Below are 230,686 nucleotides of genomic sequence, written 5' to 3'. Positions count from 1 at the left end.
GTGTTTTAATGCCAAATTCCTTACGGAATGGCGGAATTTCTAGAAAAATCACTTCACCATCTGAAAGAAAACGGTTGAAGGATATTATCACTGAACTGAATATCCCATCACATATGGGAATGATTATCCGTACTGCAGGAGCCCAATGCCCAAAAGCAGATACCCTAAAAGATGGGGAATATCTGCTTCACTTATGGGATGAAATACGCAATCTAACCATGAAGTCGATTGCGCCAGCTCTTATTTATGAAGATTCCAACTTATTGAAATTGACATTACGTGATAATTATACACAAGATATTAATGAGATTTTGATAGATGGCGAGGATGCTTGGTCCCAAGCGAGAGATTATATGCGTGCATTGATGCCGCAAAATGTACATAAGCTTCATCTGTGGAGAGATCAAAAACAATCTCTTTTTTCTTATTATAAGGTTGAAAATTTGATTGATCAAATGCTTTCCCCGATTGTCCAACTAAAATCAGGGGGATATTTAGTCATTAATCAAACAGAGGCTTTGGTTGCTATTGATGTAAATTCAGGCCGTTCAATCAAGGAAAAAGATCTTGAAGAAACTGCATTGAGAACCAATCAGGAAGCCGCCAACGAAATTGCACGCCAGTTAAGGTTGAGAGATCTGGCTGGATTAATCGTTATCGATTTCATTGATATGGAAAACAAGAAGCATAATTATATTGTTGAACGTCGTTTGAAATCTCTACTTCACAAAGACCGTGCACGAATTCAGATCGGTTCCATCTCCTCCTTTGGCTTACTGGAAATGACCCGTCAAAGGTTACGTCCCTCTATTGCTGAATTTGCCTTCACTCCATGTTCCGCTTGTAATGGAACAGGTATTATTCGAAGTGACGCCAATATTTCTTTACAAATCATCAGACAGATTGATGAAGAAGCTCGTAAAATCAAACCGGGAATTTTAACCGTTTCCATTTCATCCGGTGAAATTGCCTTGAATATTCTTAACCAAAAACGGAGATGGCTGGCGGATATTGAAAGGAAATATAAAATCAAGATTGAATTTGCAATTGATTCAACCCTGTCCTCTCATAATGTCCGTTTTTCAAGCAAAACAGATTCCTCACTTGATATGGAACCTGATGATGAAATGCTTCAATCTACACCAAATGTAGTTCAGGAGAATCTTTTTGTCAGAGAAATACCAATCCAATCCTATCTTGAATATCAGACAAATTCAAAAACAGATTATAGACAAGATGAGATAGAGGATAAAGTTATTGATCTAAAACCTGAATCAAAAGCATTACGTCAAAATTCTGTCTCCATAGAGCTTAAACAAGACGATACAAATCTCGATTCTTATTCGGAACAATATAAGGAAAACAAAAAAACATACAGTAATTCCAGGGATAAAAGACAATCCCATCATTCCCGTCGTAACCGTTATAAAAGAGGACAAGGTAAGGCTCAAAAAAATAATGACTTTACTCCCATTCTTGAGGCTGAACCTATACCAGAACCTGTCATCAATGAAAAACCTGAAGAAATAACTGTGACTCCAACCTTTGTTTCAATTGAAATTGATGCCGACAAAAGCCAGAATCAGCATGAAGAAACTGAATCTTTGATAAATCAAGTTATTGATAATTCTGACGCTGTAAATAAAGAGGATGAAACTTCAGATAATCTGGAAATAAAAGAGGAAAAACCCGCTCCAAAACGTCGACGGGCTACTAAAACCACCAAATCCACAGGCACCACCAAAACGACACGTAAAAGAGCATCAAGCAAAAAAGAGTCAAAAGAAAACGAAACCGAGGAAAAATCGGATAATTCGGATAATAAAGAGGAAAAGGAAACGAAGATCAAAAAAACTACCAGAGCACGTAAAACAACTACAGCCAAAAAAACAACGGTTCGAAAACCCAAAAAAACCAAGGAAGCTGATGAAAATAACGAACACCCCTTAATTCAGCCCATTGTCATAGATGACACACCGACCAAAACGCCACGTTCCGGCTGGTGGAAACGGTAATTTTCGTTTTTTATAAAGGCTTAAAAGAATTACTTTTAAGCCTTTATTATTATGCCAAAACAAAAATTCATTCAAACTTTTTGTAAATGTATATATAATATACATATTCGAAACAATAAAAGTTATCAACATATTATGCAACTTTCCCGATATACAGATTATGCGTTAAGAACCCTGATCTATTTACATGTTCATCATGATCGGCTTTGTTCTATCCATGAAATTGCGACTTGTTATTCGATTTCACAAAATCATCTAATGAAAATTGTCCATAGATTGGGTAAACAAGGGTTTATCAAAACATTGCGTGGAAGAAATGGAGGATTAACTTTAAACAAAGATGCTGGCAGTATCAAACTTGGGGACATTATTCGCAACACAGAGGAAGATGAAACCTATGTCAAATGCGATCAATGCCTTATTCAATGCACTTGCAACCTACCTGCATTTTTAATCGAGGCAATGAATAATTTTTATAAAACACTCAATCAATATTCTTTAAACGATCTTTTTAAAAATCCAAAACAACTTGAAGCAATTTTGAAATATATTGAACTAGTCTGAAAACCTAAAGCTCAAAATACTCACTTTTTTTATCATATTAATCAACAGAATTATATGATGTCCTTTTATAATTTTTTAAAAACGTGTAAAGCAATTGATTAATCACTTTATAATCAAAAAATTAATTATTTTAATTTAAACAGGATATATCAATGCATCGCTACCGCACTCATAATTGTGCCGCTCTAAGATCCCAGGATGTTGGATCAACTGTCAAGCTTTCTGGATGGATTCATAGTAAAAGAGATCATGGGGGTTTACTTTTTATCGATTTGCGCGACCATTTTGGTATTACCCAGATTGTTATTCCCGCCAATTCACCTTTGCTGAACACTGCGGAAAGGTTGAGAGTGGAAAGCGTTATTTGCATTACAGGTAAGGTTGTCGCTCGTGAAGGAGAAACCGTTAATCCAAAACTGCCAACAGGACAAATTGAAATTCAGGCTGAAAATCTTGAAATTATTTCCGAAGCTACGGTATTGCCTTTTCAAGTGACTGGCAACGAAAACTATCCGGAAGATTTACGTTTAAAATATCGTTATATCGATCTGCGTCGAGAACGGGTTCATCGCAATCTGATGTTAAGGTCAAACATTATTGCAAGCCTTCGCCATAGAATGATTGAACAGGGTTTCACTGAATTTCAAACTCCTATCCTGACAGCTTCTTCACCTGAAGGTGCCAGGGATTTTCTGGTTCCTGCCCGTCTACATCCTGGAAAATTTTATGCATTGCCACAGGCACCGCAACAATTCAAACAGCTTGCAATGGTGGCTGGTTTTGACCGCTATTTCCAAATAGCCCCCTGTTTCCGTGACGAGGCTGCACGTGCGGATCGTTCTCCGGGAGAATTTTATCAACTTGATTTTGAAATGTCTTTTGTCACTCAAGAAGATGTTTTTGAAACGCTGGAACCTGTTATGGAGGGCATTTTCAAGGAATTTGCACCTACACATACTTTAAGTTCAGCACCCTTTGAACGTATTCCCTATAAACAAGCCATGAAAGAATATGGCAGTGATAAACCAGATTTAAGAAACCCCTTAAAACTTGTTGATGTTTCCGAAGCGTTCAAAAATTCTAGTTTTGGTCTCTTTGCAAAAATTGTTGAGGCAGGAGGAGAAGTTCGTGCTGTTCCCGCTCCTGGTGCAGGATCATTTCCCCGCTCTTTTTTCGATAAGTTGAATAAATGGGCCAGAGAAGAAAAAGCGGGTGGTTTGGGATACATCATCTTTGAAGACAATGGGGCAAAAGGACCAATTGCCAAAAATTTGGATGAAGAACGTTGTGAAATGATCCGCCAGGCCTGTCATTTAAAAAGTGGCGATGCTGTTTTCTTTGTAGCTGGACAAGGCCCTGATATGGTTAAATTTTCCGGTTCTGTTCGAACAAAAATTGCAACAGAACTTGATCTAATCGAGAAAAACGCCTTCCGTTTCTGTTGGATTGTTGATTTCCCTATGTATGAAATCAATGAAGAAACCGGATTGATTGATTTCTCTCACAATCCCTTCTCCATGCCTCAGGGTGGACTTGAAGCACTGATAAACAAGAATCCTTTGGAAATTAATGCATATCAATATGATATCGTCTGCAATGGTATTGAACTTTCTTCAGGTGCAATTCGAAATCATCGACCTGACATCATGATCAAAGCCTTTGAAATTGCCGGATATCCAGAGGAAGAAGTCGAAAAGCGTTTTGGTGGTATGCTAAATGCATTCCGTTATGGAGCTCCGCCTCATGGAGGTGCCGCACCTGGTATTGATCGCATGGTCATGCTTCTGATGGATGAACCCAATATTCGTGAGGTCATTCTATTCCCATTAAATCAACAAGGTGATGATTTAATGATGGAAGCGCCTGCCCCGATTTCTGCAGAACGATTAAAAGAATTGTCCTTGGCAATCAGTTTACCAAAAGTGGCAGTAAAAAAATCTAATGAAACTGTTGAAACAGATAAAAAATAAATGATAATTTCAGCCACTCCAATATATTTTATAGAGTGGCTAGAAACAATTAAATTGTTGAAAATCTCGAAATGATACTTTATTGAAAAATTTCAGACGTTCTAAATTTAGGTATCAATAATGAAATTTATCTATAACAAAATTACATAAGTAACATTATCGTGATTAATTCTTTATAATACTCAACCTTTAAAAACTCAAATCGCGAAATATAATAACAATTATCTATCTTTAAAGATAATTAAAATTCCTTTATACCTCCTATTTCAGGATTAAATATTACATAACTTTTATTATTACAAAATCAATCTACAAATTTTAATATGGGAAAATGGCATTGCAAGAAAAAAAATCTCAAGAAAAAACAGCCCTTTCATATTCCGATGGGCAATTAGCACACACCCTCCAACGCCGCCATATTATCATGATCTCTATCGGTGGTATTATTGGGGCCGGTCTTTTTGTAGGTGCCTCTGCCTCAATTAAGCAAACGGGACCTGCTGTTCTTTTGTCCTATGTCATTACTGGATTTCTCATTTTTTTTGTTATGCGAATGCTTGGCGAATTGGTTATTGAAAAACCAGAGGCAGGTTCCTTTCTCAATCATATCCGCCGTGGACTTGGCGATCATGTTACATTTATATTGGGATGGGGGTATTGGCTTTTCTGGATTTCTGCCATTGCTGCCGAGGCCATAGCCGGTGGAATTATTTTACTACATTACATGCATATTCCCGAACAATACACATTTCTGGCAACCATGGTTCTGGGACCTTTATTGGTTATTATCATGATGATAACCAATCTATTTTCTGTCAAAGGATATGGTGAATTTGAATTCTGGTTTGCCCTGCTTAAAATCCTAGCCATTACGGCCTTTATTATTCTTGGCGGTATAGCAATAAGCCATTTGGGTGGATATTACACAACAAAAATTAATAATATATGGCATTTCCAAAGCTTTTTTCCAAAAGGCATTCTTGCCGTTTTCACAATCATTCCAACCATTCTATTTACAGTTACTGGATCGGAAGTGGCTACCATAGCGGCAGCTGAATCCGATAAACCTGCGGAGAATGTCGCTTATGCCAGTAAAACAATTATTTTCCGAGTTATCACCTTTTACGTTATTTCAATTGGAATTATTGTCTCTATCCTGCCCTGGAATTATGTAATCCCGGGGATATCACCTTTTCTAATGGTTTTGCAAAAGCTTGAAATTCCATATGCCTCGGATATTATGGCAATGACCATCCTGATTGCTATTCTCTCTTGCTTAAACTCATCTATTTACGCAACCTCCCGTACACTCTTTGAACTGGCAGAATTTAATGATGCACCCAGATGGTTAATTCATACCAATAAAAATGGCGTTCCCAAAAGAGCAATTATTACCGCCTCCATCATCGGTATAATAATTTCGATTTTCTCGGTAATTTCGCCAAAAGTTTTTTTCACTTATATTTTAAGCTGCGCTGGATCCATTATCCTGTTTGTCTATATTGCAATCGGTTTATCTGAAATCATAATTCGCTCAAAATTGGAACGAACCAAACAGAAACTAACATTTAAGATGTGGTTTTTCCCTTATCTATCCTGGTTTACAATCATGTCGTTTGCCATGGTGATTCTTGCCATGTTTTTTAATCATGACAGTCGAAATCAAATTACACTCAGCTGCCTTACCTTAATTTTGATAAGTATCTGTCGAATCATTATGTGTCGATACAATAAAATCAAATCTGTGGTTTAAAATTCATCAATTTGCTCATATTTATAATTCTGATAATGTTTTTTAATTTATAGTTACAGGGTTTGATATGGGTGAAATTATTTTAGATCTCAAAGAGTTGCGATGCCCCTTACCTATTTTGAAGGCTAATCGGGTTTTACAAACTCTTGAACCTGGGGATTGTTTACGTGTCTTGGCGACAGATCGTCATACAATCAAGGATTTTCATGAATTCTGTCGTAAAACTGGTCATTCACTGATTGCTTTTTCAGAACAGGGAAATAATTTATCTTTTCTGATTAAAAAAAGTAAAATTGCACAAAACAATTTTTAAATCTATAAATTGGTTTCTTTTTTCAAAAGAGGTATAAAGAAATAATATTTATCAGATATAAACTTGTTGGAAGCTCAACATGACAGATGATCTCTCTTCCCTTTCATTTGAGGATGCATTGAATGAATTGGAAAAAATCGTTCATAATTTGGAAACTGGACAACAAAAACTTGAAGAAGCCATCGTATCTTATGAACGCGGTGCCTTACTTCGACGTTATTGTGAAAAAAAATTGAATGAAGCCGAGGCTCGGGTAAAAATGATTGTCGAAAAAGATAACCAAAGCCTTGATACTGAAACTATTGAAAAAATTTAGGGTTAATTACCATGACTTCTGTTGAAGCACAAAATCAGTCTCTTAATCAATCGCTTTCATCACGTGCCCAAAGCCTTGAAACAACACTTGATAAATTCCTTCCCAGAATGAAGGGGGGCGAGGCAAATCTGATTGAGGCAATGCGCTACGCTGTACTTGGGGGAGGAAAAAGATTAAGGGGTTATCTTGTTACAGAAGTCGCTTCTCTCTTCAATATCCCAATGAAAAGCGCGCTTTATGTGGGCGCTTCTGTTGAAATGCTTCATGCCTATTCATTAATTCATGATGATTTACCGGCAATGGATGATGATGATCTGCGTCGGGGAAAACCCTCCACCCATATAAAATTCGGTGAGGCGATTGCCATTCTTGCCGGTGATGCTTTACAAACCAAAGCCTTCGAAATTTTAACGTGGGAAGATGTAAGCGAAAACCCGGATATTCGTATTGAACTGCTTAAGTCCCTTGCTGAAGCAAGTGGATCCAATGGTATGGTCGGTGGACAAGTTATTGATATGGAAGGTGAAAATCGTCATCTGACCCTTCCAGAGGTAATCAACTTGCATGCCATGAAAACAGGCCGCCTAATTTGTTATTCCGCTGAAGCTGGAGCCATTTTAGGCCAAGCAAATGCCGACTTGCGCAATCATATCATCAGCTATGGTCGAGATTTGGGAACAGCTTTCCAGATCGCTGATGACATTCTTGATGCCACGGCAAGTGCAGAGGAACTTGGTAAAACAGCCGGTAAGGATAATGCCTCGGGAAAATCAACATTCGTTTCTTTGCTTGGAATTGGAGATGCAAAAAAGGAAGCAAACAGACTTATCGGTAAAGCTATCCGTCATTTAGAACCTTTCGGATCCGCCGCCGATAATTTACGCGCTTTGGCAAATTATGTAATTACCAGAAGAAATTGATTTACAATAAACATTTACCCACTCAATAATGGCTAACACTAAAAAACGCGTCGATATACTTCTCTTTGAAAGAGGCATGGTTGAAAGTCGTACAAAAGCGCAGGCCTTGATTATGGCGGGGCTGGTTTTTACGAAAGATCGTCGAATTCAAAAGGCAGGGGATATCGTATCTGAAACCATTGAACTTACTATTAAAAATCAAGAACATCCTTGGGTATCGCGTGGTGGTTTAAAACTGGATCATGGATTGAAATCTTTCAATTTATCCCCTAGGGGATTAAATTGCCTTGATATCGGGGCCTCCACAGGAGGGTTCACCGATGTTTTATTAACGAATGAAGCGAATAAGGTATATGCAGTCGATGTTGGGCATGGACAATTGGCATGGAAAATACGTCAGAATACACGCGTGATTGTGAAAGAAAAATGTAATGCCCGCTATCTTACATCGGAAATAATTCCGGATCCCGTTCAAGTTATCGTCTGTGATGCAAGCTTTATTAGTCTAAAAACAATTTTACCTGCCGCCTTATCCCTGTGTCAAACTGGCGGATGGGCAATGGCGTTGATCAAACCCCAATTTGAAGCTGGACGCGAACATATTGGATCAAAAGGAGTTGTCCGCGATCCTGAGATTCATACAAAAATTTGCCAGGACATTAATAATTGGTGGCAAAATCTGCCCAACTGGCAAGTATTGGGAATTGAGACTAGTCCCATTACCGGCCCTGAAGGCAATAAGGAATTTCTAATAGCCGCACGTAAAGAATCCCCGTAAATCATAAAACAACTTTTCCCTTATATTATTTAAAGTTAATTTTTTGAATCAAAGTGTTTATAAATGGTTATACATCAGCATTTATCCATTCCAACCTTACAAATTGATCAATATCTTTTACGATTGATCCAAAAAAAGGATATCAAAAGCATACATAATCATATTAATGATTGGAATATTGCAAAAATGCTGAGTGACGTGCCATTTCCTTACTCACAAGAATTATTGGAAAAATGGTTTGAAGCCACCCTTCAGCAAATCAAGGCAGGACAATCCTATCACTTTTCAATTATCGATACACAAACCAATCCGGACACAGTTGTAGGTTGTATAGGTTTAACCCTGAATATGACAGAACAGTCTGCCAAAATAGGATATTGGGTTGCTCAGAGATACTGGGGCAATAATATCGCTACCCGAGCCTTGAAACGCTTAACAAATTGGGCGTTAGCCAATCTAAATATCAATTACATTCATGCCACTGCCGCTGATGACAATATTGCCTCTATAGCGGTTTTGAAAAAATGTGATTTTCAACCCTATGGTCAGGGCAAGGAGAAATTTTTAGCTCGTGCTGTTGAACAACCCGTCTCATATTTCCTTTTACAACGGGAAGATATTTGTCCCAACAATCTCACACCCAATCAAAATATTTATACATCAAAAGAAAAAAAAATATTGTTAGTTGTAGCCGCCGCACTTATTGATATTGAAGGTAGGCTTTTACTCGCCCGTCGTCCGGAGGGAAAATCAATGGCAGGAATGTGGGAATTTCCAGGCGGAAAAGTTGAACCTGGGGAAACACCTGAAACAGCATTGATTCGAGAATTGAAAGAAGAAATAAATGTCGATATTTCTAAAAGCTGTCTCGCCCCATTCACATTCGCATCCCATGAGTATCAGGATTTTCATTTATTGATGCCATTATATGTATGTCATCGTTGGAAAAATGACCCCATACCAAGAGAAAAACAGCAACTTGCATGGGTTACCGTCAATGAGCTTGACCGTTATCTTGTCTTGGAGGCTGACAAACCATTTATTCCACTCTTGAAGGATTTACTCTTCTAATCTTACCTCGTCAGGAATATGAAAAATATTCTGCCTTTTTCCAGCAATATTATTGTCAAAAGTGAATAAGGCACCAGCTTTTGGATATTTTTCAAGATCTTTTTTTGGTATTTTGGCACGTGCCGATGTAACAAAAGCCGTTTTTAAATCATTACCACCAAAAGCTATTTTGGTTAAATTCGGACAAGGAAAATCTATTGATTTCAATTTTTGTCCATCAGAGGAATAGACATTTATTTTATGTCCTTGATAAAGACAAACCCACAGATTGTTCTCGAAATCAAGCGCCATGCCATCAGGATATCCTTCCATTTCTTTTAAAAAAAGTCGTTTGTTTGCAAGTTTTTGCCCATCTTTAATATCAAACGAAAAAATTTCATGTGCATTGGAATGACTGCAATATAGGATCTGTTTGTCTTCATCAATTACAGGCCCATTAAGTACCGCATATTCCCTATCCTGCCTTATTACATAAGGTTTAGCCTGATCCCATTTTAACAGGTAGAGGGATCCTGTTAATTTTTTTTCTTTTTCATCCATTGATCCAAACCAAAGTTGACCTTTGGCATCAATATATCCATCATTAATTCGATTATTTGGAAATTTTTCCTCTAAGGGATAAAATAACGTCACACTGCCATTAAATAGGCTAAACCAATATAAACCGTCTTCCATACCGCATAAATAAACAGATCGATTGGTTGGAAAAAAAAATGTAGGTTTCTTGTGAGTATTCCAGCTTTTCTTCTGATTGTCATTTAAGCGGTATTGATGAATTTTTTTGCCCTCAATATCAACAAAATAAACCGCTTTTTCAGAGGCATTCCACATAACCCCCTCCCCCAACTCTGATTGGGTTTCCCAAATGGCGGATGGACATGACGAATTAATTGTAATCATTATAAACCCCTTTTTGAAAGGCTTTTTAAATTAAACAAAAAGAAATTCAATATTTGCAATAATAATTATTTTAACATAAAACTGTTTATACTAAACATTTACTTTGGAATTTTCTTAAACAATTCTTAATTTTAAATATAATTCTCTGTAATTTTTCAATACTTAAATATTGTAACTGTTTTAACAATTGGACTTTTGTAAAATGACTCTAAATCCAACTGCTTCAATTATGGTTATCGGAAATGAAATTCTTTCAGGCCGTACCCAAGACGTGAATATAAATTATATTGCGAAAGGATTAACCTGTTCCGGAATTAAACTCATAGAAACCCGTATCATTCCTGATGATCAAAAAATAATCATCAAAACAGTTAATGAATTACGTGCTGCATATGATTATGTGTTTTCTACAGGGGGAATCGGTCCTACCCATGATGATATAACTTCCGAGGCTATAGCAGAGGCGTTTGGTGTACCCAATCCAATTCATCCAGAAATATCCCGATTATTGGAAGAACATATTGGCAAGGAAAAATATAATGACGCCCATAGAAAAATGGCTCGTTTCCCACTAGGGGCTACGCCCATTCCCAATTCTGTATCCGTAGCGCCGGGATATGTAATCAACAATGTATATGTTATGGCTGGCGTTCCCCAAATCATGCGTGCAATGTTTGATCAAATATTGCCCACCTTACACCATGGCAAGCCAATTGTTTCAAAAAGCTGGTACGCTTTTCATGCCTCTGAAGGCAAAATTGCACATGATCTAGCACATATACAGGATCAATTTCATAACCTTGATATTGGATCTTATCCATTTTATAAAAATGAAGATCAAAATGGAATAGCATTGGTTGTCAAAGGTCAGGACCAAGATGCCGTTCAGCGTGCCGCTCAACAAATCCATCAGTTGTTTATCCGAATGGGATACGACCCGCACGAGGGTGAGCCCATTTGAACCCCCTGGTTTTAACTAGTTTATTTCCTCACGCCCCATGGCAAGGAACTTATTTCTACGTTTAGCCTGAAGAACCTGTTCTGGAACTAAGGCGAGTTCGCCAAATGCAGCTTCAATCGCCTTTTGAACATTACTGATCGCAGTTTCTGGATCTCGTTGCGCTCCACCAACCGGTTCCTCGATAATTTGATCAATTAATTTGAATTTCAACAAATCCTGAGCCGTCAAACGTAATGCGCCTGCCGCCTGAGCCGCTTGTGATGCATCCCGCCATAATATGGAGGAACAAGCCTCAGGAGAAATAACTGAATAAATCGCATGTTCAAGCATCAGAATTTTGTCAGCCGTTGCCAGAGCAATTGCCCCTCCCGATCCACCTTCACCAATGATAACGGAGACAATGGGAGTTGTTGCCCTAAGGCATGTCTCAATTGATTTTGCAATGGCCTCAGCCTGACCATGTTGTTCCGCATCAATTCCAGGCCATGCTCCTGGCGTGTCAATCAACATGATAATCGGTAAATTAAATTGTCCTGCCAGTTTAATTAAACGTTGAGCTTTTCTATATCCTTCAGGCCTGGCCATCCCAAAATTATGCTTTAGTCTTGTATCAAGATCGGAACCTCGCTCTATCCCTATCACAACAACAGATTGCCCTTTGAATCTTCCCAATCCACCGATAATGGCATGATCTTCTGCATAAAGACGATCCCCTGCCAATGGCATGAAGTTTTCAATCATACCTTTGATATAATCCAAAGCATGCGGACGTTGCGCGTGTCTTGCCACCTGAACTTTTTGCCAGGGTGTTAGTTTGTTATATATAACTCGCAGCTGTTTTTCAGCCTTTTCCGTAAGCGTTTGCAATTCTTCGGCAATATTAATTTCTGTGGCGGTTTCAACACGTTGCAATTCATAAATTTTATTTTCGAGTTCTGCAACGGATTTTTCAAAGTCCAAAAATTGACGCATGATTATAAAAGATTACCAATTAAACGTTAATAACAGATCAGTGTAATGTATATTATCAATCAAATAAATTTTTAATTGTATAAATTGCAATATTTTTTTAATAAAATTATTTTTTCATACTCAGGGGATGAAAATCCTGCACTATTTTTTTTAGGTGTTCAGTCTGTAAATGGGTATAAATTTGTGTCGTCGAAATATCAGCATGCCCCAACATCATCTGCAATGAACGCAAATCTGCCCCATGTGCCAACATATGACTGGCAAATGAATGACGTAAAACATGGGGAGACAGCCTGCAAGGATCAAGATTGGCCTTTAATGCAACTTCGAACAATATTTTATCAAACCCCTGCCGCGTTAAATGATTTTGCGGGTTTCGTCCCGGAAACAGAAAGACACTCTTTAAACTCGCATCATTTTTTTTAAGCACCAATGCCGCTTTTACCGCTGCATCTGAAACAGGTATTAACCTTTCACGTCTGCCTTTTCCGTATATTCGCAAAATTTTTGTTGCTTGCTGAATCTGTTCCTTGCGCAGAGATAACAACTCAGATATGCGTAATCCCGAACTATACAGAATTTCCAAAGCTGCCTTGGCAACAAGTGACCGTCTGTAATCGTCAAGGAATTCACTTGCTGATAACAGGTTAAAAACTTCCTGTTCGCTCAGATATTTGGGTAATGATTGTGGCAAACAGGGGGATTGCATTAAATAAGTGGGATCATCGGAGCGAATATTCTCCTGAACCAAAAAACCATAAAACTGACGCAGACATGACAACCTTCTTATTGCTGTTCGCGCTGTTTTTCCCTCTTGACCCAAAAATTCAAAATATTGATGAATATCACGTTTAGAAACCCTATCCATTTCTAGATCTCTGGCTTGCAAATAATCCATAAAATCTTTTAAATCAGTTTGATACGCCTGATATGTATTTGCGGTAACCCCTCTCTCTGCCACCAGCATTTCCAAAAAGAAATCAATCAGATCCCTGTTCATGATTTATTCAAAATCTATTGATTGGGCATTGTATTCAACGCATTTCCAGGAACTTTTCCAGGCTGGGGAATTGTTGGAGTGTTTATCGGAGCAGGCGCTGAAGCATTATGAGCGTTTGCATTGTTGTAGGGAACGATAATGGGGGGAGCGCCAGGGACAACAGGTACAGATGGCAAAGTTGTATGTTGCTGGGCTTTGGGAATAGAAATAACCTTGTGAACTTCTCTGATCGGCATTTCGGGTGTTTGCAAGCAAAAAAACACTACCCCTGCCACAAGCAATATAACTATTAATCCAAAGAGAATAACAAATAATCGACGCATTATGGCTTCCTGATGTAAAATTACTCGTTGATGTTTTAATAATAACAGCTTGATTTCATACCATACTACAATTAATTTTTAATAGTCTGGATTTTATAAATTCTCTCTAAAATTAAATAAAATCTCAATTTATCAATTTTTATTCCTGTATTTGATCGACCACATGACTGATATACCTAGCAAATTATTAAATCGACCAGTTGTTTTAATCGGTCTGATGGGGGCTGGAAAAACAACGATTGGTAAAAAAATTGCAGACTTGCTTTCCATACCCTTTATCGATTCGGATAAAGAAATAGAAACTACGGCTGGATGCAGTATCGCCGATATTTTCGAACAATATGGAGAAGAGGAATTCCGTCGTGTGGAAAACCAGGTTATCCAACGTTTATTGGATCAAGCCCCCTTGATTCTCGCAACAGGTGGTGGAGCCTACATGCATCCGGAGACAAGAAAAACCTTAAAGGAAAAAGCAACCACCCTTTGGCTACATTGTGATCTGGAAACACTTTTCAAGCGCGTTTCCAAAAATACCAACCGCCCCTTATTGAATGTCGATAATAAAAAAGAGATACTCTCCTCCCTTATGAAAAAACGTTACCCTGTCTATGCCGAGGCAGATATTGTCGTTGAATGTAAGGATAAAGACATTGATACAACAATTAATCTTGTTATCTCAGCTCTAGAAAATTCAAGTAAAATGCATATTTTACCCATAACCCTGTCAAAAAATCATTACGACGTAATCATTGGTTCTGATATATTACAGCAATGTGGAACACTGATTTTACCTTTATTAAAGCAAAAGAAAGTTTTTATTCTGGCGGATCAGACAGTTGCCGACCTTCATCTGGACAAACTTATCCATAGTCTTGATTTAGTACACGTAAATTATGAAGTTATCCTGCTTCCTCCTGGGGAAAAAACAAAATCCTTTCAATATTATGAAAAAGTCACGCAAACATTGTTAGAAAAAGGGGTTGAGCGAAATTCAACGATTTTGGCATTCGGTGGTGGCGTTACAGGAGATTTGGCAGGATTTTCAGCTGCCACCGTGTTACGTGGAGTGCCATTCATTCAAATCCCCACCACCCTGCTTTCTCAAGTCGATTCTTCCGTAGGCGGAAAAACCGGTATCAATACATCGGTGGGTAAAAATCTGCTTGGGGCCTTTTACCAACCAGAAGCCGTTCTCGCAGATACAAAGATTTTGGACACACTCCCCCAAAGAGAATTACAGGCCGGTTATGCAGAAATTGTTAAAGCTGGTTTGATCAATGATCCAGAATTATTCAAATGGTGTGAAAAAAATGGTAAAAAAGTCATAAGTAAAGAACATGCTTGTCTGGCCAAGGCCATCGAAATGGCTTGTCAATTTAAAGCAAGGATTATTCAAAATGATGAATATGAACAGCAATCGACAGGCAGAAACCTCCTGAATCTCGGTCACAGCTTGGGACATACCCTGGAAGCGGAACTGGGTTATGATGGTCGTTTACTGCACGGAGAAGCCGTTGCACTGGGTTGCTGCCTGATATTCAAATTATGCACCCAAATGGGAATATGTCCGGAGAAAGACACACAACGTGTCATTCATCATTTCGAATCTGTAAACCTACCAGTTACAATAAAAAGGCTTCCTCAACCCATACGGGTCTCAAATCTTCTTAATCATTTGAAACATGATAAAAAAAGCCAAAACAATAAAATAACGTTTATACTTGTCAATGGGATAGGAAAAGCTTTCACATCACAAGATGTTAGTGAAAAACAGCTGTACAGTCTCCTAATCGAGGACGGTTGTATACAGGACTAAAATTGTTGCATATAAAACACATGAATTAATTCTAATCAATAAAGTATATATGAAAGATTGTCATTCAATAAAATCTTTTATAAATTGCCGAATATCTGAAAATCTTTATAGAAATTAGAAGGTAAAGCCTTTTTCTGTGTTTTTTTAGTTACATTACATTAATAACTATAATCACCGCATTAAAATCCTTCTAATTTTTCAAAGATATAGATTATAGTAAATTATAGAGTATAAATTTAAAGAGCTTCCGCCTTAATTGGCGGTCTATCGCTCGAAACTTATAAAAGAAGGATGTGTCAAGATGCGTCTTCGCACTGCATTGCTTGCAACGACTTTCGCGGTTGCTACTCCCGCCGCAGCGATGGCTAGCACAATTACTGGCCCTTATGTTAGCTTAGGTGGCGGTTATAACCTTGTTCAAACACAACATGCCCATTTCAAAAATGGTACCAATGCCGGTGGTAGGCTTGATAACGGCAAGGGAACCTCATCAAAACTGCGCCATAATACCGGTTTCACAACCATGGGTTCTTTTGGTTGGGGATTTGGTAACGGTCTCCGCGTGGAAGTTGAAGGTGTCTATAACTACTCCAACATCAGCGGACGTCATGGAACCCCTGTTTCCGCATACAAAACCAAAGGACATGACCAAGGTTATGGCGGATTGATCAATGTTCTTTATGATATTGACTTGCGTCAATTCGGCATTGACGTCCCTGTCACCCCATTCGTGGGTATTGGTGCCGGTTATCTCTGGCAAAATATGGCCCCATTAGATACAAAATACTATAATGGCAGTAAAAACCGTATCGGTGGAACAGGTGGAAGCTTTGCCTATCAAGGTATCGTCGGTGCTGCCTATGATATCCCAGGTGTTCCAGGATTGGCAGTTACAACTGAGTACCGTATGATGGGTCAATTGGATGATCATCGTTCATACAATTCAAGTGCCTGGGTTGGCGGAAACCATTATAACAGCCACAGAGGCGTTAAAATGGATCACCGCTTCAATCATCAGTTTATTCTGGGTCTGCGCTATGCATTTGACACCGCACCACCAGCACCTCCTCCAGCTCCACCAACTGTAGTTGCTCCACCACAACCATCTGTAGCTCGCACCTACCTAGTATTCTTCGATTTCGACAAATCAGCATTGACACCTCGTGCACGTGAAATCGTAAGAGAAGCTGCTCAGGCTTCAACACGTGTTCAAACAACACGTATCGAAGTTAACGGATATACAGATAACTCTTCTGCACATCCAGGTCCTCGTGGTCAACGCTATAACATGGGTCTTTCAATTAGACGTGCCAAAAGCGTGAAAGCTGAATTAATCCGTGACGGTGTTCCAGCAACAGCAATTGATATTCATGGTTATGGTGAATCTCATCCATTGGTTCCAACAGGACCAAATACACGTGAACCACAAAACCGTCGCGTGGAAATTATTCTTAAATAATTTTCAAGAAATTATCTGAATAATGTAAAAGAGATACTTAGAATTAAGTATCTCTTTTTATTTTGAAAAACAATCAGGCCAATTTATTTTTAAAGGTTCTTTTTGATATCAATCGGTCATAAACAACAATTTTTTCAATTTATCAAATTTGGTATTGTTGGATCATCCGGTCTGGGAATTGATATTCTAGCTGTATACTTGTTACGGCCCTTAACTGGATTAACCATGGCAACCCTTGCCGCTTATTTTATAGCCGCAAGTTCTAACTGGTTCATAAACAGACTCTGGACATTTGGAAATATTAATCATCGTCATTCTATCTTTGCACAATGGATACGATTTATTATGACCAACATTCTTGGTTTTTGTTGCAATAGAGGAGTTGTTTTCTGTTTATTTTTCCTAAATTCGTTTTTTAGGTACTATGCTTTTATACCTTTAATTATTGGTGCAATGACTGGAATGCTAGCGAATTTCCATTTATCGCGCAAATTGGTTTATAATGATTCCATATCAAAAAGGTAAATTATTTTTTTCCAACGTTCCAAAAGGCAGTTTCCAATTGAACAACCTCCTTAAACTTACGTAGAATCATTGGATAACGTTGTTCCGCTCCATACTGAAAAGCAATTTGATCCAGAAACATAATACTTTTCTTTACAAGACTGTAATAGCTATCACTTCCGTACGTTTCCAACCAAGATAAATACGGATGGTCCCTTTTATCAAATTCTTGATCATTTAATAAATTCAAACCGATTTCACCGTACCCTATCAAACATGGTAGTATTAGAATTACGATATCTAACAAATCACCCTGCATACTTTTTGTAAGCAAATATTGACTGTATGCAATAAGCTCGATTGATTTCCTTTCATTTTCAATAAAGTCAATTTCTATTCCCCATTGCTTGCAATATGATAAATGCAATGGAAGCTCTATTTCGATGAGCCCTTTCAATAATGATAAAAAATATTGCATTTCCCATAATGAATTACTTTTATAAATCGCTAGGGCCTCAACACGGCTGTAATCAAGAAGATATAAATAGTCCTGAACTAGATATTTTCTAAATTCTTCTACAGGCAAGCTTCCCTTACCCAACGCCTTGACAAAGGGATGATGGATAAATTGTTGCCATTCCTTCTGGCAATCCTGTCGTAACCGGCCAAATAATCCTTCAGAAAATAAAGAATACGTATTTTTATCATTATCAAACATTAAATCTTGACTTTCATGACAAAAGCTTAAATAGCTGTACTGTAAAAAACATTTTGAATAATAATATATACGGTTAGATTAATTTCCATATTACTCTTATCCAGTTCGTTTAAGATATTATTTTAACATATCAGGATTGTTCATTCCACCATGTCCACAACAATGCCAAGCACAAATGAAATACGGTCGCACTTTTTGAATTATTTTTCTAAAAATGATCATCAAATTGTACCATCCTCATCTTTGGTTCCCCAGAATGACCCTACTCTGCTTTTTACAAATGCAGGAATGGTACAGTTCAAAAATGTTTTTACCGGACAGGAACAACGTCCCTATTCACGTGCCACAACTGCACAAAAGGTTGTTCGGGCTGGTGGCAAGCACAATGATCTTGATAATGTTGGATATACCGCTCGTCATCATACTTTTTTTGAAATGCTCGGAAATTTCTCTTTCGGAGATTATTTTAAGGAAAAAGCAATCTATCTGGCATGGAACCTAATCACTGGCGAATTTGGATTACCCAGGGAAAAACTTCTTGTCACTGTTTATTCGGATGATAATGAAGCAGCTGATTTATGGAAAAAAATAGCTGGCTTTTCCGATGACCGAATTATCCGTATTAACAGTTCAGATAACTTCTGGCGTATGGGAGATACAGGCCCATGTGGACCATGTTCAGAAATTTTCTATGATCATGGCGAAGATGTATTTGGAGGCCCCCCGGGATCCAAGGACGAGGATGGAGATCGTTTCGTAGAAATATGGAATTTGGTTTTCATGCAATATTTTGAAAATCCACCAGGTACACGAAATCCCCTACCCCGTCCGTCAATTGATACAGGAATGGGATTGGAAAGATTCGCCGCAATAATGCAAGGGAAAAGAGACAATTTTGATATTGATACTTTTCAGGTCTTGATCAGGGCATCTGCTGAAGTTACTGATACAGATCCATTTGGTCCCCATAAAGTCAGTCATCGTGTCGTTGCAGATCATCTTCGCTCTTCGGCTTTCCTTATTGCTGATGGTGTCTTACCGTCCAAAGACGGACGTGGTTATGTATTACGTCGTATTATGCGCAGAGCCATGCGTCATTTACACATGATCGGCACTCAACAACCGGTATTTTACAAGCTTTTACCTGCATTAATCGAGGAAATGGGAAGCGCCTATCCTGAACTGATACATTATGAAACTTTGATTTCTGAAACCTTATACAATGAAGAACAACGTTTCAAATCAATGCTGGATCGGGGTCTTTCCCTTTTGAATGAGGAAAGCGGCAAGTTACCGTCACATGGTAAATTGCCTGGTGATATTGCTTTCAAACTGTATGATACTTATGGTTTCCCTCTGGATTTAACGGCTGACGCGCTTCGTGAAAAAGGATTGACCGTTGATCACGAAGGCTTTGATAAAGCCATGGCCGAACAACGTAACCGAGCCAGAGCCGCATGGGTTGGTTCCGGTGATAATGCAACTGAAACAATATGGTTTGAACTCAAGGATAAATTTGGATCATCTGAATTTCTTGGATACAAGAATAATAGGGCTGATGCTGAAATTCAGGCAATTATCATTGATGGTCAATTGGTAAACCAAGCAGAAGAAGGTAAAGAAATCAGTATCTTGTTAAACCAGACCCCCTTTTATGGTGAAAGTGGTGGTCAGGCTGGGGATCAGGGAATCATTTTCAATAAAAACAGTATTATCGAGATTAAAGATACGCAGAAAAAACTTGGCGAACTGATCCTTCATCATGGAATTGTAAAAAAAGGCCAGATTAAGATCAATGATACGGTCACGGCTGAAATTGATACTGCTTACAGACAGACAATTCAGGCACATCATTCTGCCACCCATCTGTTACATCGTGCATTGAGAGAACAATTCGGGACACATGTCACCCAAAAAGGAAGTCTGAATACAGCAGAACGCTTAAGATTTGATTTCAGTCTCTCCAAACCGATTACACGCAATGAACTGGATATTGTCGAAGCAAAGGTTAATGCACAAATCCGGAAAAATTTACCGGTCAGAACGCAAATCATGACGCCGGAACAAGCTAATAGACTTGGTGCAATGGCATTGTTCGATGAAAAATATGGTGAGGAAGTCCGTGTGGTTTCAATGGGAAATGGAGATGATATTGCCAATCCACAAACGGCATGGTCCATTGAACTTTGCGGTGGAACCCATGTCAATCGCACCGGAGATATAGGTTTATTTCATATAATTTCTGAAAGCGGGGTGGCTGCCGGAATAAGACGCATTGAAGCCGTTGCCGGTTTGGCCGCGGAAAATTATTTCAAACAGAATTTAAATATATTAAATGAAATAGCCTCTCTTCTTAATACTGCCTCTGTACAACTTACCGATAGAGTGCAGTTGTTATTAAACGAAAGAAAAGAGCTAAAACAGCAAATATCCAAATTGCAGCACCAATTGACAATCGGCAAAGACATGCAAAATGACATTGAGACAATCAATGGCATTGAACTTATTTTCCGTGATGTTGGTGAAATCCCGCCCAAGGAATTAAAACCTTTGGCTGAAAGTCTTGTTAAACAGCTTCAAAATGGAATAGCTGTCGTATTGTCATCCTTTGGTCAAAAAGCATCCATCGTTGTTGCCGTAACTGCTGAATTAAGCAAAACTGTAAATGCAATTGATTTGGTTAGAATGGCGAGTTCGATTGCGGGCGGTAAAGGTGGTGGTGGAAGACCAGATATGGCGCAGGCTGGAGGGCCTGACATTGATAAGGCAAATGATATTTTTGAAAAAATAAAAAGCCATATCAATTCTTTATGATACTGAATTCAAGGCAGGCTCATCATGGTCTGCTTTTTCATTATAATTATTGGTTATTTATCCTGCATGATCATACTTTCGCCGTAAAATTGTACATAATATCATACAGTTAGCTGTTCAATTCATTCCGAAATGAAAGATCACAATATGTCGGAAAACAACCCTCAACTAACCCTCCTTGATATTTTAAAAGGTGTAAAGAAATTTCGAACGGATATTTATCCGGAACGTAAAGAATTATATTGTCAACTTGCCAATGGACAATCCCCTAAAACACTTTTCATAACTTGTGCGGACAGTCGAATAAGTCCTGAATCCCTGACCCAGCAACCTCCCGGAAATTTATTTGTATTGCGTAATATTGGCAATATTGTACCTGCTTATGGTAACAGCTTCGGAGGAGTAACATCCGCAGTTGAATATGCAGTTTCCGCCCTAAAGGTTTCTACAATTATTATTTGTGGACATTCTGATTGTGGCGCGATGAGTGCCCTTATACATCCTGAAAAATTGAATTCAATGCCAGCCGTAAGAAAATGGTTACAATATGCCGAAACAGCCCATGCCATTACGGACGCACTTTCTGCCACTGATGTCGGCCCCGAAAGCATCCAAAGTTTAACGGAACACAATGTCCTGCTTCAACTCGCACATTTAAGAACTCATCCTTCAGTTGCTGGTGCCTTGGCAAAAAAAGAAATTATTCTTCAAGGATGGTATTATGATATCCCAAAAGGTAAGATTTATGTGTTAGATGAAGAAACAAGAAATGATATGACCGTCGATGAAGCTATTTCCATGCTGCAGAATCGTATCAACCAAAATACCAAAGCTTAAGAAAACTATTGCTGTATTGAGCTGCTGGTTTGCTTTTTTTGCATCTTTTACGCTGCATGCCAGAACAATCAAGATAACCACCTGGAACACAGAGTGGTTATTATCAAAATCAGATCTTGATAAATATGAAATACCAAATGATATTCAAGCAAGACACTCCAAGAATTTCACAAGATTGTCTTTATATGCAAGAAAATTGAACAGCGATATAATTGCCTTACAGGAAGTGGGATCAGTCGATACCGCAAGACGAATCCTTCCTGAAGACCAATATGATTTTTATATAACTCAGGATAATATCGCCCAACATCCTGTCCTGGCCATTCGAAAAAAACTTTCTTACAATATTATAAAAAACCCTGATCTTACCGCTTTGAGTAAGAATGACAAAACCCATATTTTACGAAGTGGTCTTGATCTTACCCTATACGATCATCGCATAAATATTCGAATTCTGGTTGTACATTTAAAGGCTCATTGCCCTGAAAGATCTCTTTATTCCCAACAAAAAGCATGTAATATCTTGAATCAACAAAAAATAATTATCCAAAAATGGATTGCAGACAGAATAAAAGACAAACAGGCTTTCATTATTTTAGGAGATTTTAACCGTATAGTGTCATTTAATGATGAATTTTTTCAATCCTTGTCAACAGAATCTAGTTTATCAATCCCAACATCTCAACTTGCTTCACCATGCTGGGGAGGCAATTATTTTCTCGATGGATTTATTTTGGATCCAATCTTAAGTGAATCCACTATTCCTAATACGTTAAAAGTATTGGTATACAAAGAAAAACAATATATGATGCATGCTGATCTGTCAGATCATTGTCCTGTCTCTTTAAATTTGTCTTTATAACAAAAAATGATTTGTTCTTTTTTCACCTAAGATTTTTTAAATTTCCTCAATAATAAAAGCCATTTATCACCTAATTTTTAAAAGGATCAATCTCGCAAGAAAGGTTAACCCTTTTATGATTTAGACAATGAAATCAGTTAATATTAGAAACTATCGTCTCCCCAGCCTCCATCATCACCACCCCAGTCACCACCATCATCAGAGCCCCAATCAGCAGAATCTCCAGAATTACCCCAATCTGTGTCATTTCCGCTGTTACTGAAACCATCATCAGCATAATTATCAAATCCGGCACCAGAATTGTTACCAGCATCAAAATTCGGATCAACTGCGGTACCCTCACCCGTAAAGGGATCACTGCCAGCTGCTGTTCCTGCAAACGGATCATTCGGATCTGCAGCAGACATTGGTGCAGCACCATTAACTGCATGATGACCACCAAACAATCCACTCAATGCATTATAAGCCATCATACCCCCGGCAACACCAGCTGCCGTCGACAATGCACTGCCTAAAAATCCATTTCCACCCCGATTAAACATTCCTCGTTGATAACCTGGGGGATAATTCACAGCCGGAGGTTGTTGCTGTCCATAAGGTGTATTCATAGACTGATTTGTTTGTGGTTGTGGCCGATTAGGATTTCCTCCCCACCCTGGCGGCATTTGTTGGGATTGAGGCGACATTTGAGTTTGCGACCGATTTCCGCCACCAAAAAGCCCTCCCAGAAATCCTCCTGAACGAGGTTGGCTTGATTGGGCCTGAGCCTGTTTCAGCTGTTGAATCTGTTGTTGCATCTGCTGTAATTGCCATTCCAGCTGACGAATACGATTCTGAGATTCAACCAAGGCGGCTTCCTGAACAATGGCCATTTGTGTCATACGATAACCCGCTTCAGGATATTTCTGCAAATTACTGTTAATCAGTTGATTGGCTTCAGAATCAATAGGGGGTAACGGACTGGCTGTTCCAACCGTATTTGGAGAAGCTGTTTTTTTCCCACTGACACGTTCAAAAAATTGATTGATCAATTGCTGTTCGTCATTATTCATCTTTGATTAACCTTTAAAATTATCTTTGGATTTCTCTTTGTATTTTAATTATAAGACAAATTTTTGAAGATGATTCACTTTTCTTGTCATATCATCAAGATCGTATTATTTATTTAATCTTATTCGTAACCATCGATAGACTAAAAAATAATTAACACTTATTATTCGTTATTTTTGCATTCTTTTGGAATTATATAATTCATGCCATCGCATACACCCTTTCAACCAGCTTCAACAAAAAAAACGTTATCATTCCAGGGACTGATCTTAAAGTTACATGAATTCTGGAATTCTCAAGGTTGTGCATTATTACAACCTTATGATCTTGAAATCGGCGCGGGAACATTATCACCACACACGACATTACGAGCGTTGGGCAACAAACCTTGGAAAGCGGCCTATGTTCAACCCTGTCGGCGTCCAACAGATGGACGATATGGTGAAAACCCCAACCGTTTACAACATTATTATCAATATCAGGTTCTACTGAAGCCATCCCCTGAGAATAGTCAGGAACTATTGCTTGAAAGTTATAAAGCCATCGGTATCAATCCAAAAGAGCACGATATTCGTTTTGTTGAAGATGACTGGGAAAATCCCACAATTGGCGCGTGGGGACTTGGATGGGAGGTTTGGTGTGACGGTATGGAGGTCACTCAATTCACCTATTTCCAGCAGGTTGGCGGGATAACAACCTCTATTCCTTCAACTGAACTTACATACGGTCTGGAACGATTGGCCATGTATATTCAGGGCGTTGAGAATGTCTATGATTTGGCCTTCAATGATCACGGGCTGACCTATGGAGAGGTTTTTCTCAGGGCTGAAAAGGATTATTCCCGTTACAATTTTGAATGTGCAGACACGACCCTTTTATTCAATCATTTCAAGGATGCAGAAAAAGAATCCAATGCGTTGGTCCAACAGAAACTTGCTCAGCCAGCCTACGATCAGTGTTTGAAAGCAAGCCACTTATTCAACCTGCTTGATGCCCGTGGAGTCATCAGCGTGAATGAACGCGCTTCCTATATTGGTCGCATTCGTAATTTGGCAAAACAATGTTGTGAAACTTGGCTGGCAGAGGAAAAATAATATGTCGGAATTGTTTATTGAACTATTATCGGAAGAAATTCCCGCACGCATGCAAAAGCAAGCCATGGAAAATCTTAACCGTTTACTGAATAATGCGCTGATCAATCTTAATCCCACTGATGCTAAAACATTCTCCACACCAAGACGTATCGCTGTTTCTATGCAGATTGACGCTACCATTCCGGCACAAGAGCTAGAGGAAAGAGGACCACGAATTACAGCCCCAGAAAAAGCGTTAGAGGGTTTTTTACGCAAACATGCAGCTCAAAAAAATGATTTAATTGAAGAGAACGGTTTTTGGGTTTTGAAAAAAATTAAGCCTGAACAATCAGCCAGCCAATTTATTCAAGAAAAAATTCCGCAAATTTTATGGCAATTCCCCTGGCCTAAATCACAGCGTTGGGGAAATGGCAGCCAATTTACATGGGTTCGCCCATTGCATCGCATAACCTGTATTCTGGATGGTGAGATTGTTCCTTTTACCTTGGCAAAAGAAAATGATGATGCGCATGGATTATCCAGCGATCAAATCACTGAAGGCCATCGTTTTCTTTCTCCTTCCCCCTTTACCATCCACAATACAAAACAATGGCAGGAAACACTGTTTTTCCATTATGTTATTGCCGACTCTGAACAGCGTCGCAATAAAATTCTTGCAGACATATCCAAGCTTGCAGAAAATAATAAACTTCAACTCGTTTCTGATGAAGGACTTTTGAACGAAGTTACGGGACTTGTTGAATGGCCCGTCGCGTATATGGGTAAAATTGATTCCATTTTCATGGATTTGCCACAAGAAGTAATGCAAGTTTCAATGCGAGTGAATCAACGTTATTTCGCACTGAAAAATCAAGATGGCTCACCAGCAGCACGTTTTATTTTTATAGCGAATATTAGACCAGACGATGATGGTTCCTTAATCATTGCCGGAAATGAGCGTGTTTTGCGGGCACGTTTTGCCGATGCCCGTTATTTTTGGGAACAGGACCGTAAAACACAACTTGTATCATATAACAACTCATTAAATGATGTTATTTTTCATGCCAGACTCGGCAGCCAATACGAACGTGTGCAACGTATTGTCAAAGTTGCAGGCTTTCTTGCAAACGAGCTTTGCGCCGATGTGGTTCATGCACAACGTGCTGCTTTACTTTGCAAGGCTGATCTTGCAACAGGAATGGTTGGTGAATTCCCGGAACTCCAAGGTATTATGGGGGGATATTATGCTCAACATGATAATGAAAATCCTGCCGTAGCGCTTGCAATCAAGGAACATTACAAACCTTGTGGTCCAAAAGACCAGACACCCTCTGAACCATGCTCTGTTATTGTTGCACTCGCGGATAAAATCGATTTGCTAACCGCATTTTTTGCCATAGGTGAAAAACCCAAAGGATCTGGTGATCCTTTTGCATTAAGACGGGCTGCCTTGGGGATTATCAGAATCATCCGTGAAAACAATCTCTCTCTTGATTTAGAAAAAGTATTTGAATTCTCCATTTCAACACTTCCGAAAGATTTACAACAAGCTTCAGATCTGAAATTTTTGGCAAATTTCATGAATGAACGACTTATTATTCAGTTACGAAGTGAGGGTTTACGACATGATATTTTATCAGCAGTTTCACAAAAAAATCATTTAACTGATATTTCCGAACTTCTTAAAAAAGTTAATGCCATAAATCAAATTCTTGAATCATCCGAAGGAAAAGATCTTCTGGCCGCTGTCAAAAGAGCAAGCAACATTCTCAGAATTGAAAACAAGAAAGACGGCCCTCATCAAGGTGAACCCGATCCGTCTCTTTTCCATACTGATGAAGAAACAAATCTGTACAGTCATTTAAAGCAAGCTACACAAATGATTGAATCAGCGCTTGATCATAAGAAGTTTGGATTTGCAATGAATACTATAGCTTCCTTACGCTCTGAACTGGACATCTTTTTTGATAAGACTATTATTAATGATCCAAATGAAATCATTCGTCATAATCGACTTAAACTTCTCAATCAAATTGATAATGTAGCTAACCTTATTGCTGATTTTAGCCAAATTGAAAAATAGTTATATTAGATTTTAACTGGGTCTGTTAATTCATAAAACAGCTGGGGCTTGACTTTAAAATGAGGTGAATAGGCTGAATCATTTTTATAAACTGCCTGTTCACCCCATTTTTTTTCCATAAATTCCATTTCATATGTGAAGCGTTCTTGGTGTTCAGGTCTATCATCACTACCTCTTGAATAGCTTTCATGATGAATGGCAATCACATCCATGCACATAATAATTCGATAACCTGCCTCTCTTACTTTCAAACATAGATCGACATCGTTATATGCAATTTTTAAATTAATTTCATCAAATCCATCTACCTCATTAAAAACTGATGCCTTTACCAACATCATGGCCGCTGTTACTGCAGTCAATTCCTGTGATAATACAGAACGTCCGACATAACCAAAATCATTCTTGATTATCCCCCTATTCATATGTTGGGCAACTTCCCCGGGACCGACAATAATGCCTCCATGTTGTATTCTTCCATTCGGATATAACAGTTTGGCTCCCACAATTGCAATATCATCAGCAAATTCCGCCTCATTCAACATGATTTCCAGCCAATCCTCATTTTCGATAAATACATCATTATTTAAGAATAAATAAAAATCGGATTTTATTTTTTGAGCGGCCAGGTTATTCAAACGTGAAAAATTAAATTCTTCTTGTACTGTTAAAAAATTTACAATCTTTTTTCGCGAATAGTTTTTTATAAACTCCAGAGTTTCTGTTTTTTTTGATCCGTTATCAACCAATAAAATATTATAGTGGCTATAATTGGTTCGGTCCAAAATACGGTCAACGCATTGTTTGGTAATTTCAATCTGATCTTTGAAAGGGATAATAATTGTAACAGTTGATTGCGGTATCTTATTCCATGCAACCTTATACATCGTAGCATTCTCTATCGAACTTACTACAATTTCGTGACCCGTACGTTTCAAATGATCACTTACACAGTCTACACCCGCTTTTACCGCATATTGTTTATTGGCGGTTGTTTCCGCTGTTGAATTCGGAGTAATACGCCAGTGATACAAAATCTCCTGAACATGATGAATTTGCGATGATTTTAAATATTCTGTCAATCGCAAAATAAAATCATGATCCTGTGCACCATTATATTGCGATGACAGAAAACCAACTTTTCTAACATAATCAACATGAATCATGACAAAATGACAAATATAATTACACCCTAACAAATAACGGTAATTAAAATCAGGTTTTAAATTGGGTTCGGTAAATTCACCATTGTTATCAAGCTTATCCTCATCTGAATAAACAAAATAGGCATTATGACACTGCGCTTCCATTATCATCATTTCCAATGCTTCAGGAACCAGCAGGTCATCATGATCAAAAAAAGCAATCCATTGACCTTTTACCTGTTTCAATCCTTCATTGGTAGCTTCGGAAATACCCCTATTACATGTCAGTGTAATTGCCTTGATCCTGTTATCAAACAAAACATATTTTTTGATTTCTCTCTGAATTAATGCTGATTTTCCTCCATCATCAATCAAAATCAATTCCCAATTTTTATAAGTTTGACATAAAACAGAATCAACAGCCTCCCTAAAATGAGATAAATCAGGTTTGTAAACAGGACATATAATTGAAATTTTGGGAGATTTAAGTTTTATCTTTAAATCTTTCAAATTTTGTCTTTTTTTATCAAGTAATTTTGGTAAATTCGAGAAATATTTTTGTGCCCATAGATGATATTCATCAATTACATATTCCGGATAAGCGATTAAATTTTTAATTTCACTTTTTAGGGAATTAATTTCATTATATAGACTATCTATATGCTGATTCATTATTAATAGTTTTTGTTCCAACAAATCATCAACAAGGCTTGTTTGATAGGGGCTGTTTTTCACTTCTATATAATCAGGCATTACATACACGCGAAATTCCGCCTTAAAATGTTTTCGAAGCACTTTGGGTATAACAACCGCAAAACCGCATCTTGGCTCACTATTATAAGCACTTGCCACATCAGGACGATATCTATTGGCCTGAACCGTTTGTAATTCAATCCCATTCATGACAACAAGAATCGAACAGTTTCCTATATATTCTCCTGTTTTCAAATCCTTTTTCAAAACCCATCCAACAATTGAACCATTCTTCCATCCATCAATAAAAGATTCATATTCTACAGAATCGTTATTTCTTAATAATTGAAAATATACATAGGATACTTGCTTATTATTCTGTTTTGAATCAGAGATTATAAAAGGTGTTTCATCAATAAATTGAAATGACAACTTATGGTTCTTATTATCCCTGTATCTTTCTGGTATGGAAAATTGAAAACCGATATCGCTGCGAAAAAAATTCAGCTTTTGCTGGATAGTTTTATTTTCAATATCGCATTTAATTTCAGCAATCTTTACATCATCGATAAAAGCAGAAACAATTGTAGGTTTTTCAGGTTTAACGACATTAATTGCCCATCCCACAAATACCCCCTCTTTAATTCTTTGACAGAAACCCGTACAGCGAGATTGAGCATTCATGAACCCCATCCTTTTAGTTAACTTAAATTTACTATTTCTTGAATAAAATTATAATTTTTCAAAAATAAATATCATTATAAAAAAAGGTATGTAAATTTTACATACCTTTATTGAACTTCATTTAATATTTTATCACATCAACGGGCTACTAAAACCATAATCATTTGACGATTTTCGATCTTGGAAGTTTGTTCTGGCTTTGCAACCTCTTCCATATCAACACGGAATCGATCCAACAGTTGAACACCCAGTTCTTGATGGGCCATTTCACGTCCACGGAAACGTAACGTGATTTTAACCTTGTCACCACCAGCAATAAAACGCTTTGCCGCGTTTAGTTTTACCTGATAGTCATTTTCATCAATATTGGGTCTTACCTTGATTTCCTTAATATCAATGACTTTTTGTTTTTTACGTGCCTCATTCTTTTTTTTCTGCTGTTCATATTTGAATTTGCCGTAATCAACAATTTTCGCTACTGGCGGATCAGCATTTGGACTGACTTCCAATAAATTCAGTCCAACAGCATAAGCCATTTTCAAAGCTTCACGTGTTGGCACAATACCTAACATTTCACCATCAGCACCAACCAGGCGAACCTGTGCAGCACGGATCTCATCATCAACCAAGGGCCCTTCACGATTAGTCGCAGGGGTTATCGATGTTTTTACTATGGTTAAGCTCCTTCTATAAATAAATCATTGAAAAGGGGATTACTTACTCAAAAATTAGAAAATTGAACTTATCAAAAAAATCAATCTTGTAAATAACCCATTTCCTAGATTTAATAATAAACAACTTCTTAAAATACTATAATAGATTTTAAAAAAACTATCTAGTCTTCACAATAAAATTTAGCCTTTCGCCGCGCAAAGGGAACACGTCCTTTATCTGGCGGTGATGCCTCTCGAGACAGTTGATCCATGGCTTCATTCAAAGCCATGATCTCTTGTGATTTTCCACCCAATCGACGTACCGCCAAATGACGTTCTTCCGCCTCCTTGCGCCCAATAACCAAAATGACAGGAACATGTTGCAGACTATGTTCACGAATCTTTGCATTGATCTTTTCGTTTCTATCATCCAATTCCACACGAATTCCCTGGGCTTTCAGCAGGGCAACGACTTCTCGGGCATAATTCTCCACATCATTTACAATCGTTGCCACAACTACTTGGACAGGTGCCAGCCACAAAGGGAAATGACCTGCATATTGTTCTATCAAAATACCAATAAACCGTTCAAATGATCCTAAAATTGCCCGATGAAGCATAACTGGGCGATGTCTAGCGCTATCTTCTCCAATATAAGCCGTCTTAAGCCGTTCTGGCAGAACATAGTCAACTTGCAACGTGCCACATTGCCAATCCCTTCCTATTGCATCACGTAAAACAAATTCCAGTTTGGGACCATAAAAAGCGCCTTCCCCTTTATTAAGCTCAAATTCTACACCAACCTGTTTACAGGCTTCCTTCAAGCTATTTTCAGCACGATCCCAAATCGCATCATCTCCCGCTCTTTTTTCTGGACGATCAGAAAATTTGATGCGGAAACTCTCGAAACCAAGATCTTTGTATACTTCTGACAACATTTGGACAAACAAGGCTGTTTCAGAAGTAATTTGATCTTCTGTACAAAAAATATGCGCATCATCCTGAACAAATGACCGAACACGCATAATCCCATGTAGTGCTCCAGAAGGTTCGTAACGGTGACAGGCTCCAAATTCCGCCATCCGAAGGGGAAGCTCACGATAGGAACGCAATGTATGATTGAATATTTGGATATGACATGGACAGTTCATGGGTTTCAAAGCATAAATGCGATCTTCATCCTCAACGGAGGCAATAAACATATTTTCCTTGAATTTGTCCCAATGCCCTGATGCCTCCCATAATGAACGGTCAACAAGTTGGGGGGTTCGCACCTCCTCATATCCATAACGACGTTGGACACGCTGCATATAAGCCTGTAATTCGGTATAAATTTGCCATCCTTTGGGATGCCAGAATACGGAACCTACGGATTCATCCTGCAGATGGAAAAGATCCATCTCTTTTCCAATCCGTCTGTGATCGCGTTTTGTTGCCTCTTCCAATTGCGTCAGGTAGGCATCAAGCTCTTTTTGATCACGCCATGCCGTTCCATATATACGTGACAGCATGGCATTTTTTGAATCCCCACGCCAATATGCACCAGCAACCTTCATCAGTTTAAAAGCTTTACCGACATCCCCGGTTGTTCTTAAATGCGGTCCACGGCAAAGGTCAAGCCACTCCCCCTGTCTATAGACTGTGATCGTTTCTGTTTCTGGCAAATCCCGAATGAGCTGGGCTTTATAATGCTCCCCATTGGTTTCAAAATATTCGATTGCTTTCTGCCGAGGCAGAACCTCTCTGACAAAAGGTTCATTACGCGCAATAATCTCATGCATTTTCTGTTCAATTTTACCAAGATCCTCTGGCTTGAAAGGTTCTTCACGGGCGAAATCATAATAAAAACCGTTCTCAATAGCTGGACCAATAGTAACCTGGGTTCCCGGATATAGTTCCTGTACTGCCTGGGCAAGTACATGGGCAGCATCATGACGGATTAACTCTAACGCCGCCGCATCTTTTTTTGTAATGAATTTTACTGACGAATCTTCATATATTTCAGTTAATAGATCGACTAATTTGCCATTCAGCTCCATTGCTAAAGCTGCACGGGCCAAACCTGCCCCAATAGATTGTGCAATACTTAAACCCGTAACCGATCCTTCATATTCACGAACAGATCCATCAGGCAAGGTAATAGATGGCATACTTAAAACTCCAGAACGATATAATAAACCTAATAATAAACCTTAATGAACCCAGTTCAATTCTTGTGCAACCTTTTTTACGGAAAGATTTCTTAAATCCGCCTCATACAATATTTTGACATGTTTTCCACGTGGTGCAGTCAGCGCAGGATTACTTGATGATGAAAACAAAACAACAGAACACCCCCCCACCAATGCGGCAATATGCATTGGCCCTGTATCATTTCCGAGCGAAAATTGTGCATTTTTCATTAAGTGACCCAACTGAAACAAACTTGTTTTACCAATCAAGTTCATCGCCTTCGGACATAACTGCAAAATCTGTCGGGAAATCTCTTTCTCTTCTTTTCCTCCAGCAATTATGGGGACCAGCCCTTTTTCAAGACACATATTCGCAATCTCACCATAATACTGAATAGGCCATCTTTTCTCCATACGTCGTGCAGAGCAACCAGGAACTAACACAACATAGGGTCGATCAATGGAAAAATCAATCATTTCGGATAAAAACCAGGATAAATCAAGCTCGGGATAATCGGTTATACCAACCTTGCTTAACTGATCTTTCTGGCGATCAAATGTATGCAAGCGATTACGCTCCTCATTGTCATGTCTATGCGATGCTGTTTTTGCAATCGCCGAGCCTTGTCTCTGCCCTGCGAACCTAAAGTAACGTGTCGATCGACGAGAAGTTTGTAAATCAAAGATATAATCATATCCCCGTAGTTTTTTCACTAGCCTAATCAATCCCGCAATATTGAACCAGGAAGGTTTGTCATCAACAATAACACGATCAAACCAAGGTGACCTTTTGGCCAGATCAACAAATGATGCAGATGTTAACAAGGTGATCTCTGCATTGGGATAATACTGACGAATGGCCGCAAATGGGTAAAAACTTTGGATAAAATCCCCCAAAGCACCCAAACGTATAATCAAGATTCTTTTAACTGACATCATTGATCTTTAATTTGTTTTCAGCAGGTAATATCTCGTTATAAACAGAAAGGGTTTTGCATTGCATCTGTTGCAAAGTATATTTTTTTTGAACCGCCTCCCGGGCAAGCCGACCGATCCAATTTAAATCTGCATCTGTTTTTTCCATCAACTGATCCAAAACAAATACCAAATTATTAACACTGCCGGGCTTAAAAAGGTAACCTGTAACATTTTCTTCAACTGTTTCTGCCGCCCCGCCATGATTGGCAACAACCACAGGTTTCTCCATAGCCTGGGCCTCAATTACGACACGTCCAAAAGGTTCAGGTTTAAGGGAAGGTACTACAACGATATTTGCCAGTGCATAGACCGCAGGCATATCCTGGCTATTTCCCACAAAATAAATCGAATCTTTTATTTTTAGATAATCGGCTAAATCAAGCAACTCTTTTAAAAAATGATCTTTTTCTTTGGCGGGACCGACAAAAATGCAGATCCAGTTCGGATGATTGAATTTTAATTCAGCAAAAGCCTGCAATAATAATTTATGTCCCTTCCACTCCGTAATTCTTCCCGGCAATAACAGGATCTTTTGCTCTTCAGAAATTCCCCAACTCTGTGCCAATGAACTTATTCGGTTACCTAACGGCAAACTCGGATCAAAAATAGTTAGATCAACCCCGCGTGGAATGATACATAGTTTTTGCTGGTTGACATGATATTCTTGTTGTAAATGATTAGCAATATAATGACTGATCGCTATCACCTTTTCCCCTTTGGTCATTACCTGGTTGTACCAACGTTTTCCGAACCATTTGGCCTGAAAAACTCCGTGCCAGGTTGTGACAAAACGGATATGACATTTTCTTGCTGCCAACCATGCAGACCATGCCGGCGCTCTTGAACGTGCATGAACAATATCTACTTTATAATACTGGATAATCTTAATTAACGCATAATGATTTTTCCAGATTATCCACGGATTTTTTGAGCTTAGCGGTAAATGAATGTAAATTGCCCCAATTTTTTCGAGATAATGCTGCCATATTCCATCTTCACTGGCTACAATTGCAATGCCACCCGCCTGTATGATTGCCTTTGCCATATCAACAGTTCCCCGCTCTACCCCACCTGTACCCAATGCTGGTAGAACTTGCAATATGACCGGTTTATTTTCCATTCCGACTAAAATTTCATTAAAAATCTAAATCGGCATAATATTTGGGAGGGACTACACCACTTACCCGATCATTTAACAAGGCACGAAAACTGGGACGGGATTTTATCCGAACATACCAATCCTTTACCATTGGATATTTATCCCAGTTAATATCACCAATATAATCCAAGCTGGAAAGATGGGCTGCAGCGGCAAAATCAGCAATTGACAAATTATTTCCTGCCAGCCAAACCCTGTTTTCAGCTAGATAGGCAATATAATCAAGATGAAATTTTATATTCTGGTAGCCTTCTCTCAATGCCTGAGCATTGGGATTGCTATTTCCAAAAAGACGTTTGAACATTTTCTCAAACAGTAAATTTCGAGTGATTTCTCGATTGAATTTGTCATCAAACCAGGCAACCAATCGTCGCACCTCCACTCTTTCCGCCAAAGTGCGACCCATTAATAACGTGTCAGGATAGGCTTCTTCCAAATATTCGCTGATCGCATAGGAATCACAAATAGCCAGACCCGTTTCTTCTACCAGGACAGGAACGGTACCAGCAGGATTCATCGACAGGAATTCATCCCGTTTTTTCCATACAGCTTCGGTCATCAATTCAAAAGATAACCGTTTTTCTGCCATTATCAGCCGAATTTTACGACTGAAAGGACAAAGGGGAAGATGATACAATATTCGCATAAAGCCTTGCCATTATTCCACAAAATCTCTTTAGTGTAACATAATATGTTTTTTTACTGAAAATATTTTAAAATCAGTTTATCACTACAGTTTAATCATATAGCTTAACTTTTAATCAATTATAAAGGCTTAAATTCATCTTTTAAAAAATTACAAGATATTTATTTTTTCGTATATTATTATTTTATTTTTCAACTTTATCAAAACGTAATAATTTAGACGTCATTAATTTATTGATCTGTCAAACAGGAAATACACTCGTGGTGCATCATTCTTCGCATTCACTGCCCCCCTTACGGATCCGAGGCCGTTCGTTTTTGGCACTGGTTCTTTCACCAAAAGCCCCTCTTGTAAATTGGTTACAAAGCCTGGACGAACAAATTAAACGTTCTTCACAATTTTTCTATGGCAAACCTGTTATTCTCAATCTTGAACTCTTGACAGGCGATGAAGAAGGATTGGAAAAACTTTATCATGAACTTTTAGGCAGAAATATTCAGATTATCAGTATGGAAGGATTGCCATCCAATCCTTCTGCATTAAAGGACTGGCCTAGAAATTTCATTCTTACAGGAGGAAAGAATATCGACAATTTAAATCCCCCGATCGATTCTCCAGCTAAAAATCAATCCGTTCCTTGCTATATTACTGATGATCCCGTTCGATCAGGACAAAGCATTTTTTTTCCGGAAGGGGATATAATTGTTGTTAATTCTGTTGCATCGGGAGCGGAAATTAGCGCCGGTGGATCCATTCATGTTTACGGCGCCCTGCGGGGACGCGCTATTGCCGGTATAAGTGGACAACCCAATGCCAGAATATTCACCAGTCATATGGCAGCAGAACTATTGGCTATTGATGGATATTACATGACAGCAGAAGAAATTCCAGAGGCTTTTAACAATAAATCTGCACAGGTTTTTTTAAAAGAGAATGTTATTACTGTAACTAATCTAACAAAAACAAGGTAAATAAAATTATATTCTGATATTTTTAGTGTTTTATTTGCCGTAAAATGATATTTTTAACATATTGAAAATGGATTATCATAAAGGAACAAGTATGTCGAAGGTAATCGTTATTACCTCAGGTAAAGGCGGGGTTGGTAAAACGACAACAACCGCAGCGATTGGAGCGGCCCTCGCCCAGACAGGACAAAAGGTTGTCGTCATTGATTTTGATGTCGGTTTAAGAAATCTTGACCTTGTAATGGGATCAGAAAGACGTGTGGTGTTTGATTTTATCAATGTAATACAAGGTGAAGCCACGCTTTCTCAAGCATTGATTAAAGATAAACGTATCGAAACCCTTTTCATTCTGGCCGCCTCCCAAACACGGGACAAAGACGCCTTGACTGAAGAGGGTGTCAAAAAGGTTATTGAGGAATTAAAAGAGAAGTTTGACTGGATAATTTGTGACAGTCCGGCCGGAATTGAACGCGGTGCTAAAATGGCCATGCATTTTGCTGATGAGGCCATTGTCATTACCAATCCCGAAGTATCCTCGGTTCGTGACAGTGATCGTATCATAGGCATCCTTGACAGTACAACTGATAAAGCCCAAAAAGGTGAAAAAATTAACAAACACCTGTTAATTACACGTTATGCAACAAACAGGGCGGCCCATGGCGACATGCTTAACACAGATGATATACTTGATATCCTTTCCATTCCCTTGATTGGTATCATTCCTGAAAGTGAGGAAATTCTCAAGGCTTCAAATATAGGTACTCCGATAACACTTTCTGCACCCAACTCTGCTCCTGCCCGTGCCTATGTAGATGCAGTTAAACGCTTGCAAGGAGAAAAAATAGACATTACCATTCCGACTGACAAAAAAGGGTTTTTTGACTGGTTGTTAAAGAGGAATAGATGATGAGTTTTTTATTTTCAAATTTCTTTAATAAAAAAAGTTCAGCGCCCGTTGCCAAGGATCGTTTACAGATCCTGCTGGCTCATGAACGTTCTTCTTCCAGCAATCAAAATGATTCAGATTTATTGCAAAAATTACAAAAAGAAATTATGGCGGTTATCCAAAAACATATCTCCATTGATCAAGAAAAAATTCAGGTCAAAATTGATCAAGGATCTGCCTGTTCAACATTGGCTATTGATATTGAGGTTCCCCAACAACGTCAAAAAAAATTTTGATTTAAACTTGATAATATCGATAGACTTTTTTTATGTATTTGAGGAGCTTGTTATTGATCTAGAATAAAACTCCTCAACATTTATTTAGAAATGAACTTTTTTATCAAGCTCTTTCAAACCTCTTTTTCCATAATTGAAGGATGCAATACGGTCTGCTGAATCCTGAACTTTTTTGGGTATGTCAAAAGGATCAATCATAATTTCAACAATACGCGGTACTAAAGTATCATTCTCCAGTTCTTCCAGGCTTGTTTCCAATTCATCCTCAGTTCTGACTTGATAGTATGAATAGGGTTTATTATCACTCAAAGCATCAAATAATTTATGATAGTTCCATTCAGGAATATCATTAAACGAGGAATATAACCCCATAATGCTGCGTTCGATTGTATAACCTTTATTATTCACCAAAAAAATGATTGGATTTAGATCATGCGCAAAAAAAGCTGATACTTCCTGCGCTGTTAATTGGAATGACCCATCCCCGATAAATAATATTTGGCGCCGTTTAGGTGCTGCCATTAATGAACCAAACAAGGCAGGCAATGAATACCCGATTGATAACCACAAAGGCTGATTAATGATGGTAATTCCGGCAGGAAGAGCCAATCCCCTGACACCTCTCATCGAGGTGCCTGCATCCGTAACAATGACATCATTTTCCTGAATGAAATGATCCATTTTTGTCCAAAAACGATTGAGGATTAATGCCTTGCCCTTTTCAACTGTCCATGAGTGTTTTTTATTTTTATGAATGGAAGAGAATAAATTTGACTGTCGGGACAAGTCATTTTTTATCAGACTTTTCAAAAGGTCTACAGCACTGACATCCTCAAACACTTTTTTACCAACGATAGTGCTGAAGGGCATGATATTGATCATATTTTCTGGAATATTCTGCGTAAAATACCCAGAATTACTGTCTGTAAATTTTACGTTAATTCCTATTAAGCAATCAGAATTTTCAATGATATCTAAAACGGATCTGACAGAAGCCCCGCCATTATATTCACCAACCCATTGCAATAAACCCTGATCCAAAATTGCCTGTGCCGCTGATTGGGTGGCAAATGGAATATTCAATTTTTCGATAAGTTCTTGCGTAAGTTCTCTAAGTCCAAATCGATCTATGGCATTACCCAGCAGCATAGCCGGGCGTTCAGCATGTCGCAGACGTTCTTTAATGCCATGCAAAAGATTTGAAAGTTGTAAGGAATCACTCATTTGTAATGAACAGACCAGTTTGTCATCAGGGACATCAATCTCGAAAAACGTTATATCCGAAGGGATTTGAATATAAACAGGTCTTTTTTCCCGTTTGCAAACTTTCAATACACGATCAATTTCCCCCACTGCATTTTGTGGCGTAAGGCGCGCCTGAGCGACGGTATAGGAGCGGTAACAATTCATGACATCTTCATAATTACCCTCCGCCGTGGTATGATGCAAAAAGGATCTTTGATTTATACTGTGTAAAGGTGGCGCTCCAGAAAGACAAATCATTGGCACGTATTCGGCATATGCTCCTGCAACACCGTTAAGGGCACTCAGGTCACCAACACCATATGTTGTTAGTATTGCAGAAATTCCATTTAAACGTGCATAACCATCCGCAGTATAGGCCGCGTTCAACTCATTACGATTTCCAACAAATTTTATATCTTTTCTTTTTTCTGCCTGCATCAAAAATTGAAGATTATAATCCCCAGGCACACCAAAAATTGTGTTGATCCCAATTTGAGATAATCTATCCAATAAGAAATCCCCAATTGTTTTTTTCATATATTATCCCCTAATTTTACAATGTATTTCTTAAAATAGTCTTAAATTTAGAGACTGTTATCTCAATTGAAGAATCTCAAATTATACGAAACAAATATTTCAAAAAAAATTAACACTATCGTGAGGCAATATGCTGTATGGCTTTAACCATCGACATAACCCCATTACTTCGATTTGCTGACAACGCCCCTGCAAGTCCCAGATCCTTAACAAATCCAGGATCGATTTTCAAAATTTCCTCTGCTGTTCTTCCAGAATAAATTCTTAGTAACAAAGCGATCAGACCTTTAACTATCACGGCATCAGACGATCCAGCAAAATAATATTTATTTCCTTCCCGGGAGTAATTTAACCAAACCTGACTTTGACAACCAACCACACGAAATTTATCATTTTGCCATTCAACAGGAAAAGCAGGCAAATTATTTCCAAGTTCAATCAAATAACGATATCGCTGCGTCCAATCATCAAAAAGATCAAACTCATCCCTAATGGCATCAATCGCCTCTACCGCGCTTTGTTCTTCGGGTAAAATAAAAGAACCTGAAATTGACATATATAAATCTCGTACAGCCAGACAAATTACAAATTAAAGAATAAAACGACTTAAATCACTTTTACTTGCCAAGGAAGCAACTTTTTCCGTTACATCCTTTGCCGTTATCTGAATCTCCTCACCTGAACGTTCAGAAGCTGTAAAAGAAACTTCTTCGAGAAGTTTTTCCATAACGGTTGCCAGACGACGCGCACCGATATTCTCAACTCTTTCATTAATATCCGTTGCCAATTGGGCAATTGAATCAATTGCATCATCCGTAAATTGTAACTTGACTTTTTCCGTTTCCATCAAAGCGATATACTGTTTCAAAAGTGACTGTTCGGGTTCTGTTAAAATCCGACGCATATCTTCACAGGTTAAAGCCGATAATTCAACACGAATCGGTAGACGTCCCTGTAGTTCCGGCAATAAGTCAGAAGGTTTCGCCAAATGAAAAGCACCAGAGGCAATAAAAAGTATATGATCGGTTTTAACCAGACCATATTTTGTTGAGACAGTCGTTCCCTCTATTAATGGCAGTAAGTCACGCTGTACCCCTTCACGGGAAATATCGGCACCACCACGCCCACCACTTCCCTCATAAGAACGGGCACAAACCTTGTCAATTTCATCCAGAAAGACAATTCCATGATTTTGTGCACGCTGTATAGCTTCTTGCACAAGCGCATCATTATCCAGAAGCTTATCAGATTCTTCACGAATTAATGCCTCCCGGGCTTTTGCAACCGTCATACGGCGTGATTTTTCAGAACGGTTCATGAACCCTTTCATCATATCGGTAAAATTGATAATCTGGGCCGATGGCATCCCCGGTATATCCATTTGATTAACAGGAGAGGATATATCCGCCACTTTAATATCTATTTCCTTATCCTCTAAATCGCCATTAACCAACATCTGCAGAAATTTATTACGTGTTTCTGCTGTCGCTCCCTCTCCCACCAATGCCGTTACTATTCTTTGATTGGCGGCATCTTTTGCCTTTTCAACGACATTGCGACGTTTCACATCACGCAACATGACCAAAGATGCTTCAACCAAATCGCGAATAATGCTTTCCACATCACGACCGACATAACCGACTTCGGTAAACTTAGTTGCCTCAACTTTTAAAAATGGAGCTTGTGACAAACGGGCTAATCGACGAGCAATTTCCGTCTTACCACAACCCGTTGGCCCAATCATCAAAATATTCTTAGGAACGATTTCTTCCCGCATCCGGTCAGGTAACTGAGCTCTTCTCCATCGATTGCGCAAAGCGATAGATACGGCCTTTTTTGCTTCATGTTGACCAACAATATAACGATCAAGTTCTGCAACAATTTTTTTCGGGGTATAGGTCGGGATTTGCATATATTATTTACTTTCTGCGTTCAAGGTCTCTACAACAAGGGAGTGATTGGTATAAATACAAATATCCCCAGCAATTTTCATGGCTCGACGTGCGATTTCTTCCGATGTTAGTCCATCAACAGTCAAAAGCGCCCTTGCGGCCGCCAGAGCATAATTACCACCGGAACCAATGGCTACCACCCCGCCTTCTGGTTCCAGTACATCACCATTACCTGTTAACGTGTATGAATGAACATGATCAGCCACAAGCAGCATTGCCTCAAGTCTTCTTAAGTAACGATCCGTTCGCCAATCCTGAGCCAACTCGACACAAGCCCTTTCCAACTGATTGGGATAACGCTCCAATTTCTTTTCCAAACGTTCCAGCAAGGTAAAAGCATCCGCTGTCGCCCCTGCAAAACCAGCCAATATAGAACCGTTTTGTCCTATTCTCCTGACTTTCCTCGCATTACCTTTTACAACTGTATTACCCAGTGTTACCTGGCCATCACCTGCTATTGTCACCTGCTTTCCGTAACGGACACATAAAATAGTCGTACCATGCCACTGAATAGGATCATACGTAGATAAAGTGTTATTTTGCATATCTAGGGTTAACCTTACATAAAATTATATGATAATAATTATCCGAACTGGTTAAGAAATCAATTCTTCTATACGCTTTGTCAAGACCCCAAGGGAAAAAGGTTTGGTCAACAATTGTATTTTATTGTCAAATGTCATGGTATTGATACCATGTGCATAACCAGTAATGAATAATATTGATAAATTCGGCCAGATCTTACGCGCAAATTCAGCAAGTGTGTTTCCATTTACTCCTGGCAACCCGATGTCGGTTAATAGTAAATCGACATGCATATGATTACAATCCAAATCTTGTAATAATGCCATTGCCTTTGTGCCATCTTCAGCGGCAATTACCTCAAACTGCATTTCATCCAGCAATTCCACCAATAATGGACGTAAAATGGAGTCATCCTCAGCAACCAAAATTATTTTTTTTGTTTTTTGTTTTTGTGCTTCAATCAACATTTCCTTATGCCTTTACGCCAAAAGGAAAAATATAGTGTTCAGACTCTATAATCATTTTAAAACTATATATTCACTTCGTTATCTATATTATCATTTAAAAAATATATTAAAAAGCAATTAAAGAATAAAATTATGCATCTACGTTTTATATAAAAATCATATTAGATTGGTGACATAATATAATATTAATTTTTGATTTCTATTTAATTAATTTATATTAATATTCAAATATGTTGATGGAAATTTATTAAATATCTATCTTTCCATTTCACTATATATGGGTAAATATATACTTATATTTGTTCCTGCCCCCAATTGACTTTGCACATTAACCTGCCCCCCCGACTGTTGTGCAAATCCATAAACCATTGCCATTCCCAGTCCTGTTCCCAACCCCATTTTTTTTGTTGTGAAAAAAGGTTCAAAAATATGAGCAATGGTTTCGGCACTCATTCCCTCGCCTTCATCCTGAATGATGGTGACTGCATAAGGACCCGAATTTAAATGAAGCCTTTTGCCTTCATCCGAACCAATATCTTTCTTATCCAAAATGATAGTTATTACACCTCCATTTTTCATGGCATCTACTGAATTGATACACAAATTCATGACAGCCAATTCAAATTGTGATGGATCTGTCTTAACCGTCAAAATACCCGATACATTATTTTTAAATTCAAGATGAATTCTATTTGATTGGTTGGCTTCAATCTGTTCTTTGAACCTTCTTTCATAACGCATCTGAAGAGTTTGAGACAATAGATCAAAATTTTTATGAATAATCTTGGTGAGATCCACTTCCTGCAAAGATAACTTCTTTCTTCTGCTGAAACTCAAGAGTCGCTCTGTCAATGTGCTGCCTTTTTTTGCCGCCTCCAAGGCATTGTTCTGCAAATGCTTAATTGTATCCATGATTTCAGAATTACCCGAAACCTCCAACAGCTCTTCGGATAATTCCAACGAGCCGATCATTGTTGTCAACAGGTTGTTGAAATCATGAGCAATTCCCCCAGCCATTGTACCAAGGGCCTTCAATTTTTCCGACTGCCGCAACTGCATTTCCAATTCTTTTTGTTTGGTGATATCCAGCTCCATCAGTACAGAAGGATGCGCAATTTCACCCTTTGCTCTATCCAGCAATAAACGGGTAATCATAAACCATTGTGACGATTGTTTGGAATTATTCGAGGGAACCTCCAATATCTCCACAAAGCGCTCCTCCTTTTTCAAACGCTGGTTAAATCTTGACAATTCTTGCGACGTAAAAGACGGTTCAATTTCCTCTTCTGTTTTTCCAAGGCATTCGGCAATGGTCAATCCACGCCGATTGGCCGCCAACTGGTTCATACGGGTGAAACGACCCTCCTCATCTTTGAAAGCAAGGCCATAGGGCAGATTATCCAACAGCCCTTTTAGCAATAAACGTTCATGCATTAATTTTCTTTGAAATTCTGATCTTTTAACTGCCCGTTTTACAATTTCCTTTACCATGAAAGGATCCAGCGGTTTTGGAATAAAAAACGATATTCCCCCTTCATTCAACGCCTTGATCAGAATATCCGTTCGGCTTTTTGGTCCCAAAAGAATACGTGTAGCAACAATTAGATTACGAACACGGGCAAAAAAAATATTTCCGAACATGCAGGGCATGAAATTATTATAGATAATGGTGGAAAAATGAGCCCCCTTTTTAATCATATCCAAGGCATGATAGGAAGATTCTGTAAGATATAAAGAGTAATCCTGACCCAGAATTTGTTTGAATTCCTTTAAAATCCTGGAATCATTATCAATGATTAATATCGAAGGCTGCGTATTGTTACCCATACCCAATTCTCTAAAAAGTATTTATTGATATATATGGTTTGCCTAGATCAATAATTAAACAGGATCTACAAAAATACCATTCCACTTATTTTTCTCAGAATATCTGATATGGCAAGTAAATTCACTGAAAATTAATATGTTTCGGTTCATTAATTATTTTAATTCAAAAAATTAAAGATTTATATAAAGAGTTTTATTATAAGATTTATATCAATATGCTACAGTGTATCTTCTTTTTATTCAGTTTAAGGGTAGTTTCGTGAATAAATTTTTCTCTAATAATACACGATCAGAAGAACGGCTAGGCCACATCAGCCAAGAATATACCGATTCAAGAAATTCATCCAAAGTGTCCAATCCATTTTTAAATATTCTCTGGTTCGCTTGTCATTTCTGCTTTTACTTGATCCAGCAAGTCGCCGAAATTTTTGCCCCGTTATTCTTGGTTATTGGTATCATATGGAAATTATTGCCTGCCATCACTTCTTCATTAATAGCCATTATCTCCTCATCAGATCCTCAAACAGGTGAGCTTGTGAAACATGGAGGCAACCTGATTCCCCATTCAATTATGATTGCAGGACATAGTTTAACTGCAGGAAAATTAATTTTCGATGGCGTTTTACTTATTATGTTAACCGCATTATGTGCGACCGTAACTGTTTATTTGGGACGTAAATTATAATCCATTTCCTTATCTGCCATGAAATCTTTCTGCAATGATTCAACTTGACAAGGTAAGCCTTTATTACAGACAAGACTGTCCGATTTTATCAAATGTCACACTCCATATTCCCCAAGGTAGTTTTTGCTGGTTAACAGGACCATCAGGAATTGGAAAATCAACCTTGCTCCAGATGTTCCATCTTGAAATAATGCCTAATGCTGGGCAATTACAAATTTTGGAAACAAACATACATAAAAACCGTCGTTCAACTATTTGCCACTTAAAACAAAGAATAGGCATCATTTATCAAGATTTTAAACTTATTCCCAATTTAAGCATTTATAATAACATCGCTCTACCCCTTCGACTGCAGAATACGGATGAATCCATAGTAAGTCGTTGGACAAATCGAATTCTCCAATGGATGAATTTGCAAAATAAGGCTGAACTATACCCTCGAACCCTTTCTGGAGGGGAGCAACAACGCGTTGCAATTGCCCGAGCTGTCATTCACAGACCTGATATTTTGTTGGCTGATGAACCCACCAATGCGCTGGATGAGGAACAGGTATTACGTTTAATGGATCTTTTTTTTGATCTTAATGATTTGGGGTGCACAATCATTATCGCCACCCATAATGATAATCTCATCCATCAATTCCCTGCCCCTAGACTAAAATTAAATAATGGACAAATACGAATTGATGATGCTGTTAAAACATAAAACCACTGATGGATTGAAAGTCAATCTGGCTTTACCCGGACAATTTTTAATTCCCCTTGTTGCTGCAATGACCTTTTTGGCCACCCTGATGATTGCGGGAACCTATGCTGGTCAAAATCTAGCAAATCGTTGGAATACAGGGGCAGCGTCCACAGTAATTCTACAAATTCCCCAAAATAACTTCCAGGTTTCATCTCAAAATACAAAACAAGAGAATTCCGACAATAATGCATCAATCCGGCAAATTATCACCCTTCTCTCGACCTCCAGGGAACTTGTCTCTTTTCACAAACTTGATGATAATGAAATAGATGAATTATTAGCCCCTTGGCTACATGAAGATTTTGACAATCTTGCCCTTGCCATTCCCGCAGTCATCGAATTACATTTAAAAAATAATACAAAAATTTCAGGCCAGCTTGCAACTTCCTTACGCAAAATCGAACCCAATATCGTTATTGAACAAAGTAACTTCTGGGGTCAACGCTTAAATGTTCTTGCAAATAGTTTGCAAACCTGTGCATTCCTTGCTTTTCTTACCGTGATTTTTGTCGCAGCCATTGTAATAGCCATCGCCACCCGAACTGGTTTGATACAATGCAAACAAACAATCGAAATACTTCATAATCTAGGCGCGTCAGATCACTATATATCCATACGTTTTGCACGAAGGAATGCATTTCTTTCCCTTATCGGAGGTGGCATCGGCTTAATTTTCTCAATTCCCTTATTGTTTTTTTTAACCTATCTTAGTCTGCCCTTCAGCAGTAATCCAAACTGGGAAACAGTTTATCAGGGGTGGTTTAGCATTTTAACCTTGTTACCATTTAATCTATTGATTTTAATTATTATTTTACCTTTGTGCAATTATTTTATAGGCTGGATTTCAACAACATTCATTGTTTATTATTGGTTAAGACATTTGACATAAAATGAAAAAAAAAATCTCTCAGAATTTTTTGATCAAGATTATTGGAATCATTATTTTTTTATGGTTAAGTGGTTTTGTTGTTTTTATATATGATTTGTTAAGTTTCTCATCTATCCCCCCTTTAACGGACGGTATCGTCGTATTGACCGGTGGAATCGGAAGAATCCATACAGCTATTAGATTTCTTGAAAAAGATTGTTCTCAATATCTGCTTATATCTGGAGTTGGAGCAACAACAACCCTGCAAGATTTAAAGAATTCAATTACGAATTTTCCTGCAATTTCATGTCAAGACCATATTTTACTGGGACATAATGCAACGTCCACCATGGGTAATGCCATTGAAACAGCGGCATGGGTTCATTATTACCGTTTGCAATCCCTGACGGTAATAACTTCAAATTACCATATACGTCGAGCCATTCTTGAACTTAGAAACCTTCTATACGATATTCCTCTTTATCCCTTCTCGATCAACACCATCAATAAGGATAATGTTTTAAAAATATCTTCTATTCGATTATTATTTATCGAATACAATAAGCTACTTATAGCCTATACAGGATTAATTCACACGACAAAACCAAAGCATGATTTAATCAATATTAAACATTAACGGATTTCATGACCTTTATGACTTTTATTCGATCACTACTTTTCTCAATATATTTTTTTACCCTAACCCTGTTCATGGGTCTTTTTGCTTTTTATATCCGTTATTTTGCAAAAAAACATGCCTTGGCCTATGCACAATTATGGACTGAGCTTTCAATCAAGGGTCTTACAAAAATCTGTAAAATAGAGATTGATATAAAAGGCAAGGAATTCTTACCCAATGACTCATCTTTTATAATAGCATCTCAGCATCAATCCGCCTTTGATACCCTGATATGGATGAATCTTTTACCGCGTCCTGCCTATATAATGAAAAAAGAGTTGATACATCTTCCACTTGTCGGGCCAATGCTTCTCTTATCCGGAATGATTCCCCTTGACCGTCAAGGGGGTGCAAGGGCTTTGAAAAAACTTGTCATAAATTGTAAAAACGCTATAAAAGATCAACGACAAATTATTATCTTTCCTGAGGGTACACGTTCACAATATGGTAAAAAAGTTAAACTGCAAGCCGGTGTTGCAGCTATTGCAAGTCAACTTGACCTTAAAATTGTTCCAGTTAGCACCAATTCAGGGTTACATTGGGGGCGCCACTCTTTCCTAAAAAAACCTGGAACAATTTATATTAATTTGCATCCAGTCATTACAGACCTGTCAAATCGCAAGAAAGTGTTATTTGCCATAGAAAAAAGCTGGGATAATAATATCATGTAACATTTTTTATGAATTGTGGATAAGTTGGTGGATCTATTTATTGAAAATAAAATAACTTTAAAAAAAAGAACACAACGAAAAGATAATAATTTGCGCCTACAAGCCATTCTTTACGATTCCTTTTCGATTTAACACATGCTTTGACAAAATGTGGATAATTTACCGATAATTAATAATTCTCCATAATTATTATCGCAAAATTAAATCTTGCTAAATCATGCTTGCTTACTTAATATCCACACATTAAAAATTGAAATCATTCCTTTTTAAACCTATCAAAATTGATCTTTTGCCTTACGTAAGCGTGCAAACTCCTCAACGGTCAAGGCCATCAAAAAAGGATTGGTTCTCTTTTCAATTGCCAGCATGACAGGCAAGGATGGTTTATTTTCCGAACGCAATTGCTGCACTTGCTTCAAACGATTTAACAAATCTTCATTGTTTGAATCCACTGTCAGGGCAAAACGACCATTATCTTCAGTATATTCATGAGCGGCATAGACCATAATTTCATCAGGCAGGGACTTTATCCGTTTGAAACTTTGAAACATCTGTTCTGGACTACCTTCGAATAAACGACCACAACCAAGGCTAAATAGAGTATCTCCTGTAAAAATTATACCTAAATCATATGAATAATAACAAACAGATCCCAGAGTATGACCTGGCGTATTTATAACTTCAAAAAAACCGAAACCCAGGTCGATATGTTCATGATCCTGTACATAATCCGTAGCATCCACAATACTGTTTCTTTCTTTATCAGGCGCATATATCTGACAATTAAATTTGTCTTTCAATTGGCGAATGCCCTCTGTATGATCTGAATGATGATGCGTGACAAGTACCGATTGCAAATTCAGCTTTTTATCTTTTATAGTATTAAAAACGGGAGTAAAATTACCAGGATCGACAATAGCTGCATTTCTGGTTTTTTTATCATATAATAGCCACGCATAATTGGTTTCATAAAAAGGAATAGGCTTAATAAGAACAGACATTCTCTTTCTTTATTTCAATATTTTATTCTTGTATAACAAAACGATTCTTCTGGAAATCAATAATGAATCCTAAGGCTAATTCTAGTATTATACCAAATAATACTCAACCAGGATCAGTGATCTATCTTACAGATAAGTTTCTGCACCTGTGGCCAGATCTACGAGGGCTTTCTTTACTCACCCTTGGTACTATTCCTCAAGATTTCATTCTGCAATCTTCACCCCATAATCATATTCAGGGTAATCTTGCAGAGAACCTAAATGAATTATCCAATTTAGAAAATTTTCCATCAGTAAAAACATGTTGTTTTACATACAATCGTTTTCCTTTCGCAAAATGCAGTTTTGACCGAATCATTTTTTATCCATTCTTTCCGATCGGCATCTATAACATTCATAAAACTTTAAGGTCTTGTTGGGAAATTTTAAATGATGATGGCAAAATTTTGCTTTTACTTCCTAATAAATTAAAATGGTGGGGAATATTTAATTTATCTAATTTTTTTGAGTATCAAAAAAAAAGTTTTTACATTTATCAATTAAGAAAAATATTAAAAGAACATATGTTTCAACTTGTTTATTATGAAAAAATTATTTATTTTCCATCTAAAATAATGAATTCCTTTTCCCTATATGGAAATAAGCTGTTAGAATTTTTAGGTCATTTTTTCATTCCCTTTGGAGGAGAATACCATCTGATTGAAATCCGAAAAAATCTCTATGCCCCGATTACAATCTTTTCCGCTTCAAAAAAAAGAATTTTAAAACAAAAATTACCGAAACCCAACTGGAATCGCAAAAGAAAATTGTAAAAATAACAAACGACCATCCCCTAAGGAATTCCCTGATGTCTATTTTACATTCAATCCGAACAAATATTAGTAAACCGCACAAAGCTGGATACCCTTTTCTCTGCATCTCTGCTTTGATAAGTTTTATTGGCTATCGCATTCATGCTCGGATCGGATATTTAATTGGTCTTATAGGAAGCTTATTTTTTGGGTTTTGCTGGTATTTTTTTCGTAATCCCAAGCGAATTATCCCCCATAAAAATGATATTCTTATTTCCCCAGCAGATGGAACCGTTTCAGCCATAAACTATATTCCCCCTCCTGTTGATTTAGGTTTGGGTGACAAACCGGTCTGGCGCATCTCTATTTTTCTTTCCATTTTCAACGTCCACTTACAACGCATCCCTGTCGCTGGAAAAGTTACCGCACGATCATATATCAAGGGGAAATTTTTTAACGCATCACTGGATAAAGCATCAGAACATAATGAACGCAACGCAATTTGCATAACTTTACCAGATGGAAAAAAGGTGGTGGTTGTTCAGATTGCCGGATTGATTGCCAGAAGAATTGTATGTAATGCCGATATAAATCAACAATTTAATATGGGTGATATTTATGGGTTGATCCGATTTGGCTCCAGAGTGGATCTTTACCTGCCCGATGGGTGTCAACCCTGTGTTGAGGTTGGGCAAACCATGATCGGCGGCGAAACAATTGTTGCAAAATTATAAACGCTCTTTTAACCCAGAACATAAATTAATGTTACGACAAAAAATTCGTCCTCGAGTCAAGGGAATTTCCTTTAATCGGATTATTCCAAACTTATTGACAATCCTTGGATTGTGTGCCGGTCTGATCAGTATTCGCAGTGCAATTCATGGAAGATTCAATGAAGCTGTTATCGCCATATTGATTGCTGCCTGCTTTGACGGGTTGGATGGGCGAATTGCCCGTTTATTACGTGGTACAAGTCGATTTGGTGCAGAATTGGACAGTCTTGTCGATTTTTTATCCTTCGGGGTTGCTCCAAGTCTTGTCTTATATTTATGGTCCCTTAAAAATGGAGGGGATTATTCTTTTATTCCCTGTGCAATATTTACGGTATGCATGGCTTTACGTCTGGCACGGTTTAATGCCGCACTTGATGATAACAAACCTCAATATGCCAGCAATTTTTTTACGGGTGTCCCTGCCCCGGCAGGTGCTGGAATAGTTTTATTTCCTGTTTTTCTTGGCTTGGAAAGCAAGCATTATCAAATTGATTTTCTTAATTCCATCGCCCATTCCGAAATCCTGACAATTACAATTTTAGTCATAACATCTTTTTTGCTGATTTCTACCTTGCCGATCTGGTCATTCAAAAATTTTAAAATTCCCACACCTTACGTCATGCCTATATTTTTAAGCACCTGCATCTTCGCAACTATTCTGGTAGCAGATCCTTGGGGAACCTTGGCTTTAAGCGGGATTTTATATCTGGGTCTAATTCCGCTGAGTTATCGCAGTTACCATCGTCTAAAAGCTGATGCCCAGACAATTCTTGTGAAGACGAAAAAGGGGGAGGACTTTTTGAATAAAAATTAGAAAACGTATTCCGTTTCAATTTCATTAAACAATCCATAATTGTGGAAGGTAAAGGCGGACATCCTTCAATTTGCAAAATACATTCCTCGTCACCAACATTTTCATCCAAGATCGCATAATTACTTGCAAAAATATGTCGGTTAATTGCACATGATCCAATTGTTACAATCGCTTGTGATTTAGAAATCAATTTCCAGCTTTTTTCAATATAAGGAAGCATAGCACGAGTAATCAGCCCTGATATTAACAACAAGTCTGCATCAGCAGGATGTCCAACAAATTTTATCCCCGTATCTTTTATATCATATGCGGTCCCGTTTAAGGCCTGCAGTTCAAACGTGCATCCATTACAGTCTCCGCATCCAATATGAAATACATGTATATCCTGTTTTTTTTGACCGGCAAATTTTTGAACAGGTTTTATTTTTCCAGTTAATGAATCGATTAACGATTTAATAAAAACCACTAGTTTTCCTTTTATAGATCTACGCCTGTTACCAAATGACCAAATGACGCCTTTATCAATACATGATTATCAAAATGTTCATTTTTTAATACATCTTGCAAGACATAGGCTTGATTGGCACCAGGATCACGTATAAATACGTCTTTTATAACCCCCGCTTCTAGTCTCACATAATACCATAAATCCCCTTGTACCCCTTCACAAACACCAACCCCTTCCCCATTTAATTTTTCGATAATAATTTCTTGAGAGGATTTGAACGCTTCCTCATTATTTTCTTCCCTTAGAAGTATATCGATTATATTTAACGATGTTTTTATTTCAACAAACCATGACTGCATACGTGCATCAACATCCCCTTTTGTAAAATTCGGAGGTGGCAGCCATTCCAATCGGTATTCAGACATGTACCGACGCAAATCCACATCCCGTCCGGAAGCCCGCCCAACAATTCCACCTATATTGAAATCAATCGCTTTTTTTAGAGATAAAATTCCCATATTTTGAAGATAGTCACCCAGGCCAGGCAAGGTTATAGCCAGATTAAATGCCTGATCAATCAGATATTTAATTTTTTTAGGAAAATGTCTTTTTTTATCATTTTCTTGCCCTAAAAAAACGGCCCCGGGAAAAACACAATCCATTAACCAGCGATGCCCGAAATAATGTATATTCCAACGCATAAGAAGTTCACGCGCCAAATCACACCGGCTGGCAACCAACTCTACTTCTAACACGCGAAATAAGCGTGTTAAATAAAGCAGATAGGCTGCAACTCTGGATAATTCAGAATATAAGATACGTTTTCTCAAAACAGGCAAGGAAGGGACAAAATTTGCAATATCTTCAATCGCATGAGAAAAGGCAATCTGATGCGCAACGGAATCAAGTGCGTTAATACGGCTTATTAAAGGTAATATTTCCAAACTATTTCTATTATACAGATTGGATAGAATTCCTCTATGCGTATATCCGTACACTGATTCAGCTCGGATAATCCGCTCACCCATATTAAGAAAACGCCACAGCACAGGCAATTTTTCTGTCGCATTGGAGGGATCAATAACCGTTATCTCCCCTCCATTATTCAGTAAATGAGAGACAGATGGATTTTCTTGTCTTTCTGGAGGCCATAAGACAGGCCCTGGTTTTTCTGACAATGGCCAGCAATTATTCCATAAACCCCGATCCAACCATGGGCGTAAATCAACAGCATTCATTGCTTCCTTACCCCATAACTCCCAGATCATTCTTTCATATATAATGGCAGCGGGTCTTACAGAAGACAAGGCCAGATAACGGTTCATTGATGCGGAAATACGAACGCCAATGGGCTTGTATCCATTCTCAAGAAATAAAACAAAAACAATATCCTCCTTACACCACATCGTAAGAAACATAAGCCGATCAGTTTTTAATGCCGCAAGCATCTCCGTCCATTCTTGTTCATCAAGAGAAATGAAAAACCTACTATCTGTTTGATGATTTTTAAGACAATCTATTAATTTTAGGGAACGCTGAACAAATGTTTTTTTATCAACCATTTTTCAGAAACAATCACTTTTGTATAAACTGCATTGCAATTTGAAATAGCCAATATTTGGCAATGATAGGAATAACCAAAGAGGGTAAAAAAATCAGGCTCAATAAACATCCACCCTCTTTTGTAAAAATATTTCGAGAAAATAATTGAATATTATTTTTTTTAAACAGAAAAAAGCCTCTTACAAAAAACAATAAAAACAAGCATGATCCCAACCAGGGAAACTGTGCAAACAAACTCGCAATCAAAATTGCACATGCAAAAAATATGCCAAATGGCGGAAATGCAGATATGGCAATGACAAACCAACCTCTAGAATCCACAGCAAAAGGACTTTTTCGAAGAATATACCCTAACGGTGCATAAATAACCAGAACGGTTATGAAAAGGCAAAAACTGTATAAACCCTGAAATCCATTGGAAAAAATACCAGCCAAAGCTGCCAAAATAGTGATCAAAAACGGGGAATACAAAAAAGGATCATCATTCTCCTTTATAATAATGATAATGAAACTGATCAACCCTAATATCATGAGAAATGATTGAGGGTTTTGATAAGATGAGATTTGAAATAATCTTATGAATAAGGAGAGAAAAGCAACTGGGATGATAAAAAAGATAATACTGCCAATTAAAGTGGGCAAATGATTGACAAAACGTAGAAAAGTAATGAATACGGGAAACAACCCGATCATTTGAACAATACTAAACGCCAGGATAAAACTGCCAAAACGGGGTAACAAGGGATAGGTTTGTCCAACAGATAACTCAAGAATGAAAACACCCATCAAAGCCATTATCATAAAAAAAAGCATATAGCGGAAGTATTCCCAGGCCGCCTGTATCTGTTCTCCCCCACCATGAATAAAACAAGCCAAAAAAGACAGGAAAATCATGCTATGCAAACAAATCTGCGCTATAAAAAAATTATTAATAGCTACAGCCATCATGGCGGTACAGATAATTAATTGATAGAGGCCGAAACTATAGGATAATTTTTTTTGCTTTCCAGATGAACTTAATTGGCCAGGAACCATGAATTTCAAAACTATTGATGCAATAATGCTACCTATAGCGATCATAACCCTTAAAAAACTTGTTAACTCATCATGTTTCCAAATAACGGAAAGATAAAAATCATCATGAATAAATGCCGATGCAACCGTAATAAAAAAAAGGATTATTGTTACAATAAAATGACATCGGATTTTTGCACGCTGATGACGACAGGCATAAATTCCTATGATTCCTGCCACGGGCCAGAGAACACAACTCCAATACAAAATTTTTGCTAAATCACCATTTCCGAACACAGTCAACCTGTCCAAAACGTTGCATGATAAAAATAGAAGCTAGCAAAAACACAACATAAAAAGCAAAAAGAGTAAAAAATGCATAGAATTGACTATTCAATCCAACGACAAGGGTTAAAGCATTCAATACACATAGCATACCAGCAATTTGTCCTCCGATTGCTTGACTGCTCATGCTATAAAATACCCCAACCAGAATTATAGATAAAACTATTCCATATTCCAAGCGGAACAATGAAGGCGGCAATACATGGACAACAAAGGAAACAGCAAGAATGGTCAAGAATAATCCTGTAAATAAGGTTTTCAAAGTATACTGGAAATATTGTCCTTTCAAAATGACTGTAAAAAAAATTGCCACAATGAAAAGCATAAAAAAACTCAATAACGTAATTTTACTGTTAAGTGCATTCTGCCAACCAGATAAAAGACAGCATCCCGTCAGTATAGAATGAATAACTGCCTGTAACGAAGACGAGGAAATGCCGCTTATCGTAATCAGTAATAGCAGACTCATAAAAAAGGCAAATACCATTCTATATTCCGCCTAAACCTGCAAAATAAATGACAACGGCCACAAAATTCAATACTGTTGCGATACCAATCTTGTAATAACCCTTGGACAAAAATAAGAAATTTCTCATTATAGAAATTACAATACATTCTATGACAATTTTACCACTCCATGCCAATAATCCAAAAAAAGCGGTTAACAACCAATACATCAAGGATTTTGTCTGTAAATCAAAGATGGCAATACTCTGGGGCCATATCAAAAACGCAATCAGGGATAGCCAGATCAGAAACTGGAGACTGGAAATATAAAACAAGATTGCCTTCTCGTCTCCATCAAACCCATCTTTCTCAATAAAATTCAAAAAATCCGGTATATCTAGAACAAGAAAAAATAGAGAACATGCACATATAAAAAGAGGGCATAGGGCCAAATTTATCAAACTTGTGGAATTATGAAAAAAAAGGACAATATGCGAAAGCTCTGTACTTTTTGTATTTAAACGGCAAACCATAGCGATCAGTAAAATTGCAGGAATATACATGAAGGTTTGGAACATAATCCGCTGCGAATTTTTGAAACATAACAGTGAGCAATCTTGAAAAACAAGAAAAAATATCAAAAAAGGTACAAATATTAACAATATCGTAACAAAGATAAAATCGGAATTATTGTTAACCAGGGTATTTGTTGAAAATATCGGAATAGATATTGCCACAGTTACTAATAATCCAATAGTTATTAAATAAATCATGGTATTGACAGACAATATTTTTTTAAAAAGAAAATTTAAAATTCGTGAATATATAATTTTGATATTTTGTAATACATATTGGGATGATTCCAAAGGTTTTCCCTGAATTTTTCCATTCAACCTTTCCATAAACACCATAATTAAAGGTGCCATACCTAAAATCAATAATACATGAAATAGGATCATTAATAGGGACATCAGCCAATACAGAAATATCATCTAACAAAAAATCCTATTAATAACAAAGAGATAATAATTATAGATATAAAAACTTTCTGCTCATTTTCCCAAATCAATAAATTAAAATAATTTCTATAATTAGAAAAGCAACGATAAAATTTTACACTTTCTACATATCCTTTACGTTTTATAACCAAATATTTTTTAAAAAGTAAAATATCAGCCAATGTATAGATGAATGTTTTTTCACCAAAACCGAAACTTGTTTTATCAACATGACCCTCATAGACACCCTGTTCTGAAACAACATATTTTTTTGTTTGATTTATCAACGCTTTAAATTTAATTTTCTCTTTCACAAGATAAAATAAACCCGCCAAGATTAATAAATATATCATTGGAAAAACAGGGGAAAACGAAAATTGCAATTCATCATTTTTGAATGCAAACCAGTATAATTTTTCCGTGTGAATTAGATTTTTTTTTATTGGATAGATTAGAAACGATATTATTCCCGGGCAAAAGGACAAAAGAAATAGACCGGATAAATAAATCCTGATCCCTTTTCCTTTTTTTTGTAAAAAATTAAATGATAATTTTGACGATAGATTAAATTGATACCGATTTTTTTTATAAAGATTTATAAGTAAGTTGATCCATCCCAGAACCAAAAAAAGAAAAATAACAGAATTACATCCTATAAAAAATAATGCAAATATCATATTAAATAAATAATGACTGAATATGACATTCATGCCTAGTTGCAAATTCCCCCATAACAGCGTAAATCCGGGAAATGGAGGAAAACCAGATAACAACAGTGCGAGGCAAAAAAAGGTACAAATTGAAAGTGCCGTATTGATTTGTCTTTTCAAAAAAAATGTTAATAGAAAAGCCAGTGCAAATCCTAAATTCTGAATTAGTAATCCAAAGAAAAGAAAATCATACGTCAAAGACAGTATGGCTAATTTTTGAAAATGAATTGAAAATAAAAGGATGCAAACAAGCTCAAGCCATAATGCATTGTTCAAAGAATATAAATATCGTAACCGATCGTATACAGTTATACTTTTTAAACTGGACCAACCCAAACGCAATGCAGATGTTAAGCCTAGAAATCCAGTAAATAAAATCAAGATAAGGGAAAATTTGTAATCATTAACACTGATGATAAATCTTAATAATGCATAAAATCCAATCAAGCTTTTTAAACAAATCAAATAGAAAGAAATATCACCAATTCTATTAAGTTTCTCATCAGATTTTTCGTTATGAAAAAAATCAAATAATCCAAGCAGAAAACATATAGGCAAAAGCGATAAAAAAAACAGACAATCTATATTATTGGATTGCATAATCCTAGAAAAATCAATATCTCTTGGACTAAACAGGTTATCACTCATAACAGGTAAAAAGCTCATGACCCCCAACAAACATGCAAAAGCAATCCAATAAACCAAATTTTTCTTCTGATCTGCCTGATAAATAATCAATAAAACCAATGATAAAAGAAAGATCAGAAAAAAGAAATTTCCTGCAACAAAAAAGGATATGGCGATAATATTTAAAAAGAGGAAATAACAATTTTTAGACAACAACGGTTGATAATATAAGAATAAAAAGGCAGTCGTAAACAACAACAAAAGGAAAAAACAAGATAGTCCATCTAAATAGAAACTGATTTTATATACGTCACTTAGAATAAAAGGATAAAATGATAATGGGTCGGAATGAAATACCAGTGCAAGAAAGGCAAGAAAAACCCCAGTGATAGATCCATAAAGTGGAAAACTAAAAAATAACTTAGGAAAGTAATATCTTTCAGATTTTATAAACCCAACGTTAACAAGATAGAGTATACTTGTTTGATAAAACAATAAAACGATTCCTAATATGATCAAACACAAAATTAATGTTGACAGAATTTTACCCCTAAAAACTCATAGTAATTTCAAATAATATGATTTTACGAATAATATTTCATAATCGCTTGATCAACTGTATCAACCTTTTTCCCACCCTTTTTCTGTTTGTTTCCAATAAGTCAAATCATGCCCAGCCTTTTTCAGTTTACGCCACCGTTCACGAGCCGCCAATACAAACTGTTCCTCTTTTCCATCAAATAAATCGAACACCCGTTCAAATTGACTGATATCATTCACTGATTGACCATGAACAACAAACAGATAGGCTGCCTGGTTTGGATTTTCCTCAAAAGTCGTCAACCAAATTGGTTGCCATTCAGGATATTCATCCCGATAGTCTTTTGCATGACAACCATGTGGTAACCAAATAGGGTTTATAATATTCCATAAAATCTCTGTCAGTTTTTTCAACTGTTCATCATCCTTGCATAGAACAATCCCTTTTTGTTTTTGTTGTCTTGTGCGTATCAGCAAAGAGGGAAGCGCCTGCTCCATACTTGTTCGGGTCAAATGATAAAAACCAACAGAGGTCATCGAATTCCTTTATTTTTCGTAATAAGTTTCAACAAAATGGTTTAACAGATTTACACCGAAAGCTGTCGCCCCTTTTGGACCGCAATAATTGGGTTTTGCCGTGTAGGCTGTTCCGGCGATATCCAAATGAGCCCATGGAGTATCATTAACGAATCGTTTTAAAAATTGTGCGGCGGTAATGGATCCTCCATCACGCCCACCAATATTTTTCATATCCGCAAAGTCAGAATTGATCGCTCTATCATAAGCATCGCCCATTGGCATACGCCATAATTTTTCTCCGGAATCATGACCGGTTGTCGACAATTTACCTGCCAGTTCATCATCATTTGAAAAAAGACCGGCATATTCATATCCAAGTGCAACAACCATGGCTCCGGTTAATGTTGCAAGATTGACCATGAAACGCGGTTTGAAACGATCCTGCGTATACCAAAGTAAATCTGCCAGTACCAATCGTCCCTCTGCATCCGTATTCAGAACCTCGATTGTCTGTCCAGAGGCACTGCGAACTATATCTCCGGGACGTTGCGCATGACCAGATACCATGTTTTCAACCAAACCTACAACACCAATGACATTCACCTTGGCTTTACGCTTGGCCAGAACAGACATCAATCCTGTTACAGTCGCGGCGCCAGCCATATCCATTTTCATGTCTTCCATGCCATTCGCTGGTTTTAAGGAAATCCCTCCGGAATCGAAAGTGACACCCTTTCCAAGAAAGGCGAGAGGCGGATCTTTATCATCAGGATTTCCTTTCCATTGCATTACAACCGTATAAGGTTCGTTGTTACTACCTTGAGCCACACCCAGAAGAGCACCAAAACCTAATTCTTGCATTTTCTCTTTATTGATTACTTCAACCATAAGGCCCAATGATTCAAGCTTTTTGATACGATTTACAAATTCGGCAGGGTTTAACTGATTAGCGGGTTCATTAACAAGATCCCTGGTCAAATAGACCCCGTCAGCCACCGCAGACAAGTCCGTCCATTGTTTTTGCGCCCCTTCATAGTCAGAAGCCATAATTTTTATCGCTTTTAATTGCCTGAATTCATCTTTTTTACTTTTATCAAGGCAATATTTTTTAAATTCATAATTTTTCAAAACGGCGCCTAAAACAAGATACCCCGCATATTCCGTGAAATCCCAGTCCGCCATAATATGAAAAGATTCCACTTTCCTTTGCAAGGCCTGAAGCGCAATTCCACCTGCTTCTTTGGCTTTACTGACGGAAAACTTATCCTTCATTCCCAGACCAACGACCAAGATATAATCATGATTTTCATCAGGAGAAACAATTTTGCAAACCTGTCCAAACTTACCCGTATAATTATCTGCCTTCATCGCCCGATCCAGGGCATTATGAATAATCTTATTAATAACCTTTACAGAATCACCACCCTCATCATTCTCAAACGAGAATAACACAATATTACCTTTTTCTGGTTTATGCAGGTTCGTAAACTGAATATCGAGTGTCACGAAATTATCTCCCCTAAAATAAAGTTACTATATTCTATTCAAATTTATCATTGATCGTAGTATTTATGACTATAAATTACGTCCATTTTTTGAAAAAAAGATACCGAAAATCAATCTGTCACTGATTTTAAAGTATTTTTCTCAGCTTTCTGCCTATCTTATCAGATCAATTGACCCTAGTGTTGGATTTTATTTAATGACCCATTTTTCTGATACAGAACTTGTATCGAGAGTTATCTCCATTGCTCAACAGGCTGCTGACGAGATCAATTCTATTCGTAAAACGAATTTTGACATAAAAATCAAAGACGATTCAAGCCCTGTTACCGAGGCTGATAAAGCTTCAGAAGTAATAATTATTCAGGGGCTGAAAAAATATACTCCCTCTATTCCCGTTATCGCTGAAGAGGAAATAGCTTCAGGGATACAAATTCCGGTAAAATCCGAATTCTGGTTGGTTGATCCCCTGGATGGAACAAAAGGCTTCATTCAACATAGTGACAATTTCACGATTAATATCGGTCTGATAAGGGATCATAAACCTGTTCTTGGTGTTGTGGCCTGTCCTGCTTATCACGAATATTTTTTTGGTGTTGTGAATAAAGGGGCTTGGAAAATTGATAAAACTGGCCGAATTATACCCATTCATGTTCTTTCCCCACCCAATCAACAGTTTCGTGTTCTTTTTTCACCTCGATGCATAAAAAATCCATCCTTTGAAAAATTTTTGAAATTATTTAACACTTCATCTGTTGAACGTTTTGGTTCAACCTTAAAAATCCTGCGCATTGCAGAGGGAAAGGCAGATTTACACCCTCGTTTCAGTCCAACCATGGAATGGGACACCGCTGCACCTCAGGCAATTCTCGAGGCTGCAGGTGGAATTATTCACGATTTCAATAATCAGCCATTGCAATATGGTAAAAAAAATTGGAGAAATCATAATTTCTACTGTTCAAGCATACCGATTGATTCTTATTTAAAAAATACAGACTTTTAATTTCAATGACACTTTTACTTACCAACACGCCATTCAATATCCACAAAGCCGCCTCGATTTTACATGATGGCGGATTGGTTTCCTTTGGAACCGAAACAGTTTACGGATTGGGCGCCGATGCCACCAATAACCACGCTATCGCAAAAATTTATCAAGCAAAAGGACGTCCAAATTTTAATCCGCTTATTATCCATTTTGCACAACTTGAGCATGTTTTCCAATTTGTTGAAAAGAATGATCTGGCATATGAATTGGGTCTTAAATTTTGGCCTGGTCCATTAACTCTTATTTTAAACAAACAAAAAAACACACAAATCAGCCAAGCCGCAACAGCTCATCTGTCAACAATGGCCGTCCGTATTCCAAATTCGTTAACAGCCCGTCAGCTTATTGAATACAGTCAAAAGCCGATTGCCGCACCTTCCGCCAATGTTTCGGGCCACGTCAGTCCTACAACAGCTCAACATGTCTATCAGGAACTTAATGGAAAAATCGATGCTGTTTTTGATTCTGGTCCGTGTCAAATTGGTGTCGAAAGTACAATTTTGGATGTAAGCGATGATTATCCCAAATTACTTCGACCTGGCGGAATTTCTGCTGAATCTCTGAGTTCCATTTGCGGACCGCTATCTTTTAAAGATTCTGTAGAAACAAAAATCACCGCACCCGGGCAATTAAGTTCGCATTATGCACCTTCTTTAACGGTTCGTCTGAATTGCACACATGTTTTGGCAAATGAAGCATTGCTTGCCTTCGGTACAACCACCTTACAGGCCCCTCTTTCGGTTAACCTAAGTCCGACTTCAAATCTTGAAGAAGCTGCGAGGAATTTATTTGCAAATTTGAGATTTCTTGATACAGAAGGGAAAAAACTCGGATTGCAAAAAATTGCCGTTATGCCTATTCCCGATTATGGCATCGGTCGGGCTATTTGTGATAGACTTCAACGTGCTGCCGCACCTAGACCATAGTTGGAATCATGACCGAAAACATTGATAAAAAAGAGCTGAAAATACTGGCCGATATCCTGGCTTTGGTTCTTGAAAATGAACCAGGTCAATCAGCAAATGCCCTTGAAACCCTGAAAAAAAGGGCAAAAAAGAATATGGTTACTGGTGGAGCAATAAAAAACATTTTTTATTCCATTGCGGAAAATCCACCAAAACCTGAAACAAAACCATCATCCCGCAGTCGTAAAAGCACTACTAACAATGCTGATCTTATCAAAGCACGATCACAGATTACCAGCCTTACTCAAGATATTAATCGATTGGATACTGTCATTCGCAGCTTACGGGTTCAAAACGAATCGTTACGTTCCGAATTATTGTTGACGCAACAATCACGGGCAGAAATTCAATCAGTACTTTATAGTAATCAGGCCAAAGAACCCTTTAAAAAAATTCTTGGCATCATTTTTTTCATTTGTGGTTTATTAATTGGCATTGCCACTACCGCTATTTATCACTCTGTTTCTTCAACACCCCCTCCAAATAATTCAATTTATTTAAATTAATGTGAGTTTTTATGGATAATTCTGATTTTATCAATAACCTGACCTCTATTCTTGACACACAAGGAATAATTACAGATCCTAAGGAAAAAATTTCCTATGATACGGATTGGCGCGAAATTTTTCACGCTAACAGTCTTGCCGTTGTCCGTCCAAAAACAACAGAGCAGGTTGCTGAAATTGTAAAATTATGCAATGATTACCAAATTGCAATTGTACCTCAGGGCGGAAATACAAGTCTGGTGGGAGGAGCCTCCCCCACTCCAGATAAAAAACAAATCGTGCTTAGCCTCAATCGTATGAATAAAATCAGGGATATCAATACAATTGACTACACTATGACCGTCGAAGCGGGTCTTGTTCTTGAAGAGGCGCAAAATATTGCTCTCAAATCTGATTTATATCTCCCAATCATGATATCATCACAAGGATCAGCCCAAATAGGCGGAATTATCGCCACCAATGCAGGTGGTAACAACACCTTACGTTACGGTAATACACGTGAATTCATTCTAGGATTGGAAGTTGTTACAGCAAAAGGTGAAATTTTAAATATTTTGCGGCATTTGAGAAAAGACAATACGGGTTATGATCTTAAACAATTATTTATAGGATCAGAGGGAACGCTTGGCATTATAACCGCGGCAGTTATCCAGCTGCATTCGAAACCAAAATCAACTGAAGTTGCGTTATGCGCCCTTACAGACATCCATCAAGCCTTGAAACTTTTAAGACTTTTTCACAATTATAATCCTGCTGCACTACAAGCTTTTGAATATATTTCATCAACAGGAATGCAATTAGTTCGTTCTAATATCGAGGACATCTATTTTCCCCTTGAAACAGAAACATCAACTTATATTTTGGTTGAACTGGCTCTGCCTGAAAAAGGAGATAAATTAAAAGCATTACTGGAAACCGTTCTTGAAGAGGCTTTTGAAAAGGGAATTGTATTGGATGCAGTTCTGGCCGAAAGTGAAACTCAACGGCAAAACCTATGGAAATTGAGAGAGGAACAAGCCGAATCCCAAAAAAGGGCTGGTGCAAATATCAAAAATGACGTTTCCGTTCCAATTTCAGCCATTCCTGAATTTATTGTTCGTGCCACCCAAGCTTGCCAGGAAACGTATCCAGGTATCCGCGTCGCACCATTTGGTCATTTGGGGGATGGAAATATCCATTTTAACCTTGTTCAGCCTGAACATGAAGATCCTGATGAATTTATGCAAAAAAGTCACAATTTAATGAATATTGTATCCAAAATCGTGTTTGATCTACACGGTTCTTTTTCAGCAGAACACGGTGTGGGACAACTTAAAAATTATATGATGTCCGAATGGAAAAGCGAAACTGAACTTGATTTGATGCAAAAAATCAAAAAGGCACTTGACCCCGATAATCTTTTAAATCCTGGAAAAATATTCCCTAAATCTTAAAGATCACGAATAAAATCATCTGCAACTTATTCAGAAAAAAATAAATTAGTAATATTTTATTCTTGCAATATCTGCCTAGAATAAAATATTGCTATTATCATTCGTTATTATAATTAATTTTACTTTTGTATTTAATTAGAGAAAGCCTTTTAGGTATAAAGCAGGATATTAACTAATGCAATTTTTTACATTCTTGCGTCTACCTATGATTGACCGTTATATTTTACGGCAATTACTAATTGCCCTGATTGCCACCACGGGTGGATTGGCGGCTCTAATCTGGCTAACCCAGTCTTTACGTTTTGTCTCTTTGGTTGTTGAAAGAGGACTGTCCCTTAAAGTTTTCCTGCAATTAACCGGCTTGTTAATCCCATCTTTTGTCGCCGTTATTTTACCGATAACAACATTTGTCGTTGTCCAATTCATTTATCAGCGACTGGATGGTGATCGTGAAATCATTGTTATGCGCGCGGCTGGCATATCCTCTTTTTCCCTGGCGAGACCAGGTTTAATATGCTCAATTATTTCAATGATTTTCTGTTATTTATTAAATGTTTGGATTGTTCCAACCTCCTATCACACTTTCCGGAAATTTGAATACAAAATTCGCAATAAAATGGCGGCATTCATGCTGGAGGAAGGAGTATTCACTAACGCTTCTGATAATTTAACCGTTTATATTAAATCCAAAGACAGTAACGGAAATCTACAAGGAATACTAATTGAAGATGATCGCCAACCCAATAATAAGGCAACCATTCTAGCAGAAAGAGGAAATCTGGTCATTCTAAATGATCAACCTCAAGTTGTGTTATTTAACGGATCCAGAGAGGTCATTGATCACAAAACCGGCCGTTTGAATATTCTAAATTTCGAACGTAATACCATTGATTTGTCCTCTAATCGTAACGATGCCGCACGATCCCGTGATGCAACAGAAATGTCAATTTACGAATTATTACATCCCGATCCAGAAGAGGTTGCCAATAAAGATTACGGGAAACTTGCCGTAGAGGCTCACCGACGATTAACCTCACCTCTGACAATTATATCTTTTACACTCATTGCTCTTGTCAGTGTTTTAAAAGGAAGTTTTGCTCGGTTTGGCAACATTCTAAGACCTCTGGCAGCAATTTTTACGATTGTAGGTTTGCTCGCCGCCTCGCTGATTATGCAAAATTTGGCCAGTCGCAATACCAACCTGATTTTTTTAATGTGGATTATTGCCATACTTCCAGGAATAATCGCTGGCGTAACTTTATTCGGATCTGAAATGATGGCTAAATTACATCATAATGCATCATTCCATCCTTCCTCATACGGCCGAAAGTTATAGATTATGCTCACCGCTTATACAATCTCGATCTATATCGCTCGACAATTTTTTTCGGCTTCCATTTCCATGATTCTAGCCTTGACAGGATTGGTATCATTATTCGATTTTATTGACCTGTTACGTCGCATTGCCACAAGACCAGGAGTTTCAACAAGTATTGTTGCGTATATTGCCCTGGATCATATTCCCAACTTCTGCATGCAGATCCTTCCCTTTGGAATTCTTTTGGGGGGAATAATCTGTTTTTGGAAGCTTACACGATCTTCTGAACTTATTGTAACCAGGGCAGCAGGAATTTCCGTATGGCAGTTCCTAATGGCACCTACTGCCTGTGCCTTTATAATTGGATTATTTTCCACACTAATCATATCCCCCGTTTCTTCCACCCTTTACAGACAGGCAGAAATTCTGGATCAAACCTATTTAACAACCGGTGGTGGAAAACTCACGAATATGTCAGGTGGCTCTTTATGGATAAGACAATCTGATAAAGAATTAACCTCTCGAGGTGTGGCAATTTTACATGCCCAACAAGTTCATGTTATCAACCGCAATTTACATTTAAGCGATGTTAGTGTTCTAAGATTAGATGAAGCGAATCATTTACTGGATCGTATTGAATCGCCATCAGGATATTTGCAACATAATCTTTACTGGGTATTATACAATGCTTATTCTATAAAACCGAATAAGTTCCCGATTAAATTAGGAACTATTAAAATACCAACTGATTTAACTTTACATAATATCGAAGATAGTTTTTCATCTCCAGAGACCTTATCATTTTGGGCGTTACCAGGATTTATTAAATTGCTAGACAAATCAGGTTTTTCATCCATTAGCCACAGGCTCCATTTTCAAGCGCTTTTAGCCCAACCTTTACTTGCAAGTACAATGGCGTTGGTTGCGGCGGGGTTTGCCACTCGATCAACTCGACGCGGAGGTGTTGCAAGAATGATAGGCTCTGGTATTGCAGCGGGATTTGCCTTATTCACTATCTCCAAAATAGCTGAACGTTTTGGAGAATCAGGTGCCTTGCCAACTTTTATTGCGGCATGGGCTCCGACCGTAGCTGGCTTGTGTCTCGCAATATCCCTACTTATTCATCTGGAAGACGGCTAATGTCTAGATCCTTATCCTCCTTACTTGTTCAAAAAATCATGAAAGCAAGAATCCTTCAAAATCAATATTACTCTTTTCTTGCATTCAGTATTTTAAGCAGTTCTTTTATCGCTAATTTATGGATTTTTTGTTCTGTCACCAATGCCCAACAACAAATGCAAATGGCTCATAGTAATATTGGAAAAACCAATGCGGCCCCTTTCAGTGGAAAAGACCCCATCACATTTCAGGCTGACAAAGTTTCCTATGATTCCAAGGCTGGTGAGGTTGTTTGGGAAGGTGACGTGCATATTTGGCAAAATGATCACACCTTGAGGGCTGATAAGGTTACTTTTAACAAAACAACAAACATCGCTACTGCATCAGGTAATGTCGCCATGGTCGAACCCGATGGTGAAATCTTGTTTACCCAGCATACGCAACTGGGAAATAACATGCAGGAGGGAATTATGGATCAGGTCTATGCCCTGCTTGCTGATGGAGGTAAACTTGCTGCCAACGGGGCACGTCGGACAGGAGGTAAAGTCCATGATTTTAGTCGATCAGTTTATACCGCCTGCCCCATTTGCGCGAAAAACCCCAAAAAATCACCTTTTTGGCAGTTTCGATCCTATCAGGCTATCCGTGATATGGAAAATCAACGCATTGATTTCTCAGATACTTTCATTGATTTCTGGGGAATTCCGGTATTTTACATGCCTTTCTTTTCAATTACGGATCCATCTGTAAAACGACGTAGTGGTTTCCTGATTCCCAGTATCAATTGGAGCAGTAAATATATCGGGGCCTACACAACCATTCCCTATTATTGGGCTATAAATAAATGGTCTGACCTAACCTTTATTCCTCTTTTTGCGACCAAAACAGGACCACAGCTTTCCACAGTCTATCGCGCCCGTTTCAACAAGGGAATGTTAAGAGTGGAAGGTGGCATTGCCGATGATACTGTTGGTCAACATGCCTGGTATAATTCCTATGCCGACCGATCTGTAGATAAATTTAAAAAAGGTGCACAAGGCTATTTATTCCTAAAAACAGAATGGGCATTGAATGATCACTGGCGTTATGGTGGAAATATCAATGTCGCAAGTTCTGCAAATTACATGCGTGATTACCGTATTAACGGTTATGGACAAGATACTTTAGAATCTGATTTGTATCTTGAAGGGTTTGGTGAAGGATCCTATTCAAAAGTTAGCGTACAAGCCTTTCAAGGATTAAATCGCGGAGTTATAAACAATTCCGATCTTCCTTTTTCTTTACCTCGATATACTTATAGCTATTTTGGACAACCTGATGCACTAGGCGGAAGATTTTCATTAAACACCACTGATTTTGTTCTTTATCGTCCACGTGGTGTTAATGACCAACGTGGTGAAGTTGCCTTGAATTGGGATAGACCTTTTGATGATAGTGCAGGTAGAAAATGGCTTATTACACTACATGTTGATTCAAATATATATCGAGGAACACATCTCAATGAACAGCCCGGGTTTTACAGAACCAGAAAAAGCCAATTTACAGGACAAGCACTTCCTACATTTGCCGTTAAAATGAATTGGCCCTTCCTGAGAGAGTTTCACATAGGTGACTCAACAGGAACTCAAATCATAGAACCTATTGTTCAATTAATTGCCGCTCCTCATTCAAAAGGTGGCCGCAATTTCTATATGCCCAATGAAGACAGCTGGAATTATGAATTCACAGATACAACCCTTTTTGCCTTAAACCGTTTTCAAGGCACTGATCGTTTGGATGGCGGCGCCCGTGCCAATGTTGGTGTACATGGGAATTGGACCTGGAATGGCCATCAAGTCGATTTTCTTGTCGGGCAAAGCTATCAGGAACATATTCAAGGACACATGCCAGCACGTTCAGGTCTCGATCATCATATGTCTGACGTAGTCTCTCGCCTGCGTATATCTCCTGTCCAATGGTTAACCGCAACAGGAAGAACTCGTGTTGACCCTTATGACGGTAAAGTCAATTTTGCAGACGCTTTATTCAATTTTGGATTCTCTCATTTTGGCATTAATGGTGGATATATATATGAACCTGTAACCCCTTATTATTACTTCTATAGAAATCCATATGATCATGAGGGCGCCTCCAAATTATATTGGCAGAAAACAAACGAATTGACATTGGGTGTTTCAACCGATTGGGATCATTGGCATGCCTCCGCCTTTGGAAGAAGAAGCATTTCACGAAAGGAAACAGTTGCCTATGGAGGTACTGTTGGTTATCGAAATGACTGTTTTAGTGCCGATGTAATTTATTTCAAACAAAAAACAATGATTAACGGTGAAGAAAATAGTGACATGGTCCTATTTATGCTAAACTTCAAGACAATTGGCGTATTTGGAATTAACGGATGATGACAATTATTATGTTTATGCTTTCAGAAACTGTATTAAAATATAAAAAATATATCATATCATTCCTGTTGGCTGGTTACGTTTTTACAGGTCACGGTATTGCACATACCATGGCAAATATAAAACATCACGCCATTTCCAATTCCCCAATACCTCCAACAACTTTGCATGATGGTGAAGATCTCTCATCTACAGCAACCTCATCTGATGATGAAAACAAAATTATCGCCATTATTAATGGTCAATTATTGACACAGCGCGATATAGCAAATCGTGAGAAACTCTTTGAATTAACAGCCGGAATTCATTTAAGTCCTGAAGTGATGCAACATATGCGTCCACAACTGATTAAACAGATGATTACCGAGCGCCTGCATATTCAAGAAATGCTAAGACGCAGCGTCAACATTTCCCCTGAACAGATTGCCAAGGCAATTTCAGGAATTGAAAAACAAAATAATATGCCTGAACACGCCTTAAGGGATAAATTGGCTGAAGATGGAGTTTCTTTAACCACTTTAATTGATCAAATCAGATTGCAAATTGGTTGGGGAAAAGTGGTGCAACAAGAATTGGGCACCCAATCGCGAATTACTGCGAAAGAAGTTGAACAACGTGAAAAAGCCCTTAAACAAGAAGTGGGACAACCTGAATATCTTATCAACGAAATCTTCGTACCGGTTGAAAATGCTCGTCACCCTGAACAAGAATTGCAATTTACTGAAACCATTATTCAGCAATTACGTAATGGTGCTGCTTTTCCGATTGTAGCGGCCCAATTTTCACAATCCCAGAGTGCATTACAGGGTGGTGCATTGGGATGGGTTCAAGAAGACAATCTGGATCCAGAAGTGGTAGCTATTGCAAGAAAAATGCCTATTGGTGCAATCTCAAATCCTATTAAGGTAGCAGGCGGCTATATTATCGCAATGCTTAGCGGACGCAGAACCATTGGTAATGAGATGGGAACCCTGATGAAAATACGACAGGTTTTCTTACCTTTTAGTTCCAAACTGAACCCTCAACAACCAACCCCGCAACAGGTTGCCACATTAAACCAAACAACAAAATATAAAAACACTTTACATTCATGCCAACAAATGGAAGATGCCAATAAAAAGGCTGGAAACATAAGACCTTCCGATCCTGGAGAACTTCAACTTGAACGCTTAAATCCTGAAATGGCTAACATACTTAAAGATTTGCAACCGGGTCAAATCAGCAAACCTTTAGTTTCCCTTGACGGTATCTCATTGCTTATGGTCTGTTCAAAGGAACGCAAAAATCTTTCCGACATTTCTGCAAGTGAAATTGCCAATCAGTTATTGAATCAACGTGTTGAACAAGCCTCTCAACAATTAGATCGCGATTTACATAGACAAGCTATTATCGAATATCACACCCCTGTACAAAATAATGACTCCGACAAAAAACAAACAAAACAACATTCTTCCCCCTCTAAAGGAAACAATTCATAAACATAATCTCTTGGCTAAAAAATCACTGGGACAACATTTTCTGCTTGATCCAAAAATCAACGAACAGATTATTGATCTTGCTGGAGATCTTGAAAATAAGAACATTATCGAGGTTGGCCCAGGCCCAGGGGGACTCACACGTGCTATTTTATCAAGTAATGCCGAAACGGTCATAGGTGTAGAAATTGATAATCGTGCCGTTATCCTATTACAAGAATTAAAAAAATATTACCCGCAACGATTTAAAATTGTTGAACGAAATGCTTTGGAGTTTGATTTAAGCACTTTATGTCAAGCACCAAGACAAATTATCTCAAATTTACCTTATAATGTTGGAACCGCTCTTTTACTAAATTGGTTAAAACAGGCAAATCACTGGGAACGCTTTACCTTGATGTTTCAGCAAGAGGTTGCCTATCGAATTTGTGCGGCACCGAATACTGAATTTTATGGTCGGTTATCCGTTATTTCTCAATGGATTGCATCCTGTACCATTCTTAAGCAAATTCCACCGGGTGCTTTTTTTCCTCCTCCAAAAGTTTATTCATCCGTGATACAAATTATTCCATATAAAAAACAAACTTCCCCTGCCTTATTTAAAGCAATGGAGACCATTACTGCCGCCGCCTTTGGCCAACGTCGAAAAATGTTGCGAAGTTCTCTTAAATCAATTAACGGAAAAACCCTACTTGCAAAAGCCAGTATTGATGAAACAAGAAGAGCGGAAACTTTGAGTATTAATGAATTCGACCTGCTAGCCCGTCTTTATCTTGATAAGCAACATTCATAAAATTCAACTTGGACACTTATTTTTCAAGCATATAGTTTCGTGTCAAAGGTACGGCGGTTAAGGAAGGGGAAATTTGCAACTGAAAATTCATATGATTATGGTAATAAAAAGACAATTCTGCCGCTGATAAATAAAATTCAAACATTCTATAGAATTTTTCATCATACATAGCAATTATATCCTGTTGATGGTTTTTAAAATTCCCTAACCAAAAATGAATGGTTTTTGCATAATGTAAACGCAGGATTTCACAATCAGTTACCCATAAGCCGTTTTTTTCAATAGCAGCAAATGTCTCACTTAACGAAGGAGAATAACCGCCAGGAAATATATATTTATTAATCCATGCATTTGTCGAGCCTGGACCATCTGATCGACCTATGGAATGAAGAAGCATAACTCCGTCAGGCATCAATATATTTTTAATTTCCTTAAAAAAATCCGTATAGTAATGTATACCCACATGTTCAAACATACCAATTGATACAATCCGATCGAAAGATCCCTTGACCAGCCGATAATCCGTTAAATAAAATTGAACTTTATCTTGTAACTTTTCCTCTTTGGCTCGATTCCTAGCAACTTGCAATTGTTCTTGGGAAAGTGTTATCCCTGTTACTTCCACATCATATTCTCTGGCAAGGAATAAAGCCATGCCGCCCCAACCACAACCGATATCCAAAATTTTTAGATTGGGTTTATTTAACAAAAGCTTATTGGCAATATGTATTTTCTTTGCTTTCTGAGCCTCCGCCAGATTTTCATTTCCATTTTTAAAATAAGCACATGAATACTGCAAATCTTGATCCAGAAAAAGCTCATATAAATTTTTTCTTAAATCATAATGATGTGCAACGTTTTTCTGGGATTGCTGAATACGATTTAGTTGTGACCAGAACCGTTTGCAATATCGCCATATGGAAGCAATTTTTTCACCGATATGATCATGAGATAAATCATTACTCATTAAAATATTCAGAACATCGTAAATTGAACAATTGACAGGACGGATTTCGCCACTCATATAACCCTCACCAAAAGCCAACCCAGGATTTATGAGTAATCGTTTGCATATTTCAAGTGTTAGCAATTCAACACAAGCATAATGCTTACTTTGTGCATGTCCATAAAATTTACTATGCTTATCAGGATAAATAACCTCCAAATATCCTTTTTTTATCAAATGCTTAAAAATTGAATCCATTAATTTCATCATATCTTGCTTATTTCTTATCATTTTGAAAAAATAGAATAATCATATGAGAAAAATTATTTCCATTTGTAAATCAATGATATCGCAAAAAATTATTCATTAACAGATAAAAAAAACGAGAGGATAAACCTCTCGTTTTATCAAAATTCCATGAAAAAAGAATATATTCAAAATGTTTTATTCAGAAACAGCTTTTTCCTCTGAAACCTCTTCAGTTGGGTCATCCTGTGGTGTATTTTCAAAAACTTCCACAGCCGTTGCTTCACCTTGTGCCTGACGTTCAGCCTCTTCGACGGAACGGGCAACATTAACTTTAACATCCAAATGGATTTCAGGATGAAGTTGAACTCTCACCTGATATAATCCCAACATCTTAATTGGATGGTGAATTTCAACCTGTTGACGGGAAATCGTTAACCCTTCCTTGGAAACGCCTTCACTAATATCCCGTGCGGAAACAGATCCATAAAGGTTTCCGCTTTCACCTGCCTGACGAATAATCGTTACAGAAAGTCCCTCCAAACGTTCCAAGAGGCGTTCAGCTTCTTCACGATGTTTAATGTTTTGTGCTTCAAGCTGGCTACGTTCCCTCTCAAAACGTTCACGATTTATCGCTGTTGCACGAATGGCCTTACCTTGAGGAAGCAAATAGTTACGGGCATAACCAGGCTTAACTTTAACAACGTCCCCCATTTGCCCCAATTTTGCTATTCTTTGAAGTAGGATAACTTCAGTTGCAGACATATTAATGTTCCTCCTCAATCCTGAACAAATGGCAATAAAGCGAGGAAACGGGCACGTTTGATTGCCTGTGCCAATTCACGCTGTTTTTTTGCGGATACGGCTGTAATACGGCTTGGAACGATTTTACCGCTTTCTGATAGAAAACGAGATAACAAACGAATATCCTTATAGTCGATCTTTGGTGCATTTGCTGATGAAAAAGGACATGTTTTGCGTCTGCGATGAAAAGGACGACGAGCACCAACAGCAATACGACGTGCAGCTATATTTACCTGAATTTCTTCTGACATGAATTAAGCCTCCCTATCCTCTTCAACTTCGATTGAAGAAACAACCACTTCTTCGTCAACCAGATCGGAAGCATCTTCATCTTCTGAAGCATGTTTACGACCGCTGTCAAAGCGACCGGATGCTTTTGATACAGAACGATTTGAAGTACGTTCCTTTTCATCCCCTTTACGTGAAAATGTTGGAGAAGGTGTATCATCAATTTCTTCCACCCTTAGGGTCAGAAAACGTAAAACATCTTCATTCAGATTAAATTGACGTTCAATTTCCTTGATGGTTTCTGGTTTAGCATCAATGCCCAAGAGCATATAGTGACCTTTACGGTTTTTCTTGACTCTATAAGCAAGGTTGCGTAATCCCCAATATTCGCGTTTTTTAACGGAACCTTCTTCATTTTCAATCAAAGAAGCAATTCCATTAGCAATGTCTTCAACTTGTTGTTGAGTCACATCATTACGTGCAATAAACACGCATTCATATAATGGCATAATATCTCCCTTCGGCTGACTTCAACCCAATTACCAAAAAATTATTGGCATATATTCTTTCATCTAGCGGGTATAGCCAAGGCATAGCCGTTAAACCTTGGCAGGAAAGAAGATTTCTAGAAACCATAAAAAATAAAAAAATGCAAGTCCTATAAACTATAATCTTCCATAAATAATTAGTTTCCTTATTGTTTATTAGAAAATATCTATATAGAAGACTACAATTTTAAGAGTTGTATCAAATTGAAAAAATCTTATTGGATCTTAATTGTCATCCAAAAATGACCGTAATTTGCGACTACGACTTGGATGTTTTAATTTACGCAAGGCTTTTGCCTCAATCTGGCGAATACGTTCACGTGTGACATTAAACTGCTGTCCAACCTCCTCCAGCGTATGATCTGTATTCATCCCAATACCAAAACGCATTCTCAAAACGCGTTCTTCCCTTGGGGTCAAGGAAGCCAGAACACGTGTCGTCGCTTCTCGCAAATTTGTCTGGATTGCCGCATCCAATGGAATAACAGCACTTTTATCCTCAATGAAGTCCCCTAAATGGCTATCCTCTTCATCACCCACTGGAATTTCCAGTGAAATAGGTTCCTTAGCAATTTTTAATACTTTTCTTACCTTTTCCAGAGGCATCCCGAGTTTTTCCGCCAACTCTTCCGGCATTGGTTCCCTGCCAATTTCATGCAGCATCTGTCGTGAAGTACGCACTAATTTATTTATTGTTTCAATCATATGAACAGGAATACGGATTGTTCGAGCCTGATCGGCAATTGAACGGGTAATTGCCTGACGAATCCACCAAGTTGCATAGGTTGAAAATTTATATCCCCGACGATATTCAAATTTATCAACCGCTTTCATTAAACCAATATTGCCTTCTTGAATCAAATCCAAAAATTGCAATCCACAATTCGTATATTTCTTTGCAATTGAAATGACCAAGCGCAAATTCGCTTCGATCATTTCTTTCTTGGCACGAGACGCATCTCGCTCACCATACGAAACTGTAGAAAAAACCCGTCTAAATTCTGTTACCGGCAATCCCACCTTTTGAGAAAGCTCGGCAATTTGATCACGATATTGACCAATTTCTTTACCGTATTTTTCAACGTAAAGTTTCCAGTATTTGCCAGGTAAATTTCCAACCGCTTCAAGCCAGTCAGGATTCAATTCATGACCATGATATTTTGATAAAAAGTCATCACGGGAAATTTTGCATTTTTCCGCTGCACGCAACATACTTCCCTCTAGGCTGGCAAGCTTTTTGAAAACCATTTTCAACTGTTCAACAAGAAATTCGATTTTATTACTTTGCAAATGAATTTGCTGAACCTCTTCAATAAGCTTATCCCTTAAAGCCTCATATTTTGTCTCAAATTTACTGGTAAGTTTTTCACCGGCCTGAATCGTTTCCAAGCGCTGAGCCTGTAACTCATATAACTTGGGATAGTTCTTTTCAATTTCACTGAAATGTTTGAGGATCTCGTCCTTGTGCTTTTCCTCTAGAGCAGCAAGAGAAAGATTATTTTCTTCATCCGCGCCACTCTCCGTTTCCTCACCATCCTCATTTTCCTCCTCACTGTCGTCAGAAGTATCATGATCAAGCGAAGCGGACAAAGAATCATCCATATTTGACAATTCAACCTGGTCATATTCATTCTCAGTTGCTTCCAGATCAACAATATCCCTTAACAGCACCTCTTCGGTTTTTAACTGTTCATACCACCCAATGATTGCCCTAAAAGTCAGGGGGCTTTCACATAACCCCCCAATCATCTGGTTCCGTCCAGCCTCAATCCGCTTGGCAATGGCAATTTCCCCCTCTCGTGAAAGAAGCTCTACCGCCCCCATTTCACGCAAATACATCCTAACGGGATCATCGGTTCGACCTGTATTCGTTTCAGTTGCAACCGTTTCTTCCGAATCATCTTTATCTGACTCATTTTCGGATTCTTCACCATCCGCATCCTCTTCTTCATTCTCTATAATCTGGATGTTCATTTCTGAAAAAATAGCCATAACATCTTCAATCTGTTCAGAAGACATTTTATCTTGGGGCAAGATAGCATTCAATTCATCTAAAGTTACGTAACCGCGCTCTTTCCCTTTACTTATCAAACGTTTTACAACAGCGGATTGTGTATCCAAAACATTTGTATCGTTATCACTTGAATTTTCTTCAATTTTAGATGGTGTTGTGACTGCCATTTTTGCCTCAAAAAAGCTTCCTAATTCTACCTAAACCTTAACTTCAAACTTACCTTTAAGGTATGCTTTAAATTATTTATAAAATTTATATGCTTGCTAATATTAACATTGGCTCACAAAACTGACTTTCGCACGATGAATACTATAAAGAATTACTAAACAACATTTACAGCCAAATCTAAAGCAACATATATTAGACATGATATCTACGGAAAGATAAATCAAGTCTTTATCATATCCCTAGCTAACAATTATTATAAGAAATCATCCTCCTGTTCATTGTTTGAACCTGTCCTGGCAATTTCAAGGGCTTTTACACGTGCGACAAAAATATTCTGATGCTGTTCATCTGGAGATTCAACCCATGCTTTGCGAGCCAGCTCAACTTGGTTTTCAAGTTCCTGAATATTCAATAACCCATAGAAATGCCACCATTGTTTTTCAATTAAATGTAAATCAAATTTTTGCGATAATTGATCTGAAGAAGAAATAGAAAATTCATCATTAATTGCATTAATTAAATCAGAAAAACCCTCTTTTTCAAGGAAATTTATTCTATCATCTAAGGTCGTTCCTTCAAAAGGAATTCCAACAAAAAATTCTCTCAACTTAATAAATTTTGCAGGCAAGTATAGCTGACAAAAAGCGGACTCCACAGAAAAAAGAAGTTCTGGATAATGCAGCAAGATAGCGAATAAAATGCAAATCCTTTTATAATCAATCTGTTCCTTATCAATTTTTTGAATCCGATTTGACAAATTTACATCAGTTTTTTTTGCAAATGTTCCATATCGGTCGGCTTTTGGATAGAATTGCTGATAAAAGCGATCCAATAAAATACGGCGATATTCCTTTGACAGAATCTTGTCATCAATATGCTGAGCAATTGAAATTAGCCGCGTTTTCAACGCAGCCCGTTGTTCAGGGGATTTTATATCCACATGAGCCGATACAATCCCGTATATGGCATCACATAAGGATTGTTTTTTAGGAATAAGCTTTAAAAATGCCTCTCCACCCTGATTCTTAACAAAACTGTCAGGATCCTCACCTTCGGGAAGTGTCAAAAAATTCAATGTATGTTCAGAAGTTAAAATCGGTAAAGATTCCTCAGCTGCATGCAACATGGCCTTGTGCCCAGCCCTGTCCCCATCAAAACAGAGAACGGGTTCGGGGGTTACACGCCATAACAAACCCATCTGATCTTTTGTCAAAGCCGTACCCAATGGTGCAACCGCTCCATGAAATCCTGCCTGATATAACGCAATGACATCCATGTACCCTTCAACAACGAGAACTGTATTATATAATGGATCCACCTCCTTTCTCACAAAAAGTGATGATAAATGATTTAGCCCAAATAAGGTACGACGCTTTGAAAATAAAGGGGTTTCCGGACTATTCAAATATTTCGGCTGTCCATCGCCAATAATTCTTCCGCCAAAAGCGATAGGTCGACCCTTACGATCATGAATGGGATAAATTACTCGATTAAAAAATAGCTCCCCACCCCATTCAGTATCAGATTTTTTTCGTAGAAGTCCAGCCTCTCCAATAAGTTCAAGATCATATCCTTTTTCCTTTAAGAAATGGATAAGACCTCCACGACCATCTCCAGACCATCCCAGTTTAAACGTTTCAAAAGTTTCTTTCAGAATTCCGCGTTCAAGTAGATATTGCTTACCTGTCTTAGCCAAAGGTGTATCTAGGGCCAAACGATAATAATCCTGTGCGGCAAGCATAACATCGTATAAACTATGCTGTTTTTCAATCCTTTGCCTGTCCTGATATGTCTGTTCAGGAATATCCAATCCTGCCAGCGCGGCAAGCTCTTTAATTGCCTCACCAAAGGTTCTTCCCTCACTTTGCATAACAAAGGAAATGACATCACCATGGACACCACATCCATAACAATGAAAATGATCCTCATAAATATAAAATGAAGGTGTTTTCTCCCCATGAAAAGGACAACACGCTTTCCAGAAACGCCCTGAACGAGTAAGTTTTACTTTCCGTCCGATAACGGTATGAATCGGGATACGTTGCCGCAATTCTTCCAGAAATCTTTGATCAAACGCCACAAATCACCCTAAATAAATTAAGAGAGTTTAGCCTTTACCAATCCGTTTACCTTAGAAAAATCAAGAACAGAACCATAATTTTCCTTTAGGTAACCCATAACCTTGCCCATTTCCTTAATAGACGAGACTCCTGTCTTTTCCACTGCCTCATCTACAACGTCCCGCATTTGATCTTCATTTAGTTGCGCAGGCAAAAACGTTTCAATAATCGTGATTTCCCCCTGCTCCTTTTCAACCAAATCCTGACGATTTGCCTTTTGGTACATTTCCACAGATTCACGACGGGACTTTACCATACTTTTAAGCATTGCGATAATTTCATCTTCGCCAACCTGATCAATGCCCTTTGGACGAGCATTAATATCCAGATCCTTCAATTTGGCCCCAATCATCCGTAACGTGGCGACTTTCCCTGCCTCTTTAGCCTTCATGGCGGTTTTCAATTCTTCTTTAAAACGTTCACGCAAACTCATTTCTTTCTCCATTCTTAAAGTATAGCATTTTTTGATAAGGAAAAAAATTCCCATCATATTTATTTACATTCAGTGCTGGGATTTTTTTTCCCAATCCTATATACATATAATATTAATAATTATATTCGTCCAACATAAGGTCTAGGGACATGACAGATATTGACACAGTTATTTCCAAGCTCGGCGGTATTGAAAAGGCGGCCAAGATTGCCAGAGTCTCTACCGAAGCAATTCGCAAATGGAAGCAGGCTCATGCCATTCCTTCTAAACACTGGGCTACAATAATACAAGCAACAGGATTAACTTTAAAAGATTTGCAACCTGAAAAAAATAATTATGACGATAATTCTATCAGCTTAAAGACCCAACGCCCATCAAAAGCAAATGCCATTCTTTTACTGGAGGATGGAACCGTCTTGTGGGGAATGGGATTTGGTGCCCATTCTTCAAAAAACAACCTTGCCCTTGGAGAAATCTGCTTTTCTACCGGAATGACGGGATATCAAGAAACCCTCACAGATCCATCTTTTGCTGGCCAGCTTATTACCTTTACCTTTCCACACATTGGAAATGTAGGTACTAACGACGATGATAACGAGGCAGATACAATTGTTGCAAAAGGACTGATCATCAAAGAAAAAATTACTGAACCTTCCAACTGGAGATCGACCAGTCATTTAAACAGCTGGCTTAAAAAGCAAAATGTGACAGGAATTTATGGAATTGACACTCGTGCCCTTACCCTCCTTATCCGTGAAAAAGGTCCACAAAATGCTTTGATCTTCTGGCCTGAAGACGGAAATTTTGATCTGGAATTTTTACGGAAAGAAATTAAAAGATGGCCTGGATTAAAGGGAATGGATCTCGCAAAAGAGGTTACTTGTCCAAAATCCCATTCCTGGAAAAAAGATGTCTGGTGCTGGAAAAGCGATAAAAAAAATCAAAACAAGCCTGCCTATAAAGTCGTGGCCATTGATTACGGTGCAAAATGTAATATTTTTCGTAATCTTGTCAATGTCGGATGTGACCTTGTCGTTGTTCCCGCTACAGTATCAACTGAGGAAATATTGAGCTATAGCCCTGATGGTGTTTTCCTTTCGAATGGGCCTGCAGACCCAGCGGCAACAGCTCATTATACAGTTCCAGTTTTAAGGGAGTTGCTAAAAAGAAATATTCCAATTTTCGGAATTTGTCTTGGTCATCAGCTTTTGGCTCATGCCTTGGGCGGTAAAACTTACAAACTGGATCAGGGACATCGCGGGGCAAATCAACCTGTTAAAGATTTAAAGACGGGCAAGGTTGAAATTACCAGCCAAAATCACGGTTTTGCTGTTGATCCAAAAAGCTTACCCGATACCGTACACGAAACGCATATCAATTTGTTCGACCATTCCAACGAAGGGATTGCCTCAAAGATTTATCCGGCCTTTTCCGTACAATATCATCCAGAAGCAAGCCCCGGCCCAACCGATAGCCATTATCTTTTCAAACGCTTTGTTGAATTGATGGATCAGCATTCCTCTTCCCATAAAAGATCATAGAGTAACCAATATGCCTAAAAGAACTGATATATCTTCAATCATGATTATTGGTGCTGGTCCAATTGTTATTGGCCAGGCCTGCGAATTCGACTATTCGGGTGCCCAAGCCTGTAAGGCCCTGAAGGAAGAAGGGTATCGCGTAATTTTATTGAATTCGAATCCCGCGACAATCATGACAGATCCTGATATGGCTGATGCAACCTATATCGAGCCAATTACTCCTGAAACGGTAGAACGCATTATTCTGAAAGAAAAACCCGATGCCATTTTACCAACCATGGGGGGACAGACAGCTTTAAATACCGCCATTTCCCTTGCAAAATCAGGTTTTCTAGAAAAAAATAATGTTGAGCTGATTGGCGCAAAAGCCGATGTTATTGACCGGGCGGAAGATCGTTTGAAATTTCGTGAGACCATGGATGCCATTGGCATTGAAAGCCCTCGCAGCGCCATTGCTCATTCTATGGAAGAGGCAAGAGAATCCTTAAAGGAAATTGGATTACCTGTGGTCATCCGTCCATCTTTTACTCTGGGTGGTTCTGGGGGCGGTATTGCATACAACACGGATGAATTTGAAAATATCATCAGTGCGGGTTTGGATGCCTCTCCAACATCAGAAGTCCTGATTGAGGAAAGTATTGTTGGATGGAAAGAATATGAAATGGAGGTGGTCCGTGATAAGGCGGATAACTGTATCATCATCTGTTCCATCGAAAATATTGACCCCATGGGAATTCATACCGGGGATTCAATCACCGTCGCACCGGCACTGACTCTCACCGATAAAGAATATCAACGCATGCGGGATGCCTCAATTGCATGCCTGAGAGCGATTGGGGTTGATACAGGTGGATCAAATGTTCAGTTCGGTCTGAATCCAAAAAATGGACGTATGGTCATTATTGAAATGAATCCCCGGGTTTCGCGTTCATCCGCTCTGGCTTCAAAGGCCACCGGTTTTCCCATCGCCAAAATTGCGGCCAAATTGGCGGTAGGTTACACCCTTGACGAACTCAAAAACGATATTACCAAAACAACACCTGCTTCTTTTGAGCCAACCATTGATTATATTGTAGTTAAGATTCCCCGCTTTACCTTTGAAAAATTTCCTGGTACCCCTGCCCTGCTCAATACAAGCATGAAATCTGTTGGTGAGGCGATGGCTATCGGACGTAGCTTCCCGGAAGCACTTCAAAAAGGTCTGCGTTCTATGGAAATCGGCTTGACGGGACTTAATCCGGTAACCATTCCCGGAGATGGTGACGAAGATTCTTTCCGTGCAGCTCTTTCCCAACCAAGACCCAATCGAATTCTAGTGGCCGCTCAAGCCATCCGTGCGGGAATCTCACTGGAAAATATCCATGAAGCCTGCCATTTTGATCCATGGTTTTTACAACAACTTCAACAGATTATTCTTGTTGAAAATCAGATCGAGAAAAACGGATTGCCCTCTGACCCATTTGAACTAAGAAATATCAAGGCTATGGGATTTTCTGACAAACAGCTTGCAGAATTGACACAAAAGTCAGAAAAGGAAATCGCGCAATATCGTCAAAAACTCAACGTTAATCCAATTTACAGACGAATTGACACCTGCGCGGGTGAATTTGCCTCTTCCACTTCCTATATGTACTCAACCTATGAGGGTGGTTTTAATACACCAATTTGCGAGAGCCATCCGACTGATCGTGAAAAAATCGTCATTTTGGGGGGTGGCCCCAACCGTATTGGACAGGGCATCGAGTTTGATTATTGCTGTGTTCATGCTTCATATGCTTTAAGGGAAGCGGGATATGAAACCATTATGGTCAATTGCAACCCTGAAACTGTCTCAACCGATTATGACACGTCTGACCGTCTTTATTTTGAACCTCTAACGGCAGAAGATGTCATTGCGCTTATTCGTCGCGAACAGGAAAAAGGGGTCTTAAAGGGATGTATCGTGCAATATGGTGGACAAACGCCACTTAAACTTTCCAAAGCACTGGAAGAAGCTAACATCCCCCTATTGGGTACTCCAGCGGATGCTATTGATCTTGCAGAAGATCGGGAACGTTTTCAGGCCCTGTTACAAAAACTTGGTTTACGGCAACCGTCAAATGGAATTGCTCATAATGCCGAAGATGCCGAAATAATTGCGGAAAAAATCGGTTATCCAGTGGTTATTCGCCCCTCATATGTGCTGGGCGGACGAGCCATGGAAATTGTCCATGATAGAAATAGTCTGCATCGTTATCTGAATGAGGTTCTTTCCTCTGCTGGTGTCGATGTATCTTCCGGCCCATTATTGATTGACCAATATCTTAATGATGCCATTGAAACCGATGTAGACTGTCTGGCCGATGGAGAGGATGTCTACGTCGCCGGTGTAATGGAACATATCGAGCAAGCCGGCATTCATTCTGGTGACAGTGCCTGCTCTATTCCACCTTACACCCTTTCACCCGCCCTGGTAACAGAATTGCAGGCACAAACCACGACCCTGGCAAAAGCTTTGGGGATTGTTGGATTGATGAATGTACAATATGCAATCAAGAATAATGAAATATTCATATTGGAAGTCAATCCACGCGCCTCAAGAACTGTTCCATTTGTTGCAAAGGCAACCGGGGTACCCATTGCCAAGATTGGGGCAAGAATCATGGCCGGGGAAAAATTGAGATCCTTTTCGTTAAAACAGCGTTCTGTTAGAGGTCATGTCGCCGTTAAAGAAGCGGTGTTCCCCTTTGCGCGGTTTCCCAATGTAGATATCATTCTCGGCCCTGAAATGCGATCTACAGGTGAAGTCATGGGTATTGACACGTCATTTGAACGTGCCTTTGCAAAATCTCAATTGGGTGCCGGCGTAACCTTACCCTTAACAGGCAATGTTTTCCTTTCGGTACGTCATAGTGATCGGCCCTCTCTATTGCCTCTGGGCAGAAAACTGACAGAAATGGGATTTAAAATTCTGGCCACACGTGGAACAGCCGAAACCTTAAAGAATGCTGGTATTGAAGCCAAGGTGGTTAACAAGGTATTGGAGGGTCGTCCACACTGTGTCGACGCGATCCTTTCCGGAGAAGTCCAGCTGATTATCAATACTGTTCAGGGTGCACAGGCAACCGCCGATAGTTTCGACATACGCCATTCCGCGCTGACCCATAATATACCCCACTATACAACTATGGCAGGTGCCGCCGCCGCCGTCCATGCCATTGCGGCTTTGCGTGAAGGCAAACTGGACGTGGCCCCGCTGCAATCTTATTTTAATCATTAAAATTCTAAGGTTATTTTCTTAACTAAAGCAGGTGATTATTATAAACCTGCTTTTTTTTATTAACTATATGTTTCCATAAATCCGGTAAAAATACTTCTTGCACAAGTACTGATTGACTGGAACAAATGAATACCGATCTTCTTGCCCATAAATCAACATGGCGATAATCTATTGGCAAGAGTTCTCTAGGATATTTTGTTATTTCAATTTTTGACCTTTCAAAAACATCTTTTTGAAATAATACAGACCCGAGCGGTTTATTGCCAATTGCCTGAAAAAGGTTTCCCCTGAGATCCTCCCCTTTGGACAGGATAATGCTACGGGCATATATCCATGCTTGACCTTGTCCCTCCAAAACAACCTGCCTGACCTGTTTCAGACTTGGATAACCAACCTCTAATATCCCGCATTCATCTTCCCTGATTTTTTGTTTTTGTTCAGACAGACGCTTTAATGAAAATTGATTTCGACTTAAACGAATTAACCGTTTTGTCAAAGATTCCGAATTGAACAGCCATTCATCTTCATGGGTTGAAAGACGGGATTTCCATCGGGAATGATCTGCCCAGCATAACTTTTTATGATACATGAAATCAAATATAGAGATTGAGAATTGATTTAGAAATAAAATAATGTAATATGCTACAAAAATTTTCTTTATAGAAAAATATGTTTATAATAACAATTGTATTTATATAATATTCTTAATTTGTTTCTTAAAGGACATTCAACTTTGCAAAAATTTCCAATGACGGCTCAAGGGCTACGACGTCTGGAAGAAGAGCTACGCAGACTTAAAGATAAAGAAAGGCCAGAAATTATACGTGCGATCGCTGAGGCACGCAGTCATGGCGATCTTTCTGAAAATGCAGAATATGAAGCGGCGCGTGAACGCCAGTCTTTTACTGAAGGACGCATACTGGAACTTGAACAGATAATTTCATCGGCTCAGGTTATCGATCCATCAAGCCTATCAGGAAACACTGTTAAATTTGGCGCAAAAGTTGTTTTGATTGATGAAGAAACAGAAAAAGAGTCCACCTTTCAAATTGTTGGACTTCATGAAGCCGATATCAAATTAGGTCTATTGTCAATTTCATCCCCTTTGGCCAAGGCTCTGATCGGTAAGGAAAAAGGAGCAACGATCTCTGTCCCTGCACCTGGGGGAGATCGATCTTATGAAATCCTTGATGTTATCTACGCTTAACCCCTGATTTATACTATTATGATTTCAATTAACGACATCCATGATGCGGCGCAACGGATAAATAAAAATATTATCCGCACTCCCACCCTGTTTTGTCAGTCCCTGTCAAAAAGAGTAAATGCAGATATCACCTTGAAACTTGAAAATCTTCAAGCCGTTGGCTCTTTCAAGGAACGTGGCGCTGCCAACCGGCTTGCCCTGCTGACTGAAGAGGAAAAAAAACGGGGGGTTATCACCGTTTCAGCCGGCAACCATGCCCAAGGCGTTGCACGCCATGCACAATTACTTGGTATTGATGCGATTATTGTCATGCCCAAATTCACACCTGTGACAAAAATCAACCGAACCGCGGCCTGGGGTGCCAAGATTGTTTTGGAAGGTGAAGATTTTACCGAGGCCACCCAATATGCCAATCAACTCGCCAAGGAAGATGGACGTGTTTTCATTCATCCTTATGATGATCCCGCAGTCATGGCTGGACAGGGAACATTGGCTCTGGAAATTTTCGAGGATACAAAATCAGACCTTGATTACCTGATTGTTCCCGTTGGCGGGGGTGGACTGATTTCGGGATGTGCTGTTGTAGCTGCCGCTTTAAGACCCTACACAAAAATAATTGGTGTTCAAAGCGATCGTTATTTTTCATATTCCTTTGCCACCCATAAAGCGTTAAAACCGCCTGGCGGTGCAACCATTGCGGAAGGTATAGCCGTTCGCAAACTAGGTTTTTATCCTTTTGAAGTCATAGAAAAATATGTGGAAGATATCGTTTCCGTCCCAGAGGAGGCCATTGAGGATTCTATAACCCTTGTAGCGGAACATGCCAAGCAAATTACCGAAGGAGCGGGGGCAAGTGGTCTGGCTGCCATTCTAACCTATCCAGAACGGTTTAAGGGTAAAAATATTGCCTTTCCCATCAGCGGGGGAAATATTGATACACGTATATTGGCCAACACCCTACTTCGAACCCTCCTACGGGAAGGAAGACTATTACGTCTAAGATTCTCAATTCCTGATCGTCCAGGTGTATTGGCTGACATTTCCCACATTATTGGAACTGAAAAGGGTGGAAATATCATAGAGGTATCACATCAACGGTTATTCTCGACCTCAAGCGTTCAATCGGCCATTCTCGAAATTATGGCGGAAGCACGCAGTGCAGAACATGCAGAGGAAATTATACAAAGCCTTCGAGAAAAATATACTGTCGAAAGAATTTAGTCTGAATTGATTGAATACAGATATATTTCAACCAATTCGTATTCAATCACCTTAATTAATTCAATGATTTTAAATCCTGTATAAATATTTATTTTAAAATTTATTTAAAGCTATTGAATTAAACATTCAAAAATATTTTTTGATAAATTCATTGTCATACTTAAACTTTTATATAAAAATTAATACAATTAATTATAACACTTTTAAATTACTTTTATTATTCATAAAATTATTTATAAAATATTGAATATTCACCAAATAAAGTAATTTTAAACTTAATTATTTCTTTTAAGCTGCTTTTTAAAGAAAATAAATCATATATAATCAATTCTTCATAACAATGACAATTTCAAGATTTTATGCCACTTTATTTTCTTAATCTGTTTAATTTTCTTGTAGCCGATGTTCGGGACGGTTTAGGACCTTTCCTAGGTGTGTTTCTGCAGCAAAATCATTGGCAAGTTAATAAAATCGGTTTTGTCATGACATTGGCTGGGTTAACCAGCATAATCATCACCACACCCGTAAGTATGCTGATTGATCATATTCGTTACAAAAAAAATATAGGTATTATTGCCACAATCAGTATCATTATCGGCTGCTATTTTATCTATCATTATCCCAATTTGCCAATGACAATCATTTCTCAAATGTTAATTGCCATTGCCGGAGCAACCCTTATTTCAGCAACAGTCAGCATAACAATGGGATTGGTGGGACCCGATCTCTTTGATAAACAAATTGGGTATAATGAATCATTTAATCATGCAGGAAATGCTTGTGCAGCCCTTATAGCCGGAATAGCAAGTTATTATTTTGGATTAAAGGCTATTTTTATTTTAATGAGCTGTTCAGCATTCCTGGCTATTACAGCCCTTGCATTAATCCCATCCAGACAAATTGACAATAAAATTGCACGGGGATTAAATGTCAACCAAACCAGTCCCCAACCCTTTTTCAAACTCTTAAAAAATAAAAAACTTTTTATTCTTGCTGTTACGATCGGTTTGTTCCATCTTGCCAATGCAGCGATGCTTCCACTTTTAAGTCAATCAATGGTCGCAAAAAATATTATCAATAAACCGGGATCCTATACCGCCATGACGATCATAATTGCTCAGACAACAATGATCCCAATGGCCATTTTTGCCGCGTTTTTTGCAAAACGGCATGAATATAGAATTCTGCTTGTTTTAGCCCTTGTTGTACTACCTGCAAGAGGATTACTGATTGGAACAATTCAACATCCCCTTGTTTTGCTTCCTGCCAAAATTCTTGACGGTGTTGGTGCTGGCCTGATCGGTGTTGCCATCCCTGGAATCGTCGCCAAGATAATGCAAGGATCAGGACGATTTAATACGGGACTAGGCATTATCTTCACATGTCAGGGATTATGCGCATCATGCAGTCATTATCTTGCAGGAACAATAGCAAAATACCATGGTTATGATCAGGCTTTTCTCACGCTTTCACTGATTGCCCTTTGTGCCCTGGTTTTCTGGTTGGTTTTTACTAAAGACGTATCTTTTGGCTAAATGAACTATTTTATTTGTCTTTCAAAATTGAGTGCAATCCCGTTGATACAATACCTTTCCCCATTTGGCGCAGGTCCATCCTGAAACAAATGACCCAAATGTGCCTTACATTGGCACAATGAACCTCAATCCTTTTCATATGATGACTTGTATCTACTTCCGTTTCGATCGCACCATTTATTACAGAAAAAAAAGATGGCCAGCCACAACCACTTTCAAATTTCGTATTTGCCTTGAACAGGGGTGCATGACAGGCAATACATTGATACACCCCTTCTCTCCATTCATAATTCAAAGGACTGCTGCCGGGTGCTTCAGTACCATGATCTCTGATAACGTGTAATTGCTCTGGAGTTAGATTCATCATCCATGAATTCTCTTTTTTCATTTTTAAAACCTTTATATTTTTAATTTTTTATAAAAAAATCTATTATTTGCAAATTATTTCAATAATAATAAATAATTTTAATTTATTTAAACAATTATACTTATATTTATTAATTATTTTTATATAATTTCGTTAAAATTACTGATATTATTTCAAGCATTAAATAAATATCCCCATGAAATCAGATTATGAATCATAATATTATGATTTTCCAAAATATGGTTAGTTTATAAGATCATAGTCAATCATTGATAAAATTCAAATTCTGGTTGCATTCATTTATCTACTTAACTAACTTTTAACTATATAACGTTCATCAAAAACAAAAATCAAAACGATCCATGAACAAATAAACAGGACATAAAAATGACTCAAAAAAAATATCGCCCCGTTATGCTGACAATCCTTGACGGATTTGGGTATAACCCAAATAAAAAAGATAATGCTATTGCCAATGCCAGTATTCCCAATATTGATGCACTTTTTAAAAATTCTCCACATGCTCTTCTTGATGCAAGTAATGAAGATGTTGGATTGCCTCATGGACAAATGGGAAATTCTGAAGTCGGACATATGAATATCGGCGCTGGCCGTGTCATTATGCAAGAACTTCCAAAAATTACCCATGCCATTAAAACTGGAGACATTCTGAAAAAACCATTGTTTAAGGATTTTGTTGAAACCCTGAAAAAAAATGGCAAGACTTGCCATTTACTCGGACTTTTCTCACCAGGAGGCGTGCACGCCCATCAGGAACATGCCATTGGTCTGGCCAAGGCCTTACACGATTATGGCATTAAAGTTGCACTACATGTCTTTACTGATGGACGTGACACTCCTCCTGAATCTGCGAGGGGCTATATTGAGACGGCTTTAAATGAACTACCAAAGGATGTAAAGATTGCCACTGTTTCAGGACGTTATTATGCAATGGATCGTGATAAACGTTGGGATCGTGTTGAAAAAGCCTATGATGTTATTGTAGAGGGCAAGGGTCCTCACAAAACGGATGCGTTAGCTGCAATCTCTGAATCATATAATCAAAAAGTTACCGATGAATTCATCGTGCCAACAGTTATTGGTGATTATAAGGGAATGGAGGATCAAGATGCCGTTTTATCCTTTAATTTCAGAGCTGATCGTATCCGTCAGTTAATGGATGCGTTATTGGAACCTGATTTTACAGGTTTTAAACGTACCAAAACCGTCCAATTTTCTAAAGTGTTGGGGATGACACAATATAGCGATACATTAATCAAGAAAATGGGCGTGCTATTCCCACCAGAAACATTAACCAATGTTCTGGGTGAAATCGTTTCCAACGCTGGATTGAAACAGCTCAGGGCTGCGGAAACGGAAAAATATCCTCATGTCACTTATTTCTTGAATGGTGGTCGTGAAGACCCCTTCCCTGGCGAAGATCGTATTCTGGTCAACTCTCCAAAAGTTGCAACTTATGACCTTCAACCTGAAATGTCGGCACCCGAATTAACTGAAAAAGTTGTAAATGCCATCAACAGTGAAAAATATGACCTGATCGTTGTCAATTTCGCAAATCCTGACATGGTCGGTCATACAGGTAAGATTGAAGCTGCCATTAAAGCGGTTGAAGCGGTTGACAAAGCTATTGGAAAAATTGTTCCAGCCATCAGGAAACAACATGGAGCCCTAATTATTACGGCTGACCATGGAAACTGTGAAATGATGGTTGATGAAAAAACTGGTGAACCTCATACTCAACATACGCTTGACAGAGTTCCCGTTATCCTTGATGGTGTTGAGAATGTTCAACTGCATGACGGCCGTTTGGCAGATCTGGCACCAACGATTTTAAAATTGATGAATTTATCTCAGCCCAAGGAAATGACAGGTAAAGTGCTGATCAAAGAATAAAGTATTTATTAACCGAGTTTTGCATGTCATTAACGAACCTTTAGAATAATTCATTCTAAAGGTTTTTTATGATCTTCATTTTATCACTGTAAAATTTTAATATATCAATGATTGAATATTTTTACATAAATTGAATTTATCGAGGCCGTTCTGAAACTCTGTCATTTATCTTCATTTTTTAAATTTCATGTTTTTATATTTATAATTCAGATAAGTATTTTCCTTACCGGATTACCCAATCATGCCTGTGCTCAACAGCAAAAGCAAACGAGATTGCAGCAAATTCTGAATAAAAGCGAACAAACACAAAAACAGCTTTTGAAAGAAAAAGAAAAAATAAATTCAAATTTGGAAACTATTCAAAAAGAAAAACAACGTGCAATTTTAAAAGCCCGGCAAGATAAAAAGCGAACGCATCAAATCAATAACAATATGGTTCAGGCAACTGAAAAACTACAGACAACCGAAACCCGAATTCAGGAAATTAACAAGGAAATAACAAATCTGAAATCTAAGATTGTAACCTTGAATATACAGTTGCAAAACGAATCAAAAAATTTTTCAAAATTCCTCCCCTTAATTGAACGGTTATCCCTGTATCCCTCAGATACATTACTCGCGGCGTCTTCGCCATCCTCCCATGCAACAATAGGTTTGTCCATCATACAGAACCTATCCAAGCAGATGGAAAATCAGGCAAAAGTTCTTAAGCAACATAAAGAGGAAATCAATCAGATACAAAATCAATTTACAATTCAGATCACGAATCTTGCCCAACTTCACAAAAAACAGGAAAATGAACAAAATCAATTAACCAAGGCTTTAAAGCAGGCCCGCATCACTCAACAGGAATCTGCCAAAACGGTTTTTGAGATTTCCCAGAATGCCGCTAATGCAGCTCAGAAGGCGCAAAGTCTTAATGATGCAATTCGACAGATCAATCTAACAAAAATCAAGGCACAACACGCTTTAAAAGCTGAAATTATCCGCGCGCAAAGAGCACATAATATGGCACGATTGCAGAAAGCACGGAAAGAGTCAGCCATGATCTCATCAGCCAACAACGGTCCTGGTCTCAATTCAAGAACCACATCCAAGGCCAATGCACCCGTCATCGGACCCATTGTCTCATTATGGGGAAGTAAAACAGAAACTGGTCCAGCGCAGGGAATTACCTATGCCCCCCAATCTCAAGCAACAGTCCGTTCCCCTTGCAGCGGATTAATCGAGTTCGCTGGACCTTTTAGAGGGTATGGGCACATGATTATTCTGAATTGTGGAAAAAGCTACCGGTTCGTGTTGGCTGGTATGGATAGTTTATCCGTAGCCATTGGACAATCGATCCAAAAAGGGATTATGATCGGTCAAATGCCGGCCTGGTCAGGCGGAAAAACCGGACGTCCCACCCTTTTTGTGCAATTACGAAGGGGCGAGAGAGCAATCAATCCATCTCCTTTTTTATAAGATAATTTCGTTTAATTTTATAATGGTAAAGATATTTCTTAACATATAACATGATTTTATTTATAAAAGACAGGTTAACATTTCCACTTTAGGATCAAGTATTAGGAGAAAATCAGCATGAAGTTCCGTACAGGATTATTGCTAGGTACGACACTTTTTATCGCTGGCATTGGATTGGAACCACAGATTCAAAATTGTATACGGTCGGATAACCAACTGACCATTCAAGCATTGGCCGAAGATGTAAATAAAGATCAGGTACAAAATAACAGTGCTGAAACCTATCGCTTACTCACCTTATTTGGAGATGTGTTTGAACGCGTTCGAGCCGGCTATGTTGAGCCTGTTGCGGACAAGGACTTGATCACCAATGCGTTGAATGGAATGTTGACAGGACTTGATCCCCACAGTTCATATATGACGGAAAAACAATTTGCCAACATGCAGATTCAAACCAAAGGTGAATTTGGTGGCCTTGGCTTGGAGGTACAAGAAGATGAGGGGCATATTAAGGTAGTTTCACCAATTGATGGAACACCTGCCGCACGGGCCGGTATAAAACCCGGGGATTATATCATTGCGATTGATGGCAAAAATATTGATGGAATGACCCTAAATGCAGCCGTCGATAAAATGCGTGGCAAACCTAAAACACAAATCACCCTGACTTTGATCCGTCTGAAAGAACCGAAACCTATTAAAGTAACCCTGATCCGTGAAATCATTCACATTCAAGTAATAAAGTCAGCTCTTTATGATCGTATAGGCTATATTCGAATTTCTCAGTTTAACGAAGAAACAGAGAAAAATATGCGTCAGGCCTTTGATAAACTACAAAAAGAAAGCAACCACAAACTTGCAGGTCTGGTCATTGACCTTCGTAATGATCCAGGCGGGCTACTTGATCAGGCTATTTCTGTCAGCCGGGATTTCATAAAGGAAGGTGCCATTGTTTCAACCAAAGCACGCAATCCTAAGGATAATCAAAGATGGAATGCCAAGGGGAAGGATATTACCAATGGATTGCCTATTGTCGTTCTTATTAATGGAGGTTCAGCATCGGCAAGTGAAATCGTGTCTGGAGCCCTGCAAGATCATCATCGTGCTGTCCTCGTAGGGGAAAAAACCTTTGGTAAGGGATCTGTTCAATCTGTCATGCCTATTCCTGGAAATGGTGCAATCCGCCTAACGATAGCGCGATATTACACACCATCTGGCCGTTCAATCCAGGGGTTGGGTATCAGCCCCGATATCAAGGTGCAAGATAGTTACGATGCACCAGAATTTAGCATTCGTGAAGCTGACCTAAATCATATTATCAAAAATGAAGGCGGAAACCAAACCAAAGCTCCCATCAGAAATGATCTACCTGCAATTGCGAAATCAATACCGGCCCAGCCTCCTAAAGATTGGGCAAAATTTGATTATACGAACCCCTCAACTGATTTCCAGTTACAACAGGGTCTAAAAGTTATAAGATCCATGGCCGGATTATCCAACGATAAACCTTTTCCTATCCCATTAAAAAAATCGGCCTCTTTGGACAGTAAAGGTAAAAACACCGTTCAGCAAAAACCTTCCAACGATAACAAAGCCAATTCTTCAAAACAAGAACAAAAGCAGCCCAATCATCAGGACAAGTCTGTTCCTGATCATCCTGCTATCCATTCCAAATAAGGATTTTATCATGAAAGCCCTACCTTATCGTCGTAATGTTGCAGCTTTTATCCTTAACAAAAAAGGGGAAATTTTCATTGCATTACGCCATGATCTGGCAAAAGATAAGATATGGGCCTTTCCCCAAGGTGGGATCGACAAAAATGAGACCCCGCAAGAAGCGCTTAAACGTGAATTGTTGGAAGAGATTGGTACAAGTAACATAGAAATTCTGGAGGAATATCCCGAATGGTTATCCTATGATTTCCCATCCAATATGATTGGCAATCCTCTTAAACGTAAGTATAAAGGACAAACCCAAAAATGGTTTGCTGTTAGATTTCTGGGGAAAGATAGCGATATTGATCTAAATACCCATAATGAAAAAGAGTTCAATGAATGGAAATGGATTTCATCTTCCGAATTGGCGAAAATCAACACCGGGTTCAAACATGATCTTTATCAAAAAATAGCCGAATATTTTCATAAATACATATAATTAGCTATCTGCCTTTTTTTTCTTTGCTGTATAGCCATCCAGAAAAAAACAAAATGGTACGAGAAGAAAAGCCAAACAACCTAAAATCATAAATACATCGTTAAAGGCCAAAATTGCCACCTGTTTAATGAAATCCTGATAAAGATACTTCATGGCTGTTTCTGCCTGATCCTGTGTTGCATATCCCAATTGCTGAGCCACTGCACGCATATGTGCCAAATAATCATTAAAAGGCTGATGGAAAGGAGACATCCAATGTACCATGTGTGCCTGATTTACCTGCCTTCTTTCAGTGATTAAAGCTGTTGCTCCAGAAATACATAAGGCTCCCAACACGTTTCTTGTCATACTAAACAATGCCGAAGCATCTGCATTATATTTTTCTTCAATTGTCATAAAGGCAATGGTTGAAAGAGGAACAAATAGGAAAGCGAGACAAACCGATTGTGATATCCTGTACATGACCAAATGCAAAAAATCTGAATTTGGCACCAAGTTGGCTGAATAAAACAACGCGCAGCCGAATAGGAAAAAACCCATCGCTATTACATAACGTATTTGAACAACATTGATCACTTTGCCAATAACAGGAATTAAAATAATGATGGCAATCCCACCTGGTGTCAGAACCAATCCAGAAAGAAAAGCCGTGTATCCAATAATCTGCTGCGTAAATTGTGGAACAATTACAGCTGATGCATATAGACATCCACCCAATCCAGCCATTAAAATTGAGCTTATTGCAAAATTACGATCTTTGAATACTTTTAGATCAACAACAGGTTTTTCTGTATAAAGAAGCCATATTATTGCGCCTATGATACCAATTACCGAAAAAAAACCCAACCAACAGATGAAACCCGAACCAAACCAGTCAGCATTTTCCCCACGATCCACCATGACTTCCAGACAACCAAGTCCCAGTGTTATTAAGCTGACTCCAATATAATCAATTCGTTCACTACGCTTTCTGGCCCATGGCGGATCATCAACAAGCATGGCCACCGCAAACACTGTTATGATTCCGACAGGAACGTTAAGAAAGAAAATCCATCGCCAGGAATAACTATCCGTGATCCATCCGCCCAAGGATGGACCCAATACAGGTGCAACCACAGTGGCAATTGCCGTTAGTCCGAAAGCTGCCCCCCGTTTATCTGGAGGGAAGGTATCGAGAATTATCGATTGCTGGTTTGGTTGAAGCCCCCCTCCAAAAAATCCTTGCATTAGACGGAATAAAACAAGCTGCGCCAAGCTATTCGCGATACCACATAAAAAAGAAGATACGGCAAACATGAATATACAAATAAGAAAATAACGTTTTCGTCCAAGGATCCTACCTAACCATCCCGAAATTGTTAAAACAATTCCGTTAGCCGCCAGATAGGAGGTCAATGACCAAGTCGCATTATCATAGGTTGTTGATAAACTACCGGCAATATGGGGCAAAGATACATTGACAATTGTCGTGTCCAGAATTTCCATAAAAGCGGCAAGAGTTACGACAATGGCAATTAACCATGGATTATATTTTGGCTTCCATTCCTCTTTTACGGTATTTAAGGTAGCGGATTGACTCATTTTGTGTAAACCGTTGGCACGACTGAAAGACCTATGGCCAAGGGAACCTTGGGATCCAGTCCTTCATCAATCAATATTTTAACAGGAACACGCTGTACAATCTTGACATAGTTACCCGTAGCATTTTCTGGTGGAAAAGCACTAAAGACAGATCCTGTTCCTGCCTGGATTGAATCAACATGCCCCTTTAATTTCATAAATGGATATGCATCCACCTCAATTTTGACCTTTTGACCCGGACGAACATTGGTAATCTGTGTTTCCTTGTAGTTTCCAATTACCCAAACCTCTGGTTCAACTATGGATAAAAGGGATTGACCAACGGTTACATAACTGCCCTGCTCAACGTTACGTTTAGAAATCCATCCATCATGCGGTGCCCTGATTTCAGTCCATCCAACATTTAAAGCTGCCGTTTCCAATTGTGCTTCAGCTGCCTTAACAGCCCCACCCTGATCAGAAACCTTACTTTTGACATTGCCAATATTGGCTTCGACTGGAGTGGCAATTAAATAATTACCTTCAGCTCTGTCCACTTCCGCTTTTGCCTGGTTAAAAGCGGAAGTAGCGTAATCAATCGCCTGCTGGGTTGTAGCAGGACGCGCAATATTATGTTGACGAACATAATCCGTTTTGGCCTTGAATAATTGCGCTTTCGCGGCTTCCAATTGTCCCTCGGCAACTTTTAGCTGACCTGGATAATTCTTTTTTGCAACTTCCAATAAATATTGTGAGGCAAGATACTGGGCTTTTGCCCTTTCCAAATTACCTTGCGCCTGTAAAAGAGATGCTTTGTAATCCCTTGAATCAATCCTCAACAAAACCTGACCCTTATGGACAAACTGATTATCATTGACCAATAATTCAGTCACGTAACCATTGACATGCGGTGCGATCGTAATGGCACGCCCGGCGGTAAACGCATCATCCGTACTAACATCATTACGTGTAAACCACCAATATAAACCAATTAAAATGACAACAATGATCATAATGAAAAACATTAGATACCGGATTGCCTTTTTTTTATTTTTGGGATTGGTGGATTTTTTTTCTTCAGATGAATCAAGATCCTGTTTCGAGTCAGTTGTATCCGCTGTCATAAATGTCCATCCACAATGATAAAATTATTAATAATCCAGATTCTGCGTCTGTATCAATCTGGCATACATGCCCTGCTGTTTCATTAAATAATCATGATTTCCCTGTTCTACAACTTTCCCATCCGAAACAACGATAATGACATGGGCGGTTCGTATAGTAGACAAACGGTGGGCCACAATTAAAGTCGTGCAATCCCTTCGCAGTTTAGCCAAGGCTTTTTGTATGATATGTTCACTTTCCGTATCCAATGCACTTGTCGCTTCATCCAATAACAATAAACGAGGGTTTCTTATTAACGCACGTGCAAGGGCAATTCTCTGACGCTGACCTCCTGAAAGACATTGTCCACCATGACCAACATTTGTATCCAGGCCTTTTGGTAAATCTCCAAGAAAACGATTGATAGCTGCCCCTTCCAAGACTTTTTCGATCTCCTCTTTGCTTGCATACGGATTACCGATCCGAATGTTATCGATAATAGACATATCAAATAACAACGGATCTTGTGGAACATAGGCGATTGCTGAACGCAATTCATGAATTTTGATGTTCCGCAAGTCAACTCCGTCAAAAATGATCTGTCCCTGCTGTATATCGTGTAGACGGGGGATCAAAGTCAACGCCGTTGATTTTCCCGCACCCGAAGGCCCAACAAGGGCAACAGTCTGGCCCGGTTCAATTTCAAAATTCAAACCATGCAATCCGACTTCACGATCTGGATAAATAAAATGCACATTTTGAAATTGAATTTTCCCTTTTCCATTAGGTAAAGGCAGTGCATTCATTTTATCTTTTATTTTGATAGGTTGATCAATAATATTAAAAATACGGTTTAGACCAGATATGCCTTCCTGCATTGCCGCATTTAAAGATCCCAAGGCCCGCAACGGTCTTGCCGCCAAAAGCAAAGCCGCAACAAAGCCTGAAAAATCCCCCAAGGTTGCACCGCCCATCGCGGCACGCCAGCCAGCAAATCCTAAAACCGCCGCAACGGCACTTCCTCCCAAAACTTCCATAATTGGATCAACTTTTGCACGACCTCGAATAATTTTTAGAGTAGCATCATATAATTGATCAAATGATTGACCCAACCGTCTGATTTCACGCTTTTCCATTCCATAGACACGAACGGTTCTGGCCTGTGAAAAAGTCTCATTCAATAACGCTGCGGTTTTTCCAACCTGTTCCTGCATATTTCCGGATGCTTTGCGCACTCGCTTTCCCAATTTTTGAATAGGTACAGCAGCGATTGGATATAATAGAGCCGCGATTAGACTCAACTCCCAATCCATATAGAACATCGAAACAATCAAACTAATAACCGTAATTGCATCTCCAAACGCATTAACCATTCTTATCATGGCTTCACGTATGGATAATGCATCAGTGGTAAAACGGGCGGAAAGCTGTGCGGGGGCTTCCTTTTCAACTAACGAGATATCTGCATGAACCAGATGCAAGAACATTTTTTTCTGCAGCCCCCGTATAATCTGTAAAACCAAATCTTGTACGGAAAGCGTCTGAATATATTGTGATGCGGCCTTTGCGGCCGTCACCATAACAACCAGGGCAGGGATCTGATACAAAATTCGAGGATCATTATCCTTAAACATATCCAATGCGCGCTTTATCACCAAAGGATATAAAGCTGTCAATCCGGCCATAAAAATTGTCGAGATAACAATCAATAAAATACGTTTCGGATAAAAACGTATTTGCTCTCTCCATAAACGTTGAAGAAAAGGCCAGCTTTTATCTTCCCCCAGTATCAGGGATAAAATCATCTTTCTTTTAGTTTGTTTCTTATTGTTTTTCTGTTCTTGATTCACGCTTTGATACTTTTACATGGAGCAAATGATATGAAAGCTTTTTAACCCAAATTAAAATATTAAATCGAATATTTAATCTGTATTTTTCAAACTGTGTCTTTTTAACCACTCTATACAATCCAAGGCGGAAGCATAACATCCACCATCAATCCACCATATTTTAACCGATTCAAGAATTTTCCCCATTATTGGACCTTTTTCAACTCCCAGTTCAATTAAATCCCTACCTTTTACGGGGAAAACTGGTGTCGGTATATCAATAACCCGTTTACGCCATTTATCCCATAGAATGAAATCATCATCCCGGTGTTTAATCTGTTCTAGCCAGCTTTGACCAATAAGAACGTCAAGAGAATATAATGCCTTTAATTGAACAAGCCGCTTATCCGATGCATCGGCTTTTAAGGATAACGGTTTTTCCAATCTTGATAAGAATTTAGCATCTTTATTGGACAATTTAAACTTTTTTGCAACTAATGTGGCAGACCCCTTAATTAAGGCAGACAGGCGAATAATTGCATTATCAGGCACTCCTGCCGCGATAAGTTTAAGAAACGGATCAAGACGATAGCCAAAAGGCATTAAAACGGTTAAAACCCCATATCTATCCATCAAATTTAATACATCCCCCGCTCTTGGACCCGTGATAATCTTTCTTAATTCTGACCAAACTCGCTCTGCCGACAAAGTATCAAGCTGTTTCGCATAAAACTGAATGGCATTCACAGCATCTAAATCCGGTTGAGTTTTGCCATAGCGCGCATAAAAACGAAAATATCTTAAAATCCTTAAAAAGTCTTCTGCAATACGTTCATGTGCCGTTCCTACAAAACGAACATGACCTAATGAAAGATCTTCCTGTCCATGGAAATAATCCCATAATTTTCCGTTTTTATCACAATATAAAGCATTAATTGTAAAATCACGTCTGGCAGCATCCTCTCGCCAGTCCTGTGTCCAAACAACCTTGGCATGTCGCCCATCAGTCTTAATATCCTTACGTAATGTCGTTATCTCATATGAATGATGATTTATTATTGCCGTAACTGTTCCATGTTCAATACCTGTAGGTATCCCCTTTATCCCTGCCCGACTTAATTTTTCAATTATACGGTCAGGGAGATCCATGGCTGCGATATCAATATCAGAAATTGGTTTCTGAACAAGCAAATCCCGAACCACACCGCCAACTAAACGTGCATCAGGAAAAATATCCCATAATTTTTTTAAATCCTTTTTGGATTGATCAGGTAATTTATCCAAAATATTCATGAAACAGTCACTTTTATAATCATTCTATTGAAACGACCCATCCTATTCCTTAGAGATTAATTCAACAACAGACCCATCAATAATTCTTTGCGGCTTTGCAAACCCGTCAGTAAACAATACAAAATTAAAATTATTTTCTTGAAAATTTATATCATTCCCATTTCAATTCTTTCTTGATGAATAATGGTTATGTTATAAATCTATCATGTCCACATCATCCCTATTCTGAATTTTATCATTATGTCATAACAAATAAACTGTAAATGCATATCCATGAACTTAATATGCAAAATATCTTTTGAAATATGATATAAAGAAAGTGTTTCTTATTCATGATTGATTTGATAAAAGAAATATTAGCTTTAGGATTTTGGTTTCTATCAAGAGAATAATCACATGAATTATCAATCTCGTTTATTATCTTTGCTATTCTGCCTTGCGTTCAGCGGATATTTTACATTACCTGTCCTGTCTGGCGTTGCCCAGACAGCAAAAAACAACCCTGAACAAAAAACATCAAAAGTAACTTCTTCATCCAAAAACAACAAGCAAAATAGTCAAGCAAACAAAACATCAACAAATGATGACGATGATGATCCAACTGATGATGATTCAAATGATGATGATAGCAAAAATCCAACACAATCCCTCTTTGAAGCGATCAATGTCGGGAACCTTTACGCTGCACAAGATGCTTTAAACCGTGGTGCCGATTTACATGCAACCAACGTCTTGGGTCAAACACCTCTGGAAATGTCCATTGATCTTAATCGCGATCGCATCACCTTTTTGCTTTTGTCAATGCGTGGCTATAATAACTCACCTCAAAAACTAAATGGTGATAGAGAAATATCAACGGTTTCGGTTAAAAGTGAAAAAGGATATTTATCCATTAAAGGTCAAAATCAACGTAAAACTGTTTCAAATCTCAACCAATCAAACACATATTCACATTATAACAATATTTCCAAACCTGAAATCGGCTTTCTCGGTTTTAACAAAAGCTAGGTTTTACATTTGAATTTAAGATTTGGCCAATTTAGTCATTGCATTATATTCATTACGCAATATATCAAGAGCATATAATCCTCCATTTCTTTCGAAATGCCAAAAGGTCCATCCATTACAAGAAGGTGAATTTGTTACAAGGGCCCCAATTTTATGAATGGAACCTCTTTTGTTTCCACTGATAACAGTGCTATCGGATGTTACTGTAGCAAAAACGCGTTTATTTCGATCCATCAAGATTGTTCCTGGCTGAATAAATCCCTGTTCAATCAGGTTTCCAAAAGGAACACGAGGAATCTCTCGTTTGGAAGGGGTGACTTTAATATCTTCAATCGATAACGGCTTTTCATTGTTCACACGTCGAAGGGCGGCTTTCATATAGTCTGGATGACGCTCAATCCCGATATAACGTCGCTGAAGTTTTTTTGCCACGGCAAGGGTTGTTCCAGTTCCAGCAAAAGGATCCAATACAACATCTTCAATATTTGTAGAGGACAAGATAACGCGATATAGCAAGCTTTCTGGTTTTTGGGTCGGATGTAATTTTAGTCCATGTTCATTTCGAAGTCTTTCATGTCCAGTACATAAAGGCAGAAACCAATCAGAACGCATCTGAATATCATCATTTAAGGTTTTCATGGCCTGATAATTGAAACAATATTTACTATCAGCATCTTTGGCTGCCCATATTAATGTCTCATGCGCATTGGTAAATCGTCTTCCCTTAAAATTTGGCATGGGATTGGATTTCCGCCAAACAATATCATTCAAGATCCAGAAACCAAGATCCTGTAAAATTGCTCCAATTCTGAAAATATTATGATAGGAACCAATAACCCAAATTGTTCCATTTTTTCTCAATAAACGATGACATTCCTTCAACCAGCTTCGACAAAATTGATCATATAGTTGGAAACTCTTAAATTTATCCCAATCTTCATTAACCCCATCCACAATTGTATCATCTGGACGACGCAATTCTCCCTGTAATTGCAAATTATATGGGGGATCGGCAAAAATACAGTCAATTGACGCAGAAGGTATGGTTTTCATGACCTGAATACATTCACCATTCAAAATCTGATCCAAAGGTATATTTAATTTTACTGCTTCACTCATAAAATCCTTGACCTTTTACTTGCTCTTTTTGCTCTACATCCATTGAAAACGAAAATTGTCTTACGGTGATATATCCTTGGCGATGATGTGGAGAACAACCATATTTCCTCAAGGCCTCACGATGCATAACCGTTGGGTACCCCACATTATGCTCCCATCCATACCGATCCCATTTCCGTGCCAGACCAACCATCAGCTTATCGCGCAAAACCTTTGCGATAATTGATGCCGCAGCAATTGAATATGAAAATCCATCCCCCTTGATAATGGTTTGCGTGGCACATCCAAAATCAGGAGCGATCGTTCCATCAACCAATACAAGATCAGGAAGAATATTTAGTTTTGATACAGCCCTTTGCATTGCCAAGCTGGCAGATTTCCTGATATTTAATTGGAAAATTTCATCAACTGATGCCGCGGCCACACCAATCTTGACATGCGGCATTTGATTTAAAACCACATAAATTTCTTGTCTCAACGCAGGTCTGATTTTCTTTGAATCATCAAGCAATTCTGAAATATCCTCAGGAATATTTTCCTGAAACATTACAGCGGCAGCAACAACAGGACCAGCAAGACAACCCATTCCCACTTCATCCACGCCTGCAATTGATACTTTATGATGCATTCTACTCAAATAATTCGTTTCTAAACCAATAACCTACTATACTCAACGAGTCGCAAATGAATAGCCCTAAAATGAAAAAAATAAAAAAAGCTGTTAATAACTTCTGATTAACAGCTTTTTTAAGTCTAAATTTTAAATTTAATTATTCGCTTATTTACATTTACGATGTTTACAACAACATTTAAACATCCTTGATAAAAATGTTCCGGCAATCAAAGCGATAACCAATGTTGCAACAGGACGGTTCCGAATGAAATTCATCAAGCATTCCATTTTTCCCTCAGAACCATATAGACGCGAAAATTCATCATCGGCAACACGCGCAAAATCCTCAAAACGTTTTCCTTTTTGATCAGATGCTTTATTTCTTAAATCCTGGCCTTTTTCTCTGGCCTGATCCGCGACATTTTGAACCTTGTCTTTTAATTGATCAATAGTATCCTGTTTTTTATCCTGGGCACGAGAAAAGGCATCCTGTGCTTTATCTTTGGCATCATCAATCGAACTGCCAATTTTTGCACCAACTTCCCTTAAAGTATCTTCCATATTCTTTGACATTGTTCCCTCCTTTAAAAAAGGATTGCAATCTTATCATTTTTTTATGTTTTTAAGTGTATCTTTTGCTTCGTTTTTCACCGATTCATAATTTTGCTTGGCATGGTCAACCGCGTCCTTTAATTTCGCCTTTCCATCCGTTAATGTATTTTCAATTTTTTCAGCAGTATTTTTAATAAAATCTTTTACATTACTCATATTATGCACCTTTTATAACAACAATTCATAGACTATTGGTAATTATGACAACTCCAAACCAAAAAGTCTATAAAATTATCAATCACTTAGATTACAATACCGCTTTTTAGAGATATAAAATCTCCAGGGTTAAGGAATATTAAAAAATGAAGTGATCAACTTTAATATTGATTATATTCTGCAATGATTTATTTTGTCACAATTAGTTTTGTTATTTTGATTTTTAATTATATAAATTTAGATATTGCCATTAAAAATAAGTTTCTTGCATATGACTTTACCCCAAAATACAACAAATTCTGATAAATCTCACTCACGTTTGCATCTATGGTTAAAAATATTTTTATATATTAGTCTAATAGCTGTCATTATTGGGGTAGCATATCGTTTTTATGGTATATTTTCATCAACTTCCGAGCATTCCCATTATGTTGTTGAACAACCCGTTGCAGCAACAATTGTAAAGAAAAGTTATCTACCTGTTATTCTAACTGAACTTGGAACAGTCGTTCCCATTTCCAATGTTACCGTACAAACACGAATTTCCGGCTATTTACAACAAGTATTTTTCACGGAAGGGCAATTGGTTAAGAAAAATGATTTACTTGCCCTTATTGATCCACGTCCCGCAGAAGCTTTGAAGGCACAATATGAAGGCAATTTAAAAGCCGACACGGCCTTACTGCAACAGGCAAAATTGGACAATAAGCGCTATCAAACCCTTCTAAAACAAAACAGTATCGCCCCCATGACGGCTCAAGATCAGCAATATAAGGTTGCCCAGCTTGAAGGACAGGTCAAAACAGATCAGGCCCTAATCAAACAGCAAGAATTAAATCTTATCTACTGTCACATCCGTGCACCTGTTGACGGTCGCATCGGGATCAGACAGGTTGATGCGGGAAATTATATTACCGAAGGCCAAAGCGGAGGATTGGCCACTTTAACCCAGATGACCCCCATGTCAGTTATTTTTACCTTACCTGAAAATCAATTGGGCATTGTCTTGGAAGCTTTGAAAAATAAAAAAGAACTAACCGTTGAGGCTTGGAACACCGATAATACGACCAAACTTGCCACAGGAAAAACAAGCGTGATAGACAGTCAGATTGACACATCAACAGGAACCGTTCGGTTGAGAGCCATTTTTGAAAATAAAAACTGGGAGCTTTTTCCAAACCAATTTGTAAATGCCCATTTACTAGTCAAGGTTATTAAAGATGCTTTGATTTTACCAAATAATGCCATTCAAACAGGACCAAATGGTTCCTTTGTGTATGTTATTCAAAAAGATTCAACGGTTAAAATACAGACAATCAAAACAGGATATAATGATGGTGAACATACGGTTATAACCGCTGGTTTAGTTGAGAATGAAAAAATAGTTACTGACGGAATTGATACTTTACATGAAGGTTCAAAAGTCATCATTCCCGAAAATACGCAATCTTCTGAATAATAATTAACTTGAAAATCATAACAGTTTCCTAATTTTGTCAAGTTTATAAATAAATCGAGATTTTTATGAATCCATCACGCCTTTTTATTTTGCGCCCCGTGGCAACAACCCTGCTTATGATTGCCATCATGATCTGCGGAATATTAGGCTATCGTTTCTTACCCCTGTCCGCGTTACCTGATGTTGACTATCCAACAATAACCGTTTCAACATTTTATCCAGGCGCAAGTCCGGATGTCATGATGACCTCGGTCACAGCACCATTGGAAAGTGAATTGGGATCCATCCCTGGATTAAATCAAATGATTTCCCAATCCTCTGGAGGGGCTTCAGTCATCACGTTACAATTCAATCTTTCAGTCTCCATGGATGTCGCGGCCCAGGAAGTGCAAGAAGCGATCAATCAGGCCAACTCCCTTTTGCCCACTGATTTGCCTGCACCTCCTGTTTATGCAAAAGTAAATCCTGCTGATACACCTATCCTTACGCTTGGCATTACTTCAAAATCTTTATCCCTGACCGAGGTTGAGGATTACGTTAATAACAGGTTGGCCACAAAAATAAGCCAGATTAATGGGGTAGGACTGGTTACCCTATCAGGAGGACAACGTAAGGCAATCCGTGTACAAATCAATATTCCTAAAATAACTTCATATGGAATTGATCTGGACAGTATCAGAACAACAATCGGTAACGTTAATGTCAATTCCCCCACCGGAAATTTGGATGGCCCAAAACGCGCCGTCACCATCCAGACCAATGGACAAATAAAAAATCCGGAACAGTTACTTAACCAAATTATCGCCTATAACAATAATGGACCTGTTCGATTACGTGATGTGGCCACTGTCATAAACGGGCCAGAAAATAGTCAATTGATGGCATGGGCAAATAAAACACCAGCCTTGATTTTAAATGTACAACGACAACCCAAGGCCAATATCATCTCGGTTGTTAACAATATCAATGAAATATTACCACAATTAAAAAAATCATTGCCTTCTGGTATAACATTAACGCCATTAACCGATCGCACGACATCCATTCGCGCTTCAATTCATGATGTAAAATTTGAGCTCATTCTGTCAATTATCTTGGTTATTTTGGTCATCTTTATCTTTTTAAGAAATATTTCCGCAACAATCATTCCCAGTCTTTCCGTTCCCCTATCCTTGATCGGAACCTTGGCGGTAATGTATCTTTTTAATTTCTCACTAGATAATTTATCCTTGATGGCATTGACAATAGCGACCGGTTTCGTTGTGGATGATGCAATTGTTATGATAGAGAACATTACACGATATATCGAAATGGGCGAAAACCGGATTCAAGCCGCTTTAAAAGGGTCAGAAGAAATAGGGTTTACAATCATATCGCTTACGATTTCTTTAATCGCTGTCCTTATCCCTCTATTATTCATGGGGGATATTATCGGTCGCTTATTTTACGAATTTGCAGTTACCCTGTCTATTACAATCATCATATCCGCCATTGTTTCCCTAACCCTGGTTCCAATGTTGTGTGCGCATATTCTGACCGAAACCGAAAAAAAACAGAACAACTATTTTTTTGATCGTGTGATAGACAGAATAATAGAATTTTACAATACCGGACTACAATTTGTCTTCAAACACCAGCCTCTAACCTTATTTATCACCTGTTGCACCTTTGTCATAACCCTCATAATGGCTTACTACATCCCCAAAGGTTTCTTTCCCGTTCAAGATAACGGTATGGCACAAGGCATATCCATCATGCCTCAAAATGCCTCGCTGAAAGCGGTCGCAAACAAGCAAAAAGCTCTGGCAAACACAATTTTAAACGATCCAGACGTGGATAACCTTTCATCATTTATCGGCATTGACGGACAGAATATGACCCTTAATCAGGGACGTTTCTTAATCAATTTGAAAAACCGAAAGGAACGTAAAACATCTATTGAAAAAACAATCAAAAGAATAACCCGGGCATCAAAACAGGTTGTTGGAACACAACTTTATCTTCGACCCATACAAGATCTCTCGCTAGAAACAACTTTTTCAGCCACCCAATATCAAATTTTGATCGAAAATCCGGATTACAGGCAACTTGAACTCTGGGTACCTAAAATTGTTAACCGTCTGCAAAAAGAACCTGCCCTTTCCGATGTCTCCTCAAACCTGCAATCACAGGGATTGGTTGCCAATATCACCCTTGACCGTGCCACAGGTGCTCGTTATTCCATCACACCTCAAACAATTGATAATGTTTTATATGACTCTTTTGGCCAACGCCAAATTTCCACTATTTTTACAGAATCAAACCAATACAGGATCATTCTGGAAGCCGATCCAAAATTTCAAAAACATTTGACCTCTTTGAACCAGCTTTATCTTCCCGGAATAAATGGCAACAATTCCGCTTCAACTTCTGGTCCAACAAGAAATCCAACCTCTGGTCTGGTTCCTTTATCCCAGGTGACAAAAATCACTCATGACACCGCACCCCTTCTAGTCACCCACTTCGGTCAGTTTCCAGCCATATCGATCTCCTTTAACATCAACAAGGGTCATTCCCTGGGGGAGGCAACACAAATCATCAATTCCATCCACAAGGAACTGAATCTTCCCTCAAGCTTCCAGGTCAGTTTTCAAGGAATAGCGGCTGCATTTGAAAAGAGCCTTAAAAATGAATTGTTTCTTGTTATAGCGGCCATTATTGCTGTTTATATTATCCTTGGCATTCTTTATGAAAGCTTCATTCATCCCATAACTATTTTGTCAACCCTTCCCTCGGCCACGATTGGTGCACTATTTGCACTATGGATTGATGGATGCAATTTAGATATTATGGGAATTATTGGCATCATTCTATTAATTGGAATTGTCAAAAAAAATGCCATTATGATGATTGATTTTGCGCTGGAGGCTGAAAGGAAAGACAAGAAATCCTCACTGGAGGCAATTCATCAGGCAGCACTTCTACGGTTCAGGCCCATTCTGATGACAACCCTGGCGGCCATGTTGGCGGCTATTCCCATGATGCTGGGAACAGGAACCGGATCTGAACTAAGGCATCCTTTGGGTATCAGCATTTTTTGGGGGCTTCTTGCCAGCCAATTGCTCACTCTTTTTACAACTCCCATTATTTATCTATATATGGAAAGACTTAAAAACTGGGGGCATCATTTTTTTTCATCATTATCCAATCACCAACCAATTGATGAAAAACCTGAATCATGAATATAGCAAAACCCTTTATACAACGGCCTGTTGCAACAATTTTACTCACAGTTACATTATTTCTAACAGGTATACTGGGTTACGAACTATTACCGGTTTCTGATCTCCCCAACGTGGATTTTCCTGTAATCATGATACGTGCCCAACAAGCGGGCGGCACACCAGAGGAAATTGCCAGCTCGATTGCTGCACCATTGGAGAGAAGGCTGGGACAGATACCTGGCACCAATGAAATGACCTCACAATCAACCCAAAACCAGGTCAGGATCATTTTACAATTCGATCTTTCCAAAGATATCAATAATGCGGCAAGGGATGTAGAAGCCGCCTTACAAGCCGCACGTGCCGACCTTCCCTCTTCGATGCGTTCCAATCCATCCTATTTCAAGATGAATCCCTCCACCTCTCCCATCATGATCTTGGCCATGACATCCAAGACCAAAACCTTGCCACAGCTTTATGATTATGCGACAACTGTTTTGCAACACCAGCTCTCAAGTATCAAAGGGGTCGGGCAAGTTGAACTGGGGGGAAGTTCACTACCGGCAGTCAGAATTGAACTAAACCCGCATGCCCTTTACAAATACGGTATTGGATTTGAAGATGTCAGGGCGGCACTGGCATCAACCAACGCTCATACACCCAAAGGTTTTATTGAAGAAGGTGACAAACGCTATCAATTAGCAACCAATGACCAGGCAACAAAGGCTGAAGCCTATCGAAACCTCGTAATTGCATACAGAAATCATGCCCCTGTCATGTTAGAGAACATCTCAAAAGTAAAAGACGATGTTGAAGACTTACATCATGCGGGATATTATAACGATAAACGCTCCATCATTCTGGTTATTTTCCCTCAAGCCGGTAGTAATGTCATCAAGACAACCAGTTTGATTCATAAAAAGTTATCATTGATAAAGGCAGCCTTACCTACCGATGTGAATCTGCACATTGCCATTGATCGTTCAACCACAATCAGGGCAACCCTGTTTGATACCCAAATGACATTGGTCATATCCATTGTTCTAGTCATAACGGTTGTTCTGGTTTTTCTAAGAAACATTCGAGCCATTATTATTCCTGCCGTTGTTTTGCCAGCCTCCATTATCTCCACATTTGCCATTCTTAAATTATTGGGTTATTCACTTGATACGTTTTCCTTAATGGCGCTAACCATCGCAACCGGCTTTGTCGTGGATGATGCCATTGTTGTGCTGGAAAATATAAACCGGCATTTGGAGAATGGTATATCTCCCAAAGCTGCCGCTTTATATGGCGCAAAGGAAGTCTCGTTTACGGTAATCTCGATCACTATATCTTTGATTGCCGTGTTCCTGCCGATATTGCTGATGGGTGGTTTGATAGGAAAATTGTTTCATGAATTTGCCATGACCCTTTCCATAACCCTGATTATTTCGATGATCCTTTCCCTGACCCTAACTCCCATGATGTGTGCCTTTATTCTTATGCGACACCAAGGAAACAATAATAAACGGGGATATAAAATTAATCATTATTTTATAAAATTATTTGATTATTGTGATCAACTCTATCAAAGCACTCTTTCGCACATCCTTAAATATCCCCTTCTTGTTGTCCTATCAATTCCTGCAACGATTATCCTGATGATTTTTCTTTTTATAACCATGCCTAAAGGTTTCATGCCTAATGAGGATATCGGGGTTTTGTTATGCCATCTTCAGGGCGATCAATCCATTTCCTTTCAAAACATGAAAGAAAAAATCCAGTTTGTTCAGAAAATACTTATAAATGATCCGGATATTGCATCCATTTCCTCCTTTACCGGAGGCAAAGCGGTCAATCAGGGAAATATCTTTATTTCCTTAAAAGATAAAAAGTTACGAAAAAATAATATTTTTGAAACTCAAGCGCGACTTTCTAAAAAATTACAAAATATGGTTGGCGCGAAATTCTATATTTTCCCTCCCAATATATTACATGTAGGCGGGCGTTCAAGTAACGCAAACTATCAATATACTTTACAATCAGATTCCTCTAGCGAATTATATAAATGGATGCCCAAACTTGTTGAAGCACTAAAAAAGCATCCCGGTATCATCACAGATGTCTCTTCCGATGTCCAACAGGGAGGTGAGGCAATCAATATTGATATTCTTCGGGATACAGCCGCACGAGTTAACTTAACACCACAACTTATTTCAAATACGTTGTTTGATTCTTTTGGACAGCGTGCCGCTTCAATTATTTATAATCCGTTAAACCAATATCGGGTCATTATGGAAACAGATCCGCGTTACGCCCCTCATACCGGTGCCTTGAATCAGGTATGGGTCAGTGTTGCAGGAGGATCACCCGGTGGCGGAACCGTATCAAATACAATCCGTGTCAAATCGAATGCATTTTTAAGTCAAGAGGATAAAATCGAGCAGGAAAACTTTAGAAACCAGATCGCGAATAGACTTGCCGGAGGTAATGGTGCATCCAATGGTTCAGCTGTCTCCACCAATCATGAAACCATGATCCCATTATCTTTTGTCACTAACCAGAACAAAGCATTGACCTCATTATCAGTCAATCATCAGGGTATGTTCGTTGCCGCGACTTTATCATTTAACTTGGCAAAAGGAAAATCACTGAGCGATGCCATTCAACTCATCAAAACGGAAACCGTCAAAATTCATTTACCAAAAAATATAGCAGGAAGTTTTTCTGGCAATGCAGCCCAGTTCCAGAGCAGCATCAAAAATAATATCATTATCATATTTGCCGCAATTGCCGCCGTTTACATTACACTGGGTATATTATATGAAAGCTACATCCATCCTTTAACAATTCTATCCACCCTTCCCTCGGCAGGTGTTGGCGCATTACTGGCGCTTGATCTGTTCGGGGAAGAATTTACTATTATAACCATGATTGGCATTATCCTACTTATTGGGATTGTCAAAAAGAATGCCATTCTTTTGGTTGATTTCGCTATCAAGGCAGAAGAGTCAGAAAACATGGATACAAAATCAGCAATTTTACTAGCATGTAAATTACGTTTTCGTCCCATTCTCATGACTACCGTTGCAGCTGCATTTGGTGCAGTTCCTCTTATTCTTTCCAATGGATATGGTTGCGAGATCAGACGTCCACTTGGAATCGCGATTGTAGGGGGTTTAGTGGTCAGTCAGGCTCTAACCTTGTATACAACCCCAGTAATTTATATCTATATGGATCGATTACGACATAACCGTCTGTTAAAGAGGCTATTTTTTCATGGGGGACAACAACGTGCATAATAGGGGCATCAACCTGTTCTCCTTACGATATGTGGGGACCACTTTCTTTTTTTTGCTAAGCGGCTGTATGGTTGGACCAAATTATCATCGTCCCGCTCCAATCATTTCACAACGGTTCAAGGAATTAAAACCAGTTAACGGATGGCAGACAGCCAATCCCAGTGTCGCCGCCTTTCCTAAAGGTGAATGGTGGACTATCTATAATGATCCTGTTCTTAATCAGCTGGAAGAACAGGTTGATATTTCCAACCAGAATTTAAAACAGACAGAAGCAAATTATCGTTATGCGCGTGCATTGATTGACCAAACTAAGGCAGCTCTATACCCAACATTAAATCTTGGCATGAATTTTGATCGTCAAGGTAACGGCGGTGGTGCAAGAAGTATTGGTAATGGGGGCGGAAATATTAATTATTCGACCGGGATGACCAGAAATACTTATGCATTACAAACTTCTGCGAGCTGGGATCTCGATCTTTGGGGAAAAATACGACGTAACACGGAAAGTCAGGTTGCCGCTGCACAAGCCAGTGCCGCAGATCTTGCCAATGCCAGACTATCTTATCAAAGCCAGTTGGCCCAGACCTATTTTAACTTGCGATATCAAGATTCATTAATCGATTTATTGCAAAAAACCGTTAAAGCCTATGAGCAATCCTTAAAAGTAACCCAGGATCAACATAATGCCGGTGTTATTGAACCCACGGCATTATTACAGGCACAGACACAGCTTGAGCAAACCAGGGCACAATTGACTGCTGCAAGTATTTCTCGAGCCCAATACGAACATGCTATTGCCACTCTAATTGGAAAGCCCCCGGCAAATTTATCAATTCCTCACGGTATTTTAAATGACAACATACCTCAAATTCCAGTAGGTGTTCCATCCATTTTATTACAAAGAAGGCCTGATATAGCTTCAGCCGAACGCCATATGCAAGAAAAAAATGCCCAGATAGGAGCTGCTATTGCAGCGTTTTTCCCCGATGTAACCTTATCAGCCAATTTATCCTATAGTGGCAATCCGGTGGGCAGCCTTGTTCAAGTTGCCAACCGCATCTGGTCTTTGGGGGCATCCGCTTCAGAAAACTTGTTTGATGGCGGGGTAAGAAGTTCAATGGTCAAACAGGCAGAGGCACAATATGACGCTTCTGTGGCTCAATATAGGCAAACCATTCTTGCGGCCTTGCAATCCGTCGAGGATCAACTATCTAACCTTAATATCCTGGCCGATCAAAAAATCCAGCAACAAGCAGCCGTTGAATACGCTGACAAAGCCCTTAAAGTAGCCCTGGGGCAATATATGAGCGGCACTCACGATTATACCACTGTTGTAACTCAACAAGTCGCTTTATTAAATAATCAGCAGACAGTTCTTGGAATACGGCAACAGCAAATGGTGGACAGCGTCTTGTTGATCGAAAGCCTTGGAGGTGGCTGGAAAGATGATCGATTGCCAAGCAAATCCTCTTTAACCTCCAATATACCTTTTATACCTCCTGTATTACAGCAAAACAAAAACTAGTTCTATTATACAAAAAATGAAATCATTTTAATAAATAATAATTTGTTAGTGATTTCATTTTTTTCAGGAAGAAGGTTTTTTAATTTTGAACAATTTCCAAAATCCTAAAATATTTGATTTAAAATCAAACATGTAAATTATATTAATCTACCATAAAAAAATTTACATAATAAAATTGGTTTCTTATAAAAAACCAATATTTAAGACATTTTTAAATCAATGATATTTTAAACTTAATACTGCGAACTCATTCCCTGTCTTTGTTTCATGTCCCTAAAAAATGACAAACAAATAAATTATTTTAACATATCACTAAAAATAATTTATAACCCAACATCTCAAGAAATTAATTATTAAGTAATTTTCTTCCAACCAAAAACGCAAGGATAAAAAATAAAAAAGCGAATAACAGTGCAATAAAAAATATAATCTTAGCAATACCTGCTGCTATAATTGCCACACTTGTAAAACCAAGAAGCCAAGCCAATAAAGCAATTAAAAGACAAGTAAATGCAATTTTAAGCATATCCCGGCTCTCCTTTTCAATCTATCCCAAGATTCTACCAAAAGCCTAACGCGTTAACATATATTTTTTTTACAACTTAATTATAATCCCAATTTTGTTCATTACAAACAAAAAAAGAGATAGAAACCTATCTCTTTTTAAAAATCAAAAGGGTATTTTAATATTATGCAGCTAACTCGTCTGAATCTTCATCAGTGGGCTTTGGTCCACTGTCAAGCCCTTTTGCATTTACATCACGTTCAATAAATTCGATAATTGCCATATCAGCAGCATCACCATAACGAACACCCGCTTTCAACACACGCAAATATCCACCTTGACGCGCTTTGTAACGATCAGCGATAACAGAAAATAACTTGGCAACAATAGTCTCGTCACGCAACATGGCATAAGCCTGTCTACGTGCATGCAAATCACCACGTTTTCCCAATGTCACAAGTTTCTCGACAACAGGACGTAATTCCTTAGCTTTTGGCAAAGTCGTTGTAATCTGTTCATGCTTAATTAATGCAACGGCCATATTTCTGAACATTGCAAGGCGATGCGATGAAGTCACACCCAATTTACGGCCGGATATACCGTGACGCATAATTTCAATCCTCTTCTATCATACTATGCTTAAAACAGCTCATCCAGCCGTTTAGCTAACTCTTCAATATTTTCTGGTGGCCAAGCAGGCACATTCATTCCCAATGACAATCCCATTGAAGAAAGAACTTCCTTGATTTCATTCAATGACTTGCGACCAAAATTAGGAGTGCGTAACATTTCTTGCTCTGTCCGCTGCACCAGGTCGCCAATATACACAATGTTATCATTCTTGAGACAGTTGGCGCTACGAACTGACAATTCAAGCTCATCAACTTTGCGCAATAAATTACGATTGAATGGAAGCTCTTCCTTAGGCTCTTCCGTCACGACTGGTTTAGGCTCATCGAAATTGATAAAAAGCTGGAACTGATCTTGCAGAATACGCGCAGCCAAAGCTACGGCATTTTCAGGCGTTACAGAACCATCTGTTTCCAAAGTCAATAACAGCTTGTCATAATCTGTTACCTGACCAACACGGGTTGGCTCAACTTTATAGGAAACGCGACGAACAGGTGAATATATCGCGTCAATTGGAATCATCCCAATCGGAGCATCCTCCTGACGGTTAGTAGAGGCAGGTACATAACCTTTACCCATTTCAACGGTAAATTCCATACCCAACTTTATTCCATCATCAAGTGTGCAAATCACAAGATCAGGATTCATGATTTCAATATCATGATCTGTCTGAATCTGTCCAGCTGTAACTTGCCCCGGACCTACCGCGGACAAAATCATCCGTTTTGGACCATCACTGTGCATACGTATGGCCAGTTGCTTAACATTCAGGACAATATCCGTGACATCTTCCCGCACACCATTGACTGATGAGAATTCATGAAGAACGCCATCAATACGAACAGCTGTAACAGCAGCCCCTTGAAGAGAAGATAAAAGTACTCGCCGAAGCGCATTACCGAGCGTCATGCCGAAGCCACGTTCAAGCGGCTCCGCCACCACGGTCGCCACATTTTGTGACGCCGAGCCCGGTTCGACTTCCAGCTTCTCCGGCTTAATAAGAGATTGCCAGTTTTTCTGGAGGACCAAGGTGGTGGCCTTTCAATTCAAATTATTACCAAAAAAAGTAACAAAATCTTAACCTCGAAGTCAGCTTTTGTTACTTGAATATTATTTCCATTCATTATTGATTGAAAATAATATACGAACTATTAAACGCGACGACGTTTACGTGGACGACATCCGTTATGTGGCACTGGTGTGGTATCCCGGATTGAAGTAACCGTAAAACCTACCGCCTGTAAAGCACGCAATGCGCTTTCACGTCCAGATCCCGGTCCAGACACTTCAATTTCAAGAGTTTCCATACCATGTTCACGAGCTTTACGTCCCGCATCCTCAGCTGCAACCTGTGCTGCATAAGGTGTAGATTTGCGTGAACCTTTAAATCCCTGAGCACCCGCTGAAGACCATGAAATTGCATTTCCTTGAACATCAGAGATAGTGATCATCGTATTATTAAACGTAGACAAAACATGCGCTACGCCAGAAGTAATGTTTTTGCGTTCTTTTTTTCTGAGACGCGGTGTGGCGGGTTTCGCCATGGCTTTTATTATCCTGTCCGTTTAGTTATAAAAAATTAAAACAAACCAAGGGTTAACGTGTTACTTTTTTCTTACCAGCAATAGCAACCGCCTTACCCTTACGTGTACGAGCATTTGTGTGAGTTCTCTGGCCTCTTACAGGCAAACCACGACGATGACGCAATCCACGATAACATCCCAAGTCCATCAAACGCTTGATATTCATCGAAACTTCACGACGAAGATCACCCTCAACCTGATACTCACTATCAATTAACTCACGGATTTTCAGAACCTCATCATCTGAAAGTTCGTTCACCCTACGTTCGTCAGGAATTGACAATTTATTACAAATTTCCTGCGCTTTTGTCGGCCCAATGCCGTATATATAACGCAGACCAATGGTTACCCGCTTATTCGTCGGGATGTTTACGCCGGCAATACGCGCCACGCCCAATACTCCTTAATTAGCCTTAATAATTTAGGTCTATTCTTAACAGCTAGCCACTAAAAAAGCAACAGTTACGAGATCAATAACTGTTTCATTAATAGCTAACGTGTTTGAAATACTTTTAAAAGCATCAATATAACTTTCATACTAACAGAGTCAATATAGTATGATAATTTTTTCACAAAAATATAAACTTACATTTTATTTTTTTTTAAAATTAAATCAATATCTTTTGTCACCTCCTCCACATTTTTCATACCATCAATGGGATACAAGCATTTTTTTTCTTCATAATATGGCAATAAGGGAGCGGTCTGTTCGCGATAGACCCTTAAACGTTCCAGAACGGTATCTTTATTATCATCAGCTCTTGAGACAAATTCCGTTGAACCGCAGACATCACAGACTCCATCTTTTTTTGGTTTTTTAAAAAGTTTATTATAACTGGCACCACATTTTGCACAACTAAACCGGTTGGAAATTCGCTCTGCAAGCATTTCCTCATCCACTTTTAATAGTAATACAGCATCAAGCTTCAGATGTTCAGAGACAAACATTTTATCCAACGCTTTTGCTTGACTCACATTGCGAGGAAAACCATCAAGGATGAAACCGTTTTTACAATCATCCTTTTTAATTCTTTTTGCAATCATTTCAACCATCAGATCATCAGGAAACAATAACCCCTTATCCATAATATCCTTAGCTTTTTTCCCGATTTCTGACCCTGATTTCACCTCAGCCCTCAGCATATCTCCTGTGGAGATTTGCGCGATATGATATTTTTCTGACAAACGTTGAGCCTGCGTCCCTTTACCTGCCCCTGGCGGGCCCAAAAATATTAGCTTCACCGTTTTTTTCCTTTTCCAAACCGAGATTTGCGTAATAGACCCTGATATTGGTGCGCAACCAAATGGGATTGAACCTGCGTTACCGTATCTATTGTCACGGAAACTATGATTATCAAACTGGTTCCACCAAAATAGAAGGGTACATTGTAATGATTGATTAAAAATTGTGGCAATAAACAGACAACAACAAGATATAGCGCTCCAATTGTTGTTAACCGTGTCAGGATATTATCAAAATAGGTTGCTGTATTTGCACCTGGACGAATACCAGGAATAAATCCACCCTGTTTTCGTAAATTATCTGCCGTTTCTTTGGGATTAAAGGATACAGCCGCATAAAAATATGAGAAGAAAATAATCATGGCAGCATAAAAGAGCATATATAAAATATGACCCTGACCGAATTCCTGTCCTAGATATGCCAACCATCCAGGTGTCGATTCATTTGATAGAAATCCAGCTATTGTTACAGGTATCAATAAAACTGAAGACGCAAAAATAGGCGGTATAACCCCAGCGGTATTAACTTTTAATGGCATATGTGTTGAATCACCACCATACATGCGTTGCCCAACCTGCCGTTTGGGATATTGTATGACAACTCTTCTTTGCGCCTGTTCCATAAACACGATAAAGGCGATTGTAACCGCTGCCAATACAAGAAATGCAACGACAAAAAATGGAGACAAAGCGCCAGTGTAACCCAATTGAAATAAACTTGCCAAAGCCGTTGGTAAATTGGCGACAATACCGGCAAAAATAATCAATGATATTCCATTACCTACCCCGCGTGCCGTGATTTGTTCCCCCAACCACATCAAAAACATTGTTCCCCCAACCAGCGTGATGACGCAGGTTAACAGAAAAAGCATCCCCGGATTGGTAACGGCAGAACCTGCGGGACTTTTCATACTTTCCAACCCAATGGCAATTCCATAAGCCTGGAATAAAGCAATGAAAACCGTCAGGTAACGTGTATATTGATTAAGCTTTTTACGTCCTTGCTCCCCTTCCTTTTTCAAGGCTTCAAGAGATGGCATCGCAGAGGACATCAACTGAATGATAATAGATGCACTAATATAGGGCATGATGTTCAGGGCAAAAATGGTCATGCGACCCAAGGCGCCACCACTGAACATGTCAAACATACCAAGAATACCGCCCTGGTGTTTAGCCAGCAATTGTGCCATTACCGTAGCATCCACTCCCGGAACCGGGATATAGGTACCTAGACGGTAAATAATTAACGCACCCAATGTAAACCAAATACGCTTTTTTAATTCAGTTGCTTTAGAAAACGCACTGACATTAATATTCGCCGCTAGTTGTTCGGCCATAGAGGCCATAATTTTTATCCTTTCAAAAAAAACAGCGTCACCGTAACAAAACGGGACGCTGTAATTTTACCTTAAAATTAGAATGTAACATAATGTTTTGATCTAAAAATTGATCAAACTTAAATTATATTACCTCTTCATTTCCTAGGCATCTGCAGAAACATCCCCAGATGACGATAAAAGCTTTAGAGAACCACCAGCTTTTTTAACCGCTTCAACAGCTGCCGCTGATGCTCTTGACACTTCCAAGTTGATGGCCTGATTTAGATTTCCATTAGCAAGCAAACAAACGCCAGAGTATTTTTTTCCCTTAAATAAACCGGCTTCACGCAATGCTTTTTCATCGATTAAAGATGATGCATTCAATTTGCCCTGCTCAATAGCGGATGAAAGGGTCCGAAGATTAATTTCCACATAATTTTTGCGAAAAATATTCTTGAACCCTCTTTTTGGCATACGACGGTAAAGTGGAAGCTGTCCACCTTCAAAGCCATTGATTGCCACACCTGAACGTGCCAACTGACCTTTCACGCCTTTACCTGATGTTTTGCCTTTACCAGAACCAATACCTCGTCCAAGACGTTTTTTACGGTATCTCGCTCCGGCATTATCACGAAGTTCATTTAGATTCATTTATCCCTCCACCTTAACGAGGTGGCGAATCTTATTGATCATTCCCTGGACAGCTGGTGTATTTTCCAACTCACGGGTTGCACCAACACGATTCAAACCAAGACCAGTCAATGTTTGCTTTTGATCTTTCTTACGACCAATTGCAGATGCTATCTGAGTTACTTTTACCGTATTACTAGCCATTTACAGCCTCCGCATTTTGAGACGCATGACCAGAATCACGGCGACCAAGAATTTCAGACACCTTCTTTCCACGTCTTGCTGCAACAACTCTTGGACTTGCACATCTTCGCAATGCATCAAAAGTTGCCTTTACCATATTATGTGGATTACGTGAACCTGTTGATTTCGCAACAACATCATTAATTCCAAGGCTTTCAAAAACCGCACGCATTGGACCGCCAGCAATAATACCAGTTCCCGAATCGGCAGATCTTAACACGACCTTACCGGCGCCATAAAAACCTTGCACATCATGATGCAATGTTCTGCCTTCTTTCATGGGAACACGTATCATTGATTTTTTAGCCTGCTCAGTTGCCTTGCGGATTGCTTCAGGCACCTCTCTGGCTTTACCGGCACCATATCCTACACGTCCACGCTGATCACCAACGACGACCAATGCAGCAAAGGCAAAGCGTCGACCACCTTTTACAACTTTAGCAACACGATTAATCGATACCAATTTGTCGATCAAATCTTCATTTTCACGTTCACGTCCACCGCGACCGCCTTCTTTCACTTCACGTGCCATTCGCGACTCCTTTTAGAACGAGAGCCCGCCCTCACGGGCAGCCTCAGCAAGCGCTTTTACACGCCCATGATAAATATAGGAGCCACGATCAAATACGACCTGTTCCAATCCTGCTGCCTTTGCACGCTCAGCAATCAACTTGCCTACGACACGAGCAGCATTAATATCAGCTCCAGTTTTAATTTGTTCTTTAGCCGCTGCATCCAAAGTTGAAGCAGCAACTAAAGTCTTACCAGCCATATCGTCAATAACTTGAGCATAAATATTTTTGCTTGAACGGAAAACCGAAAGACGTGGACGCCCGTTTCCTTTCTGACGAAGCTGATAACGCAACCGTCTGCGACGGCGCGTTTGTAATTCACGTTGCATACCCATTATTTTTTCTTGCCTTCTTTGCGACGTATAATCTCATCTTCATAACGAACACCTTTACCTTTATAAGGTTCAGGTTTTCTAAAATTACGTATATCCAGTGCGATTTGACCAACACGTTGTTTATCATTACCTTCAACAACAATTGCCGTTGGACGTGGCGTTGTAATTTTAATATCAGATGGAATTGGATAAACAACATCGTGTGAATAACCAAGATTCATAACAAGATTTGAACCTTGAACAGCGGCACGAAACCCAGTTCCCGTGATTTCCAGGGCCTTGGTATAACCTTCGGAAACACCTTTGACCATATTCGCAATTAATGCTCTGGTAGTGCCCCACATTGTTCTTGCGGCAACACCATCATCTTTTGGCTTAACAGTAACCTGATTATCTTCAATAACAGTTTCAATATGTTCAGATACAGGCAGAGACAATTCGCCTCTTTTACCTTTGACAACAATTTTACCGTCTTTCAGAGAAACTTGTACCCCTTGCGGAATCTGCACGGGATTTTTGCCTACACGTGACATTGATCCCTCCTCTTAGAATACACGACAGAGCACTTCACCACCAACATTGGCGGCACGTGCTTCAATATCAGATAAAACACCCTGAGGTGTTGACAAAATGGATACTCCAAGGCCGCCATAAACACGTGGCAATTCTTTAATTTTAGAATAAACGCGACGACCTGGTTTAGATACTCTCTGAATTTCTTTAATAACAGGAGCACCTTCAGAATACTTCAATTCAATGCGAAGCTGGCTTATTCCCTTGCGAAGCTCTTCTTTCTTATATCCGCGAATATAACCTTCACGCTTTAATGCTTCCAAAACATTAACTCTCAAATTAGAAGCGGGAACCACACAAAATGAATGACGAGCTGATTGTGCATTACGTATACGGGTGAGCATATCACCCAATGGATCAGATAATGACATCTATATATCCCTTACCAGCTTGATTTAACCATACCAGGGATTTGCCCGGTAGATGCCAATTCACGCAATGCGATACGGCAAAGTTCAAATTTACGGTAATTCCCACGAGAGCGACCAGTTAGTTTACAACGCAAACGCACTCTTACTCGTGAACCATTACGAGGAAGTTTAGCCAATTTCAAAGATGCATCAAAACGATCTTCAACTGGTAAACTTCTATCCATTACAATATTTTTTAACGCAATGCGTTTTGCTTTATCACGTGCGGACATACGTGCACGCTTCGCATTACGATAAATGGCTGAAGTTTTTGCCATGTTTAATTTTACCCTCCGGAACCTGTCGACTATATCGACCGTTTTCCAAAAAAAACAAATTTGCAAGGTAATGTATCACCTTGCAGCGAAAGAACAATTTCCTATCCAATAAATGGAAGGGAAAATGCTTTTAACAAAGCCTTGGCTTCGTTATTGGTCTTGGCTGTTGTTACAAACACAATATCCATACCACGTACTTCGTCTACTTTATCGTAAACGATTTCAGGAAATACAATCTGTTCTTTCAAACCCATTGCAAAATTTCCACGACCATCAAATCCTTTGTTTGCTGGCAACCCTCTAAAATCACGAACACGTGGCAAAGCGATTGTAACCAAACGATCCAGAAATTCATACATACGGTTTTTACGTAATGTAACTTTACATCCAATGGGTAAACCAGCACGAATTTTAAATCCAGCAATCGCTTTCTTAGTAAGTGTTTTAACGGCTTTTTGACCGGCAATCAAGGTCATTTCTTCCGTGGCAGCATCCAGTTTCTTTTGATCCCCTGCCGCTTCTCCAACACCCATGTTTAAAACAATTTTTTCAAGACGCGGAATCTGCATTTCGTTTTTGTAATTGAATTGTTCACGTAACTTTTGACGCAATTCATTTTTGTAAAGCGTGTAAAGGCGTGCTTCAGAGCGAACTTGACTATTTTCTGACATATCCACCTCTCTTAACCTTCGATCACTTCACCGGTGGCTTTGGCAACACGAAGCTTACGACCGTCTTCCAAAACTCTAAATCCAACACGAGTAGGTTTCCCTGATTTTGGATCTACCAATTTAAGATTTGACAAGTGAATAGCCTTTTCACGCTCAATAATGCCACCAGCATCACCCATGCGGGTTGGTTTCTTATGATGTTTGGCAACCGCCACACCACGAACCACTGCCTTATTTTCAACAGGAGAAATTGACAGGACTTCACCCTGCACACCTTTCTGAGGCCCTGTAATAACGATTACTTGATCGCCTTTTTTAATACGTGCAGCCATTATAAAACCTCCGGAGCTAAGGAGATAATTTTCATGAATTGACGTGCACGCAACTCCCTTACTACCGGGCCGAAAATACGTGTGCCAATTGGTTCGTTTTGTTTATTTATCAATACAGCAGCATTTTTATCAAAACGTATTGAGGTTCCATCAGGACGACGAACAGGATAGCTTGTTCTGACAATCACAGCTTGATGGACATCACCTTTTTTTACTTTGCCACGAGGAATAGCCTCTTTGACAGAAACGACGATCACGTCGCCGACCGAAGCGGTTTTCCGCTTTGAACCGCCCAGTACCTTAATGCACTGCACCTCTCTTGCACCTGAATTATCAGCCACAGTTAGGTTGGTCTCGGGATGGATCATAGTTAAGCCTCCCTTAAGCTTCTATGCTGGATACTTGCTCAGCCGCACCAAGAGGTGCACCGTTGCGAGAAATCACAGTCCATGTTTTCCTTTTTGAAATCGGAGGAGATTCAATGATACGAACCATATCTCCAATTTGACACTCATTTAATTCATCATGCGCCGCATATTTTTTCGAACGACGAATGAATTTTTTATAAAGCGGGTGCATAACGCGACGAACAACCAAAACAGAAACTGTTTTGTCCATTTTATCGCTTGTCACCCGACCGGTTAGAACGCGCCTTGGCATCGCCCATTAACTCCTCAGGACTTGCCGGCAGATGCAGCAGCACCTGCGGCGTTTTTGTTAACTTCAGTCATAATGGTCTTAATCCGTGCAATATCTCGACGGATTACCCCAATTCGACCCACACCCTCATTTTGACCAGTCGCACGTTGGAAACGTAAATTAAACTGTTCACGTCGCAAATCAATTAACAACGTCTTTAATTCGTCCACCGTTTTAGCGCGCAGATCAGCTGGCTTTTTTGCCTTTGCCATTCTAGGCCTCTCCTATACGGGTTACAAATTTCGTTTTAATTGGCAGCTTCGCAGCACCGAGCGTTAATGCCTCTTTTGCAATTTCGGGACTTACACCTTCAATCTCAAATAGGATACGACCCGGTTTGATACGAGCAACCCAATATTCAGGAGACCCTTTTCCAGATCCCATACGAACTTCTGCTGGTTTACTAGAGACAGGAAGGTCTGGAAAAACTCTAATCCACACACGTCCCATACGTTTCATCGCACGTGTAATCGCACGACGAGACGCTTCAATTTGACGGGCTGTAATACGTTCTGGCTGCAGTGCTTTCAAACCATAGGTTCCAAAATTAAGCTCTGTCCCACCTTTAGCCATTCCGTGAATACGGCCTTTATGAGCTTTGCGGAATTTAGTCCGCCGCGGAGATAGCATTATTTAAAATCCTCATGCGTTGTAATAGCTTTATTAATAACTATTATGCTCCAATTAATCAATTACCTTTGTGGTGCCTGATCAGCAGCACGGCGATCCTGGGCCAATGGATCATGGGCCATGATTTCGCCCTTAAAAATCCAAACCTTTACACCACATTTCCCATAGGTTGTATGAGCTGCGGCAACACCATAATCAATATCTGCTCTTAAAGTATGCAAGGGAACGCGTCCTTCACGATACCATTCGATGCGTGCAATTTCAGCACCACCAAGACGACCACTGCAATTGATACGAATTCCCTGTGCACCTAAACGCATTGCTGACTGCACTGCTCTTTTCATAGCACGACGAAACGCCACACGTCTTTCCAGCTGCTGGGCAATATTTTCAGCAACAAGTGTCGCATCAATTTCTGGTTTACGTATTTCAACAATATTCAATGCAACCTCTGCACCGGCCATTGATGTTAATTCTTTACGTAAGCTATCAATATCCTGACCTTTTTTACCAATAACGATTCCGGGGCGCGCCGCATAAATCGTTACACGAGGCTTTTTAGCTGGTCGTTCAATAACAACCCTGGAAACACCCGCACCTGCAAGTTTCTTGCGTAAATGGTCACGAAGTTTGAAATCTTCAAATAATAATTTGGTATAATCATTATCTGCATACCAACGACTATCCCAAGTACGATTGATACCCAAACGCAACCCAATTGGATTAACTTTTTGACCCATATTATGCTGCCTTTCCTTCAGAAGAATCGTTTTCGTCACGCTCAGCAACGACAATCTTCAAATGACTAAAGAATTTCTGAATTTGCGCTGAACGTCCACGACCCCTGGCATGAAAACGACGCATAACCATCGCTTTACCTACCTCTGCCTTGGATACAATCAAACGGTCTACATCAAGTTGATGATTGTTTTCCGCATTTGCAATCGCGCTTTCCAGAATTGTTTTAACTTCTTTAGCAATTCTTCTTTTAGAAAAGGTTAATTTTGCCAAAGCAGTGGATGCAGGTTGATTACGAATCAATCCTGCAACAAGATTTAGTTTTCGTGGACTTACACGAATATTACGTCCAATTGCCTGAGCTTCGGTTTCAGCGAGTGCACGATCATGTTTTGGTTTACTCATATCCTAGCCCCGCTTTACTTTTTTGTCTGCTGCATGACCATTGAATGTACGGGTTGGAGAAAATTCACCGAATTTATGACCTACCATATTTTCACTGACCTGCACTGGTAAAAATTTATGGCCGTTGTAAACACCAAAAACCAAACCAACAAACTGCGGCAAAATGGTGGAACGGCGTGACCAAATTTTAATCACATCGTTACGACCTGAAGCGCGTGCGGTTTCAGCTTTCTTAAGTAAATACCCGTCTACAAACGGGCCTTTCCAGACGGATCTTGCCATCTCTATTTGCCCCTTTTATTTGCCTGTCTTACGGCGACGGATAATCAAGCTGTCCGTACGCTTATTGACTCTTGTTTTATAACCTTTAGTTGGTTTACCCCATGGTGTCACAGGATGACGACCACCAGAAGTACGACCTTCACCACCACCATGAGGATGGTCAACCGGGTTCATAACAACACCACGGTTGTGTGGACGACGGCCTAACCAACGGCTACGTCCCGCCTTACCAAAATGCTGGTTCATGTTATCTGGATTGGATACGGCACCAACTGTTGCCATACATTCACCACGCACCAAACGCAATTCATTCGACTGCAGTTTGATTTGTGCATATCCAGCATCCTTACCAACCAACTGAGCGTAAGTTCCAGCTGAACGAACCAGTTTTCCGCCGGCTCCTTCTTTTAATTCAATATTGTGAATAATGGTTCCTACAGGGATAGCTGCTAAAGGCATTGCATTTCCAGGCTTAACATCTACACGCTGACCTGCGATTACAACATCTCCAGCTTTTAATCTTTGAGGTGCCAGAATATAAGATAACTCACCGTCTTCATATTTGATCAACGCGATAAAAGCAGTTCGATTGGGATCATATTCTAACCGTTCAACAGTTGCAGGCATATCATATTTACGTCTTTTAAAATCGACATAACGGTATGACTGTTTATGCCCACCCCCAATAAAACGAGAGGTAATTCGACCATTATTATTACGTCCACCCGTCTTGTTCTTACCTTCGGTAAGCGTCTTGACAGGTTTACCTTTCCAAAGCTCCTTACGGTCAATTAGAACCGTGCCACGAAGACTTGGAGTAACTGGTTTAAAGTGCTTAAGTGCCATTAATTCCTACCTCACACTTATGACAACTTGGTTGTCAAATCAATTGACTGACCTTCAGCAAGTTGAACAAAAGCTTTTTTAACATCAGAACGACGCCCTAACCGACCTCGAAATCTTTTTGTCTTACCTTTTAAAATCAGCGTATTAACACCCAACACTTTCACACCGAACAAAGTTTCAATCGCAACTTTGATTTGAGGCTTAGTAGCGTTTGATGCAACTTTAAACGCAATTTGATTTTTTTCAGACAAAAAGGTTGCCTTTTCAGTAATCAAGGGCGCGCGAATAATGTTAAACATCGCTTCACGAGACATTTTTTCCGCCTTTTGGCGAATTGAAAGAATATTCGTCATACCAGGCGCTCCTTTAACCCATCAACTGCTGCGCGCGTAATAGCCAAAATGTCATGATTTAAAATGTCATAAACATTTGCACCAATTGTTGGAAGAATATCTACTGAAGCGATATTTCTTACTGCACGTCCAAAATTCTCATCAATATTTGCATCAATAATTAAAGTTGAATTCCAGCCCAACACTTTTAATTTTGCAGCTAATTCAGATGTTCTTGCAGTATTATTGGCTTCGTCAATAACGACCAACTTACCTTCTGCCAATTTCTGTGATAAAGCAGAAATAAGGCCAAGACGCCTTACTTTCTTTGGCAAATCATACCCATGATCACGTACTACTGGACCATGAACAATGCCACCGGCACGAAACTGCGGTCCACGTAACGAACCTTGACGCGCATTACCTGTACCTTTTTGCCGATAAGGTTTTTTTGTTGTTCCAGAAACTTCACCACGCCCCTTAATCTTATGATTGCCAGAACGACGTTTGGCAAGCTGCCAATGCACAACTCTTGCCATAATATCTGGACGGGGTTCAATACCGAAAATTTCATCTGGAAGCGTAATATTGCCAGCACTTCCATTATCGAAGGTTTTGATTTCTACATCCATAGTGTTCAACCTTCCTCAGCAATCGCTGCTAATGCTGCCGGAAATGGTGCATCAGCATGACGAGGCTTTTTGATCGCATCACGCAAGAGAACAAACCCGTTTTTCGCACCAGGCACTGCACCTTTAATCATGATCAAATTTTTCTCTACATCTACAGCAGCAACCTCAAGATTCTGCGTCGTTACACGCTCACTACCTAAATGGCCTGCCATCTTCTTATTTTTAAATGTTTTGCCAGGGTCTTGTCTATTCCCTGTGGAACCATGCGAACGATGACTAATTGAAACACCATGAGTTGCTTCCAACCCCTTGAAGTTCCAACGTTTCATTCCACCTGCAAATCCCTTACCTTTACTGGTCCCAGTTACGTCCACCTTTTGTCCTACAACAAAATGAGCGGCAGTCAATCTTGCCCCCGCCTCAACAGCAGCGTCTTCCGTAACACGAAATTCTACAAGTTTCTGTTTTGGTTCAACTTTTACCCGTGCAAAATGACCACGATTAGGCTTGCTAACATTTTTTACCTTAGCTTTACCATACCCCAATTGAAGGGCTGTGTATCCATCACGTTCATTTGTACGAGCATCAACTACTTGTACTTCATCCAAGTACAATACAGTGACTGGCACATGAGTGCCGTCCTCTTTAAATAGTCGGGTCATTCCCAACTTTTTTGCGATCAATCCTGTACGCATCGTCTGGACCTTATAGCTTAATCTCGACATCAACGCCAGCGGCGAGGTCAAGTTTCATGAGAGCGTCCACGGTCTGCGGGTTGGGCTCAACAATATCTAACAAACGCCGGTGCGTTCTGATTTCGAACTGCTCACGACTCTTCTTATTAATATGGGGTGAACGGTTAACTGTAAACCGCTCAATGTGCGTTGGCAACGGGATTGGTCCCCTTACCTGTGCCCCCGTACGCTTCGCTGTATTTACGATTTCACGAGTGCTATTATCCAACACACGATAATCGTAAGCTTTAAGGCGAATACGGATGTTTTGGCTTTCCATTTATTTCTGCCTACAAAAACGAATCCTTTTCGGATCCAAGAACAACAAGATTCCCAGCCGCAAAAACAGCTGGGAATCCAAACTAATTAGCCGAGACTATTCGGTAATTTTGGAAACTACACCAGCCCCAACAGTACGTCCACCTTCGCGAATAGCGAATCGCAGACCTTCATCCATGGCAATAGGAGCAATCAATTCAACATCCATTGCCGCATTATCACCAGGCATCACCATTTCCACACCTTCTGGAAGATGTACAACACCAGTTACGTCAGTTGTACGGAAATAGAATTGTGGACGGTAATTAGTGAAGAATGGAGTATGACGCCCACCTTCTTCTTTTGTAAGAATATAAGCTTCCGCCTTGAATTTGTTATGTGGCTTAATGGTTCCTGGTTTAGCCAGAACTTGACCACGTTCAACATCTTCACGTTTTGTTCCACGAAGAAGCGCACCGATATTGTCACCCGCTTCACCACGGTCAAGCAACTTGCGGAACATTTCAACACCGGTAACCGTTGTTTTTGTTGTTGGATGAATACCAACAATTTCAACTTCTTCACCAACAGTGATTTCACCACGTTCCACACGTCCGGTGACAACCGTACCACGTCCAGAAATAGAGAAAACATCCTCAATTGGCATCAAGAATGGACGATCAATTGGACGTTCTGGCTGCGGGATATATTCATCAACAGCATTCATCAGGTCAAGAATACGGTTTTTACCCAATTCTGGATCACCATCTTCAAGGGCAACCAAAGCTGATCCTTTGATAATGGGAATATCATCTCCAGGAAATTCATACGAAGAAAGTAATTCACGAATTTCCATTTCAACAAGCTCAAGAAGTTCAGGATCATCAACTTGGTCACATTTATTCATGAATACGACCAGTGCTGGAACGCCAACCTGACGAGCCAAAAGAATATGTTCACGAGTCTGTGGCATAGGACCGTCAGCAGCTGAAACAACCAGGATAGCACCATCCATCTGTGCCGCACCTGTGATCATGTTTTTAACATAGTCAGCGTGACCAGGACAGTCAACATGAGCATAGTGACGTTTGTCTGTTTCATACTCAACGTGTGCTGTTGAAATGGTAATACCACGGGCACGTTCTTCAGGTGCCTTATCGATCATGTCATAGGCAGTAAAATCCGCACCGCCTTTTTCCGCCAAAACTTTCGTTATAGCAGCTGTTAATGTTGTTTTACCATGATCAACGTGACCAATAGTTCCAATGTTACAGTGCGGTTTATTCCGCTCAAATTTAGCCTTTGCCATTGTCTCTCTCCGTTAACTCGGTTTTTACCAAGAAATTCGGTTAAAATAAATTAAGTTTAAACTTATACTTACCAGCGATAATGACTGAATGCTTTATTTGCTTCAGCCATACGGTGAGTATCCTCGCGCTTTTTAACAGCCGCTCCACGATTATTGATAGCGTCATGCAATTCGTTTGACAATCTTTCTTGCATAGTATTTTCGCCACGTTTGCGGGAAGCGTCAATTAACCAGCGAATTGCTAATGCCTGACGACGGTCAGCACGAACTTCTACAGGCACCTGGTACGTTGCACCGCCTACACGGCGTGAACGAACTTCAACGGCTGGCTTAACATTATCCAAAGCTTCGTGAAACAGGTTTACAGGGTCCGCTGATTCACCGCCACGGGCACGTAGAGATTCCAATGCACCATAAACGATTTTTTCAGCAATAGATTTTTTACCATCATACATCAACGCATTCATGAAACGCGTGATGACCACATCACCAAACTTAGGATCGGGAAGTATCTCACGCTTTACTGCGCGGTGTCGGCGACTCATGCCTTTTAATTCCTCTTATTTTGGACGTTTAGCACCATACAAAGAACGACGTTGACGTCGCTTTGCGATTCCTTGTGTATCCAGAACACCACGTAAAATATGATAACGCACGCCTGGCAAATCCTTAACACGTCCACCACGTATTAAGACCACACTATGTTCTTGCAAGTTATGACCCTCACCAGGAATATAACTCACCACCTCATAACCGTTTGTCAGACGTACCTTTGCAACTTTACGCAATGCTGAGTTTGGCTTTTTAGGTGTTGTTGTATAAACACGAGTACATACCCCTCGTTTTTGCGGGCATCCCTGCAAAGCAGGAACCTTATTGCGCTTGGCAGCAGGTTCGCGGCCTTTAGCGATTAATTGGTTAATGGTCGGCATTCGCCTTTCCCGATCCTTACTATTTCTAGGTCAAGCAACGCAATATCGTTACTCGACGGTCATTACAACAATTAACATTTAATTAAATAAATGCCACTAAAGTTGGCATAAAAATAAAACCATATACCTTATAAACGATGTTTTATCTAATGTGCCATAAATTTATTCAACAGACAACGATGCTTTTTAACAAGACCCTTGTTAAATTGCAAGCTATTTTTAAAACAGCTTAAAATTGAACTAGGTATCCTTGTAAAAAACATTTTATTTTTGCCAAAAGACAAAAATGACCCGTATTTTAACTTATTAAATGGGCATTTCTACCCATTTGATAAAACTGAAAACGAATAAAGTTATATACCTATACCTTATTCAGTGACCTGAGTCACGTCCTTTATTTCATTATTTTCTGATGTAACAGAAGAAAGTTCAATTTCCACTTCATCATTCATCTTATTTGCATTCAGAATTCGCTGTCTATCTCTTGAATAGGCCATGGCACGGAATCTGTTCATGACACTACCCGTTCCTGCAGGAACAAGACGTCCGACGATTACATTCTCCTTTAATCCCATCAAGGTATCAACCTTTCCCGCAGATGCTGCCTCTGTCAATACACGAGTTGTTTCCTGGAAGGAAGCCGCTGAAATAAAGGATTTGGTTTGTAACGCAGCTTTGGTGATACCCTGTAAAACTGGTGAACCCATTGCAGGACGCTCATTGGCGTTCATCCGTTTGATATTTTCTTGTTCAAATTCCAAGCGATCTACAGTTTCACCAATTAAATAAGTCGTATCACCTGGATCCGTCACCTCAATCTTCTGCAGCATTTGACGAACGATCACTTCAATATGTTTATCATTGATCTTCACGCCCTGAAGACGATAAACACTTTGAATTTCATCAATCAGATAATCTGATAAGGCTTCAATTCCAAGAACCTTTAAAATATCATGAGGAACACGAGGCCCATCAACAAGAGGATCGCCCTTACGGACAAAGTCACCTTCCTGTACAGAAATATGTTTTCCCTTAGGAATCAAATATTCTGTTTCTTCACCAGTGTCCTCATTACGTACAACGATCCGACGTTTTGCCTTATAGTCTTTTCCGAATTCAACCACACCATCATTTTCAGCAATAATCGCATGATCTTTCGGACGACGTGCCTCGAAAAGTTCAGCCACCCGTGGAAGACCCCCGGTAATATCACGCGTCTTGGAACCTTCTCTTGGAATACGAGCCAAGACATCACCGGCATTAACCTGCGCCCCATTTTCCACAGAAAGCAGGGAATCTGGAGACAAGAAGTAACGTGCGTCGTTACCGTTCCCCAACTTCATGACTTCCCCATTTGAATCCTTTAACTGCAAGCGTGGTCTCAAATCACGAGATTTACTTGTTTGCTTATAGTCAACAACAACTTTTGAAGAAAGCCCCGTGACTTCATCCATCCGTTCAACCAGTGTAATACCTTCAATCAGATCCTGATACTCAATTGTACCTGATTTTTCAGTAATAATAGGTAGGGTATATGGATCCCATTCTGCCATTTTCTGATGACGCTTGACATTCGATCCATTTTTAGCAAGCAAACGTGCACCATAGGGAATACGATAATGAGCGCGTTCAATTCCATTATCATCCAACAGGATAATTTCACAGTTTCTGGACATGACAATGTCAAATCCCTGACTGTTTTGAACAACATTCAGATTTACAATCTTGACCTTGCCATCGCGGGAGGATTCAACCATAGATTGTTCTGCACCTTTTTGTGCTGCACCGCCAATATGAAATGTACGCATTGTCAACTGAGTCCCGGGCTCACCAATTGACTGAGCAGCAATAACACCGACAGCCTCTCCTATATTAACAGGAGTTCCGCGAGCAAGATCACGACCATAACAATGAGCGCATACGCCAACCTGACTGTCACAGGTTAGAACAGAACGAATCATCACACTTTCAACATTAGCCTTTTCGATCGCCTCAACCTCGGCCTCCTCCAGAAGCGTGTTACGAGGATAAAGAATTTTACCAGTTGCTGGATCAGTTACATCTGCCGCCAATGTACGTCCAAGAATACGTTCTGCAAGTGAAGAAATAACCTCACCACCATCCATTACCGCACGAACAACCAATCCGCGTTCTGTTCCACAATCTGGCTCAACAATAATGCAATCCTGAGCAACGTCAACCAGACGACGAGTAAGATATCCAGAGTTTGCGGTTTTCAGGGCCGTATCAGCCAATCCTTTACGTGCACCATGAGTCGATGTAAAATAATCAAGAACAGAAAGACCTTCCTTGAAATTGGCAATAATAGGTTGTTCAATAATTTCACCTGACGGTTTCGCCATCAGACCACGCATACCGGCCAACTGCTTCATCTGGGCTGGGGACCCACGAGCTCCAGAATGGCTCATCATCCAGACAGAATTGATGGGTTGGCCAGGCTCTACATGTGAAATCTTTTTCATCATCGCTGCCTGAACCTCATCCGTACAACGTGACCAGGCATCAACAACCTTGTTATAACGCTCTCCTGCTGTAATCAAACCGTCCTGATATTGCTGCTCAAACTCCTTAACCTCTTCGGTTGTCTTGGCGACCAGTTCCTTTTTCGCATCAGGAATGATCATATCATCCTTACCAAAGGAAATACCAGCTTTAGCAGCGTAAGAGAATCCTAGTCCCATCATACGATCCGCAAAAATCACACATTCCTTCTGACCACAATGACGATAGACAATATCGATAATATCTGAAATTGTCTTTTTCGTTAATTGTTGATTGATCAATGAAAAATTGATTGCTGGGTGTTTTGGAAGAATCTGTGAAATCAGCATTCTACCTGCGGTTGTCACTACCTTTTGATAAACCAGCTCACCATCCGCATTCTTTGTTTGAAAACGACAACGAATTTTATCGTGAAGCTTCAAGGTTCTGGATGACAATGCATGTTCAATCTCACCGATATTCGCAAAAAGAGGTGCCCCCTTTTTAATAAGATGACCTTCAGAATCATATTCGGATTGATCTGGAGTTAATTTAAATTCAGGAATTTCCAGACTTAAATAATACAGCCCCAATACAATATCCTGAGATGGAACAATAATAGGCTTACCACTAGCAGGACTAAGAATATTATTTGTGGACATCATCAAAACACGTGCTTCGAGCTGCGCTTCCAAACTCAATGGCACATGAACCGCCATCTGATCACCGTCAAAATCTGCATTGAAGGCAGTACATACCAATGGATGCAACTGAATCGCTTTACCCTCAATCAAAACAGGCTCGAAAGCTTGAATACCCAAGCGGTGTAAAGTTGGTGCGCGGTTAAGCATGACAGGATGTTCACGAATAACCTCTTCAATAATATCCCAAACTTCTGGACGTTCTTTCTCAACCATACGCTTAGCTGCCTTAATGGTCGTCGCATGCCCATATTTTTCAAGCTTGGAATATATAAATGGCTTGAACAATTCCAATGCCATTTTTTTAGGCAAACCGCATTGATGCAATTTCAATTCAGGACCAACCACAATCACTGAACGTCCAGAATAATCCACACGTTTACCAAGCAGGTTTTGACGGAAACGTCCCTGTTTTCCTTTAAGCATATCTGCCAAGGATTTTAATGGTCGTTTATTCGCCCCTGTAATTGCCCGTCCTCTACGTCCATTATCAAACAACGCATCAACAGATTCCTGCAACATACGTTTTTCATTACGAATGATAATATCCGGTGCACGCAATTCCATTAACCGTTTCAACCGATTATTACGGTTGATGACACGACGGTACAAATCATTGAGATCTGATGTGGCAAAACGGCCTCCGTCCAATGGGACAAGCGGTCTTAATTCAGGTGGAATGACTGGTACAACACTCATGATCATCCATTCAGGACGACAACCACTTTCTGCAAAAGCTTCCACAAGTTTTAAACGTTTTACAAGTTTCTTACGTTTGACTTCAGAGGTCGTTTCTTTTAATTCGGCGCGTAATTCGACTTTTTCAACATCACAATCGATATTGACCAGAATTTTCTTAATCGCTTCCGCACCAATCCCTATTTCAATACCTTCATGCCCATATTCTTCCATGGCATCAAGATATTGATCCTCAGTCAGCAGGCTAAATTGTTTTAATGGCGATGTCCCGGGTTCTAAAACAACATAATTTTCAAAATACAAAACCCTCTCGAGATCTTTCAAAGTCATATCGATCATTAATCCGATACGACTTGGGAGAGATTTCAAAAACCAAATATGTGCAACCGGGCTTGCAAGCTCAATATGCCCCATACGTTCACGACGCACTTTGGCAAGCGTAACTTCAACACCGCATTTTTCACATACTATGCCACGGAATTTCATCCGTTTATATTTACCACAAAGACATTCATAATCCTTGATCGGACCGAAAATGCGCGCACAAAACAATCCATCCCGTTCTGGTTTAAAAGTACGATAATTGATTGTCTCTGGCTTTTTCACTTCACCATAAGACCAAGACCGTATCTGTTCAGACGAGGCCAATTGAATTTTAATCTGATCAAACGTCATTGCTTGGCCAGTCTGACCAAGAATTTTCATAAGTTCATTCATTCGCCAAAAACCTTTTGGGGGGTTGAGGTATTCATAAACTGAATACCTCATTGATAATATTTAAAAAACCTAACAATCTACTTTATTCAGCACTTTGTTCAAGTTCAACATTTAAGCCAAGGGATTTTAATTCCTTCACTAGCACATTAAAGCTTTCAGGTATACCAGCCTCAAAATCGTCCTGATCTTTAACGATCGCTTCATAAACCTTAGTACGGCCTGAAACGTCATCTGATTTAACCGTAAGCATTTCCTGCAAGGTATAGGCAGCCCCATAAGCCTCCAAGGCCCATACCTCCATTTCCCCGAAACGCTGGCCACCAAATTGGGCTTTACCACCCAATGGTTGTTGCGTCACCAATGAGTAAGGACCAATAGAACGCGCATGGATTTTATCATCAACCAGGTGATGCAACTTAAGCATGTAAATATAACCAACCGTCACTTGGCGCTCAAAAGGATCTCCCGTACGTCCATCAATCAATGTACTTTGCGCCGAAGGATTAAGCCCCGCCTCTTTCAACATGTTTTCGATATCAGGAATGCTTGCTCCATCAAACACCGGAGTCATAATCGAGACACCCTTACGAAGATCATTACAGAAATTAAGCAGTTCAGCCTCTGAAAGATTGGCTATTTTTTCATTAAACGTTTTTTCGCCATAAATCAATCTAAGGCGATCCAAAAGTTCCTGTTTCTTTTCACCAGTCTTCATATACTGATCAACAACTTGGCTGACTTGTCTACCCAGATTTGCACAGGCCCATCCCAAATGAGTTTCAAGGATCTGACCAACATTCATACGGGAAGGCACACCCAACGGATTCAACACGATATCAACAGAGGTTCCATCCTCAAGAAATGGCATGTCCTCAACTGGCACAACACGGGAAACAACACCCTTATTTCCATGACGACCGGCCATTTTATCCCCAGGCTGTAATTTTCTTTTAACGGCAATGAAAACCTTAACCATTTTCATAACACCAGGAGGAAGCTCGTCACCACGCTGGATCTTATCAACCTTGTTGTTGAAACGCGCCTGAATATTGGAAACCTCACGATCAAAGTCACGTTTTATCTGTTCAATATTAGCCATTACATCATCATCGGCAACAATGATATGACGCCATGTTCCACGGGGATGTTCGGCCAACACTTCTTCCGTTAAATCCGTTCCTGATCTAATTCCCTTGAATCCTGCCCCGGCTTTCTGATTGAGAAGATTCTCTTTCAACCTGTTATAGAACGCACGTTCTTGAATGGCCAACTCATCATCACGATCCTTGCTTAACCGTTCAATTTCAGCACGTTCAATTGCCATTGCACGCTCATCTTTATCAATACCGCGACGAGAGAAAACACGAACATCGACAACGGTCCCACTTGTTCCAGGCGGTAATTTCAGGGATGTATCACGAACATCAGAAGCCTTTTCACCAAAAATAGAACGTAAAAGCTTTTCTTCAGGTGTCATCGGGCTTTCACCCTTGGGGGTGATTTTACCCACCAAGATATCACCGGGATTTACTTCAGCACCAATATACACGATACCAGCTTCATCCAGATTGCGCAGCGCTTCCTCCCCGACATTGGGGATATCCCGAGTTATTTCCTCTTGGCCCAATTTTGTGTCACGTGCCATCACCTCAAATTCTTCAATATGAATGGAAGTAAACACATCATCCCGCGCAATACGTTCTGAAATCAGTATTGAATCTTCGAAATTGTAACCATTCCATGGCATGAAGGCAACAAGAACGTTCCGGCCAAGCGCCAATTCACCAAGCTCTGTTGAAGGACCATCAGCGATAATATCGCCAGCCTTAATATGATCACCAACATAAACCAATGGACGCTGATTGATACAAGTTGACTGGTTAGAACGCGTGTATTTCCGTAAACGGTAAATATCAACACCTTGCGTTGCACCATTTTCATCCGTTGCACGGACAACAATACGAGCTCCATCAATCTGATCAACAATACCACCACGACGAGCCACAATCGTTGCTCCAGAATCTCTTGCAACTGCAGCTTCCATTCCTGTTCCAACTAATGGCGCATCTGACCGAATTAATGGAACGGCTTGACGCTGCATGTTTGATCCCATCAAGGCACGGTTTGCATCATCGTTTTCAAGGAACGGAATCAGGGCGGCGGCAACAGAAACCAATTGCTTTGGCGAAACATCACAAGCAGTAACCTCTTCTGGTTTTACCAGTTGAAAATCGCCATTTTGTCTTACAGAAACAAGATCTCCTGTCAAATGTCCATGACTGTCCTGTTTGGCATCTGCCTGTGCGACGATAAGCTTTTCCTCTTCCATGGCGGAAAGATATTTCCACCCATCTTGCAACTGACCATCCTTGACCAAACGATAAGGTGTCTCAATAAACCCGTATTTGTTTACTTTTGCATACGTTGCCAAAGAATTGATCAAACCAATATTTGGACCTTCGGGCGTTTCAATCGGACAAATACGTCCATAATGTGTCGGATGAACGTCACGAACTTCAAATCCGGCACGTTCACGGGTCAGCCCGCCCGGTCCCAAAGCGGATAAACGACGTTTATGTGTAACTTCTGACAATGGGTTCGTTTGATCCATAAATTGCGATAACTGTGATGAACCAAAAAATTCACGAACGGCGGCAACAGCCGGTTTTGCATTAATAAGGTCATGCGGCATGACTGTATCAATATCAACAGAGCTCATTCTTTCACGAATGGCACGTTCCATTCTTAACAAACCAAGACGATATTGGTTTTCCATCAATTCACCCACAGAACGTACACGACGATTTCCAAGATTATCGATATCATCGACACTTCCTTGTCCATCTTTTAATTCGCACATGATTTTGATCGTCCGCAAAATATCAATTTTACGAAGCGTACGAATAGTGTCATCCCCTTCCACACCAAGACGCATATTCATTTTTACACGTCCAACAGCAGAAAGATCATAACGATCAGCATCAAAGAATAATCCGTGAAACAACGCCTCTGCCGTTTCAGCCGTTGGAGGTTCACCAGGGCGCATGACACGATAAATATCAACCAGCGCATCATCTCTGGACGTATTTTTATCAACAATCAATGTATTTCTGATCCAGGGACCGACATTATTGTCAATCGCCAGCGTCGGTATTTCTTTTAAACCAAGCTCTTCCAGCGTATCCAGTATAGCTTCGGTAATCTCTACACCAGCCTCGGCATAAATTTCACCGGTTTCTTCATTGACCAGATCATGAGCAAAATAACGTCCAAGCAAATCTTCCCGTTTAACAAGCACGTTTTTCGTTTTTTCAGCAATCTTGCGAATAAGCCTTGCAGTCAACTTGACATTTTCTTCAGCTACAATCTCACCAGTATCCGCATCAACCAAAGGGGACAGTAATTTTAAATTGCGAAAAGCATCCTGCTCAAAGGTGCGAGACCAACCATCAGCAACTTTTTTGAAAACTACTGTATTATAAAAATATGAAAGGATTTCATCATCATCCATTCCATGAACAAGAACGGAATCCACATCCCCACCCTCTTTAATTTTCGCCTCTCGCAAAGCAATCGAATTTTCACCCTCAAGAGCATACAAAAAGGTTGTGACAGGAATTTTTCTCTTTCGATCTATTCGGACGTAAATTAAATCTTTACTATCAAATTCAAAATCTAGCCAGGAACCACGATAGGGAATTATTCTTGCCGTAAACAAAAATTTGCCTGATGAATGGGTTTTCCCACCATCATGGTCAAAAAACACCCCTGGACTGCGATGCATTTGAGATACGATTACACGTTCAGTACCATTAATAATAAAGGTGCCATTTTCTGTCATCAAAGGCATATCGCCCATATAGACAGGTTGTTCCTTAATATCACGAATAGAACGAGACCCCGTATCTTCGTCAATATCCCAAACGATCAAACGAAGAACGACTTTTAATGGTGCCGCGTAAGTCAATCCCCGCTGAAGACATTCCTCAACATCATATTTAGGTTCTTCAAATTCATAATTTACAAATTCAAGACGACCATTACCTGCAAAATCGCTGATTGGAAAAATAGATCGAAAAACCTCTTCCAAACCAGTTAATGAACGATTTTCCGGCTTTACATCTCGTTGTAGAAAAGCCTCATAACTTGCCCGTTGCACATCAATTAAATTTGGCATCGGAGCAATTTCAGGAATCCGTCCAAAATTTTTACGAATGCGCTTGCGCCCAGTGAACGATTTGCTTACCGCGTTCATCGTGTATTGTGCCCTATCGCCTGCTTCCGGATAAATTTGTCACACAAACCATCTGGATAATTATAAACTCATGATCCCAATAAGGGATCACACTCTCACTAATCCCTAATATATAAAGGGAATACTATTTTACAATCGTTAAATATATTTCCTTTTAACGACCAAGCAGGCGGAAACCCCTACTCACGAGTTCCGCCTTACCTTATTTTAAAGTCTAACAGCAGAAAGAAAATTTTCTACCGTTTGCTTCATAGCCTTATTTAATTTCGACTGAAGCGCCTTGTTCTTCAAGGGTCTTTTTAATTTTTTCAGCTTCATCCTTACTTACGCCCTCTTTAAGCGTTTTAGGAGCCCCCTCAACCAAATCCTTAGCTTCTTTCAAACCCAGACCTGTGATGGTGCGCACTTCTTTAATAACATTGATCTTCTTATCACCAGATTTAGCAAGAATTACATCGAATTCAGTTTTTTCTTCAGCTGGAGCAGCACCACCAGCAGCTGGAGCAGCGGCAACAGCAACAGGAGCAGCAGCAGAAACGCCCCATTTTTCTTCCAACATTTTAGAAAGCTCAGCAGCCTCTAATACGGTTAAAGCAGATAATTCATCAACAAGTTTAGCTAGATCAGCCATTTATATTCTTCCTATTCATATACTAATAAGTGATTTGAGATAAGTCTACTGATTATTCAGTAACTTTTTAAAGACTTAATTATTTTATTAAGCCGCTTGCACATCACCTTTGTCCGCATAAGCACCAAAAACCCGTGCCAATTGACCAGCAGGAGCTTGTAATACACCAGCAATACGTGTGGCAGGTGTAGAAATAAGCCCAACCAGTTGTGCACGAAGCGCATCCAAGGATGGAAGCTCTGCAAGGGCCTTGACCTGATTCAAATCAAGTAATTGGCCACTTAACGCTCCACCAAGCACAACAAGTTTTTCATTGGTTTTGGCGAACTCGACGGCTACTTTCGCAACAGCAACTGGATCCTCTGCCCAAGCAAGAGCTGTAGGCCCAGTTAGCATTGGCGTAATGCCTTCGAATGGGGTACCTTTTGCGGCGAGGGTGACCAAGCGGTTTTTCCCAACTTTATAAGTTGCCCCAGCAGCACGCATACGACGACGCAAATCCGTAACATCAGCAACCGTTAATCCCGCATTGCGCGTAACAACGACCATTGAAGTGTTTGCGAAAACAGATGCCATGGAAGCAACAAAAGCTTGTTTTTCCGTGCGGTCCAAATCCCGTCTCCATTTTGATCAGTTAAATTTATAACTGTTCAGGTTACCATTTAGATCAATAAAATGAATTTTATTGATCCGGTTCGCCTGTCCTTAACGGAATCACTAGCATATAAATAATTTTTCAATCTATAATACCAGCCCCGTCTTCCATGCGCGGTTCTAAACCTTTAAAATCTTACATTACGTACGGTCTTGGACAGGTTTGAGACATTTTAAAATGTCTCGACAATACTATCCCCTTATTAAAAAGGGATAATAAAACTTTTTTATTAACCAGCGTTAACGCTAGCAATATCCACTTCAATGCCAGGACCCATTGTTGAAGAAAGATAAATCTTTTTCATATAGGTACCTTTAACCCCTGTTGGGCGTGCTTTTTGCACAGTATCAACAAAAACTCGGATATTTTCAAGAAGATTTTCAGCACTAAATGATGCCTTACCCACACCAGCATGAATGACACCGCCCTTTTCGGCACGATATTCAACCTGACCTGATTTTGCAGCTGTTACAGCAGACTTAACATCCATTGTAACAGTTCCCAATTTGGGATTAGGCATCAAACCACGTGGACCAAGAATCTTACCAAGACGCCCAACCAGCGCCATCATGTCAGGGGTTGCAATACAACGGTCAAAATCAACCTGACCCGCCTGCACTTTTTCCGCAAGATCTTCATCACCAACAATATCTGCGCCAGCCGCTTTAGCCTCTTCGGCTCTTTCACCCCGTGCAAAAACAGCAACACGCAAAGTTTTTCCTGTTCCATGTGGCAGTGACATTAAACCTCGAACCATCTGATCCGCATAACGAGGATCAACACCTAGATTAATGGCAATTTCAACTGTTTCGTCAAATTTAGCCTTCGCATTATCACGAATCAATGCAACAGCATCTTTCAATGCGTAAAGCTTATTTCTTTCAATAGAAGCATAAGCTGCAGCAATACGTTTATTCTTTGCCATCTCTTAAGCCTCCTCAACCTTCAAGCCCATGGAACGTGCAGATCCTATCAACATATGAACGGCACCATCAACGTCATTCGCATTCATATCTTTCATCTTTTGCTCAGCGATTTCACGCAATTGGCTGATTTTTACTGTACCAACAGTTGCACCCTTACCAATAACAGAGGCACCTTTGGAAATTTTTGCAGCTTTCAACAAAAAATAAGTATTAGGGGGTGTTTTAGTGATGAAGCTAAATGTACGATCTGCATAAGCTGTGATCACGACAGGAATAGGCATTCCTGGTTCCAAGCTTTGTGTTGCAGCATTAAACTCTTTACAAAATTGCATAATATTTAAGCCGCGCTGACCTAGGGCAGGCCCAACAGGTGGGGATGGATTCGCCTTTCCAGCTGGAATTTGCAATTTAATGTAGCCAACAATCTTTTTGGCCATATCCGGGTCTCCTTAACATTAATCTACCCAGACCGCGGTTCACACGAAAACCCAAAGAAAAATTCTTTTTTCCTTGTTGCTAAAGTAATCTCCCGCGTTCCGATAAGAGTTGATATTTTTCTTATAGTTTACAAAGTTTGTCAAGATTTTATTTAAAATCCAATAAAATATTATTCTTAAAGATTGAAAAAAAAATTATTCTTTTAAAAATTACAATTAATCAATAATTAATATAATCTAAAGGTAATCAATCAATGAAACATCTCATGATTTTACGTTGCGGTACAAAATCCATTCACAAATCATGGATACACCTTATACAAAAAATAATGGACATCGCTTTTGTATATTATGATAATGCTGATTTTTCACAAGACAACCCTACTTACACATATAAAGTTGAAGGAACAAAATTAAGTGGGGTTCATGACTTCATCATTAATAACCCAGATATTATTAATCAATATGATTTCTTTTGGCTATTTGAAGACGATTTATATATTTCCTATCAATCAGCAAGAAAAATCGTTAATTTTATTAATAAATATCAACCTGTCTTATCTGCCCCATCTTTAACGTTAGAAAGTTTTTTTACTCACCCTATTACACTGCAACAACAAACATTACTCTTACGAGGAACAGATTTTATTGAATGCATGGCTCCCATAATGAGCAGAAAATTTTTGAAAAACACCTTAGCTCAACTAAAAGAATTCCCACTATGGGGTATTGAAAGATATTGGCAGCATCTATTATGGGAAATGCAAGAGATTGCTTTTATCTACGATCAATGGCCTATAATACATACCAGAGCCCTTGGAACAGGAAGTTTATATCAAACAGCAGAAAAATTGCACATTGATTTTTTGGCGGATGATTCTAAAGCACGCGACCTATATGGGGAAAAATTCAACCACTCCTTACCTACTATACTTTTTGGATTAACCAATCAAAGTGATCCTGAGTTTTTAATTGCTTCTCAATTAAAAAAACATATTAACTTCAATTACTATATATTCGAAGAAATCTTCGAAAACGTAGCGAATCCCATTCATAATGAGCTTCTCCATCAATCAAATCATCGTAATACTTTATTCTCACAATTTCTATCTTTTTCCACGGTTCAAAAGCTTTTATCTATTAGAAATTTTTCACCTGATGAAAGTAATATTATTGTTCGTGAGTGGGCTTATGGCAGTCAAACAGACAATGTTTGTTGGTGTAATAATATGCAATTTGACATGAAAGGCCGTGTTCATAATTATTATCATGAAAACGAATATTATTGGAAAATCATTAATGGAAATTTAAATTTAATTTCCAAAGATCAGAAAATATCCACTATATTTGATCATAAAGAAATAACTCCTGATAATAAGATAAAATTAATAGGAAAATTCAATGGCAATGAACATCAATTACATTATTTAGAAGAAAGACATTAATTTCTTATCTGATGAAATTAATATTGAATCTTTTTATTTTTTGTAGGTAGGTTTTTATCAAATCCTAGATGATTATACTGCAAAACTTTAAAAGATTCTAAATTTTTAATAGGCAAATTCTGTCTACCCCATCCCCCACCTAATGCCACCACCAAATTAACTGAAGCCTGCATTAAGCTAATTTGACTTCGGACTTCAGCCAATTGGGCGGCTAATGCGGCATTCTGGGCTGTAACAACGTCTAGATAAGTGGTTAATCCTCCTGTATATAATGACATTGCCATTCCCTGTGTCCGTAAGGCCGCTTCAGAGGCCTCCTTATTTTGTTCTAATTCCAGCCGCATCTTTTGCGTTAAGGTAAGATTATCCTCAACCTCACGAAACGCATCCAAAACAGTGGAGCGATATTGATCCCGTGTTTGTCGGTAGACTGACCAGCCCTTTTGTAAACTTGCCCGACGTAATCCCCCCTGAAACAAGGGTAAAGCCCCCTGAATTGCCGCAGACCACATGCTGTTGGCCATATTTGCCAAGCCAAATCCCTTGTCCTGAAAACCACTTGCCGCGTTAATCGTGATATCAGGATAAAATGCAGCTTTTGATATGCCTATATGGCGATTGGCAGCGGCCATCTGTCGCTCAGCACTGGCTATATCAGGTCGACGTTGTAATAGAGATGATGGAAATTCCACCGGTATATTCGGTATATAATCATTTAGATTTGTTTTTACCGATTTTATATGAAAATCTGCGGGGAATTGATTAACCAAAACAGCGATCGCATGTTCGGTCAAATCCCGTCTGGCTTGTATCTCTGTTTGTTGTGCCTTTGTAATTGCCAATTGATTTTCGGCACGTGAAACGTCTATCCCAGCCGAAATGGCACCTGCCTGACGCATACGCGTGATATCAACCGCAGCTTCATAATATTGTATGGATTGGCTTAAAATCTCATTCTGAGCATCATACCCACGTAAAAGCATATAACTGCCTGCCAGATCCCCTTCCAGAGATAGTTTTGCAGATTCATAATCAGCAGCTTTCGCTTGAACCAGGTTTCTTTGCATCCTTATTTCATTTCTAATTTTACCCCATAAGTCTGCTTCCCATAAAACAGAAGCCTGATATTGAATATTTGTTTCTTCAATTGGAGCATGACTGGTTTTACTTCGGAATAACCGGTGATGGGATTGTTTATATCTTCCACCACCAGCTTCAAGATTTAATTGTGGGTACAAATTCGATCTAACCTCTCCAAGAACAGCGCGACTTTGCATATAGGTTTCTGCTGCCGCTTGCAAATCAGGATTATTTTTTTCCAGATCGCTTTCCAGTTGATTTAACACAGGATCATGGAATATCTCCCACCATGCACCTTTAGGAATCTGATCCTCAGGTTGAGCAATATGAAAAGGGGCTGTTCCATGCCAATTTTCAGGCAGAACATAATGAACAGGTTTGTAATGCGGGGCTAAATCACATCCATTCAGAAAAACAAGACATGCCATTAACAAATAACCATATGGTATATTGGCTTTATCTGCCTTCTTATTCCACATTGGATTCAGCCGCATTTTTCTTGAACGAATCATTATCATATTTTTTTGTTACAGATTCGCTATTTTGAAAATTATCGTTATATCCTGGTGTGCTATCTACAATTTTAACCTGTTGCCCATTTAATAACCCAGCTGATGGATTATTCACAATCCAATCCGTTTTTTTTATCCCTGCCAATACCTGAATTGATTTACCAAGATTATTTCCTAATTTTACCTTCTGCATCCGAACCCGATGATCATTCCCGACAACGGCAACTTGCATACCCTCACTACGAAAAATCAAAGCCTGTTCTGGAATGATCAAAATATCTGGATCTGCTGGGGTTATAAAATGAACCTGTACAAAAGTTCCGGGCCATAATATATGAGAGGCGTTTTCAACGGTCAATTCAGTTGTCACTGTACGGCTGGCCATATTAAACGCCCTTGCAGATGTCAAAAAATCCGCCTGAAAGGTTTTTCCTGGATATTGAATTGTTGTCAATTCAGCCTTTAACCCTTTTTTCAGGATTGATGCATAATCCTGCGGCACATCTACAAAAATACGGAGTTTATGAATATCAGAAACCGTAAACAACTCGGTTGCCTTACCTTGACGGCTTAAATCTCCATTATTATTCACAAAATCCCCTACATCCGTTAATCGCGATGTAACAACGCCACTAAAGGGAGACTTGATTTTTTTGAATGCCTGTAAAGCCTCATACCGGGCCACTTCATGGCCCGCTGCATCCACTTCAGCCTTTTGAACTTTAGCATTGGCGACCTGAACATCAACTTCCTGCTGGGATACCGCTCTGGTTCCTGACAAGGCCCGCCAACGTTTTGCCGTAACTGCCGCCAATTGATAGCGTGTCTGGGCAACTTTCAAATTTGCTTTTGCTGCCTCATACTGCGCGTCCAGACCAGGAGTGTCAATTGTTGCCAGTAATTCACCCGCTTTTACAGTCGCACCATAATCCTTGTACCAATGTTGGACATATCCTGATACCTGTGCATAGATTGGCGCCTGATACCATGCCGATACATCTCCAGGCAAAGTAAGACTTCTTATCGCTGGACCTTTTTGTGGCTGGATACATTGAACAATGGGAAATGAATCTTTCCTGGCCTGTTCTGTCAGTTTGACAACATCGTGCTGTCGCTCAACAATTCCAAAAATTGCGTAAATACAAGCGCAAATTCCAATCATTAAAAAAATAGCCTTGGTTTTTTTTGAAAAGTTGGACATCCACTATTCCTTTATCCGGCCATGACGGTTATAAACCAATGCAAACACACATGGAACAAACAACAAGGTTGCAAATGTAGCCAGAGTTAGCCCCCCCATAACGGCTTTGCCTAAAGGGGCATTTTGTGTGTTACTGAATGACATCGGTATCATGCCAATTATCATTGCCGAAGCCGTCATTAAAACAGGCCTGATACGACCATATCCGGCCTCAACTGCGGCTTTTACCGCATCTCCATGCTCAGCAAGCCGTTCCCGAGCGAAAGAAACAACAAGAATGGAATTAGCAGTGGCCGTTCCCATACACATAATTGCCCCTGTCAACGCGGGAACAGACAATGCATTATGACTGATAAACAAACTCCAAGAAATCCCTGCCAGGGCACCCGGCAATGCAGTGATGATAATAAATGGATCTAGCCAGGATTGAAAATTGACAACGATAATCAGATAGACAAACAATATAGATAATGCCAATCCCCCCAGTAATTGCATATAAGCATTATACATTGTTGTAGCCTGCCCCCGAATGGCTATTGTAGAGCCACGGGGTATTGTCGCCTTTTCCCTTTTGATAACTTTTTTGATATCCCTGCTGACAGCCCCCAGATCTCGTCCTTCATTACTGGCATAAATCTCAAATACGGGCATGATATTGTAATGGGATATTTCACCACCTGATCCTGTATGATCAATACGGCTCAAGGATCCCAAAATCTGCGACTTGATTTTCTTTTCCCCTCTTTCGGAACCATTGACAGGAATGGTTTCCAGATCATTCATATTCTGTAAATCAGATTGTGGGGTTTGAATATTCACCAAATGAGACACCCCTGTCTTGATATCCAGCCAATAAGTGGGTGCGACCTGTCCGCTTCCCGATAAGGTTGCAAGAGCATTATTTGCAATATCCGCCTCAGTTAATCCTGTACTAAGAGCAAAATCACGACGGGTATTAATCATCAGGGTTGGTGTAGAAACCGTTTGTTGAACCCTTACATCCGCAATACCAGGAATACGCTTTAATTTTGCGGCAATATGTTTTGCATACTCATAGTTACCTGCCAAGTTTCGACCCACGATCTGCACATTGATCGGGGCAGGTAAACCAAAATTTAAAATTTTGGCGGTGATATCACCCGGCGTGAAGGCAAAGTCTGTTCCTGGAAATTTTTTTCTTAATCCATGTCTGAGAATCTGGCGATATGCCGCAACAGGAGATTCAGAATTCCTTAATGAGATTGTCATGTCACAATCTTGTGACCCTATTGTCGGAGTTGCAACATAAGCCTGGTTGATACTGCTAAAGGGCAAACCACAATTATTGACAATTTCATAAACTTGCCCAGGTAACAAATCACTGATTTCTGAATTGACTAGATAAGAAATTTTACCTGTTTCCTCAATTCTTGAACCCAGAGGAGCACGCATGTGTAAATCTAGTTCACCAGATTTAATTTCTGGAAAGAAATCCTGTCCGACAAAAAATAATAAACCTACAGACAAAAAAGAAAAACTTAAAAAAATTAGGATAAATTTTTTCTTAACAAAAAGAATTTTATGCAAAAAAATCCGATAGTATCTTCTGAATTTCTCAAATCCCTGATCAAAATCATGCTGGAATCGTGCGAAAAAAGTTTCTTTTTTTTTATTGACGCCATGATTTTCCACTTGTCCACGCAACAGATAATAAGCCATGGTGGGAACAAAAGTTCTGGATAAAATAAAGGATGCTATCATTGCAAAAATGATCGCTTCAGCCATAGGCATGAATAACCATCCTCCCACCCCGGTCAGTTGGAACAACGGAAACCAGACGACACAAATACAGAGCGTTGAAACAAAAGTTGGAATCACAATTTGATTGGCCGCATCCACAATTGCATCATACAAGGGTTTACCCATTTCAAGATGCGTGTCAATATTCTCAATCATGACGGTGGCATCATCCACCAAAATCCCGACAGCCAGAGCCAGACCTCCCAATGTCATGACATTGATTGTCTGATGCATTGCCTCTAGACCAATCAGGGCGGATAAAATCGCCAAGGGGATGGAGGTTGCTATAATCAGGGTTGATCGCCATGAACCCAGAAATAGAATTACCACAATACTGGTCAGAAATGCAGCCGTGACCATTTCCCTTAGAACATCATGAACAGAATCCTTAACAAAAACTGAGGCATCTGATAGAATGCTAACATCAACCCCTGGTGGCAGTGTCTTTTGCACTTGTGGCAGTAACCTTTTGATACCAGCCACTACCTGAAGGGTGGAAATATCCCCTGTTTTCATAACGACCATCAAAATTGCCTTGTGCCCCTTCACCAAGACAAGATTGGTTTGCGGCGGGCCACCTCGATGTACCCAGGCAACGTCCCTTAAAAAAACCGTTGCATTGCCGACTTTTTTAATTGGAATATTGTTAAATTCGTCAACAGCTCTGGGACTGGCATTGGTTTGAACCATAAAATCAATGGAACCGACTTTCTGGTCACCAGCTGGCAAGACAATATTTTGCTTGCCAAGGGCATTACCTACATCCGTTGCCGTTAACCCGTAAGCCAGTAAGCGAGCCTGATTCAAATCAACTTGAACATAATTGGAAACACCTCCATAAGGTGAAGGTAATGCCGCCCCCGCAACAGAAATCAAGGCCGGTCGTATTAGATTAGATGCCATATCATAAAGCTGGGACCCGGTAATAGTTTTGGATGAGACCTTTAACATCATGACAGGGATGGATGAAGCACTGTATTTAATGACCAGGGGGGGCGTCGTACCTTTGGGCATCTGTTTTAAAACGGTTTGGGAAACCGAGGTAATTTGTGTCTGGGCCTCTGCAATATCAGTACCGGGTTGAAAAAAAATCTTCACAATTCCACGCCCATAGTAAGAATTGCTTTCAATATGCTCAATATTATCAACCGTGGATGTCAAGGCCCGTTCATAATAGTAAACAATCCGCCCCGACATATCCTCTGGCATCAAACCTGTATAATTCCAGACAACAGCTACCACTGGAATTTTAATATCAGGAAATATATCCGTTGGTGTCCGGAATATAGCCAACACCCCAAAAACAAGAATTAAAATAGCCAGAACAACAAATGTATATGGACGCTTTAATGCCGTAATTACAATTGCATTCACCTTATTAAGATCCCATCCGTCTTTCTTTAATTAACCATATGATTTGCTCGTTCCTTGATAAAATGCTGTTAAACTATTTTAAAACATACCCATCTCTCGTTAAAATAATCTTATCCATTCTGGTTATTCAGTTTCCTTTTCCCCAATTTTTTCCAGCGATTGAATAAGTTTTTGGGTTTTACGACGGGCATCAGTGACGGAAGTAGCCGTATTTTCTATATAACGGGTCAATTTTTCAAAAATCATGTCAATTTTTATCATTTCTTGTCTGGTCTTGCCCAATAAACTTGAAACAAATTCCGTCTTCTCACTCAATGCCAATGAAACATAACCGAGATGAATAGTCCGTAATAAAGGCGGCATTAAGGCGGGGGACATAATTAAAATATGATAAACTCTGCCGATTTCGTCGATAAGACCGGGAATTCGAGCGATTTCCGTATAAAGTCCATCAGTTGGAACATATAAAACAGCGAATTCAACCGTTTTTGGCGGTACAATATATTTTGAAGCGATCTTTTTCGCCTCCTGCTTGACACAACTTTCCAGAGCTTTACGGGCAGCCTGTTCCGCGCCACTATTTCCTTCTTCAATAGCTTGTATTAATCGTTCATAAGCTTCCGTTGGGAATTTGGAATCAATGGCCATTAAAGGTTTATGGGAACCTTGTGCAGGCATATGAACGGCGAATTCGACAATTTCCATGCTGTTATCCTTTAAACGCACATTCCGTTCATAAGTTCCAGTTGGTAAAATATCATCTAATATTGATTGTAGCTGCGCCTCACCCCAGCCGCCACGCGTCTTAACATTTGTAAACAATCGCTTTAAATCGCTCATCTGCGCTGTTACAGAGTTAACCTCACCCATCAATTTTTGAATCTCGGAAAACTGTTCAACCACACGCTGAAAAGATGACTGCATTTGAGTTTCAACAGCCTTGTTCAGTCTTTCCGTTACAGATTGGCGCAACTCTGTTAAATTCTGTGAACTTTGCTCTGTTAAAAGCTGCATCGCCCTTGCCTGATCCAACCGTAACGTGGATTGTTCCTTCATCAAGCTTTCGTTCATGACATGCAATCGCTCAGCCAGTTGGTTTTGACCATTCTGTAAACGGTCGAACAATTCCTTCTCGATTTTATCAAGATGTTGCTGCTGACGGTCTTGATCCTGTATTCGTGCGGAAGATTCCTTCTCGATTAAAAATGTTATTCTTTTTAAAATATCCTCCTGCCGATCATTTTTTTTCATTGATTGTTTCAATATAAAAACAGCAGCCAAACCAAAGCCAATCAATACAATAATGAAAATAAAAAAATATTCCGTATAATTACTTATCATTGATCTATCGTCTCAACTTCAATTGTCTATACAATTATTAAAATAGATTTCGTAAAAAGCCCGGAGTTAGCAACATTGAAGGATATGCCTCCATATGGGGGTCTTTGAATTTTCCGTTAATGACAAAGGGAACGGCAATAAACCCCCCCCCTTTTTCTGGAACAAATAATTTTCCCACCCCCGGGACATGACTGAATAGTTTATTCACCGCATAAATCGGCACTATTGTTCCCTGCAAATCCAAAACCGCTTTATCAAGATTGATATCGCCCTTCAAAGTCGCTCCAAGTTCATCATTGAAAACACGACCATTTTTTATTTTCAGAATCCCCTTATTCAAAAAGATATTTCCTTTGAGAGCATCAATATTCAACGCATCCGCCTTTTGCCTTTTGAACCAACCATAAACAGAAAGATTACTGATCCGTTTTAAGGCGGTGGGAACATGATCAACAACAAAAGGCTCGATTTGTATCTTGCCGGTAAACGGGGCCTCAGGATCATTGTCATCAAAATTACCACTCAGAACACAATGCCCTCCTGAAATTCTATTTGATATTCCAACAATATCCAATAAATTGCCAAGATTCTGAGCATCCAGATAAAATTGTCGATTTGAGTCCTTGGGAAATAATGACGCAGTTACCAAAGTTGGTTGGCGCATTCCATAAGAAAGACGCATCAACCGTAATCCATTATATTCAATATAGGCTGTCACTTCGCCCAGATTCTTATTCTTATCATAAAAGATTTTCTTGGCCTGAAGGTTAAAGATCCAACGTCTTCCCTTAAGTCCTTTGTACTTTCCTGTAGCTGCAACAGGAATATTATAATTCTGTGATTTCTTGGAAACGGCATGTTTTTTCCTGGATGATCCGAGATAATCCTGAATAAATGGGGAAAGATCCAATGTATCTGCCTTGACAGAAATACGTACATCACCTTTTAAAGGGTTATGAAACGCTTCATCCGTCATTGGAAAATTAATGGTCGCTTTTCCTTCTGACCGTCCAGTTTTAAAATATTGAATATTTAATTGGGTTGGAATTCTATTTTCGATATTCATATTGGCATGCACCAACAAGTCACTTCCCTGAGCATGCAAGTCTTGAATACCGACCAGTTTGTTGTCATTCAATATTATCGTTCCCGAAGCCTTCGCGGGTTTTGCAATTAGCTTGTGCCAAATCGGGAGTTTCAATTCAGTTCTTGATAGGTCCAAATTTAAATTGATTATCGCTTTTTTGTCGTAAAATTTTGAATAGTTTAAATCTAGATAGGCTTGGCCCCCTATATCCTTAGCCATATCAAAACCTGTTTGTTTCAAGGTCTCTGACGTAATGGTCAAGCCAACTTTTGCTTTTTCAACAAGCGACCCAAGATGTTGATGCGTAAAATTTTGTCTATACTCAATACGTGCAGGAAAATAAGATAAAAGACCATACCCATGTAAATCAAGTTGACGGGCATTCACGTCCACCACTAAATTCCCCTGTCTCAAATCCTGTCCTAACGCTATATCTTTTAGATAGACATTTTTAATCTCATTATGTCCCTGAATATCAATCTGTTCGATTTTCACCTTTTTCTTGAGGGGGATTTCCAAATGTAAATGCGTAGACAAATCCCCGGAAGGATTTTTAAAAGGGACAGGATGACGAGATAGCAAATGTAATCGTTGTTCAGATAATAAAGTTAATAAATCTTGCAACTTACCTTTTATCAAAAGCGTTATAATACCCAAATCCCGATGATTGCTTAATCCTGTAATCCACATATTACCAGAAGGTATATTCAACTTGCGTAATTTCGAGGTGGTTCCATTTCCTGACCTGACAATTTGATAACCTCCTCGATATTTAATCAATATCCGATCAGGATCTACAAATATCATTTGTGCATTCATTTTCTGTAAAGGTGGGATGGGCCTTAACCAGTGAACCTCCAAACCCGTTGCCTGACCAATTCCACCCTCCAAGTTAACCAGTCTCAAATGATGCCAGCCCTCATGCCCCGTAAGTCTTGCATGAATTGAAAAATCTCGCGCTTGCCCTCTTGTAATATTGCCTGTAACCCATTCATTGGCCCCTTTGGCTATATGACGAGGCCAATATTCTTTTAATGTTGAAAAGTCTAGCAACGGACTATCTGCGGAAAAATCTGCATCAACCACTTTTGGATTTAACAGTGAGGATAATTTCAACCAACCCTTGAAATGAAAAAAAGGCCCGCTTTTTGCATTTTCCAAATCCGACGGTGATCTCAATTGCAGACAAATGTCGGAAAAATCAATCTTTGCAGGATATTTGGCATCTTCACCAAAAAAAGCGCTTATACGAGCATTGAAAAAAGATGGGAAATATTCCATATTTCCAATCCTTACATTCCCCTGAGCAGAATTTATTTTAATATCTGCCATATAAGGTTGCATGAAAGCTTTATTCTGGATAGAAAAACCTATATTCGCCTCAGCTGAAATAGGCATATTAACAGATTGCAAATAACGCAATTCCGGTATCATTTCTGCAATATTGGCGGGATTGACCTGATCGATCTCCATATGCCATTGGAGCTTTCCCGTTTTTTGCAAATTAACAATATCTGATGAAGTTATGGACTGAACAGAGCTTTGACCTTTAATTTGAACCTTATGACCATTAATATCAAAATTGAAATAGACTTTTCCAATAATGGTCAATGTTTTGTCAGCATAAAAAGGATGCACATCAACATCAATCTGTCTTGATTGAATCAAATTATGATCAATGTCATCTTTAAAAGATAAAACGGTTTTCTCAATTTTGACATGATACAAACGATGAAAGTCGATATCCAGCCTGGATTGTCTCGACAAACCCAATCCTGACAAATCCAGATTAACATGATTGTCTTTATATCTTCTTAAATGTAATTGTGCACCTGACAACTTGATATACAAAGGAACAATTTTTTTATGTCGTAATGATGATGTATCCAGCGTTAATTTTGCAAAGTCCAAATGATCCCTTACCTGATTATAGACATCCAGTAACTTTAATCCTTCCAGTTCGAAAGTGACTGGTGTATTAAAGCCTTTCTTTAGAACAGGCCATTTCATAACCAACTTGTCAAACGTCAGTCTTCCAGCAGGTTTATCCTTCTCCATACCTTCTATAACCGTTAAAGGAAGCCAATATCGGGCGATAAAGGTAAGGTTGGCAGGTGCGCTTAATATGAATAATATAAAAGCTGACACCATCACGACCAGCAATACAATTACCGAACAGCCTGCCAGTAAAAATTTACGCAACCAGTTTCGTCTGTGTTTTATTTTTGAATCTTTATGAAATTCTTGCTCTTTCTTTATGGGCATTTTCATCTTAATATTTGTAAACTGAAAAAAACCAAATAACAGAAATCATGTATCATGTCTCACAAAAACCTGTCTTCTATCCCTTGGTTTGATCAGAATTGGCCAAAAGCGGCAGATCAACGTTCAGCAGACCTTCTTTCAAATGCAGTTAAAGAAGCATGGGTTAAAAATAACAAGGATCCAGTATTAATTCAGCAACCCGGTATTGTCCGCCTTATCCATGCCATTGGTGGGAACAGCCCCTTTCTTGCTGATTTGATTATAAAAAACATTCATTTCTTTGAATACCTTATATTAAATGGACCTGATAAGGCCTGCAATAAAGCCTTTACTTGCCTACAAAATTCATCAATACAAGAATCCAGATCCAGTATCGCCAAAATATTACGGATTACCAAACAAAAAATTGCCATTGCCTGTGCAATTGCAGATATTGGAAATGTATGGACTTTAAAAAAAATAACCCACACGCTCAGTTATCTTGCAGAAATCACCCTTCATTTTGCAATCAATTATCTTTTATTACAAGCACATCAAAATAAAAAAATTACACTTTCCCACCCAGAAAATCCTCAGGAAAACTCAGGATTTATTGTTTTAGGAATGGGCAAACTTGGTGGTAGGGAACTTAATTACTCTTCTGACATTGATCTTATTATTCTTTATGATCCAGACAAATATCCGAATCATCCCGATCTTGCCACACTTTTTATCCGGATCACACGACAACTCGTATCCCTCATGGAGGATCGAGATGAAAATGGATATGTTTTTCGTGTTGATCTGAGATTACGGCCTGATCCCTCTTCTTCCCCACTCGCCGTTTCGTTACCCGCCGCCATTTCATATTATGAAAGCTTGGGACAAACCTGGGAACGAAGTGCCATGAGTAAGTCACGACCTGTCGCGGGAGATCTTGCAGGAGGATATTCTTTCCTGGAGGCTATTCAACCCTTTATATGGCGCAGGCATCTGGATTTTGCTGTTGTCGAGGACATTTATGCCATGAAAAACAGGATTGATTGTCATAAAAATTCAGGCAAACCCAACCCGCCAATACTCTCTGAAAAAAAATTTGGACAAGATGCCCTGCACTGGTTAATCGGTCAAAATGTGAAGTTAGGTTATGGTGGTATTCGTGAAATCGAATTTTTACCCCAAACCTTGCAATTGATCTGGGGAGGACGTTTTCCAAAACTGCGTACACCACAAACAATCAAAGCCATACAGCAATTGACCAGAAAAGAATTAATTTCCGATGAATCCGCAACGATCCTAATTAAAACCTACTATTTCCTTCGTAAAATAGAACACCGCCTGCAAATGCAATCCGATTATCAGACCCATTCCCTTCCCAATACACAACAGGCATTTGATGCATTTTGCATTTTCATGGGATATGAATCAACAGACAAATTTGTTGAAGATTTATTCCCGCTTATGCAAAAGGTCCGACATATATTCGAGGGATTTTTTACGTCTCCGGATAATGAAGAAAATTTCATTCTTGATTTACCTAAAAATGAATTAATCAATTATCTGAATGAAAAAGGTTTCCCCGATGAAGCCGCATCTATTTTACAATCATGGAGCAATAGCGGCCCCCGTACTTTAAGAACCGCACGGGCCAGAATGATTCTAAAAAATATTTTACCTAATATTTTACAGGCTTTTGCAGAACAGAAAAACCCTCTTTTGATCCTACAGCGTTTTGACAGTTTGCTGGCACGACATCATGCGGGGATACAGCTTTTGTCCCTTTTCGAACGTAATCCCATTTTAATCGAAAAATTGGCGTCAATATTGGGTTCCTCACAATTCATGGCTGATTATATTACCAATAATCCTGCAGCACTTGATGCGTTAATTCATGTCGATATATTAAAAACAAAAACAAATCTACTGCAAAAAACGATCCATGAGCATCTAAACAGCACCCAGTCTCTGGAAGAAATTCTGCCCATTCTTCATAACATTATTCAAAGCGAGGAATTCAGGCTGTCCGTTTCCTATATGGAAAACCGCCTTTCTCTAAATAAAAGTCAAATCCAGCGTACACGAATGGCAGATATCATTTTAAACGAACTTCTGGCAAGAGTAATCAAAGATCATGAACAAAAATATGGGATTATTCCGGATGGAGGCATATGCATCATTATCTTGGGGAAAGCCGGATCATGGGAAATGACGGTGGGTTCCGATCTTGATATGATGCTGGTCTATGACCATCCATCTGGAATTACTGCCAGTGTCGCAGAAACAGGATTGGTCAATAAAGCATTCCGTTCGTTAGCCATCAATCCTTATTATATACGATTAACACAAAGTTTTATCACTGCCTTGACCAATACAAGCTATACAGGTCCATTATATGAAATTGACATGCGTTTACGTCCATCTGGCAGCAAAGGGCCCGTTGCCGTATCCCTGAACTCATTCCAGCGATATCATGAAAAAGAAGCCTGGACATGGGAACGGATGGCTTTAACGCGGGCCAGGGTTATAGGTGGAACTAAAATCTTGCAGGACCGGATCAATAATGCCATTGGCAAGGCTTTGGATTCTTCCCCTTCTGGCGTGACCAATAAAATCATTTTACAAGACGCCATTCACATGCGCAAAAGGCTGGAAAATGATATGCCCCCCACCACACAATGGGATGTCAAATATCTTAAAGGTGGACTTATAGAAGTGGAATTTATTGCTCAAACTCTGCAATTAATCTCGCATAATAATAAAGCAAGACATCCTTGCACAAGAATAGCATTCAGAAAATTGGCTCAAAATGGCTATCTTTCTATTGAAGAGGCAAGATATTTGATTCAAGCTGATTATTTCTGGCGAAATTTGCAAAGTCTTTTAAGATTATTCTTCGGTAAATATCCTCCCGAACTTTTGGAAATGGATGCAACTCCAATCATTATTGAAATCATGACCGAAAAACTTCTGGGAAAGATTTTTCACACCAAAGATTCCTTTTCTCTGATTATGGAGAAAATACATCAAACCAGTGAACAGGTTCGTGGTCTCTTTATAAAACTTCTTGGTCCTGTCACCTAATAACTATATTATTAACTTGGAAAAAATATTCAATTTTCATTATATCCATCTAGAAAAGTAAGTTACATGACCCAACTAAACGAAGGTTCCCAGGCACCCAATTTTGATCTCCCCACCCAACTTGAAAGTTCAATTTCACTGACGGCATTAAAAGGAAAAAAATTTGTTCTTTATTTTTATCCAAAAGCCAATACATCTGGATGCACGAAAGAGGCCTGTGCCTTTGAAGAAAACCTGACCGCTTTCAAAAAGCTCGATATCCCTGTTATTGGTGTATCCCGTGATCCAGTTAAAAAACTGAAGGATTTTGCCCAAAAACACAACCTCACCTTTCCATTGGCATCCGACGAAAAAGGTGAAATGACAGAAGCCTATGGCGTTTGGGTAGAAAAATCAATGTATGGCCGAAAATACATGGGTATTGAACGATCGACCTTTTTAATAGATGAAAAGGGTAGAATCCTTAAAATCTGGCATAAAGTCAAAGTTACCAACCATGTAAACGAAATTTTGAAAACTCTCGATGCACCTGATCGATAATCTTCTGTGAACCTTACGGATGTGCCGGTGCCAACATCTTCAGATCCGTAGGTATTCGATACAAACTGGCATCTTGATGTGCGTAAACAACTTTTAAGGCCACAACTAATGGAATATTATTACGTACAACGCGTAACATAACTCCATCATTTGTATAACATACATCATTAATATTGCCCTCTGTATCTGCCACCTCCCATTCATTACAAAATTGTCCAGCAACCGTGGCCTCACCAACCTTGACATAATCTCCCCCTGCCCTTTTTCCCGCGCCCTGAATAGATGCACCCGGCGCGACAAGTTCGGTTTTTTTCTTTAACTGGGGGTTTAAAACGGTTAATCGCTGCGTGCGATAATCAGTTATCATGTATGTATCAATCCCCTGGGAATCAATTCTTTGTTTCCATTGTTCCACGGACCAGCGCATTCTCTGATGAAATGGAGGTAAACCAGGCATGGGACCAGCGATTGCATAAACCACATCAACATCCCTTTGAGGAGTAATAAAAGGATTTTGGCTGGCATCCACCTTATTCCCATTTTCCGATTTTTTAGCCTGGATAGGTGAAAGAGGCTGAGCGTTGGCATTGGGTGAAACCAAGGTTGGACTTTCCCCCTTTTGCTGGGGAAGTCTAACCTGCTGATATCCTACCGGAACTTGAAATATGGAGGGAGACAAAGCATCAAATTGCACTGAAAGGGCTTCTGTTTTACCATCAATACCATCAATATCCATTCCTTCCTGCCGTAATAATATGCCTTCATCAGTTACACAAACATCCGAATGTCCTTTTGTTCCTTGAACTGACCAATGATGACACAAAATACCCAATATACGATCTGTTCCCTTTTTTCTGAAATGTAGACTTTCATCCAAAAAAAGACCACCCTTGCCCGATTTACTTGGTATCACCGTATAAACTCGCGACTTATTGGAAACAACCGTTGCCGTTTGCTTAGCTGAATCAATAAGGGTGAACCCAATATTGTTGGGACCATCAATTCGAAATAGAGTTCCATTTCCAGAAAAATATATCTTGCGTTTTTGGGCCAATGATGAATTTTCCGGCTGCACGGCATAAACAACCGTTACATCTCGTTTCGGCATAAATAAAGGATGCTTTTCTTGGGCATAAGCCGATAGGGCGGCAAAAAAAGTGGTACCAATAAGAATTGATCCCGTATAACCCTTTTTTTTATAAAAAGAAGAGCATAGCGCCCTAAAATTATACAACATCACTTTATCCTTAATATATTGACTTTACAAATACCGAATTATAGACGGAATCAATTCCGTTTCAATCCCCCCTTAAACTAAACTTAATTGATATCTCGTTAACTAAAAATCTATAATGCCTTAATCTTGAATAAACTTTGCACGTCCAATTCTATTGTAATGATTAAATCATGATAACATGAACATGATCTGATCATGTCATTAAAAAAAATTATCGGAATTTATATGATTTTTACAAATATACTCAATTGTTTCCCGAGCTAACATTCCATGTTCACGTTCCAATCGACGTATAACAAAATGTAGTCTTGCCAAAGAACGATAATGATTTAAAAAGGCCATATTTAATGAGGCACCACATAATGCGCTAACAACAGGCATCATCTGCATACTCAGTTTTTGGGAAAGGCTCAATCCATATTGGTAAGAAACGTCAGCCATGAGCAAAATCATCGGACGACCACGCAACATTAATCTGGCTGAAAAAAAACCCAGCTGATTATCTTTATCTATACCCAAATTAGCAAAAGACCGTAATGCAAATACTTCTAGACAGGCGCGTTTAGTATCTTCATTTTGCAGATTCTCCCCTTCCTCTTGCGCAACATGAGCAATTTCACGCATAAGAGCAAGGGTAGTCAGACTGATATCAGGCAACATACCACCCAATCCAGTGAACCCTCCAACTGCACCTGACGTAACAACCATGGCATTCATCATTCGATCACGCCAGACAGCTTTTGATAAATCTGAATCCGTTTTCTCTGTTTTTCTTTTCAATCCTAAAATGGCAATTTCAAAAGCGCGCTGAATGGAAACATTGGTGAATTTCTCTATTTTTTTCTGTATCCTTGGTGAAAGACTCAGTCCTCTTTCACCTAATTTTATGGCTTGTCCAACAGCTCCTCCCATAATATCAGCCAATCGCAATAACACGCCGCGTCCTGCTTCCAGCTGTTCCAGCGCAACTGTAAGATCCTGAACCTCTTGGTCATTTAAAGAATAAGGAACAATCGTCTGATTATTTTCTGTATTCATTTGTCAATACCTATTCCAATGATGATAAATTGGTTATAATTTGATATCATTAACCATAATCCCTTTTAAGGGAAATAATATGACAAAAAAGTCATCTTTTTTAGAAAAGAAAAAGTTGCCAATTGATTACTTTTAAAAATAGATTATTTTTATATATTAAGTAAGAATTTAAAAATAATGGCATATAACAAAATGAAATCTGTTTCTCATTTTCGAACCGGTCTGATTTTAACCATTTGTTTATTGACAGGCATCATTCCTATGGTTGTTCAGGCTCAAATTTCTGGTGCAGTTTCAAATAATACGAAAAACCAGGCTCCAAATCCATTACCTCCACCTCCTTCAAGACCTGGCATGTCAGAATATAAACCTGTCAGCTATGATAATTCAATGACAACCACACAGTCGGATTCCATAACTTCTCAAAAAGGTGAGGGATTGCCAGGGTCCACACCAAGCCAATCGCCTGTCAGACCCTATAATGGTCCTTCAGTCAATATTCCCGGGACAGGAATTCGGGCGTATTTTAACGCACCTGTACAACCCCCCTATAATGCAAGTGCATCCTATGATACATTTGCCGGGCAACCAGGAGGCAATCGCAATGCAATTTTACAACAAAACAAAGTGCGCTAGCTAGTTAACCTGTTTCTGTTATTTTTTTTCTGGCTGACGTGGCCAACTGATCAACCCGTTCATTTTCAGGACATCCATTATGTCCTTTTACCCAATGCCATTGAATTTGATGCCTGGCAGCGGCACTTTCCAATCGCTGCCATAAATCAGTATTCGCAACCGGTTTTTTCCCCGCTGTTTTCCAGCCATTTTTTTTCCAGCCTTCAAACCATTCAGTAATTCCACGGCGGACATATTGACTATCCGTATACAAATCCACATGACAAGAACGGGTCAATGTCTCCAAAGCCACAGCAGCGGCAGTCAGTTCCATACGATTATTCGTCGTTTCCATTTCCCCACCACTTAACTCACGTTCAATTCCCTTGAAGCGTAATAACACTCCCCATCCGCCAGGACCTGGATTGGGACTGCACCCTCCATCTGTCCAGATTTCAACAAAACCTTTTTGAAAATTGCTTCGATCAAAATTCATATGTTTCAACTTTGTTAAGTTGATGATATCTTAGCCTGTATAAATAAGGTTGCGGATCTTTAGGAGTAACCAAAGCTGTTGAAGGGGTATAAACCAGATCATGTAGGCGCGTCAGTAAAAAGCGCAATGCCGCCCCCATTTTAAAAATGGGTAACAACAACCTTTCTTTTTCAGTCAGAATACGAACAGACTGATAACCTGCAACCAAAGCCCTTGCCCGTTTGACAAGATACTCACCCGTTTCTTTAAAACACCATGCATTTAAAGCAATTGCCAGATCATAAGCCAGAAAATCAGTACAGGCAAAATAAAAATCTATAAATCCACTTAGACGATTATCTTGAAAAAAAACATTATCAGGAAATAAATCTGCATGTATCTGACCCACTGGCAAACCCTCTTGTCGGGTAGGCCAGGATTGAATGATTTTTCTTAGGACAGGATCGATTTCCCTTATTAAATCATCATGCCCGTGATTAACCGATTTTTCAAGTAACGCATTCCAGCTGTCCGGCCCCACATGATTTTTTTTATTCTGCTTGAATTCCAGACCAACCTGATGCATCCGAGCCATCGAGACGCCCAAGGCAAAACAGTGTTCCGGCAAAATTTCCGAAACTTCTTTTCCATCCAAAAAAGTAAAAATTGCTGCCGGACGTTCATTCAGCTCAATCAGGCATTCCTTCTCTTTTGTTCTGACAGGTAAGGGGCAACGGATATGATGTTGCGCAAAAAACTGCATCAAATCCATATACCATGGAAGTTCTTCTCTTTTTATACGTTTTTCATAAAGGGTAAGAATATATTTCCCCTGGGTGGTATCAAGAAGAAAATTGCTATTCTCGACCCCCTGGGCAATACCCTTTAACCGAACAAGTTGACCGATAGGATAATTTTGAAGACAAGATGATACTTGTTGTTCAGAAACATTTGTATAAACAGCCATGTATTAACTCTATGTTTCTCTATTTTATCCTAGGGGAGCTGGCAGACTGAATGTAACATGTTCCTCTTTGACAATCCGTTCTTCGATATCGAGCGTAAAATGTTTGGACAAGGCTTCAAGTATCTCTTGCACAAGGGATTCAGGTGCAGAGGCTCCTGCCGTGATCCCCAATACATTCACGCCTTCCAGATCTTTCCAATCCATGTTTTCCAGTTTCGGTATCAAAATTGCCCGTGGCGCTCCCGATCGTTCAGCAACCTCACGCAACCGTTGTGAATTAGAAGAGTTTGGGGAACCGATCACGAACATCAAATCACACTCTGCCGCAATTCTTTTTACGGCTTCCTGTCTATTTGTAGTTGCATAACATATATCCTCACGCTTTGGCCCCTCGATCTTGGGAAATCGTTGCCTTAAAATGGCAACAATTTCTGCGGTATCATCCACAGAAAGCGTAGTTTGTGTTATAAATGCCAAACGGTCTGGATTTTCAGGTTGTACAGTACGGGCTTCCTCTGCATCCTTAATAAGGGTTACCGCACCTGGTGGCAATTGCCCCATCGTTCCAACAACTTCGGGATGACCTGCATGACCAATCATCAAGATATGACGGCTTTCTTCACCGCCATTGGCAAAATGCCGTTCCGCCTCTCTGTGGACCTTGGAAACCAAGGGACATGTAGCATCAAGATATAACAGGTTACGTCTTTGGGCTTCTAGGGGCACAGTTTTGGGAACACCATGCGCTGAAAAAACCACATGTGCATCTGCTGGAACCTCATCCAGTTCCTCCACAAAAATAGCCCCCTTTTTTTCTAAATTTTCAACAACTGTCCGATTATGAACGATTTCGTGACGAACGTATACCGGTGCCCCGTACCGTCGCAAAGCTTCTTCTACAACACGAATAGCTCGATCAACCCCGGCACAAAACCCACGAGGGCCAGCCAATAATACTTTTAACGCACGAGTTTGATTTTCTGAATTCTTTAAATGTTGGTCAGACATAATTTTTCCAAGTTATTAAAAATCTATAAACTTTATATTTGGATTTTATCAGGTAAACAAGCTGTTATTAAACATCAGAACTTAAAATTAATTATAAAGAATATATTTCACATTAAAACAATTTGTTTTATGGTATATATTTTATTATTTATTAACAACCTCTTCTCTATAAATGGCAGGAAAGCGATGATCCTTTCAAGTGTTTTGACAAAAAAGACGATAAAAACACCCCTCGCCTTTTTACCCTTCACATTTTTTCTGTGGGGATGTGCAGAAAAAGTAACATATGATTTTCCTCCTGCCTGTCCCAAAGTTAGTATTCTTCCTGCAGCATCAGATTATTTTGTTTTTGAAAATAATCAGGATAGTCTCCCTCATCTTATAACTAAAGCCAGCATCATAGAAATATCAGGCAATTGTACTGATGATCCAAAGAACGAAAAAAATAAAGAACGAAGAAAGAGAAATTTAAGCTATCAAGACTACATTGATACACAAATGAGTGTGACCCTTCAGATTCAGCGAGGACCAGCAGCCCAGACTCATTCTTTCAAAATCCCATATTTCATTGCAACCATTCATAATGGAAAAGTCGTTGATAAACAGGAAATGATTGCGGAAGCTAGTTTCCCCAATAATATTGATCAAGTGAAGCTTGAATCCAAAAAATTGATGTTCAAAGTTCCCGCCACAACTGCCCGTACCCCTGATGGATATGAACTTACTGTTGGCTTTCAACTATCTCCAAACCAGCTTGAATATAATCGTCACCATTTTGGATCTGTTCAATATAATTCCTATTAAACTATCCATTATAATTTGCTTAAAAAATCTAATTTAAGCAAATTAACAATTGCATGAAAAATCAGGGGATCATTGTACCTGTATCGATGTACCGTTCATGCCATGACAGGGCTTCCTTAAGCAAAATAGGAGTATGAGCCATATTATTTTTTAGGGCCATTTGATAATATTCCCTCAATAGAGGTCTAAAAGTGGGATGCGTACAATTTTCAATAACAAGTTTTGCCCTTTGACGCGGTGACAGTCCCCGTAAATCTGCCAATCCCTGCTCGGTTACAATAACCTGAACATCCTGATAAATATGATCCACATGAGACACCATCGGAACAATTGAGGAAATCTTTCCTCCTTTGGCCAAGGATGGAGTCATGAAAATCGATACATAGGCGTTTCTTGCATAATCCCCAGAACCACCAATTCCATTCATCATTCTTGAACCCATAATATGGGTGGAATTGACATTGCCGAAAATATCCGCTTCGATGGCGCCGTTCATGGAAATGCATCCTAACCGGCGAATAACACCAACATGATTACTGATTTCAGAAGGCCTTAAAATGATTTTGTCACGGAAAAAATCAGTGTTATCGTTAAAATACTCCGCTTTTTCAGGACTTAGAGAAAAGGATGTCGCCGAAGCAACCTTCATTTTCCCAGTTTCAAGCATATTCAACATACCGTCCTGAATCACCTCCGTAAATGCGGTCAGATTGTCAAAATCCCCTTCGCCCAAAGCCTCCATAACCGCATTGGCAACATTGCCAACCCCGGATTGTAACGGAAAAAGTTGAGGCGGCACTTTACCTCTTTTCACTTCATACCTGAAAAATTCCATTAAATGTCCAGCAATCAATTTTGCGTTTTCATCACTGGGACTAAAAGGGGCATTTCGATCTGGAGCGTTCGTTTCCACAACAGCCACCACTTTATTCAGATCAACAGTCATATATGGTTGACCTATACGATCACAAGGGGAGGACAATGGAATAATTTGATGTGGAAAAGAGGTTGAAACCTCCCATGCATCATGCATACCCTCCAGACCTGCACTTTGCCATTGATTGACTTCAAGGATAATTTTTTTTGCACTATTCAACCAAAGCTGATTGTTGGCCAGAGCCGAAGAGGCAACCAACCGACCATCTTCGCAAATACGTACGACCTCGATAATGGCGACATCCATTTCACCCAAAACACCTGTACGATATAAGGGGGCAACCTGTCCCAAATGCATATCAAGATAATCAGTATCCCCACTATTGATCCGTTTACGCATAATTGGATCAGTATTAAACGCGGAACGGTAAGAAACTCCGTTAACCTCCGCCAATGCACCGTCAAGTTCTGGCCCTGTTGACGCTCCAGTTATCAGTTTGACTTTAAATTCCTTACCTAACGCATGAGCTTCCTTAATTCTATTAGCCAAAGCCTGAGGAACTGCCTTCGGATATCCTGACCCCGTAAATCCACTTGTACCTATCAAATCACCCGCATGAATAAATTGCGCGGCCTCTTCAGCCGAGCAGACTTTTCGTTTTAATCCCTGATGTTGAATACGATTATTTTGAGACATGACTAATCCTTTAAAAATCTTAATTTAAATAAAACTATATATTTTTTTTTCTTTTAATTAAGATCATAAAGTTCAATTCTCCCAACAAAAAAAAGTGAGATATTCAATAAAAAAAACATTTTTGCAATATATAGATGCAAAATAAAAAACTTTATGGTTTATACTATAGCAATGTTTGCCACATTATCCACTCGTTTCAAAAATTTCAGAATTATCGGGGATGTCCATGGTGATATTAACGGTTTTCGACATGCTGTTGAAACAGATCACTTCATCATTCAACTGGGGGACTTGGTCGATTACGGACCGGATAGTGGTGCTGTAATGGCGTTAATGTTACAGGTTCAGGATGAAAAAAGAGGGATTTTCTTGATTGGCAATCATGACCGAAAACTGGGATTGTTTCTCAAGGGATTCAGGGTAAGAAAAGATAATATCCTGACCAGAACCCTTGATCAAATCAACCAACATCCTGATAAAAAACTAACCGATAAAATCTTGCAAGCTTTGGAAAAAGCTCCTGCCTGGTTAATTTTTAAGAATTTTATTTTTGTTCATGGCGGATTTCATACCAGGATGCTGGTTGAACCCCCGCCAGCCAATCCATTGACACCGATAAATGCCTTGTTATCCCGCACATTGTATGGGGAAACAACCAATAAAACCCTTGCAAATGGTTATCCGGTCCGCAGACTAAACTGGGTTAATCATATTCCATCAGGTTATACCCTATATTGCGGACATGATTGCAGATCCACGGACGGACGTCCCTGGATCCGCAAGGGGTATGCCGGAGGGACAGCCGTTTTTATGGATACTGGAGCGGGTAAAGGCGGTCATTTATCGTGGATCGATATTCCAATTTAATTCAAACAACAAAATCATTATCCAAAATTTATGTAAGAAGGTAGATTGTATGATTAAACAACCATCACTCTCCCCAGAAAAAGCCAAACAAGAATTATTAAAGTTGCGCCAAAGTATTGATAATATCGATAATGCGTTAATCCATATTCTGGCTGAACGATTTTGTTTGACCCAAAAAGTGGGTGAATTGAAAGCAACCTATCAGTTACCCCCCTCTGATCCTCAAAGAGAATCTGAACAAATTGCACGATTGAGAGAAATGGCCAAGTCCGCCCATCTGGATCCCAATTTCGCCGAAAAATTTCTTCATTTCATCATTACGGAAGTTATTCAACATCATAAAGCAATTGCCAAACAAAAAATTGATAAGAAAAATTAAATCATCTCTTATTTTTTATTTTTGGTTGTGCATGCAATTCTTTATATTAAGACTCAGCAAAACAATTTTAAATATAATTTATTTAAATGCCAAGCTCTCAGAGACGTGAAAAAACTTCTCTGTGTATTCTGGTATGGTGAAGATTGAGCATTTTTATGCATTAAATTTAAAGACATTGTTAAATCACAATAAGGTTGAATATAGTATGAAACAGTCAGACACGGAAGCTATGTCTTTCTCACCTCCTCAAGATGACGGAACCGTTACCATTACTTTTCAGGGGAAAACAGCTACATTACCAGTTCTATCAGGGGCAAGTGGAAATAGTGTCGTTGATATTCGCAGTTTGACCAAAGAATTGGGCTTATTTACCTTTGATCCTGGATTGGGCAGTACTGCCGCTTGTGAAAGCAAGATCACATTCATTGATGGTGAAAAAGGTATCCTTTTATATCGCGGGTATCCAATCGAACAGCTTGCTGCAAAATCAAGTTTCGCAGAGGTGGCATATCTTCTTTTGTACGGAGAACTTCCATCCAAAAAAGAGCACGAGGATTTTAAAGAACGGTTACTTAATCATTCTCTTCTTCATGAGCAAATTCGAAATTTCTTTAACGGCTATCGTCGCGATGCACATCCAATGGCCATGTTATGTGGAACAGTTGGTGGATTATCAGCTTTCTATCCAGAAGGCATTGACATATCTAACGAAGAAAGTCGTGATCTTTCCGCTGTTCGTCTGATTGCAAAAATGCCCACTCTTGCGGCATGGGCCTACAAATATTCCCGAGGGGAACCTTTTGTCTATCCAAGAGCGGATTATTCATATTCAGAAAATTTTATTAACATGCTGTTTGCCCGTGCGGATAGACCCTATAAGGTCAATCCAATCCTCAGCAATGCATTGGACCGTATTTTGATTTTACATGCTGATCATGAACAAAATGCCTCAACATCCACAGTACGATTGACAGGATCAACAGGATCACATCCGTTTGCCTGTGTTGCCGCAGGTATTGCCGCTCTTTGGGGGCCCGCACATGGTGGTGCAAATGAAGCGGTTTTACAAATGCTCGGAAAAATAGGCTCAAAAGAAAATATCCCTGATTTTATTGCAAAGGTGAAGGATAAAAACAGTAATGTCAGGTTAATGGGATTTGGACATCGCGTTTACAAAAATTTCGATCCACGGGCAAAAATCATGCAACAGACCTGTTATGAAGTCCTTGAGGAATTGGGTATTAAACACGATCCATTACTGGAACTCGCTATTGAACTAGAAAAATATGCACTGAATGACGATTATTTCGTTCAACGTAAACTTTATCCAAATGTAGATTTCTACTCTGGAATCATTTTCAAGGCAATGGGAATACCTAAATCAATGTTTACCGCGTTTTTTGCTGTTGCACGCACCGTGGGATGGGTAAGTCAATGGAAAGAGGCCTTTAATGACCCATTACGAAGAATTTATCGTCCTCGTCAGCTATATACAGGCCATCAGCGTAGAGATTTAAATAAATAAACTAATTTTAGATAAAAAAACTTTTCAGGTAAGGAAATTCAAATAACAATTTCCTTACTTGTTTTTTCTTCTAATTGCAATCGCATCCAGTGGTTTTGCCATTCTGTTTTTTATCATAAATATGATAGTCAATCCATTCAGACACGAGAAGACGAGCCTCATTTACTGAAGATTCCGGATGATAAATTTGATATAAAAGAACGCAGCTCTGAAAAATTTGCATTTCCCCTACACCAACAGCTTTTAACTCTTGATAGGCAGTAATAACCGATTTTTCACACCGACGATGAATGTGGTCTAATTGAATAGCCATACTTTTTCTACTTAATACCAACGATTTACTTTGACTTTGGTAGTATATCCCAAAATCAGTATCTATTGATAGAAATATATTATTAATTTAGTTTTTATCAATTTTTTTATAAAAAAATTTAATTACTGCACTTTTTTTCTAAAAAGTATATAAGAAAACCTTATTTACCTGCTTTCTCTACTTTACGAATAAGGCAATCATTCTATGTCACAAACTCATACTTCACTTTTTAATAAAAAACAACCACGTTCACCTCGTGTAACTGAATGGGATCGTGACGCCGCTCTTATTACCGCTCGGCTTCTTTTGGAAATCCAGGCTGTAAATTTTCGTCCTGATGATCCGTATCTACTTACCGCCGGTTGGAAATCCCCTGTTTATATTGATTGTCGTAAAATTATTTTTTATCCTCGTGCCCGGGCAAAGATTATTGAATTAGGGGTTGAAAAAATTTATCGTCACGTTGGATATGAATCTTTTGATGCCGTCGTGGGTGGTGAAACAGCTGGAATTCCATTTGCTGCATGGTTCGCAGACCGAATGATGACTCCAATGGCCTATGTCCGCAAAAAACCTAAAGGATTTGGTAAAAATGCACAGATCGAAGGGGATGTACCTGAAAATATGCGTACTCTTTTGGTGGAAGACTTAACTACAGATGGTATTTCCAAGGTTGGGTTTGCCAAAGCTTTACGCAAGGCTGGTGCAATTGTTGATCATGCTTTTGTTGTTTTCTTTTATGGAGTTTTTTCAAGCGCTTATCAGACACTAAATGATATTGGTATCAGTCTGCATTCCCTTTGCACTTGGTGGGATATTTTAGAAGTCAGTTCAGAATACCCAGCCTTTTCAAATGGAGATACCTCAGAAATCAGACGTTTCCTTGAAGATCCTTGCGCATGGTCTGCCAAGCATGGCGGAGTCAGCAATGAACAGGAGGCTCTAGCTTATAAACAATCCCGTTTATAATCTTTTATACCCTATGCCTTATCGTGTTTTAGCATTCGATTCTGGTATTGGAGGTTTAGGCATCGTTCAAAACCTCCAAACACAATTGAAAACAACCGATTTACAGGTTTCAATTGACTATCTTGCCGACAATCTTGTTTTCCCTTATGGTGAGCAAGAAGATAATTTTCTGGTTGAACGAATTATCAATCTTATCGGACAGGCGATTCAGTCAATTAAACCAAACCTTGTTATCATTGCCTGTAATACCGCCAGTACTATTGCACTCGACAGGCTGAGGAAAATATATCCTTTCATTCCATTTGTTGGCTGTGTTCCACCTGTTCGATGGGCCGCCCGTGTGAGTCAAAGCAAAATAATTGGATTATTGGCAACACGTGCAACCATTGCACGACCCTATTTATGTCATTTAAAAGAACAATTTGCCTCGGATTGCAAACTTATCGCTTATGGTTCTCCTGTACTTGCAAAACTGGCAGAGAATTATTTCCGGACAAAGTCTTGCGATATACATCTAATCCAGCAAGAACTTGATAATATGTTTAATCATCCATATTCTGATCAAATGGATGCAATATGTATAGGATGTACCCATTACAGCTTTATTCTTGATCTTTTACGTCAGAACACATCCCCATCCATTCAATGGCTGGATCCTGCAGCTGCTGTAGCCAAGCACACTATTGACATTTTACGGCAAGAGAAATTTTCACATACTGATAATAACGTAAATAACTGTTTTTATTCTACTGCACCATTAACTAAGGACAAACCTCTTTTAAGTCGGCTTGCCCTGATGAAATTTACACAAATCAAAACATTTATATTGCAATAAACCAATTTTAAAAATGTCTATGCACGGTGTAATTAGCAATATTTTTTAAGATAGTATGTAATTCACTCTCTGGAAAAACATCGAGCGCTGAACTGGCTTTATTTGCAAAAACCATAGCTTCTTTAAGGGTTTCTTCAATTACATTGTACTTTCGAATAAGGACTAGGGCCTGTTTTAAATCGCCTTTTTCCTGCTTGCCATCCTGTATTACCCGTTGCCAAAATTCCTTTTCCACTGGAGTGGACTTTTCATAGGCAATCAAAATTGGATAGGTTATTTTACCCTCACGAAAATCATCGCCAATCGTTTTACCCAATTCTTCCTGTTTCGCTGAATAATCCAATGCATCATCAACCAGCTGAAAAGCCATTCCCAAATTTGTACCAAAAGATTCCAACGCCAATTCATGCTGTCTTGAGTGATTGGCTACAATAGCCCCAACTCGACAAGAAGCTGCAAATAATGCCGCAGTCTTTCCATGAATAACTTCAAAATAGCGTGATATTGAAGTTGACAAATCATTCTGTACGGTCATTTGCAAAATTTCACCTTCAGCAATGGTTGCCGAAGCCTTTGAAATGATTTGCATAACTTCTAAGGAACCATCTTCTGTCATGATCTGAAATGCACGGGAAAAAAGAAAATCTCCCACCAATACAGACGCTGAATTGCCAAAAACAGCATTTGCACTTTCCGTCCCCCGTCGCAACATACTTTCATCAACCACATCATCATGCAACAGGGTCGCGGTATGAAGGAATTCAATACAGGCAGCCAACCGGACATGACGTGTAATGTGATCTGCAGAATCTTTTTCGTATCCACATAATCGTGCCGAGGCCAAGGTTAGTAAAGGTCTTAAACGCTTTCCTCCTGCCACAATAAGATGTGCCGCCAATTGTGAAACTAACGGTACGGAGCTTTGCATCCGATCCATAATGACATGATTACAAGCTTGCATGTCAACAGCTAAATAATCCACTAATGCTTGTAAAGGTTCTTCTTTCCCCATCAGAACAGGCATTTTACTTTCTACCTTCTGTCTCATTGGCATATGTTGATCCAACCGACCCTATATAAAACTTATAAAAATTTATTCAAGTTGTAAAAATAAAAACAGAATTGATCATTATCATTAACATTTCATTATCGGTTACGCTACAATACATTTTATTTGTCTAACATATTTATTTGGTTAATGATTTATGCAGTCGCTTTCTTTTACGTCACCTTATATACACCATAAATCAAAAAATACATCCAATGGAACGTTATTAGAAGGAAAGATATTTTATAAACAATTCCAAAAAGGATACAGGACAGCCCTCGAGCCCATATTGATGGCAGCCAGTATTCCAGCCAAAAAAAAACAGATAATTATTGAGGGTGGATGTGGAGCCGGTGCAGGATTGATGTGTCTTGCCTATCGTATTCCCTTGATTACTGGAATAGGTTTTGAACAACATCCAGAGATGGTTGAACTGGCAAATGAAAATTTTCAACTTAATGCGATGTCCAATCTAAAGGCAATGCAGGTTACATTACCGAAACTTCCAAAACGTCCTTTTACATTTTTACCTAATGGTCAGGAACATGTTGATCATGTCTTCGCCAACCCTCCCTGGCATCAACATAATAGCTGTCCTTCACCAGACCCAGAAAAAAATCTGGCAAAAAAACTTCCCAGAGGCTTGCTTGCTGAATGGATTTATGCTTTAAGCCGTCCATTACGACAAGGAGGAACATTAACTCTGGCCCTTTCAGCCAGCCTGTATAGTGAAGCAAGTGCCCTTATGTATCAATATAAACTGGGATCGGTTATTCTATTTCCTTTATGGCCAAAACTAAACCGGCCACCCCGAATTATACTTTTACAAGGACGAATGGGATCGACCGGAGGGAGTCAGATTGCACCAGGCCTGATACTACATAATGACAATGGAGAATTTACCAATGAAACAAATCGAATCTTGCGTCAGGGAAAAAAACTAACCTTGTTATCTTGATATAAGCGTTTATATGGGATGAATCTAAGTCAAGAAGTTTATTTTTATAAAACACTATATATCGATATTAAATTTATTTATATGACTATATATTGATAAAAGAGCATAATTAAATCATAAATCACCCAAGGAGTTAAAACTGTGGAAAAGCAAGATTCAAAACCAGCACAAACACATAATCTGATGACGTATAACCCAGTTTACAAACCCTTTCATTATCCTTGGGCCTATGATGTATGGCTGACCCAACAGAGACTACATTGGTTACCTGAAGAGGTTCCATTGGCGGAAGATGTCAAGGACTGGCATAAAAAATTGACCGAACCCGAACGGAATTTGATCACCCAAATCTTTCGATTCTTTACGCAATCAGATGTCGAGGTAAATAATGCCTATATGAAATATTACAGCCAGGTATTCAAACCTATTGAGGTTCTTATGATGCTGTCAGCATTCTCCAATATCGAGACGATTCATATCGCGGCATATAGTTATCTTCTTGATACTATTGGTATGCCGGAAGTCGAATATTCTGCTTTCCTCAAATATAAGGAAATGAAAGACAAATACGACTACATGCAGAATTTTTCAATTGATAATCCACTCGAAATTGCCAAAACAATGGCGGTTTTCGGAGCATTCACTGAGGGATTACAATTATTCTCATCCTTTGCCATCCTTATGAACTTTCCACGTTTTAATAAATTAAAAGGAATGGGGCAGATTATTTCGTGGTCAGTAAGAGATGAAACATTACATTGCCTATCCATTATCAAGCTTTTCCGCACGTTCATTCAAGAAAATCCCCATTTGTGGACGGAAAACTTTCAACAAGAGCTGATCCATATATGTAAAACTATCGTTGAACATGAATTTGCCTTTATTGACCTAGCTTTCGAAATGGGTTCTGTCGAAGGACTAACCGCACAGGATGTCAAAAATTATATTTGTTTCATTGCCAATCGCCGCTTAACACAGTTAGGTCTGGATACAATTTACGATATTGATAAAAATCCGTTACCCTGGATGGATGAAATGCTCAATGCTGTTGAACATACCAATTTCTTTGAAAATCGTGCCACTGAATATAGCCGAGCCGCCACAGAAGGAACCTGGGAAGAAGCTTTTGAAAGCATGACAGTTTAGGAATTCCCTGTTATTCCTCAGGGTCAAATAGATATTAATCCTGAGGGAATAATATTAAGAATTAAAATTCTTCATATTTTGAGGGATCCTGTCCTTTTAAACGACCATCTGGTTTTGATAATACATCAATTTTTTGCATATCTTCTGTCGTAATATCAAAATCAAATATGTCAAGATTTTCCTTTTGCCTTTGATCTGATGTTGCTTTTGGAATGGGAACAACACCAAGCTGGACGTGCCAGCGCAAAATTAGTTGTCCTACCGACTTATGATAATTTTTGGCAATTTCTTTCAGGATCGGGTGTGTCAACAGATCATTGGCACGGCCCAGTGGACTCCAAGCCTCTGTAACAATTCCCAATTTTTTATCATAGACACGCTGTTTTGCCTGGGAGAAATATGGATGCAATTCCACTTGATTAATACTTGGTGTCACCCCTGTTTCCTTAATAATACGATCAAGATGTTCAGGCAGGAAATTTGAAACGCCTATGGATTTAATCATCCCTCTTTTTTTCGCCTCGACCAAAGCTTCCCAGGCTTCAAGATATTTTCCTGTTATCGGGTTGGGCCAATGAATCAAATATATATCATAATAATCAAGCTGTGCACGATATAAAGATTCCTCAATCGTTAACAATGCCTGATCATATTGATGACGACGTCCTGGTAATTTGGAAGTGATTCGCAACTGATCACGGGAAATTCCACATTGTCGGACCGCTTCACCAACAGCGCCTTCATTTTCATAATTAAAAGCTGAATCCAACAAACGGTAACCATTATGAATGGCACTGATGATAGATTTTACCCCTTCCCTACCGTTAAGTTTGTAAGTGCCAAATCCAACAGCAGGAATATTCGTCCCATCATTTAATTTAATTTGAGGAATAGATGACATTCAATATGTGTCCTTTTTACAAAAAATATTAAAGACAAAATCAATATTTCGATTGATATCATAAATAGATGTCTGTTTAAAAAGCAATATCATCTTGTTTATAAATGAATATCACCTATATCGGCCAAAAATCTTCCTAAATCTTAAAATATTAAGGATATAGAAAGAATAAAATCCGTTTAGATCAGACTTTTGCCCAGTTAACAAAAAAGACCTTTTCTTCTAAAAAGGCCTTCAAACCAATATTATTGACAAGATAGACATTCTTCATAACTTGTCGAGGTATCAGCCTGTATCTGATCACCTTTATTTAGAATATCCTCTTTAACTGCCAAATTACTAACAGTATCTGCACGCTGGATAGAAAGAGAACGGCAATAATACAGGGATTTTATTCCTTTTTTCCATGCCTGATAATGCATCATATGTAAATCACGCTTGTGAACATTGGCTGGAACAAATAAATTAACTGATTGAGACTGACAGATAAACGGTGAACGGTCAGCAGCATGTTCAATGATCCAACGTTGATCCAATTCAAATGCTGTTTTGTAAATATCCTTTTCATCCTGAGTCAGAAAATCAAGATGTTGAACACTCCCTTTGTTTAAAGTGATAGAAGACCAGACTGCATCAGTATCCTGGCCTTTTTCCTGCAATACCTTACGTAAATGCCTATTTCTTACGGTAAAGGAGCCTGATAAGGTTTTCTGCAAAAATACATTGGCCGTAATTGGTTCAATACCGGGACTTGCATTTCCCGCAATAATCGAAATGGAAGCCGTTGGCGCAATCGCAATCTTGTTTGAAAAGCGCTCATTAATGCCATAATCGGCGGCATCCGGACAAGGTCCACGCAAATTCGCTAGGGTAACGGATGCCTTGTCTGCTTCCTGACGTATATGCTGAAACATTTTCTTGTTCCATACTTTTGCCATAACGCTTTCAAACGGAATTTTATGAGCTTGAAGAAAAGAATGAAAACCCATTACACCCATACCAACGGAACGTTCACGTGCAGCAGCATATCTTGCACGTTCCATTTCGTCAGGAGCATGATCAATGAAATCCTGCAAAACATTATCAAGAAACAACATGACATCCTGGATAAATTGTGGGTTTCTTGACCATTGATCCCAATATTCAAGATTTAAAGAGGAAAGGCAACAAACAGCCGTCCGTTCCTTTCCTTTATGATCTATTCCTGTAGGTAACGTAATTTCAGCACAAAGATTAGAGGTTTTTACTTCCAGTCCAGCCAGTTTATGATGTTCAGGACGGGCATTATTCACCGTATCGGAAAAGACAATATAAGGCTCACCCTGTTCAATTCGTGTCGTCAGCAGTCTGATCCACAAAGAACGGGCAGAAATTTTCCTAATGACCGACTGATCTTTTGGGGAGACAAGCGCCCAATCCTCATTATTTTCAACTGCACGCATAAAAGCGTCAGAAATTAGAACACCATGATGTAGATTCAAGGCTTTACGATTGGGATCTCCACCCGTTGGTCTGCGTAATTCAATAAATTCCTCAATTTCAGGATGCCAGATAGGCAAATAAACAGCTGCTGAACCCCGTCTCAAAGATCCCTGACTAATTGCCAGGGTCAGGCTGTCCATCACCCTTATGAATGGAATGACACCTGAAGTTTTGCCATTCCGACTAACATTTTCACCAATAGAACGCAAATTTCCCCAATAGGATCCAATTCCCCCGCCACGAGAGGCAAGCCAGACATTTTCATTCCACAGTTCAACAATTCCCTTCAGGCTGTCTTCCGCTTCATTCAAAAAACAGGAAATAGGCAACCCTCTGGCCGTCCCACCATTTGACAGTACTGGAGTGGCCGGCATAAACCAATGCTGAGACATATAGTCATATAAACGCTGGGCATGTTCCGCATCATCCCCGTAGTAGGAAGCCACCCTTGCAAACAGCTCTTGGTAGCTTTCACCCTCAATAAGATAACGGTCATCAAGCGTCGCTTTACCAAAATCTGTCAATAAAGCATCACGAGAATGATCTAATTTAACCTGATAACGCCCATACAACTGTATTTTTCCTGCCAAGGCATCTGTAAAAAGAGAAGCATTATCTGTTTTACCTTTTCCAGCATTGGCAACAGGCTTTTTTTCAAGCAGATCAACTGGGGTCACAACCATATCCTCGCAAAACAACAAACCTTTAAGGATTTTACATCCTTACTATACCATTATAAAATTTTAAATGTAATGATAAATTTCTATATATAGTATATTAAAAAAACATACATACCTATATGATGATATAAAATCAACATAACATTAAGCTTGACATGCAAGATTTTGATAAAAACAAAAACTTTAATTTTACAATCGAAAAAGATCAGAAATGATAACAATATGGTATAATATAGGTCAGACTTTATTGGTTTAACAATATATTTAATTTTAAATTTTTTTAAAAAAATATATTAGCCAGAAACCTCTGTATATTTATCGGGTTTAAAAAATAGAATGGCTATACAATTATATTATCATAAATTCCTTAAATAAAAAACAAGTCTTTAACTTGTCAATGCGTAATCTAAACAATAGATATCACCCCAATCAAACCTATGAAATAATTGGGGTGACACTTTCTCAAGATATTGATTATCTTGCAATCTTATTCCCATTCAATGGTTCCGGGTGGTTTTGATGTAATATCATAAGTTACACGATTAATGCCTTTGACTTCATTAACAATCCGCCCCGCCACTCTAGTAAGGAATTCCATATCAAAAGAATAAACATCGGCAGTCATACCATCCACACTTGTAACAGCCCGCAATGCACAAGCCTGATCATATGTTCGGCCATCCCCCATAACGCCAACCGTACGAATAGGCAACAAAACAGCAAACGCTTGCCAAATTTTGTCATATAACCCAGCCTTACGAATTTCATCCAAATACACGGCATCAACACGACGCAACAAATCAAGCCGTTCACGCGTAATGTCCCCTAAAATTCGTATGGCAAGGCCTGGTCCTGGGAATGGATGACGACCAACAATATTTTCTGGAATACCCAATTCCCGACCCAAATCCCTGACTTCATCCTTGAAAAGTTCACGTAAAGGTTCGACAAGCTTCATATTCATCCGTTCAGGCAATCCACCCACATTATGATGAGACTTAATAGTTACTGATTTTCCCGTGACACTGACGCTTTCAATAACATCCGGATAAAGGGTACCCTGAGCCAGAAAATCAGCCCCACCCAGTTTTTGCGCCTCCTGTTCAAATACCTCGATAAACAAACGGCCAATGGTTTTACGTTTAACCTCTGGATCGGTTACTCCAGTCAATTCTTTCAGAAACAAGTCAGACGCGTCTTTAGCAATCAAATGAATATTAAATTTCTCTTTGAATGTTTTAACAACCTCATCCGCTTCATTTTGACGCAGCATGCCGTGATCGACAAAAATACAGGTTAGCTGATCTCCAATAGCTTCATGAATCAATACAGCTGCCACTGCGGAATCAACCCCACCTGATAAACCGCAGATGACTTTTTTGTCACCAACCTTTTGACGAATACGTTCAATTTCCAAATTACGAAAACCGGCCATGGTCCAATTACCCTGACACCCGGCAATATTATGCGTGAAATTCTTTAATAATGCGGCACCGTGAGGTGTATGAACAACTTCAGGATGAAACTGAACACCATAATAGTGACGATCCTCATCAGCAATCATGGCATAGGGTGCACCCTCACTAACCCCTACCACCTTGAATCCGGGTGGAATTTTTGTAACTCGATCACCATGACTCATCCATACTTGTTCACGGTTCCCCTTTGACCATACACCCTGACATAAGGCACTATCCTCAAGAATTTTAACATACGCACGGCCAAATTCACGGTGGTCACCGGATTCCACCTGTCCACCCAATTGATGACACATTGCCTGTTCACCATAACAAATTCCCAATACGGGAACCTTTAATGTAAAAACTTCATTCGGAATCCTTGGGGCATCCATTTGAGTGACACTGGAAGGGCCGCCAGATAAAATAATCCCTTTTGGTGCAAATGAACGAATCTTTTCATCATCACTCGTATAAGGCCATATTTCGCAATAAACGCCACTTTCTCTTATTCTGCGTGCAATCAACTGGGTTACCTGACTACCAAAATCAAGAATAAGAATCTTTTCTTGATGTAAAGATTGTTCCAATTCGCTTACCTGGGTCATTTTTATCAATCACTTCCTCTTTCAGTAAAATACGTTTTCATATCACAAATAGAAAAAAAAAATGTAAATTAAACAATTTATCTGAAAAAAAACTATTTCTCCTTTATATAGAAATAAATTCCTTTTCATATTTTTTCACTCTGGAGCATTCCGTGAACAAGTATCGCCTGAAATTAATCCATCGAAAAATACGGATTATCCCTATTTTTATATTAGTGTTGACTGCTGCCTGCAGTCATTTAGCCGAAGACCACCCCACAGGAATATGGTTAGGCAAAATGGAAACACAACAGGGAATTTGTCCACATGATCGTATGGCCGCCCTGAGAATCGATAAAAAGAAAATATTGTTTTCACCTGATAATGGGGCATTGGTCTTGACAGGTATCTATCATAAAAAGGAACATCCAAGGCATCTTGTCGCTGTCCTCCACCGTACGGATATGGATCATAAACCATACGATCTCATTTTTGAAGGGAAAGCCAAAGATAAAAATATAATTGGAACCTATGGAACTCCTGACTGTCGGGCGACAATTACCTTTTATCGTCCACATCATTACGGATTATCAAACGCTATTGCGCATTAAAATCACAAAAAGTTAAAAAAACACTTGCAGAGCGGAAAAAGATCGGTTAAAAGCCTAGGGCAAGACGCACCCGTAGCTCAACTGGATAGAGCACCAGACTACGAATCTGGGGGTTATGGGTTCGATTCCTGTCGGGTGCGCCACTTAAATTAGAGGTCAATTTCATACCTAGATTGAAAACCTGATTAAAAAGTTAAAATAAGCTTTATTAATATTATTTAACTATTCCTTTATACATATTAAATTATACTTTATTTCTACGTTTTTTTTTGGTATAAAGATAAAAAAGTAATTTTTTTGATAGATTTCTAAATGCTTTCTAATACGTCTCTTCTTATTATAGAAGATCAGCCTGAAATATGCGATCTTATTAAGTTAAGCTTTGCCAATCGAATTCCAACAATTCAACTGGCACATTCTCTTGCTGAAGCTGCTGAACTAATCAAAGAAACTTCATTTACCCTCATGATTGTCGATGTTTATTTACCTGACGGAGATCCATATCCGCTGATTCTTAAAATGTTGCAAAAAAAATGCAGGGTACTTTTGATGAGTGGAAATTTTCAAATCAACCAGCGTATTAATGATTTACCATTTCCACGTATTGAAAAACCATTCAGGATAAAGAATTTAATTAAAAAAGTGGAAGAAACCGTTTCCAATCCTTTATCAGATGAATTGATAGAAATCGCTTCCTAATTGAAATTTTCATTAAGGCAGATAAACGATTTCATGCTCGTTAGCATTTGAATAATTTAACTCTACTTTATAGATATTATAGGTTTCCGCGATTCTCTGTTTGATTTTTCTTACGACAATCCCCTGTTTTTCTGAATTTAAAAAATAAACAGAAGGTGGCATATCTTTGCGACGCTGTGTACGAATTAAATAGCCATTTTTCCCATGGTAATCAGCTAAAGCAAAATATTTCCAGCGTCTATCAACCAGAATAATTGGATGATGCACCTCATAAAATGCCAATTCTGCAGCTATGCCATATTCATCAACAATGATTGGAACTGAATCAGGAATTTGACATGAAACCACTTTAGCTAATTCAGCCCACCCCCCCAATCGTTTTAATATGAGATCATATTTGGCCGGAATTGGAAAATATGCAAAAACCGATTGAATGTAAATCAAACCAACCATTATATTCCCGAGGATACAGGCTGACTTGATAAAACGATGAAAATAAATTGCCGTTATGACAGACAGAACTGGATATAATATTCCCACCCAGTTGGCCTGTACACGATCCCCAAAGGCATGCTGAACAAATACACAAACTGGAATAATAACCCATAACCACAATAAAAAATCATTCTCCGCTTTACTCTGCCAAACAATTTTTGTCAGTTTAATCATGGCCCAACAAAAACAAATAAAAAGGATGGGAGTGGCCAATCCGATCTGGCCGATCATTAATTCAGACAAAAACTGAACCGCACGACTGGGATGCCAATCCGCTGTTCTTCCACCCTGTTTTAAAAAACTGATCCATTGATGTTTTGAATTCCAAATAATCACGGGTAAGAAAATAAGTATCGTTAAAAACAGCCCTCCCCATAATTTCCAGGATTTTAAAGAAAATCGACCCAAAACTGTCAGAATGCACCAAACTCCTAATCCCGCAATCATTAACAACGCAGTATACTTGCTGAGCAATGCACATCCTGCAGCTATACCAATAACCAGCCACCATCCCAATTTTTGAGTGGCAATTAAACGTCCACATCCCCATATAAAAATACAAATAAAGAAAAGTAATGGAGTATCGGGGGTTATTGTTACACTACCGACGCTAATAGCAAGGGTTGTATTTAATATCACAACCGCAGTAATCGCATTTTTTTCTTTATCATGACTGGTATAACAAAAATCCAAAACACTAAAATATATAAAAACACTTCCTATCAAACCGGCAAAAGGGGCAAGAAAACGGACACCCAGAGCGGTTTTATTACCAATCCAGCATCCCAATTTTATCCACAACGCCACCATTGGTGGATGATCATAAAAACTGTAATCTAAATGATTTGACCATAACCAATAATATGCCTCATCTGGCGAAAGCGGGCTGGCGGCAGCAACCCATAAACGAATGAGTGTCACGATAGATAAACCAAACCAAAACCATAATAAACAAGGTTTTACCGTTAACTTTTTTACCCATTCAAAATCAGCTTTTACAGAACACATACCACTAACCAAAATTCATGAAATCATCTGTTTTACATATTTTAAATTATAATTCGTTATCAAGAATGATTGGATTGCCCAGTATATAAATATTTTAATTTTCGTCAGTTTTTTTGATAAATTCTTCAAAGCAGCAAAATGGGTTTATCAGATTGTCATCATTAAATTTGAATTATCTAGGATATCTTTTTAATTTTTTTTGAAGCAGCATTACAATAAATTGCATCATTATTTTTAAACCAAGTTTACTTTGTCCTGAAAAACGTTTTCGAAACTGAAAGGGAATTTCGATAACACGTATTGTAGAGGGACAGGATAATATCAAATCAAGTAATATTTTAAAACCGGTTCCTGTTAATGTCGGCATAAGATTTAAAAACAGCTTTCTTTTCAATACAAAAAAACCGCTCATTGGATCCTTTAATGGAACAGGTAAAATTTTTTGTGATAATGCAATGCCACGATCCGATAAAAATCTCCTCCAGTAATTTGCCAATCCCTGATTACTGCCACCCGATACATGACGGCTGCCAACTGCAAAATCAAAATTTCTATGAATTACAGCCTCAAGCATATCTGGCAGTCGTGTCTCATCATGCTGCATATCTCCATCAATTACCGCTATATAATCAGCAGAAGAGGATAAGACACCATCAATCACTGCAGACGACAAGCCTCTTTTGTTAACTCTAAGTATTCCACGTGCCCTTATATCTTGTCTGGCAAGTTTTCTAATCTCTTCAATTGTACCATCCGGAGAATTATCATCGACATAAATAGCCTCCCATCGCCACCCTACCAAAGCCGTTTCTAAAGCTCTAAAAAGAGGAAGGACATTATTTTTTTCATTATAACACGGAACAATAATACTAACTTCCGCGCCCATCGCTTTTTCTGAAGCGGATAAATATTTCATTTTTCAATAAAAGTTTACATTTGATCATCAAGCATTTATTTGGATATATCTGGATGATCGTATTCCAATGGAACGCCATGTCGATTAAAGCTGGTATGAATAACTTGTAATGTCTGAACCCTGGCAATGTGAGGATGCGTTATCAATTCATGCGTTATTCTATTTTCATCTTCGGTATTTCGCGCAATAAAACGAATTAAGAAATCAACGCCACCACGCACCATATGACATTCCCTTACCTCGGGAATATCCGCCATTTCCTTTTCAAATTCTTTTAATATGGCCTCTTTTTGGCTATCAAGACCAACCAGCACAAATACTGATAGGCACCATCCTACAGATTTCATATCGATATCCGCATGATAACTTTGAATAACCCCCATCGTTTCCAGACGTCTTACCCGCCTTAAGCAGGGGGGAGCAGAAATACCAACTCTTTGTGCCAATTCAATATTTGTTATTCGCCCATCTTTTTGAAGCTCATCTAAAATGAGCCAGTCAATTTTATCAAGATCCGCTGCCTGATTCATAAATCGATTATCCTACCAAAACTTTCACTTTATATAATTTAACAATTTATTCTTTAAACAATAGTTTCTTATTATACTATAGATGACTTATATATAAAAAATCTTTGTAATAATAGGACGAATAATATGGGTGAGACATTTCTTACGGATTTATTAATTATCGGGGCAGGCCCGGCAGGATACACAGCGGCAATCTATGGAGCCAGAGCAAATCTAAGCCCAACTCTCCTAACTGGATTACAGCCCGGTGGTCAGTTGACTATTACCAATGAAATCGAGAATTTCCCTGGTTTTGCTGATCCCATACAAGGCCCCCGGTTGATGGAACAGATGGCTCAACAAGCCATAAATGTTGGCGCCAAGATTATCAATGACAGCGTAACAAGGTGCTCCCTTCAACAGAAACAAAAAGAAAATAATTATTTCATATTGCAAACCGATATGGGAAATACCTACAAAGCAAAAACCGTCATCATTGCTACAGGTGCCCAAGCCCGTTGGCTAGGTCTTGAGGCTGAAAAAAAACTGCAGGGATTTGGTGTTTCCGCCTGTGCAACCTGTGATGGATTTTTTTATCGTGGTAAACAGGTTGCGGTAATTGGTGGAGGAAATACCGCTGTTGAAGAAGCTCTTTATTTAACCCATCATGCAGCTCATGTTTTCCTCATTCATCGTCGCAACAGTTTACGGGCGGAAAAAATCCAACAAACACGCCTCATGAAAAATCCAAAAGTTACGATTATCTGGAATAGCGTTGTAGAGGATATTTTGGCGGAAAGTAATCCTCCTTCTGTTACAGGACTTACATTAAAAAATACACTTACAAAAGAAATAAGCCAATTACCTGTTGATGGTGTTTTTATAGCAATCGGTCACACACCAAATACAGAACTTTTCAAAAATCAAATTGATCTTGATGAAGAAGGCTATATACAAACAACACCGGGAACGACAAAAACATCTGTTCCTGGCATATTTGCCGCTGGAGATGTTCAAGACAAAATCTACCGTCAAGCGATCACCGCAGCGGGTTCAGGATGCATGGCTGCACTTGAAGCTGAACGTTTCCTTTCCGCCTCGGAAGGATGAATATCGAAAAATAGGGTTCAAATATCTGGATTTTCTGAATAGTCGTAGTATATTCATACAATACGATGATACTGATCATCCAGTCTTACAATATCACTTTCATCAAGATAAGAACCAGATTGTACTTCAATGACAATTAGAGGTATGTCACCCGCATTTTTCAATCGGTGCACCATTCCCAGAGGAATGTAAACACTTTCGTTTTCATGCAGAAATATAACTTCATCTCCACGGGTTACCTCAGCAATACCGGAAACAATAACCCAATGTTCTGAACGATGATGATGTTTTTGCAGAGAAAGCTGCGCTCCAGTTTTTACAATAAGCTGTTTGACAAGAAACCGTTCTCCATGTGCCAACGTTTCATAATGCCCCCAGGGTCGATAACATTGGTTATGCCGAACAGCTTCCTGTTGTTTTACAGCATTCAATTTTTGGACAATTTTCTTAACATTTTGCGATTTGTTTCGATCAGAAACCAAAACGGCATCTTTTGTCACAATCACAACAACATTATCTATATCATTAACAGCCGCTACCATTTCTTCAGAACGAATATAGCTATTATGCGTGTTTTCTAAGAATACATTTCCTATAACCACATTCCCTGACCGATCCTTCTGGCTTACATTCCATAATCCATTCCAGCTTCCGATGTCTGACCAGACAAGATCGGCAGATACTACGACCATGGCTTTTGTTTTTTCGGCAATGGCATAATCAATTGAAAGATCAGGGACCTTTATGAAATCATCATATAATATACGCTCGAAATATAAATCTGACTGTCTATTGTCAACAGCCTTTTTAACCAAGGATAGTAATGTTGGGGTATAATGTTTCATTTCCTGCAACATCGTTTGTGCAGAAAACATGAACATGCCCGAATTCCATAAATATCCTCCCGACTCAACCATTAGCTGAGCCTGTCGAATATCAGGTTTTTCAGTAAAAGCCTTTACGGCATAAATATTCTTGATCTTATCAATAACTGAACCTTTCTCAATATATCCATATCCTGTCTCTAAACGTGTAGGTTGAATGCCGAAAGTTACAATTTTCCCGTTTTGTGCAAAAGCGGCTGCCTCTTCTACCAATTTCACCAGTATTGGAACATCTTGAATATATGCGTCTGCCGCCATTACCCATAAAATTGTCTGAGCATCCAGTTCATTCGCCAACAAACTTGCAGTTGCTATGGCTGGTGCTGAATTTCGTCCAACTGGTTCCAAAACAATACGGGCATTTTCAACGCCAATTTCTCTCAATTGCTCTGCAATCAAGAAACGATGATCCTGATTGCAAATAACGATTGGCTCTAAAAAAATATCCCCTTTACCGCGTAAAACCGTGTCTTGAAACATGGATTTTTCAGTAATAAGGGGCCATAACTGTTTAGGGAAACTGGCACGAGACAGGGGCCATAACCGACTACCCGTGCCACCTGACAAAATAACAGGAACAATTTTCATTATGGATATATCCTGCATTGCTGTTTCCCTTTATAATGTTTTAAAAATTATTGCTGATTTATCCTTTCCCTTAATTCCTTCCCCGTTTTAAAAAAGGGAACATATTTTTCCTCCACAGTTACAGTTTCCCCTGTCCGAGGATTTCTTCCCGTACGGGCTTTACGATTTTTTACAAAAAAGGCACCAAAACCACGAAGCTCAACCCGATCACCCCTCGCCAGCGTTGTCTCTATTTCATCAAAAACTGTTGAAACAATTTCCTCAATATATTTCAACATTAAATTAGGATGTTCGGATGCAATTTCTAATATTAGTTCAGATTTAGTCATTAACTCACTCAAATGTTATTATAGCTTATAATGATTCTTTTATGGGTGCCAAATCGCTAAAATACCACCAAAATTTTCATTTTCCTTATAAAAAATTTGATTGGCAATTGTTTTTAACGAAAAATTCATGATTGATTTGCCGCCAAGCCCAAACCAGTTTTCACTTTTATCTTTTTTTAATGTAACAACTTCAATGTCTGTTGGAAGATGATATGTTTTGATTATCCATTGTTTCGCATCCTCTTCATTACCGATCTGATCGACCAATCCCAATCTAACGGCTTGCTGACCACTATAAGGTCGCCCATCCCCCAATTCCTTGACACGGGCGATATCCATATGTCGCCCTTCAGCAACCATATTCGTAAACTGATCATAAAAATTGCCAATCAATCCCTGCAGCATTTTTTGACCGGCTGGAGACAAGGGTTTGACCATTGACGGCTGACCCTTTAAAGGACCTGAAACAAGCTGATCAAATGAAATACCGACCTTCTCTAACAACCCAGAAAAATCAGGAGATTCCATAATGACGCCAATTGATCCGGTTAAGGTAGAATTAAATGCAAAAATACGTTTTGCAGGTACTGAAATCATATAGCCTGCTGAAGCTGCCACACCTCCCATTGAAACAACAACAGGTTTGGTTTTTGAGAATTTTACCAGCGCATCATGTAACTGTTCCCCACCGGTAACCGCCCCACCAGGACTGTTTACATAAAGGATCATTCCCTTAACAGATTTATCCTTTAAAGCAGTATTGATCAGGGTTACCTGTTTGGAAACATCATTTCCAATAACACCCTCAATTTTCAATTTCACCAAATGCGCGTCATGATTACCAAGCCTCTTCGTTATTAATTTGGCAGAACCTGCCATTATCGATAAAACAAACAGACAAACAGCAAATAAACGCCATAAAACCAATTTGCGTTTCATCTTTTGCCGTTCCATTAATAAATCACTATCCACGTAAATTCATTCTCCACTTTTTAATAAAAGCATCAAATCTATCAATCTAAAATTTATAACGATCACGAAGCAAACAGTCAAAACATTATATAAAAATTACTTAATAGGGTTCTATTTTGTCTTAAGAGGCCTCTCTTCTCCCTCTCCTTACACTGCGAATATCACTGATGGTATTTTTACGACCAAGACCGATTTCTCGAGCCAGACTGGAACGACGTTCAGCATAGTTGGGGGCAACCATTGGATAATCAGGAGGCAAATTCCAACGTTCACGGTATTGTTCAGGGGTTAAACCATAGGCACTCTGAATATGCCGTTTCAACATTTTCAATTTTTTACCATCTTCGAGACAAATGATGTAATCCGGAAATACAGACCGTTTTACAGGAACAACAGGCTGTAATTTTTCTGCCTCATGACCATTTTTTTCAATTGAGGAAAGCGTTTGATATACCTGACGAATAAGTTCAGGCAATTGTTCGGCCTCCACTGAATTATTGGATATGTGTGATGACACAATCTTGGACGTCAATTGTAATAATGATATTTTCTTGTCTTCTAATTCCATTTTATTCACCAAATAATTTTTTAAATTCTAAAATAAATAAAGTATATCAAATACTTCATGTTAAAATAATTTAATATCGAATAATACTTAGCATTATTTTTTGAAAATTAAAGAAGATAATTAATAAAATATGCACAAATGTTAATAGTAACTTACTTATGATCAATAATTATGATATTGCTGTACAATATATTGAATAACACTATTTGCAAAAACAATGAGTAACTTCGGAATTAAAAGAATTTTAATTTTATCTTTGATAACAATATTGTTATGCACAACAAATTGTAAAAATAATACACCTCACAATTCTACTGGTCCCTATATAGGGATCAATAATGGGGTTCAACCATAATAATAAAATCTATAATATTACGAATTATAAATATTTAACCACGATAACAGGAAAATATCATTTTTGATATTCATTTATTTATTCAAACATGGCGGAGAAAGTGGGATTCGAACCCACGGTACAACAGAATTGCACAACGGTTTTCGAGACCGCCCCATTCGACCGCTCTGGCATCTCTCCACAAACAGAAACAACCATGATTTTTTATAAAACCAACGAATATATAATCTATTCCTTCAAAGAAAACCAGACAAAATATTCAAACTTAACGGAATTATGAAAAGAAATTTATTAAACAATTTGTATTTATTTAAATAGCTTATTGACTTTTTACTTTAAAAATCAATATAAACAAGACTTCACAATAAATATATTCCTATTTTGTGGGATATTGATAAAAAGAAACTAAGTTAGGTTTTCTAACAAGAGTTTGAAAAATTAAAGGGTTTATTATGTTCGCAATCATCCGCACAGGTGGAAAACAATATCGCGTTACACCTAATATGGTTCTAAAAGTTGAAAAACTGGATATCGAGGCAGGTAATACAGTCACATTCACCGAAGTTTTAAGTGTCGGTAATGAAGGAAACTGCACAATCGGAACACCTGTTGTTGAAGGTGCCAGCGTTAAGGCAACAGTTGTTGCGCAAGATCGTCTTAAAAAAGTCATTATTTTCAAAAAACGTCGCCGTCAAAACAGCCGTCGTAAAAACGGACACCGTCAACCTGTAACAGTTTTACGAATCACTGAAATCAACGCTGCTTAGTTCTAGCCTAAACAGACCATATTGATATTTTTAGAATAGGAGAAAAAAATGGCCCATAAAAAAGCCGGAGGTTCATCCAGAAACGGACGCGATACCATTGGACGTCGTCTTGGCGTTAAGAAATTTGGTGGACAGCATGTTGTTGCTGGAAACATTATCGTTAGACAACGCGGTACAAAAATCAAACCAGGTCAAAATGTCGGTTTAGGTCGTGATCATACCATTTTTGCCCTTATTGATGGAAATGTACGATTTGAAAGCCGTTCAAAAGGTAACGTACATGTTTCTGTGGATGCAATCAGCAACGCTGCAGAATAGATCAAAATATACTTAAACAATTTTAAGTATTGACTATTATACGAAGGGTCGATTCAATAAGAATCGGCCCTTTTATTTTAAAGGTTTTAAAACATGAAATTTCTGGATCAAGCTAAGATCTATATTAAATCAGGAAATGGAGGCGATGGTGCGGTCGCCTTTAGAAGAGAGAAATATATTGAATTTGGTGGTCCGGACGGGGGCGATGGCGGACGTGGTGGCGATATCATTTTTGAGGCAGTTGACAATTTAAATACTTTGATAGATTTTCGCTATACCCAACATTTCCGTGCCAAAAAGGGTCAAAATGGATCCGGAGCCAATAAAACTGGTGCAAATGCAGAAAATATCTGTATTAAAGTTCCCATAGGCACACAAATATTTGCCGAAGATAAAGAAACCTTGCTTGCAGACCTAAATCAAAAAGGGAAAAAGATAGTTCTTTGTCGGGGGGGAGATGGAGGATTTGGCAATACACGTTTCAAATCCAGCACAAACCGGGCACCCCGTCATGCTGATAAAGGTTGGCCTGGAGAAGAACGTTGGGTCTGGTTGCGATTAAAGCTTATTGCCGATGTAGGATTAGTAGGCTTACCCAACGCAGGAAAATCAACCTTTCTTTCTGTTGCCTCTGCTGCCCGGCCAAAAATTGCCGATTATCCGTTTACAACCCTGCATCCACAACTGGGAATGGTAAGATTGTCACCAACTGAGGAATTTGTCCTAACAGATATACCCGGTCTCATTGAGGGAGCCCATGAAGGCAATGGATTAGGTGATCGTTTCCTAGGGCATGTTGAACGATGCAGTATGCTATTGCACCTTATCGATGCAACAGCTGATGATGTTGTCAACAACTGGAAAATTATTCGCAATGAATTGGAATCCTATCAAACGGAACTTGCCAATAAACGGGAAGTGATTGGACTTAATAAAACTGATCTGCTTACCCCTGAAGAAATTCTGCAAAAACAAAAAGAACTGGAACAAGCAAGTGGACATAAGGTTTTCCTTTTTTCAGGGGCTACCCATAATGGGGTGAAAGAAATTTTATTTTATTTACAGAACTACATAACAAAATATAAACAGGATATAATTTTAAAATCAAAACATTTCAGTCCTATATAATGAAAAATCTACATCTTAACCAAGCCCGCAGAATTGTTATAAAAATTGGCAGCGCCTTATTAATTGACGGGAAAAATGCTTGCGTTCGTCAATCATGGCTAGAAAGCCTGATAGAGGATATAATCCATTTACGTCAGCAAAATTGCCAGATTTTAATTGTATCTTCAGGTGCGATCGCTTTGGCACGTTACAAGTTAAAATTAAATCGATATAAGCTTCGCCTCGATGAAAAACAGGCTGCCGCCGCAATAGGTCAAATCAAACTGGCTCAGACCTGGCATGAGGCTTTCGCTGCCCATAAAATCACAACTGCACAAATTTTATTGACTCTGGATGATACGGAAACGCGGTTACAATATAGCAATGCCCGTTCAGCCATTGAAACACTTTTGAAATTAAACTGCATTCCCATCATTAACGAAAATGATACCGTTGCCACTTCCGAAATTCGTTTTGGAGATAATGACCGGTTGGCAGCAAGAGTTGCAGAAATGGTCAAAGCTGACCGGCTAATCCTTTTCTCGGATATTGACGGGTTATATACCGCAGATCCCAAAACCAATCCATCAGCCAAGCATCTTGCCTCAATTCCTGAACTTACTCCACAAATTTACGCCATGGGAGGCAAGGCGCCAACTGGATATTCATCAGGTGGCATGGCAACAAAACTGGCAGCTGCAAAAATAGCCACAACTGCAGGATGTGCCATGGCAATCGCTTATGGAAAACTGCTTCATCCTCTCAAGGCCCTTCAAGAAGGAGCAAGATGTTCATGGTTTCTTCCCAATCGCAAACCTTATCCTGCCCGTAAACGCTGGATTGCTGGAAGCATCTCGACCAAAGGCACTATTTTTATTGATAATGGCGCGGAAAAAGCATTGAAAAACGGAAAGTCTTTATTGCCTGCCGGTATTATCAAAGTTGAAGGCCATTTCCAACGGGGAGATATCATTAAAATTGCCAACAAGAATGGAAAAATTGTCGGAAATGGTATTTCTGCTTATGATTCTTCAGAAATCACTCAAATTATAGGTCTTCAAACTGATAAAATTAATTCCCAACTGGGCTGGGACGGCCCCAATGAGGTTATCCATCATGATGATATGGTGATTATTCCCCCACTTACAGCGGCGGCCAGCGTAAAATAGGTTCTTTACGTTTTTTTAAATTAATAATCTCCTTTTTTTCATCATGAGAAGAGGGAGGGTCATATAATCCCCCCTCCCCATTTTCTACATAAATTTTCTGAGCCTGCTTATCAAAGTTATTTTCCGGTTTCTTAACCTCTACCTTACCAATATTCTCACCGGATTTATTCAGGGATGACCACGATACATCACATGAATTCTGATTTGAAATATCAGAAGCTGCAAAACGCTTTTTCAAGGCAGGTAAGGGATAAACATAATTTTCAGGCTCATACAATTTTTTTTCTGAATTTTCTATTTTACCTGCTTTTTCTGTATCATCTCGATGATTGGCAACCACTTGTATTTTAGTTTCCGAACGAGGCCGCAAATCAGCCGTGCGCTTTAACAAGATACGTAATTGGGCCTGAATATCCTCCATTTGTTGACTTAAATAATTTAAACGTCCTTTTAGCCCAAAAACAGCAAAAGGCATAAACAAAAAACAAATTCCAAAAGTAACAGTCAATATTAGGATAACAAACTGCGCCCAAGAAGGGATCCACTCTGGAAAAGTTAAATTCATGATATTATTTCAACAATTTTATTAAATCTATATTCTACTACATACCCAATGCACGACGATAAACATCAAAAAGGGTTTCCTGTTCTTCCACTTCAGCAGGCTCCTGTTTACGTGCCCGAATTATCCTTCTGATTACGGGGACATCAAATCCCGCAGATTTTGCCTCTGCATAAATATCTTTGATATCATTTGCCAACCCTTTTCGCTCCTCTTCCAAACGCTCGATACGTTCAACAATTGTCCGAAGACGATCAACGGCGATCCCTCCGACTTCGGGTTTATTATCAAATTCATTCATCCACTTTTCCTATTTTGATTTTTTTAAAATATATTTAAAGCTGTTTCTATTCATTACGTAACCCTGCATGCCAGGTCAATCGCCAATAGCCTCAGAATATGAAAATTTTAATCCTTTGAAAATTTAAAGAATATTTTTTCCTGTTTTGAAAACCATGTTACTATCAAAAAAATATTACAGAGTAGATTCACAAAATATATACGATTCAAAATAATATTCAAAAATTAAACTTTATAGAATGTAGAGAGACCAAATTTATGGAACAGACACAAGCCTATGCGCCTTTTGATATTATCATTTTTGGGGCAACAGGCGACCTAACTGCAAGGAAATTATTACCCGCATTGTATTATCGTTATCTGGACAAACAAATTCCACCCCAAACTCGTATTATCGGTACAGCAAGATCACCTTTGACAGACGACGATTTTAAAAAACGCATTCATGACGGATTGGTTGAATTTGTTCAAGAATCCTATCAAGATCCAGAAAATATTAGAAATTTTTTAAATCTTATTTCCTACGTCAGCTTAAATGGTGCAGAAGCTGATAGCAACTGGCCAGAACTGCAAGCGAAATTCGAACATAACAAGGCTAATGATATTCGCATTTTTTATTTCGCGACTGCACCAAGATTGTATGGTGATATTTGTGACAATCTTGCATTGAAAAAACTAATTACTCCGACAACCCGTATAATCCTTGAAAAACCCATTGGAACCTCGTTAAAAACTGCCGAAGAGATCAACCAGCGTGTTGGCAAGCATTTCCCTGAAAATAATATCTACCGTATTGATCATTATCTTGGCAAGGAAACTGTTCAGAATGTTATTGCCCTTCGTTTCGCCAATCCAGTTTTTGAACGGCTTTGGAATTCGGATGCCATTGACTACGTCCAGATCACCGCTGCTGAAACCGTAGGAGTGGGTAAACGGGGTGGATATTATGATGGAGCTGGCGCATTAAGGGATATGGTTCAGAACCATCTTTTACAGGTTTTATGTATGGTGGCCATGGATCCTCCCATTTCATTAAATGCCGATGACCTGAGAAATGAAAAGTTAAAAGTCCTTCGTTCTTTAAAACCCATGACGGAACAGGATATCAAGAATAATACTGTTCGCGGCCAATATACATCATGCGTTTACAAAAATGAAAAAATACCCGGATATCTTGAGGATCTTGGTAAGGATCAAAGCAATACAGAAACTTTCATTACTTTAAAAGCCGAAATCAATACCGCCCGTTGGGGAGGTGTACCATTTTACCTGAGAACAGGAAAGAGGCTTGCAAAAAAAGTCAGTGAAATCATTATTCAGTTCAAACCCTCCGCCTGGAATCTTTTTGCCACGCCACCAAAAGCGAACCGTCTTGTGATTCGTATTCAACCAGACGAGGGTGTTTCATTATCCCTGCAAATCAAGGATCCACAAAAAACCTATACGAATTTACGCAGCACCTCAATCAATATTGAATTTCCTACAGCCTTTCATATCCGCTACCCCGATTCCTATGAAGGGCTTTTGATGGATGTCGTCAAAGGGGATCCCATTCTTTTCATCCGTCGTGATGAAGTCGAAGCTTCATGGCGCTGGATAGAACCCATTCTTGATGGTTGGGCAAAAAATCTAACCCCACTGACATATTATAAGGCTGGTAGCTGGGGACCACAAGAAGCTCTTAACCTATTAGATCGGGCAAATCATGTTTGGCACGAAAATATGACAGAATAGTGATTGTTGATCACCATGATTTTATCAATTCAAGTCATGGTGGTTAAAAAACTGCATTTAAAGATAAAAAATTTAATCCATAAGATGGATAGATGTTAATGAATTTTTACTTATTAATAACTACCTAAAAATTATTTATAGAATGAATTCATAGCTTTTGTTTTTATCTTTTCCATTCTAATTTGATGATCTTTGCAACGACTTCATTTTGAATTAAATAAAGTCTCAATATTGATTATCCAATTCCATTTTTTAACTTAATTATATAATTCCATTATTTAATCAATCTGAAAAACTGATGACAAAATCCGATAGACCTGCATTTTCTCCATCAAGAAACTCTTTAAAGAAAAGGATAATACAACGCGTGATTGTTGCGCTACTCTTATCTGGCGGTATTATTTTTTGCCAAGAAATGGGTTGGTTAAATCAATTGACCGATCAGTTTGTAAGACAGAAAATCGACTGGTCTAATAATCAATCTGTAATAAAATATCTAAAACAGACCATCACAGATAAAAATCTAACAGAAATCCCTCTTAGATGCTTAATTCCCGTGATCAACAATGATGATGGATCAACAATTTTAAATGTTGAAATTCATGAAAAACACAATCAGGAATGTCTGAATACAAGAAAGAATTTTCCGACAATTTTCACCTTTCGTGTTAATAGGCAAAATGGTAGTATACAAATTGATAAAAATACACCCAATCATTTTTATCCGCTTCATTAAATAATCATTATTTCAACTTTCATAATGAATCAATCTTCCTCTCCCCCTACTGTACCACGTCGTAGTTTCCTAACCCTGCTTACCGCAAGTTCAGTAACGGTAGGAGGTGTGGTTTGCACATGGCCTTTTATAAACAGTTTAAACACTCAAAATACCACCATCACTCATAATTACACGGATGTTGATATTTCCTCGCTTAAAGAGGGTCAGCAAATTACCGTTATGTGGCAGGGACATGCTGTATTTATTCTTCATCGTCCAGCCAAAACACTTGCACTTTTACAAGACAAAGAACTTTTGATCCGTTTACGTGATCCAAGCAGTAAAGAGTTGCAACAACCTCCCTATACAAGAAACTGGCACCGATCAATTCAGCCAGAAATTGCGGTTTTGATTGGTGTATGCACGCATCTCGGATGTATTCCAAGCCTTAATTTGGGAAATTCACTTGGCGGATATTATAATTGTGCGTGTCATGGATCTAAATTTGATTTGGCGGGAAGAGTATATAACAATGTTCCAGCACCTTATAACCTTCCCGTTCCCCCCTATAAAATTTTAAAACCCGGAATTCTTCGTATTGGTGAAAACCCAGAAGGGGAAAATTTTAGTTTCACATCCATAATGCAGCTTTAAAATCATTCACCTGTTGGATATTTTATAAAATCATCTTGCTTTTTGCACGAAATAGCGACATCTTAACACCATCAGATAGCCAGATGATCGCTATTTACATGATCTGCATCGTAAATAGAGGAAAGTCCGGGCTCCACGGAAAAACGGTGCCAGTTAACGACTGGCGAGGGCGACCTTAGGGAAAGTGCCGCAGAAAACAAACCGCTTGCCAATTTATTTATAAATGCAAGTAAGGGTGAAAAGGCGTGGTAAAAGCACACCGCATGACTGGCAACAGGAATGGCATGGTAAACCCCACCGGGAGCAAAACCTAATAGAGGTAACAGATTTACAGTTAAATCAGGGTTTTTCCGCCCTGTTACCTGGGTTGGTTGCATGAAATACGGTGCGAATCGTATTCAAGATGAATGATCATCATTTATGTTTCATAAAAACAGAACCCGGCTTACACGCTATCTGATTTTAATTTTATCCATAAATTTCCATCAAGATGCAAAACTATAACATTTACGACATTTTAACGATACTCCATATACATCTCAATCATGATTTCATGAAATAAAAGTGATTTCCAACGTAATTATTTGACCTCCCATATTTACCCATGATATCCCAAAGGCTATAATGTAAAACAAAAGCAAAGATCAATATCAATTCAAATTAAATCTGGGATAGCCTGTAATGAATTTGTTCCTTGGATCACATCAAAATCGACTGGATGCCAAAGGAAGAGTATCTATTCCAGCAAATTTCCGCTTAAATTTACGCAAAGAAAAAACCACCAAGGAAGAACTTTCCTTTATTCTTCGCCCCTCTCATACTTTACCCTGTATCGAAGGATGGCCATTTGCCATTTTCAACAAACTGACCGCCGTATTGGATGATGTCAACATTCTTTCAACAGAACATAATGACCTCGCAACCCTTATTTACGCCCAGGCCTGGCCTATTGAAGTTGATCGTGAGGGAAGGATTATCCTTCCTGACATTCTAAAACAACATGCCAACCTGACCAATAAGGTCACTTTTATGGGACTTGGGACAATTTTCCAAATTTGGGAACCTGTAGCCGCACAAAAACATTATGAATCCGTGCTTAAACGAACAAAAATGGTCATTCTGCCACACGCCGCCAAGGCTAAAACTGAGCAAGCGGACCAATAATCATGGCCGACAATTATTCAGCAATTGATATCAATGGTCATTTCCCCGTCATGCTTAACGAAGTAATTAACCTTTTACAACCAAAATCCGAAGCGGTTTATATTGACGCAACCTTTGGTGGAGGTGGGTACAGCAAGGCCATTCTTTCCGCAGCCAATTGCAATGTATGGGGAATTGATCGTGATCCCGATGCCATCAGGCGAGGACAAAAAATTGTTGACGACTATCCCACGCTTCGTCTTTTACAGGGGGATTTTGCTCAACTTGAAACGCTTGCTCATGAAAATAACATCCAATCTCTGGATGGTATTGTTCTTGATCTGGGAGTTTCCTCTTTTCAGTTGGACGAGGCAGAAAGAGGTTTTTCATTCCGGTTTGATGGACCGCTGGATATGAGAATGAGTAAATCTGGAAAAACTGCGGCTGATCTCGTTAACCAGTTGTCCGAAACCGAATTAGCAGATATTCTATGGTATTATGGTGAGGAACGTTTCTCACGTCGTATCGCTCGAGCCATCATTCAGGATAGACTTGAAAAACCTTTTGAAACAACACAACAACTGGCAAACCTGATTAAAAGGATTGTTCCGTCCAAAAAAAATGAGATTAATCCCGCAACTCGATCTTTTCAGGCGCTAAGAATTGCCGTCAATGATGAATTGACACAAATCAGGCAAGTCTTAACAAGTGCACTTTCCCTTCTTAAACCAGATGGAAAACTGATTGTTGTCTCATTTCATTCCCTGGAAGACCGTATTGTCAAAGAAATCATGAATCAGGCAACTGGCAATATTGCAAGTCCTTCAAGACATCATCCTCAATCCCTACATCAAAAATCCGAACTGATTAAGTTTGAAGCCCTAACCCATAAGCCTCTTCGCCCTTCAAAATATGAAGCCCTTTTAAATCCCCGTTCACGAAGTGCGAAATTACGAGCCATTAAACGTCTTGCAGGGGAGAAAACAAGGAGTATATCCTGATGATAATCCGTCCATTAACGTTATTTTGCTCAGTACTTGCCGGCCTATCTGGAATGATCCTGTACACTCAAAAACATAAAACCACCGTACTGGATCATCAAATCGCCAAAATTGTGCATGATACGGAACGGCTAAAAGCCCGGACGGCAATGTTACGGACAGAATGGACTTTACTTAATCAGCCTGACCGTTTAAAAACTCTGGCCAACAACTTTCTGCCAAAATTGCACCCTTTGGCTCCCACTCAATTTGTACAAATGTCATCCTTGCTCAATGTGCTTCCTCCCATTCAAAAGGAACAGATCGAGGATAAAACACGCAAACAGCTGCTCCTTGCGGTCGCTAATAATCATGGACAAACCTTGAACAACCCTGATGACAAGCCCGAACCTGCTATTGTTTCAAGTAATACGACCAGACAACATCATGACTCCCCAACAAAACCGAGCACTTCGGATGAAGAAAACCAATCTTCATCCTTCAATTCCCCTTCCAGAAAACCCGAAATCTACACTGCTAAAAAAACGAATAATACAATTGATTCCTCTGATGATATTTCAAACAAAAACATTAAAAAATCTCCTATCAGAAGCAAACCTGTTCAAAATGTTAGGGATGATGACGAAAATCTAGCAACAAATGATTTCCCTGATATCCCACGAATTGATAAAAAAAATATCAAAACAACAGCCTTAATCAAAAAATCCGCCCATAAACCTGCAGTTCGACCTGCATTTTCAATTGCTGACAGTTCCGAGCCGATGTCAATTGTAAAAGAAAAGAATAACAATGACACCATCGGTAAAAAAGAAATACACACCGTCGTATCGACCAATGCAAAACCAAAACATGCAATGCCAGTAAAAATCGCCCAAAACAGCAAACAAAAACAGCATTATCATTCTGAATCAGCCTTTGGGGACGACGCTGATGATTCCCTACCCGCACCTGTTCCTTTTTCTCAATGAATTCTATAAAGTTAAAATAAATGATAAATTATGGAAAAGGTTCACAAAAGGGTCAACCTTATAGACAATCTTTTGAAAAAAGAAAAAAAAATCAAAAAAAAAAAATTAATACCTATCAAATAGATAAAACCAGACTTCGCTTATTTATCACAGCATGCGGCTTCTGCGTCATTTATGGCGCGGTTATGCTAAAATTAATTTTCGCAACTATCATAGCACCTTTGCCCCCTCAAAAACAGCAAATCGCTCCCCAGGTTCCCCCAATTCCAATTAGCGATCCAAAAGGAACCATTGCTGGAGATTTTTCGTTACCTCAAATCCACAGAGCCTCTATTATTGACAGAAATGGACAGATTTTGGCCATTTCTCTCCCCGTGGCACAGTTATATGCAAATCCTGTCGAAATTATTGACCCTGACAATGTTGCTCAAAAACTGAAATCCATTCTTCCCAATCTTAATCTTGAAAAAACCACTCAAAGACTCTCGTCTAAAAAACAGTTTGTTTATATAGCTCGCGATATTTCTCCAAAACAGGAGATTAATATCAATAACCTTGGCATTCCAGGAATTTATTTTGAAAGTGGCGAACGCAGACATTATCCACTAGGACGATTGGCGGCCCATATTCTCGGCAGCGTGGATATTGATGATCACGGTATTGCAGGTATTGAGAAATATCTTGACCAGCGCTTGATGAATGATCATTCCTCTTTAAGATTATCCATTGATACCCATGTTCAAACCGCGGTACAGGAAGAAGTGGAGGCAGCGATGCAAACTTTTCAGGCAGAAGCTGCATGCGGTATTATCATGGATGTTCATACCGGGGAAATTCTGGCAATGGTGAGTTTACCCGATTATGATGCAAATTTTTTCAATAAAGCCCCCCCAAATCAAAGATTCAATCGCGCCACAAACGGGATGTACGAACCTGGATCAACCTTTAAGCTTCAAAACGCAGCTATGGCTTTGGAGGTTGGCGGTATACACATTTGGGACCGTTTTGCAACAGCACCAGTCAGGGTGGGTCGCTTTACCATTCACGACTTGAAAACAGATCATTTTGCTCCCTATCTTTCCTTACCTGAAGTATTAGCATATTCCTCAAACCCTGCATCTGCACACATCGCCCTTGATGTTGGGGGAGAAAAACAGCGTGCCTGGTTACAAAGAATGGGTTTTTTAGCACGCGTTCCAATTGAACTACCCGAAGCAGGTCGTCCTTTAGTGCCCTCTGCCAGAAATTGGGGAATATCCACCATCATGACTGTCGCCTTTGGTCACGGTATCGCACAATCCCCATTAGCCATTGTTCGTGGAACCGCGGCAACAGTGAATGACGGTTACCTGATCAGGCCCACTCTATTATCAAGACAGGATGAGACAATGCCTCCGGTAATTATTGATCCAACCTCATCTAGAACTGACATACCTGATGGAGAAAAAGTTATTTCCGATAAAAATTCCCTTATTCTAAGGAAAATACTTCGTTTAGATGTTACACAGGGAACAGGCAAAAACGCAGAGGTTCCAGGTTATTTTGTAGGAGGGAAAACTGGTACCAGTGAAAAAGTGGGAAAAGGTGGGGGTTATTTAAAACATGTCAATGTATCAGCCTTCACTGCTGTTTTTCCGATGAACAATCCCCGATATGCTGTCTATGTCATGCTGGATAGTCCAAAGCCAACCAAATTTACTCATGGCTGGACAACAGCCGGATGGAATGCGGCACCAACTGTATCCAAAATCATTGCACGTATTGGACCCATGCTTGGATTATTTCCAGATATAAAGAACGCCGGAAGGATAGATAATGAGTTATCCATTCCTCTACGTCCTGCGGTTCCTAGAGGAGTAAAAGCTCTCGGTCCAGGAAATGATCCGGGCGATCCTCGCCTTAATCGACAAACAAAATCCGCATTAAAAACAAAATCTAGACACAAAAATATATCATCCTCTTCCCCCTCAGAATAATCAGTTTCATTTTACCATGATTTCACTTGATACATTACGATCCTATATCAATATTCCCGATTATTTCCCCAATCATGAAATAAGGGGAATTGCACTGGACAGCCGGAAAGTGCAAAAAGATTTCCTTTTTGCGGCTTTGCCTGGAAATCAGCTTGATGGACAAGCATTCATTCAACAGGCCATTGAAAATGGAGCCAATACGATTCTCTTGACCAATGGGTCAAACATGGATTTGCCGAGCCAGTGCGTTCCCATTTACTGTGATAATCCCCGTCAAGTGATAGCAAAAATAACTTCCTTATTTTACCCGAAGTTACCCCATCATAAAATAGCGGTTACAGGTACAAATGGTAAAACAAGCACCGTCGATTTTGCCAGACAGTTATGGGAACTGGAAAATCTGAAATCCGCTTCAATTGGCACTTTGGGCGTTCTCAATAATGCTGGCTATCATTATACAGGACCAGTATTAACCACACCTGACACTATTATTTTACATGAAATTATGCAAAATCTTGCCAAAAAACATGTAACACATGTTGCCATGGAAGCATCTTCACATGGATTGGCTCAATATCGGCTTGACAATATTGAATTAGAAGCGGCAGCTTTTACAAATCTAACCCGGGACCATCTGGATTACCATCACAGTTTTGAAGCATATTTTCAGGCAAAACAAAGATTATTTACAGATATATTACCATCAAATGCCATTGCCGCATTGAACAGTGATATGAATGCATCCGTTCTTGAAACATTATTAAATATAATAAAAAAAAGAAAACAACAATTGAGACTGGTTGGCATCAAAGGAAATTTTTTGCGTCTAAATCATGTTAAACCCTTACCCCATGGTCAGGAAATAACCTATAAAACAGCTTCAGGAAACCGTGTTACAACAACCCTTTCTTTACTTGGCCGTTATCAGATAGATAATATTCTACTTTCTATGGCACTTATCGCAAAAGATTCTGAACATCTTGAATCCCTTGTTCCTCTACTTCCTAAACTAAAAGGCGTGAAAGGACGCATGGAACAGGCTGCCTTCTTACCAAATGGGGCAACTGTTTATGTTGACTATGCCCATACACCTGATGCATTGACCCATCTTTTACAATCTTTGCGTCCACATGTTCATCATGAGTTATATATTATATTTGGGGCAGGTGGAAACCGTGACAAAGGCAAACGCCCTCTGATGGCTCTTGAGGCAGGGAAATATGCAGACCATGTCATTATTACGGATGATAATCCCCGTCATGAAAATCCCGCACTGATCCGTAATGAAATTAAAAAAGGTTTTCCACGGGCCGTTGAAATCGCTGACAGAGAAGAGGCCATTGCACAAACAGTTAAAAAACTTCAACCTGGCGATATTTTAGTTATTGCTGGTAAGGGGCATGAACAAGGCCAGATTATCGGGAATATTATTCATCCTTTTGATGATGTAAAAATAGTACAGAAATATATGAGATATTTATGACATTCCTTTGGAACGAAACTGATCTTATCCAGGCCACTGGAGGTGCCTTATCCATTCATCAGGCCATACATGGAACGGGTGTCTCCATTGATACCAGAACCTTGCGACCCGGGGATATCTTTATTGCCATTAAAGGTGAAAATAGCGATGGTCACGACTATATTCAACAGGCTCTTGCCAATGGAGCATCTTGTGTCATTGTCACGCATATTCCTTCCCAATTTAACAGTCAATTACCCTTTTTAATTGTCTCGGATACTTTACATGCCCTTACAAAAATGGGGATTTATGCCAGACAGCGTTTTCATGGAAAAGCCATAGCGATCACTGGAAGTGTCGGTAAAACCACAACAAAGGAAATGCTTAAAAACGCTTTGCAGCCTTTTGGAAAAATTCATGCTGCCGAAGGTTCATATAACAACCATCTGGGCGTTCCCCTCACTTTGGCAAGGCTTCCCTCTGATGCCGACTATTGTATCAGTGAAATTGGCATGAACCACAGTGGCGAAATAGCGCCCCTTGCTGCCATGGTTAAACCTGACATAGCAATTATTACTACGGTATCATCCTCCCATCTTGGATTGATGAAAACCCTGGATGCAATTGCCGAGGAAAAAAGCCAGATTATCACCGCTCTGTCAAAAAACGGCATCCTTATTCTGCCTGAAACAGTTTATGATTTCACTTTATTTGAAAAACGAGCAATGCAATATCATGTTCATCTTTACAGAACAGGTTTATCAGAAAAGGCTGATTTTCAAATCCAGTCCATAAATCTTGGTGCAAATTATTCAATCTTCAAATTTAAAACAGTTAATGAAATCTTTTCCGTCTCTCTTGCGTCTCCCGGGCAACATCTCATTCATGATGCCTCCCTTGTACTCGGTGCAGTATTCTCCTTGAAACTCGATTTGCAACAGGCAATTACCGCCCTGCATCAATTTACAGCTGGGTCAGGACGAGGAGAAATCTTACCTTTGATAGATAAAACAGGAATTCTTCTAGATGAAAGCTATAATGCATCAACCCTTTCAATTCAGGCCGCATTAAAAACCCTGACATTATTGAGTCCCAAACGACGTATCGCAGTTTTAGGGGATATATTCGAACTGGATGAATATAGCGAAAAGGAGCATCTCTCCTTGATTCCCAGTATTATACAGAATTCTGATCTTGTTTTTACTTGCGGCTCCTCAATGAAAATTGTATTTGATCAACTTCCCCGACCTATACAAGGGAAATGGTGTAAAAATGCAGAAGAGCTAATCCCTTTCATTCATCAGCAATTGCAAGATCGAGACACTGTTCTGGTGAAAGGAAGTCATGGAATGCATATGGAAAAAATTGTTAGGGCGTTAACTCAAAAAATGAATCAAAGGAAAAATTAATGCTATATGATCTGATTATGCATCATGGGCTGGCCTATGCCTTTTTACTTAATCTTTTTCGTTATATAACATTTCGTGCTGTTGCCGCCTGTTTCACGGCTTTTTTCCTTAGCATTTGGTTGGGTCCCTATATAATAGCCAAACTTCACCAGATTCAGCGTGAAGGTCAGCCCATTCGTGCCCTTGGCCCGGAACGGCATTTGAAAGAAAAAGCAGGAACTCCTACTATGGGAGGAATTTTAATTTTATCCACTTTATTAATTTCAACGCTTTTATGGGCTGACCTGACCAACGGATTTATCTGGATCGTACTATTCGTCACCTTTGGATTTGGCCTGATAGGTTTTTTTGATGATTATAAAAAACTGGCAAAACATAACAGTGATGGATTAAGTAAAAGCACACGTTTGGGCGGGGAATTTTTAATCTCACTGGTTGCAACTTATTTTTTACAACAACTGACCCCTTCAGGAATGGCCAATGATCTAGCGCTTCCTTTTCTTAAAAATGTCCTTATTCCATTAGGCTATTTTTTCCCTCTTTTTGGGATGATTGTCATAAGTGGTTTTGGTAATGCGGTTAATTTCACGGATGGACTTGACGGGCTTGCCATTGTTCCAGTTGTTATCTCCTTTTTTGTTTTTGCGCTGATTGCCTATATTGTCGGAAATAGTGTTTTTGCCGATTATCTACAATTGCATTTTATTCCTAAAACTGGGGAGTTGGCCATATTCTGTGCTGCTGTCATAGGGGCAGGACTAGGATTTTTATGGTTTAACGCCCCTCCGGCTTCTGTTTTTATGGGGGACACAGGCTCTCTTTCATTGGGTGGCGCCATTGGATCTGTTGCCGTTGCCGTCAAACATGAACTGGTCTTGTGTATCGTCGGCGGTTTATTTGTAATTGAAACGCTATCCGTCATTATTCAAGTCGCATGGTATAAAAAAACTAAAACAAGAATCTTTCTCATGGCACCTTTACATCACCATTTTGAAAAAAAAGGATGGGCCGAATCAAAAATTGTCATTCGTTTCTGGATTATTTCCATTATTTTAGGCATTATTGGTTTAGCAACATTGAAACTGCGTTAAAATGGATTTCCCAAAAGATTTATTCAAAAATAATCATTACGCCATTTTAGGGTTAGGTAAAAATGGCATTGCCGCTTCCCAACGTCTCTTGCAAATGGGAGCAACAATACAGGTCTGGGATGATCAACCCAAAGCTCGTCAGCAAATCCCTGAAAAGTTAAAGCCCCATCTTGCACCTTTTAAAAACCTGGAAAATTTCAATGCCTTAATTTTATCTCCTGGTATTCCGCATTTTTTACCAAAACCCCACCCTGTTGCAGAACTTGCCCGGATGAATGCAATTCCAATTCTTTCAGATGCAGAGATTTTATATCAAGCTATCAAAAAATCGGGGTCCCGAGCACGTTTCGTGGCTATAACTGGAACAAATGGTAAATCAACGACCACAGTTTTACTAAACCATATTCTAACAGAAGCTAAAATACCATCTGTAGCAGGAGGTAATCTGGGACCGGCATCCCTATCCCTTCCATATTTGGAGGACGATGGTGTTTACATTCTTGAAATGTCCTCCTATATGCTTGAGCGCTTATCCAGTTTCAAAGCAGATATCGCATGCTTGTTAAATATTACGCCAGATCATATTGAACGGCATGGAGACATGAAAGGATATGTTCAAGCCAAATATCATATTTTTGATCATCAAAATCAACAGGATATGGCAGTTATTGGAATTGAGGATGATTACTGTAAATCTATTGCGAAACGGCTTGTCCAAAATGATATTCCCGTTAAAAAAATATCTGGGAAAAAAGATATCAATGCCGATTTTTGGATTGATCAGCATCTTCTGCAAGACAAGAAAGGCATTATTGCTGATTTAAATCAAGCAAGGCTTCTTCCAGGGCAACACAATGCACAGAATGCTGCGGCTGCAACGGCAATGGCCCTCGCTTTGGGCGTTGCACGGCAACAGATAGCGGAAAGTCTTAATTCTTTTAACGGACTTGCCCATCGACAGCGACCTGTCGCAACCATTGATTCAGTGACTTTTATCAATGATAGTAAAGCCACCAATGCAGATGCAACCTCGAAGGCACTTACCTGCTATAATAAAATCGTATGGATTGCTGGTGGATTGGCCAAGGTTAAAGGAATAGACGATCTTGCCCCCTATTTTTCTAAAATAAAATTCGCTTTATTGATTGGTAAAGATGCACCACTGCTAGCCAAAACCCTGGATAGATATCACGTCCATTACCAGATTGTTCACACACTTGATCAAGCAGTCCCTCTCGCTTTTGCATTTGCCAAACAACATCATATTCATACTGTAATGCTCTCTCCTGCCTGTGCCAGCTTTGACCAGTTTGATAGCTTTGAGGAAAGAGGGAATGTGTTTATTCAACTTGTCAAGCAACTAGAAACATCATTCCGTCAAAACCTGAACGATTAGGAAATTTATCATGTCCAATATTTCCCGTCTCGATAATTCATTACTGGCACGATGGTGGCGAAATATCGATCATTGGATGTTGGGAAGTGTCGGTTTGTTGATCGGGTTTGGCTATATTTTAATGCTGGCTGCCAGCCCTGCCGTTGCACAGAGAATTGGAGCATCACGAGACATGTTTATCTTTAAACAGATCATGTTCCTGAGTATTGCAGCCCTGATTATCATGGTTACCTCAATGCTGTCTGTGGAAGGGATAAAAAGACTTGGAATTATTGGAAGTTTTATTGCCATACTGGCAACCGCCTATACCCTTGTTCATGGTATGGAAATCAAGGGGGCCCGTAGATGGATTGCCTTACCAATGATGTCTGTCCAGCCTTCTGAATTTTTAAAACCCTGCTTTGCGGTTTTAACGGCTTGGTTTTTAACTCGATGGAACAAACGATTTTATATTCCTAATCTTCTCATAACTTTTATTTTTTATGGTGTTATCCTTTTCCTTTTAAAATCTCAACCCGATATCGGCATGCTTGTCGTAATTACCGCTGTTTTGCTAACCCAGCTTTTCGTAAATGGTCTCAACCTGTTTTGGGTATTTTCTGCTTTTGGGGCCATGATTGCCGCTTTTATCGGTGCCTATACCGTTTTTCCACATGTACGTTCTCGTGTTGAACGCTTTCTTCATCCCAATGTTGGTGATCATTATCAGATTGACACCGCTCTGCGTGCGTTTGGAAATGGTGGAATGATGGGACGTGGACCGGGTGAAGGACGCGTGAAAGATCTCTTGCCCGATGCACATGCTGATTTTGTGTTTGCTGTTGCGGGTGAAGAATACGGAATGATTGTTTGCATGATTATTATTTTAATATTCTGTTTCATTGTTGTACGTTCTTTGTTAAAAATGATCAAGGAAGACAATCCTTTCATCATTTTGGCAACAACAGGCATCATTACCGGTTTTGGATTACAAGCTTTTATCAACATGGCCTCTACCCTTCACCTTATTCCAACAAAAGGCATGACCTTACCTTTCATCTCATACGGTGGTTCATCCGCCATGTCTGTTGCATTGGCCATTGGTATGGTGCTTGCTTTGACAAGACACAGGATAGAGCCCCCCAAATTTTCAAAAAATTGTTTCCAGCCATTCAGTAAGAGAAATTTAGTTCAATGAACAAACCTGCTATAGCCATTGCCGCAGGGGGAACAGGTGGTCATTTCTTCCCAGCCAAATCCCTTGCCCTACAGCTCACCAGACGAGATTATCCTGTGTTTTTTATGACGGATAAAAGGATTGAAGATCGAGAATTGGCTTCATGGCGTGACATTCGTCAATTCGTTATTGATAGTGCTGGCATCAACAAAAAAACAATAATGAAAAAAATAGGTAATACCTTTTCCTTGATGAAGGGGATTATCGAGGCAAGAAAGATCCTGGTTCAGAATCACGTTTCTGCAATTGTCGGGTTTGGTGGATATCCTTCCATTCCGCCTCTTTTTGCCACACGATTATTGTCCAAAAAAAATAGACCCATCATCATTCTTCATGAAGGTAACGCAATTATTGGCAAGGCCAATGCCTTTCTTGCACCTTTCGCCACCAAAATAGCGACATCTTTTCCTGTCACGAAAGGGCTTTCCAATTCTGATAAAATAGTAGTGACCGGTCTTCCCGTGCGACCTGATATCACCTCCCTTTATCCATCCGTTTATGAACCTCCTCAAGAAACAATTCATCTATTAATCTGGGGAGGATCTTTAGGAGCAAGAATTTTTGGTGAAATTGTTCCTTACGCTTTGGGAAATCTTTCTCTATCCTTACGTAAAAAACTGCGCATCACGCAACAGGTACGTCAAGAAGATATTGAAACAATAACCCGATATTATCAGAAAAACGAAATAAAAGCAGAGCTATCACCTTTTTTAACGAACATTGGAGATCTTTTGCAAAAAACCCACCTGGTAATTGGCCGATCAGGAGGATCATCCACGGCAGAACTTGCCCTGACTAACCGTCCGGCTATTTTAGTTCCCTATCCCCATGCCGCCAACAAGGAACAGTATTATAATGCCCAAATTCTTGAGAAAGAAGGAGCGGCATGGTTGATTAATCAACCTGATTTTACTGTTGCAAACCTAACGCAATTAATTAATGATTTGTTCAGCCATCCAGAAAAATTGCAAAAAGCTGCCTTATCCCATAAAACTGCCTATCCCAATGCGGCAAAAAATCTGGCTGATTTAATAGAGCGATCTGTTGCAGATCTATCATCCTAACTTCATTTAACAAGAGCATTTTCATGAGATCCCTTCCTCTTTCAATTGGTATCATTCATTTTGTCGGTATTGGTGGTATTGGCATGTCCGGTATTGCTGAAACTCTACATTATCTAGGCTATCATATTCAGGGTTCTGATATTGCGGAAAACGCTAATGTGGAAAGACTGCGTAAATTAGGCATTCCGATCAAAATTGGTCATAGGGCGGAAAACCTTGGAAAAGCTCAAGTTGTCGTTGTCTCTTCTGCCATTAATAAAGACAATCCAGAGGTTATAGAAGCCAGGGCTCATTTTATACCTGTTGTACAAAGAGCGGAAATGCTTGCGGAACTTATGCGGTTACGCTGGTCAATTGCTGTGGGCGGAACTCATGGAAAAACAACAACTACAAGCCTTATCGCAACATTGCTCGAATATGCCAAACTTGATCCAACAGTTATCAATGGCGGAATAATTGAAGCATACGGTACCAATACAAGAATGGGATCTGGAGACTGGATGGTTGTTGAGGCAGATGAAAGTGATGGCTCCTTTCTTCGCCTCCCCGTTGTTATAGCAGTTGTTACCAACATGGATCCAGAACATATGGATCATTGGGGAACAGTCGAGGCCATGGAAGATGCCTATCAGCAATTTGTTTCCCATATCCCCTTTTACGGTTTTGCTGTCTTATGTATTGATCATCCCAGCGTCCAAAAAATGTTACCCCGACTTTCAGACCGTCGTCTCATTACTTATGGTTTTTCCCCACAAGCTGATGTGCGGGCGGAAAAGGTTATTATGGATAAGTTAGGAACAACATTTAACGTTGTCTTTACAGATCGGCAAAAACAGATCAATCGACATCTGGGTCCATTCCGTATTCCAATGCTCGGGCAGCATAATGTACAAAATGCCCTTGCCGCTATTGCCGTAGCCTTGGAAATGGATATCAGTGAAGACAACATTCGTTCTGCCTTTGCCGGTTTCAAGGGAGTGCAACGTCGTTTTACTCGTGTCGGGGAAGTAAACAAAATTACCATTATTGACGATTACGGACATCATCCCGTCGAAATTGCAGCGGTTTTGAAAGCTGCCAGACAGGCAACCACTCATAATGTCATTGCAGTCATTCAACCACACCGTTATTCAAGATTACAAAATTTATTTCCCGAATTCTGCTCCTGCATGAATGATGCCAGCACTGTCATTGTTTCTGATGTCTATCCAGCAGGAGAAACTCCTATTCCAGGTATCAATAAAGAAGCGCTTGTTGAAGGATTGCGAGCGCATGGACATCAATCTGTCGTTGCATTGCCCCAACAGGATCAATTGGCAGAAATGATTAATGCAATTGCCGAACCTGGAGACTTCGTTATCTGTTTGGGAGCAGGTTCCATTACAAATTGGGCCCATGCTTTGCCCGAACAATTAAAAGCCTTACAAAAAAAATGAAATAAAGGATAAAATTAATGTCTACGGGGCTTTTCACCAAAGAAGCAATTTCCGATTTATTACCCGAACTGAGGGGACGCGTAACCTACAATGCCCCGTTGAAAAACAGAAGCTGGTTTCGTGTAGGAGGTAATGCCGAAATCCTTATCAACCCCGCAGACACGGAAGATCTTGCCTATATTCTTAAAACAATGCCCTTGGAGTGGCCTTATTTTACCATAGGGGCCACCTCTAATCTTCTTATTCGTGACGGTGGGCTTCAAGGAATAAGTTTTCAATTGCGCAAGGGATTTCATGAAATTATTCCCGACCGTGAAGGACTTGTTGCAGGTGCAGCTTGTTTGGATATGACAATCGCGGAATATGCCGCCCAGCTTGGTTTAACAGGTATGGAATTCTTGAGTGGTATTCCCGGTAGTATTGGAGGGGCAGTCAAAATGAATGCAGGAGCCCATGGTTCCGATATTGCAACAATTATGGACTGGGCAGAAATACTTACTCGAAACGGAGATTTATTCCGTCTTTCCTCATCTGACCTAAAATTAAGCTATCGTCATTCTGTTTTACCACCCGATGGTATTGTCACTCGTGTAAGATTGCGGGGTACACCCGGCAACAAAGATACCATACACAAAACAATGGACGAAATAAAAGCTCAACGCGAAAATTCACAGCCAATTCATTCAAGAACAGGTGGTTCCACTTTTCGCAACCCCTCACCGAATATTTCCTCTTACAAGGCCTGGGAACTTATCGATATGGTTAAAGGCAGAGGGCTTACCATGGGAGGGGCAAAAGTCAGTGAAAAACATTGTAATTTCTTAATCAATACAGGGGAAGCGACAGCTGGCGATCTTGAAAATTTAGGCGAGGAATTAAGAAAACGGGTTTTCAACGATTTTGGTATTGAACTTGAATGGGAAATAAAACGTATCGGAATACCTTATGCTCAAAGGGAAAATAAGTATGTCAGCTAAACGAGTAACCGTTCTGCGGGGAGGATTATCATCTGAACGAGAAGTCAGTCTGGCCAGTGGTAAGAACATAATCGAAGCATTGAATACGGCAGGCTATGAAGTAACGGATTTAATCGCCAACGATAATTTAAATGAAATTGTCAATTCACTGACCAAAAACCGTCCCGATGTTGTTTTTAATGCTCTGCATGGAAACTTTGGCGAAGATGGAGCCATTCAGGGTGTTTTGGAATGGTTGAATATACCCTATACCCATGGAAATATATGTTCCTCAGCAATCGCAATGAATAAAAAGATTACCCGTATTTTACTTCATGAAGCCGGTCTTCCGGTAGCTAAAGGTAAATCTGTTCCTATCACGCTGTTGGATTCAGGGGATCCCTTTCCTGTTCCATATGTGGTAAAACCCATTCAAGAAGGATCATCTGTAGGTGTTCATATCATTCAATCAAACGATGCCAGTATCCGACAGAAACAACGTGAAAAAATCATAAAGGAATGGATTTTTGGTCAAGAGGCGCTGATTGAACAATTTATTCCAGGAAAAGAACTAACCGTCTGCGTACTTGATGACAAAGCCCTTACCGTAACCGATATATCATCTGGAACACATATTTTTTACGATTATAACGCAAAATATCAAGCTGGACAATCAACCCATACTGTCCCCGCGGTTATACATCCACAAGCTTTTCAGACAGCGTTAGACTATGCGCAAAAAGCTCATAAGATTCTAGGATGTGATTCTGTTTCCCGCACTGATTTTCGGTACGATAATCACAATGAAACACAAGACCAACCTGGTGATTTGTATATTCTGGAAGTAAATACACAACCCGGCATGACCAAAACTTCTCTGCTGCCAGAACAAGCCGCTTTTTGTGGGATAACCTATCCTGAACTATGTTCACATCTTGTGGAAAAAGCAAAATGTCGTACTTAAAAAGGCGACCGAATCATCAGGATGATCGTCCCTCAAAACAAAAAATAGCCTATCGCCGTTTGAAACGGATGCTTCGACCCTTTTTCTTTCTTCTTATCATCCTTGGGCTTTTTATCGGGGGTGGATGGGCCATTTATAAGTTCGCATCGGAACAGGAATTTTCACTTTTCAGAACAAAAACAGCCAAACTTGTTCCGATGAAACTGGCTCATATCATTATTGATGGCTGTAAACTGACCACTGAATATGAAATAAAACAGGCCCTTGGTATCAACATTGGTGATCCGATCCTTAATTTTTCCATCAAAGATGCGCAAAAACGCCTAAATGGCCTAACTTTTGTCAATTATGCCGTTATCAAACGTCAATTACCGGATACTTTAATTATCCACATTATTGAACGCAGTCCCTTTGCCGTTTGGCAAAACCAAGGAAAATTCAAACTTATTGATAAAAAAGGAAACATTGTCAACGATCAGGGAATGAATGGAAAAGATGGACAGGCTTTTTTAAAACTTCCCTTGGTTGTCGGTATTGGTGCAAATACAACAGCTTCCGATTTGATCGACATTTTATCTGTTTATCCAGATATCAAAAATCGTATGGTGGCAGCCGTAAGAATCGGAAATAGACGCTGGAACCTAAATTTGAAGAATGGTACAATCATTTTACTTCCTGAAAATCAGGAAATTGCTGCCATTCAACGACTGATTCAATATGAAAAACAGTTCCAGTTACTGGATCGTCCCCTGAAACATATTGATTTGCGTCTTCCCGACCGTTTAATCATACTAAAAGATAAAGAACCGACACCATCCAATCCTGAAAATGATAATTCGGAACCCTCTAATGACAATGACGAAAAAACACCTTGATCAAATCTTTTCTGGTATAATGTAATTCTTGAGGAAATGGTTAAGTGCATGAAACAACTGAATTATAAAACAAGTCAAGGAAATTCCCCCAATCATGCAAAGCAGACCATAGCTATTGCCCGATCCAGGCAATTAGTAAAAAGTAATATATTTCCCCCTGATGACTTACCCGCGCAAAAACAATTTTTACCCGGTGTTTTCGGTGTATTGGATATTGGCAGTACAAAAATCACCTGTCTAATTGGACAGGGTAAATCCAACGGAAAACTTAAAGTTCTTGGATATGGATGGAGACGCTCTCATGGCGTAAAACAAGGTGGTATCATTAATCTTAAAAGTGCTGAACGTGCAATCCGTTCAGCCGTTGGACAGGCAGAAGAGGCAGCCGAGCGTCGGTTAAATAAAATTTATGTAAATCTTTCTGGCGGTAAACCTGACAGCCAGCTTTACAATATCGAATGGCCAATTGGCGGAAGAGAAATCACCAATCATGACATATACCGGTTGGTTAACGAAGGAATTTTGAGAGCCCAAGTTGAAGGTCGTGAAATTATTCATGCCTTGCCTCTAAGTTTTAATGTTGATGAGACCGCTGGGGTTGAAGATCCCAGAGGACATCAATGTGAAATACTGAGTACAACATTACATATCATCAGCACTTCCGCCACATCCCTTAAAAATCTGGCAACCGTCTTAATGCGTTCTGAATTGGAAATTGAAAGCATCATATCCACCCCTCTAGCTGCTGGACTGGCAGTAATGGCACCAGACGAAAGGGATTTAGGCGCCACTATTGTGGATATGGGTGGCGGAACAACCTCTATTGGCATTTTCGGCGACAATCAACTTCTCTACACTTCACAAATTCCGATTGGTGGATCCCATATCACCAGGGATATAGCAGGTATTCTTTCAACCTCAATTGATACAGCGGAATGGCTTAAAACTAAATATGGCAGTGCTGAATATTCCTATAACGACGAATATCAGCAATTGCCCATTCAAATGATCGGTGACGATGATTACGAAATCATGACAAAAATTCCGCTATCAAGAGTTATTTCTATTATCAGGCCACGGATAGAAGAAACACTTGAATTGATTCGAGACCGCCTGGATAATTCAAATATTGGCAAAGCAGCAAATGGCAGGGTTGTATTAACGGGAGGAGGTTCATTACTTGAAGGACTCGGCCCCTTAGCAGCCCGTATCCTGAACCGTCAAATCCGCTTGGGAAAACCCAACAATATTATAGGCTTACCTAATGATAGTACAACCTCGGCTGCCTTTTCTACTGCTGCCGGTTTACTCTGCTGGGCGGCTGGCGAGGGAAGAACCCTTGCGGATCTCGATTTCTCGAATAAAAAAAACAATGGTTTCCTTAAAAAAATGATTGAGTTTATAAGGATACACATATAAATATTTTCTTTGTATAATAGTAACTTTCCATTGTAACCTTACACATAGTTTACGAAATATCGGTTCGAGGACATTCATGACACTCAATTTAACGATTCCACAGCCCGCTTATGAAGATTTCACCCCTCGTATTACTGTTATTGGTGTTGGTGGAGGAGGAACCAACGCTGTGGATAACATGATTTTATTGCATTTGAAAGGCGTAGAATTTGTTGTTGCCAATACCGATGCGCAACAATTGATGAACAGTCATGCTGATAATCGTATTCAATTAGGTCCCCATCTAACCCAAGGGCTGGGAGCTGGTGCAAAACCGGATATTGGTCGCGCGGCTGCAGAGGAAGCCGCTGATGAAATAGCCCGGCATCTTGACAATATTCACATGGTTTTTATCACTGCTGGGATGGGTGGTGGAACAGGAACCGGTGCCGCACCAGTCATTGCAAGAATGGCACGTGAACGTGGAATTCTGACCGTCGGAGTTGTCACTAAACCCTTTACCTTTGAAGGAATTCGCAGGGCTCGATTGGCGGAAGCTGGCATTGCCGAACTTCAACAATTTGTTGATACGCTGATCGTAATCCCAAACCAAAACCTCTTCCGTACAGCAACTGAAAATACAACATGGAAAGATGCCTTCAAAATGGCGGATGAAGTGTTGTATATGGGGGTTAAAGGGGTGACAGATCTTATGATGTCGCCTGGACTTGTCAATCTTGATTTTGCCGATATCAGAACAGTCATGGCTGAAATGGGTAAGGCTATGATGGGAACAGGAGAGGTGGAAGGTGAAAATCGGGCTATCCGTGCAGCAGAGGAAGCCATTTCCAATCCATTGCTTGAAGATACGTCTATGGCTGGGGCAAAAGGATTGTTGATTAACATTACGGGCGGTGATGATCTGACTCTGTTTGAAGTCGATCAGGCAGCCAACCGCATTCGTGAAGAAGTTGCCGAAGATGCCAATATTATTTTTGGGTCCGCCATTGATGAGAACCTGACAGGAAAAATTCGTGTATCAGTGGTAGCAACCGGCATAGACAGCCCGGTGCAATATGAAAAGCAATCTCAAACTGTACAACAAGAGCAGCAGATATCTTCAAACGATACCGCACAATCAAAAGATTCAGATAACGCACAAACAGATACACCTTCTGAAAATAATCAGACACAGTTTGATACAGAAAAAAAATCGGATGAATCTTCTTTAAATGTATCATCTGAGGCCAAGGCATCATTTGATCAATCGAAAGAAAAGAATCAAACAAATTTTTCTAATGATCCAACCCCTCCCTCCCCTGATTCTGTCCCAGAACGTGTGTCAAAAACATCACCACGTTCAGGTTTATTTTCAGATTCACGTCATCAGGAACCCGAAACTAACACTGCTCCCTCACGCAGTCTTTTTGGTATTGTTACCGGTGCCTTACGAGGAAGAAGCAATAATGGTTCACCTTCCTATCATCAAAAAAAGAATGAACCCTCTGTCTCCAATAGTGAGAATTCCAACAAAAATGACCAGAAAAGTCAATCTTCAGCTGAAGAGGCAAGCCTAGATATACCAGCTTTTCTTCGTAGAAAATCAAGATAATATTATTTATTAGAGGCTTCAAAAGTTTTGAAGCCTCTAATAAAATATTAAATGCGTAACACTATGCAATAATCTTTGACTAGTATTCCCTTACTAAAAATTATAATGAAATTCATGTGAGTTATTAAATCTTGGTAATTATTTAGAGGAAAAAACTATGAATTATCCGCAGGTTCTACCCGCTTCAAAAAAGGTAAACATCGCATATAATTCATTGCTATCTTCCAAATTTACAAATGATATAAACTTATCCTTGCAATATACCCTTGCCTCTCCTGTTAATTTCTCAGGAATGGGATTGCACACAGGCAAGTTGGTTCATGTAAAATTGATTCCAGCCCCAGTAGGAACAGGAATTGTATTTTTTAGAACAGATCTTGATGACACACCAATTCCAGCCCATTATAATAACGTTATTGATACAAGTTTTAGCACGGTTATTGCTTCTCCGAATAACCCAAATATCAGAATAGGAACGGTTGAACATATTATGTCTGCGCTGGCAGGCTATCAAATTAACAATCTTTTTATCGAATGCAATGGGCCTGAAATGCCCGTTTTGGATGGATCTGCCGCCAAATTCACCACGCTTTTACATAAGGCTGGCCGACAATCTCTTTATGCAGACAAACCCGCCATACAAATTATGAAACCTGTTCGGGTAGAATATAACGACGCTTTTGCTGAATTTCATCCATCATCCGAAAATCAACTATCATTGTCATTAACGATTGATTTTCCAAATTCTCTAATTGGGAAACAAACCTTTGACATGGACCTAACCCCTCAGAATTTTCAAAGAGAAATAGCCTTCTGCAGAACATTCACCTTTAAAAAAGAAATAGATACACTTCATAAAATGGGTTTGGCAAAAGGGGGTAGCCTACAAAATGCCATTGTTGTTGATGACAAAAAAATTCTAAATCCGGAAGGATTATATTGTCCAAATGAGTTTGTCAAACATAAAATGCTTGATGCCATAGGCGATTTATCTTTGGCAGGCCACCGACTGTATGGAAAATTTATTGGATTTAAATCAGGACATAAACTAAACAATATGTTACTTCACGCCTTGATGAAACAAACAGATACATGGCGCTTTCAATTTTCTCATAAATTTTCAGGCAGGGTTTACCATGATTCCCAGGTCATTTCCCTAGACAGATATCCTCTCAGACAAGAAACATAAAAACCTCACCTGCAAAACAAAATTTAATTTTACTAAATTAAAATCTTCCTCTTTCTTTCTTCCATGTTATAAAAGAAACATTATTTTTATTTTGTGCCATTTTATAGAATAGAAAGTCGTTAAAACTGTGGATACAGTGAATCAAAAACGTTATTTTTATCCAATACGACATTTTTTCCCATTATTACTTGCGACGAGTCTTGTTGCATGTGGTGGCGGTCATAAAGATCAAAAAAAGTTGAATGATAATTCAGCAGCAACATATCAGGAAAATACTCCTGAACAACTGTACAACAACGGTATAGATGGCATCAAGATTAGGAAATACAAATTAGCCACTAAACAATTCGAGTTATTACAGGAGAATTTTCCTTATTCAGGCTATACCCCTAATGCCCAACTAATGGAAGGATATGCTTATTATCTGCAAAATAAGTATCCGGAAGCGGTAAAACAATTGGAAACCTATTTACAGCTTCATCCAAATAGCCCAGATGCACCCTATGCCTTTTATCTTCGCGCCTTATGTTATTACGAACGCATTTCAGATGTCACAAGAGATCAGCAAGGCACAATGGAAGCGCTTAGTGCCTTGAATGATGTAGTAAGCCGTTTCCCCGGGACCTCCTATGCCCGTGATGCACAGCTCAAGATTGACTTATGCCGTGACCATCTCGCCGGTAAAGAAATGCTCATCGGACGCTTTTATGAACAGCAAAAAAACTATGAGGCCGCTGTTACCCGTTATCAACGGGTTATTTTAGACTATCAAACGACCAACCATGTAGCAGAAGCATTACATCGTCTCGTTGAAGTCTCCTTAAAATTGGGACTTACAGATCAAGCCCGTAAGACAGCGTCTGTATTGGGATATAACTATCCCAACAGTCACTGGTATCGCTATACATATAATGATTTAAGAAAATATCACCTTGTTTCAGAACAAACAGCCAAACCAACCAGTAAAAAACCTGGATTCTTCAAACGAATGTGGTATTCGCTCACTTCTATTTTTTAATAAAACATCCCTGTTTTATATACTGAAGCCCCAATGTTAATACAACTCTCTATACGTAATGTTGTTTTAATTGAAAAGCTGGATTTAACCTTCGATCAGGGACTTACGGTTTTTACTGGAGAAACAGGGGCAGGCAAATCTATTTTACTAGATAGCCTTGCCTTAACATTAGGTGAAAGAGCAAGCTCTTCCTTGATCAGGACTGGATCAAATCAGGCTTCGGTCACAGCTTGTTTTGAAATCGAGAAAACGCATCCTGTCTATCAGCAATTACAATTACAAGGTTATGAAATTCCGGAAATAACCGATCAGCCATTGGTCATTCGTCGTACTATTTCACAGGATGGACGTTCACGCGCCTATATTAATGATCAGCTTATCAGTCTTAATTTTTTACGAGAAATTGGTCAACTACTTATCGAGATACAGGGACAGCACTCGCAGATTGGTCTAATGGATATGCGAAATCATCTTTATCTTCTCGATAATTTTGGCACTCCACTAAACTTATTGAATGAAACTCGCAAAACCTATTATCAATGGACTGAAACAACAGCCAAACTTGCCGCTCTTAAAAAAAATCTTGAAGAAACATTACATGAAGAAAAATGGTTACGAGAATCAGTTGAGGAATTAAAAAATCTTTCTCCACAAGCTGAAGAGGAACAAGAGCTTGTTCATAAAAGACGATCATTACAACAAAATGAAAGACATCTGGAATTACTGGTTTCTGCTCTTAATCAGCTTGCTCCCCAGGACCGTAAAAATAACCAGCCTTCCCAAGTCTTGCTAAATGCAAGCAAAACTCTTCAACGTCTCTTATCCAATTCTGAAAACACTTCATTTTCCGAATCTAATAAATCCATTCAAGCAGCATTGGAAGCGATCACTCAAGCAGAAGAATCTTTAGCGGAAGCGGAAACAACACTTTCACAGCTTGTAAACACGATTGAAATTGATCCTCAACAAATTGATGAAATAGAGGAACGATTATTCTCCCTACGCGGCGCAAGCCGAAAATATGGCGTGACTATTGATGAATTGTCCCATCTGCTTCAAGAATTTGAAATAAAACTTAATCAACTAGATATTGGAACAACACAAATCAAGACCCTCGAAATAGAAGTTAATCAACACCGCCTTAAATTTGAGGAAGCCGCCGAAGCACTATCACAACATAGACAGAAAATTTCCAAAAAGTTGGAACAAGCTGTTACTGCCGAATTAAAACCCTTAAAACTGGAATGCGCAAAATTCCTCGTATCTTTGAAGCCACTTAACAGAGACGCATGGAATCAAAACGGTAAGGAACAAATCGAGTTTTTGATTGCAGCCAATCCCGGTGTCCCTCCTGCCCCTTTGAACAAGTCCGCTTCCGGCGGGGAACTATCCAGACTTTTATTGGCTTTAAAGGTTGTTTTAAGCCAAAAGTCTACCTTATCAGCGCTGATTTTTGATGAAATTGATTCCGGTGTTGGTGGGGCGACCGCTTCGGCAATCGGTGAAAAATTACATCATGTAGCTCAAACTATGCAGGTATTTGCAGTCACACACAGCCCTCAGGTTGCCGCCAGTGGAGATACGCAATTTCAAATTAGCAAATTAATTAAAAATGGCGTAACCTATACCACAACAAAATGCCTGAATTCAAACGAGCGTAAAGAGGAAATCGCCCGTATGCTTGCTGGAAACCAGATTACTGACGCTGCCCGTTCCGCCGCAGATAGCTTACTAAATAAATAATAATAAAAAATTAAGTACTCAAAATTATGCAAAAATTTCAAACTGATTTTCACCAGATTCCCATATCTGATCTATCTTCCGAACAGGCCCAAAAAGAACTGTCACAACTTGCCAATTTATTAAAATCATTGGATCACGCATATTACAATCAAGACGAACCTTTGGTGGAAGATGCTACCTACGATAAATTGCGCCAAAGATATAACAAGATCGAACTCCTTTTCCCACAATTCAGACAAAAAGACAGTATTAGCCAAAAGGTTGGAATCAAACCGACGGGAGGATTACAGAAATGTAAACATCTAATACCCATGCTTTCCCTTGATAATGTATTTGATATTAGAGAATTTGAAGATTTCATAAAACGAATCCAGCGTTATCTTGATCTCAAACCCGATGAACTTGATAATCTTCATTTTGTTGCAGAACCAAAAATTGATGGATTATCCATTAACCTTACCTATAAACATGGTAAACTAATCCAAGCCAGCACACGTGGTGATGGAACAACGGGAGAGGATGTTACCGAAAATGTCAAAACATTGCGGAACCTACCCCTGACACTTCCAGAAAATTATCCAGACACAATTGAAATTCGGGGAGAGGTTTACATCTCCAAGCAAGATTTTTTCAATTTAAATGAAGAACAGGAAAAAAATAACAAACGTCTTTTTGCCAATCCAAGAAATGCCGCAGCCGGCTCTCTCAGACAACTTGACCCTGAAATTACACGCTCAAGACCCCTTTCCCTATTTGTGTATGCACAGGGTTATTCAGATAAATCAATCGCGGATACACATGAACATTTTTTAGAACGCTTACAGCAATGGGGCTTCACCGTTAATCCCTTATTCAAGGTTGTTAAAAATGCCCGGGAAGCGGAAGAATTTCAACAGTCCATTATCCATCAGCGTTCCGGATTGCCCTACGATATTGATGGAGTGGTTTATAAAATCAATTCTGTCACCTTACAAAACCGATTGGGATTTATCGGACGATCCCCACGCTGGGCAACTGCATGGAAATTCCCGGCGGAACAGGCAATAACCCGCATAAAAAAAATCGAGATTCAGGTTGGACGTACAGGCGCTTTAACGCCTGTGGCCCTCCTTGAACCCGTAAATGTTGGTGGCGTAATCGTAACAAGAGCCACCCTTCATAATGAAGATGAAATAATCCGTAAGGATATCAGGGAACATGACCAAGTCATTATACAACGTGCCGGTGATGTAATTCCCCAAATATTGCGAGTTGATATATCCTGCAATTCTCAAAATCGTGCAGCGCCTTTTAAATTCCCCACACATTGCCCTGTTTGTGGAGCCATTGCAGAAAAACCAAAAAACGAAGCTGTAAGTCGTTGCACAGGTGGATTGTCCTGTAAAGCCCAGATTGAGGAACGATTAATTCATTTTTGCTCTAAGGATGCTTTCAATATTGAAGGTATGGGGGAAAAAACCGTTCTCGATTTTTTCCGTATGGATTTAATCAAGCAACCTGCGGACATCTTTCGTTTATATCAACATCAACAAACCATACTAAGACTTGAAGGCTGGGGAGAGCTTTCTTTAAAAAACCTTTTAACCGCCATTGACCAGCATAGAAGGATTTCACTGGATCATTTTATTTATTCCCTTGGAATTCGAAGGATAGGGCTTACAACAGCCAAAATTCTGGCCAGATACTATACATCATATACCAACTGGAAGGAACAAATGCAGGCCGCCCGGCAAACTGGCTCTGAAGAAAGATTGGTATTGGGTTCCATTGAGGGAATTGGTCCTGCAATCGCGGATGAAATTGTTGCGTTCTTTACCGAAACGCATAATTTGACAACCCTGCAGGATCTTGAAAAGGAACTGACCATTCAGGATGTGCAGTATCAGCAAACAGGAAAACTTGCCGGTAAAACAATTGTTTTTACAGGAACCCTATCTTCCATGACACGTTCCGAAGCTAAAAATATTGCTGAAAGGCTGGGTGCAAAAGTAACAAGTTCCGTTTCACAAAAAACCGATTTCGTGATCGAGGGCACAGATGGTGGCAGTAAAGCACGAAAAGCAAAAGAACTTGGTTTGCAATGTCTCGATGAACAAGAATGGAATGAATTGATTGGATCTGAAAAAATATAATGGTCAAACAAGGTTTATTTCAAATATCTTGGTAAAATATTCTCTTCAATATGATTTAAAATAAACCTGCCGGAAGCTTCGAAACTTTCCTCACTGTAATGCTGTTGCATATATTGACGTGCATTCGCAGCATAATACTGTGTTTTGCTTGGATTATGATAATATTCCAGAATTTGTCTAGCTAAAAGTTCTGGAGAATTTTTATCAATTAATGTTCCTATTGAATTATTCCTGAAAGCACTCCGCATCTCCCCAACATTTGTTGAAATAACCGGAATACCGACAGCCAAAGCTTCATGAACGGCAATACATAAGCCTTCATAAACAGAAGTTTGCAAATATAAATGAAGTTTTGATAAAAAATTCATGACATCATCTGAAAAACCTATCAATTCGACATTATCCACTTTTAATAAATGAATAAGGTTTTTCAAATGCCGTTCCTCCTTTCCCGATCCAGCAATGGATAATTTTATCCGTTTTCCAACCTCGGGATAATGATGGTTGATGTAAGCCATCGCCCTGATCATTAAGGGAAAATTTTTTACGGTATGTAAACGCCCAACTGAACCAATATAAAATATTCCTTTGCCATTCCATACTGAACCTATAGGTAGATTGTGTGGAATTTTAAATAAAGACCAGATTTTTATACGATCTTCCGGAACTTTCATTTTCGATTTCAAAAAATTGGCAACTCCTGTTGAGTCAGCAATCCAAAGCCGACTTAATCGCTGCATCAGAATTGTTTTGATTAATCTCAAAGAATAGCTGTTTGCACTATGTTTCCAACTGACAACCGGAATCCGGTTCCATAACCCCACCAATTGGCCGTCCACCGTCGCACGTGTCAATGACGTCCATATAACATCGGGAGGGGAACGTTTTACAATTTGGTTGAAATGAAAAGTGGATTTATATCTATTTTCATTATTTCCTGATAATAAACGGTAAGAAATATTACTTTTTTTAAATAAATCAACAGTTTCCATATTTCTCGGTATACAGCCGAACAATTCAACGGAATGCCCCAGTTTCTTGAATAAATTTATCAGATCAGGAATTACGAATTCAGCCCCACCCCCATCAAAACTGCTAACAATATAATATATCTTCATATAGATAACCGAAACAATAATTACAAAACATACTGATCTTACCAACCTTTTACAGAAGATTACGTTATTTGCCAATATCAATATAAAATATTAACAAATAAATAAATAATTATTAATTATCCTTAATAAAAACATAAAACAGGCAAGTAATAATCCAATAATATATTTAAAACTCAAATAGTTACTTTTGAATTATTGATTGTATGATACAATTATTGGGTCAAGAAAATAACAATTGACTTATGAAACAAAAATAAAATAAGGAGCTACAAATGAGTAAAAAGGTTTTTACTACAGCTGAAGGTATTCCTGTTCCCGATAACCAGAATTCCAGAACCTCTGGACCTCGTGGTCCAATTCTATTGGATGATTTTCATCTGGTTGAGAAACTTGCTCATTTTAACCGTGAAGTTATACCCGAACGGCGTGTTCATGCCAAAGGGGCGGCCGCTCACGGAAAATTTGTAGTTACCCAAGATATAACCAGATATAGCTGTGCCAAAATATTTAGCGAAATAGGTAAAGAAACCCCGATGTTTGCACGCTTCTCACAAGTTGCAGGCGAAAGGGGATCAGCCGATACGGTAAGGGATCCACGCGGTTTTGCCTTGAAATTTTACACTGAAGATGGAAACTGGGATCTTGTCGGAAACAACACTCCCGTGTTTTTTATTCGTGACCCCCTGAAATTCCCCGATTTCATCCGTACCCAGAAAAGGAATCCTCAATCCAATCTAAAAGATCCCAATTTTCAATGGGACTTTTGGTCTTTATCTCCCGAGGCCCTGCATCAGGTCATGATCCTTTTCTCTGACCGGGGTATTCCCGCCAGCTATCGATGCATGCATGGTTATGGAAGCCACACTTTCAGTCTAATCAATAAGGATAATGTCCGCACTTGGGTAAAATGGCATTTCAGAACAGAACAGGGTGTTAAAAATCTTGATCCTAAAAAAGCTGGAGAATTAGCCGGTTCCAATCCGGATTACCTTACCGAGGATTTATTCAATGCAATCAAGGAGGGCCATTTCCCAAGATGGAAAGCCTATATACAGGTTATGTCAATTGAACAGGCAAAGAATCATAAGGATAATCCTTTCGATGTTACCAAAGTTTGGTCACAAAAAGAATTCCCATTGCATGAAGTTGGATATTTTGAATTGGATCGTAATCCAGGAAATTATTTTGCCGAGGTAGAACAGGCGGCTTTTTCCCCTGGCAACGTTGTTCCCGGCATAGGCGTTTCCCCGGACAAAATGTTGCAAGGACGTATATTTGCCTATGCTGATGCCGCACGGTACCGGGTTGGAACAAATCATCAGCTGCTGCCCATCAATGCTGCAAAAAGCCCTGTAAACAATTACCAAAGAGATGGATATATGCGTTTTGATGATAATGGAGGCGGAATGACAAACTATGAACCAAACAGCGATCCAGATGCACCAAAACAAACGAACACTCCTGAAAACTATTTCCCGGATTATACATCCGGTGAAGGGGGAAGATACGACAACCGCGTTGACCAGGACTATTACAGTTATCCAAGGGCCTTGTTTCATTTGATGAAACCAGAACAAAAGAGTCTGTTGATCAATAATTTTGTTGAATCCCTGCAAATGGTTCGAAAGGATATTCAAAAACGCGTGTTGGAACACTTCCAGAAAATTGACCCGGAACTGGAACAAAAAGTAGCAACGGGTCTAAAATGACAAAGTAATCATCCGATTTTTCAAATATAGAAATTAATATTTGGTTTTTTAAAGTAATCCCTTGATTAAAACCCATAATCGGGGGATTATAATTTTGTAAAATTTACAAACATACTTAATAAAAAGAGCGCGACTCTTCCCCTTATTTACTTAGAGTAAAGACTTTAATTTTATTAAATTACTCTTATATATCTCTAAGAAACTATAATGGTGATAAAGGATATACAATATTATGAGTACTACATTCTTTCTTCCACCTGTAAATATTATTGGTAAAAACGCCTTACAAGACGCTATTTCCCACATTCAGGGACATGGTCTCAAGCATGGCCTTATCGTTACAGATTCATTTCTAAGCAAAAACGGAGTAGTCAAAAAAATTGCTGATATGCTTGATCAGCAAGGAATTAAAACAAATGTTTTTGATGGCACCCATCCCAATCCTACCGTAACAAATGTTAATGACGGATTAAAAATACTCAAAAAAAATAATTGTGATTTCGTTATTTCCCTTGGGGGTGGTTCTCCGCATGATTGTGCCAAAGGGATTGCCCTGCTTGCCACCAATGGTGGTGAAATCAAAAATTATGAGGGAATTGACAAATCCAACAAACCTCAACTTCCATTAATCGCAATCAACACAACGGCTGGAACAGCCAGTGAAATAACCCGTTTTTGCATTATCACGGATGAAACACGCCATGTTAAAATGGCTATCATTACACCTCATGTAACACCTATTTTGTCTGTCAATGATCCCGCTTTAATGGCGGGTATGCCTCCCGGACTGACTGCTGCGACAGGTATGGATGCTCTGACTCATGCAGTTGAAGCCTATGTTTCCACTGCCGCCACACCCATCACAGATGCGTGTGCCTTGAAGGCCGTAACCCTAATCGAAGAAAATCTGCGCAATGCAGTTAAAAATGGCCAGGACATGCAAGCTCGTGAGAATATGGCCTATGCAGAACTGCTCGCAGGAATGGCATTCAATAACGCATCCTTGGGATATGTCCACGCAATGGCACATCAGCTTGGTGGTTTTTATGGTTTGCCACATGGGGTTTGTAATGCAGTACTGTTGCCTCACGTTCAGGAATACAACCTCCCCAAATGTGCCGCTCGTTTAAAAGATATTGCAAAGGCAATGAATATTGATGTTAGTAGCATGAATGATGAGGAAGGCGCCAAAGCCTGTATCGCGGCTATTCGCAGCCTCTCAAAAGATATTAACATTCCTGCCAATCTGACAGAACTCAAGGTTCAGGAAAAAGATATTCCCACCTTGACTGCCAATGCGCTTAAGGATGCTTGCGCCTTGACCAATCCCCGTCAGGGAAATGCTGAAGAAGTTGCGGCAATCTTTAAATCAGCAATGTAATTAATAAATTCATAACTTAAAAAAACAGGATATGGATAACCATATCCTGTTTTTTTATCATCTATCTAATGTAAATTACTGAAAGATATTTAAAAGTCTACACGACTTTTGAATCCGAGAAAGGCTGCATTAGGAATATTTTTTTGTGCATTTGGATGAATCTCGTATTGAAAATCAGGTTGAAACATAACTCCATCATAAATATGAATTAAATAAGTAAGCTCTACCGTTGTTTCTGCTGATTGTATTCCAGATGCTCCTGAAACAATATCCCCGATGGGAAAACCTGACATTATGTTATATCGTTGCGCTTTGCGTGCTTCCCGACTCATAATTTGATGAACAAATAGAACACCTATTCCATCCATAGGCCGTGATTGCCAAAATCCGGTATTGATAATGGCCGCCAGAAATTGATTTTGTCTTTGAAATGTTTTTGGATTACTGTGAACAAAACCAAGATATCCTATCAACCCGTCCAAATCACCCGGCCCATTTCGCTGAATCATCTGATCCAGTAAAACCCACTCCTCATCCCGTCCCCGTTTCCATTCCTGATCTATTCCATTAGCCGAAGTGATATGCCCCCCGTAAATGGAACGGCCCCAAACAGGATAAGGTGACGTATCATAGGCAAATCCAATTTTATAATGTCCCGTTAATTCATGCTTTCCCCATTTTGGTTGATAGATCATTTCTATAGGAAATTCCCCACCGGCATCTTCACCTGTTCTCACCACAGCGGCCCAGCCTGCCCGATGGCCGGCCCTATTGCTATAAGCCGCCCGACTTACCTGATACATACCTATACGTATAAAATATTGAGGAGTGGCCTGAAACAGAATATTAATTCCCCATTCTGAATCCGGCCATGCTGAAAAACCTGCCGCCTGTCCACTTAAGGGTTTTGGATTACCGCAAATTCCATTATTCATGAAATAACACTGAATGGGGCTGGTTGCAAAGCTTGCCCCGACATCCATCCTTCCAAAGGACATGATCATGCGATCTTCCAAAAGATGTTTATCCAGATACAGATTTACTAGTTTTGCAACAACATTCCCACCAGCACCATATAATTCCTGCACCTGTGTTATATTTTCCCCAAGCCCTGCACTCAGATTGCTTCCATAACGACCAATAACTGTCATATGTCCAACCAGACCATTCGTGATCCAGTTATCCCCAATCAATACTTCCCAATCAATATCTATATTTGCATCCACTGCACCTGTATTGGTTGATTTCTTTTGATGATATCCTGAAATATTTCCTGCAAATTCATTTTGGTTGTCAAAATTGATATTAATGCCCCGGTTATACAACCATGAATGCAATCCCCACCAATTTCCAAGCAAATGTTCCGGTTGGGGCAAATAGGGATTTGTTCTCTCTTTCTGCATTCTTTGGATATCAATACGGTTACTTTCTGCACGACTGACAGCTGTTCTCCATCCACCACTACTACCAGCCGGAATCATGTGCCAATCCGTTAACTCATCATCATATTTTCGATTTTGTTCCAAAGAATCTGTTTGTGAATTTTGAGCATGAACAATTAAATTATTATTTTCTAATTGTATAAAAATAACAATTAAAGAAAAACATAATAATTTAAATATTTTTGATAATAAAATACCTTTATTAAATATTTCTTTCATGTTTTCCCATAATTTATTTATTTTTTTATTACATTTAACAATAAATAAATATTATTTTTCAATATAAAATACTTGATATGTATTTTAATTTTAAATCAATGTATTTTATTTACAGCTAGTTTAATATTAATTCTTGTTTTTTTCACATTTCATATTTAGAATTTAATAATAAATATTTTAAATTTATGAATTCTAACGATAAATTTTCACTATAAGTCAAATATCATCACTAAATATGTCAAACAGAATATGTCTTTTTGCCTCTTATAATTCAACGGATGAACTTCTTCCCGACACTAAACATTTTTTAAGGCAACTTTATTTATGCGGATGGGAAACACATTTAGCCCTTTCCGGGAAAGAAAAAATTTCAAAGGATATACACGATTTTTGCCAAAAACATTCAATAACACCCCATTCTCGTCCTAATCAGGGACTGGATTTTGGAGCATGGCAAGATTTAATAATAAAAAAAGTCACCGATCATGCTGATTATATCCTACTAACTAATGACAGCATTTTTGGCCCCATATATCCCCTGCAGCCTGTTTTTAAAAAAATGTTTACCGAAAACTTGGATATATGGGGGATGGTTGATAGTTTTGAAGTGAACTGGCATTTCCAATCATGGTTTCTGTGTTTTAACCATACCACATTTTTTAATCCAGCAATTCAAGGCTTGTTTATGCAACCATTCAAACAAATGGACAGGCAGGCCATTATCCAGCAAGGTGAATTAAAGCTGGGACGCATTCTGCAATCAATTCCAGAAATTAAATGCAAGGCAGCCTGGTCACCAACAAAAACAAGACTTTTTAGAAATAAAAAAAACGTCAATCCCATGCACCTGGATTGGTATACTATCCTGCATTCTGATAACGTCCCTTTTATTAAAAAAGAACTCATCCGTGATAATCACTTTGGAATTTTCTGGCTAAACTATTACCGTACACTTCTGAAAAACAATCAATTTTTCAAATTAAACTATATTGACACCTATTTAAACAACCATACTAACCGACCGATGATCCCCCATACCGTATGGTGGAAACGGCTGAAATATCTTGCCATAACTTATGATACAAAACTTGCCTGGACATATTTCATAAAACAGGGTGTTTCTTGTTCTCCGCCACTTTAACACTGTTATAGATTTCAAATAATTCATCAGCCTGTTGTTCATAAGTCATAATATGATCCTTATATGGATTAAGATAGGCATCCAAAAAGGATGGTTGTTCCAGAAATCCTTCAATAACCTTTTTTAATTCTTCCGAACCATCATATAATGAAATATAGGTACCATTTATACCGTCCATAACATCCTCTGACTGACCACCAGGATGGGTACACACAACCCAAACATCTCGTAGCAAAGCTTCCCTGACTGTCAGCCCATAGCTTTCTTTCCATTGGGAAGGAAAAAGCAATATATCTATTTCATTAAAGAAATCATCTTTTGAATTTTCATCATAGGGTGGAATAATGATAACCTTATCCTGCCCCTTCCAGGAATCTATATCAAATGATGAATATCCAAGATTGTTTTTGCTATCTACAATCGTCAATTTCCAGTTTTCATGTTTTAATGATGTAAATACGTCAAAAATGAGATTATAGCCTTTTATTATCTCATTTCCGGCAACGAAACCAAACCTCAAGACAGAACCCGCCATACGCGCTTTACGCAATTTTCTTGGACGGGAAACTCCGTTACGATTTACTATAATTTTATCGGGATCAACATCATTCACTATATAAAGCTGACGATGTGTTTCACTTGGACTTAATAACAACGAGGCTCCTTCAAGTGATTTTTTCATCATTTTCATTCGTTCTCTTAAATAGAAAACCTGGGGTTCACATGCCTGACAAATATTCAGGTCTATTTTTTCCTGAAAACAATATTTATGATTATTTTTGACCATAAATGTACGGTCACAAAGCCACCACGTGTCATGAAGAGTAATAATATAAGGAATATCTTTCAGTTGACATGAAGCAATCAAATGCAGTCCAAGATTTTGAATTGCATGAAAATGTACAATATCTGGTTGAACAGCCTGTAAAACCATTTCAAATGGATCCACAATTTCTGTATTATTGAATTCTTCAGATGGATATGATTGCGGTGAAATCTTTACTGAATAGACCAAGGATCCATTATCACAATAACGCCTTAATCCTTTATGTTGTGAAAAAGGTCGGGAGGTAAAAATTGCTATTTCAGTATTCTCTTTTTTTTGTATCCGACGGGACATTTCCTCTGCAACCATGGTGGCACCACCGTAAGAATATGGTGCATAATAAAGATTAACCACCAAAATCTTTAATTTATCCCTGACTTGTTTATTCGGTATTCCAAAAATAGGTTCAACCTGTTTTTTTAAAATTGTATCGGGAGAATAATCCTTTAAGACATCATAATAAGCCTGTCGTCCTAAACGTTGACGTAACTGGGAGTTCCCAGCCAGTAAACATATTTTTTCCTTCCATTCAGATGTCGAATTAGCAATAAAGCCATTTTCACCATCCCGAATTATTTCTTTGAAATTCTTTCGGGGAGAACAAACAGAGACAATACCTAAAATGGATGCCTCTAAAAATTTAATATTGCTTTTGGCATCATTAAAGGCAATATCTTCCAACGGTGCTATGGCTATATCAGCATGTGCCAATAATTTCATGTATTGATCATAGGACCGAAAAGAAAAATAACAGATCTGGTTTTTGAAATCCTCAAATTGATTTGGTAATTCAAGTTCCCCTATTATCCATAATCTTAATTTTTTTTCATGAATAAGTGCCGAAATAATTCCATCGGCCGCAATCAGAAAATCAGCATTATGAGTTTTAGTCCCGGATCCATAAAGAACAATTATTTCATCTTTTTTCTTAAGATCACCACCTATTTCCAATTTACGTGGATAAAGGTCTGAAGCAATTCGTAAAGTATTTTGATCCAGGGCATTTTCTATAACCTTAACTTCATGAACTCCAACCTGTCGTATATTTTGTGCCAAAGAGGATGTAGAGGCAATTGCATGATCACAAGCCAATAACGCTTTACGGAATAATCCTGATCCAAAAAGTAATAAATCCAACTCCTCTTTGGGTAAATACTTCATAAACCCGCATTGTAAATATAATTTTTTATCAAATATTAAATCATCAACTTCCCACCAGGTTTTTAAACCCAATCGTTTAGCCTCAGAAATCTGATCCAAAACATTTTGAAAAGCAGGAACCCTGTAAAAAATCACTTCTTTACAAATTTGTAAGACTGACAAAACCTCACTTTGATTTCTCCAGTCAACAATTCTGCATTGCCATCCCAATTTTTCAAAATATTCTTTTTTTTGCTGTACACGATATTTATAACATTGTGGTAACGTAACTTCCGCAACAATTAAAATTAGATGTGATTGATTAAACTGTTGGTTTTCAAAAAATTTGTAATGAATAATAAAATTATTTTTTTCATTTATTATAAATTGTCTACAATTAATTTTTTTAAAAATTTTTTCAAGTATATTTACACAACGATCTATTCCAAAATAGACGATCTTTATAAACTTTTTTACAGGAATAATATTTTCCAGCCGATCTATGACTTTCCTATAATATTCTATACGAGCATGTAAATTTGAAATACGATTTTTATAATGCTGTAATTGAGCAATTTGTAAATTCAATATTCTGAAGGTTAAATGATATTCATCAATAAGCCGGTTTTTTTTTTTAATTTCAGCCTTTAGATATTCAATATCATTTTCTTTTTTATACATAAATTACAACTGGCTAGTGAAAATAATGATCATAATAACAGAAAAGCTTACTATTTATAAAATAGCAAGCTTTTCGAAAAAACCAAATATAGATCTAGTCTTTTATTTTTTTACTGGATCATTGATATAAGTAAACTGTGTCCCTTTAAGATCCTTAACTGAAACACCTTGCAGAATCAATTGATGGTTACCAAGATCAAGAACAGCATTTCCTTTATCATCCTGATGTGCATTCTGAAGAATACGATCAACATCACTTCTATTAAATCCGTAGTTGAGGAATTCAACCATATTATTTTTGGATTTGGAGAAGTCGGTAATTAATGTCTTACCACCCTGATCTGTATCTTTAGTAAAGATAAACAAGTTGTTACCTTCACCACCGGTCAATGTATTTGAGCCAACACCACCAACCAGAGTATCATTACCAGCACCACCAACACCAAGTAGTTGCGTTGTAGCACCCTTGGTTGAATCAGAGTAAATCAAGAGATTCGAAGAAGATGTCGAACCATCCAATGTCTGGTTTCCACCACCGCCAGCGACAAGTAGAACTGGATTATTTGGATCATTAACATCTTTTGCTGTCAGGTGGAAGTTTAACCCATCCGCACCAAATATTTGAGTTTGTGTAGTTATATTCTGCCCACCAGTTAGGGTAACATTCGTATTGCCTGTACCATTGAAGAACTTGAAACTACCATTGATATTGAATGTATTGTTAACACCATGAATTACATCAAAATTATCCGTAGAAGCTGTAATCGTGTTGTTTTGACCACCCAAAAATTCGTTACGGTTATGATTGTTATTATGACCATCATTAGAAGCGGCATTGAATGTAACATTGCCCGCGTTACCACCAATAACAGTACTGCCACCCCCAACAGTGATAACGTTATTGCTACTCACATCATTGATAAGACTATTATCACCAATATTGATCAATGAATGACCGCCACGAATGGTAATAGAATTAAAACCACCATTAGGCGCGGTGATTGTATCCTGTCCATCCGAAGTAACCTGGTTATTACCTGTTCCCAAGGTTATCTTATTCTTGCCGGCACCCGCATTTATGACATTATTTCCTGAACCGGAGGCAATGGTATCATCTCCGTCACCAGTTGCTATTTGCCATCTACCACCCTCTTGATCATTACCGATAAAATTGATTGGATGATCCTTGGATCCGCCAGCAAATTGCCCACTTTCCTTGCCCGCCTTATAAGTGACTTGACCATCAATCCCCGCCAATACACGAACGTACTGATTGGCGCTCATTGCTGAATTTACCGTTACGGGTTCATTTAGGAATCTAAAGTTATTTGCATCAAATTTATCATTGGCATCAAGTTTCTGTCCGTCCTTGATTAGCGTTCCAACGGTAATGAAATTAACGCCATCCTTAACGTTATAAACACCTCCGTTCCTGATAACGCCGTCAAATAAAAGATTTGATCGTGATGCTAATGGAGAAATATCATCCCCGTTATAAAAATTAGTAACATCAATATCTCTGTCAGTTTTATAATAATGACTTACAATATCATCTCTGATTTGATTAGCCAGTGCTAAGGCCTGAGAACCATCTACAGTCACAGCTATAGAAGAATCTGAACCACCTGGAACCGTTATAATTGCCATCTCTACTTTACTCTAAAATATCCAAATTATTATAATTTATCAAAATTAATTCTACTTTGTTAAAAAAGTAAAATATTACTTAAAAATTGTCAAATTTATTTTTTACTTGCAACATTGTATGTTGTAACAA

Annotated in this window: 206 protein-coding genes, 2 tRNA genes, 1 other RNA gene and 2 pseudogenes (1 of these 211 only partly in view); 100 read left to right on the top strand and 111 right to left on the bottom strand. The window is 39.1% G+C overall.

Going from position 1 to position 230,686, the window contains the following annotated elements; all coding sequences use genetic code 11:
* The 9 genes from H3T57_RS01585 to H3T57_RS01545 all read left to right on the top strand — a co-directional run.
* Positions 1-2,015, top strand: partial view of a ribonuclease E/G gene (locus tag H3T57_RS01585; RefSeq protein WP_232349705.1) — the 3' portion only. The gene continues 505 nt to the left of window position 1, outside the view; the window shows 2,015 of its 2,520 coding nt (coding positions 506-2,520); the start codon falls outside the window, past its left edge; its stop codon occupies positions 2,013-2,015.
* 135 nt (positions 2,016-2,150) lie between these two features.
* Positions 2,151-2,579 (top strand): Rrf2 family transcriptional regulator, encoded by a 429-nt coding sequence (locus tag H3T57_RS01580; protein WP_110438610.1) that lies wholly within the window; start codon positions 2,151-2,153, stop codon positions 2,577-2,579.
* A gap of 152 nt (positions 2,580-2,731) precedes the next feature.
* Positions 2,732-4,549 carry an aspartate--tRNA ligase gene (gene aspS, locus H3T57_RS01575; RefSeq protein ID WP_198192792.1) on the top strand — a complete coding sequence of 606 codons (1,818 nt, stop codon included), beginning with the start codon at positions 2,732-2,734 and terminating at the stop codon, positions 4,547-4,549.
* A 331-nt stretch (positions 4,550-4,880) separates the two neighbouring features.
* A complete protein-coding gene (locus tag H3T57_RS01570; protein WP_198192790.1) occupies positions 4,881-6,302 on the top strand; it encodes an amino acid permease in 1,422 nt (473 codons plus the stop codon).
* Positions 6,303-6,369: 67 nt separating this feature from the next.
* Positions 6,370-6,615: a sulfurtransferase TusA family protein gene (locus H3T57_RS01565; RefSeq protein WP_198192789.1), complete on the top strand. Its 246-nt coding sequence runs from the start codon at positions 6,370-6,372 to the stop codon at positions 6,613-6,615.
* Between the two features lie 79 nt (positions 6,616-6,694).
* A complete protein-coding gene (locus H3T57_RS01560) occupies positions 6,695-6,931 on the top strand; it encodes an exodeoxyribonuclease VII small subunit (RefSeq protein ID WP_198192788.1) in 237 nt (78 codons plus the stop codon).
* An 11-nt stretch (positions 6,932-6,942) separates the two neighbouring features.
* A complete protein-coding gene (locus tag H3T57_RS01555; protein ID WP_198192787.1) occupies positions 6,943-7,851 on the top strand; it encodes a polyprenyl synthetase family protein in 909 nt (302 codons plus the stop codon).
* Between the two features lie 28 nt (positions 7,852-7,879).
* Positions 7,880-8,629 carry a TlyA family RNA methyltransferase gene (locus tag H3T57_RS01550; RefSeq protein ID WP_155580686.1) on the top strand — a complete coding sequence of 250 codons (750 nt, stop codon included), beginning with the start codon at positions 7,880-7,882 and terminating at the stop codon, positions 8,627-8,629.
* Positions 8,630-8,692: 63 nt separating this feature from the next.
* A complete protein-coding gene (locus H3T57_RS01545; RefSeq protein WP_198192786.1) occupies positions 8,693-9,700 on the top strand; it encodes a bifunctional GNAT family N-acetyltransferase/(deoxy)nucleoside triphosphate pyrophosphohydrolase in 1,008 nt (335 codons plus the stop codon).
* On the opposite strand, the gene H3T57_RS01540 is transcribed toward H3T57_RS01545, so the two are convergent.
* Positions 9,689-10,600, bottom strand: a complete 912-nt coding sequence (locus tag H3T57_RS01540) for an SMP-30/gluconolactonase/LRE family protein (protein ID WP_198192784.1) — start codon at positions 10,598-10,600, stop codon at positions 9,689-9,691. The two genes, H3T57_RS01545 and H3T57_RS01540, sit on opposite strands and share 12 nt — an antisense overlap.
* Positions 10,601-10,802: 202 nt before the next feature.
* On the opposite strand from H3T57_RS01540, the gene H3T57_RS01535 reads away from it, so the two are divergent.
* Positions 10,803-11,561, top strand: a complete 759-nt coding sequence (locus tag H3T57_RS01535; RefSeq protein WP_122123832.1) for a molybdopterin-binding protein — start codon at positions 10,803-10,805, stop codon at positions 11,559-11,561.
* A gap of 15 nt (positions 11,562-11,576) precedes the next feature.
* Here H3T57_RS01535 and H3T57_RS01530 read toward each other — a convergent pair whose 3' ends face one another.
* From H3T57_RS01530 to H3T57_RS01520, 3 genes are all read right to left on the bottom strand, one after another.
* On the bottom strand, positions 11,577-12,533 hold the full coding sequence (locus tag H3T57_RS01530; RefSeq protein ID WP_198192781.1) for an acetyl-CoA carboxylase carboxyltransferase subunit alpha: 957 nt from the start codon (positions 12,531-12,533) through the stop codon (positions 11,577-11,579).
* A gap of 106 nt (positions 12,534-12,639) precedes the next feature.
* Positions 12,640-13,533 (bottom strand): tyrosine recombinase, encoded by an 894-nt coding sequence (locus H3T57_RS01525; RefSeq protein ID WP_198192780.1) that lies wholly within the window; start codon positions 13,531-13,533, stop codon positions 12,640-12,642.
* A 14-nt stretch (positions 13,534-13,547) separates the two neighbouring features.
* Positions 13,548-13,856, bottom strand: a complete 309-nt coding sequence (locus H3T57_RS01520) for a hypothetical protein (RefSeq protein WP_155567127.1) — start codon at positions 13,854-13,856, stop codon at positions 13,548-13,550.
* 163 nt (positions 13,857-14,019) lie between these two features.
* Here H3T57_RS01520 and aroB point away from each other — a divergent pair, with 163 nt between their 5' ends.
* The 3 genes from aroB to H3T57_RS01505 all read left to right on the top strand — a co-directional run bounded on the left by aroB (position 14,020) and on the right by H3T57_RS01505 (position 17,656).
* Positions 14,020-15,672 carry a 3-dehydroquinate synthase gene (gene aroB / locus H3T57_RS01515; RefSeq protein ID WP_198192775.1) on the top strand — a complete coding sequence of 551 codons (1,653 nt, stop codon included), beginning with the start codon at positions 14,020-14,022 and terminating at the stop codon, positions 15,670-15,672.
* A gap of 301 nt (positions 15,673-15,973) precedes the next feature.
* The gene (locus H3T57_RS01510) at positions 15,974-17,131 is read left to right on the top strand and encodes an OmpA family protein (RefSeq protein WP_198192773.1); all 1,158 of its coding nucleotides are present in this window, start codon (positions 15,974-15,976) and stop codon (positions 17,129-17,131) included.
* Between the two features lie 102 nt (positions 17,132-17,233).
* The gene (locus H3T57_RS01505) at positions 17,234-17,656 is read left to right on the top strand and encodes a GtrA family protein (protein ID WP_198192771.1); all 423 of its coding nucleotides are present in this window, start codon (positions 17,234-17,236) and stop codon (positions 17,654-17,656) included.
* A gap of 1 nt (position 17,657) precedes the next feature.
* Here H3T57_RS01505 and tenA read toward each other — a convergent pair whose 3' ends face one another.
* Complete coding sequence (gene tenA, locus H3T57_RS01500; protein WP_198192769.1) at positions 17,658-18,353, bottom strand: thiaminase II; 696 nt, start codon at positions 18,351-18,353, stop codon at positions 17,658-17,660.
* 162 nt (positions 18,354-18,515) lie between these two features.
* On the opposite strand from tenA, the gene alaS reads away from it, so the two are divergent.
* The 3 genes from alaS to H3T57_RS01485 all read left to right on the top strand — a co-directional run bounded on the left by alaS (position 18,516) and on the right by H3T57_RS01485 (position 22,866).
* On the top strand, positions 18,516-21,167 hold the full coding sequence (alaS, locus tag H3T57_RS01495; RefSeq protein WP_198193460.1) for an alanine--tRNA ligase: 2,652 nt from the start codon (positions 18,516-18,518) through the stop codon (positions 21,165-21,167).
* 147 nt (positions 21,168-21,314) lie between these two features.
* Positions 21,315-22,004, top strand: coding sequence for a carbonic anhydrase (locus tag H3T57_RS01490; RefSeq protein ID WP_122123839.1), 690 nt, complete (start codon positions 21,315-21,317; stop codon positions 22,002-22,004).
* The gene (locus H3T57_RS01485; protein WP_198192768.1) at positions 21,952-22,866 is read left to right on the top strand and encodes an endonuclease/exonuclease/phosphatase family protein; all 915 of its coding nucleotides are present in this window, start codon (positions 21,952-21,954) and stop codon (positions 22,864-22,866) included. Before H3T57_RS01490 ends, H3T57_RS01485 begins: the two co-directional genes overlap by 53 nt.
* 143 nt (positions 22,867-23,009) lie before the next feature.
* Here the strand turns inward: H3T57_RS01485 and H3T57_RS01480 are convergent, their stop codons facing one another.
* Complete coding sequence (locus tag H3T57_RS01480; RefSeq protein WP_155568321.1) at positions 23,010-23,918, bottom strand: DUF2076 domain-containing protein; 909 nt, start codon at positions 23,916-23,918, stop codon at positions 23,010-23,012.
* 201 nt (positions 23,919-24,119) lie between these two features.
* On the opposite strand from H3T57_RS01480, the gene H3T57_RS01475 reads away from it, so the two are divergent.
* Positions 24,120-25,010, top strand: coding sequence for a glycine--tRNA ligase subunit alpha (locus tag H3T57_RS01475; protein WP_198192766.1), 891 nt, complete (start codon positions 24,120-24,122; stop codon positions 25,008-25,010).
* Between the two features lies 1 nt (position 25,011).
* On the top strand, positions 25,012-27,072 hold the full coding sequence (glyS, locus tag H3T57_RS01470) for a glycine--tRNA ligase subunit beta (RefSeq protein ID WP_198192764.1): 2,061 nt from the start codon (positions 25,012-25,014) through the stop codon (positions 27,070-27,072).
* A gap of 5 nt (positions 27,073-27,077) precedes the next feature.
* On the opposite strand, the gene H3T57_RS01465 is transcribed toward glyS, so the two are convergent.
* The 6 genes from H3T57_RS01465 to H3T57_RS01440 form a co-directional block, all read right to left on the bottom strand.
* On the bottom strand, positions 27,078-29,594 hold the full coding sequence (locus H3T57_RS01465) for a glycosyltransferase (RefSeq protein WP_198192762.1): 2,517 nt from the start codon (positions 29,592-29,594) through the stop codon (positions 27,078-27,080).
* Positions 29,595-29,731: 137 nt separating this feature from the next.
* Positions 29,732-30,253 carry a translation initiation factor IF-3 gene (infC, locus tag H3T57_RS01460; protein ID WP_198193459.1) on the bottom strand — a complete coding sequence of 174 codons (522 nt, stop codon included), beginning with the start codon at positions 30,251-30,253 and terminating at the stop codon, positions 29,732-29,734.
* A 176-nt stretch (positions 30,254-30,429) separates the two neighbouring features.
* Entirely contained in the window at positions 30,430-32,397 is a 1,968-nt protein-coding gene (gene thrS, locus H3T57_RS01455) for a threonine--tRNA ligase (RefSeq protein ID WP_155572085.1), read from the bottom strand.
* Positions 32,398-32,439: 42 nt separating this feature from the next.
* On the bottom strand, positions 32,440-33,354 hold the full coding sequence (locus tag H3T57_RS01450) for a glycosyltransferase family 9 protein (protein ID WP_232349704.1): 915 nt from the start codon (positions 33,352-33,354) through the stop codon (positions 32,440-32,442).
* Positions 33,344-34,516 carry a glycosyltransferase family 4 protein gene (locus tag H3T57_RS01445; protein WP_198192759.1) on the bottom strand — a complete coding sequence of 391 codons (1,173 nt, stop codon included), beginning with the start codon at positions 34,514-34,516 and terminating at the stop codon, positions 33,344-33,346. The genes H3T57_RS01450 and H3T57_RS01445 overlap by 11 nt, the downstream gene beginning before the upstream one ends.
* 16 nt (positions 34,517-34,532) lie before the next feature.
* Positions 34,533-35,201, bottom strand: a complete 669-nt coding sequence (locus tag H3T57_RS01440; protein WP_110438325.1) for a glutathione S-transferase family protein — start codon at positions 35,199-35,201, stop codon at positions 34,533-34,535.
* 263 nt (positions 35,202-35,464) lie between these two features.
* On the opposite strand from H3T57_RS01440, the gene minC reads away from it, so the two are divergent.
* The 3 genes from minC (at position 35,465) to minE (ending at position 37,351) form a co-directional block, all read left to right on the top strand.
* Positions 35,465-36,172: a septum site-determining protein MinC gene (minC, locus tag H3T57_RS01435; protein WP_110438612.1), complete on the top strand. Its 708-nt coding sequence runs from the start codon at positions 35,465-35,467 to the stop codon at positions 36,170-36,172.
* Between the two features lie 91 nt (positions 36,173-36,263).
* Positions 36,264-37,076, top strand: coding sequence for a septum site-determining protein MinD (gene minD, locus H3T57_RS01430; RefSeq protein WP_110438326.1), 813 nt, complete (start codon positions 36,264-36,266; stop codon positions 37,074-37,076).
* Entirely contained in the window at positions 37,076-37,351 is a 276-nt protein-coding gene (minE, locus tag H3T57_RS01425; protein ID WP_155567319.1) for a cell division topological specificity factor MinE, read from the top strand. Before minD ends, minE begins: the two co-directional genes overlap by 1 nt.
* 84 nt (positions 37,352-37,435) lie before the next feature.
* Here minE and H3T57_RS01420 read toward each other — a convergent pair whose 3' ends face one another.
* The 6 genes from H3T57_RS01420 to H3T57_RS01395 all read right to left on the bottom strand — a co-directional run bounded on the left by H3T57_RS01420 (position 37,436) and on the right by H3T57_RS01395 (position 43,904).
* Positions 37,436-39,133, bottom strand: a complete 1,698-nt coding sequence (locus tag H3T57_RS01420; protein ID WP_198192758.1) for an alpha-keto acid decarboxylase family protein — start codon at positions 39,131-39,133, stop codon at positions 37,436-37,438.
* Between the two features lie 115 nt (positions 39,134-39,248).
* Complete coding sequence (locus H3T57_RS01415) at positions 39,249-39,683, bottom strand: SufE family protein (RefSeq protein WP_198193458.1); 435 nt, start codon at positions 39,681-39,683, stop codon at positions 39,249-39,251.
* 39 nt (positions 39,684-39,722) lie between these two features.
* Complete coding sequence (hslU, locus tag H3T57_RS01410) at positions 39,723-41,045, bottom strand: ATP-dependent protease ATPase subunit HslU (protein WP_198192757.1); 1,323 nt, start codon at positions 41,043-41,045, stop codon at positions 39,723-39,725.
* 3 nt (positions 41,046-41,048) lie between these two features.
* The gene (gene hslV / locus H3T57_RS01405) at positions 41,049-41,630 is read right to left on the bottom strand and encodes an ATP-dependent protease subunit HslV (RefSeq protein ID WP_198192756.1); all 582 of its coding nucleotides are present in this window, start codon (positions 41,628-41,630) and stop codon (positions 41,049-41,051) included.
* A gap of 51 nt (positions 41,631-41,681) precedes the next feature.
* Entirely contained in the window at positions 41,682-42,077 is a 396-nt protein-coding gene (locus H3T57_RS01400; RefSeq protein WP_198192755.1) for a response regulator, read from the bottom strand.
* Positions 42,078-42,332: 255 nt separating this feature from the next.
* A complete protein-coding gene (locus H3T57_RS01395) occupies positions 42,333-43,904 on the bottom strand; it encodes an ATP-binding protein (RefSeq protein ID WP_198192753.1) in 1,572 nt (523 codons plus the stop codon).
* 259 nt (positions 43,905-44,163) lie between these two features.
* Between H3T57_RS01395 and H3T57_RS01390 the strand changes: the two genes are divergently transcribed.
* The 5 genes from H3T57_RS01390 to H3T57_RS01370 are packed head-to-tail and all read left to right on the top strand — an operon-like array spanning position 44,164 to position 47,555.
* Positions 44,164-44,589 carry a hypothetical protein gene (locus H3T57_RS01390; protein WP_110438332.1) on the top strand — a complete coding sequence of 142 codons (426 nt, stop codon included), beginning with the start codon at positions 44,164-44,166 and terminating at the stop codon, positions 44,587-44,589.
* Between the two features lie 34 nt (positions 44,590-44,623).
* Complete coding sequence (locus H3T57_RS01385; RefSeq protein WP_122123853.1) at positions 44,624-45,295, top strand: cell division ATP-binding protein FtsE; 672 nt, start codon at positions 44,624-44,626, stop codon at positions 45,293-45,295.
* Positions 45,276-46,226, top strand: coding sequence for an ABC transporter permease (locus tag H3T57_RS01380; protein WP_198192748.1), 951 nt, complete (start codon positions 45,276-45,278; stop codon positions 46,224-46,226). Before H3T57_RS01385 ends, H3T57_RS01380 begins: the two co-directional genes overlap by 20 nt.
* A 1-nt stretch (position 46,227) precedes the next feature.
* A complete protein-coding gene (locus H3T57_RS01375) occupies positions 46,228-46,842 on the top strand; it encodes a YdcF family protein (RefSeq protein ID WP_198192747.1) in 615 nt (204 codons plus the stop codon).
* A gap of 17 nt (positions 46,843-46,859) precedes the next feature.
* Positions 46,860-47,555 (top strand): 1-acyl-sn-glycerol-3-phosphate acyltransferase, encoded by a 696-nt coding sequence (locus H3T57_RS01370; RefSeq protein WP_232349703.1) that lies wholly within the window; start codon positions 46,860-46,862, stop codon positions 47,553-47,555.
* A 275-nt stretch (positions 47,556-47,830) separates the two neighbouring features.
* On the opposite strand, the gene gloB is transcribed toward H3T57_RS01370, so the two are convergent.
* Positions 47,831-48,556 carry a hydroxyacylglutathione hydrolase gene (gloB, locus tag H3T57_RS01365; RefSeq protein WP_198192746.1) on the bottom strand — a complete coding sequence of 242 codons (726 nt, stop codon included), beginning with the start codon at positions 48,554-48,556 and terminating at the stop codon, positions 47,831-47,833.
* Positions 48,557-48,618: 62 nt separating this feature from the next.
* Here gloB and H3T57_RS01360 point away from each other — a divergent pair, with 62 nt between their 5' ends.
* From H3T57_RS01360 to pssA, 3 genes are read left to right on the top strand one after another with little or no spacing between them, the layout of a single operon-like run.
* On the top strand, positions 48,619-49,368 hold the full coding sequence (locus H3T57_RS01360; RefSeq protein ID WP_198192741.1) for a hypothetical protein: 750 nt from the start codon (positions 48,619-48,621) through the stop codon (positions 49,366-49,368).
* A gap of 32 nt (positions 49,369-49,400) precedes the next feature.
* Positions 49,401-50,081 (top strand): phosphatidylserine decarboxylase, encoded by a 681-nt coding sequence (locus tag H3T57_RS01355; RefSeq protein ID WP_255549906.1) that lies wholly within the window; start codon positions 49,401-49,403, stop codon positions 50,079-50,081.
* Positions 50,082-50,109: 28 nt separating this feature from the next.
* A complete protein-coding gene (gene pssA / locus H3T57_RS01350) occupies positions 50,110-50,934 on the top strand; it encodes a CDP-diacylglycerol--serine O-phosphatidyltransferase (protein ID WP_155567148.1) in 825 nt (274 codons plus the stop codon).
* Positions 50,935-50,962: 28 nt separating this feature from the next.
* Here the strand turns inward: pssA and H3T57_RS09190 are convergent.
* The 6 genes and pseudogenes from H3T57_RS09190 to H3T57_RS01320 form a co-directional block, all read right to left on the bottom strand.
* A pseudogene (locus H3T57_RS09190) lies at positions 50,963-51,400 on the bottom strand (NADH-quinone oxidoreductase subunit B); the annotation flags it as partial.
* A gap of 11 nt (positions 51,401-51,411) precedes the next feature.
* On the bottom strand, positions 51,412-52,944 hold the full coding sequence (locus H3T57_RS01340; RefSeq protein WP_198192739.1) for a hypothetical protein: 1,533 nt from the start codon (positions 52,942-52,944) through the stop codon (positions 51,412-51,414).
* Positions 52,945-52,957: 13 nt separating this feature from the next.
* Positions 52,958-54,256, bottom strand: coding sequence for a hypothetical protein (locus H3T57_RS01335; RefSeq protein WP_198192738.1), 1,299 nt, complete (start codon positions 54,254-54,256; stop codon positions 52,958-52,960).
* Positions 54,240-54,773, bottom strand: a complete 534-nt coding sequence (locus tag H3T57_RS01330; RefSeq protein WP_198192737.1) for a hypothetical protein — start codon at positions 54,771-54,773, stop codon at positions 54,240-54,242. The genes H3T57_RS01335 and H3T57_RS01330 overlap by 17 nt, the downstream gene beginning before the upstream one ends.
* A 19-nt stretch (positions 54,774-54,792) precedes the next feature.
* Entirely contained in the window at positions 54,793-55,329 is a 537-nt protein-coding gene (locus H3T57_RS01325; protein WP_155580710.1) for a hypothetical protein, read from the bottom strand.
* 410 nt (positions 55,330-55,739) lie between these two features.
* The gene (locus tag H3T57_RS01320) at positions 55,740-56,063 is read right to left on the bottom strand and encodes a hypothetical protein (RefSeq protein WP_198192734.1); all 324 of its coding nucleotides are present in this window, start codon (positions 56,061-56,063) and stop codon (positions 55,740-55,742) included.
* Positions 56,064-56,457: 394 nt separating this feature from the next.
* Between H3T57_RS01320 and H3T57_RS01315 the strand changes: the two genes are divergently transcribed.
* Positions 56,458-56,622, top strand: a complete 165-nt coding sequence (locus H3T57_RS01315) for a hypothetical protein (protein WP_198192731.1) — start codon at positions 56,458-56,460, stop codon at positions 56,620-56,622.
* Positions 56,623-57,707: 1,085 nt separating this feature from the next.
* On the opposite strand, the gene H3T57_RS01310 is transcribed toward H3T57_RS01315, so the two are convergent.
* Together H3T57_RS01310 and H3T57_RS01305 are read right to left on the bottom strand one after the other, a co-directional pair.
* On the bottom strand, positions 57,708-58,163 hold the full coding sequence (locus H3T57_RS01310; RefSeq protein ID WP_110438344.1) for a DNA polymerase III subunit chi: 456 nt from the start codon (positions 58,161-58,163) through the stop codon (positions 57,708-57,710).
* Positions 58,164-58,172: 9 nt separating this feature from the next.
* The gene (locus H3T57_RS01305; RefSeq protein ID WP_198192730.1) at positions 58,173-59,651 is read right to left on the bottom strand and encodes a leucyl aminopeptidase; all 1,479 of its coding nucleotides are present in this window, start codon (positions 59,649-59,651) and stop codon (positions 58,173-58,175) included.
* A 196-nt stretch (positions 59,652-59,847) separates the two neighbouring features.
* Here H3T57_RS01305 and cysQ point away from each other — a divergent pair, with 196 nt between their 5' ends.
* The 9 genes from cysQ to rsmA all read left to right on the top strand — a co-directional run bounded on the left by cysQ (position 59,848) and on the right by rsmA (position 70,704).
* Entirely contained in the window at positions 59,848-60,651 is an 804-nt protein-coding gene (cysQ, locus tag H3T57_RS01300; RefSeq protein ID WP_110438346.1) for a 3'(2'),5'-bisphosphate nucleotidase CysQ, read from the top strand.
* 5 nt (positions 60,652-60,656) lie between these two features.
* Positions 60,657-61,622 (top strand): L-threonylcarbamoyladenylate synthase, encoded by a 966-nt coding sequence (locus H3T57_RS01295; RefSeq protein ID WP_198192729.1) that lies wholly within the window; start codon positions 60,657-60,659, stop codon positions 61,620-61,622.
* Positions 61,623-61,630: 8 nt separating this feature from the next.
* Positions 61,631-62,167: a hypothetical protein gene (locus H3T57_RS01290; protein WP_110438348.1), complete on the top strand. Its 537-nt coding sequence runs from the start codon at positions 61,631-61,633 to the stop codon at positions 62,165-62,167.
* Between the two features lie 11 nt (positions 62,168-62,178).
* The gene (locus tag H3T57_RS01285; RefSeq protein ID WP_198192727.1) at positions 62,179-63,600 is read left to right on the top strand and encodes an FAD-binding oxidoreductase; all 1,422 of its coding nucleotides are present in this window, start codon (positions 62,179-62,181) and stop codon (positions 63,598-63,600) included.
* A 175-nt stretch (positions 63,601-63,775) separates the two neighbouring features.
* Entirely contained in the window at positions 63,776-64,936 is a 1,161-nt protein-coding gene (gene lptF, locus H3T57_RS01280; protein ID WP_122123869.1) for an LPS export ABC transporter permease LptF, read from the top strand.
* Between the two features lie 3 nt (positions 64,937-64,939).
* Positions 64,940-66,058: an LPS export ABC transporter permease LptG gene (gene lptG / locus H3T57_RS01275; RefSeq protein WP_155572100.1), complete on the top strand. Its 1,119-nt coding sequence runs from the start codon at positions 64,940-64,942 to the stop codon at positions 66,056-66,058.
* On the top strand, positions 66,058-68,436 hold the full coding sequence (locus tag H3T57_RS01270; RefSeq protein WP_230880515.1) for an LPS-assembly protein LptD: 2,379 nt from the start codon (positions 66,058-66,060) through the stop codon (positions 68,434-68,436). The genes lptG and H3T57_RS01270 overlap by 1 nt, the downstream gene beginning before the upstream one ends.
* The gene (locus tag H3T57_RS01265; protein WP_232349702.1) at positions 68,433-69,914 is read left to right on the top strand and encodes a peptidylprolyl isomerase; all 1,482 of its coding nucleotides are present in this window, start codon (positions 68,433-68,435) and stop codon (positions 69,912-69,914) included. Before H3T57_RS01270 ends, H3T57_RS01265 begins: the two co-directional genes overlap by 4 nt.
* Positions 69,853-70,704, top strand: a complete 852-nt coding sequence (gene rsmA, locus H3T57_RS01260) for a 16S rRNA (adenine(1518)-N(6)/adenine(1519)-N(6))-dimethyltransferase RsmA (protein WP_198192726.1) — start codon at positions 69,853-69,855, stop codon at positions 70,702-70,704. The genes H3T57_RS01265 and rsmA overlap by 62 nt, the downstream gene beginning before the upstream one ends.
* A 16-nt stretch (positions 70,705-70,720) precedes the next feature.
* Here rsmA and H3T57_RS01255 read toward each other — a convergent pair whose 3' ends face one another.
* From H3T57_RS01255 to H3T57_RS01225, 7 genes are all read right to left on the bottom strand, one after another.
* Positions 70,721-71,920: a cyclopropane-fatty-acyl-phospholipid synthase family protein gene (locus tag H3T57_RS01255; protein WP_198192725.1), complete on the bottom strand. Its 1,200-nt coding sequence runs from the start codon at positions 71,918-71,920 to the stop codon at positions 70,721-70,723.
* A 174-nt stretch (positions 71,921-72,094) separates the two neighbouring features.
* Entirely contained in the window at positions 72,095-72,661 is a 567-nt protein-coding gene (gene rplI / locus H3T57_RS01250; RefSeq protein ID WP_198192723.1) for a 50S ribosomal protein L9, read from the bottom strand.
* Positions 72,662-72,675: 14 nt separating this feature from the next.
* Positions 72,676-72,951: a 30S ribosomal protein S18 gene (gene rpsR / locus H3T57_RS01245; protein ID WP_110438356.1), complete on the bottom strand. Its 276-nt coding sequence runs from the start codon at positions 72,949-72,951 to the stop codon at positions 72,676-72,678.
* A 3-nt stretch (positions 72,952-72,954) separates the two neighbouring features.
* Positions 72,955-73,437 (bottom strand): 30S ribosomal protein S6, encoded by a 483-nt coding sequence (rpsF, locus tag H3T57_RS01240; protein WP_198192721.1) that lies wholly within the window; start codon positions 73,435-73,437, stop codon positions 72,955-72,957.
* 264 nt (positions 73,438-73,701) lie between these two features.
* A complete protein-coding gene (rpoD, locus tag H3T57_RS01235) occupies positions 73,702-75,657 on the bottom strand; it encodes an RNA polymerase sigma factor RpoD (RefSeq protein ID WP_198192719.1) in 1,956 nt (651 codons plus the stop codon).
* Between the two features lie 254 nt (positions 75,658-75,911).
* The gene (dnaG, locus tag H3T57_RS01230) at positions 75,912-77,738 is read right to left on the bottom strand and encodes a DNA primase (RefSeq protein ID WP_198192718.1); all 1,827 of its coding nucleotides are present in this window, start codon (positions 77,736-77,738) and stop codon (positions 75,912-75,914) included.
* A 17-nt stretch (positions 77,739-77,755) separates the two neighbouring features.
* Positions 77,756-78,211: a GatB/YqeY domain-containing protein gene (locus tag H3T57_RS01225; protein WP_155565755.1), complete on the bottom strand. Its 456-nt coding sequence runs from the start codon at positions 78,209-78,211 to the stop codon at positions 77,756-77,758.
* Positions 78,212-78,360: 149 nt separating this feature from the next.
* On the opposite strand from H3T57_RS01225, the gene carA reads away from it, so the two are divergent.
* Both carA and carB read left to right on the top strand, forming a co-directional pair.
* Positions 78,361-79,752 carry a glutamine-hydrolyzing carbamoyl-phosphate synthase small subunit gene (carA, locus tag H3T57_RS01220; RefSeq protein WP_198192717.1) on the top strand — a complete coding sequence of 464 codons (1,392 nt, stop codon included), beginning with the start codon at positions 78,361-78,363 and terminating at the stop codon, positions 79,750-79,752.
* 10 nt (positions 79,753-79,762) lie between these two features.
* Positions 79,763-83,011, top strand: a complete 3,249-nt coding sequence (gene carB / locus H3T57_RS01215) for a carbamoyl-phosphate synthase large subunit (protein ID WP_198192711.1) — start codon at positions 79,763-79,765, stop codon at positions 83,009-83,011.
* A gap of 22 nt (positions 83,012-83,033) precedes the next feature.
* On the opposite strand, the gene H3T57_RS01210 is transcribed toward carB, so the two are convergent.
* Positions 83,034-83,600 (bottom strand): chorismate lyase, encoded by a 567-nt coding sequence (locus tag H3T57_RS01210; protein WP_198192709.1) that lies wholly within the window; start codon positions 83,598-83,600, stop codon positions 83,034-83,036.
* A gap of 144 nt (positions 83,601-83,744) precedes the next feature.
* On the opposite strand from H3T57_RS01210, the gene greA reads away from it, so the two are divergent.
* The 3 genes from greA to H3T57_RS01195 all read left to right on the top strand — a co-directional run bounded on the left by greA (position 83,745) and on the right by H3T57_RS01195 (position 86,974).
* Positions 83,745-84,218, top strand: a complete 474-nt coding sequence (gene greA, locus H3T57_RS01205) for a transcription elongation factor GreA (RefSeq protein WP_110438619.1) — start codon at positions 83,745-83,747, stop codon at positions 84,216-84,218.
* Positions 84,219-84,236: 18 nt separating this feature from the next.
* Positions 84,237-85,439: a threonine ammonia-lyase gene (locus tag H3T57_RS01200; RefSeq protein ID WP_198192707.1), complete on the top strand. Its 1,203-nt coding sequence runs from the start codon at positions 84,237-84,239 to the stop codon at positions 85,437-85,439.
* 359 nt (positions 85,440-85,798) lie between these two features.
* Entirely contained in the window at positions 85,799-86,974 is a 1,176-nt protein-coding gene (locus H3T57_RS01195; protein WP_198192705.1) for an MFS transporter, read from the top strand.
* A 5-nt stretch (positions 86,975-86,979) separates the two neighbouring features.
* Here H3T57_RS01195 and msrB read toward each other — a convergent pair.
* Positions 86,980-87,362: pseudogene (gene msrB, locus H3T57_RS01190) on the bottom strand (peptide-methionine (R)-S-oxide reductase MsrB).
* A 366-nt stretch (positions 87,363-87,728) separates the two neighbouring features.
* Between msrB and gpmI the strand changes: the two are divergent.
* The 4 genes from gpmI to H3T57_RS01170 all read left to right on the top strand — a co-directional run bounded on the left by gpmI (position 87,729) and on the right by H3T57_RS01170 (position 92,874).
* A complete protein-coding gene (gene gpmI, locus H3T57_RS01185; protein WP_198192704.1) occupies positions 87,729-89,255 on the top strand; it encodes a 2,3-bisphosphoglycerate-independent phosphoglycerate mutase in 1,527 nt (508 codons plus the stop codon).
* Positions 89,256-89,528: 273 nt separating this feature from the next.
* The gene (locus H3T57_RS01180) at positions 89,529-90,719 is read left to right on the top strand and encodes a murein hydrolase activator EnvC (protein ID WP_198192703.1); all 1,191 of its coding nucleotides are present in this window, start codon (positions 89,529-89,531) and stop codon (positions 90,717-90,719) included.
* Positions 90,720-90,836: 117 nt separating this feature from the next.
* Entirely contained in the window at positions 90,837-92,396 is a 1,560-nt protein-coding gene (locus H3T57_RS01175; RefSeq protein ID WP_198192702.1) for a S41 family peptidase, read from the top strand.
* Positions 92,397-92,406: 10 nt separating this feature from the next.
* Positions 92,407-92,874 (top strand): RNA pyrophosphohydrolase, encoded by a 468-nt coding sequence (locus tag H3T57_RS01170; RefSeq protein ID WP_155567172.1) that lies wholly within the window; start codon positions 92,407-92,409, stop codon positions 92,872-92,874.
* On the opposite strand, the gene H3T57_RS01165 is transcribed toward H3T57_RS01170, so the two are convergent.
* From H3T57_RS01165 to H3T57_RS01150, 4 genes are all read right to left on the bottom strand, one after another.
* On the bottom strand, positions 92,875-94,455 hold the full coding sequence (locus H3T57_RS01165) for a DHA2 family efflux MFS transporter permease subunit (RefSeq protein WP_198192701.1): 1,581 nt from the start codon (positions 94,453-94,455) through the stop codon (positions 92,875-92,877). It abuts the gene before it with no gap.
* Positions 94,452-95,558 carry an HlyD family secretion protein gene (locus H3T57_RS01160; protein WP_122123888.1) on the bottom strand — a complete coding sequence of 369 codons (1,107 nt, stop codon included), beginning with the start codon at positions 95,556-95,558 and terminating at the stop codon, positions 94,452-94,454. Before H3T57_RS01160 ends, H3T57_RS01165 begins: the two co-directional genes overlap by 4 nt.
* A gap of 27 nt (positions 95,559-95,585) precedes the next feature.
* Entirely contained in the window at positions 95,586-97,343 is a 1,758-nt protein-coding gene (locus H3T57_RS01155; RefSeq protein WP_198193455.1) for an ABC transporter ATP-binding protein, read from the bottom strand.
* A 117-nt stretch (positions 97,344-97,460) separates the two neighbouring features.
* Positions 97,461-98,660: a CCA tRNA nucleotidyltransferase gene (locus tag H3T57_RS01150; protein ID WP_198192697.1), complete on the bottom strand. Its 1,200-nt coding sequence runs from the start codon at positions 98,658-98,660 to the stop codon at positions 97,461-97,463.
* A 396-nt stretch (positions 98,661-99,056) separates the two neighbouring features.
* Here H3T57_RS01150 and H3T57_RS01145 point away from each other — a divergent pair, with 396 nt between their 5' ends.
* Positions 99,057-99,668: an ankyrin repeat domain-containing protein gene (locus H3T57_RS01145; protein ID WP_196424959.1), complete on the top strand. Its 612-nt coding sequence runs from the start codon at positions 99,057-99,059 to the stop codon at positions 99,666-99,668.
* 15 nt (positions 99,669-99,683) lie between these two features.
* Here the strand turns inward: H3T57_RS01145 and H3T57_RS01140 are convergent, their stop codons facing one another.
* From H3T57_RS01140 to H3T57_RS01125, 4 genes are all read right to left on the bottom strand, one after another.
* Positions 99,684-100,787, bottom strand: coding sequence for a site-specific DNA-methyltransferase (locus H3T57_RS01140; RefSeq protein ID WP_110438373.1), 1,104 nt, complete (start codon positions 100,785-100,787; stop codon positions 99,684-99,686).
* Positions 100,780-101,415 carry a ribonuclease HII gene (locus H3T57_RS01135; protein ID WP_198192696.1) on the bottom strand — a complete coding sequence of 212 codons (636 nt, stop codon included), beginning with the start codon at positions 101,413-101,415 and terminating at the stop codon, positions 100,780-100,782. Before H3T57_RS01135 ends, H3T57_RS01140 begins: the two co-directional genes overlap by 8 nt.
* A 150-nt stretch (positions 101,416-101,565) precedes the next feature.
* Positions 101,566-101,973, bottom strand: coding sequence for a hypothetical protein (locus tag H3T57_RS01130; RefSeq protein WP_198192693.1), 408 nt, complete (start codon positions 101,971-101,973; stop codon positions 101,566-101,568).
* A gap of 33 nt (positions 101,974-102,006) precedes the next feature.
* Positions 102,007-102,168: a hypothetical protein gene (locus tag H3T57_RS01125; RefSeq protein ID WP_155565769.1), complete on the bottom strand. Its 162-nt coding sequence runs from the start codon at positions 102,166-102,168 to the stop codon at positions 102,007-102,009.
* A 271-nt stretch (positions 102,169-102,439) separates the two neighbouring features.
* Here H3T57_RS01125 and H3T57_RS01120 point away from each other — a divergent pair, with 271 nt between their 5' ends.
* The 4 genes from H3T57_RS01120 to H3T57_RS01105 all read left to right on the top strand — a co-directional run bounded on the left by H3T57_RS01120 (position 102,440) and on the right by H3T57_RS01105 (position 111,639).
* Positions 102,440-103,627: an efflux RND transporter periplasmic adaptor subunit gene (locus H3T57_RS01120; protein ID WP_198192692.1), complete on the top strand. Its 1,188-nt coding sequence runs from the start codon at positions 102,440-102,442 to the stop codon at positions 103,625-103,627.
* Between the two features lie 65 nt (positions 103,628-103,692).
* Positions 103,693-106,848 (top strand): efflux RND transporter permease subunit, encoded by a 3,156-nt coding sequence (locus H3T57_RS01115; protein ID WP_198192691.1) that lies wholly within the window; start codon positions 103,693-103,695, stop codon positions 106,846-106,848.
* Positions 106,845-110,114, top strand: a complete 3,270-nt coding sequence (locus tag H3T57_RS01110; protein ID WP_198192690.1) for an efflux RND transporter permease subunit — start codon at positions 106,845-106,847, stop codon at positions 110,112-110,114. The genes H3T57_RS01115 and H3T57_RS01110 overlap by 4 nt, the downstream gene beginning before the upstream one ends.
* Positions 110,092-111,639 (top strand): efflux transporter outer membrane subunit, encoded by a 1,548-nt coding sequence (locus H3T57_RS01105; protein ID WP_198192688.1) that lies wholly within the window; start codon positions 110,092-110,094, stop codon positions 111,637-111,639. The genes H3T57_RS01110 and H3T57_RS01105 overlap by 23 nt, the downstream gene beginning before the upstream one ends.
* 346 nt (positions 111,640-111,985) lie before the next feature.
* Here the strand turns inward: H3T57_RS01105 and H3T57_RS01100 are convergent, their stop codons facing one another.
* The 37 genes from H3T57_RS01100 to rplK form a co-directional block, all read right to left on the bottom strand.
* Positions 111,986-112,165 (bottom strand): DUF1328 family protein, encoded by a 180-nt coding sequence (locus H3T57_RS01100; protein WP_155567182.1) that lies wholly within the window; start codon positions 112,163-112,165, stop codon positions 111,986-111,988.
* Positions 112,166-112,328: 163 nt separating this feature from the next.
* Positions 112,329-112,754, bottom strand: a complete 426-nt coding sequence (gene rplQ, locus H3T57_RS01095) for a 50S ribosomal protein L17 (RefSeq protein WP_198192685.1) — start codon at positions 112,752-112,754, stop codon at positions 112,329-112,331.
* Between the two features lie 29 nt (positions 112,755-112,783).
* Positions 112,784-113,803, bottom strand: a complete 1,020-nt coding sequence (locus H3T57_RS01090; RefSeq protein ID WP_110438382.1) for a DNA-directed RNA polymerase subunit alpha — start codon at positions 113,801-113,803, stop codon at positions 112,784-112,786.
* Between the two features lie 122 nt (positions 113,804-113,925).
* Entirely contained in the window at positions 113,926-114,318 is a 393-nt protein-coding gene (rpsK, locus tag H3T57_RS01085; RefSeq protein ID WP_110438383.1) for a 30S ribosomal protein S11, read from the bottom strand.
* 52 nt (positions 114,319-114,370) lie between these two features.
* Entirely contained in the window at positions 114,371-114,748 is a 378-nt protein-coding gene (gene rpsM / locus H3T57_RS01080) for a 30S ribosomal protein S13 (RefSeq protein WP_198192683.1), read from the bottom strand.
* Positions 114,749-114,942: 194 nt separating this feature from the next.
* Positions 114,943-115,599: an adenylate kinase gene (locus H3T57_RS01075; protein ID WP_198192675.1), complete on the bottom strand. Its 657-nt coding sequence runs from the start codon at positions 115,597-115,599 to the stop codon at positions 114,943-114,945.
* Positions 115,596-116,945, bottom strand: coding sequence for a preprotein translocase subunit SecY (gene secY / locus H3T57_RS01070; RefSeq protein ID WP_155567186.1), 1,350 nt, complete (start codon positions 116,943-116,945; stop codon positions 115,596-115,598). Before secY ends, H3T57_RS01075 begins: the two co-directional genes overlap by 4 nt.
* A 135-nt stretch (positions 116,946-117,080) precedes the next feature.
* Positions 117,081-117,569, bottom strand: coding sequence for a 50S ribosomal protein L15 (gene rplO, locus H3T57_RS01065; protein ID WP_110438387.1), 489 nt, complete (start codon positions 117,567-117,569; stop codon positions 117,081-117,083).
* Positions 117,570-117,752: a 50S ribosomal protein L30 gene (gene rpmD / locus H3T57_RS01060; RefSeq protein WP_122123900.1), complete on the bottom strand. Its 183-nt coding sequence runs from the start codon at positions 117,750-117,752 to the stop codon at positions 117,570-117,572. It abuts the gene before it with no gap.
* Positions 117,745-118,323, bottom strand: coding sequence for a 30S ribosomal protein S5 (gene rpsE, locus H3T57_RS01055; RefSeq protein WP_110438389.1), 579 nt, complete (start codon positions 118,321-118,323; stop codon positions 117,745-117,747). The genes rpmD and rpsE overlap by 8 nt, the downstream gene beginning before the upstream one ends.
* 12 nt (positions 118,324-118,335) lie before the next feature.
* On the bottom strand, positions 118,336-118,698 hold the full coding sequence (rplR, locus tag H3T57_RS01050; protein ID WP_110438390.1) for a 50S ribosomal protein L18: 363 nt from the start codon (positions 118,696-118,698) through the stop codon (positions 118,336-118,338).
* The gene (gene rplF, locus H3T57_RS01045; RefSeq protein ID WP_110438391.1) at positions 118,698-119,231 is read right to left on the bottom strand and encodes a 50S ribosomal protein L6; all 534 of its coding nucleotides are present in this window, start codon (positions 119,229-119,231) and stop codon (positions 118,698-118,700) included. The genes rplR and rplF overlap by 1 nt, the downstream gene beginning before the upstream one ends.
* 12 nt (positions 119,232-119,243) lie before the next feature.
* A complete protein-coding gene (rpsH, locus tag H3T57_RS01040; RefSeq protein WP_110438392.1) occupies positions 119,244-119,642 on the bottom strand; it encodes a 30S ribosomal protein S8 in 399 nt (132 codons plus the stop codon).
* 11 nt (positions 119,643-119,653) lie between these two features.
* Positions 119,654-119,959: a 30S ribosomal protein S14 gene (gene rpsN / locus H3T57_RS01035; protein ID WP_110438393.1), complete on the bottom strand. Its 306-nt coding sequence runs from the start codon at positions 119,957-119,959 to the stop codon at positions 119,654-119,656.
* 101 nt (positions 119,960-120,060) lie between these two features.
* Entirely contained in the window at positions 120,061-120,630 is a 570-nt protein-coding gene (gene rplE / locus H3T57_RS01030) for a 50S ribosomal protein L5 (protein WP_110438394.1), read from the bottom strand.
* An 11-nt stretch (positions 120,631-120,641) separates the two neighbouring features.
* Positions 120,642-120,962, bottom strand: a complete 321-nt coding sequence (gene rplX, locus H3T57_RS01025; protein WP_198192672.1) for a 50S ribosomal protein L24 — start codon at positions 120,960-120,962, stop codon at positions 120,642-120,644.
* A complete protein-coding gene (gene rplN, locus H3T57_RS01020) occupies positions 120,962-121,330 on the bottom strand; it encodes a 50S ribosomal protein L14 (protein WP_110438396.1) in 369 nt (122 codons plus the stop codon). Before rplN ends, rplX begins: the two co-directional genes overlap by 1 nt.
* Before the next feature lie 13 nt (positions 121,331-121,343).
* Positions 121,344-121,622 carry a 30S ribosomal protein S17 gene (gene rpsQ / locus H3T57_RS01015; RefSeq protein WP_110438397.1) on the bottom strand — a complete coding sequence of 93 codons (279 nt, stop codon included), beginning with the start codon at positions 121,620-121,622 and terminating at the stop codon, positions 121,344-121,346.
* Positions 121,623-121,636: 14 nt separating this feature from the next.
* The gene (gene rpmC, locus H3T57_RS01010) at positions 121,637-121,873 is read right to left on the bottom strand and encodes a 50S ribosomal protein L29 (protein WP_155569514.1); all 237 of its coding nucleotides are present in this window, start codon (positions 121,871-121,873) and stop codon (positions 121,637-121,639) included.
* Between the two features lies 1 nt (position 121,874).
* Positions 121,875-122,291 (bottom strand): 50S ribosomal protein L16, encoded by a 417-nt coding sequence (gene rplP, locus H3T57_RS01005; protein WP_110438399.1) that lies wholly within the window; start codon positions 122,289-122,291, stop codon positions 121,875-121,877.
* Between the two features lie 62 nt (positions 122,292-122,353).
* A complete protein-coding gene (rpsC, locus tag H3T57_RS01000) occupies positions 122,354-123,031 on the bottom strand; it encodes a 30S ribosomal protein S3 (protein ID WP_155565783.1) in 678 nt (225 codons plus the stop codon).
* A 1-nt stretch (position 123,032) separates the two neighbouring features.
* Positions 123,033-123,434 (bottom strand): 50S ribosomal protein L22, encoded by a 402-nt coding sequence (gene rplV, locus H3T57_RS00995; RefSeq protein ID WP_110438401.1) that lies wholly within the window; start codon positions 123,432-123,434, stop codon positions 123,033-123,035.
* Between the two features lie 3 nt (positions 123,435-123,437).
* Complete coding sequence (gene rpsS / locus H3T57_RS00990; RefSeq protein WP_110438402.1) at positions 123,438-123,716, bottom strand: 30S ribosomal protein S19; 279 nt, start codon at positions 123,714-123,716, stop codon at positions 123,438-123,440.
* Between the two features lie 15 nt (positions 123,717-123,731).
* A complete protein-coding gene (gene rplB, locus H3T57_RS00985; protein ID WP_110438403.1) occupies positions 123,732-124,562 on the bottom strand; it encodes a 50S ribosomal protein L2 in 831 nt (276 codons plus the stop codon).
* Between the two features lie 17 nt (positions 124,563-124,579).
* Entirely contained in the window at positions 124,580-124,876 is a 297-nt protein-coding gene (locus H3T57_RS00980) for a 50S ribosomal protein L23 (RefSeq protein ID WP_196424276.1), read from the bottom strand.
* Between the two features lie 35 nt (positions 124,877-124,911).
* A complete protein-coding gene (rplD, locus tag H3T57_RS00975) occupies positions 124,912-125,526 on the bottom strand; it encodes a 50S ribosomal protein L4 (protein ID WP_198192670.1) in 615 nt (204 codons plus the stop codon).
* 5 nt (positions 125,527-125,531) lie between these two features.
* Complete coding sequence (rplC, locus tag H3T57_RS00970; protein ID WP_198193454.1) at positions 125,532-126,221, bottom strand: 50S ribosomal protein L3; 690 nt, start codon at positions 126,219-126,221, stop codon at positions 125,532-125,534.
* Positions 126,222-126,231: 10 nt separating this feature from the next.
* The gene (gene rpsJ / locus H3T57_RS00965; RefSeq protein ID WP_155567192.1) at positions 126,232-126,540 is read right to left on the bottom strand and encodes a 30S ribosomal protein S10; all 309 of its coding nucleotides are present in this window, start codon (positions 126,538-126,540) and stop codon (positions 126,232-126,234) included.
* A gap of 96 nt (positions 126,541-126,636) precedes the next feature.
* Positions 126,637-127,827 (bottom strand): elongation factor Tu, encoded by a 1,191-nt coding sequence (gene tuf, locus H3T57_RS00960; protein WP_110438408.1) that lies wholly within the window; start codon positions 127,825-127,827, stop codon positions 126,637-126,639.
* 68 nt (positions 127,828-127,895) lie between these two features.
* Entirely contained in the window at positions 127,896-128,372 is a 477-nt protein-coding gene (gene rpsG, locus H3T57_RS00955) for a 30S ribosomal protein S7 (protein WP_122123905.1), read from the bottom strand.
* Between the two features lie 15 nt (positions 128,373-128,387).
* Positions 128,388-128,759, bottom strand: coding sequence for a 30S ribosomal protein S12 (rpsL, locus tag H3T57_RS00950; RefSeq protein WP_003621118.1), 372 nt, complete (start codon positions 128,757-128,759; stop codon positions 128,388-128,390).
* Between the two features lie 368 nt (positions 128,760-129,127).
* On the bottom strand, positions 129,128-133,378 hold the full coding sequence (gene rpoC / locus H3T57_RS00945) for a DNA-directed RNA polymerase subunit beta' (protein WP_232349701.1): 4,251 nt from the start codon (positions 133,376-133,378) through the stop codon (positions 129,128-129,130).
* Positions 133,379-133,460: 82 nt separating this feature from the next.
* Positions 133,461-137,633, bottom strand: a complete 4,173-nt coding sequence (gene rpoB / locus H3T57_RS00940) for a DNA-directed RNA polymerase subunit beta (protein ID WP_155565788.1) — start codon at positions 137,631-137,633, stop codon at positions 133,461-133,463.
* A gap of 256 nt (positions 137,634-137,889) precedes the next feature.
* Positions 137,890-138,264, bottom strand: coding sequence for a 50S ribosomal protein L7/L12 (gene rplL / locus H3T57_RS00935; protein ID WP_122123908.1), 375 nt, complete (start codon positions 138,262-138,264; stop codon positions 137,890-137,892).
* A gap of 87 nt (positions 138,265-138,351) precedes the next feature.
* Positions 138,352-138,876 (bottom strand): 50S ribosomal protein L10, encoded by a 525-nt coding sequence (rplJ, locus tag H3T57_RS00930; RefSeq protein ID WP_110438413.1) that lies wholly within the window; start codon positions 138,874-138,876, stop codon positions 138,352-138,354.
* Positions 138,877-139,148: 272 nt separating this feature from the next.
* The gene (rplA, locus tag H3T57_RS00925; protein WP_198192668.1) at positions 139,149-139,844 is read right to left on the bottom strand and encodes a 50S ribosomal protein L1; all 696 of its coding nucleotides are present in this window, start codon (positions 139,842-139,844) and stop codon (positions 139,149-139,151) included.
* 3 nt (positions 139,845-139,847) lie between these two features.
* The gene (gene rplK / locus H3T57_RS00920; RefSeq protein ID WP_198192665.1) at positions 139,848-140,282 is read right to left on the bottom strand and encodes a 50S ribosomal protein L11; all 435 of its coding nucleotides are present in this window, start codon (positions 140,280-140,282) and stop codon (positions 139,848-139,850) included.
* Positions 140,283-140,536: 254 nt separating this feature from the next.
* Between rplK and H3T57_RS00915 the strand changes: the two genes are divergently transcribed.
* On the top strand, positions 140,537-141,727 hold the full coding sequence (locus H3T57_RS00915; protein ID WP_198192663.1) for a hypothetical protein: 1,191 nt from the start codon (positions 140,537-140,539) through the stop codon (positions 141,725-141,727).
* A gap of 17 nt (positions 141,728-141,744) precedes the next feature.
* Here H3T57_RS00915 and H3T57_RS00910 read toward each other — a convergent pair whose 3' ends face one another.
* From H3T57_RS00910 to H3T57_RS00890, 5 genes are all read right to left on the bottom strand, one after another.
* Complete coding sequence (locus tag H3T57_RS00910) at positions 141,745-143,301, bottom strand: efflux transporter outer membrane subunit (RefSeq protein ID WP_232349700.1); 1,557 nt, start codon at positions 143,299-143,301, stop codon at positions 141,745-141,747.
* A complete protein-coding gene (locus tag H3T57_RS00905) occupies positions 143,276-144,520 on the bottom strand; it encodes an efflux RND transporter periplasmic adaptor subunit (protein WP_198192661.1) in 1,245 nt (414 codons plus the stop codon). The genes H3T57_RS00910 and H3T57_RS00905 overlap by 26 nt, the downstream gene beginning before the upstream one ends.
* Before the next feature lie 3 nt (positions 144,521-144,523).
* Positions 144,524-147,673, bottom strand: a complete 3,150-nt coding sequence (locus H3T57_RS00900) for an efflux RND transporter permease subunit (RefSeq protein ID WP_198192659.1) — start codon at positions 147,671-147,673, stop codon at positions 144,524-144,526.
* 123 nt (positions 147,674-147,796) lie between these two features.
* Positions 147,797-149,014 (bottom strand): DNA recombination protein RmuC, encoded by a 1,218-nt coding sequence (locus H3T57_RS00895; protein WP_155565795.1) that lies wholly within the window; start codon positions 149,012-149,014, stop codon positions 147,797-147,799.
* A 37-nt stretch (positions 149,015-149,051) separates the two neighbouring features.
* Positions 149,052-152,366, bottom strand: a complete 3,315-nt coding sequence (locus tag H3T57_RS00890; protein WP_198192658.1) for an AsmA-like C-terminal region-containing protein — start codon at positions 152,364-152,366, stop codon at positions 149,052-149,054.
* 54 nt (positions 152,367-152,420) lie between these two features.
* Between H3T57_RS00890 and H3T57_RS00885 the strand changes: the two genes are divergently transcribed.
* Positions 152,421-155,426, top strand: coding sequence for a bifunctional [glutamine synthetase] adenylyltransferase/[glutamine synthetase]-adenylyl-L-tyrosine phosphorylase (locus H3T57_RS00885; protein WP_198192657.1), 3,006 nt, complete (start codon positions 152,421-152,423; stop codon positions 155,424-155,426).
* 66 nt (positions 155,427-155,492) lie between these two features.
* The gene (gene bcp / locus H3T57_RS00880) at positions 155,493-155,966 is read left to right on the top strand and encodes a thioredoxin-dependent thiol peroxidase (protein ID WP_155565798.1); all 474 of its coding nucleotides are present in this window, start codon (positions 155,493-155,495) and stop codon (positions 155,964-155,966) included.
* A 13-nt stretch (positions 155,967-155,979) separates the two neighbouring features.
* Here bcp and H3T57_RS00875 read toward each other — a convergent pair whose 3' ends face one another.
* Positions 155,980-157,203 (bottom strand): DUF4412 domain-containing protein, encoded by a 1,224-nt coding sequence (locus H3T57_RS00875; RefSeq protein ID WP_198192656.1) that lies wholly within the window; start codon positions 157,201-157,203, stop codon positions 155,980-155,982.
* 201 nt (positions 157,204-157,404) lie between these two features.
* On the bottom strand, positions 157,405-158,241 hold the full coding sequence (locus H3T57_RS00870) for an EcsC family protein (RefSeq protein WP_198192655.1): 837 nt from the start codon (positions 158,239-158,241) through the stop codon (positions 157,405-157,407).
* A gap of 192 nt (positions 158,242-158,433) precedes the next feature.
* Here H3T57_RS00870 and H3T57_RS00865 point away from each other — a divergent pair, with 192 nt between their 5' ends.
* Positions 158,434-158,877 (top strand): hypothetical protein, encoded by a 444-nt coding sequence (locus H3T57_RS00865; protein ID WP_198192640.1) that lies wholly within the window; start codon positions 158,434-158,436, stop codon positions 158,875-158,877.
* A 4-nt stretch (positions 158,878-158,881) separates the two neighbouring features.
* On the opposite strand, the gene rnhA is transcribed toward H3T57_RS00865, so the two are convergent.
* The 3 genes from rnhA to ispH are packed head-to-tail and all read right to left on the bottom strand — an operon-like array spanning position 158,882 to position 161,306.
* Positions 158,882-159,352 (bottom strand): ribonuclease HI, encoded by a 471-nt coding sequence (gene rnhA, locus H3T57_RS00860; RefSeq protein ID WP_110438427.1) that lies wholly within the window; start codon positions 159,350-159,352, stop codon positions 158,882-158,884.
* Positions 159,342-160,298, bottom strand: a complete 957-nt coding sequence (locus H3T57_RS00855; protein WP_198192638.1) for a homoserine kinase — start codon at positions 160,296-160,298, stop codon at positions 159,342-159,344. The genes rnhA and H3T57_RS00855 overlap by 11 nt, the downstream gene beginning before the upstream one ends.
* A 24-nt stretch (positions 160,299-160,322) precedes the next feature.
* The gene (ispH, locus tag H3T57_RS00850) at positions 160,323-161,306 is read right to left on the bottom strand and encodes a 4-hydroxy-3-methylbut-2-enyl diphosphate reductase (RefSeq protein WP_110438429.1); all 984 of its coding nucleotides are present in this window, start codon (positions 161,304-161,306) and stop codon (positions 160,323-160,325) included.
* Positions 161,307-161,492: 186 nt separating this feature from the next.
* Between ispH and H3T57_RS00845 the strand changes: the two genes are divergently transcribed.
* Positions 161,493-162,110, top strand: a complete 618-nt coding sequence (locus H3T57_RS00845) for a hypothetical protein (protein WP_198192636.1) — start codon at positions 161,493-161,495, stop codon at positions 162,108-162,110.
* 61 nt (positions 162,111-162,171) lie between these two features.
* Here H3T57_RS00845 and H3T57_RS00840 read toward each other — a convergent pair whose 3' ends face one another.
* The gene (locus tag H3T57_RS00840) at positions 162,172-163,683 is read right to left on the bottom strand and encodes an acetyl-CoA hydrolase/transferase family protein (protein ID WP_110438431.1); all 1,512 of its coding nucleotides are present in this window, start codon (positions 163,681-163,683) and stop codon (positions 162,172-162,174) included.
* A 153-nt stretch (positions 163,684-163,836) separates the two neighbouring features.
* Between H3T57_RS00840 and H3T57_RS00835 the strand changes: the two genes are divergently transcribed.
* The 3 genes from H3T57_RS00835 (at position 163,837) to gltA (ending at position 166,454) form a co-directional block, all read left to right on the top strand.
* Positions 163,837-164,550, top strand: a complete 714-nt coding sequence (locus H3T57_RS00835) for a metallophosphoesterase (RefSeq protein ID WP_196424162.1) — start codon at positions 163,837-163,839, stop codon at positions 164,548-164,550.
* Between the two features lie 49 nt (positions 164,551-164,599).
* Positions 164,600-164,929, top strand: coding sequence for a chorismate mutase (locus tag H3T57_RS00830; RefSeq protein ID WP_198192635.1), 330 nt, complete (start codon positions 164,600-164,602; stop codon positions 164,927-164,929).
* Between the two features lie 205 nt (positions 164,930-165,134).
* Complete coding sequence (gene gltA, locus H3T57_RS00825) at positions 165,135-166,454, top strand: citrate synthase (RefSeq protein ID WP_230873087.1); 1,320 nt, start codon at positions 165,135-165,137, stop codon at positions 166,452-166,454.
* Positions 166,455-166,524: 70 nt separating this feature from the next.
* On the opposite strand, the gene H3T57_RS00820 is transcribed toward gltA, so the two are convergent.
* Positions 166,525-166,767 carry a hypothetical protein gene (locus H3T57_RS00820; protein WP_110438434.1) on the bottom strand — a complete coding sequence of 81 codons (243 nt, stop codon included), beginning with the start codon at positions 166,765-166,767 and terminating at the stop codon, positions 166,525-166,527.
* A 204-nt stretch (positions 166,768-166,971) separates the two neighbouring features.
* Between H3T57_RS00820 and H3T57_RS00815 the strand changes: the two genes are divergently transcribed.
* A complete protein-coding gene (locus H3T57_RS00815; RefSeq protein ID WP_110438435.1) occupies positions 166,972-167,736 on the top strand; it encodes an orotate phosphoribosyltransferase in 765 nt (254 codons plus the stop codon).
* 13 nt (positions 167,737-167,749) lie between these two features.
* Positions 167,750-168,571: a glutamate racemase gene (gene murI, locus H3T57_RS00810; RefSeq protein ID WP_122123930.1), complete on the top strand. Its 822-nt coding sequence runs from the start codon at positions 167,750-167,752 to the stop codon at positions 168,569-168,571.
* A gap of 7 nt (positions 168,572-168,578) precedes the next feature.
* On the opposite strand, the gene H3T57_RS00805 is transcribed toward murI, so the two are convergent.
* The gene (locus tag H3T57_RS00805; protein WP_232349699.1) at positions 168,579-169,595 is read right to left on the bottom strand and encodes a polyprenyl synthetase family protein; all 1,017 of its coding nucleotides are present in this window, start codon (positions 169,593-169,595) and stop codon (positions 168,579-168,581) included.
* Between the two features lie 181 nt (positions 169,596-169,776).
* On the opposite strand from H3T57_RS00805, the gene H3T57_RS00800 reads away from it, so the two are divergent.
* Positions 169,777-170,577, top strand: a complete 801-nt coding sequence (locus H3T57_RS00800) for a tRNA1(Val) (adenine(37)-N6)-methyltransferase (RefSeq protein WP_122123931.1) — start codon at positions 169,777-169,779, stop codon at positions 170,575-170,577.
* A 183-nt stretch (positions 170,578-170,760) separates the two neighbouring features.
* Positions 170,761-171,723, top strand: coding sequence for a ribonucleotide-diphosphate reductase subunit beta (locus tag H3T57_RS00795; protein WP_122124296.1), 963 nt, complete (start codon positions 170,761-170,763; stop codon positions 171,721-171,723).
* A 61-nt stretch (positions 171,724-171,784) separates the two neighbouring features.
* Here the strand turns inward: H3T57_RS00795 and H3T57_RS00790 are convergent, their stop codons facing one another.
* The 3 genes from H3T57_RS00790 to guaA all read right to left on the bottom strand — a co-directional run bounded on the left by H3T57_RS00790 (position 171,785) and on the right by guaA (position 176,851).
* Positions 171,785-172,624: an aldo/keto reductase gene (locus H3T57_RS00790; protein ID WP_198192634.1), complete on the bottom strand. Its 840-nt coding sequence runs from the start codon at positions 172,622-172,624 to the stop codon at positions 171,785-171,787.
* A gap of 245 nt (positions 172,625-172,869) precedes the next feature.
* Positions 172,870-174,789: a ribonucleoside-diphosphate reductase subunit alpha gene (locus H3T57_RS00785; RefSeq protein WP_198192633.1), complete on the bottom strand. Its 1,920-nt coding sequence runs from the start codon at positions 174,787-174,789 to the stop codon at positions 172,870-172,872.
* A 484-nt stretch (positions 174,790-175,273) separates the two neighbouring features.
* Complete coding sequence (gene guaA, locus H3T57_RS00780; protein ID WP_198192632.1) at positions 175,274-176,851, bottom strand: glutamine-hydrolyzing GMP synthase; 1,578 nt, start codon at positions 176,849-176,851, stop codon at positions 175,274-175,276.
* A gap of 152 nt (positions 176,852-177,003) precedes the next feature.
* Between guaA and H3T57_RS00775 the strand changes: the two genes are divergently transcribed.
* From H3T57_RS00775 to H3T57_RS00765, 3 genes are all read left to right on the top strand, one after another.
* Positions 177,004-177,441, top strand: a complete 438-nt coding sequence (locus tag H3T57_RS00775; RefSeq protein WP_155567209.1) for a hypothetical protein — start codon at positions 177,004-177,006, stop codon at positions 177,439-177,441.
* A 66-nt stretch (positions 177,442-177,507) separates the two neighbouring features.
* A tRNA-Arg gene (locus H3T57_RS00770) sits at positions 177,508-177,584 on the top strand.
* A gap of 169 nt (positions 177,585-177,753) precedes the next feature.
* Complete coding sequence (locus tag H3T57_RS00765; protein WP_198192628.1) at positions 177,754-178,140, top strand: response regulator; 387 nt, start codon at positions 177,754-177,756, stop codon at positions 178,138-178,140.
* 12 nt (positions 178,141-178,152) lie between these two features.
* Here the strand turns inward: H3T57_RS00765 and H3T57_RS00760 are convergent, their stop codons facing one another.
* The 3 genes from H3T57_RS00760 to H3T57_RS00750 form a co-directional block, all read right to left on the bottom strand.
* Positions 178,153-179,643: a glycosyltransferase family 39 protein gene (locus tag H3T57_RS00760; protein WP_198192627.1), complete on the bottom strand. Its 1,491-nt coding sequence runs from the start codon at positions 179,641-179,643 to the stop codon at positions 178,153-178,155.
* 172 nt (positions 179,644-179,815) lie between these two features.
* Complete coding sequence (locus H3T57_RS00755; RefSeq protein WP_122123937.1) at positions 179,816-180,559, bottom strand: polyprenol monophosphomannose synthase; 744 nt, start codon at positions 180,557-180,559, stop codon at positions 179,816-179,818.
* A gap of 35 nt (positions 180,560-180,594) precedes the next feature.
* Entirely contained in the window at positions 180,595-181,089 is a 495-nt protein-coding gene (locus tag H3T57_RS00750; protein ID WP_110438445.1) for an Lrp/AsnC family transcriptional regulator, read from the bottom strand.
* 126 nt (positions 181,090-181,215) lie between these two features.
* Here H3T57_RS00750 and trxB point away from each other — a divergent pair, with 126 nt between their 5' ends.
* Positions 181,216-182,178, top strand: coding sequence for a thioredoxin-disulfide reductase (trxB, locus tag H3T57_RS00745; protein ID WP_198192626.1), 963 nt, complete (start codon positions 181,216-181,218; stop codon positions 182,176-182,178).
* A gap of 53 nt (positions 182,179-182,231) precedes the next feature.
* Here trxB and H3T57_RS00740 read toward each other — a convergent pair whose 3' ends face one another.
* The 5 genes from H3T57_RS00740 to H3T57_RS00720 all read right to left on the bottom strand — a co-directional run bounded on the left by H3T57_RS00740 (position 182,232) and on the right by H3T57_RS00720 (position 186,054).
* Complete coding sequence (locus H3T57_RS00740; protein ID WP_198192624.1) at positions 182,232-183,668, bottom strand: mannose-1-phosphate guanylyltransferase/mannose-6-phosphate isomerase; 1,437 nt, start codon at positions 183,666-183,668, stop codon at positions 182,232-182,234.
* Positions 183,669-183,697: 29 nt separating this feature from the next.
* A complete protein-coding gene (locus tag H3T57_RS00735; RefSeq protein WP_110438448.1) occupies positions 183,698-183,979 on the bottom strand; it encodes an integration host factor subunit beta in 282 nt (93 codons plus the stop codon).
* Positions 183,980-184,018: 39 nt separating this feature from the next.
* Positions 184,019-184,951, bottom strand: a complete 933-nt coding sequence (gene sppA / locus H3T57_RS00730; RefSeq protein ID WP_347400961.1) for a signal peptide peptidase SppA — start codon at positions 184,949-184,951, stop codon at positions 184,019-184,021.
* A gap of 121 nt (positions 184,952-185,072) precedes the next feature.
* A complete protein-coding gene (locus H3T57_RS00725) occupies positions 185,073-185,519 on the bottom strand; it encodes a MucR family transcriptional regulator (RefSeq protein ID WP_155565820.1) in 447 nt (148 codons plus the stop codon).
* A gap of 444 nt (positions 185,520-185,963) precedes the next feature.
* Positions 185,964-186,054: transfer RNA gene (locus tag H3T57_RS00720), tRNA-Ser, on the bottom strand.
* A gap of 272 nt (positions 186,055-186,326) precedes the next feature.
* Between H3T57_RS00720 and rplU the strand changes: the two genes are divergently transcribed.
* The 4 genes from rplU to proB all read left to right on the top strand — a co-directional run bounded on the left by rplU (position 186,327) and on the right by proB (position 189,235).
* Entirely contained in the window at positions 186,327-186,641 is a 315-nt protein-coding gene (gene rplU, locus H3T57_RS00715; RefSeq protein ID WP_155568398.1) for a 50S ribosomal protein L21, read from the top strand.
* 48 nt (positions 186,642-186,689) lie between these two features.
* Complete coding sequence (gene rpmA / locus H3T57_RS00710) at positions 186,690-186,959, top strand: 50S ribosomal protein L27 (RefSeq protein ID WP_110438451.1); 270 nt, start codon at positions 186,690-186,692, stop codon at positions 186,957-186,959.
* Between the two features lie 93 nt (positions 186,960-187,052).
* The gene (gene obgE / locus H3T57_RS00705) at positions 187,053-188,087 is read left to right on the top strand and encodes a GTPase ObgE (RefSeq protein ID WP_198192622.1); all 1,035 of its coding nucleotides are present in this window, start codon (positions 187,053-187,055) and stop codon (positions 188,085-188,087) included.
* Positions 188,087-189,235, top strand: a complete 1,149-nt coding sequence (gene proB, locus H3T57_RS00700; RefSeq protein ID WP_122123944.1) for a glutamate 5-kinase — start codon at positions 188,087-188,089, stop codon at positions 189,233-189,235. The genes obgE and proB overlap by 1 nt, the downstream gene beginning before the upstream one ends.
* Here the strand turns inward: proB and H3T57_RS00695 are convergent.
* Positions 189,210-189,800: a hypothetical protein gene (locus H3T57_RS00695; protein WP_155580772.1), complete on the bottom strand. Its 591-nt coding sequence runs from the start codon at positions 189,798-189,800 to the stop codon at positions 189,210-189,212. The two genes, proB and H3T57_RS00695, sit on opposite strands and share 26 nt — an antisense overlap.
* Positions 189,801-189,837: 37 nt before the next feature.
* Complete coding sequence (locus H3T57_RS00690; protein WP_110438455.1) at positions 189,838-190,098, bottom strand: DUF2312 domain-containing protein; 261 nt, start codon at positions 190,096-190,098, stop codon at positions 189,838-189,840.
* 257 nt (positions 190,099-190,355) lie between these two features.
* On the opposite strand from H3T57_RS00690, the gene zwf reads away from it, so the two are divergent.
* The 24 genes from zwf (at position 190,356) to ligA (ending at position 219,252) form a co-directional block, all read left to right on the top strand.
* A complete protein-coding gene (zwf, locus tag H3T57_RS00685; protein WP_198192620.1) occupies positions 190,356-191,831 on the top strand; it encodes a glucose-6-phosphate dehydrogenase in 1,476 nt (491 codons plus the stop codon).
* A gap of 298 nt (positions 191,832-192,129) precedes the next feature.
* The gene (locus tag H3T57_RS00680; RefSeq protein ID WP_155580774.1) at positions 192,130-192,567 is read left to right on the top strand and encodes a hypothetical protein; all 438 of its coding nucleotides are present in this window, start codon (positions 192,130-192,132) and stop codon (positions 192,565-192,567) included.
* 24 nt (positions 192,568-192,591) lie between these two features.
* Positions 192,592-193,203, top strand: coding sequence for a ubiquinol-cytochrome c reductase iron-sulfur subunit (gene petA / locus H3T57_RS00675; protein WP_110438458.1), 612 nt, complete (start codon positions 192,592-192,594; stop codon positions 193,201-193,203).
* A gap of 71 nt (positions 193,204-193,274) precedes the next feature.
* An RNA gene (gene rnpB, locus H3T57_RS00670) (RNase P RNA component class A) lies at positions 193,275-193,667 on the top strand.
* 217 nt (positions 193,668-193,884) lie between these two features.
* The gene (mraZ, locus tag H3T57_RS00665) at positions 193,885-194,367 is read left to right on the top strand and encodes a division/cell wall cluster transcriptional repressor MraZ (RefSeq protein WP_122123948.1); all 483 of its coding nucleotides are present in this window, start codon (positions 193,885-193,887) and stop codon (positions 194,365-194,367) included.
* 2 nt (positions 194,368-194,369) lie between these two features.
* Positions 194,370-195,347, top strand: a complete 978-nt coding sequence (rsmH, locus tag H3T57_RS00660) for a 16S rRNA (cytosine(1402)-N(4))-methyltransferase RsmH (RefSeq protein WP_198192617.1) — start codon at positions 194,370-194,372, stop codon at positions 195,345-195,347.
* Positions 195,347-196,315: a hypothetical protein gene (locus tag H3T57_RS00655; RefSeq protein WP_198192609.1), complete on the top strand. Its 969-nt coding sequence runs from the start codon at positions 195,347-195,349 to the stop codon at positions 196,313-196,315. The genes rsmH and H3T57_RS00655 overlap by 1 nt, the downstream gene beginning before the upstream one ends.
* A 20-nt stretch (positions 196,316-196,335) precedes the next feature.
* Positions 196,336-198,291: a penicillin-binding protein 2 gene (locus H3T57_RS00650; RefSeq protein ID WP_198192607.1), complete on the top strand. Its 1,956-nt coding sequence runs from the start codon at positions 196,336-196,338 to the stop codon at positions 198,289-198,291.
* A 16-nt stretch (positions 198,292-198,307) separates the two neighbouring features.
* Positions 198,308-199,774 (top strand): UDP-N-acetylmuramoyl-L-alanyl-D-glutamate--2,6-diaminopimelate ligase, encoded by a 1,467-nt coding sequence (locus H3T57_RS00645; protein WP_198192606.1) that lies wholly within the window; start codon positions 198,308-198,310, stop codon positions 199,772-199,774.
* Positions 199,771-201,162 carry a UDP-N-acetylmuramoyl-tripeptide--D-alanyl-D-alanine ligase gene (gene murF, locus H3T57_RS00640; RefSeq protein ID WP_198192603.1) on the top strand — a complete coding sequence of 464 codons (1,392 nt, stop codon included), beginning with the start codon at positions 199,771-199,773 and terminating at the stop codon, positions 201,160-201,162. The genes H3T57_RS00645 and murF overlap by 4 nt, the downstream gene beginning before the upstream one ends.
* Positions 201,162-202,253, top strand: coding sequence for a phospho-N-acetylmuramoyl-pentapeptide-transferase (gene mraY, locus H3T57_RS00635; protein WP_198192601.1), 1,092 nt, complete (start codon positions 201,162-201,164; stop codon positions 202,251-202,253). Before murF ends, mraY begins: the two co-directional genes overlap by 1 nt.
* A gap of 1 nt (position 202,254) precedes the next feature.
* The gene (gene murD / locus H3T57_RS00630) at positions 202,255-203,649 is read left to right on the top strand and encodes a UDP-N-acetylmuramoyl-L-alanine--D-glutamate ligase (RefSeq protein ID WP_198192599.1); all 1,395 of its coding nucleotides are present in this window, start codon (positions 202,255-202,257) and stop codon (positions 203,647-203,649) included.
* Between the two features lie 10 nt (positions 203,650-203,659).
* The gene (locus tag H3T57_RS00625; RefSeq protein ID WP_198192597.1) at positions 203,660-204,826 is read left to right on the top strand and encodes an FtsW/RodA/SpoVE family cell cycle protein; all 1,167 of its coding nucleotides are present in this window, start codon (positions 203,660-203,662) and stop codon (positions 204,824-204,826) included.
* Positions 204,823-205,929: an undecaprenyldiphospho-muramoylpentapeptide beta-N-acetylglucosaminyltransferase gene (gene murG, locus H3T57_RS00620; protein WP_198192595.1), complete on the top strand. Its 1,107-nt coding sequence runs from the start codon at positions 204,823-204,825 to the stop codon at positions 205,927-205,929. Before H3T57_RS00625 ends, murG begins: the two co-directional genes overlap by 4 nt.
* A 23-nt stretch (positions 205,930-205,952) precedes the next feature.
* Entirely contained in the window at positions 205,953-207,365 is a 1,413-nt protein-coding gene (gene murC / locus H3T57_RS00615; protein WP_198192587.1) for a UDP-N-acetylmuramate--L-alanine ligase, read from the top strand.
* 17 nt (positions 207,366-207,382) lie between these two features.
* Positions 207,383-208,342: a UDP-N-acetylmuramate dehydrogenase gene (murB, locus tag H3T57_RS00610; protein ID WP_155569544.1), complete on the top strand. Its 960-nt coding sequence runs from the start codon at positions 207,383-207,385 to the stop codon at positions 208,340-208,342.
* On the top strand, positions 208,332-209,285 hold the full coding sequence (locus tag H3T57_RS00605; RefSeq protein WP_155569545.1) for a D-alanine--D-alanine ligase: 954 nt from the start codon (positions 208,332-208,334) through the stop codon (positions 209,283-209,285). The genes murB and H3T57_RS00605 overlap by 11 nt, the downstream gene beginning before the upstream one ends.
* Positions 209,273-210,160, top strand: a complete 888-nt coding sequence (locus tag H3T57_RS00600; protein ID WP_198192585.1) for a cell division protein FtsQ/DivIB — start codon at positions 209,273-209,275, stop codon at positions 210,158-210,160. Before H3T57_RS00605 ends, H3T57_RS00600 begins: the two co-directional genes overlap by 13 nt.
* A 48-nt stretch (positions 210,161-210,208) precedes the next feature.
* Positions 210,209-211,579 (top strand): cell division protein FtsA, encoded by a 1,371-nt coding sequence (gene ftsA / locus H3T57_RS00595; protein ID WP_198192578.1) that lies wholly within the window; start codon positions 210,209-210,211, stop codon positions 211,577-211,579.
* Between the two features lie 76 nt (positions 211,580-211,655).
* Positions 211,656-213,170: a cell division protein FtsZ gene (gene ftsZ, locus H3T57_RS00590; RefSeq protein ID WP_155569546.1), complete on the top strand. Its 1,515-nt coding sequence runs from the start codon at positions 211,656-211,658 to the stop codon at positions 213,168-213,170.
* A gap of 157 nt (positions 213,171-213,327) precedes the next feature.
* Complete coding sequence (gene lpxC, locus H3T57_RS00585) at positions 213,328-214,359, top strand: UDP-3-O-acyl-N-acetylglucosamine deacetylase (RefSeq protein ID WP_198192577.1); 1,032 nt, start codon at positions 213,328-213,330, stop codon at positions 214,357-214,359.
* Between the two features lie 127 nt (positions 214,360-214,486).
* Positions 214,487-215,377: an outer membrane protein assembly factor BamD gene (locus H3T57_RS00580; RefSeq protein ID WP_110438476.1), complete on the top strand. Its 891-nt coding sequence runs from the start codon at positions 214,487-214,489 to the stop codon at positions 215,375-215,377.
* A gap of 33 nt (positions 215,378-215,410) precedes the next feature.
* The gene (gene recN, locus H3T57_RS00575) at positions 215,411-217,120 is read left to right on the top strand and encodes a DNA repair protein RecN (protein WP_198192576.1); all 1,710 of its coding nucleotides are present in this window, start codon (positions 215,411-215,413) and stop codon (positions 217,118-217,120) included.
* 26 nt (positions 217,121-217,146) lie between these two features.
* A complete protein-coding gene (ligA, locus tag H3T57_RS00570) occupies positions 217,147-219,252 on the top strand; it encodes an NAD-dependent DNA ligase LigA (RefSeq protein ID WP_198192575.1) in 2,106 nt (701 codons plus the stop codon).
* A gap of 14 nt (positions 219,253-219,266) precedes the next feature.
* Here ligA and H3T57_RS00565 read toward each other — a convergent pair whose 3' ends face one another.
* On the bottom strand, positions 219,267-220,370 hold the full coding sequence (locus H3T57_RS00565) for a glycosyltransferase family 4 protein (protein ID WP_198192574.1): 1,104 nt from the start codon (positions 220,368-220,370) through the stop codon (positions 219,267-219,269).
* 272 nt (positions 220,371-220,642) lie between these two features.
* Between H3T57_RS00565 and H3T57_RS00560 the strand changes: the two genes are divergently transcribed.
* Complete coding sequence (locus H3T57_RS00560) at positions 220,643-222,079, top strand: catalase (protein WP_198192573.1); 1,437 nt, start codon at positions 220,643-220,645, stop codon at positions 222,077-222,079.
* A gap of 232 nt (positions 222,080-222,311) precedes the next feature.
* On the top strand, positions 222,312-223,460 hold the full coding sequence (gene yiaY / locus H3T57_RS00555) for an L-threonine dehydrogenase (RefSeq protein WP_232349698.1): 1,149 nt from the start codon (positions 222,312-222,314) through the stop codon (positions 223,458-223,460).
* Between the two features lie 89 nt (positions 223,461-223,549).
* Here the strand turns inward: yiaY and H3T57_RS00550 are convergent, their stop codons facing one another.
* Positions 223,550-225,121, bottom strand: coding sequence for a carbohydrate porin (locus H3T57_RS00550; protein WP_198192572.1), 1,572 nt, complete (start codon positions 225,119-225,121; stop codon positions 223,550-223,552).
* 235 nt (positions 225,122-225,356) lie between these two features.
* On the opposite strand from H3T57_RS00550, the gene H3T57_RS00545 reads away from it, so the two are divergent.
* Positions 225,357-226,262, top strand: coding sequence for a rhamnan synthesis F family protein (locus H3T57_RS00545; protein WP_198192570.1), 906 nt, complete (start codon positions 225,357-225,359; stop codon positions 226,260-226,262).
* Here the strand turns inward: H3T57_RS00545 and H3T57_RS00540 are convergent.
* Both H3T57_RS00540 and H3T57_RS00535 read right to left on the bottom strand, forming a co-directional pair.
* Positions 226,225-228,909 (bottom strand): glycosyltransferase, encoded by a 2,685-nt coding sequence (locus H3T57_RS00540; protein ID WP_198192568.1) that lies wholly within the window; start codon positions 228,907-228,909, stop codon positions 226,225-226,227. The two genes, H3T57_RS00545 and H3T57_RS00540, sit on opposite strands and share 38 nt — an antisense overlap.
* Positions 228,910-229,011: 102 nt before the next feature.
* Complete coding sequence (locus tag H3T57_RS00535) at positions 229,012-230,556, bottom strand: hypothetical protein (RefSeq protein ID WP_155565846.1); 1,545 nt, start codon at positions 230,554-230,556, stop codon at positions 229,012-229,014.
* Positions 230,557-230,686 lie beyond the last annotated feature (130 nt).

The sequence above is a fragment of the Commensalibacter sp. W6292M3 genome (genome assembly GCF_016101315.1).
Classification (GTDB): domain Bacteria; phylum Pseudomonadota; class Alphaproteobacteria; order Acetobacterales; family Acetobacteraceae; genus Commensalibacter; species Commensalibacter melissae.
Note: the sequence above shows the minus strand (reverse complement) of the source record. Positions and strands in the feature narration are given on the sequence as shown.

Excerpts from the sequence above, each read along its gene's own strand:
- H3T57_RS01580 (WP_110438610.1), top strand. The coding sequence starts at position 2,151 with ATGCAACTTTCCCGATATACAGATTATGCGTTAAGAACCCTGATCTAT.
- aspS (WP_198192792.1), top strand. The coding sequence starts at position 2,732 with ATGCATCGCTACCGCACTCATAATTGTGCCGCTCTAAGATCCCAGGAT.
- H3T57_RS01570 (WP_198192790.1), top strand. The coding sequence starts at position 4,881 with ATGGCATTGCAAGAAAAAAAATCTCAAGAAAAAACAGCCCTTTCATAT.
- H3T57_RS01565 (WP_198192789.1), top strand. The coding sequence starts at position 6,370 with ATGGGTGAAATTATTTTAGATCTCAAAGAGTTGCGATGCCCCTTACCT.
- H3T57_RS01560 (WP_198192788.1), top strand. The coding sequence starts at position 6,695 with ATGACAGATGATCTCTCTTCCCTTTCATTTGAGGATGCATTGAATGAA.
- H3T57_RS01555 (WP_198192787.1), top strand. The coding sequence starts at position 6,943 with ATGACTTCTGTTGAAGCACAAAATCAGTCTCTTAATCAATCGCTTTCA.
- H3T57_RS01550 (WP_155580686.1), top strand. The coding sequence starts at position 7,880 with ATGGCTAACACTAAAAAACGCGTCGATATACTTCTCTTTGAAAGAGGC.
- H3T57_RS01545 (WP_198192786.1), top strand. The coding sequence starts at position 8,693 with ATGGTTATACATCAGCATTTATCCATTCCAACCTTACAAATTGATCAA.
- H3T57_RS01540 (WP_198192784.1), bottom strand. The coding sequence starts at position 10,600 with ATGATTACAATTAATTCGTCATGTCCATCCGCCATTTGGGAAACCCAA.
- H3T57_RS01535 (WP_122123832.1), top strand. The coding sequence starts at position 10,803 with ATGACTCTAAATCCAACTGCTTCAATTATGGTTATCGGAAATGAAATT.
- H3T57_RS01530 (WP_198192781.1), bottom strand. The coding sequence starts at position 12,533 with ATGCGTCAATTTTTGGACTTTGAAAAATCCGTTGCAGAACTCGAAAAT.
- H3T57_RS01525 (WP_198192780.1), bottom strand. The coding sequence starts at position 13,533 with ATGAACAGGGATCTGATTGATTTCTTTTTGGAAATGCTGGTGGCAGAG.
- H3T57_RS01520 (WP_155567127.1), bottom strand. The coding sequence starts at position 13,856 with ATGCGTCGATTATTTGTTATTCTCTTTGGATTAATAGTTATATTGCTT.
- aroB (WP_198192775.1), top strand. The coding sequence starts at position 14,020 with ATGACTGATATACCTAGCAAATTATTAAATCGACCAGTTGTTTTAATC.
- H3T57_RS01510 (WP_198192773.1), top strand. The coding sequence starts at position 15,974 with ATGCGTCTTCGCACTGCATTGCTTGCAACGACTTTCGCGGTTGCTACT.
- tenA (WP_198192769.1), bottom strand. The coding sequence starts at position 18,353 with ATGTTTGATAATGATAAAAATACGTATTCTTTATTTTCTGAAGGATTA.
- alaS (WP_198193460.1), top strand. The coding sequence starts at position 18,516 with ATGCCAAGCACAAATGAAATACGGTCGCACTTTTTGAATTATTTTTCT.
- H3T57_RS01490 (WP_122123839.1), top strand. The coding sequence starts at position 21,315 with ATGTCGGAAAACAACCCTCAACTAACCCTCCTTGATATTTTAAAAGGT.
- H3T57_RS01485 (WP_198192768.1), top strand. The coding sequence starts at position 21,952 with ATGAAGCTATTTCCATGCTGCAGAATCGTATCAACCAAAATACCAAAG.
- H3T57_RS01480 (WP_155568321.1), bottom strand. The coding sequence starts at position 23,918 with ATGAATAATGACGAACAGCAATTGATCAATCAATTTTTTGAACGTGTC.
- H3T57_RS01475 (WP_198192766.1), top strand. The coding sequence starts at position 24,120 with ATGCCATCGCATACACCCTTTCAACCAGCTTCAACAAAAAAAACGTTA.
- glyS (WP_198192764.1), top strand. The coding sequence starts at position 25,012 with ATGTCGGAATTGTTTATTGAACTATTATCGGAAGAAATTCCCGCACGC.
- H3T57_RS01465 (WP_198192762.1), bottom strand. The coding sequence starts at position 29,594 with ATGAATGCTCAATCTCGCTGTACGGGTTTCTGTCAAAGAATTAAAGAG.
- thrS (WP_155572085.1), bottom strand. The coding sequence starts at position 32,397 with ATGCCATCTATTACCTTGCCTGATGGATCTGTTCGTGAATATGAAGGA.
- H3T57_RS01450 (WP_232349704.1), bottom strand. The coding sequence starts at position 33,354 with ATGTCAGTTAAAAGAATCTTGATTATACGTTTGGGTGCTTTGGGGGAT.
- H3T57_RS01445 (WP_198192759.1), bottom strand. The coding sequence starts at position 34,516 with ATGGAAAATAAACCGGTCATATTGCAAGTTCTACCAGCATTGGGTACA.
- H3T57_RS01440 (WP_110438325.1), bottom strand. The coding sequence starts at position 35,201 with ATGCGAATATTGTATCATCTTCCCCTTTGTCCTTTCAGTCGTAAAATT.
- minD (WP_110438326.1), top strand. The coding sequence starts at position 36,264 with ATGTCGAAGGTAATCGTTATTACCTCAGGTAAAGGCGGGGTTGGTAAA.
- minE (WP_155567319.1), top strand. The coding sequence starts at position 37,076 with ATGAGTTTTTTATTTTCAAATTTCTTTAATAAAAAAAGTTCAGCGCCC.
- H3T57_RS01420 (WP_198192758.1), bottom strand. The coding sequence starts at position 39,133 with ATGAAAAAAACAATTGGGGATTTCTTATTGGATAGATTATCTCAAATT.
- hslU (WP_198192757.1), bottom strand. The coding sequence starts at position 41,045 with ATGCAAATCCCGACCTATACCCCGAAAAAAATTGTTGCAGAACTTGAT.
- hslV (WP_198192756.1), bottom strand. The coding sequence starts at position 41,630 with ATGCAAAATAACACTTTATCTACGTATGATCCTATTCAGTGGCATGGT.
- H3T57_RS01400 (WP_198192755.1), bottom strand. The coding sequence starts at position 42,077 with ATGTTGATTGAAGCACAAAAACAAAAAACAAAAAAAATAATTTTGGTT.
- H3T57_RS01395 (WP_198192753.1), bottom strand. The coding sequence starts at position 43,904 with ATGGGTAACAATACGCAGCCTTCGATATTAATCATTGATAATGATTCC.
- H3T57_RS01385 (WP_122123853.1), top strand. The coding sequence starts at position 44,624 with ATGATTCAACTTGACAAGGTAAGCCTTTATTACAGACAAGACTGTCCG.
- H3T57_RS01380 (WP_198192748.1), top strand. The coding sequence starts at position 45,276 with ATGATGCTGTTAAAACATAAAACCACTGATGGATTGAAAGTCAATCTG.
- H3T57_RS01375 (WP_198192747.1), top strand. The coding sequence starts at position 46,228 with ATGAAAAAAAAAATCTCTCAGAATTTTTTGATCAAGATTATTGGAATC.
- H3T57_RS01370 (WP_232349703.1), top strand. The coding sequence starts at position 46,860 with ATGACTTTTATTCGATCACTACTTTTCTCAATATATTTTTTTACCCTA.
- gloB (WP_198192746.1), bottom strand. The coding sequence starts at position 48,556 with ATGTCTGTTCTTATTAAGCCTATTCCTTTTTATGAAACCAATTATGCG.
- H3T57_RS01360 (WP_198192741.1), top strand. The coding sequence starts at position 48,619 with ATGAATCCTAAGGCTAATTCTAGTATTATACCAAATAATACTCAACCA.
- pssA (WP_155567148.1), top strand. The coding sequence starts at position 50,110 with ATGTTACGACAAAAAATTCGTCCTCGAGTCAAGGGAATTTCCTTTAAT.
- H3T57_RS01340 (WP_198192739.1), bottom strand. The coding sequence starts at position 52,944 with ATGGTTGATAAAAAAACATTTGTTCAGCGTTCCCTAAAATTAATAGAT.
- H3T57_RS01330 (WP_198192737.1), bottom strand. The coding sequence starts at position 54,773 with ATGAGTCTGCTATTACTGATTACGATAAGCGGCATTTCCTCGTCTTCG.
- H3T57_RS01325 (WP_155580710.1), bottom strand. The coding sequence starts at position 55,329 with ATGTTCCAAACCTTCATGTATATTCCTGCAATTTTACTGATCGCTATG.
- H3T57_RS01315 (WP_198192731.1), top strand. The coding sequence starts at position 56,458 with ATGCCTAGTTGCAAATTCCCCCATAACAGCGTAAATCCGGGAAATGGA.
- H3T57_RS01310 (WP_110438344.1), bottom strand. The coding sequence starts at position 58,163 with ATGACCTCTGTTGGTTTTTATCATTTGACCCGAACAAGTATGGAGCAG.
- cysQ (WP_110438346.1), top strand. The coding sequence starts at position 59,848 with ATGACCCATTTTTCTGATACAGAACTTGTATCGAGAGTTATCTCCATT.
- H3T57_RS01295 (WP_198192729.1), top strand. The coding sequence starts at position 60,657 with ATGACACTTTTACTTACCAACACGCCATTCAATATCCACAAAGCCGCC.
- H3T57_RS01290 (WP_110438348.1), top strand. The coding sequence starts at position 61,631 with ATGACCGAAAACATTGATAAAAAAGAGCTGAAAATACTGGCCGATATC.
- H3T57_RS01285 (WP_198192727.1), top strand. The coding sequence starts at position 62,179 with ATGGATAATTCTGATTTTATCAATAACCTGACCTCTATTCTTGACACA.
- lptF (WP_122123869.1), top strand. The coding sequence starts at position 63,776 with ATGCAATTTTTTACATTCTTGCGTCTACCTATGATTGACCGTTATATT.
- lptG (WP_155572100.1), top strand. The coding sequence starts at position 64,940 with ATGCTCACCGCTTATACAATCTCGATCTATATCGCTCGACAATTTTTT.
- H3T57_RS01270 (WP_230880515.1), top strand. The coding sequence starts at position 66,058 with ATGTCTAGATCCTTATCCTCCTTACTTGTTCAAAAAATCATGAAAGCA.
- H3T57_RS01265 (WP_232349702.1), top strand. The coding sequence starts at position 68,433 with ATGATGACAATTATTATGTTTATGCTTTCAGAAACTGTATTAAAATAT.
- rsmA (WP_198192726.1), top strand. The coding sequence starts at position 69,853 with ATGACTCCGACAAAAAACAAACAAAACAACATTCTTCCCCCTCTAAAG.
- H3T57_RS01255 (WP_198192725.1), bottom strand. The coding sequence starts at position 71,920 with ATGATGAAATTAATGGATTCAATTTTTAAGCATTTGATAAAAAAAGGA.
- rplI (WP_198192723.1), bottom strand. The coding sequence starts at position 72,661 with ATGTCTGCAACTGAAGTTATCCTACTTCAAAGAATAGCAAAATTGGGG.
- rpsR (WP_110438356.1), bottom strand. The coding sequence starts at position 72,951 with ATGTCAGAAGAAATTCAGGTAAATATAGCTGCACGTCGTATTGCTGTT.
- rpsF (WP_198192721.1), bottom strand. The coding sequence starts at position 73,437 with ATGCCATTATATGAATGCGTGTTTATTGCACGTAATGATGTGACTCAA.
- rpoD (WP_198192719.1), bottom strand. The coding sequence starts at position 75,657 with ATGGCAGTCACAACACCATCTAAAATTGAAGAAAATTCAAGTGATAAC.
- H3T57_RS01225 (WP_155565755.1), bottom strand. The coding sequence starts at position 78,211 with ATGAGTTTGCGTGAACGTTTTAAAGAAGAATTGAAAACCGCCATGAAG.
- carA (WP_198192717.1), top strand. The coding sequence starts at position 78,361 with ATGACAGATATTGACACAGTTATTTCCAAGCTCGGCGGTATTGAAAAG.
- carB (WP_198192711.1), top strand. The coding sequence starts at position 79,763 with ATGCCTAAAAGAACTGATATATCTTCAATCATGATTATTGGTGCTGGT.
- H3T57_RS01210 (WP_198192709.1), bottom strand. The coding sequence starts at position 83,600 with ATGTATCATAAAAAGTTATGCTGGGCAGATCATTCCCGATGGAAATCC.
- H3T57_RS01200 (WP_198192707.1), top strand. The coding sequence starts at position 84,237 with ATGATTTCAATTAACGACATCCATGATGCGGCGCAACGGATAAATAAA.
- H3T57_RS01195 (WP_198192705.1), top strand. The coding sequence starts at position 85,799 with ATGCCACTTTATTTTCTTAATCTGTTTAATTTTCTTGTAGCCGATGTT.
- gpmI (WP_198192704.1), top strand. The coding sequence starts at position 87,729 with ATGACTCAAAAAAAATATCGCCCCGTTATGCTGACAATCCTTGACGGA.
- H3T57_RS01175 (WP_198192702.1), top strand. The coding sequence starts at position 90,837 with ATGAAGTTCCGTACAGGATTATTGCTAGGTACGACACTTTTTATCGCT.
- H3T57_RS01170 (WP_155567172.1), top strand. The coding sequence starts at position 92,407 with ATGAAAGCCCTACCTTATCGTCGTAATGTTGCAGCTTTTATCCTTAAC.
- H3T57_RS01165 (WP_198192701.1), bottom strand. The coding sequence starts at position 94,455 with ATGAGTCAATCCGCTACCTTAAATACCGTAAAAGAGGAATGGAAGCCA.
- H3T57_RS01160 (WP_122123888.1), bottom strand. The coding sequence starts at position 95,558 with ATGACAGCGGATACAACTGACTCGAAACAGGATCTTGATTCATCTGAA.
- H3T57_RS01155 (WP_198193455.1), bottom strand. The coding sequence starts at position 97,343 with ATGATTTTATCCCTGATACTGGGGGAAGATAAAAGCTGGCCTTTTCTT.
- H3T57_RS01150 (WP_198192697.1), bottom strand. The coding sequence starts at position 98,660 with ATGAATATTTTGGATAAATTACCTGATCAATCCAAAAAGGATTTAAAA.
- H3T57_RS01145 (WP_196424959.1), top strand. The coding sequence starts at position 99,057 with ATGAATTATCAATCTCGTTTATTATCTTTGCTATTCTGCCTTGCGTTC.
- H3T57_RS01140 (WP_110438373.1), bottom strand. The coding sequence starts at position 100,787 with ATGAGTGAAGCAGTAAAATTAAATATACCTTTGGATCAGATTTTGAAT.
- H3T57_RS01135 (WP_198192696.1), bottom strand. The coding sequence starts at position 101,415 with ATGCATCATAAAGTATCAATTGCAGGCGTGGATGAAGTGGGAATGGGT.
- H3T57_RS01130 (WP_198192693.1), bottom strand. The coding sequence starts at position 101,973 with ATGTCAAAGAATATGGAAGATACTTTAAGGGAAGTTGGTGCAAAAATT.
- H3T57_RS01125 (WP_155565769.1), bottom strand. The coding sequence starts at position 102,168 with ATGAGTAATGTAAAAGATTTTATTAAAAATACTGCTGAAAAAATTGAA.
- H3T57_RS01120 (WP_198192692.1), top strand. The coding sequence starts at position 102,440 with ATGACTTTACCCCAAAATACAACAAATTCTGATAAATCTCACTCACGT.
- H3T57_RS01115 (WP_198192691.1), top strand. The coding sequence starts at position 103,693 with ATGAATCCATCACGCCTTTTTATTTTGCGCCCCGTGGCAACAACCCTG.
- H3T57_RS01110 (WP_198192690.1), top strand. The coding sequence starts at position 106,845 with ATGAATATAGCAAAACCCTTTATACAACGGCCTGTTGCAACAATTTTA.
- H3T57_RS01105 (WP_198192688.1), top strand. The coding sequence starts at position 110,092 with ATGGGGGACAACAACGTGCATAATAGGGGCATCAACCTGTTCTCCTTA.
- H3T57_RS01100 (WP_155567182.1), bottom strand. The coding sequence starts at position 112,165 with ATGCTTAAAATTGCATTTACTTGTCTTTTAATTGCTTTATTGGCTTGG.
- rplQ (WP_198192685.1), bottom strand. The coding sequence starts at position 112,754 with ATGCGTCACGGTATATCCGGCCGTAAATTGGGTGTGACTTCATCGCAT.
- rpsK (WP_110438383.1), bottom strand. The coding sequence starts at position 114,318 with ATGGCGAAACCCGCCACACCGCGTCTCAGAAAAAAAGAACGCAAAAAC.
- secY (WP_155567186.1), bottom strand. The coding sequence starts at position 116,945 with ATGGCCTCTATGGCCGAACAACTAGCGGCGAATATTAATGTCAGTGCG.
- rplO (WP_110438387.1), bottom strand. The coding sequence starts at position 117,569 with ATGAATCTAAATGAACTTCGTGATAATGCCGGAGCGAGATACCGTAAA.
- rpmD (WP_122123900.1), bottom strand. The coding sequence starts at position 117,752 with ATGGCTAGTAATACGGTAAAAGTAACTCAGATAGCATCTGCAATTGGT.
- rpsE (WP_110438389.1), bottom strand. The coding sequence starts at position 118,323 with ATGGCACGTGAAGTGAAAGAAGGCGGTCGCGGTGGACGTGAACGTGAA.
- rplR (WP_110438390.1), bottom strand. The coding sequence starts at position 118,698 with ATGGGTATGCAACGTGAATTACAAACGCGCCGTCGCAGACGGTTGCGT.
- rplF (WP_110438391.1), bottom strand. The coding sequence starts at position 119,231 with ATGTCACGTGTAGGCAAAAATCCCGTGCAGATTCCGCAAGGGGTACAA.
- rpsH (WP_110438392.1), bottom strand. The coding sequence starts at position 119,642 with ATGTCATTATCTGATCCATTGGGTGATATGCTCACCCGTATACGTAAT.
- rpsN (WP_110438393.1), bottom strand. The coding sequence starts at position 119,959 with ATGGCAAAAACTTCAGCCATTTATCGTAATGCGAAGCGTGCACGTATG.
- rplE (WP_110438394.1), bottom strand. The coding sequence starts at position 120,630 with ATGTCAGAAAATAGTCAAGTTCGCTCTGAAGCACGCCTTTACACGCTT.
- rplX (WP_198192672.1), bottom strand. The coding sequence starts at position 120,962 with ATGGCTGCACGTATTAAAAAAGGCGATCAAGTAATCGTTATTACAGGG.
- rplN (WP_110438396.1), bottom strand. The coding sequence starts at position 121,330 with ATGATCCATCCCGAGACCAACCTAACTGTGGCTGATAATTCAGGTGCA.
- rpsQ (WP_110438397.1), bottom strand. The coding sequence starts at position 121,622 with ATGCCAAGGCGCGTTCTAACCGGTCGGGTGACAAGCGATAAAATGGAC.
- rpmC (WP_155569514.1), bottom strand. The coding sequence starts at position 121,873 with ATGGCAAAGGCAAAAAAGCCAGCTGATCTGCGCGCTAAAACGGTGGAC.
- rplP (WP_110438399.1), bottom strand. The coding sequence starts at position 122,291 with ATGCTATCTCCGCGGCGGACTAAATTCCGCAAAGCTCATAAAGGCCGT.
- rpsC (WP_155565783.1), bottom strand. The coding sequence starts at position 123,031 with ATGGGTCAAAAAGTTAATCCAATTGGGTTGCGTTTGGGTATCAATCGT.
- rplV (WP_110438401.1), bottom strand. The coding sequence starts at position 123,434 with ATGAGTAAACCAAAACATGATCGTGCACTCGCTGAAACCGAAGCTCAG.
- rpsS (WP_110438402.1), bottom strand. The coding sequence starts at position 123,716 with ATGGCAAGATCCGTCTGGAAAGGCCCGTTTGTAGACGGGTATTTACTT.
- rplB (WP_110438403.1), bottom strand. The coding sequence starts at position 124,562 with ATGGCACTTAAGCACTTTAAACCAGTTACTCCAAGTCTTCGTGGCACG.
- H3T57_RS00980 (WP_196424276.1), bottom strand. The coding sequence starts at position 124,876 with ATGTCTCGTGAAGCGATGTTTAACATTATTCGCGCGCCCTTGATTACT.
- rplD (WP_198192670.1), bottom strand. The coding sequence starts at position 125,526 with ATGGATGTAGAAATCAAAACCTTCGATAATGGAAGTGCTGGCAATATT.
- rplC (WP_198193454.1), bottom strand. The coding sequence starts at position 126,221 with ATGCGTACAGGATTGATCGCAAAAAAGTTGGGAATGACCCGACTATTT.
- rpsJ (WP_155567192.1), bottom strand. The coding sequence starts at position 126,540 with ATGGAAAGCCAAAACATCCGTATTCGCCTTAAAGCTTACGATTATCGT.
- tuf (WP_110438408.1), bottom strand. The coding sequence starts at position 127,827 with ATGGCAAAGGCTAAATTTGAGCGGAATAAACCGCACTGTAACATTGGA.
- rpsG (WP_122123905.1), bottom strand. The coding sequence starts at position 128,372 with ATGAGTCGCCGACACCGCGCAGTAAAGCGTGAGATACTTCCCGATCCT.
- rpsL (WP_003621118.1), bottom strand. The coding sequence starts at position 128,759 with ATGCCGACCATTAACCAATTAATCGCTAAAGGCCGCGAACCTGCTGCC.
- rpoC (WP_232349701.1), bottom strand. The coding sequence starts at position 133,378 with ATGAATGAACTTATGAAAATTCTTGGTCAGACTGGCCAAGCAATGACG.
- rpoB (WP_155565788.1), bottom strand. The coding sequence starts at position 137,633 with ATGAACGCGGTAAGCAAATCGTTCACTGGGCGCAAGCGCATTCGTAAA.
- rplL (WP_122123908.1), bottom strand. The coding sequence starts at position 138,264 with ATGGCTGATCTAGCTAAACTTGTTGATGAATTATCTGCTTTAACCGTA.
- rplA (WP_198192668.1), bottom strand. The coding sequence starts at position 139,844 with ATGGCAAAGAATAAACGTATTGCTGCAGCTTATGCTTCTATTGAAAGA.
- rplK (WP_198192665.1), bottom strand. The coding sequence starts at position 140,282 with ATGGCCAAAAAGATTGTTGGCTACATTAAATTGCAAATTCCAGCTGGA.
- H3T57_RS00915 (WP_198192663.1), top strand. The coding sequence starts at position 140,537 with ATGAAACATCTCATGATTTTACGTTGCGGTACAAAATCCATTCACAAA.
- H3T57_RS00910 (WP_232349700.1), bottom strand. The coding sequence starts at position 143,301 with ATGCGGCTGAATCCAATGTGGAATAAGAAGGCAGATAAAGCCAATATA.
- H3T57_RS00905 (WP_198192661.1), bottom strand. The coding sequence starts at position 144,520 with ATGTCCAACTTTTCAAAAAAAACCAAGGCTATTTTTTTAATGATTGGA.
- H3T57_RS00895 (WP_155565795.1), bottom strand. The coding sequence starts at position 149,014 with ATGATAAGTAATTATACGGAATATTTTTTTATTTTCATTATTGTATTG.
- H3T57_RS00890 (WP_198192658.1), bottom strand. The coding sequence starts at position 152,366 with ATGCCCATAAAGAAAGAGCAAGAATTTCATAAAGATTCAAAAATAAAA.
- H3T57_RS00885 (WP_198192657.1), top strand. The coding sequence starts at position 152,421 with ATGTCTCACAAAAACCTGTCTTCTATCCCTTGGTTTGATCAGAATTGG.
- bcp (WP_155565798.1), top strand. The coding sequence starts at position 155,493 with ATGACCCAACTAAACGAAGGTTCCCAGGCACCCAATTTTGATCTCCCC.
- H3T57_RS00875 (WP_198192656.1), bottom strand. The coding sequence starts at position 157,203 with ATGTTGTATAATTTTAGGGCGCTATGCTCTTCTTTTTATAAAAAAAAG.
- H3T57_RS00870 (WP_198192655.1), bottom strand. The coding sequence starts at position 158,241 with ATGAATACAGAAAATAATCAGACGATTGTTCCTTATTCTTTAAATGAC.
- H3T57_RS00865 (WP_198192640.1), top strand. The coding sequence starts at position 158,434 with ATGAAATCTGTTTCTCATTTTCGAACCGGTCTGATTTTAACCATTTGT.
- rnhA (WP_110438427.1), bottom strand. The coding sequence starts at position 159,352 with ATGAATTTTGATCGAAGCAATTTTCAAAAAGGTTTTGTTGAAATCTGG.
- H3T57_RS00855 (WP_198192638.1), bottom strand. The coding sequence starts at position 160,298 with ATGGCTGTTTATACAAATGTTTCTGAACAACAAGTATCATCTTGTCTT.
- ispH (WP_110438429.1), bottom strand. The coding sequence starts at position 161,306 with ATGTCTGACCAACATTTAAAGAATTCAGAAAATCAAACTCGTGCGTTA.
- H3T57_RS00845 (WP_198192636.1), top strand. The coding sequence starts at position 161,493 with ATGATCCTTTCAAGTGTTTTGACAAAAAAGACGATAAAAACACCCCTC.
- H3T57_RS00840 (WP_110438431.1), bottom strand. The coding sequence starts at position 163,683 with ATGTCTCAAAATAATCGTATTCAACATCAGGGATTAAAACGAAAAGTC.
- H3T57_RS00835 (WP_196424162.1), top strand. The coding sequence starts at position 163,837 with ATGGTTTATACTATAGCAATGTTTGCCACATTATCCACTCGTTTCAAA.
- H3T57_RS00830 (WP_198192635.1), top strand. The coding sequence starts at position 164,600 with ATGATTAAACAACCATCACTCTCCCCAGAAAAAGCCAAACAAGAATTA.
- gltA (WP_230873087.1), top strand. The coding sequence starts at position 165,135 with ATGAAACAGTCAGACACGGAAGCTATGTCTTTCTCACCTCCTCAAGAT.
- H3T57_RS00820 (WP_110438434.1), bottom strand. The coding sequence starts at position 166,767 with ATGGCTATTCAATTAGACCACATTCATCGTCGGTGTGAAAAATCGGTT.
- H3T57_RS00815 (WP_110438435.1), top strand. The coding sequence starts at position 166,972 with ATGTCACAAACTCATACTTCACTTTTTAATAAAAAACAACCACGTTCA.
- murI (WP_122123930.1), top strand. The coding sequence starts at position 167,750 with ATGCCTTATCGTGTTTTAGCATTCGATTCTGGTATTGGAGGTTTAGGC.
- H3T57_RS00805 (WP_232349699.1), bottom strand. The coding sequence starts at position 169,595 with ATGCCTGTTCTGATGGGGAAAGAAGAACCTTTACAAGCATTAGTGGAT.
- H3T57_RS00800 (WP_122123931.1), top strand. The coding sequence starts at position 169,777 with ATGCAGTCGCTTTCTTTTACGTCACCTTATATACACCATAAATCAAAA.
- H3T57_RS00795 (WP_122124296.1), top strand. The coding sequence starts at position 170,761 with ATGACGTATAACCCAGTTTACAAACCCTTTCATTATCCTTGGGCCTAT.
- H3T57_RS00790 (WP_198192634.1), bottom strand. The coding sequence starts at position 172,624 with ATGTCATCTATTCCTCAAATTAAATTAAATGATGGGACGAATATTCCT.
- H3T57_RS00785 (WP_198192633.1), bottom strand. The coding sequence starts at position 174,789 with ATGGTTGTGACCCCAGTTGATCTGCTTGAAAAAAAGCCTGTTGCCAAT.
- guaA (WP_198192632.1), bottom strand. The coding sequence starts at position 176,851 with ATGACCCAGGTAAGCGAATTGGAACAATCTTTACATCAAGAAAAGATT.
- H3T57_RS00765 (WP_198192628.1), top strand. The coding sequence starts at position 177,754 with ATGCTTTCTAATACGTCTCTTCTTATTATAGAAGATCAGCCTGAAATA.
- H3T57_RS00760 (WP_198192627.1), bottom strand. The coding sequence starts at position 179,643 with ATGTGTTCTGTAAAAGCTGATTTTGAATGGGTAAAAAAGTTAACGGTA.
- H3T57_RS00755 (WP_122123937.1), bottom strand. The coding sequence starts at position 180,559 with ATGAAATATTTATCCGCTTCAGAAAAAGCGATGGGCGCGGAAGTTAGT.
- H3T57_RS00750 (WP_110438445.1), bottom strand. The coding sequence starts at position 181,089 with ATGAATCAGGCAGCGGATCTTGATAAAATTGACTGGCTCATTTTAGAT.
- trxB (WP_198192626.1), top strand. The coding sequence starts at position 181,216 with ATGGGTGAGACATTTCTTACGGATTTATTAATTATCGGGGCAGGCCCG.
- H3T57_RS00740 (WP_198192624.1), bottom strand. The coding sequence starts at position 183,668 with ATGCAGGATATATCCATAATGAAAATTGTTCCTGTTATTTTGTCAGGT.
- H3T57_RS00735 (WP_110438448.1), bottom strand. The coding sequence starts at position 183,979 with ATGACTAAATCTGAACTAATATTAGAAATTGCATCCGAACATCCTAAT.
- H3T57_RS00725 (WP_155565820.1), bottom strand. The coding sequence starts at position 185,519 with ATGGAATTAGAAGACAAGAAAATATCATTATTACAATTGACGTCCAAG.
- rplU (WP_155568398.1), top strand. The coding sequence starts at position 186,327 with ATGTTCGCAATCATCCGCACAGGTGGAAAACAATATCGCGTTACACCT.
- rpmA (WP_110438451.1), top strand. The coding sequence starts at position 186,690 with ATGGCCCATAAAAAAGCCGGAGGTTCATCCAGAAACGGACGCGATACC.
- obgE (WP_198192622.1), top strand. The coding sequence starts at position 187,053 with ATGAAATTTCTGGATCAAGCTAAGATCTATATTAAATCAGGAAATGGA.
- proB (WP_122123944.1), top strand. The coding sequence starts at position 188,087 with ATGAAAAATCTACATCTTAACCAAGCCCGCAGAATTGTTATAAAAATT.
- H3T57_RS00695 (WP_155580772.1), bottom strand. The coding sequence starts at position 189,800 with ATGAATTTAACTTTTCCAGAGTGGATCCCTTCTTGGGCGCAGTTTGTT.
- H3T57_RS00690 (WP_110438455.1), bottom strand. The coding sequence starts at position 190,098 with ATGAATGAATTTGATAATAAACCCGAAGTCGGAGGGATCGCCGTTGAT.
- zwf (WP_198192620.1), top strand. The coding sequence starts at position 190,356 with ATGGAACAGACACAAGCCTATGCGCCTTTTGATATTATCATTTTTGGG.
- H3T57_RS00680 (WP_155580774.1), top strand. The coding sequence starts at position 192,130 with ATGACAAAATCCGATAGACCTGCATTTTCTCCATCAAGAAACTCTTTA.
- petA (WP_110438458.1), top strand. The coding sequence starts at position 192,592 with ATGAATCAATCTTCCTCTCCCCCTACTGTACCACGTCGTAGTTTCCTA.
- mraZ (WP_122123948.1), top strand. The coding sequence starts at position 193,885 with ATGAATTTGTTCCTTGGATCACATCAAAATCGACTGGATGCCAAAGGA.
- rsmH (WP_198192617.1), top strand. The coding sequence starts at position 194,370 with ATGGCCGACAATTATTCAGCAATTGATATCAATGGTCATTTCCCCGTC.
- H3T57_RS00655 (WP_198192609.1), top strand. The coding sequence starts at position 195,347 with ATGATAATCCGTCCATTAACGTTATTTTGCTCAGTACTTGCCGGCCTA.
- H3T57_RS00650 (WP_198192607.1), top strand. The coding sequence starts at position 196,336 with ATGATAAATTATGGAAAAGGTTCACAAAAGGGTCAACCTTATAGACAA.
- H3T57_RS00645 (WP_198192606.1), top strand. The coding sequence starts at position 198,308 with ATGATTTCACTTGATACATTACGATCCTATATCAATATTCCCGATTAT.
- murF (WP_198192603.1), top strand. The coding sequence starts at position 199,771 with ATGACATTCCTTTGGAACGAAACTGATCTTATCCAGGCCACTGGAGGT.
- mraY (WP_198192601.1), top strand. The coding sequence starts at position 201,162 with ATGCTATATGATCTGATTATGCATCATGGGCTGGCCTATGCCTTTTTA.
- murD (WP_198192599.1), top strand. The coding sequence starts at position 202,255 with ATGGATTTCCCAAAAGATTTATTCAAAAATAATCATTACGCCATTTTA.
- H3T57_RS00625 (WP_198192597.1), top strand. The coding sequence starts at position 203,660 with ATGTCCAATATTTCCCGTCTCGATAATTCATTACTGGCACGATGGTGG.
- murG (WP_198192595.1), top strand. The coding sequence starts at position 204,823 with ATGAACAAACCTGCTATAGCCATTGCCGCAGGGGGAACAGGTGGTCAT.
- murC (WP_198192587.1), top strand. The coding sequence starts at position 205,953 with ATGAGATCCCTTCCTCTTTCAATTGGTATCATTCATTTTGTCGGTATT.
- murB (WP_155569544.1), top strand. The coding sequence starts at position 207,383 with ATGTCTACGGGGCTTTTCACCAAAGAAGCAATTTCCGATTTATTACCC.
- H3T57_RS00605 (WP_155569545.1), top strand. The coding sequence starts at position 208,332 with ATGTCAGCTAAACGAGTAACCGTTCTGCGGGGAGGATTATCATCTGAA.
- H3T57_RS00600 (WP_198192585.1), top strand. The coding sequence starts at position 209,273 with ATGTCGTACTTAAAAAGGCGACCGAATCATCAGGATGATCGTCCCTCA.
- ftsA (WP_198192578.1), top strand. The coding sequence starts at position 210,209 with ATGAAACAACTGAATTATAAAACAAGTCAAGGAAATTCCCCCAATCAT.
- ftsZ (WP_155569546.1), top strand. The coding sequence starts at position 211,656 with ATGACACTCAATTTAACGATTCCACAGCCCGCTTATGAAGATTTCACC.
- lpxC (WP_198192577.1), top strand. The coding sequence starts at position 213,328 with ATGAATTATCCGCAGGTTCTACCCGCTTCAAAAAAGGTAAACATCGCA.
- recN (WP_198192576.1), top strand. The coding sequence starts at position 215,411 with ATGTTAATACAACTCTCTATACGTAATGTTGTTTTAATTGAAAAGCTG.
- ligA (WP_198192575.1), top strand. The coding sequence starts at position 217,147 with ATGCAAAAATTTCAAACTGATTTTCACCAGATTCCCATATCTGATCTA.
- H3T57_RS00565 (WP_198192574.1), bottom strand. The coding sequence starts at position 220,370 with ATGAAGATATATTATATTGTTAGCAGTTTTGATGGGGGTGGGGCTGAA.
- H3T57_RS00560 (WP_198192573.1), top strand. The coding sequence starts at position 220,643 with ATGAGTAAAAAGGTTTTTACTACAGCTGAAGGTATTCCTGTTCCCGAT.
- yiaY (WP_232349698.1), top strand. The coding sequence starts at position 222,312 with ATGAGTACTACATTCTTTCTTCCACCTGTAAATATTATTGGTAAAAAC.
- H3T57_RS00550 (WP_198192572.1), bottom strand. The coding sequence starts at position 225,121 with ATGAAAGAAATATTTAATAAAGGTATTTTATTATCAAAAATATTTAAA.
- H3T57_RS00545 (WP_198192570.1), top strand. The coding sequence starts at position 225,357 with ATGTCAAACAGAATATGTCTTTTTGCCTCTTATAATTCAACGGATGAA.
- H3T57_RS00540 (WP_198192568.1), bottom strand. The coding sequence starts at position 228,909 with ATGTATAAAAAAGAAAATGATATTGAATATCTAAAGGCTGAAATTAAA.
- H3T57_RS00535 (WP_155565846.1), bottom strand. The coding sequence starts at position 230,556 with ATGGCAATTATAACGGTTCCAGGTGGTTCAGATTCTTCTATAGCTGTG.